The following is a 228630-nucleotide window of genomic DNA, read 5'->3' on the forward strand; positions in this document are numbered from 1 at the left end:
TGGTCGCCGACGCGCTGCGGATGGCAGCCGCGACCCGCGGCCGTCTGGACGGCGCCGTGTTCCACTCCGACCACGGGGCCCAATACGGATCCCGGGCCTTCGCCGACCTCTGCTACCAGCTCGGGGTCACCCGCTCGATGGGCGCGGTCGGCACCAGCGCCGACAACGCGGCCTGCGAAAGCTTCCACGCCTCCCTGAAACGCGGGACCCTCCAGGGCGCCCACGACTACGGTGACGCCGGCACCTGCCGCCGGACGGTCTTCGCCTGGCTGACCCGCTACAACACCCGCCGCCGGCACTCCGCCAACGGCCACCTCAGCCCCAACGAATACGAACACCGACACCACACCGCTAAACTCACGCTCGCCGTGTGATCAATAACCGCGTGCCCACCTTCACGGGGGAAGGCCCGACCTGCTGCCCGTTGCCGGTCAGCAAGGCGATCATCAGCGCGGCCCCGCCGGCATTGAGGTCGATCGCCCAGGTCACCGGCTCCCCCTCGCTCAATGCGAGGACATCTGTGATCACTTCCATCAACGCGGTCTCGTCGTTGGCCACCCGCCGTGACAGTCTGCGCTGGCCCTCCGCGTCGATCACCACGCAGTGATGCTCGGCCTTGCCCGCATCCATACCGGCCCACAGTTCAGGCACGGTCACCTCCGGAGTCGTTTCTGTTCGAGTCCCAGCAGACGACCTCGCCAGCGTGTCCTTACCAAGCGATCTTGCCGCGCGCATCCCAATCAGTGGCCGAGTCGTCGCAGGACACCGGGCGGCCAATCAGTAGAAGCCACTCCTGCGGCATGAACTTGACAGCCATACCCAGCGCCCCTGGGTCTCCCGATCGTACGAGTGACCGGAATCAACCCACCAACAACGTAAGGAACTTGATCGGGCGATGTCGGGTGATTGCCTGACAGGTGCTGGATGCGTCCGGTAGATGTTTGCGGGTGAATGAGTCCACGCCCAGCGAGCCGACCCCCGAGGACGGCGAGCCCACCTCCTTCGCCAAGAGCGCGAAGAACCTGTTCAAGAAGCACAAGGCGAAGATCCTCGCCGTCGGCACCGTGGGCTTGGTCGTCGCCGGCGTGGTCGCCAGTCTCGCCGAGGGGCAGGACACCGAGGGTTCCGAGCCGTCCCCTGGTCTTGAAGACGCGGACCGTCCGAAACGCAGGTCCCCTGTCGGGCACGAAGTAGTCGCGACTCTGGTGAAGCTCGCCGCCGGTCAGCAAGCTAGCGAGGAGCGCAGGGCGGCGTACAAAGAAGTAACGGGGGAAGACCTTCCCGCTGATAGCACCTATCGCTCAAAGCATCGTCGGGGCGACTTCGGGGAGGATGAGACTCCCGGCGAAGCTGCAGCCTGAGCGGGTGCGCAAAGGCCACCGCGGCCTCGGAATCCTGTGCGGTGCCAGTGGAGCCGCTACAGAACGTCTCTGCCGGTGACCTGTGGCTTCTCACTCGCCGCCGGAGGGCGCGGAGCGGGGGGCCCGTCGACCTGGGAACCGTGGCAGAATCCGAGCTGCTAGGTCAGGACCGCGCGGTCCTGAACGCCAGATACCGGCTGAAGACTTCGTTGCTGTCGGGGGTGAAGCGCCACTCCAGCAGGGCCGACCGCAGCTCCGGCTCGGTCAGCCAGCCATGCCAGGCGACCTCATCGGGATCGGGGACCACGGCGTCCGGCACCACGGCTTCGTGCACGCCGAGCCAGTGAGGGCTCAAGCCGCTGCGGTTGAGGAACGTGAACAGCAAGCGCGGCAGCGCACGAATGCCCAGCTCTTCGGCCAGCTCCCTCGCAGCGGCCTGTTCATAGGACTCGCCGACATTTGCGGCGCCACCGACCTCGACCTCATAGAGCCCGGGGAAGCGCGATACCTGCTCCGACCGTCGGTGGACGAGGATCCGTCCACGCTCATCACGACACACCGTCACGGCGACTCGGTGCAGCCAGCCCTCCCGGGTGGCCTGCCGGCGGCTGCCCACCATCCCCAGCACACGATCTTGATCGTCGACACGCTCCACTAGTTCATCCACGACCCACACCCTGGCAGAGCCCACTGACAGCGCAGCTTCTCTGAGTCCGCAGAGGCCGACCCAGGAGAACCGGAACTAGGAGGCCGGACACGGATGACCACAGTTGTCGACCTATCGTGTTCAGGCTCAACCGCCCACAACACCGTCGGTGACAACCAGCCTGCCTATGTGACAACCATCGCACTTCAGCTCAACTGGTCAATTCAGACATCGCGTATGAGCGCCTCATCAGTAGTCGAGATCCAGATAATCGATGTCGTTGATTTCGACATCGGAGAGACCCATGGCGCGACTGCCGCCGTCCTGAAAATACACTTCTTTAAACCCTTCGGCGATGATCTGGCGCATCGCTTGGTCGCCGGCCCCCGTCCCGCGGGCGTCGAACAGGCGCTGCGCGTACTCCAGCGGGAGATGCACGGTCAGGCGCCGGAACCGTCCGTCATCGGTACTGCCGACGGCCGCGGTGTAGCCGAACCGGGCGCGGGTCTCGACCGTGATGCCACCGGTGGCGGCGGCCTGGCGGTGCCGGCGCTTGCGGACCAGGGGCTGCCAGCGGGCCCGCACCGCGTCATCGATCTTCGCGGCGACGTCGGGGCGGGCGTGTTTGCGGGCGCCGCGGCGGTAGCGGTTGACGGAGTCGGCGGTGACGCCGATCTCCTGCGCGACGGCCTTGGCGCTGCCGAGCTGTTTGATCAGGTAGCCGATCCGGCCCTTGAGGGTCTTCGGGGGTTCCTTGGTGAAGGCTTCCCGGTCGGCGCGCTCGATCGCGTCCTCGATCTCCCCCACCGTGCTACTCCCCTTCGTCCAGGACGGCGTCGCCGCCCTTGATGTGACGGGCCGGGTTGAAGCCCTGCTCCATCAAATCGACCGCCCACAGCATCGACTGCACGCCCTCCAGCTTCGCCAGCCCCGGCGTCGGCCCGAGACGGAAACCGCCCGGCTGCGGCTTCCCGGACTCGTCGTACGGGAGGAAATCCAGCGGGCTGTCACCGGGACTGGGGTAGACGACGCAGTCGGATAGCACAGCCAGCGGAAACAGCCCGGTCAGCCTGACCATGTTGTTGAGCTTGCGGTGCATGTTCACCCGCGCCTTGGAGATGACCGCGGCCCGGATGTCGGGGCGCCAGGTCGGGCGCTGCATGGCCGGCCACGCCTCGCCCTGTTTGTAGGCCTTGCCCTGCGGGCGCTCGCCGAGTTTGCCGACACCGCCCTCCACCGTCGCTTTGATGGCGGCCAGGACGGCCGCGAGGGCGGGGTCAGTCTGCTTGTGCTGCTCCATCGCGGCGAGGAACTGCTCGTCGGTGAGGTCCTTGGTGACGCCGAGGTCCGCGAGGGTATCGACGTAGGCGGTCTTGAGGCGGTCGTGCCACGGGTCCAGATACGCACCCGTCTCCCGACGCAGGTACGCCTCCAACGGCTGGACGCTGAAGCCGAGTTCCTGGGCATAGGCGACCGTGTGGGTCTGGTACCAAGCCGGTCCAGTGGGGCGGGTGCCGTCCGGGGTGAACGGCGAGGGCAGACGGGGGTCCAGCTCGATGTGAGAGAGATCCACCAGCCAGGAGCCGGGGATCTTCGGGTTGAACGTCGGGGCGTGGAAGTGGTCCGGGGCGGACAGGCCGACCGTGAGCCGGGCCGACGCGGCGAGGAAGGCGGTGTTGAGGTCCAGGCCGACCGCGAACGGCAGCAGGCACTCCTCATCGGACAGCAGGTCCACCGGCCGCACCCACTGATATGCCTCCTCGTCGAGGAAACCGCCACTCCAGCCGGAGTTCACCACCACGGGATGCTCCGCGGTGGCCTCCGGCGGTGCCGGGTCCACCGGCTCCGTCCCCAGCGAGCCCACGTTGTGGCCCGGGATCCAGTTCCCGCTCTCCGCACCCTGCACGGCCTTCGTCGGCGGGCGCAGTGCCGTCATCAGTTCCAGGCCGGAGACTGCCGTGGATCCACGCGGGGTGATGACCCGCGTCGCATACGTGCCCAGGACGCGGGCGATGTCGGTCGGCGCCATCTCGCAGACGCCGGGCCAGGACCGCTCATCGAGCGCGTCCCAGGACAGGATCGCCAGTTGCACGCACTGCCGCTCACGGCCCTGCGCCTTGCGGTAGACCCTGGCCCACGGGCCGAAACCCCGCTGCGTGAGCTGCCACTTCGCCTTCACCACCTGCTTGACCACCGGATGGTCCTCCGGCAGACGCAGGGAGCGGCGCTGCTCGTGGCCCTCCAAGCGCTCCGGCAGCCCGAGCCGCACCACGGCCGCGGCGGTCAGGACGATCAGCGGGTCGGAGTCCTTGCCGTACCGGTTCAGCTTCGCCGCGCCCAGACCGGACTCACGCAGCGTCCACTCCACCAACTCCACGATGGTGGTGGCCGGGCAGTCCAACACGATCCCGTCCACCCCGTAGGCGGAACCGTCCCCGTCCAGCACGACAAGCGGACCATGCGGGAACCGCGAATCAGCCGGAGCCGCTGCCGCCTTCCGCACGACCGGGCGCCGCGACACCGCCGGGCGAGCGGGACGCGCCGGCGCGACCGGCGCGGCAGGCGCGGTGGGCGCGGCGGGCGCGGCGGGCGCCTCGACCGGCGCGACGGGATCCGCCTTCGGCGCGACCGGGCCGGCGGGCGTCTCCGCTACCTCCGGCTGCGGCACCACGGTCGATGCCGGGGCAGGGGCCGGGGCGGAGGGGGTTTCGGGAACCGGGGGTGGTGTGTGGTGCGCGGCCGTCCCCGGTGGTGTGGCTGCAGGGGATCGAGAAGCCGACGGCCGGCGTCGTCGCGGCCCGGAGGCGGTGCGGGGGCGGCGGGTGTTGCGGGGGCGGGGTAGCGGTGGGCAAGGCCCTCGATGAGGCGGCGGTAGGCCTCCAGCCGCTCGCCCCTCGGCTCGGCACGCCCGGCCTCCCACGCGATAATGCTCGGCACCCGCAGGCCCAACGCCTGCGCGACAGCAGCCTGCGTGAGACCGGCCGCCTCACGCAGCCGTACCCGCTCGGCCGGCGCGGGCAGCACCGTGCCCTCGTCGACGGCGGCAAGCAGGGAATCGATCGCGGTGAACAACTGCGGTGGCTGGTCCGTCATCTGCGCATCGTTCTCACTCACCGGACACCCTGACGGATCTCTTCCAGCCGCGTCATCAACCGCTGATAACGCTGCGAAGCCGCCTGAGAGGAGTTCAGGCCCTGATGCGCGGCAATCTGCCGCCAGTCCATCCCCCGCCGCCGCGCCTCCATGACCACCTGCGTCTCCAGCCGGTCCAACTCCTCACGCAGATCCTCGAACAGGCCCAGAGCAGCACCCACATCGTCCGGCCCCACGCCCCGATCCCGCCCGTGATCGTTCTGCTCGCCAGCGGCTGCCAGCAGCCGCCCCACCAGCGACGCATCCTGCTCGACACAACGCGCGGGAGTGGTGTCGTCACCAGGGGCGGGGGCCAGTACGGACAGACGGTCGCGGGCCTGCTGACTCGCATCACGTGGCATACCGGCACCCTGCCCCACGACAGCAATACAACAACGAATTGTTGTTTCATTGGACACCTGGAGAACTCGGCCGGCACAGCTACACACACCAGCCCCTCTCACCACAGAAGACCGCCCACCGCCCGTCACACCTGAACTGGAGACCACCCCCGCGCGTGCGGGGGGTGCCCCTATGTCCTTGGTCAAGGGAAACGGGGGTGCGTTGGCTTTGGGAGCCGGGCAGCATGGCGGGGTGGCTGATCTGCTGTGGGATGACGTGCACTGCTTCTTCGACCCGGACTTGATGGGGTCGCTGCCGGACGTGCGTGTCCCGAATGCCTCGCTGGAGGACTGGCAGGCGGTCCTCGATCTTGTCGCGGAGAAAGGCTGGAAGTGCCAGTACTCCCAGGGAGAGACAGTGTTTCCAGTGCCCCGGGCGGAGGCCGTACTGTCCCGTCCGGCGGATGCCGAGTGCCCGGACCTGCGGGTCTGGCCGACTGCAGATGTGTTGGCGATCTTCCGTTTCCATGCCGACGATGAAGTCGACTTCGACGTCGACCTGCGCGAGTTGCAAGGCCAGGAGCGACTTGATGTGTTCTGCGGCTTCCTCCGAGAGATCGGCCGGCGGCTGGACAAGCCGGTGCTGATGGACCCGGAGGGCGACTCCGGCCATCCAGTGCTCGGCTTCGATGTCGAGGCCGATCGAGTTGTTCGCCTCGTGGACCCGCAGGTCGGATGACTGAGGCCGACTGCTGCGGTTCGTAGAAGGTTCCGTCGCGGAGCATCGCGAAAAGGACGTCGGCTCGGCGTCTGGCGAGGCAGAACAGGGCGTGGGTGTGGTGCTTGCCCTGCGCGATCTTCTTGTCGCAGTAGGCCCTCAGCGGCAACAACGTCCGCCACCGGCTCAACACCGGCGGCAACCGGGCACTGAACTCGGTGCTGCATGTCATCGCCATCTGCCAAATCCGCGATGGCGGACGCGGGCAGGACTACTACCTGCGCAAGATCGCGGAAGGAAAGACGCCTGCGGAAGCCCGCAGGGCCCTGAAACGCCGCCTGTCCAACGTGGTCTACCGGATCATGAAACGAGACCAACGGACCCGCCTCGCTCAAGCCGCTTGACACACAGAGGCGCTGTGGATCCGGCCCCACCTGGGCCAGGTCCGCGACCTCCGCCGCCAGCGTCATTGGCAGCGCGGGGTACTGCGGTGCCAGCGCCGGTGGGACCTCCGTGCCGACAAGGCCCCCCTCGGATAGCTGTTGCCGTCTTCTCGGTGCGGCTCGCGTTTACCGGGAGTGTGGCGGTATCGCTCTCCGCTTCCGTGTCGTGACGTACATCACCTGGTGACGGGTGCGGAATGTTGCCGGAGGCTTCAGCCGCCATTCCGCTTCACATGAATCACACAGGTCCCGCATGGAATGCGCGTGTGAACGCCGCATTCCGGAACGGGTCCCGTCTCCCCGGAGTCGTGTGTGCGTGCGCAAGGGGGCCCGGAATTCTCCCTGTTGTGTTCATGTGTTCTCTGTCTATGGTGAGCGCCGCGTGCGGTGGATCTTGACCAGTCCGACACACGCGTCTGTCATTCGGCGGCCGGGGGAACACCGTCGCCCACGGGGAGGGGTTGCTTCGCCATGCCGTCGTACCGGCTGCCTGCGCACGTTGGTCCTGCCCACGCCGTGTGCCCCTGACTCCGGCTCAGAACCGCCGTTCTCCCTTTGCCTTCGACCGGGCTCGACCGCGCCCGCCCCCCTTGAACGAAGAAAGAGATGCTCTGTTGCGCCCCAGACCGTGGTTCCCTATGCCCGGATCACGAAGATCCAGATTTTTCACTCCCGTCGTCACGTCCGTGGCCGCGCTGGCCGTCCTCGGAGGGCTGGCCGTCCAGCCCGACCTGCTCGGCCGTGGAGCGGACGCCGATCCGGTGGGTGACTCCTACGACTGGAATGTGGACACGGCTGCCGAGCAGTTGCGGCAGGACCAGTGCCTCATGGCCGATGTGCTGCGGCTGGGCGGGCCGTCCATGGCCACGACCGCGCAGGACGGCCTGAACCAGCCCGCGGACAAGCTTCATACGCTCGCCGACCGCAAGAACTGGGAGAAGACCCCGCTCGCCACCGCGTACCAGACGGACCGGGACGCGGCGGGCAAGGAGCTGGACGCCCTCCATGTTCTCCGGGACGGATGGCAGAAGCCTGTCGTCGGTCTGACGACCCCGGCCGGTTTCACCGAGACCGACTTCCACTGGCCTCCGGGGTCCCCGGGGGACGGCGAGGAGGACTTCTATGGTCAGACCGGTCTGACGAAGTGGACCGCCGACCGGTTCTGGAAGAGCGACGGCGACTTCTATGCCGACTCCACGCCCAAGGCGGACGCGGCGACCCTCAAGGCCGTCGACAACCTGGGCAGCCCTCTGTACGGCAAGGACCCCGACCCGGTCGGGCTGCCGGGCGGCGAGTGGAACCGGGCCCTCGCCGAGCGGGACGCGTTCAGATGGCTGCACGGGGTTCCGGGGGAGAACGCGGGCGCGGACAACGCCCGTATGTTCTTGGCGGCGGGGGGATTTTCCCGCAGCGCCCCGCAGCCGGGCACGGCGGAGTACCGCATCGCGGTCGAGGATTTGAAGTCCCGGTTCGCCGCGTGCGCCTGGCGTGACCCGATCGATCCCGACAACGTGCTGGGTGACGTCTCCGGCACGGCCGCCACGGAGTGGCAGCAGGAGATCGCCTCCCAGGCCACGCAGCGCAACCAGATACTGAACGCCAACAAGGACGCCACCAAGTCCCTGGCGGCCGGCGCCAAGGCACTGGGTGACCTGCTGGGGTACTCGTGGGTCGCAGACCACCTCGCACGCTGGCAGGACTACTGGTCCGCGGGCGGGGCCGGCTGGGTCGGCGACGCGCCGGCGGTGATCGAGGTGCACGCCGCGCAGGGCAAGTGCCTCGACGTCGAGGGTGCGAAGAAGGACAACGGCACCCCCGTCCAGCTGTACACGTGCAACGGTTCGGCGGCGCAGGAGTGGAAGGTCTACGGCGACGACCGGGGACTGCACCTGCAGAACGTCAACTCCCAGAAGTGTCTGGACGTTTCGAACAACAACCCGGCCAACGGCACGAAGATCCAGATCTGGACGTGTGTCGGCTCCCCGGCGCAGACGTGGGAGTTCAACCTCCGCGCCGCCGGCAGCCTGCGCAACGTCGGCACCGACAAATGCCTCGACCTGCACGAGTACACCAACGGCTACAACTCGTGGCTGTACACGTGCAACGGCACGGGGCCGCAGCAGTTCGACGTCACGCCCTCCGGACACACCGGCACCGTGCCGCCCAAGGCCCAGTTCGACAAGGCCAAGGCCGGCATCACAGCCGCCCAGACGGCGGCGAAGAAGCAGCTCGACGTCCTCAAGACCCAGCTCGCCGCTGTGAAGAAGGCCGCCACCGCCTCGGACACCGCCGAGCAGGCCTCCTACACCATCGCCGACACCAACGGCGCGCCGCGGGGACGCGGTCTGCTCGTCGGACAGCAGAAGGCCCAGGTCACCCAGGGTGCGGCGGCCGCTCTCGAGGCGATGGTGAAGGCCGGCGAGACCGCCGAGGCCGCCACCCGCGCCTCCGGCGGCGACAGCGAGACCATCGCGGAGCGCGCGCTCGCGCAGGCCGCCCAGGTGAAGGCGGAGTTCCGTAAGAAGGCCGCGGAGAAGGCCGAGCTGCAGGCCAAGGCCGCGGCCGATGCCGCGAAGGTGCACCGCGACAACGCCAAGAAGGACAAGGAAACCGCGGAGGCCAGGCTGGCCGACGCGCTGAAGGCCGAGGGCGATGCGAAGGCGGCCGCCGCCGACGCGCACGCCAAGCGGCTCGCCGCCGAGGCCGAGGAGAAGACGGCCAAGGCGGAGAAGGAGAACGCCGCCGCCAGCCGCGCCGAGGCCGCCGAGCACCGCAAGAACGCCGAGTCCGAGGCGACGAAGGCGAAGGACGCCAAGGACAAGGCGGAAGCCGCCGAGAAGACCGCCGAGGCGCGGCGCGACGACGCCGTCGCGGCCAAGGACAACGCCAAGGCGATGCGGGACGACGCGTGGGACGCCGAGCAGAAGGCTGACGCGGCCCGTGCCAAGGCCGACGCCAAGACCGCCTACGCCGACTCCCTCGACTCCGGTGACGCGGCGACCGCTGCCCGCACCGCCGCGAACGACGCCGACAAGGCGGCCGACAACGCCGAGACCGCGGCCGGCAGGGCCCGCTCCGAGGCCGACGCCGCCACCCGGGCCGCGGCCGACGCGGACGCCGCGGCCACCCGTGCCGAGGCCGCCGCCAAACGGGCTCGCTCCGACGCGGATGCCGCGCAGGCGGCCAAGCTGAAGGCGGACGCGGCGGTGAAGACCGCCACCAGCGCGGTCGCCGACGCCATCAAGGCCTCCCAGGACGCCTCCGCCGAGGCCAAGGCCGCGGTCAAGCTCGCCGACGAGGCCCAGCAGCACGCCAAGGACGCCAGGACCCAGGCGACCGCGGCGAACACAGAAGCGGGCAAGGCACTCGCGGCCGCGGCGAAGGCGGCCGGGTTCGCGCACGTCACCGCCCAGGCGGCCGTGGACGCGGGCCAAGCGGCCCAGCAGGTCGCCAATCCCGCCAACGATGCGATCCAGCTCGGCTCCGCCTACGCCGACACCGACTCCGCCGCCGGCCTCGTCGTCCTGACCGGACAGAACTCCAAGACGATCGCCGAACAGCAGCAGGCCGTCGCCGAAGCCCACGCCAAGAACGCCGCCGCCGAGGCCCAGGCCGCCAAGAACATCGCCGACCAGGCCAAGGGCGACGCCAAGGAGGCCTACCAGCACGCGGCCGACGCCGCCCAGTACGCCGCCGACGCCCGCACCTACTCCAAGGACGCCCTCGCCGACGCCGCCGACGCCGCCAAGGCCGCGGCGGCAGCCTCAGCGTCCCTGGCCCGCACCATCGACTACGACCAGCAGGCCACCACCGACGCCGCCGCCGCCGACAAGGCAGCCGGCAACGCCGAGGGCTACGCCAAGGACGCCCGCGACAGCGCCGACGCCGCCGAACTCGACGCCTCCGCCGCCCGCTCCGCCGCCACCCAGGCCGAACAGGACGCCAAGGACGCCCGAGCCGCCGCCACCCGCGCCGACACCGCCGCCACCGAGGCCGAACAAGCAGCCAAGGACGCCGACAAGTACGCCAAGGAAGCCCAAGAAGCCGCCGAGCACACCGAGAGCAAAGAGAACGGGAAGCAGATCCAGTCGGGAACCATCCTCGACTCGGCCGGCCACATCGGCAACGTGTTCTATGTCGTCGACCACTACGAGAACATCGGCGACCCGGAAACCCTGTCCAAGACGTCGGCCTGCGACGACTGGAAGAGCAAGATCGTCTACAGGGGCGACTGCACCATCACAGCGAAGATCACCTACAAGGCGATCCTCGACCTGTACCTGTGCACCGCAAAAGAACTCAACCCGGCGTACAACATCTGCGCCACTGCTGATGCGGTGTATCTCGGCCAGCAGCCGTCCGAGGAGATGACCAAAGAGGTCGCTTACACCATCACGATCGCGGAATTCAACGCGAACATCGACCCGATCGACATCCTCTTCGGCAGCTGGATCGACTGCGGCAAGAAGATCGGCACGATACTCCACATCTCCTCCGGTGGAGGGGGAAACTGGGGAGGATGCGGCTGGGCGGCCCTTGACGTCGCTTCCCTCTACGCAAACAAGATCATCCGGCCTATCGCCGACGCCGTCAAGGCAGCGGATGCCGCCCTGCGCACCGGTATCGGATTTGCCGACGCCTACAAAGCCCTACGCACCGCTGGCCTGTCCGGCGAGGTCATCACCGGTGCCATCGCCAAACTCGGCAAGGCGTGCGGGAACAATAGCTTCCCCAGTGCCACGCGGGTGCTGATGGCCGATGGCACCACCAAAGAAATCGCCGACGTCAAAGTCGGCGACACAGTGCTCGCAACCGACGCCGAAAGCGATCTCACCGAGCCCCACACCGTCACTCGCACCATCTACACGCCGGACGACACCGACTTCGCCGACATTACGATCGACTCCGGCATCGGAAATGCACAGATCACCGCCACACAACACCACCCCTTCTGGTCACCCAGTGCCCACCGGTGGATAAACGCCAGTGACCTCACACCCGGCCAGACACTGCGCACCAGCGACGGTAAAACCGTCACCATAGTCCACGTCCACCGGTACCACCGACTGCGTTCCGCCTATAATCTAACTGTCGGCGACCTCCACACGTACTATGTGTTGGCAGGCACCAAGGCCATCCTGGTCCACAATTCAAGCTGCACTTCCTTCGTGAAGGAATATGATGGCGACGGCGTGATTCTTGCGGCGCTGGATCGTGGCGTTCTGACGGTGGCGGTGGAACGGAATGAAAGCGTTGTTTCAGGCGGGCGGATGTTCACCGACGTCATGGAACACTTCGGTCCTGAAAACGTCAAAGAATTCGCAGCAAAGTGGGTTCCCGCACTGCCAACCAATCTTGATCAATTCAACGCCAACCTCAGGGCTGGAATGCCGCTCTCGGAGGCTGCAGCCAAGACTTTCACTGGGCACATGCTCGGAAAGTATGGTTTGACTGTCGCAACGGTCGACGAGGGTAAACTTGTGGGCGAGCTCGGCCATTATTCAAACGTCGAAGTGTCGTTCTCGCGACCTGCAGGATAGGTGAATCCATTGGATGAAGAAGGCTCGCTGCACAAGGTGATCGCCGAGGGGGCAACCTTCCTGGAGGTTCTTGAGCATATTTCAGGACGGTATTCTCGGACTCTCACCCCGGTCGCCTTCCTGAAGATACTCCAAGACGAGCTTGGAATTCCGTTCACCCAGTCCAGGAGCATCCTGGAATACTTCGACCCTGCCATGAGGCCGATCGCGGATGCGTCTCTGATAAACGAGCGCGGACGCGCCATCCTATGCAGGTCCAGTCAACCGTAAATCCCAACTGGGCCTCCTTCATTCTCTATGACTGAATGAAAGACTAGCCTCGATCTTTCGTGACGGTCTACCGACGGAGTCGGTAGACCGTCACGCCTTTCGTGGCTGCTGGCGGGCTGGCGGGTAGCCCGGCTGTCGTGTCGGGTGAGCGCCAGGTTCCATTGCTCCCGGAGACGATGGTGCTGCTCGCAGAGACGGGAAAGCTACTGGTCAGACTGGGTTGGGTAGTTGGTCGAGCCGTTCGAGGGCGTCGGTGGCGACATGTGTCCGGGGCCAGTGGCGGGCGAGGCGGAGGATCTGGCGGCGGCCGGTGGTGACGAGTTGGCCGGCCGGGCTGAACAGGCGGAGTCGCAGGCAGCGGGGTTCCCAGAGCCGGGTCTTGCCATTCAGGGCAAGACATCGGCATCCAGGCCGGCAGGTCGAGGGCTATCTGGACGATCTCCAGCCAGACCCTGTTCTGCGCGGTGTCGTGCAGGGACAGGTTGCGCAGGCCGGGACGGCATCCTCGGCCCCGACGTCACCCTCATCCACTCCACCGGGCTGACCCCCGAGGCGTGGCGGGCAATGGGCGCCTCCGGCACCACCGTGGCCCTCGCGCCGACCTCCGACGCCCAGATCGGCCTGGAGACCGCGGTCCCCGCCGTCGACGAGGCGCTGTCCGTCGGCATCCGCCCGGGACTGAGCATCGACGTCGAAGTAGCCCTGGCCAGCGACATGTTCACCCAGATGCGGGCCCTGCACGCCATCCAGCGGATGCGCGCGGTCAACGCCGCCTCCTGCCGCAGCTGCTCCGCGGCGGTGTCGTCGTACCAGGGGTAGCTTTTCCGTCCGGGGCGGCACCGTCGAAGGCCCGACCGCGGTCCTGCTGGGGGCCGCTGCTGTTGCACGTGTACAGCCAGCTGTCGTAGCCCTCGGTGTACTCGTGCAGGTCCAGGCACTTGCCGGTGCCGGTGGAGGAGCAGGGGGAGCGGTCGACGGGCACGCTGGCGCGGTTGCGGCGGCAGGTGGGGTGGCTGCTGGAACAGGAGCACGGGGCGGGAGTGATGGCCCTGCCGCCGGTGTCGACGTTCAACCGGCTGGTGCATGCGGTGGCCGACGGGCAGGGGCTGTTGGGCACGGCGGCGCAGCGGCGGTGGCATGCGTCGCTGCCGGCGCCGCCGTTCACGCCGACGGTGGCGCTGCGGCCGGGTGAGCTGGTGATGCTGGACAGTACGCCGCTGGACGTACTGGCGGTACTGGACGACGGTGTGAGCGGCCGGGCGGAGCTGAGCATCGCGCTGGATGTGGCCACCCACAGCATCTGCGCCGCTGTGCTGCGGCCGGTGGGCACGCGGTCGGTGGACGCGGCGATGCTGCTGGCGCAGATGCTGGTGCCGACCGTGATGCGGCCGGGCTGGGACGAAGCGCTGTCGATGCGGCGGTCGGCCATTCCGTACGAGCGACTGCTCGCGCTCGATGCGCGCATGGAGCAGGCGGCTGCCCGGCCGGTGATCATGCCGGAGACGGTGGTGGTGGATCAGGGCCGGGTGTATGTGTCGGCGTCATTCGTCTCCGCGTGCGAGAGCCTGGGAGTGTCGGTGCAGCCGGTGCCGCCCGCCAACGGCCCGGCCAAGGGGAATGTAGAGCGGACCTTCCGAGCGATCGCCGACGGGTTCAGTCAGTACCTGCCGGGCCACGCCGGCTCGGACGTCTCCCAGCGGGGTACGGCCGCACAGCGGGATGCGTGCTGGAGCCTGGCGCAGTTGCAGGAACTGCTGGACGAGTGGGTCATCTGCGGCTGGCAGGAGCGCCGGCATGAGGCGCTGCGGCACCCGATGATGCCGCAGGTCGCCGTCTGCCCGAACGAGATGTGGGCAGCTCTGGTGGCGTTCACCGGGCACGTGCCGGTGCCGCTGTCCGCCGACGACTATCTCGAGCTGCTGCCCGTGCGGTGGCAGGCCGTCAACGACTACGGCATCCGCTTCGGCTATCGCACCTACGACCACCCCGGTCTGAACCCCTACCGGCGACGCCGCTCACCGCGCCTGGACAAGAACGGGCGCTGGGAGGTCCACCACAACCCCCATGACCCCAGCCGGGTGTGGGTGCGCCTGCCCAAGGGATGGCTGGAGGTGCCGTGGATCCACGCGGCAGCCGTCCGGCGGCCGTTCACCGCGTTCACCTTCGACCACGTCCGACGCACCGTGCAGCGCCGGCAGGACCGTGAAGAGCACGAGGCGGCGATCGCCCAAGCACTCGATGCGCTGCTGCGCCGTGCCAGCCACGGACTGGGCAGCAGGCGCGAGCGGACGGTGGCCGCCCGAGCCCAGGCGGTCGCACAGATGACCGACCCCTCCCCCACCACCACCGCCACCGTTCCGCAACAGTGGCCTGCGCCCCTCGCACCAGCCGCTTCGTACGGGCTGCCCGGTTCCTTCACCCTCCCGCGGCAGGATCCCGACGGCTGGGACGCCGACGACAGCCTGGACGACACCGAGGACGACCAGGACGGGGGAACCGGCCTTCTCGCCGCCCTCGTCCACGGCCAGGACGCCGCGGCAGGCCACGCGGACGAGGCGAAAGCATCCGGGCCGACGGCCGAAACAGTCCGGGACCAGGCCGGCGAGCAGACACCGGCCGCCGCCCGGGCGGGCGGCATGCGCATCTACGACCCGCACCAGGAGGCCCAGGCATGGTGACAGCGGCCCAGCCCGCCACCACGAGCACGACGTTCAGTCCGCTGACCACATGGGACGGATGGCAGCAGTTCGTCAACACACCCCTGACACCCGCACGGGACACCGACGACCAGGAATGGACGCGGGAGCAGCGCGAGGATTACCACGCACGGTCCGCAGCCGTGAGGGTGCCGCCAGGGCCCGCGGCCATCACATGCTTGCTGGGGTAAGTGATGGATCCTTCCGGGAACTGCACCAGCCGGGCGCCAGCAGCACTCGCCTCACGCATCAGATGCCGGATCTCGGATCCACTCGCGAGAAGATTTCCCGGTTCCGTCGGATCCTCGGGCACCGTGCTCTGCGCGACGGCCACCCGCAAAGTCGTACGCATGACACTCCCTAACGTGCAGAGAAGAGACCGGTTGGCGTAGCTCTCACCCGATCAAGAATTCCGGCGAGCCGGAGTGGCTGTGTGCCGAAGCTCGATAGTCGTCACCAAACGGCAAGCACGACCTGGTCGTCCTTACTTCGCGAAGCACGCCATCTGTCACCTTCGAGGCAAGTCAACTGTCATTGGCCTCGGCTTTGCAGCCTTGTTGTCACCCTCCCGCGCCGCCGTGGGCTATCCAAAAAGCGGGAAACGATCCGCGTCGGTGCCGAGTCCGTGTCTCTCGGCCGGGGTCAGCGGCAGCCGGCCGGTGGCGGCCCGCGCGTAGTGCTCGTCGCTCCAATCCACGGGCACCGGATGGCCGAGCAGTCCGTCAAGGGTGGCCCGTACACACGCCAGCCCGGCACCCTCCGGCGGCCGTACAGCTGCCGGAAGGTGTGCCACGAGGTCAAGATGATGAACTGTGGCCTCAACAGCAAGGGTCGCCATCAGGTCGCCAGCGATGAGCACATGCCCCTGCGTGCTGACGAACTGCTGGGGATCGCTGCGCTCAGCCGCTGTGACAGTGGCCGCCGCAGTCTCCAGGTACAGCCCTCGCAACTACTCGAACTCCAGGAACATGCTGGCGCCCACCCGGGTATAGCGTCGCCCGTTCGCAGCACCCACCGTGCCCGGCCCCCAGCTCGCCCAGTAGGTGGCGGCATCGCGGTCCGCAGGCCCGGCAGCCGGCGTGTGCAGAGCCACCAACCCCCGTTGTGCGTCGGCCAGGCAGTGGAAGACGAGATCCCGCACGGCCCACCCCGTGCACCCACTCGGCAGCCAGGACTCCTCGTCGCTGAGCGAGGTCACCACGCCCGCAAAAGCCCCGTAAGCAGCCTTCAGAACACCGACCGACTCCATGCGCCGCCCTCCCTCTCCGCTGGCCCCCGCTTCCGGGCACCTGGCCGAGCCGCGAGGTCGTCTGGGCCACCGCAGCAGCTCACCAGCCGATCGTAGTCAGCTCTGCGTTGCCCGGCCCTCATGCCAGCCGATCCGATCATGCAGTCGGGCGCCACGTGGGCTGCCCCGGGCCGAGAAGGGACTGTCAAACGAGTGGTGTAACTGGGGTAGTTGAGGCTACTGACGGGCTGCCGACAGGCGGCCGTCGAAGGTGATGTCGAAAGCGTTCAGCGCGGTCTTCCAGCGCATGGTCCAGCGGGCCTGTCCCTTGCCGGTGGGGTCGAGGGACATGATCGCCATGTAGACGCACTTCAGGGCGGCCTGCTCATTGGGGAAGTGGCCGCGGGCCTTGACCGCCCGACGAATGCGCGCGTTCACCGACTCGATCGCGTTCGTCGTGCAGACGATGCGGCGGATCTCGGTGTCGAACCGCAGGAAGGGGGTGAACTCTTCCCAGGCGTTCTCCCACAGTTTCACGATCGCCGGATACTTCCGGCCCCAGGCATCGGCGAACTCGGCGAGCCGCTCCAGGGCGGCCTCCTCGGTGGGAGCGGTGTAGACCGGCTTGAGGAGACGGGCGATCTTGTCCCAGTCCTGGCGGGCGGCATAGCGGAAGGAGTTCCGCAGCAGGTGGACCACGCAGGTCTGCACGATCGTCCGCGGCCAGACCGTCTCCACTGCCTCGGGCAGACCTTTGAGACCGTCGCAGACGAGCATGAGGACGTCGCTGACGCCGCGGTTCTTGATCTCGGTGAGGATGTGCAGCCAGTGCTTGGCGCCCTCGCCGCCGTCGCCGGCCCACAGCCCCAGGATCTCCCGCCGGCCCTCGGTGGTGACGGCCAGGGCCACATAGATCGGCCGGTTGGCCACTGCACCGTCGCGGATCTTCACGTGGATGGCGTCGATGAAGACGACCGGATAGACGGCGTCGAGCGGGCGGCTCTGCCATTCCGCCATGCCCTCGAGGACCTTGTCGGTGATGGTGGAGATGGTCTGGCGGGAGACCTCGGCGCCATAGACCTCCGACAGCTGGGCCTGCACCTCGCCGGTGGTCAGACCCTTCGCGGCCAGCGAGATCACCATCTCATCGACGCCGCTCAAGCGCTTCTGCCGCTTCTTGACGATCTTCGGCTCGAAAGAGCCGTCGCGGTCACGGAGCACAGTTATCTCCACCGGTCCCACGTCGGTCAGCACGGTCTTGGAGCGCTTGCCGTTACGGGAGTTGCCACCATTCTTGCCCGCCGCATCGTGCTTGTCATAACCGAGCTGATCGGTGATCTCGCCCTCCAGGGCGGACTCCAGCAGCCGCTTGGTCAGCTGCTGCAGCAGGCCGCCCTCACCGGTCAGCTGCAGGCCCTCGGCCTGGGCACGGCCCACCAGCTCGTCGATCAACTGGTCGTCCACGCCCTTCACCGACGCAGCCCTCCCAGGCTCGGCAGTCTCGGACTCGGACACGTTCTCACTGGTCATCGATGCATCTTCCATGATCGGGAGTTACACCGAACGTCTTACAGTCCCGCGTTTGCGTGTTCGGCGGAAGTGGTCGCCCGAGAGGTGCCAGCGGCACCATTTGATCACCGACGCTCCGATGAGGAACCCCACCAGTCCGCCGACGATCGCAGCAGTGGACTCGAACATGAACCCGCCCCAAGCAACAGCCATGCCCGCCGGCTGGAGCCAGACCACGATCGGCTCCCCTGAACCGCGCAAAACATCCCAGGTGAGGCCTCGAATCAGGGCCAGACCGACCAGGACGCCGACAACAGGTACCCCGTTCGGCGTGACGGACAGGGCTATGACTGGCATGGATGCAACTCCGGAACTCGGGCAACGCAGGGAGCGCACTCAGCACCTGTGGGCATGGATCCCCGATTGTGTCAGAGCTGCCTGTTTCTCGGCAGGAGGGCCGCAACGGTCAGGTCAGCGCTGTGTTCGGTAGTCCGGCCACGTGGACCCATACGCTCAACTGTCCAAGGGCGCACGAGTCATCGGACTATGAATAGCGAGTCGTCACACCAACCACGTGAGACATCCTCTCAGTCGTTGTGACGATGAGACCGCCACAGGGTTCACCGCTCAGGTGAACAGGGCATTTTCGACGTTGATGGTGACGAGTTCGACGTCCTGGGACACCGTTCCGTCCTGTCCCCGCCGGAAGACGCGCCGCCGGGTCGGAACCATGATTCCGTCGAACTCCTTGTATTCGCTCGGGTAATGCGCGGCAGGCCCGGCGTTGATGACCTCGGGCGTGTAGTCGTGCCTGCGCAGGAGCCCGTTCGAGTCGAAGTAGAAGGTCTGCTCGGGGCAATGTGTCGCGATGTGGTCGGGAAAGGTGACCTTCAGGCGCTTCCACTCCTCCCCCTCCTCCGTGACCGGGGAAAGTTCCGCGGCCTCAAATCCGGGCGAGGAGAAGGTGAACGGAGACGTGAAGTACGTCCACATGGCATATCCGGCGAAGTAGGCGACGTGCAGATCATCCCAGGGGCTGTGTACGTCGGCTGGGAACGACGCACGGGGGTCAAAGCGATCGGCCTTCACGTCACCGGCGGCGCTCTCTACGGCAACACGCTTCGCGGTGAAGGATGACCGCAGGTGGGGCGCTGTGAAGGGATAGTGGCTGGCATGCTGCCGGTGCAGGTCCAGGCGGACTGCCGCTTGACTCAGGATCCCTTCCTGGCCCTTGAGCCGCCACAGCGAACCCCCGACCCGGAGATGCGCGGTGACCGAGGTGAACCGGTTGTACCGGTGCAGGCCGCCGTGCGCCTCGATGACGGTGGTGATGAGGTCACTCATGACATGTATCTCCCTGATCGTGTTCAGCCTGATGTGTACGTTCGGCCGCATGGGCGCTGAGCAGCCAGGCGAACTCCGCGTTTCCAAGCACTTGCTCTTTATTCGGTGGCCAGGGCGGCGACGTCCGGCAACTGCCCGTCCGGGCCGCTCCTCAAAAAGGAGCGGATCAGAGCCGGCTGACGGTGAGGTCGCCGGCGGTGTCGAGGCGGCCCGGGGTGAGCTCGAGGTGCGATGCCTCGGTGTCCGCGATCGCGCCCGGACCGGTGGGGTGCCGGCGGCGGTCGTTGCACCAGGCGATCGCGCAGGCCGCCAGGTAGAGCAGGCTGATGGGGGTGGCGAGCAGCAGCATGCTGAGCGGGTCGGTGCTGGGGGTGGCGAGGGCGGCGAAGGCGGTGATGCCCATGAGCATGGCGCGCCACCAGCCGGCCATCCTGCGTGCGCTGATCACGCCGGCGAGGTTCAGCAGCACGAGGAGGACGGGGAGTTCGAAGGAGAGGCCGAAGACGAGGACCATGCGGGTGGCGAGGTCGAGGAAGTCGTCGACGGGCAGGAGGTTGGTGGCGTTGTCCGGGGTGAAGGAGATCAGCACCCGTGCCGTGGTCGGCAGACTCCAGTACGCCATGGCGGCGCCGGTCAGGAACAGCGGGATGCCGGCGCCGAGGAAGGCCAGGGTGTACTTCTTCTCGTGGCGGTGCAGTCCTGGTGCGAGGAATGCCCACAGCTGGTAGAGCCACACCGGGCTGGCGGCGACGACGCCCACGGTGATCGACACTTTCAGTGCCAGGGTGAAGGGTGAGAGGAGTCCGTTGAGGGAGATCACCCCGCAGTGCCCCGCGGTGTCCGCGCCGGCCAGCCGGCCCGGGGCGCAGTCGGGCAGGGGGTCGATGAGGAATCCGATGAGCTGCTTGTAGAACAGGGCTGCGGCGACGGTGACGAGCAGGATGGCCCCGACGGCCTTGAGCAGGCGGTTGCGCAGCTCGCGCAGGTGCTGCCCCAGGGGCATGTGTGCGGCGTCGTGGGCGGTCCCGGTTCCATCGGTGCGGCACCGACCGTGCGTGGGTCGGTCGGTGGCTTCGGCGTTTCAGCGGTTGGGGGAGGTTTCTGCCTCGGCTGCCGCTCTTGCCGTTTGCCGGTTCTGGGACGCGGTCTGGAGGGCTGCGGCGGTGTGCTCGGTCGATGGTTCGTCGGAGTCGTCCTTCTGCATGGCCTTGGTCTCGCTCTTGAGGATCCGCAGTGACTGCCCGAAGGAACGGGCCATGTCGGGGAGCCGCTTGGCACCGAACAGGAGGACGACGAGGAGGATGAGGATGATCTCGGGTGCTCCGAGCCTGCCGAACATGGGTGTTTCCTTTCCGTAGGCCCATAGGCGCAGGAGCGGCACTCCTGCGCGCAGAGGCTTGCCGGCCACGGATGCGTGCGGCCGTGCCCTGCGTCGGGGTGGGGACGTTGGTGTGCTGGGGGACGTCGGTGTGCTGGGGGACGTCGGTGTGCTGGTTGGTGATTGGTCGGGCTGGTCCCGGCTGCGGGCCGGCACGGGATGGCCGGGCCCTGGGTCTGAGACGGCGCTTCTCCGTGCGCGCGCCAGGGGAGGTCCCGCGCCGGGGCTTGCCAGGTGGCGCGCTTTGTCAGCGCCGGCGCCCGGTGGCTGTGGGAAGCGGTCCGTGGGTGGTGGCCTTTCCGAGGCCCTTCGAGGTGTCGGTCTCAGCGCTGTCGAGCCGTTCGTCCCCGAGGGTGAGGCCGGCGGTCAGGTGGCCCGCGTCGAGGCCCTGGCCGCCGAGCAGGTTCTTGGCCAGGAGGGTCTTCGGATTGAGGTCCTCGAGGCTCAGATCCTGGAACTCGGCGGGTAGTTCCTCGCGCATGCTCGCCTGGGCGCTCTGCGAGAGCTCCCGGAGTTTGCGCAGTGTCCGCAGGGTGTCGGACAGCATCCTGGGGAGCTTGTCGGGCCCGACCAGAATGACGGCGAGCACGACCAGTGTCACGACTTCGAGCGGGCCGATGTCGGAAAACATCCATGCCTCCCTTCGGGGATGGTGACGGCTCCGCCGCTCCTGGACAGCAGGCAAACCGTGGCGTTGCGTTCGTCCCGGTCCTGCTTGCCGGGGCACCCACAGCCTGGGCGTCCTCGGTCGAGGGCTCCGGCAGTGGGATCAGCAGGGAACGATGTGGGGGCTCTTCGGTGAACGGGCTCCGGCTGCTCGATGGCGGCGACGCTGCCGCACGGACGAGCTCGTTCCGTCACGCCCGGGGCGTGCCCGGGCGTGACGGTTCGTCCGCTAGCGGGACGGCCCGGCGGCGCGGCGGTACGGGGCCAGGAAGTGCGTCAGTTCGGCGAGCAGTTCCCTGGGAGCCTGCTCGGCGACCCAGTGGCCGGCGCCGGGGATGACCACGCCCCGCACGTCGTCCGCGAGGGGCATCATCGCGTCCGCGACATGCGAGCCGTAGCCTTCCGATCCTCCGACCGCCAGGACCGGCATGGCCAGCTTGCTCTCCCCGCGCCCGGCGTTCTGGTCGAGGGTGGCGTCCCACGCCCGGTAGAGGCCGAAGCTGCCCCGCAGGGCTTCGGGGTCCGAGAAGAGGCGGAAGTAGTACTGCCGCGCATACTCCGGCAGTTTTGGTCCGCCCTGGATGTCGAACTCGTAGCCGAAGAAGATCTCCTCCCGGCCCTTGACCAACTGCTCGGTCAGCTCGTGGTCGATCCGGTTGAAGGGGATGTGCCAGACCCGGTTGTTGACAGGCTCGGGTTCGAACAGGAGCGGAGAGCCCTTACGGGTCGGAGGACCGGGGACCTCCAGGAGAGCCACGCGGGCGACCCGCTCCGGATGGTCCGCCGCCAGCGCATAGCTGATGATCAGGCCGGTGTCGTGGCCGGCCACGGCAAACCGCGCGTGCCCGAGCGCGCTCATCAGCGCGACCAGGTCCTTGGCGAGAGTGCCGGAGTCGTACCCGCTCCTCGGCTTGTCGGTCAATCCGATGCCGCGCTGGTCGACGGCGACGACTGTGTGGCGCCGTGCCAGCTCCGGCATCACCATGCGCCAGGCGTACCAGTTCTCCGGCCAGCCGTGTACCAGGAGCAGCGGTGGCCCGTCACCTCCGGTGACCACGTGCTGGCGGATCCCGTTGGCCTGGACGAACCGGCTGGTGAACGTCTTGGTGAATCCTGCCGGCAGGTGCGGCGCCGTGGTGACCGAGCCGAAGCCTTTCGGCATCCGCCTGGGCTCGCCGGCGGCGGCTGGCGTCAGGCCACCCGCCGCCAGCGAGATGCCCGCGGCAGCGGCGGAAGCGGCCGCGCCGCCGACGAAGGCGCGTCGTGAGAATCCGCGCCGCGGGGTGGTGCGGTGGTACGTGGGCTGGTCAGGGCCAAGGCCATCCTGGCCGGACGGCTCTATGGGCGACATGCTCATGGGAGTGTTTTCTCTTTCCGATGGTCAGGGCATACAGCGCGCAAGCCGGAACAGATAGGAGCATGTGCTCCTAAATGTCGGGGCGTGACGGCTGGACTCGGAGGCAGCCGTTCGCGGTGTGTCACCACCGCGCCGGACGCTTGCCGGCCGCGGGGAAGGTGATGTGTCAACGGCCGGGGAAGCGCTCAGTGATCTCCTGGAGCACCCAGCCGTTCCCGTCGGGATCGCGGAAGGTCAGAAAGGAGCCGTAGGAAGCGCGCTCGGGGTGCACACCGGCGAGCCGCCCCTGACCTTCGAGGGCGTGGGTGAGTGTTCCGCCCTCGTGGCCGTGGTACAGCAGCCCGCCGGCGTCGTGGAACACCTCGCTCACCTCGATGCCGCGTCCGCTGAGTTCGGCGTGCGCCTCCTCGATGTCGGAGACGACGAGGTACAGCCCCTGGGCCGAGCCCGGGGCCGCGGAAGTCATGCCCGTGCCGAACATGATCGAGGTTCCGGAGCCGGGCGGCGTGAAGTGCACGGCCCGCCAGTCCTCGCTGACCGCCTTGTCGAGATCCAGGCGGAATCCCACCTGCTCGTAGAAGGCCTTGGCCCGATCGACATCAGTAACCGGCAGGACGATGAGTTCGAGCTTCATGTACATGTGAGATCTTCCTCTTTCGGTGTGGGTGAACCCGCACCCGCGGGTGGCCGACTCCACAGTCGGGGGGCGGGGTGGCGTCGGGGTCCTTCTGCAGGTCTGGAGCATGAGGACGCCCCAGGGCCGCGGCCCTGCCCGACGGGCCGTTGCCGTCTTCGGGTCAGTCGGGTCAGTCGGGTCAGTCGGTCGGGGGGCAACGTCTCACTGGGTGTCGGCGGTGCGGTCCTCACCGGATGTCGTGAAGGAGTGGGTTCCGGCGTGGGCGTCGCGCTCGCGGAGGTGGGATGCCGGGGTGCGGTCGACCATGAGGCTGAGCAGTTCCGGGCGGCTGTAGTGGCCGCGTGTGTCCGCCAGGCGCTTGCGCCGGTCGATCAGCTCGAAGTCCAGGTCGGCGATGACCTCGCCCTCGCCGGACGTGAGCGGTTCGCCGATGATGCGGCCCTCGGGGTCGACGATGGCGGTGAAGAAGCCGCCGGACATCGCAGCGGCTGGGGCGCCGGTGTCCTTGGCGATCTTCGCCTGCTGGTCCGCATCGAGCCAGGCGGTGGCGTTGACCACGAAGCAGGCCGACTCCAGTGCGTGCTGACGGATGTTGACCTCGATCTGCTCCGCGAACAGCTCGCCGCCGAAGGAGCCGGGGTACATCGCGGCGTGGATCTGCTCGCCATCGGCCATCAGCGCGTAGCGCGCCAGCGGCAGGTAGTGCTCCCAGCAGGCGAGCTGGCCGATCCGGCCGACGGCGCTGTCCACCGCGCGCAGTCCCGAAGCATCGCCCTGGCCCCAGACCATTCGCTCGTGGTAGGTCGGCGTGAGCTTGCGGCGGCGTTGGATCAGCGTGCCGTCCGCGTCGAAGAGCAGCTGGGTGTTGTAGAGGGAACCACCGTCACGCTCGTTGACGCCGATCGAGACGACCATGCCGGCTTCACGGGCGGCCGCGCCGATCGCGTCGGTGTCGGCGGACGGCACGGTCACCGCCTCCTCCATCAGCCGCAGGTGCTCCTTGGCCATGGCGTAGGGCGGCTGCACGAAGGAGAAGTAGGGGTAGTACGGGACGACGGTCTCCGGGAAGACCGCGAACTGGACACCCTTCCGGCCCAGCTCACGGATCTTCTCCACTACTTTCCCAACCGTGCCCGCACGGCTGTAGAGAACGGGGCTGATCTGCACAGCAGCTGCCTTTACGACGGTCATGGTGCGACTCCATCTCACGATGCCGGGTCGGCGCACACGGGGCATTTCGATGAGCCAAGCCTCAGCAGGCATGGGACGGCCTCTCCGAGACCTCTGACCCGGGAGGTTGCTGGGCTGTGCGCCGACCACTTTCCGACTCTGATGCCGTGCCCCGCCCGTGGAGGGGTTTCGGCGCTTGAAGGACGTGGCGGCCTAGCCGTCTCACCTCCCATAAATAGGAGCATATGCTCGTATCTAGGGAAAGGCAAGACCTCCTCCGGCGCACCTCAGACCTTCACCCACCATCGGGGACACCTCCGGAAGGGCACCTTGACCGGGGCATCGCAGCCGCGCCAGGACTTCCGGCCAAGGATTCCGCCCCGCGCGCCGGACCCTTCCGGGCCCCACCGCGCCGCACCCACCTTCACGAGATCCCCGCAGCCAAGCTGCGTGGCGCAGTCGTAGCTCACTCAGCCCATGGATCGAAGCCGGTATCGAGGACAGCCTCAAGGAAGGCTCGCATCCGGGCCGCATCCTCGGCACCGAACTTCTTCTCGAACTCCGCCTGCGCACTCTCCCAGAGCGGGAGCGCCGCCTTCATCCGGGCCACGCCGTCGGGCGTGATGGTCACTATCCGCGCACGGCGGTCAGTCGCCGACGGCTCAATGGTGACCAGCCCCTCGCGCTCCAGCGGCTTGAGGTTGGACGCCATCGTCGTCCGGTCCATGGCGATCATGTCGGCGAGACGAGTGATCGTCATGCCTTCGTGAACGCTGAGCAGCTGCAAAGTACTGAACTGTGTCGCCCGGAGGCCCAGCGGAGCCAGGGCCTTGTCGTACGTCGCACCGAGATACCGCGACGCCTTGCGCAGCGCCAGGTTGTTACACAAGTCCGCTCTCGACCTCGCAGCCGTCATGGCACCCTCCAAAGACTCCACTCCCAGTATACGAGCACCTGCTCTTAAATGGACTCGCGACGGCCGGAGACGACGGGGCGCGGTAAGCGCGACGCCGCCAGCGCTGTGACCGCGTGGGTTCGCACGGTGTCTTAAGGCACGCCCGCCGCCTCATGTGAGGATGGGGTTATGACGGGGCTGAGGAAATGCGGGAGGCGGCCGGTCAGGCTCGTGGCGGCGGCAAGTGCGGCGCTGGCACTGACCGCCTGCAACCCAAGCGGTTCCGACGACGGGCGCTCCGGGAGTCGCGAGGCGGAGTACAAGCGCGTCATCGAGGACCCTCAGCCGGCCCCGGCCGGCGTCATTGAGGCGGCTGGCGCACCCAGTGGCGTGGCCCGCGCGGACGACGGCTCGCTGCTCCTGTCGTACTACGTCGGCAACGTCGAGGACGACGAAGGACCGGCCGCCTCCGCCTGGCGCATCGTGGATCCCGACGGCCGCACGGTCGCCGAGCAGGCGGAACACACGGATGCAGAGGCGGGGCCGACCGCGTACAAGGGAATACGCGGTGGCTTCATGCGGGTGCCGCCCGGGGTGGGAGCCGAGGGAGCCTACGTCCTCGACGTACACGGCAAGCAGCACAAGGTCATCATCACGGAAGTCGCGTTGCGCACCCGCCCCGGCGACATCCTGCTCGTCGCGCCGGAGCCGGTCCTCGTCTACCACCCCGCCACGCGCACCGTGGCGCGACCGGCCGGAGTCCCGGAAAACGCCATCCGCCTCGCCGTCGACGAGCGGGGTACGGTCTGGAGCCTGAACCAGCCTCTCAGCGACGAACCCTACCGCGTCGTATGGCAGCGCGGCGGTCGCACGATCGGCCACACGGTCGTCCCGAAGCCGTATACGGGAGGCATCCTCGCCGCGCGGGGTGGCACCGCAGCGCTGTCCCTCACCCAGGGCCAGGGCACGCAGGGCCTGTTGGTGACGACGGACGGCGGCGGGCACTGGCAGAGAGTTCTCGGCGGCGGAATCCCCTTCAGCGCCCTGAAGCGTGGCCCGCAATCGCTCGTAATGGAGCTGCTTGCGGACGGACGGCTGCTCGTCGGCGAGGAAGGCGGCCGCTACTGGCTCGCCGGCGACCACACCAACGGCCTCTTCCACGAGCTGAAGACGCCGGCGAAATTCACGTCGCTCACCGTCTACGGCACCACGCTCTACGGCATCGCGGATTCAGCGACGGCGACGTACGACCTGGTGAAGGACGAAGGCCTGTGGATCTCTCGCGACGGCGGACGCGAGTGGCGACGCTACCAGCAGCGCAGATAGCGGAGGAACGGGTGCGTGGACGTATCCGCATGCTCTCGACCGCCGCGCCACCGCCCGTTGCCAGTATCCGGCGGTGACCTTCGGTTCTCGCACGGCTTAGGGCTCGCAGAGAATCAACATGTTGATTCGATCTCTGTGGGGTTCTTGTCCGCGAGGAACGCGGTGATGTCAGCGGGCGTGCGAAACCTGGCTGTCGAGGGCGGAATCGTGTAGCCGTGGTCGGCCAGGAGGGGTTGAACTTGGTGGACGGCCCTGGTGAGGGTGCTGCCGTTGACTCCGAAGAGCTCGGCGAGCAGGTCACGGGTGCCGAGTTTGCGTAGGTAGAGCACGGTGGCCAGGACTCGGTCGGCGGTGGTCAGCTTGTCCTTGGCCCCTGCACCGCGAGCGCGGATGCGCTCTCCGCCTCGTTGCTGGAGCCGTCGTTGCTCACGTAACTCATCGAGTTTCCGGGCCAGTTGGTTGATGAGTTCGTCCAGTGCTGGTTCGGGCATGCCGGTCAGCTCCGGGTCGCGCAGGCGTCCAGTGCGGGGCTGTGGGGGCGGGCTGCCGGCTGAGGGTGGGTTCCGGGCTGCGTTGATGTCGCGGGGGTGGAGGTGGAAGGTGTAGTTCCAGTCGCCGTGAAAGCGGTGCCGGCGCATGGGCAGGGCATCGATGTCGCGGTCGGTGACCTTGATACCGGTGTCGTAGGTGCCCGGGTCGGGTTCGGCGTGGACTTTCAGCCCTGTGCGGGTGGTGGTCGCCGCGATGCTCTTGACGATGACGTCGTGGCTGGTCAGCGGTCGGCCGCGCCAGTTCATGGAGATGTGGGAGAAGAGCCGGTGCTCGATCTTGTTCCATTTCGAGGTGCCCGGAGGCATGTGGCAGACCGTGATGTCCAGGCCTGTCTCGGCGGCCAGGGCTGCGAGTTCGATCTTCCAGGCGCGGGTGCGGTAGCCGTTGGACCCGCCCGCGTCCGCAGTGATCAGCAGACGGGTGGCATCCGGATAGTCGTGCCGGCCGCGGGCCCGCCACCAGCGGCGGATCGAGGCGACAGCGAACGCGGCGGTGTCGTGGTCGGTGCCGACGCTGACCCAGCCGGTGTTCGCGGCGATGTCGTAGATCCCGTACGGGATCGCTTTGCCCGGTCCCTGCCGGTCCGGGAAGTCGTGAGTCTTGACCAGTACCGGCTCACCGGTCGGCCGCCACTGGTGGCCTGCGTTCTTGTAGTCGCCGACGAGTTCCTTCTTCTTCGTGTCCACGCTGATCACCGGCTGGCCGGCGGCGATGTGCTGTCTGGCCCGCTCGTTAATGTAGCGGAACTGGGCGTCACGGTCGGGGTGCTGTTTGCCCTCGATGGTCTTGGCGCCGGCCTGCAGGCTGAAGCCCTCCTCACGCAGCAGGTCCCCGACCGTGTCCGCGCTCACTCGATACCCCTGACGGCTGAGCTCGGCCGCGAGGCTCCTGGTCGACTTCACCGTCCAGCGCAGCGGCGACATCGGATCGCCCCGCTCGTCAGGTTCCACCAGTGCCAGCAGCGCGGGCCGCAGACCCGGATCAAGATCCACGGCTCTCTTCCGGCCGCCACCGGGCCGACGGACCCGGCCCAGAGCTTCCTCGCCGGCCTCCAACTCGTCCACGCCCTTGCGGACCGTCGTCTCACTGACCTGGGCTGCCCGCGCGACCGCCCGGATACCACCGTGCCCCAGGATCCGGGCCTCGGCCCCCATCATCAGCCGCCGCTGCCGCTCATCGAGGTGTGGGAACAACACCCCGAACTTCACAGCGAGTTGGCTACGGACCTCGTCGGAGACGCTCATACCACAACAACGAGCCGCATCACGGGAAGCAACACCTTGATTCTCTGCGAGCCCTAATACCGCAACGGTTCTTGCCGTGACTGATGGCCAGGTCGTTCGTTGGTGTGGTTATGGGTGGGGACCTTGCTGATGTCAGGTTGTGGGCGGGTGAGCTCGAGGCGGTGCACGAGCGGTTTGTGCACCGGTTCAACCGGTCGGAGCCGCGGGAGTCGGCGCTTGCCTATATGCGGGGGCTGGTCGCGCCGCTGGAGCGGAAGAACGGCTGGACGCTGGCGGAGGAGGCCGGCCATGCCGGTCCCGATCGCATTCATCGGCTGCTGAACCGGATCGAGTGGGACGCTGACGAGGTCCTGGACGACGTGCGGGCCTACGTCGTGGAACACCTCGGGGACCGTGAGGCCGTTCTGATCGTCGATGACACCGGCTTCCTGAAGAAGGGCGTCCGCTCGGCCGGGGTCCAGCGGCAGTACTCGGGCACTGCGGGACGCACCGAGAACTCCCAGATCGGAGTCTTCCTCGCCTACGCGACGCCCCGCGGACGCACGCTGATCGACCGGCGGTTGTATCTGCCCACGTCATGGACGGACGACCGCGAGCGATGCCGGCGGGCAGGCATCGACGACAGCGTCGCCTTCGAGACGAAAGTGGCCATGGCGAAGGCGATGGTCCGCAAGGCGATCGCCGACCGGATTCCGTTCGGCTGGGTGACCGCGGATGCCGCCTACGGCTTCAGCAAGGGCTGGCGGTTCGAGCTGGAACAGGCCGACATCTTCCACGTCATGGCCACCACCCGCCACGACACCGTCGTCACCCGCTGGTCCATCGACCACCCCGTCCATGACCTGTTCCCCGACCTGCCGCGGCAGAAGTGGAAACGCCGTTCGTGCGGCGATGGGGCACATGGACAGCGGATCTACGACTGGGCCCGTGTCCAGGTCCGTCCCTGGCACCGCGAGGACCGCCGGCACTGGGTGATCGCCCGCCGCAGCGTGAGCAGGCCCGAGGAGATCTCCTACTACATCGCCTACTGTCCCGCCGAGACCACGCTGGACGAGCTGATCCGTATCGCCGGCAGCCGATGGGCCGTCGAGGAATGCTTCCAGACCGCGAAACAAGAATGCGGCCTCGACGACTACCAAGTCCGCCGCCATCCCGGCTGGCACCGCCACATGACCCTCGCCATGACTGCCCACGCCTGCCTCACCATCCTGCGCGCCCGCCAGCTGGATCAGGAAAGAGCAGAAACGGATCCTCCTAGCTCATCCACTACAGCCTCGCTGAAATCCGACGGCTGATCACCCGCCTCACGGACCGCCGGGACACCCCGGTCAGCCACATTCTGCACTGGTCACACTGGCGACGACGACGCCACACCAAGCCCGCGTCAGCCACTACAAACGACGCGGACACAGTCCATGACATCTACCCAGCACTCAGAGCAAGCACCGTTGCAGTACTAAAGTGACGCCCGTCGGACCAGTCGGCGCTAGCCGACGTTGAGGTTGTCGTCCACGAGGAACTCCGGGTAGCCGAAACGCTCTCCGAGGGCGGTGAGCGCGTCGCAGCGGTCCTCGTCGATCGCGACGAAATATGCCTTCATGGACCTCAGGAACAGCCGGAAACCGACGTCCGCGCAGGCTATGTCTACCACCTGCTCCAGCGCCGGGACCAGGCCGGGTACCGACGCGCCGACGGCTGCTTGTTCCAGCGGGTCGGCGACGGCAGCGATCTGTTCAAGGACCACACCGCGCAGCTTCGCGTCCGTCACGGGCTGCGGCGGCGACGGGAGGAATGTCGCGTCGGACCGCCGTATGCCGGTCGTCCACGCCGCTTCGATGCGGCGCAGCCACTCCCGCCCTGTCAGGCCGTGCTGCGCGGGGTCGAAGTAGCGCTTCGTGGCTCCGAGCCATACGGTGCGGAGCCCCTCGTCCGGCAGGTTCGAGGCCAGCAGCCTCCGCGCGTCCTCACCGATCTGCAGGATGATGGTGCGGCTGACCTCGGCGCTGACGTCCTCCACCAGCCGAAGCTGCACGTCCACCGGCCCGGTGCTCTGAACGAACCTGTCGTGGTCCTCGGCGGTCAGCCACACCGGATAGCCGGACTTCATGGCCAACCAGCTCAGCCCTATGTCCACGATGAACTCCTCCCGCCCGGCGCCTTCCTGCTCTGCGTCCGCCCTCGCCATCAGCGTCCCCCTCTCACTCCGGGAAGGACGTGTAGACCACGTACCTGCTCGGCTTGTGTTTGGGCTCGTACTTCAGCTGGATGACCACCGTGTTGCCGGTCGCCACGCCCTGCGGACCATCCTTGATCCACACGCGTCCCAGGGATCCTTGGTCCCGTAGCTCCCACTTGATCTCGAACAGATCGTACCCAGGATCGAAGAATTTGTTGTGGAACTGGTCGGAGAGCCACTTCTCCAGCCGCTTGACGTTGCTCTTCTTCTTGATCCAGTTCTCAAAGGCGGCCTGCACGCTTCTGACGGCGGTGTCCTGGTCGTTCCACTTGGTAGCGCGCCCCTTCGTCACGGCCTCCGCAGCCATGTCCCCATCCGGAGGATTGACATGGTCTCTGAGACTGTGAGCCCCCTCCACCCCCTCGTCCCCCACCAGGTTCAGGCAGTTGTGGACGAGCACCTCCGCGGACTGCCCGCCCTGCGGACGAACGTAGAAGGTGTGGGGACCCTCGATCGTGAGGTCGTAGACGCGCTGGGAGGTCACCCCGGTCCGGTCGCGCAGAGCGGTCACCGTCTGCAGGGCGCCATCGGCCGCGCGTAGCCTTGACCTGCCCCCGGGCTGGAACACCTCGCAGGCCTCCGAGAACGACCTCAACCGGCTCGGCTTCAGCCTTGGCGCAGCCGCCCAATCCCCTGCCGACTTGGGGGCCGACGCCGTGCACAAGGCAGATATCGCCACCGCAGAACACCTCGGCCGCCGAGTGGCCCACATCGCCGCGACATTCGCAGCCGGCCAGACAACTGCCGCATAAAAGGCCAAGGTCCTACGCACAGCTCCGGCCCGCGCAGTCGTGACAGTGCTGCGGCGGGGCGGCTGGTGTCATCCATCCGCTGCCGCCGCGGCCGCCCCCTCCGGCTTGTCACCTGAAGAGACATGAGCGGCCCTCAACTCGTCTGCGCCTGCACGACCGTCGGGCAAGAGCAGACCGCAAGCAGAACAACCGAACTCCGAGTAGAGGCTGACTGCCGGTTTCCCAGTTTGGCCGACCATCAAGCTCTGTTCTGCCACGACGTTCAAGCAGGGCGACGCCCTGGCCGACGCCGATACACAAGGTGGCCAGCCGCTCGACGAGGACATGGAAGTGCGCCGTCCAGCCGCCCCCCTCGATGGCGCCGTTGGCATTGACCACGTCATCGATCCCAGTGCGGTCCAGCCCGGGCTGCGCACAACCAGTGCCCTGATCACGGGCCAGGGCATCACGGACGCGTTCACCGGGCAAGGCCCGCCTAACCAACCTCTAGCTACCGTGACCAGCAAAGCCAGCCCAGCGCCACTTCCCCGGGCTCAACCGGTAACCCGATGGAGAGGCCTACTTCTTCCTGCCCTTGTGGAGCGTGATCATGTGTCGCGTGAGCAACGCTATAAAGATCAATAGGGCGATCGATCCAGCACGGTTGATGACGCTCTGACTGAAAAGAGCGATTCTTCCTATCACCACGACCGCCATGCCAGCAACAACGTAAAATCTGACTGCCCTGCCCTTGTCCAACTCGTTCATGGACCCTCCCCGATCGAACCCTACGACATGGTGCGCGATTGAGGGCTGGGGGTGCCGGCCTGGCGGTTCGGCTGATGGGTGATCACCTCTCGGCGGCGTGGCCAGAGACCAGGCCGGCCACTCCCGAAGAACACCGAAGGCATCCGGTGCAAGCTGAAACGCCTGGTCACCCGGGGCATCCTCACCGAACCCGAACCCGGCCTGTTCACTCAGCCCCACACCTGACCACCAACCCACCCCGCGGACCAGGGCCCCATACCCAACCCCAAGACCGAAACGGGCATTACGTCACGTACAGCACTCTCAGAGGCGACCGAACTGGATCAACGCTGTTGCCGCATTGCTTCCTCGACCCTTGCCCTGGTCCGCCTTATCGCCCATGGGCTGGCTACCGGGACCGCAAGAGCAACCACACCCGAACTGACCAAGGTTTCGGTCCACGGTGTTCCGCTCTGCCTCCACACTACGATCGTCGACGCAGTAACCACAGCGTCGACACCGAGCAGGACTGCCCATAGGCGGCCCGTAGACATCGATCTATCAGACATAGGCCGTACCTTAGACGTGTCTAGACGGCCTTGGACGGCCTTGGACGGACTTCTAGACGGACTTCGTCCATAGGCGGATCCGGTCGTCGTCGCAGCCGCCGGCGATGGTGCGGCTGTCGGGAGCGACGGCGACCGCGTTGACGCTGAAGGAGCGCTCCGGGGACCACGGCAGGAAGGGCACGGGGAGCGTACGGCCGCGTCCGGTCGACATGTCGACCAGTCGCAGGGTGCCGCGCTGCGCCAGCACAAGAGTTCCACCGCTGGTGGCCGCCGTGCCGTTGACCAGCGAGTCGGTGGTGACGGTGGCAGTGGGCTGCCGGGTGGCCAGATTCCACAGACGTACGGTGCCGAAGCCATCGGTACAGTAGAGGGTTTTGCCGTCGTCACCGAATCCCAGCGTGCTGATCCCGTCCGGGTGGCCGGTCAGCGTCGCGACGGAGGCGCGGCCGTTCCACAGCCGCACGGTGTCGTCCATGCCACCGCTGATCAGCATGGTGCCGTCCGGCCCGAACAGCACCTTGATCACGGCGCGTTCGTGGCCTCGGAGTGTCGCCGTGCTCTTCCACGTACGGGTGTCCCACACCCGTACGGTGCCGTCGTCGCCGCAGGTGGCGAGGAGAGTGCCGCTCGCGTTCCAGTCGCAGTCGCGGATCCTGCCGGTGTGGCCCGATAGGGTCGTCACCTTCCGCCCGGTCCTGACCTCCCACACGGCCAACCGGTTCCCGTCGCCGGCCTCGGGCCCTGCCGCCAGTGCGCCGTCGTCGCGGAGCCCGACCCAGCCCGTCGGGAGAACCACCGGCGGCCGCACGGCGTTGACGTCCCAGATACGCACCGTCAGTCCGTCGCTGCTGACCACGGTGTAGTTGTCCGTGAAGTGAACGGACTCGATTCCGGATTCGTGACCGGTGAGCGTTTTGAGTTCGCCGTGGGTACGCGGGTCCCACAGCTTGACGGTCCGGTCGTCGCTTCCACTGGCGAGGGCGGTACCCGGCGCGTTGAAGCGCACGCTCGTGACAGCGTCGGTGTGACCGCTGAGGGTCACGGGGGTGTTGCGGCGGTCGAGATAGACCGCCGAGCCAGCGTCGACGGCGGCCAGGGTCAGGAACAGCAGGGCGCTGCGGCGGCGCGGGCCCCGGTACGCATCCCCCGCTTCGAGCGGCGGGCCCGGGTCCGCGGGCGGGGTCGGGGTCGTCCGTGGGCCCTCGAACGCCTCCCTGAGCGTGCCAAGGGGCGGCGGGACCGCAAAGTGCTTGCGCTCCACCCGCGCCCCGGCGGGAGCGTACGCGCGCAAGACCGCCAGCAACTCCTCGGTAGGCCCTGGCAGATCGCCGAGATACCAGACACGTGCCCCGGCCGGGCTCGGCAGCTTGTGGACCTCGTCGTTGGCTTCCGCGCCCGGTCGTAACCGCACCACCAGATACGTCCGCCCCTTCGGCCGCGGCACCTCGGAGTCCACCAGCGTCAGCGCTGCGATGTGCCCCCACCGATGCCGGCGGCTGCCGTCTTTCCGTTTCGCCGTCAGGCCTTCGCCATTCACCACCAACTCCCGCCAGGGCAACAGGTACGTGCGGTTCCCGTAGAACCCGGCACACACCAGCAGCCACACCGGAAGTAGCAGCCCGTAACGCAGCACGTCGTGCAGCAGCAACCAGAAGACTCCGAAGGTCGCTACCGTGAAGGCGATTGCCGCGAAGGTGTCCGCGCCGCGGATCTGCGTCGGGTACCTCATCGGAAAGGACGCCTCACCCGACGGCCGCCCCGTGGCGGTTCCGGAGTCCCCGGCGGACCCAGCAGCCGGCACCGGGCCTCGTACGAGTGCCAGGTCCTTAGCCCCACCGACCGACCGGCGTTGCGGCCGGGGCAGGCCGAGCCCGGACAACTCCCGGTCGACGTATTCGTATATCCCGTCCAGCGTGAGCGGCTCCGGCTCGGCCAGCGCGTGCAGCAGGGCGCCGGTGAAGGCGGTGTGCGCGGCGCCGACCGGAGCGTGGGAGGGAGCGGTGGCCGTCGTGGAGGTCAGGGTGTACGTGCCGGTCAGGTCGAGCTGGCCGGACAGAAGGCTGCCGGGTTCTGCCATGGGCGACACCGCGCGGCCGGAGAAGCAGCAGTCCAGCAGCAGGACCCGGGCCTTGGCGCCGGCACGCCCGAGATTCCGCTTGACCAGCTCCATCGGAACCGCCGAGAAACCGATGTGCTCCGGGTCGGTGGTCTGCAGGGCGAGGTGCAGCAGCCCGTCGTCGTCCAGCACGCCGTGTCCGGCGTAGTAGACCAGGAGCAAGCCCTCAGCCTCTCTGACCGCCCAGGCCAGTGCCGCGCCGACGCTCGCCTGGTCGGTGGGGTCGGCCACCACGCGGCAGTGGTCGGGGTTGTCCAGCAGACCGACGTCGGGATGAGTGAGCGCCTGCTTGAGGGATTCCAGGTTCTGTGTCACGGCCTCGATGGCGGGCAGTTCGCTGTTGCGGTATTGCCCGGTCCCGATCAGTAGCACACGGCTGGAGGAGCGGTCGGGGAACCAGCGGTCGGTCACACATCCCGCCCGTGGCTCGCGTCCCGCCCGTGGCTCGCGTCGAGCAGGGCGGTCACCTCGCGTACGACCACGTGCGGATCGGCGGCCCGCCGTACGTCGAGGATCACCTCACGGCCGTCCGGTTCGCGCACCGTGACGGTGACGTCGGCACGCCGTCCGATCAGCCAGGCCACGAGTGTCTGGGCCAGCACCGCGCCCGCGCCCCCGGAACCGAGCGCGACGACCAGGACGTCCAGGGCGCCGCCCATCTGCCCGGGTTCCGGCGCGGTACGGTGCCATCGCACTTTGCCGCGCAGCGTGTCTTCAGAGGCCAACCAGTCGCGCAGCGTGTGCAGTTGGGCCTCGGCATCGGCCCCGCCCACGGCCAGCCGGACTTCCATCCCCCCGCTCGTACCTGCCATGGCGGACAGCGTATCGACCCCAACGGCGTTTTCAGGACTATGAGTTGAGCATCGGTATCGGCGTCAGCCGACGTCACAGGTGCGCGATTTCCTCAGGCGGCCGCCTGCTCGAACGCTGCTGCCCGCGCGCGGGGATGGTCCCAGGGCGTGCCGGGGCGGGAGTTCGACCGGATCCTGCATCCCCGCGCACGCGGGGATGGTCCCAAGACCAGCATGGCCACCGTGCCCACGACCGGCTGCCCCCCGTGCGTGCGGGGTTGATCCCTGCGGATCGATCAGGGCCTTGCCGCAGCCGCGGGGCGGCTGTGGCCCGGCCTCGCCGCCGCCCGCTTCGGCTTCCCCATCACATGCCCGGAGGCACCATGCGCACCGTCCCGCTACTGACCCCGCTGGACGACACGCCGCTCGCTCTCCGGCAGGGGGTCGGGGTGAGTCAGGATCCATCCGGCCACCGTGCGTGGGGACGGCGGACGGGTTGTCCAGGCCCGAAGGGCCGAGGAGCTACCGCTCGTTGGCGAAGAGTTGCAGGAGTCTGCGGCGATGCTAATGTCGATACGATTTTCACCTGTCGTCCGGGCACCCTCGGATCACGGGTGGAACACGACGGAGTACGCACGATGACTGCCGAGGAACAGACCGCGGCGCACGCGACAACGACGGCCGCCGACCCGGTCCAGGGCGGCTCGACCACATCAGAGCATCCGGGCAGCACGGGGAACACCGGGCGGTGGCCGGCTACAGCCGTCTTCTTTCTCAACGGGCTCACGCTGTCGACGTATGTCGTCCGGCTCGGATCGCTGAAGGACAAGCACCATCTGAGCGACGGGCAACTCGGGCTCATCGGCATGGCCTTTGCTGTGGCGGCCCTCGCCTGCATGCAGGGCGTGGGACCGCTGACGGCACAGGTCGGGACGCGGCCGGTCCTGCGCACCTCGCTCGTCGTCATGCCCGTGCTGCTGGCACTGGTCGGCCTGGTCGGCGGAGCCGTCGAACTTGTGGTGGTCGTCATGGCGCTCGGTGCTGTCCATGGCACCACCGACGCAGCCATGAACACCCATGCCGTCGCAATCGAACGGTGCCTGGGACGACCCATGCTCAACGGCTGCCACGCCGCCTGGAGCGTTAGCGCGGTCGTGGCCTCACTCGCCACGGCCGTCATGGAGCGTGCGGGTGTCTCGTTCGCCACACACCTCGTGGCTGTCGCCGCTGCGCTCCTGGCCGGGGGTCTGTTGCTGGGACGGCTGCTGGGGGAAACCGGCACGCGGGAGCGCGCCCGCACGTCCTCGCCCGCACAGCGCGGCCGGGACCGAAGCAGACGCGGAGACTGGAGCAGGCAAGTCGTGGCACTCGGCCTGACCGGCACGGCCCTGATGGTCTTTGAAGGCGCCGCCCTCGGCTGGAGCGCGATCTTCCTGCACGACTCCCGAGGCGCGTCACTTGGTCTCGCTGCGACGGCGGTGACCGCATACACCGGTGCTCAGGCTGTCGGCCGGGTGATTGGCGACCGTCTGACCGTGCGTTACGGCGCCCCAGCCCTTTTCCGCACCGGCGGCCTCGTCGCCGCTTGCGGCCTGGCGATGGTTCTGCTTTCACCGAACCCGGCCGCGGCCATCGGTGGTTTCGCCGTCGCGGGAGCGGGCGCCTCAGTCCTGATCCCACTGGCCTACAGCGCGGCCGGACAGGCGAAGGCAGACAGCCCGGAAGCCGCGACGATGATCTCCCGGTTCACCACCTTCACCTACGCGGGGATCCTGTTCGGTCCCGCCGCCGTCGGCTGGGCCGCCGAGTTCGCCGGCTTGACCTGGACGCTCGCGGCGCTTATCCCCGTGCTGTGCGCCGTCGCACTCCTGGGCCAACTCCCCTGCCGCCCACAGAACTGAGCTTGCCGTTTGACGACTCCGCAGCGTGCTGCACGATCAGCCCTCGCCCCGTTGGCAGCCGCGACTTCATCACCTCACGAGGGCCTTCATCGACGCGGCGGTCTAGTCCTGGTGCTGGCCGCAGGAGCCGCTTGCAGCCCGGTTTCTCCTGTTGACGCGGGCGTGTCCGCCATAGGTACTGTCGGCGGACAGCGACGTTAACTGACGGAAGTCGCAACGACGTCGCCCAACCGTTGCCTGCTCAGGAGGCCTGCGGCGGCCTGCATCGAGAGACAGCATCTACGTATGCAGACGGAGCTAGGGATGCAGGCATGCTCAGGTCAATGGTGTACGTGAGGATTCGAGGTCGCTTCCACCGCGACTTCTAAAATGTCTGCTTTATGGGTGATGTCCGACCTGTTCGGGGGCACTCGGCAAGGCAGAAGGTGTGATCCCAGCATTGACGAGGAGTAGTCATGGCTGAGCAGAAGTCGTCCTCGGCCCTCACCGAGCCCCTGCGGAATGCGGCCTCGGCGGTGCGCAAGGTACCCGGCGCCGGGATCGTGACCAAGGCCGCCGAGGACACGCTGGACAAGATCGGAGCCGTATCGCCCAGGGGCCGGCGGCTGGCCGTGTACGCCGGAGCCGGGGTGCTGGGGGTGGCCGGAGTGGTGGAGTGGCCGGTCGCGCTGACCGGTGCGGCGGTGGCCTGGCTGACCCAGCCCCGGCCCGGACAGCGCACGCAGACCCTGAAAGCGACCGAGGATACGACGGATGGCGCGGGCCACGGCGCCTATGTGGCCATGGGCGATGTGGAGACGGCGCAAGAGCCGGCCCCGGGCCCGGTACGGGAGGACGAGATGCCGGGCGGTCCGGCGGCACCAGTGGCTGGGTCAACGGCACCGCCCACGACCACCCCGCAGACACCACCCACCGCCCCACAGGCAGAGACACCGCCCACGACCCCGCAGACACCACCCACCGCCCCACAGGCAGAGACACCGCCCACGACCCCGCAGGCAGAGGCCCCGCCCAACGGCCCGACCGCCCCGCCCACCAGCTGACGTCGGCCGGGGTGATGCGCGATGGCGCTCGGGTTGCCGACGGTGCAGTCCGTGGCCGCACAATCCCTGTCGGCGGTGCCCCGGCTACTGGCCAGGGCCGCCGCACCGGGAGTCGGCGCGGTCGCGGGCGCCGCGGCCGGGATCGCGCGAGCCGGCGTCAGGAACCTGGACACGGCGACCCGTATGAGGCGGGCGGCGCGCAATGCGCTGCTCGGCACCGAGCGGCAGTGGCAGTCCGGCGCCCGGGCGCACCTCGCGCTGCGGGCGGCCGACCCGGAGCAGGCCTGGGCGGCGGGCGGGGTGGGTCGACTCGCCGGGCATGTCGCCGCGGCGTTGACGGAGCACCCAGACGTCCTGTTCGCCTACTGGGACGAGGGTCTTGGTCGCCTGGTGCTGGCCGCGGCAGAGGAGGCGGTCGCCGACAACGTCGTGGCGCACGCGGTCGGCCTCGCCGCCCGGCACGGTCTCGTCGCGGCCGGTGACGGCCCCGAGGAGGTCACGCACCCGGCCGACCGGGAGGGTATCCGGGCGGCGCTGGCGACGCTCGCGGCCGATCTGGTCGGTACCGGTGTCGGCGTCGCCGCGTACGCCCTGCGGCTGCCGCCGTCGCCGCGTGCGGTAACCGCGGTGGTGACGGTGCTGCGTGAGAACCCCCGCTTCCGTGGCCTGTTGCGCGCCCACCTGGGCGCCGACGCCATGGATCTCCTGCTGACCTGTGCGAACGCCGCGGCCCACGGGGCGGGGCAGACGCCCTCCGCGCTGCTGCTCGACGGGGCGCTGCGTGGCTGCCAGCTCGCGGACACGATGGCGCGGGCGGCCGCCTTCGAACTCTGCCAGGACGAGCTGTGCCGCCCGGACCGGCCGAGCGTCGGCGACGGCGGCCATCCGCGCCCGGACCTGTGCACCACCCCGGCCCAGGAGTACGCCACGCACGCTTTCACCGGCAGTGTGCTGGGCGCGGCGGCCACGCTGCTGGTCAAGCACGACGTGGGCGAGGCGGCGGAGGCGGTGCTCGCGGGCTCGCCGAAGGCCGCCCGGTACGGGCCGACCGCCTTCGAGGCGGTGCTCGGTGCCGTACTGGCCCGTTCGGGCCTGCTCGTCCGTGACCCGGAGCGGCTGCGGGAGCTGGAGCTGGCCGGCACTATCGTCCTGCATCCGAGCGCGGTGCGCACCGAGGACGGAGAGTCCGATCCCTGGACGGAGCCGGTGCTGGACGCGGCCCGGCGCGCCGGACTACGGGTCGTGCTGGTGGACGACCCGGCATTGGAGGACTTCACCGGCCTCGCCGACCAGGTGGTGGACGCTCGGCGGCCCCTGGACGACGTGGTGTGTTCCCTCCCCGAGGACGCCGGCGCGGTGATCACGGTGGCCCGGCTGTGGTCGCACAAGGACCACGGGGTGCTGGCCGGACTGCTCGCCGGTGACATCGCGCTCGCGCTCACCGACGGCGACAGCACGGTCGTCTGGAGCGCCGATGCCCTCGCCCTGCACGGACTGCCCGACGTTTGGCGGCTGCTGAGCGCGATACCGGCTGCGCGCCGGGTGGGCCGGCGCTCGCAGACCCTGGCCCGGTCGGGTGCCGCGCTCTCCGGGCTGCTGGTGGCCGTCGGCGAGTCGGGAAGCGGGCCCGGCACACTGGCCGCGCTGCCCGGTCTGCGGCACGCGCCGGTGGACGGCGCCGCCGCGACCGCGCTGCTGTCGGGGACCATGGCGGCCCTGCGCGTGGCGAGGGCCGGGGCCCCGCACCCCGGGGCCCGGGTGCACTGGCACGAACTCGGCCTACGGGAAACCCTGGAACGGCTGGAGGAGGAGCGGGAGAGGGAACCTCCCGAGGAGCGGCAGCAGGCCCCGGAGCCGTCCCAGAACCCGCTGCTCACGCCGGTGAGGTGGACGCGGCGGCTCGCCGGAGCCGTACGGAGTGAACTGGAAGACCCGCTGACCCCGGTGCTGGCCGTCGGCTCGGCCGCGTCCGCGATCGTCGGCTCGGCCGTGGACGCCCTGCTGGTGGTCGGCGCACTCGACCTGAACGCGCTGATCGGCGGAGTGCAGCGGCTGCGGGCCGAACAGGCCGTGTCCGGGCTGCTTGCCGAGCAGAAACGGCAGGCCCGGGTGGCCGATTCCCCCGACGAGCCGGACACACACACCGTGGACGCGGCACGCCTCGCACCGGGCGATGTGATCGACCTGCACACGGACGACGTGGTTCCGGCCGACGCCCGGGTGCTGACGGAGGACGGCCTGGAGGTCGACGAGTCCGCGCTGACCGGGGAGTCGGTGCCGACCGGGAAACAGACCGACGCGACCCCGCACGTGCCGGTGGCCGACCGGCACTCCATGGTCTTCGAGGGCACGACGGTGGCCGCCGGTCACGCGCGTGCGCTCGTGGTCGACACCGGGGAGCGCACTGAGGCCGCCCGCGCCGTCCACCTCGCCGCGCGCACGCCCCCGGCCGCCGGAGTACAGGCCAGGCTGCACGAACTAACCGCGCAGGCTCTGCCGTTGACGCTCGGCGGCGGCGGCGCGGTCACCGGCCTGGCCCTGCTGCGCGGAACCCCGATCAGGGAAGCGGTCAGCGGGGGCGTCGCCGTCGCCGTGGCCGCCGTACCGGAAGGGCTGCCGCTGGTGGCGACGGTGGCCCAGCTGGCGGCCGCCCGGCGGCTGAGCCGAGGCGGGGTCCTGGTCCGGGCACCCCGCGCGCTGGAGGCGCTCGGCCGGATGGACACCATCTGCTTCGACAAGACCGGAACGCTCACCGAGAACACCCTGCGCCTGGTGAAGGTGGCCGACACCGAAGGACACAGCCACCCGGCGGACGACGAGGCGGCGGCCGACACCCTGCGCGTGGCGGCCCGGGCCTGTCCCCGGGTCGGTGACGCCGACGGGCCGCCGGAGCACGCCACCGACGCGGCGGTCCTTGACGCGGCTGATTCGGACCCCGACTGGGAACAGGCGGAGGAGCTTGCGTTCGGGGCGGCCCGCGGGTACGCCGCCGCCGTTGGCCGGCCCGGCGACGGACCACTCCTGCTGGTGGTGAAGGGAGCACCGGAAACCGTCCTGCCCGCATGCTCCGAACTGCCCGAACACGCCTCGGAAAAGGGCCCAGGCGCTGGCCGGCGAGGGCCTGCGGGTCCTAGCCGTCGCCCAACGCCGGCCGGACGATGCCGAGAACGCCTCGGACATCCTCGAACCACCCCTGGAACACCTTGAGTTCGTCGGACTGCTCGGCTTCGCGGACAGCCCGCGCGAGACCTCGACGGCCCTGGTGCGCGGCCTGCACGAGGAAGGCATACGACCGGTGATGCTCACCGGCGACCATCCGCAGACCGCCCGGTCGATCGCCGCCGAGCTGGGCTGGCCCGAGGACACGGTCGTGGTGACCGGGGACGAGCTCGCGAACGCCGACCGGTCGGGCAGGGCCCGGATGCTCCGCGACGCGGGTGTCGTGGCACGCGTCGCGCCGGAGCAGAAACTACAGGTCGTCGAGGCGCTGCGGGATGCGGGGCGGGTGGTCGGAATGGTCGGCGACGGAGCCAACGACGCGGCGGCGATCCGCGCCGCCGACATCGGCGTGGGCATCAGCGCCCGCGGCTCCGCCGCCGCCCGCAACGCCGCGGACCTCGTCCTCACCGACAACGACCTGACGGTCCTGCTCGACGCGGTGTGCGAGGGGAGGTCCCTGTGGCACAGCGTCGCGGACGCCGTCGCCATCCTCATCGGCGGCAACGCCGGCGAGATCTGCTTCGGCGTTCTCGGCACCCTGCTGTCCAGCAGGGCTCCGCTGTCCACCCGACAGATGCTGCTGGTCAACCTCTTCACCGACCTGTTCCCGGCGATGGCGGTGGCGGTCACGCCGAAGGAGGCGGCGGAGCAGTCGGACCCCAGGTCGCCGTCGGCCGTGCTCGGAGCGCCGCTGCTCCGGCAGATCCGGCACCGCGCGCTGACGACCAGCGCGGGCGCGCTCATGGCGTGGCTCATCGGCCGCGGCACGCCCGGAACAACGCGCCGCTCCAGCACGATGGCACTGGCCGCGGTGGTCGGCACCCAGCTCGTCCAGACACTGCTGGACCGCCGTGACAGCGCATTGGTCCGCCTCACCTCCCTCGGCTCTGCCGCTGTCCTGGTCGCGCTCATCGAGACACCGGGAGTCAGCAACTTCTTCGGCTGCACCCCACTGGGCCCGGTGGCCCTGACCGCCGTCACCGCGTCGATCGCCCTGGCGGTGTGGAGCCAGCGCGGACGGGGATGGGGTCGGGAATCGGGGTGGCGGCGGGCGTCGCTCCGGCGGCGCTCGGGGCGGCCTGTGCTGCGGGGAGGATGCCTCCGAGAGGCAGCAGGGTGGCGGCGGTTCCTCCGGCGAGCAGGAGGGTACGGCGGGACACGCTCATGGCAGCTCCTGAGGAGAGCAGGGGAGGGTGGGCCACGGCCCGGGGGGACGTCCACCCCGCGGGCCGTGGCCGTGTGTAAGACCGTCACGGCCACAGCGGCCGGGGTCTGTCGGTGAAGGCCGACGCCATCTGCCAGGCGTCGAACCGCTCCAGGTCCACGTCGCCGTCGGCACCGATGCCGACGCCGACGGCCTCGTTGGCCCGGGTGGGGTAGATGCGGGCGGTGAGGGCACGCCCGTTGGCGAAGACCTCCAGTGCGGAGTGGTCGACGAGGACGCGCAGGTCGACCCGCCCGTTGGTGCCCAACGGCAGTTCGCCGTAACGGGGTTCGGTGTCGACCGTCGGGTCGAGGCTGCTGGTCTCGCGGCGCAGGCGGAGGGTGCCGCCCGTTCCGTCCTGCGCCCTGCTCACCTCCACGACCGTGCGTTCCGCGCCGTCCGGTGTCTCGCGGACCACGAGCCGGGCGGTCGCTCCGGGAGCGAGACGCAGGGTCGCCTCGATGTCCAGCTGGTCCCCGCGCACGGCGGGCAGCTGGGTGTACCGGTCGGCCTGCCGGCCCGGAGCCACCTCTACGCGTTCCCCCCGCAGCTCGGTCAGCTCCGGCGCCGGGGCCTGATGCAGGCCGCCGTCCGTGGCGAGCGTGACGACCCTCGGCAGGGACATCACGCCGCACCAGCCGGCCTGCGCGTTCGCCTCGTCCGTCCGTCCCTCCTGGAGCCAGCCGAACATGATGCGGCGGCCGTGCTCGTCGCGAGTGGACTGGGGGGCGTAGAAGTAGCGGCCGCCGTAGTCGAGGCGGTGGAGGGCGGTCGGGTTGAAGGCGTCGCCCTGGTAGCGGCCGGTCCAGTACAGGGGGTGGTGGGTGGTGCCCTCGTCCCAGGCTGAGAAGACCAGCACGTCGGTGCTGCCGGCCTCCTCGTCCTCGCCGAGCCGGAAGAGGTCGACGCACTCCCACATCGTGCCGGTCCAGTCGAGCTCGCCCTGGTTCTGCGAGGCGTCGCCGGTCAGCAGGGGGCCGACGTAGCGCCAGCTGCGCAGGTCGTCGGATTCGTACAGGAAGGCCGTTCCGCCGACGCCCCGGATGCCCGAGCCCACCAGCTGGCGCCACACCTGGCCCTCCCGCCAGACGCAGTGGTCGCGGAAGGCCGTGATGTCGACGCCCTCGGGCGGGGCGGTGATGACCGGGTTGGCCTGGTCTTTGGTCCAGTACCGCAGGTCGGCCGATCCCCTGGCCACGCAGGGGAGTTCGTGGTCTCCGTGCCTGCCCGAGTAGACGAGCGTCGGCACTCCCCCGTCGTCCACCAGGACACCGGACCAACAGCCATCGCGGTCCGGGCCGTCCGAGCCTGGCACCAGGGCGACTGGCTCATCGGCCCAGTGCACGAGGTCGGTACTGGTGGCATGGCCCCAGTGGATGCGGTGGTGGGCGGCGGCGAGCGGGTTGTACTGGTAGAAGAGGTGGTAGACGCCGTTCCAGTGACTCAGCCCGTTGGGGTCGTTGAGCCAGCCGCCGGGCGAGGTGAAGTGGAAGCGGGGGCGGTGGGGGTCGCGCAGGGCGCGTTCGTCCAGCCCCTCGGCGGTGTGGCTGCCGGAGGGGAGGGTGAGGTCGTGGGTCATGCGGCGGTGGTCTCCGCTTTCTCGGTGTCGTCGGTGGCCTCGCCGTCCGGCCGGTCGGTGGCCTTCAGGACGCGGAGCGCGATGTCGGAGGCGGGTGCGCGCAGGTGGCAGCGCACCCAGTGGGGCTGCCCGTCGTTCTCGCCGACGATGTGGCGGACGGGCTCGGTGCGGCTGCACGCGCCGTCGTCGCCGTAGGGACAGGACGTGGGGTTGAGGATCGCCTCGCGGAGCCTGGCGCGCTCGACGGGGTCGTAGCTGCGGGCCCGTTCGGGGTCGGGTACGGCGGACAGCAGTAGGCGGGTGTAGGGGTGGGCGGGGGCGTCCATCACCGCCAACGCGTCTCCGCCCTCGACGAGTTCGCCGGCGAACATGACCATGGTGGTGTCCGCGAGGTAGCGGGCGGAGCCCAGGTCGTGGGTGATGTAGAGCATGGCGATGTTCCGCTCGTCGCGCAGGCGCCGCATCAGGTTGAGCACGCCGACGCGCACGGAGACGTCCAGCATCGACGTCGGTTCGTCGGCCAGGATGAGGCGTGGGTCCACCGCCAACGCGCGAGCGATGGAGACGCGCTGACGCTGGCCGCCGGAGAGTTCGTGCGGGTAGGACTGGAGCATGTCCTCGGTCAGGCCGACCGTTTTTATCAGCTCGCGCAGCGCCTCTGGTGTGGCGGAGTGGCCGTGCAGGACGAGGGCCCGGGTGAGGAAGTGCTCGATGCGGTGGACGGGGTTGAGTGAGCCGAAGGGGTCCTGGAAGACCATCTGGACCTTGCGGCGGTACGCCCGTGATGCCCGGCGCGGCTCGGTGCGCAGGATGTCCTGGCCGTCGAGCAGTACCTGTCCGGCGGAGGGCTGTTCGAGGCGGGCGAGGCAGCGGGCGATGGTGGACTTGCCGCTGCCGGACTCGCCGACCAGGGCGGTGATCCGGCCGGCCGGCAGGTCGAAGGACACGTCGTTGACGGCACGGACGCGGCGCCGGGAGAAGACGGTGCCGACCTGGAAGTCCTTGGTCAGACCGCGTACGGACAGCAGGGGCTGGGTCATCGCGGGGCTCCCTGGGCACTCTGGGCCACCCACCGGCCGGGGGCGATCTCGCGCAGGTCGGGGATGTTCATGGAGCAGTCCGAGCGGTCCTCGGGACAGCGGACGTGGAAGCCGCAGCTGTCGGCGGTGCGCGGGGCGTCGAAGAGGCCGGTGAGCTCTTGGCGCGGGCCTGCCAGCGGCGGGAAGGCGTTCATCAGCGCTTCGGTGTAGGGGTGGAGCGGCCCCGCGAACAGGTCCTTGGCGTCGGCGAGTTCGACGATCCGTCCGCCGTACATCACGCCCATGCGGTCCGACAGCTCGATCATCAGGGACATGTCGTGGGTGATGAAGAGGATGGAGAAGCCCAGCTCCCGCTGGAGGTCGCGGATCTGCGCCATGATCTCCTGCTGCACGACCACGTCGAGCGCGGTGGTCGGCTCGTCCATGATCAGCAGCCGGGGGTGGAGTGCGACGGCCATGGCGATGACCACGCGCTGGCGCATGCCGCCGGAGAGCTGGTGCGGGTACGCCTTCAGCCTTCCCGGGTCGATGCCGACCAGCTGAAGCAGCTCGCCGGCCCGCTCCCGCGCGAGCCGCTTCTTGAGCTTCTCGTGGGTGGTGAAGATGTCGACGATCTGCTCGCCGATGGTCAGGACGGGGTTGAGGGAGTTCATCGCCGACTGGAAAACCATGGCGATCTCCTGCCACCGGAAGGAGCGCAGCTCCCGTGGGTCCAGGGCGAGGACGTCCTTGCCCTGGAAGCGGATGCTGCCGGCGGTGATCTCCGCCGGGGGCTTCAGCAGCCGCATCACGGCGTTGGCGATGGTCGATTTGCCGCAGCCGGACTCCCCGGCGAGGCCGAAGATCTCTCCGGCGCCGATGGAGAAGGAGACGTCGTCGGCGCCCACGACGGTGCGTCCGTCGCTGCGGTATTCGACGCGCAGGCCGCTCACCTCAAGTACGGGTTCCATGGCTCAGCCCCTCCTCTCACGTCGGGCACGGCGGTTGCGCAGCCTCGGGTTGGTGATCTCGTCGACCGCGTAGTTGACCAGCGCGAGCGCGAAGGCGACGAGCGCGATGCACAGTCCGGAGGGGACGAAGGCCCACCACGTGCCGGTCATCAGCGCGCCGTCGTTGCTGGCCCAGTACAGGTTGGTGCCCCAGCTGACGACGCTGCTGTCGCCGAGGCCGAGGAACTCCAGGCCGGCCTGGGCGCCAATGCCGAAGATCACGCAGCCGAGCAGCGTGGTCATCACCACGGACGCCATGTTGGGCAGGATCTCGAGGAACATGATTCGCAGCGGGCGCTCCCCGGTGACGACGGCTGCGGCCACGAAGTCCTTGCCCCGGATCGACTTGGCCTGCGCCCGCAGGACCCGGGCCGAGCCCGCCCAGCCGGTGACGACGAGCACCAGGATCACGGTGGAGGTCCCGGGCGGCAGGAACGCGGCCAGGATGATGAGCAGCGGCAGGCCAGGCAGCAGCAGGAAGATGTTGGTGACCAGGGTCAGCGCGTCGTCCACGATGCGGCCGAAGTACGCGGCGGCGAGGCCGACGACGATGGCGACGCCCGTCGCCACGAGCCCCACGGTGAACCCGACGAAGAGCGAACTGCGCGCACCCCACAGGGTGAGGGCGAGCACATCCTGACCCTTGGCGGTCGTACCGAGCCAGTGTGCGGCCGAGGGGGCCTGACTGCCCGTGGAGTTGATGAGCGACGGGTCGCCTGGTGCGAGGACGGGTGCGAGCAGGGCCAGCAGCGCGAAGACGGCGAGCAGGATCAGACCGGTCAACGCCTTCTTGCTGTCGATGAGCTGGCGCACCAGTCCGCGTCGGCGGGAGGTGCGTGCGGGGGTGGTAGGCGTGGTGGCCGTCGCGATCTCGATGGCGGTCATGTCGGCAGCCCCCTTCATCGGACGCGGACGCGCGGGTCGAGGCGGACGTAGACGAGGTCGACGAGGAAGTTCGCGATCAGCACCGCCGCCGTGATCGTCAGGAAGATGCCCTGCATCAGCGGGTAGTCCAGGCCCTGGACGGCCATCAGCAGCTGGTAGCCGATGCCGGGGTAGGCGAACACGACCTCGGTGAGCAGCGCGCCGCCGACGACGAAGCCGAGCGCCATGCCGAAGTTGGTGACGGAGGGGAGCAGCGCGTTGCGGGCGGCGTAGCGGAACATGATCCGCGAGGGACTGAGCCCCTTCGCCTCGGCCATGGTGATGTAGTCCTCGGCCGCAGTGGCGATCATGGTGTTGCGCATGCCGAGCATCCAGCCGCCGATGGAGACCAGCACGATGGTCAGCGCGGGCAGCACCAGGTGGGTGGCGACGTTGGAGAGGAATTCGCCGTTGAAGCCGGGGGTCAGTCCGACGTCGTAGGCGTGCCGCATGGGGAACCAGCCGAGGCTCACCCCGAACAGGTACAGCGCGCCCATGGCCAGCCAGAAGTAGGGGAACGAGCCGACGAAGATCAGCAGGGGCGGGAAGGCGGAGTCGAGGACGCCGCCGCGCCGCCAGGCGGCGACGATGCCGAGCAGGTTGCCGAGCACGGCCGCGATGACGAGTGCGACGCCACCGAGAAGCAGGGTCCAGCCGATCTGCGAGCCGATCACGTCGGTGACCGGGGTGGGGAAGCGGGTGATGGAGATGCCGAGGTCGCCGGTGAAGACGCTCTTGATGTAGCTGAGGTACTGCTCCCACAGGGGGCGGTGGTCGAGGCCGAAGAGTTTCCGCAACTGGGCTATCTGGTCGGGCTGCATCGTGCCCTGGGCCTGCGCGAACATCCGGGAGACCGGGTCGCCCGGCATGAAGCGCGGGAGCACGAAGTTCAGGGTGAGGGAGGCCCAGAAGGCGAGCAGATAGAACCCCAGGTTGCGCAGGATGAGACGCACGGGTCGTGCTCCTGTCGTAGGGGGTGCGGGGGTGCGGTGGGGAGCGGCCGTCCGGGGAGGAGGACGGCCGCCGATCCGTGCGTCAGCTCTTGACAGGCTTCAGCGAGGTGAGCACGAGGATCGTGCTGCCGTTGCGGTTGCCGAGGGTGGCGTACGGGTTCTCTTCGGTGGGCCAGCCGGTGAAGCGGGCGTCCGTGTACGCGCCCCACTCGGGGCCGGTGAACAGCGGGACAACGGGCGCGTCCTTGTTGTACAGCTCCTGCAGGCCGTTCGTCTGCTCGCGCTGCGTCTTCTCGTCCGTGGCGGCGGCGAAGGCGTCGATGAGCTTGTCGGCCTTCTTGTCGCCGAAGCGGTGGTAGTTCTCCGTGGCCTGCTTGCCGACCGGCTGCACCATCTTGGTCGACATCACGCCGCGGTAGTACTCGTACGGGGTGGCGCCGTTGTTGCTCCACACGATGCCGGTGTCGAAGGTGCCGGTGTTGTACGAGGACGAGACCGCCGACCAGTCGGGCGTCTTCACGGTGGCGGTGATGCCGACCTTCGCCAGGTCCTGCTTGATGATGTTGGCGACGGAGATCCAGTCGGAGGAGGCGGAGCCCACGGAGATGTCGAGGGTGAAGTTCTTGCCGTTCTTCAGCTTCCGCTTGCCGCCGCTCTCCTTGTAGCCGGCCGCGTCGAGGGCCTTGGCTGCCGCGTCGGTGTCGTACTTCGTCCAGGTGCAGGAGGCGGCCAGCGACGTGTCACGCCACTTGTCGTAGGTGTGGGCCAGGCCCGTGCAGTCGGCGGGTTCGGCGTAGCCGTTCATCGCGACCTTGGTGATCTGGTCGCGGTCGACGGCCATGCTGAGCGCCTTGCGCGCGGCCGGATCGTTGAACGGCGCCTTGGTCGTGTTCAGCTGCCAGTTGATCATGGCGCCGGTGGCCGGGAACCAGTAGTGGTTGTGCTTCTTGTCCTTGGCGATGAAGGACTTCTCGATGTCCGGGATGAACGACTGCGTCCAGTCCACCTCGCCGTTGGTGAAGGCGATGTTGGCGCTGTCGTTGCCGGAGAAGGCGAGCATCTGGATGCCGGCGATCTGCTGCTTGTCCGGCTGCCAGTAGTCGGGGTTCTTGCGCAGCTCGTACGACTGGCTCTGGAACTTCTCGATCTTGGTGTACGGGCCGGTGCCGACCGGGTTCGGGTTGGTGAACTTCGCCGGGTCCTTCACGTCGGACCAGATGTGTTTCGGCAGGATGTAGTGGCCGCTGATCTCGTAGAACGCGGTCGAGAACGCCTTGTTGAAAGAGAACTTCACCGTGTGGGCGTCGACCGCGGTGACCGTGTCGAGGTAGTCGAAGCCACCGAGCACCTTCTTCTGGAGCTCGAAGGTGTAGACGACGTCGTCGGCGGTGAGCGCCTGGCCGTCCGACCACTTGACGCCGTCGCGCAGCGTGAAGGTGAGGGACTTGCCGTCCTTGGCCTGCTCCCACTTGGTGGCCAGCCACGGCGTGTCCTTGGCATCCGCCATGCTGTGTACCGCCAGCGGCTCGTAGACCGCCTGGAGGGTCATGGGGGCGGCCTGCGGGGAGAGCGGGTTGAAGTTGCGCGTGAACGTCGCCAGGTCCTCGCGCGGGATGGTGAGCAGCTGGTTGCCGGAGGTGTCGCCGACGCCGGCGGCGCCCGAGCCACCCGTACAGGCGGACAGGACCAGGGCTGCGGCGGCGGTCGCGGTGACCGCTCTCAGGGCGGGCCGAAGCCGCCGCGGGGCGATGGAAGGTGCCATAATGGAGACTCTTTTCCTCTCTTCAACACACAGGACGAAGACGGGATGGGATTACTCGGCGGACTGATTCGCAGTCAGACCGACGAGCGTTCGAGCAGCGGGCAGTCGATCGTCACCCGGTGGGTGTCGAGCGGCTGCCCCGCTGCGAGGGCGGCGAGCATGTCGACGCCCTTGGTGCCCATGGCTTCGAAGGGCAGGGCGAGCGTCGTCAGCTTCGGCCGCAGGTAGGCGGCGATGAGTTCCTGGTTGTCGAACCCCACCACGGCCACGTCGTGCGGGATGCGCAGTCCACGTTCCTTGATCGCGTCGTACGCACCCATCGCCATCCGGTCGTTGCCGCAGAACAGGGCGGTCGGCCGGTCGGCGGCCGGACGGTCCAGCAGTTCGCAGGCGGCGGTGTAGGCGCCGTCCGCGGTGGCCCAGCCGGGGATGACGAGGGAGGGGTCGGGGGTGATCCCGGCCTCGCGCAGGGCACGTTCGTACCCGTCGCGCCTGCCGATGGCGGCCGGGATCGCCGGGTCGAGGTTGATGAACCCGATGCGGGTGTGACCGGCGTCCAGGAGCCGGCGGGTCGCCTTGTGTCCGCCGGACACCTCGTCGGGCAGGATGCACGGCAGCTCTCCTGCCGCGTCGTAGCAGTTCACGAGCACCGTCGGCACCTCGCGGGCGGCCTTCGGCAGGCTGACGGCCCGGTGCCAGGTCGTGGCGTACAGCAGCCCTTCCACGCGGTGCTCCAGCATCTGGTCGAGCGCGGCGGCCTCCTGAGCGGGATCGCCCTCGCTCGCGGCGATCAGCAGGAACCTCCGGTCACCCCAGGCACGGCTCTGCGCGCCCGTGATCACCTCCGCCGCGAAGGGGCCGGTCACGATCTCGGTGATCAGACCGAACCAGCCGCTGCGGTTGGCGGCCAGCGCGCGCGCCCCGGCGTTGGGCCGGTAGCCGAGCTCGTCGATCGCCTTCAGGATCCGTCGACGGGTCTCGTCAGGGATGGTTGCGCCGGGCTTGTCGTTGAGGACGAAGGAGACCGTGGTCCGCGAGACACCCGCGCGTTGAGCCACATCGCTCATGGTCACGCGCTGCGTCTTGTTGGTGGCCACTTTCAGTCCCCTTCGGTCGGTGGAGGTGCGCTGTGGCCCCTCCGGTTTCGCGCTTTAATAACGCGCGTTACTTCAGTGTTGCTGGGAAGTTACGGCCGCCTTATGCGGCATGTCAATACATCGTCGGTAACGGAGAGGGCTGGGAGCCAGACGCCTCCTCGGTGCCAGCGACATCGCGCGAGACGGCCAAGGTCACGGCATGGCTGTGACTCACCGGCGAGCGCGCCGAGGGATGCGACTCAGGGCCGCTTGGCGAACACGTCGATGCGCTCGGGGTCGCGCTCGATGACGGGATCGAGGATCTCGTCGACGCGCTTGACCAACGCGTCGTCCAGCGTGACGTCCGCCGCCTTGGCGTTCTCAGCGATCTGCTCGGGGCGGGATGCTCCGACGATGGCCGCGGAGACATTCGTGTTGCGCAGCACCCACGCCAGGCTCAGGGTCGCCAGCGACATGCCTGCTTCGGCAGCGAGCGGAACCAGTTCCTGGACCCGGGCGAGGACCTCGTCGCGCAGCCATCCGGCCACCGCGTCGCTGCCACCGTTCGTGTCGGTGCCACGGGACCCGGACGGCGGTTGCGCTCCCGGCTTGTACTTGCCGGTCAGTACGCCCTGGGCGAGCGGGGACCACACGATCTGGCCGATGCCCAGCTCCTGGCAGACGGGGACGATCTCCGGCTCGATCACACGCCACAGCAGGGAGTACTGCGGCTGGTTGGACACCAGACGGATCTTCAGCTCCCGGGCCAGCTGCGCCGCGGCCCTGATCTCTTGCGGCTTCCACTCCGAGACGCCGATGTAGTGCGCCTTGCCCGCGTGGACGACATCGGCCAGGGCCTCCATCGTCTCCTCGAGTGGAGTGGCGTAGTCGTAGCGGTGAGCCTGGTAGAGGTCCACGTAGTCCGTGCCCAGGCGGCGCAGCGAGCCGTTGATCGACTCCATGATGTGCTTGCGGGACAGGCCGCGGTCGTTCTTGCCCGGGCCGGTCGGGAAGTAGACCTTGGTGCAGATCTCGACACCCTCACGGCGCACGCCCTTGAGGGCGGCGCCCAGTGCCTCCTCCGCCCGGTTCCCCGCGTACACGTCGGCGGTATCGAAGGTCGTGATGCCGGCGTCGAGAGCGGCGCGTACACAGGCCGTGGCCGCGTCCTGGTCGACCTGCGAGCCATGGGTGACCCAGTTCCCGTAGGCGATGGCGCTGACCAGCATGCCGCTGCCGCCCAGATGGCGATGCTCCATGCTCGGTGTCCCTTTCTGGAGACGTAGGAGACCGTGGCCAGCGAGGCACCCGCACCCTCGCTCATGACCACACGGCGCGTCTCGCCCGTGGCTCCTTCTCGTGTCCTGTAAGCCACAGGAGGCGCGACATGGCCTCTAGTTTCGCGCTTTAATAACGCGCGTTAGTGGTAGGTTGCCAGGAAGTTACGGGCGTTTCACACGGCATGTCAATACCTAGGCGTGGGCTGCATCAGGCCACCGTGCGGTGTCCCTTCACCCGTACGTACGCCCGGGCCGCCTGGCACCGGCCACCAAAGCCCATGCGCGGACCGCGGCAGTCCCGCGCGCTTTCCCAGAGAGGCAGACCGTCCCATGGCTCGACTCGAGTCCCCCAGCGGTGTCACCGTCCTCGGTGAGTGCGTCGCCGACGCCTTCACCGACCCCGCCCTGTCCGGCCCGAGCGAACTCGCCCTGCGCGCCCTGCCCGGTGGCGGCCCCGCCAACACCGCCGTCGCCCTTGCCCGGCTCGGTACTCCCACGCGCTTCCTCGGGCGGCTCTCCCATGACGTCTTCGGCACGCTCTTCCGCAGCCGCCTCAGCGACTCCGGCGTCGACCTGAGCGGCAGCGTGACCGCCCCCGAGCCCAGCACCCTCGCCGTCGCCACCCTCGACGAGACCGGCCAGGCCACCTACACCTTCCACGCCGACAGCACCGCCGACTGGCAGTGGACCGCCGACGAACTCTCCGCCACCCAACCGACGGCACCGTCTGCCTGCACACCGGCTCCCTGGCACTGATACGCCAACCCGGCGGCAGCCGCATCGAAGACCACCTCGCCAAGGCACACGAGCACGTCACCGTGTCCATCGACCCCGACGTCCGACCCCTGCTCGTACCGCCCTCCGCCTACCGCGAACGGCTCCCACGCTGGTGTGCCCTCGCCGACATCCTCCGCCTCAGCGAGGACGACCTCGCCCTGCTCCTCCCTGGCGCCAGCCCTGAAGAGGCTTGCGACACCTGGCACGCCGCCGGCGCACGCCTCGTCGTCATCACCCTCGGCTCACGCGGCGCGCTCGCTTCCCTCGACGGCCTTCGCGTCACCGTCCCGGCTCCGGCCGTCAACGTCGTCGACACCGTCGGCGCCGGCGACTCCTTCACCGCGGGCCTGCTGCACCGACTCGCCGCACTTGGCCACCTGGGCGGGCGGCTCGACCGGCTGAGCCTCCAAGACGTCACCGAAGCCTGCGCCTTCGCCGCCCGCGTCGCAGCCCTGACCTGTTCCGTCGCCGGTGCGAACCCGCCCCGGGCAGGTGAACCGTCACTGGAGACCGGCATCGAACGGCTACTGCCACATGCCTGAACGCGGCATACCTGTTCCGGCCGTGATGACTGCGGGAACGGGCGTCCTTCGATCCGTCGCTCGGAACAACCGGACGGGCCATCGCCCTGCCAGACGTTACGGCTCGGTACGCGATAGCCAGGGATCTCCGCCGGATTGGAGGGTCCCGGCGATCCTGCGAGATTCGAGATTGCCGAGGAACGCATGAGGTTCGCATCGCCTACCGCCCGGAACGAATCGCCGTGCCTCTGCGCCGTGATCTCCTGCTGCACGACCTCGTCGAGCGCGGTGATCTCGCTGGGGGCGAAGACGCGGAATGGCGGGCCCCAGAAACTCGCTTCGAACCCACACCCTGGACGCATGCGGATTCTGCTGCAGCAAGTCGCGGGCATTGCCGCGGTCGTCGGAGAAGTGGGAGCACCGGTCATATCCGCCATCAAAGCCGTTATGGGATCGCTTTAACAAACACTGATCCCTGGCCCCGTGAACAGGTCAATTGGCAGCCTCCATGTCACCTGGTCGAGGCGTGACGCTCTTCCAGTCGGTCGGCTATAGACCTGCCTTGCGGAAGAGAGACAGCAGGGACTGGGCCGGCAAGGCTCCCGGGTTGAAGAACTGCGTGGCCAGATCGGGCAGCACTGCCGGTCCCTGCAAGCGGACCTCATGGCAGGTGAAGCAGAACGCCGCCTCGAACAGCGCCAGATCGAGAGAGTTGTCGTACGCCCGGACGCTCCAACCAGGCGAGAAGCCGCAGCGGTGCTGTTCACTACCGGGCAGGCTCTCGATCAAGGCCAGGGCGTCGGCAGCTTCGTCCCCGGCCCAGTGGGCAACCACCGTGCCGGGGTATGGGTCGTCCCGTCTGGTGGGAAGAGCGGAGATCCGTACGACCTCGATCAGCGCGGTGGCAGTAACGGCTTCGGCGGGGAGCTGCATGTGCGTAGTCTGCCCGCCGGGGCGTGCCTTGCTGACAACCACCGCGCTTCGGATCACCTGCGACGGCTCCGGCTCCTATTCGCAGTTGCGCCAGGGCTCGAGGAAAACGTCGGCGCCACCGTCGTGGGGGTGGTGGATGCGCTGCATCCGGGTGCCGAGTTTGCGCCCTAGGGGCATATCGCGCCACACGGTACTACCGCAACTCCGCCCGTACCCCAGCGACCTCAGCCGGTCACCTCGGCACGCCCTCGCCGACGGCGCCGCCGAGGCGGTCTTCTTCTGCAGCCGCTACCGTCTCGAAGCGTCCGGGAGGTCGTGCACCACACCACCGACAAGACCAGCCGGCTCGGTGGAGCCGACGCCGTGTGCTTCGACTACGGCGCGCCTGCCGCGTCCCATCCAGGTCCTGGTTCCGGGCGCATCATCTCTGTCGTGCGGCGCCGGGGCGCCCCTTATGGCAGGGGCGCCCCCGGCGTGTCATCCGCGTCAGCCGATGGTGCCGTGCTCCACGGGGAAGTCCGGGGGCCAGGGCCGGCTGAAGTCGAACAGGGACGGGTCCTCGAACTTGCGGTCTGCCTCGCGCCAGGAGGGATCGCCGGAGACGACGAAGCTGTCTCCGTCCGGTTCGATCATCCAGGTGAAGGCCGCATCGTCTGCGGGGAGGTCATGGCGCTCCTTCAGCACCGCGAACTCTGCGTCTGTCGCCCGGCGGACGTGGATGCCCTTCTCGTAGATGGGCTTGAGCGGCATGAGCTCCACATGGCCGAAGTACACCTCGACGCGGGTGTCCGTCGCGTCGACGGCGAGGGCGTCGCTGCGCAGCAGCAGCTGCCGGTGTGACGCCGCGAAGCTGACCACGCGGAACAGCCGCCCCTCTCGTGCGAACTCCGGCACTCTGTGTGTTCTTCCTGTTCTTGGGGTCCTCGGGTCATTGAGCCCACTCTCTCGCTGGCCGAGTTGGTCGTTGCTGACATCCGTGTGGCTGACCGCGTCAACGTTCTGGTCTCTGCCTTCGGGGCGTCCATGGCTCCATGCTGCCGCTTGTCCTTTCCAGCCGTACATACCCGATCCGGGTATCAACTCGTCACGTCGAGGCCGACGATGTGATCGCCTTCGGCTGCTTACACACGCTCGTGCAGAGCGTGCAGCGGCTCCGCGCAGACCCGACGGTCCGACGAGCAGCGGCGGTTCCGGCCCGGTCTCGGATCGGCGGTCTCCGTGTGCCGTTGACAGATCGGTGGCGAGCCACCGATGCGGTAGGTGCGGGTACCGGCTGAGGGAAAGCGATTGCTTCGTTGTAGGTATGACCGCAGTAGCACTGGCCGGTCTCACATCAGTCAGTGCAGCATGGGTGTGCTCGCACGTTCGGGTGGCCATTCACCCAACCAGGCAGAGGAAATCCCTTGACCGGCTGCCGACTGTCGGCTGGTACTGCCGTCGGAATACCGAAGGCGTCGTTCGGGATCTGTCTTCGCAGGTCAGGGTGACCGGCAGAGCTGTTCAGCAGGGACAGGCAGTCAGCCGGACGCGGCTCGCATCTTTCAGCTGTTCACGGTGGGGAAGCGGGTGAAGTATCACGCACTGCGAACATCCGGATTCACTCGTGCGTACTATCTCTAGACTGCTGCACACCGCAGTAGTTGTGCCCTGCGGGTGATTCAGTCATCTCAGATGGGATACCTACCTATCGGTTTGCGAACATGGCACCCTCCTCGATCGCTGTGCCCGCGGACTGTCAGAAAGGCTCGTGCCATGTCTGAAGTCAAGGACCGCACCACGGAACTGACATCGCAGTACGCCGCCCAGGTGACCGGCGACCTCGAGCGCAACACCAAGGAGCAGGACCGTATCGGCGGGGAGATCCAGGCCCTGCAGGAGCAGTTGGCTGCACTGCAGCATGACCACACTGTGCTGGTGAACCTGCAGCAAGCACTGGGCGGTGCGAGCCCAGCTGCCGAGGCGGCCACCGCAACCGTGTCCTCCGTACCTCACCAGGGCGTTGCCTCATCCAAGCCGGGCAGGCCGAAGAAGACGGCTGCCACGAACGCGACGACCACGGCATCCAAGAAGACCGCACCGAAGCAAGTAGCGCCGAAGCAGTCCCCCGCCAAGGTCTCGTCCCCGAAGGCGCCCAAACCGGCCGCCGAGCCGACCCTCGTCGAGGTGATCCGCGGCTACCTGAAGCAGCAGAGCGAACCGCGTTCCGCCGCCGAGATCTCCGACGCCCTCACCCAGGCCCACCCCGACCGCACGGTGAAAACCACGGTCGTACGCACCACCCTCGAAGGACTGGTCGCCAAGAACCACGCCCACCGCAACAAGCAGGGCACGTCCGTCTTCTACACCGCCCCGGCCACCCAGGAACCCGCAGCCGGCTGAGCGTCCGTGGGACCTCCGGTGGTGCTGCCCCCGGGCCCAGCCTCGGTGCGGCACCGACCGAAGTACCGGCGGGCAGATGAACCCAACCTGGACAGGGCGGGTTCGGCTGCGATCGCAGACCGGTTCCCCGACTGCGAAACTCAGCAGTCCGGTGCTCTTGGAGCAGGCCTGCCGCGCCCTTCGCAACCCTGCAGTCGTGTGGCACAGCGGCAGGCTCAGCGCGCACGCCAGGTACGTACTTCCAGGTGGATGATGTGGTCGGGGCGGATGCGTCCGGTTTCCACGAGCCATTGGTGGATGGCTGCGGTGGCGTCGCCTGCCGCGGCGTCGACGCGGCGGGCGAAGTCGGCTGCGTGCTGGCCGCCGGTGGCGGAGGAGCCGTAGGAGCGTTCTTCGGTGTGGGCGGCCCGCTGGACGACCTCGGGGCGGATGCCCGGTGAGTCGGTGCGGCTGCCGGAGGGGTCCACATAGCACTGTCCGCCTGGCCAAGACCGTCCCGCACGGTGGGTACCGGTCAGCCGGAACACCCTGCTGAGGCTGATCACCTCGCTGCCGGACCCGCCCATCGCCATGCCCCGCGTGGTCGGCGTGGACGAATACGCCCAGCGCAAGGGCCGTATCTACGGCACTGTGCTAGTGCTGGATTCCTCAAACTCTGTACACATATCGGCGTCGCAGTTGTCGGGTTTGGGGTGCCGGCCTGCCCCAGATCCATGGCTTTGCGCGGGAGTTGAGTTGGCTGGTCGCGAGGGTGGTGGCGTACGCGATGTCGTTGGGGTTGGCGAAGGATCGGCCGGCGAGGGCGGCCTTGCGGAAGATGCGCCACCAGCCTTCTTGGAGGTTGAGCCAGCAGGGGGTCTGTCCAGTAAACGGTGTAACCGGTTTGGTTTCTGGGTTCAGATTTAGAACGTCTTCGACGCCGCGGTTCTTCAGCTCGGTCAGGACGCGGAGCCAGTGCTTGGCACCTTCGCCTCCCTCACCGCCGGCCCACAGTCCCAGGACGTCGCGGTGCCCCTCGGCCGTGACCGCCAAGGCCAAGTATATCGGCCTGTTGGCGACCTGGCCCTCGCGGATCTTCACGTTGATGCAGTCGATGAAGACGACCGGGTAGACGCGGTCGAGAGCAGGGCGGCTGCAAGTTCCGGGGTGGTGAGGGTTGGCCGGGCTGTCGTCGGTTGGGGTGGATAGCAGGGCAGGCACGGGTTTCGTGATCATTGTGGTTCCTACGCCCGATGATCACGAGGTGGCCCGTGCCTGCTGCAATATCTTCTCCGGTCCCTGCCGTGCTGATGAGGCTGGGTCCGCTGGACGCCGGTCAGGTCGCCGATCTGCGTTCCTACCTCGATGCGGTGCCCGATCCGCGCTCGCGGCGGGGCCGTTGGTACTCACTGACCGCGATCTTGCTGGTGTGCGCCTGTGCGGCCGTGTCGGGAGCGAGGAGCATCGAGGAACTCGCCGAGTGGGGCCAGCGCGCCTCGAACGCACTCCTGGTAGTGATCGGGATCCGGCGTCACCTGCTCGGCTGGCGACGCACTCCGTCACCGGCCACGATCGGCCGGGTGCTGGGGACCGTTGACGGTGACGCCCTGGACCGGGCGGTGGGCGCCTACCTCGCCGACCGGCACCGCGTCGCCACCGAGCCGGCCCACAGGCCATCGCCCTCGGCGTCCGGGCGGCCGTGTGTGATCGCTGTCGACGGCAAGACACTCAAGGGATCAGCCCGTCTGACCGCGAAGCGCCGGCATCTGCTCTCCGCGGTCACCCACGCCCCGGTCGTCACCCTCGCGCAGGTGGAAGTGGGCGCGAAGACGAACGAAACCACACATTTCCAACCGCTCCTGGCACCGCTGGACCTGGCCGGCACCGTCGTCACCTTCGACGCGCTGCACTCGGTCAAGGCGAACGTCTCCTGGCTGGTCGAGACGAAGAAGGCCCACTACATCGCCGTGATCAAGACCAACCAGCCGACCGCCCACAGCCAGCTCGCGGACCTGCCGTGGCGCGATATTCCCGTCCAGCACACCGCCTCCACCACCGGGCACGGCAGGCGCGAGTCCCGCTCGATCAAGACCTGCGCCGTCCCGGACGAACTCGGCGGGATCTCCTTCCCCACGGCCGCCTGGCCATCCGTGTCCACCGCCGCCGCAAGCAAACCGGCCAGCGCGAGACCCGGGAGAGCCTCTACGCCGTCACCAGCCTCGACGCCCACCAGACCGGCCCCGCCGGCCTTGCCACCGCGATCCGCGGGCACTGGGGGATCGAGAACTCCTCACACCACATCAGGGACGTCACCTTCGCCGAAGACGCCTCCACCGTCCACACCGGCACCGCACCCCGCGCCATGGCAACCCTCCGCAACCTCGCCATCGGCGTCCTGAAGACCCTCGGATCCGACAACATCGCCAAAACCACCCGAGCGATTCGAAACGAACCCGAACGAGCACTCCACATCCTGGGCATCACAACCGAACCAGACACCTACGGAACTTGATCAAGCCCTGGTCGAGAGGGCGGGCCTGCCATTCCGCCATGCCCTCCATCACCGAATCCGTGATCGTCGAGATCGTCTGCTTCGACACATCGGCGCCATAGACCTCGGCCAGGTGCGAGGAAATCTCCCCGTGCGTGAGGCCCTTCGCCGACAGAGACAGCACCATCTCGTCGACACCCGTCAGCCGCCGCTGACGCTTTTTCACGATCTGCGGCTCGAAGCCGCCCTCCCGGTCCCGGGGCACCTCGATGTCGACCGGGCCCACGTCCGTGACGACCGTCTTGGACCTTTTGCCGTTGCGGGAGTTACCGCCTTTCTTCCCGGCCGGATCGTGCCGGTCATAGCCGAGATGGTCTGTCATCTCGCCCTCGAGAGCCGACTCCAGCAACCGCTTCGTCAGCTGCTGGAGCAGACCGCCCTCACCCGTCAACTGCAGGCCATCGGCCTGAGCCCGGGCCACGAGCTCGTTCAGGAAACGGTCATCCACAGCCGCCGACGCGGCCCCCGCCTCAGACGGCTTGGCTATGTTCTCGCTGGTCACAGGTGCACTCTTCCATGATCGGAGTTACACCGTTTTTCTTACAGTCCCGGCGAAGTCAGCGTTCGACTTGGGATGAAGTTCCAGACCTGTGGCCTGCTGATAGAACGTCGCCAAATCCTGCGGATCCGGGCAGTCGAGGGTTATCGCGCTCAACTTCATCTGCAAGGGCATGACACCTCCGGGACGATCAGTGGACCTCTCTGATGCACACCCTAAAGACGGCTACCTACGGCTGAGTGGGAAACCAACCGCCTCATGGCCCCGCCAGGCGTGGCATTGCAGTCGGAACCTCACGTCATCCGCAGCTACCTAAGGGCAGGTCAACTCCACAAGAAGTGGACCAGAGCCTGGCTGTGGATGTCGTTTCGATGCGGGTTGTCTTTGGACAACGAAGTTAGTCGGTTGCGGGTTGGTGACCTGGGCGGACTGGATTGGTTGGCAAGGAAGTCCTGCGACGTGGACGTCGAGGTTCGCGGTCCTGGACGTATTGCCTGATAGTGCCGTAGGAGATCGAGGTCTCGTGCTCATCCATGAGTTTCACCCAGATATCCCTGGGGCGGCCGTGACCGGATTCGATCATGGAGTCGATGAGGTGCTGGACTGGATCGATGGCGGTCGGCCGACGTGGTAGAGGTTTGCGGGGTCGGGGTTCGAGGCTGTCCAGGGCGGCTCGGACGGTCCGCCAGGTGACGTTGTGCCGTCTGACCAGGGATCTCAATGAGAGCCCTTCGGTCTCAGCGTCGTGCCGGATGCGTCGGTAAAGCTCTCTCTTGTTGGGTTTCTTGACCGGTGTGGGGTTCGGGCCGGGCTTGCGGCGCCGGCGGGGGGAACTGGCATCGGCCAGGACGTGTTCCAGTTGTTCGGGCGGGCGTCCGGTCAGGGCTGCAAGACGTTCGAGGCGGGGTTTCCCGAACCAGTTCGGTGAGCCGGTGAGAAAGCCGTGCAGGTAGCTGGGTTTGAGGTGGTTGGCGCGGGCGAGGCGCCGGATGTAGGAGTCGGTAGGTTCTCCAGGACGCGGCCTGATCTGGACGGGAAGCTGGTGCAGCCGCTGTTCCTGGGCCTCGGTCACCTGCGGGCCGCCTTCTTGAGCGGGGACGCCGCGGTCTCTGCGGCATGATCCAGGGGGATTGCGTCGATCGCTTCCTTCGTCACGCGTTCGGTGCCGCTGAGAATGGCGTCGATCGCGGCCCCGCGGATTGCGTGGGACAGGGCTCCGATCATGCCGTCGGCCCGGTTGTGGAGGTAGCGGTCGAGTTTGACCAGGCTGCCGGGCTGGTGACCGTGCAGCAGCAGGGTGTTCTCCAGGGTGGCGACCAGCCCTTTCCACTCGGCTCCGTAAGGGAACGGGCGGGTGGGCACGAGTGTGAAGCGGCCCGCGATCTGGGCTCCGCGGGTTCCGGCCAGAAGCTCGCTGTCCTCGACGCCGATGCCCGCGTAGACGAACGTCGCGGGAATGCGCTCGGAAAAGTACTTCAGGGTGTCGGAGACTTCGGCGCCGGACCGGGTGGTCTGGGAAATGTTGTGGATCTCGTCGACCAGGACCAGGCCGGTGCGGGTGTCGGTGCAGACGCCGACCACGGCCTCGATGATGTCGGTCATGTTCAGCCGGGACCGGACGGGCAGGCCCAGGAAGCGGGCGAACTCGGCTGCGACCATGCGGGCGGTCGCGGCGGGCGGGACGGTGATGTAGAGCACCGGGATGCGGTCCGGGACGTTCGGGTGCCGGGCCCGGTCGAGGAGTTCGTGGGCCCGGCCCAGCTGGGTGATTGCGATTGTCTTGCCGGTTCCGGGCAGGCCGGAAACAATCAGGCCGCGACGTGCACTGATCGCGTGCCGGTTGAGCAGAACGAGCCGCCGGCCGCAGGTGACCGTCTTCTCGACGAACGAGGTGGCGACCACGAGCATCCGGGCATGATGGTCGAGCCGGTCATCGTCGTAGAGGTCCCGTTCGGTCCGGGACAGACGCCTCAGCGCGTCAGGAGACAACAGAACTGGAGGCGCGGGCGGGTTCTCGATGAACTTCCGCCACCCGTCCAGTGTGGTCAGCTGCCGGTTGGTCTCGGCATCGACCTCGCTCAACGCGGTGTGCCGGACTGCCGGTTGGGAAAGGGTCACGTGCGCCTCCAGGGATTGGCGAGCGGATCGAACAGGCCCAGCGGGATGACCTTCGCGATCTCGGTGCCGGCCTCGTCGTCGGGCACGGGCTCGGCCGCCGTCGGTTCAGGGACCGGCCGATCGGTGACAGTGGCCCGGGTGCGGGCGGCGACGCGCCGGTCCCGCTTCGAGCGTGTGGCCGGGCGGTCATTCTCAGCGGCGGGGCCGTCGTGGGCCCGCCGCAGCAGGGCAGCGGCGGCCTCGGCGATCTGTTCCTCGGTCCCGCCCGGGACCTGTTCGCGAGCGTGGTCCCAGGCCATCTCGCCGAACGGGACGCCGACGCGGTGCAGGTGTTTCCAGAACACCGTGATCCATCGGGCCGGTTCGCTGCGGCGGTCGCGTACCCAGATCCGGGAGACGTCGTAGGGGTCGTAGTGGATCTCCCACAGACCCTTCTTCTCCACCACCCCGGAGTGCTGGCGACGCAACGGGGTCAGCTCACCGTCGTCGTATGTGCGGTGGTTGATCCGGATGCCGTAGGAGTTGATCGCTTGCCAGCGTTCGGGCAGCAACTCGACGTAGTCCTCGCCACTGAACGGGGCCGGAACGTAGCCGCACGACTCCAGCAGCATCGCGTACTTCTCGTTCGGCGTGAACGCGCGCTTCGGTGAGTCCGGATCCCGCAGCGCGTCGTGCGGGCGGTTCTGCCAGATGACGATCCACTCGTCCAACAGACCCTGGAGTTCGGGCAGGGACCACAGCGGTCCGTTCTCCAGGCCCCGCCCCCGGCGGTCCACCGACCGGCCGGTGTAACCCGCGACGAACTGTGCGAACAAGGTGGCCACCGAACCCAGCGTCTTCTCGATCGCACCCTTCTCGAAAGGCGACGCCTTGTGAGTCGGCTGGAGACTGATGCCCAAGTAGCGGCAGGACGCGCGGAAGTTGTTCGAGATGAAGACCTTGCCGTGGTCGCAGACGATCGTGTCCGGCACGATCACCGGCCGCGCAGCTGCGTGCTCCAGCCGCTCGTCCAAAGCCAGCAGCCGACGGTGCGGCATCACCGACCTCGACATCCGCAGGGCATCCGACCAGCCGGGACGCATCATCTCCGGGGTGATGCTCCGGGCCAGAAGGGCAGAAGCGTCGGCAGCCTTCGTCGTCGGCCGCAGCACCGCAGCGGCGAGTGACCTGGTCGCCAGGTCGATCATGGCGGTCAGTTCGACCTTCTCGGCGATGCCGTCGTCGAGACGCACCAGGACGTCCAGCGGCGTGGAGTCGATCTGCATCCACTCGCCCGGCGCGCAGGCCGGCACTTCCCCGAACGGGCCAGCCGGACGCGCGTTCACCGAACGGCGCGTGGTCGCCGATCCCGTCGCATGAGTGCCGGTGGCCAGCCTGTCGAACAGCCGGTAGAGCGTGCGCTCGGACGGCACCTCGACACCTTCCGCGTCCTCGTGCGCGGCCAGGATCTGTGTCGTCCGCCAGACCACGAAGCCGATCGTCTTCGACGACGCCTCGGCGGTCTCCTCGATCGCCTCCCGCATCGCCTCGACCACCGCCGGAGAGATCCGGCCGAAGGACGGCATCTGCTTGGCCGACCGGCCGTCGGCCAGTCCGACCAGCCCGTCGCGCTGGTAGCGCTGGCGCCGCTGCTTGATCCCGCTGGCCGACATCGCGTGCCCCGCCGCCGTCAACTCAGCAGCCTTGGCCCGCTCCCGCTGAGCCAGCGAGTTCCGTTGCGGATCGAACTCCGGCCGTGGCGCCGTCCCCGCAGGAGCATCCGGCGGCAAGCCGTCCAGCACCTCCAGAATGTGCCTCTCCCACCAGCGGGCCTGTTCAGCGGCGGTCTGCGGGAACTCCGCGATCCTGCCCGTCGGAGGCACCCGCCGCCCTCTCCCCGTCACCGGCCACCTCCGTCCGCCAGGCGCACGATGGTCGACGGCCCCAGTAACTCGACCGCCAGTCCCTCGGCGGCCACCTCCTGGAGCCAGAGGAGATGAAACAAGACGGGAAGCGTCTCAAGCCGGTCGCCGACGGCATCGGCGCCGGCCATCAACGGGACCGGAGCCGCGAGAACCTCCCGCAGCCGGTCCACGACCGGGCCACGCAGACACCGCGGGTGCCGGTAGCGCGACAGCCACCGCACATTCGCCAGCAGCACCGCATCCGGCACCCCGACCCGCTCGAAGCCCCATCCGGCCTGGTGGCAGGCCATGCGTGTCGCCTCGAACGCCTCCATGTCCTTCGGGTCGATCCGCTCATCAGCGCGGACATCGACGACCACCGCCGAACCATCCGCGCGGCGCACAAAGTAGTCCGGAGCGTGCCGACGCTCACGCTCGCCGTCGTGCCAATACAGCCAGAACGGCTGCGAGGCGATCCCCACCACCCTGGGATCGAAGTCCATCAGCAGCAGCCGGTCCCGCTCCAGCCATGACTCGAACCCGACATGCCGACCGGTCGTCGCCGCCCAGTACCAGCCCGAGAAGTGACGCTCACCACGCGACCACCGGAACGGCCGTACCGCAGCCACGTCCTCGAACCGGGACGTCGCACAGTCCAGCAGCGGACGTCGCCGACGCTCGCGTACGGCATCCACGTACGACAGCTCGACGTACGGCTCCGCAAGATTCACCCTGACCGGTACGGCCACCCAGCACCCCCAGCACCCCCAGCACGTCACCTCGTACGACTAGGTTCGCTGGCAAGGAAGGCGAAACGACTGGGTTCGCTGTCAAACGCCTCGATTGGATGACAGCGGACACGGGTTGGGGAGTCATCCGGGGTCAGTCGTCATGATCGATGTCGATGAGATTGGATGTCACTGCGAGGGGCGTCCGTCCTTGGACGATCTTCAGCCCAGGGGTTCGAGGGAGAGGAATCATGACGCTGGGTGCGGTGCTGTTTGACGTGGACGGAGTCCTGCTCGACTCGACGGAGGCGCATCGGCGTGTGTGGGACGCCTGGGCGGGCCTGCGGGGCCTGAACGCCGATGCTGTTTGGCCGTTGACCTTTGGTCGGCGTCCAGAGGACACGGTGCGGCTTGCGGCGCCGGAACTGGATCCGTCGCAGGAGCGCCTGGTGCTCGACCAGCTCCTGGAGCAGCAGCATGCCTTTCCGGCGGTCGACGGCGCCGTCGAGCTGTTGTTGGGACTGCCCGGAGACGCTTGGGCCATCGTGACCTCGGGCGACCGGGTATCCGTGCATGCCCGGTTCGCGGCGGCTGACCTTCCCCTGCCGCGGGTTCACGTCTATGGGGGCGATGTGGTGCAAGCCAAGCCTGCGCCCGAGTGCTATCTGAAGGCGGCCGCCGCTCTCGGCCTGGATCCGTCAGCCTGTCTGGTCGTGGAGGACGCGCCGGCCGGAGTGGCTGCCGGGAAGGCGGCAGGGTGTCGGGTCGCTGGGTTCACTTCAACGCATGACCGGGACGGTCTGCATCCCGCGGATCTGTTCTTCGACACCCACGCGGACACGGCCGCCTATCTGCAGGCGGCAGGACTGTTGTCGACCGGCTCCCTGGCCTAGAACGACCGACGGTCAGCTCTTCCCGCCCAGGTCAGCTGGACCATTCGGCTTGTGTACGGGTGCAGGTCCTCGGCGACCTCGGCGATCGTCTTGCCGGTCTCCGTGACGATCCGCACAGCCCCCTCACGGAACTCCGGATCGAACTTCCGTCGCTTCTCCGCCATGACTCCCAACTTCCCCTGCAGTTACGGTCTTCACGCTACGAGGAGAGGGACACCTGAAAGTGCCGCGCACGTACGTCGAACGACGGCGAGGCCAGGAACTGTGTGCCGTACAGCCAAAGCTCGGGTACGTGTCTCGGGAACCAGTGCCCCCGGGCCGCGACGCTGGCGCCGGAGCGGGTCGAGCAGCTGTCCAAGGCCGGGATGCGGCGGGTGTAGCGAGCGCAATGATGTGAGTGCCGTTCGCCCCACCGCGGGGTGCGTTGGCCGGACTACAGTCTCGACACAGAGCAGGGCTGCGCAGCGACAGCTGCGCAGCCCTGCTTCGGTACGCCTCAGATCCCGCCGGCTGCGGCGAGGGTCAGGCCGGGTTGATGTTCTCGGCCTGGGGGCCCTTCTGGCCCTGGGTGACGTCGAACGTCACGACCTGTCCCTCCTGGAGCTCACGGAAGCCCGAGGAGTTGATCGCGGAGTAGTGGGCGAAGACATCCGGGCCGCCGCCGTCCTGGGCGATGAAGCCGAAGCCCTTCTCCGCGTTGAACCACTTCACAGTTCCCGTAGCCATGTCGTATGCCTTCCAGTCGATGAACGCCTCCCACTCCATGTGGAAGGCGGAGGTGATCGCCCTGGTTCCTGCGGCACAGCACAGCAAAAAACACCCACCCCAAAGGCGGGGGTAAAGGGAACTTCCGAACCACGACAGCTGACCCAGACGCTACAGGCTCACAACACCCCGTCACCAGAGGAAACGGGTACACGTCACGACTTGGACCAGGCGCGCAGGACCGCCGAGGACAGGCAGGCGCGCGCCCTATCTCAAGCCGCGGCTGTTGGGTTCGACAATTCGGCGGCGCGGCGGTGTTCGGCGTTGATGCGCTGGGCTTCCTCGAGCTGGTCTTCGAGGATGACGATGCGGCAGGCGGCCTCGATCGGTGTGCCCTGGTCGACGAGTTCGCGGGCGCGGGCGGCGATGCGCAGTTGGTAGCGGGAGTAGCGGCGGTGTCCGCCGGCGGAGCGCAGCGGGGTGATGAGGCGGGCTTCGCCGATGGCGCGGAGGAAGCCCTGGGTGGTGCCGAGCATCTCGGCGGCCCGGCCCATCGTGTAAGCGGGGTAGTCGTCGTCGTCGAGACGGCCGTACGAGTCGTCTGCTGTCATCGCACCTCTCTGTGGAACGCGTGGAGGGGCCCCGGCGCTCGTTGCGCCAGGGCCCCGAAGGAACTGCTACACCATCTGCCGGCCCTGATATCGCGCCGGCCTTCTGTTTCCGCACGCCCGCCCGGGAGAGGACGGGGAATGCGGGGATCGCGGTTGCTCGACCGGAGACCACCTCACTATCGATGTCCTGCGGTACCCGGGCTCAACACTCACGCCCGGGCGATCCTGATGGCGCTCGGCTCCTCCGTTCCATCCCTCTGGGATCAATCACTTACCAAACGGGAACTGCGTACTGCTGGTGATGCGAACCGCACAGTGGCCTGTCACAGCGCCACTCTTCGGCAGCCAGCCCCGTCGCCCGTCCTGCATCTGCTCTGGCTTAGAACCCCACTGCCGAACCTCCCGGTGCGCGCGCCCGCAGCCGACGCCTTCACCGAGGTACCGCTTACTGACTTCACTGCTGGGTACCACGAACTGCACTTACGGGTGGTGCCACTGCGGTCCTGCTCACGGCGGCCCCTGATCACTGCGGGCCACCCGGTCCGGTTGTCAGCCCCGTCGCCGTCCTGCAACAACCCTGGCTCCGAAACTCCACCACCGCACCGTCCTGCGCACTGCAACTACATGCTGCTACCTGGCAGTTCGTGTCTGCCGGGTCCTGCTGTCTTCCTGGCTACGAGAGAAACCATAACCAAGCCACCGCCCAATGTCTACTCCAGCCAACATAGATTTCCGCACGGCCCGTGAGAAGGTAATCGAGCTCGAACAACCACGGCCGCTCCCCCGGCACCGCCGCGGCGCAACACAGGGAGCAGTGCGAGCCGCGCCGGTTTCAGGTCGGTACCCTCACCGGCCGTCGTACCCCGTGGACGCGAGCCGGGACGGGCTGCCGGGCGCCCGCTGCGCCGGACGCCGATCCGGCCCGGCACGATCTATGGCGACGTCACCGTCCGATCCCGACAGCGGAGAGAGAGTTCCGTGGCCAGCGAACCGAGCCCCCAGATGTCAGCTGAGCTCGCGAGGCGGGCGGGCCACTACGCCGCTGCTGTCGCCGAGTGCCTCCTGGAAGCGGATCTGCCGGTGACCGGGATTCAGAGTTGCGGTCCCTGGCGCGACACGGACGGCGAGTACCTCGACGTCGAGGCCGGCATCTCGTTCACGCAGGCATTCCAGGACCGGCATGGCGGGGGCGACTGCGGGCTCCACTGGGCGGGCACGTCCGGCTGGTGTCTCTACACGGCCGACAAAGAGGACCGGTACCTGTCCGGTGTCCGGTGGCCCGGAGCCGGCCTGCTTCCCGAGCCCCGGCTCGTCACGGCCTTCGTCGACGCTTTCCGTCTCGACCCGGGCGGGGCCGGCAGCGGCGAACAGCCGTCCTACCGACAGGAGGGCCACGACTTCCCCACGCTGCTGGACAGCCTGGCCCCCTACCTTCCCGCCCAGCCCTACCTGTTCGAGGAACCCCAGATCCGCTTCGCCGACCTGCACAGGTGCGCCTACGAAAACCGCGTGCGCCGGGCGCTCGTCTCCCGCGCCTCCGACCCCCTGACCCACCTGTACCTCCGCCAGGGCGAGCTCACAGCCCTCCTGCACATGCTCGAGTACACCGAAAGCACCAACCCCAGTGCTCTCAACAGACTGCTGGCCGCCGACCTCAGCGCCCGCGCAGGCCGGCCCCCTGAAGCCGCAGAAACACACAAGAGGGCCCTCCAGGAAGCGGACCACCGCCGCCGACAAGAACCATGACCCCCAGGCGGGCAGCGAAGAGGCAAACGCGGCGGTCGCCGCCGCTCTCTACGCCGCCTCGACAGCCTTCTCCAGGTACTCCCTCGCGGCCCTAGCCTTTGGGCAGCTCGGCCCACACGCGTGCGGCCATCTCATCGGCCTCGTCCTGTGGGGTCCCCGCCTGCACCAGGATGATCCCGCAGGACTGGTCCGGGAATGTGACCTCCCGCATCTCCGTACCCAGCGAGCCCATCGGCTTATCCGACATGGCGGCCTCCCTTCGACGGCTGCCGCCCAGGCTAAAGGGAAAACACACACAAGACGAGGACCCTCCACCCGACGGACTACAACCCAGGTGTCAAAGCCAACAACCGGGGATGCAGGCTGCTGCCCGCGGCCGCTCGCTGTAGAAATGGGCGATGACCGTGTGCGGGAACAGCTTCGACGGCACAGCACCCAAGGCGTTCAGCCGCCCTGCGCCCGAGGGGACCGTCGACGTCGCGCTCTGCACAACGGCGTCCGCCGACGCGGTGGTCGCCACGCACCCAGAGGCCGAACCGGAGGACGAGCCGAACGGCGCGCCCGCCTGAGGCAGAGCACCGCGTCGCACCGCGGGTGCGCAGGCGACAGCACACACCGGGCCGCCCGATGAGCAACCGACGTCCCGGACCGGCCAGTTGCGCAGCAAGCCGCTGCGCAAGGCGTCGACAAGCCCCGGTCACGGCAACCACGCCCGGCGACGCGCAGGGACTGCGCACTGCCGTACCCCGACCACAGGCCCGACCATGGCAGGTCGCAGCGTTGCGCAGCCCATGCGCACCGGCCTGCGCAATCAGTCCGGTGGGACTGCGCAACGGCCGGATGAAGGCAGTGCGCTCACCCGGTGTGAGCCGTGGTGAGGCCACACCAGAGCCCACACCACACGCCGGACGACCCTGCCCTCGTTCGGCGGCGGGACGCAATGCACCGCCAGGTGGAAGGGATCCGGGGTGACCTGGACGCTGCCCGAGCCGATGCTCACCACGCCCGACCTACGGCCGGGATGGGCAGGCGAGCCGAAATGGGACGGTTCTCCAGACACCTCGTGATGTCTCATTCGGGTCCGTCCGCAGCGGCCGGGGAAGGGCGGCAAGTCGGGCTTCCAGGAAGAGGCGCGACGCGTGCCACTCAGCGGCAGCCCGGCACTGCCCGGGAGAGCACTGTGGTCACGGCTGCTGCTTTGCGCGGCCGGCTGAGGCTTGTTGGGCGTCCGCGCCGGAGCTGACGTGTCGTTGGGCCTCCTGGGGGCCGTGCCAGTCCAGGCACATCACGGTGGCATCGTCTTCGAGCCTGCCGCCGGCAGCGTCACGGACCGCGGACGTCAGCATCAACCAGTGCCTGGTCGGCGCGGTGGGCCTGTTCGGCCAGGTCGGCTCCGGCGCGGCGGGCGCCGCGCCGAGCGCTCACCAGGACCGTGGCGGCCAGGGCGGCGTCGATGTCGTGGCCCATGGGGTCGGTCACGGACACGTGCAGCGTGTCCCGGTCCAGGGTGTAGCCGAAGGTGTCGCCGCTGAGGTCCCCGGAGGGCTCCAGGCTCCCGCACAATGTGAACTGCGCGGCCTCGCACGACAGCGACAGGGGGAGCAGCTGGTACTGGATCTCCGCTGCGAGGGTGGGCGGTCTGGAACGTTTGCCCCAGGTGTAGAAGTCGGTGAATCGCTCGTTGGCGATCACGATGTAGGCCAGGACATGGGCGGCTTCCCCGACCTCATCAAGGATGTCCTCGCCGGGAGCGGCCGGCAGAAGCAGTTCCAACAGCCCGATGGCGTCCCCGGTTGGTGACCGGCCGACCGTGAGCCGGGCCGCGGCCGCCAGGAACGCCGTGTTCAAGTCGAGGCCGACCGCGAACGGCAGCGGGTCATCTGCAGCACGAACGCGATCGAGGGCGTCAACGCACGCATCCGCCGAGCTGTTCGCGCCCGCGGGCACTTCGCCAACGAGGCCGCCGCCCTCAAGTGCATCTACATGGCGCTGACGAGCCTGGACCCGACCGGGAAAGGGCCGCAAGCGGTGGACCATGCGCTGGAAAACACCCCTCAACGCGTTCCAGATCGCCTTCGAAGGACGCCTGACCCCGAGCAACAACTGACCATCAACAACCAAGATCAGCCGACCGGTAAATTGGCACGCCCAGTCCGGTCGGCCGGTACGGGTTCCGGGTGCAGGAGGTCCAGCCGGCGCAGGGCGGTGCGCCGCTGCACCACCGACAGGCCGGCGACGGTGGCGCCGAGCACCAGCCAGCCGGCGGGGCCGGCGGTCATCACGGCGCCGGTCAGCAGCAGCGGGCCGGCAGACTTCTGCACGGACTGCGCCATCCCGGCCACGCCGAGGTACGAGGCACGGGCGTGCGGGGGCGCGAGGGAGACGGCCAGCTCCCAGGAGCTCACGGACCGGATCAGCTCGGCGCCGGTGACCAGCATCGCAGCGACGAGCAGGGCGGCCGAGGCGGTCCAGGCCCCGCCGCCGGCGGCGGCCAGGACCGCGCAGCAGGCGAGCAGCGCGAGTCCGTACAGGCCCACCGCGCGCGCAGCCTGACGCGGTTCCTCGACGCGGGCCGAGACCCGTAGCTGCAGGGCGACCACGAGCCCAGTGTTGATCACGAGGAAGGCCGGGACCACGGCGTGCGGGGCCGCGGTGTTGTGCACCAGCCACAGCGGCAGTCCGACGTTCAGGATCGAGTCGTCGAGGCTCATCACGGTGTCGAGCAGGACGAACCGGAGGTAGCCGGGGTCGCGCCACGGGCTCGCCGCGACGGCGGCCGGTTCCGCGGCGCCGGCGCCGTCGGTGCGCTGCACCACCCGGCCGTGGCCGTGCGGCTCGCGGGTCCGGGCCACCAGTACGGCGGCCGCGAGGAAGGACAGGGCGTTGGCGATGATCAGCGCCTGGTAGGCGGAGCGGGTCGCGACGGCGAGCCCGAGCGCGGCGATCCCGGCGCCGACGGCGTATCCGGCGTTCGCCACGCTGCGGAACAGTGCCTGGTAGGTTGTGCGGCGCTCGCCGGCCACGCGGGTGGCGAAGAGCATCTCCAGCGTCTTGGCGGCCCGGTCGCCGAGCGAGGTGAGGGCGACGACCGCCAGCAGCGGGCCGAGGCCGTGCGCGAAGAGCAGTGCGCAGAGCGTGACCAGCCGTAGCAGGTGGCTGACGATGAGAAGCGTGCGGACCTGGAACCGGTCGGCGAGGTGGCCGGCGAGGGGGGATCCGGCGATGCCGGCGACTCCGGCCACGCCGAGCAGCAGGCCCAGCTGCCCGGCGTCGAGTCCGGCGACGAAGGTGAAGTAGAGCACCGAGGAGGCGGCCCACACACCGGTTCCGGTGCGGTCCAGGAGCTGGGCGAGCAGCATGATCCGTGCGTCCCGGCCGCCGGGCGGCCGCCGCAACTGGGCCAGGAGGCCCGTTTCCCCCGGTCGAACCTTCCCGGCCCCTGCGACGCCCAGCATCCTGAATCCTCCGTGCCCCACGCGAAAGTATCTTGATGTCGAGATACTGCGGGAAAGCCTGCCCCATACCTATCTTGACGTCAAGATAGGTATGGGGGTGCCCCTTCGGGATTGGTCAAGGGGATGGGGCGGGTTGTGTGGTTCGTAGAAGGTGCCGTCTCGGAGCATGGCGAAGAGGACGTCGGCTCATCGTCGGGCGAGGCAGAGGCGGGCTTGGGTGTGGTGCTTGCAGGACGAAGCCGCAGCGGCCAAGTTCTTGGAACCGCTGGTGCTGGTCGAGGACTTCAGACGCTGCGAGGACTTCGGCGCCGCAGCAGTGCGCATGCTCGACGGCTTCGTCTCCGCCCGTGACCGCCTGCCCCAGCCGGAGGCGGCTGCCCGGGTCGGCGGGGATCCGCAGGTGGTGTTCGCCGTGGGCCGGTGGAGATGGAGTTCGAGGTCGAGCTGCGGGCGGACGCGGAGGCGAAGGCCGGGTTCAAAGTCTGGGCGGTCGGCGCGGAGACCGAGGCCGGCCTCTCACGCGGGCGCACGCACCGGGTGTCGTTCACCCTCACCCCGAAGCTTCCCGACGGCACCGAGGTCCTGGTTGACGGTTCGGATAGGGCTGTGGGGGGGGTGTGATGGACCAGGGACGCCTGGCCGGGGTGAGCGCTCAGGGCGGACCGGGTTCAGGGTATGTGGTGGGGGGCCGGCTGGTCCTGACCTGCGCCCACGTCACCGGACTCGGCGGAACGCGGGTGAAGGTCTTCCATCCGGGCGGGGACGGTGAAGCGGGCGGAACGGTGGTGTGGTGCGGTACGCCTGGTGGCCGGGACGATGCCGCGCTGGTCCCTCTCGATGACGATCCGTGCTGGCGGCCGCCTGCCAGGCCGGTGCGCTGGGGCCTGCTGGTGACGTCGCGGCCCGGTACCAGCTGTGAAACCTGAGGTGTGCCGGACAGCGCACAGCGATCCCGTCTCGTGGTCGAGGCGGAGCTGTTGGAAGGCAGGCTGAACCCGGGCATTGGGTTCGTCGGCAACCAGTACGTGATGGATCTGCGCCAGCATCCCCGCAGTGGTCGCCGGACGGAACCTCGCCGCGGGGTGGCTGTCGGGTGCGGCCATGGTGTGCGACTGCCTGCTGACCGGCGTCGTCGCCTCCCTGAACAACCTCTCCAACCGGTTGGGGGAGGCGGGCCTGGCCGCCAGCGAGGAAGCCGTCCGCCACTACCGGGCACTGGCCAATCTGCATGGCGATCTGCCCCAGAAACTGGGCGCGGCAGTGCCGCCAGTGGGCGGCTGGCGTTTCGCCTCCGTTCCGCCGACGATGGCGATGGCCGATGGGTTCGGCTCTCCCGCGATCAAGGTCGGGGCCTCCCCCTGAGTGGTGGACACGCTGATACTGGATCTGCTTGATCCGGAGGAAGCGAGAAGACCGCCGATGGCGATGAAGGACTATTCGGACGAGTTCAAGGCCGATGCCGTGGCCCTGTACGAGTCCACACCCGGGGCGACCTACAAGAGCATCGCCGCCGACCTGGGCATCAACCGGGCGACCCTGCGCGAGTGGGTGCTGCGGGACCGCGAACGCCGCGGTGTCACCGCCACGGCTGCAAAGCCGGCCGTCCAACCGGGGGCGGCGGTGCCGTCCGACGCTCCGGACGAGCGGATCCGGCAGTTGGAGGCCCGGGTGGCCGAGCTCGAGGCGAGTGAGCGGAAGCTCGCGACCGAGCGGGACATCCTCCGCAAGGCGGCCAAGTATTTCGCCGGAGAGACGAACTGGTGATCAGCCGCTTCCAGTTCGTCGACGACCACCGGGACACCTACGAGGTGAAGCGGCTCTGCCACGTCCTGGACGTGAACCGGTCCAGCTACTACAAGTGGCTCGCCGGCGCCGAGGCCCGGGCCGCCCGGCAGCACAAGGACCGGATCCTGGCCGAGGAGATCCGCGAGATCCACGGCGAGTCCGGCGGCGCCTACGGCTCCCCGCGAGTGACCGCCGAGCTCCGCGAGATAAGGACGGCGGGTCAACGAAAAGCGGGTCGCCCGGATCATGCGGACGTTCTCGATCACCGGCATCCGCCTGCGCAGACGCGTGCGCACCACCGTCCCGGACCCGGCAGCCTCACCGGTTGCGGACCTCTTCCAGCGGGACTTCACCGCCGCCGATCCGGGACGGAAGTACATGGGCGACATCACGTATCTCCCGCTCGCCGGCGGGGAGTTCCTCTATCTCGCGACCGTGCTGGACTGCTTCAGCCGCAAGGTCGTCGGCTGGTCCATGGCCGACCACATGCGCACCGGCCTGGTCGCCGACGCGCTGCGGATGGCAGCCGCGACCCGCGGCCGTCTGGACGGCGCCGTGTTCCACTCCGACCACGGGGCCCAATACGGATCCCGGGCCTTCGCCGACCTCTGCTACCAGCTCGGGGTCACCCGCTCGATGGGCGCGGTCGGCACCAGCGCCGACAACGCGGCCTGCGAAAGCTTCCACGCCTCCCTGAAACGCGAGACCCTCCAGGGCGCCCACGACTACGGTGACGCCGGCACCTGCCGCCGGACGGTCTTCGCCTGGCTGACCCGCTACAACACCCGCCGCCGGCACTCCGCCAACGGCCACCTCAGCCCCAACGAATACGAACACCGACACCACACCGCTAAACTCACGCTCGCCGTGTGATCAATAACCGCGTGCCCACCTTCACGGGGGAAGGCCCGTCTGCCCAACCGACGACTATGCCGAGAGTGTTGCACCTGCATTCACGCGAACGAGGCTCTCTTGACAATCCACTCCGCATAGTCGCGGTCTCGGCATAGGTCGATCTATGCGGATATCCGCATAGATCGACGAAGTGGGTTACATCCCCTTCGAGCCCGAGGCAGCGAACTTGTTCTTCCAGTTCATCTCTGGCCGCTACGAACGCGCCTCGGTGATGGCAGATTCGCATGATCGTCGCAACGTTGCAGGCTCAAGTGCCAGAGCCGCGGTGAATGCCTGAGCCGGGGTCTGCCAACTCAGTGTCTTGCGGGGTCGATTGTTGAGCCGGTGCTCAATGGCACGGAGGTCGTCAGCGGTGTGCAGGGACAGGTTCGTGCGTTTGGGCAGGTACTGCCGGACCAAGCCGTTCGTGTTCTCATTCGTCCCTCGCTCCCAGGGACTGCCAGGGCGTGCGAAGAAGATCCCGTCCGTGAAGTAGCGCGCGAGTTCATGATGACGGGCCATCTCGGAGCCCTGGTCCCAGGTGAGGCTCCGGCGCGCCCGTTCCGGCAACGTGCCGAGGGCTGCGATGAGGGCGTCACGCAACTGCCCGGCGGAGTGCCCCTCCCGCAGCGGGACCAGGCAGAGATCGCGGGTTCGCCGGTCGACGAGCGTGGCGACAGCAGACTGGCTGCGGGCGCCCACGACGAGGTCGCCCTCCCAGTCACCGAGACGCTCGCGCAGCTCGATGACCGGTGGCCGACGGTCGATGAGGTCGGCGGGTGCAACGAATCGGGGCATGCGCTGGTCGGGGCGGCGGCGCTGCTTTCTCAGCGGCCGGCCGGTACGAAGTTTCCTGGTGAGGGTCCTGCTCAAGCCATCCTTGGCACCTTGGTAGAGGGCTCGGTAGATGGTCTCGTCGCAGAGGTGCCGTGCCGCTCGGGACGGTCGGGCCAGCGGGTCCTGAGATGGGCGGCGATCTGCTCCGGGCTCCACTCCATGTCCAGCTTGGACTGAACCTCTGCTTTGAGCTCGGGATCAGTGGACAGTTTGGATCGTCGGGGACGTCCGGCCCGTTCGCGGCCACGGTGGTGGGCCAGGTCGGCGTCGTATCTGCCGTAGTCGTGTGGACGGCTGTTGCGCCGCAACTCACGGCTGACCGTCGACGGTGCCCGTCCGAGCAGGCCGGCTATTTCCCGGATCGCCAGGCCGCGACCGCGCAGCGAGGCGATCCTCCGACGCTCCAGCAGCGACAAGTACCGCCCCGAACACGAGGCTTCCGGGAGGTAATCCGGTTGCAGGCCACCGTTCTCCGCCCGCCACCGGTAGCCCGTCTTGCGCCCGATCCCAAGGCGCCTGCACGCCTCGACGCTGCCCACCCCGGCCGCCAGAAGACGCCAGTATTCGGCCTCGAGCTCCAGCCTGCGCTTACGTCCCCGCCTCGCCATCAACACTCCACAATGATCAAGGAATGTTGCGACAAGCGTTAGAACCCAAGCGCCGGAATCGCCTCACATTTCAAGCGTCGCCGACAGGCGTTCAGTTGCTGGGCCTAATCCGGCGTTACGTAGGGCAGGTTCTCGATGCCGCTGGCGACCTGCTGCCAGGCTCCTGAGAACTGGGTCCGGCGGGCGTTGACCGTGCTGGCCCGGTTGAGCCACGTCTCCCACAGTTGGTGGGCCAGGGCCTCGGAAGCGTGGGACACCTCCGCATCCCTGACGAATCGCCGAAGGAGAAGCCGATGTGCTTGAGCCGCCACGGCCTGCGTCGGCCGGGCGCGTCACCGGCTTCCTCGAGCGCCATCGAACAGTGAGGGGGCCTGGTTGCTGATCTAATCCGAGAAGATCTTCTCGGGGTTGCACTCGGTGGCGATTGCATCCAGCTGTATTTGGAGCACTCGAGCCAGGGGCTTGGTGAAGGGCGTCCAGCCGAGGTAGGTGTCCGTGGCGAGGTTCATGCCTCGCCTCCAGCCACGTTGGCTGTAGGACCGGTGGCAGGCAGTTCGACAAGACTCAGCGGTCCGTTGCTCACGATGATCGATCCGAGCGGGTACATCGGTCCGTCTGTGCCCCGTAGACACAGCAGCGGCATCCCGCTCTCCTGCCGCTCGCCGAGGTAGGACCAGAAATTGTCGAACCGGTCGCGGTATCCGCGGGTGAGGTCGTAGATCCGTCCCCACATCATGAAGGGCTCGCCTGCGGCATCGGCCGCCTCTTCGAGCAGCCGCGGAACTTCGTGAGCGGTGAGGTGAATCTCTACGCCCTCGACGGTTCCGACAGCGAGCTGCGCGTATCCCGCCTGATGGCTCGTGACAGCGATAGGAGCGCCGATCGCTGTCAACCAATACCCCCAGTCGTCGAGCGAGGTGGCCTTGATTGCGACAGTGACGCAATCCCTATGGGCCGCTACGGCTGACAGCTCCGGGCGCGTCGCATGGTCAGACTGCAGCTTGGCCGCAGCCGTGACAGCACGAGCGTATTCCTCGGACCAGTCCGCTGGATATGCGTCCGGCTCGACCACAGTCGCCTCGTCGGCGGCGATGGCGGCGGAGGGACGCATCTGCGGCAGCCGGTCTTCGACGAGCTCCGGCGCCGGCGCGTGTTCGCGCGGCGTGTTCGGCGATTTGACGCGACGCACGACCCGGGCGCCGGCTGCATCCGGTGCAAGGGACGCAGGGTCCGGTTCGCGGTCGTGCTGGGGCTCCGGACCGTCGTGCTCGGCCAGGAGACCTCTGAGGTGCAGGACGTCTGCGATCTGCATGGCAACAGCACGGGGGTAGCTGCAGTCGTCGACGATGGAGTCGACGGCCGCCTGATAGATCGCTGTATGGCTACGCCGTGCCTCGAATTGCGCGCGCAGGCGCTTGAGGGCCTCCGCTCCGCCAGGCTCCACCAGCCGTCCTTGTCTGTCCAGATCGACGATGAATTTTGCGGCCAGCCTCTGCAGCCGCTCAGACAGCTCTCGTTCCGTTGTGGTCGGGATATCGAGAATGGTTGTCACGCTGACCCCTCCTCATAGACGGCACGGAGTGACTGAACGGCCCGATACTGGAGCGTCTTGAGCGCGCCAGTGTTGCGTTCTATTGCGAGGGCGGCCTCGGCCACCGAGTGATCCTGCAGGTAGCGCAACTCGAGAACCTGGCGTTGAGGTGGCAGCAGTCGGGCGAGTGCCTGCCGGACCAGGTCATCTTCCATGTGCTTTAGTACAGCTTCTTCGGCGCTGTCGACCGTCGCGTCGTGATCTCGCATGTCGTAGACGGGGAACTCGCGACGCTGAGAGCTCTTGAAGTGGTCGGCAATCTTGTTTCGGGCGATGACGCTCAACCAGCCGCCGAACCCGGCTCCGCGCCAGGAGAATGCACCTGTGCGCAGCCAGGACAATGCACGAAGAAAGACTTCGCCTGTAATGTCTTCGGCCAGCGCTCGGTTTCTCCCGACGCGGTGGTAAACGAATCTGAAGATCGCGCGGTGGTGCTGCCGGTACAACTCGGCGAAGGCGTCCGGGTCGCCCTGCTGGGCACGGGCGACGAGGTCCGGTTCTCTCATGTCGCCACCGGGTGACATTTCGTGAGGCTCTGCCGTCAAGGCCTGCTCCGTTCAAGAGTGGATGAACTGTGGTGGGCCGGCATTGCGAGGGTTGCTCCCGGCCAAGCCCGACCTGGGGGTGGCCTCCGTGCCTCAGGACGCGCTCTTGGAGCGCCCCATGGGTCGGGAGGACGGGCGGCGCCGGCAGTGGCGTGCTTCCGTCGCCGAGGAGGCCCTCGATGGAGCAGCCGTAGACGTTCCGGAAGGCCCAGAGGCCGCCGAGGCTCGGTTTGGTGCCTCCGGGTCCGAGCCGGTGGAGGGTGGATTTGCCGCCCCCCGACCGCGCGGCGATGCCTCTGTTGCCGGAGTCTTCGGCCCGCGAGGAGCACGGCCATATCAAAGCGGAGCATGGATGGGGGTCTCCCTCACATCAACTCTCACGAGTGCGACTTCACTCGCGCGTGTGAGATTTAAGCAAATAACTCGCATGGGCGCAACTTCTCTACTCATGTCGCATGAAACTTTTTTCGACGCGGGCGGCTCCTGGGCTGCCCTGTCTGGCCTGGGTAAACGCATGCGAGTCCCTGACCTGCGAAAACGCATGCATGAGACTTCTGTCTAGGTAGCTCGCATGCGCGCTACTCTCCGAACATGCGCAGCATGGAAGAGCCCCACCAGGAGACACGCGAGGAGCGAAAAGCTCGCGTGAAGGCCTTCGGCGCCTATCTCACGCGGAAAGCGATCGAGGCCGGCTTCGACGTGAGGCCCTACAAGGGAGGCCGGGCCGAGCTGGCCCGTCTGCTCGATACGAAGCCCACGACGATCTCGCGGACCCTCGACGGCGAGACGCTTCCCCTTCCGCAGCAAGTCACGAAGTGGGCAAAGATCCTCCGCGTAGATCCACGGGAGATGTTGGTTGAAAGTGGTGCGCTTCCTTCAGAACATGGGCCCGATCAGTCAATTCGGGCGGTACCCTCATCAACACTCACCCCGGAAGACGCAGCCGACGCATGGGGGATCTCCGATCCCAAAATCCGCTCAATGCTCCTCGGAGGCATCGAACACGCCATCCAGCTGCAAAAAGAGACGGACGCCGCGGAGGGCCGGGGAGCCGTGGCAAGGGGGTAGGACAGTGGCGTACAGACTGGTGATCGCGTCCACTGCTGGCTGCACTGCCGGCGGAATACTGGTCGGCGAGGGCGTCTTCCGTCACACCTGGGAGTTGGCCGCAGGAGGAACCGGGTTCCTGTCTGCCGGCGCGGTCGGCTTCCTGGCCGCGACCATGCGTTCGCTGCTGGTGCTCTCCGAGGCGCGGACTCGGCGGGACCTCAGTGAGATCGCTGAGGAGCGGCGGCGGTTGGAGTCGGACATGCGGGCGCGTGAGCGGGCCGTGGAGCAACTCGAGTACGCCGTGGACCGTCGGGTTGTCGTGACCGCAATGCGGATCGCCAGTTATGCAAGGGCCCTGGACGACACAAGGGATGAGAACGAAAGCCTGCGGTCGCGGATCGTCGAACTGAAGCACGAGATCGATGAGGTCAACGACGAGAGGAACCAGCTGATCACGCAGGAGCTGGTCGCGGGCAACGACCGCTTCACCTCGAAGTGCCTGTTTTCTGCCCCCGGTTGCGAGTAGCTTCGACGTCGCAACTGCAAACGGTCATTTCAAGCCGCTTTCTGTCGCGATCTTGTTGCTCCAGAGATGTCGGCCCTTGTTGCCTGTGACCATTACGGGTAATTGCTGCTGATCTTGTAGCCGCTGTTCCCGGAAATCGGTCAACTGTGCGTGTCGGCTCAAGCGGTGCGGGGCCTGGGCATGCGAACCGACAAGCTCGTATTCGCCTACCAGGCTGGGCTACACCTCGCCGCCGCCTTTCTCTGGACATGGCGATGGCTCCGACTACGAAGGTCGGCCTCGGCCTCCTCCAGCACGGCATCGTCTTGCCCCTGGGCGATGGTCAGATGCGGGACGACCTCGTCGAACTGCCCCCCCCGAACGGCGGGTTCTGCGGCCACCGGTCCGCGACCGCCTCGGTGAGCCGGCGGAACGGGATGTCCGGTTCGGGGACGAGATACAAGATCCCCGGGAATCGCCCGCAGTGCTCGAACCGGGCCTCGAAGGGCCGGTGACGCCCGATCACTTCTCCGATGTCAGCGAGGGCACCGCTGTCGATGCGGCTCTCGTCGAGGAACGGGAAGACCGGTCGGCGTCGGTGAACAGCCATCCCGGGTAGGAGGGCTGGACACGGCTGGGCTCGGTGAAGCCGGCGCCGCGCCGGTAGGCGTCCACAAGAGCCGTCGCGGTGCGCCCCGTCAGGTCGCCGACAGCAGCACCACCGGGGCCCGCAGCGCGCCGAGCCACTCCAGGAGACGCACCATGAGGGTCTGCATCCACGGGCCGTACGCGTGGGCCTCGTCCACGATCAGCACCTTGTCTGACAGGCCGAACAGGCGCAGTGCGTTGTAGGAGACCGCCAGCACGGCTGTCAGCGCCTGGTCGATCGTGCCCGCGCCCAGCGGGGCCGCGAACCCGCGCTTCCCGCCCCGGCGCAGCCACTCCCGGGCCTCCACCGCCGTGGCGGCCGCGGCGCTGAACGGCGCCTCCCCGTCGTCGCTCCCGCCGGCCACCGGCTCCGGCGGGAGCGGACCGTGCAGCAGCCAACTGTCCGGCGAACCCGCTGTCCTCTCGCCGTCCATGACGGTGCTCAGCCACGCGGCCGCGTGCATCAGCAGCAGAGCCCGCTCCCCCGTCATCGCCCGCTCCGCGAACGCGGCCACCCGCGGGAACATCCCGTCCGCGGTCGCCATCGTCGGGAGCGCAAAATACAGGCCCCGGGCGCCGGAAGACACTCCCAGCACCGAAGCCGCGAACAAAGCGGCCTCCGTCTTCCCGTCCCCCGTCGGCGCCGTCACCAGCACCAGCCCCGAGGCCCCCTCCCCCACCACCGCGGGCAGCACCTCCGCGATATCGCGCTGCAAGGCGTGCGAGCTTAACGGGAACAGGCTGGCGAACGACAGGTCCGGCCCCGCCGGGAACTCCGCCCGCCCCAGCCGCGCCGCCGCGACCGCCCTCGCCGCGGCCGGCACCGCCCGCCCGCCCGCCCGCAATGGGCATCCAGCTGCTCCGGCGACCCCGGCCATCCGCGGCCCGGCAGCAGCAGCACGATCCAATCCACACTGCTGGCCAGCCAGTCGGCCAGCACCACCAGACCGTGCACCCGCACCGCAGTCGCCGCCGACAGCTCCCCCGCCGGGACCGCCGTCACGCCCACCACCCGCGCCAGCTCCTCCACATGCCTGCGCCGCTGCTCCCCCGCTGGTACTCACCGGCCCGCGCCGCCTGTCGGGCAGGCACCACATCGGCGAAACAGCCGTGATGCCCCCCCAGCATCTGCGCCACCTGGTGCGGCAGACTCCGCGACTGCGGTCTGCTCACCGGATACCCGAGCTCGGCCAGCAGCGAGACCAACGCCCAGTGCGTCCCCTGCTCGTGACGGAACGACCGCAACCCGTCAGCACCCACTGCCGCCGCATAAGACCCGCCGTCCACCAAAGACCTGTAGGCGGCCGGCACCTGCGCCTGAAACGGCGGCGTCGCCTTCCCGAGGTCGTGGAGCCCCGCCCAGAACGCCAGCACCCCGCGCGCCTGCGCCACACTCAGCCCAAGCTCCGCGGCCACCCCCTCCCGCAGACGCGGATGAAACAACACATCCCGCAACTCACCGAACACCGCCGCAACATCCAACAGATGACAGATCAACGGATACGGAGAAGGAAGATCCCGCTCCTTACCCCACACCCGCGCATCAAGCCGCCCCCCGACAACCACCCCATCGCGGCTCATACGGACAGCTGTAGCACCGGCCACTGACAGAGGCAGCTGACCTGCACACACGCCCCGGCCCACCACCCCACGCGGTAGCCTGCACACAGGGGCCACCGAGACACGATCCATCAACCCAGGCCACCAGCAAAGCAGATGACCACCACACACCGCTCTGGCAAAGAAACGACCAAGCTCCCCAACGACGCAGGTCACGAAGTGTCGGCTCCGCGCGAGCGGAGGTGTCCCGCCCGCAGCGACGAGCCGTCGGGTCTGGGTGGTATCGGCTCCGTGCGAGCGGGGGTGTCCCGCGGCAGTTCGTCCACCGGCAGATGTCCTGTGCGTCGGCTCCGCGCGAGCGGAGGTGTCCCGGCGAAGTTCGAGGCGGTGTCCCCGGCGCAGTTATCGGCTCCGCGCGAGCGGAGGTGTCCCGCCAGGACGTCATCAAGCCGTGGTACAACACCTGTCGGCTCCGCGCGAGCGGGCTTGCCCGGGTGCGGGAATACCGTGCGCGGCCTGATTGAGGGATGCCTGCCTTGGCGCTGCCAACGGCCCGCTACGAATGCGTGGCCAGCGGGTTCAGGAACGTCAGCACCGAGGCGTCCTCCTCGATCAGCGGGGCGAGTGCGGCGTTGAACGGACCGCCGTACGGGGCGTTCAGGTGCGCCTGGAAGGCGTCCTCGTCCCGGTATACCTCGAAGATCCAGAAGGCGCGCGGGGCGGCTACCTTGATGTAGACGTCGAAGGCGACGTTCCCTTCTTCCTCGCGCACCTTCACGGCGTAGTCCCCGATCAGACGGGCGACCTCGTCCTGCGCTCCCTCGCGGGCGGTGAACTCGGCGAGCAGGGTCTTCTTCACAGTCTCGTTCTCCTTGTCAGTGGTGGACGTCGGACTAGAGGGTCACTTGTGGGCAGAGCCGAGGTGCCAGACGACGGCCTTGTCCAGTTTCACCGAGCCGTTCTCGGCGAAGACCTGCACTCCCTGGCTGGCGGGGTCGGGGAAGATCTGGTCGGTGATCGCGACCTCGCCACTGCCGCCGAAGACCGACGGACGACCAGTCGACGAGGATCCGCAGCTTCACCTTGCCGTTCTCGGCCTTCAGCGGTGCGGTCTGGATGCCGGCATGCTCCCCCGTTACGCGTGGTCGGCAGTGGCGAGCTGCGCCAGCCGGCTCTGCCACGGCGGGTTGGGGCCGGCAACAGAGCAGGTCAGGGCCGCTACCTGGACGGCGAACCGGCATGCTTCCGCGACGTCGTCGAGTCGAAGTTCCGACAGCCGGCCGCCGAGGAGGCCGCGGGCGCCGAGGTGGTGCAGCAGTCCGGCAGTGAAGGAGTCCCCCGCCCCGACCGTATCTGCGACGACCGTCGGCACGGCGGGCACCTGAATCCGTTCGCCGTCGAGCGAGGCCAGGACACCGTCGGCACCTCGCGTGATCACGACCAGTCGCGCCCCGGCCGCGTGCCATGTGTCGCACGCCTGCTCGGGCTGGGTCCCCGGCAGCAGGAGCTCCAGGTCGTCCTCGCTCAGCCGGAGCACATCGGTGAGGGCGCACCAGTGCGCCAGCCGGGCACGGTAGACGTCGGGGTGCACCAGCAGGGGCCGGACGTTGGGGTCGATGCTGATGGTCCTGCCGGCAGCGGCCGTAGCCAGGAAGTCCTCAACCACCGCTGCGCCGGGCTCCCGGACCAGGGCCAGTGACCCGGTGTGCAGACAGGTGGTTTCGGACAGGTCCACTCGCGCGAGTTCCTCGGCCGTCCACTGCCAGTCGGCCGTGTTCTGCGCGTGGAAGGAGAACGCGGCCTGCCCCTGGTCGTCCAGTTCCGCCACGGCCAGCGTGCTGGGCTCAGCGGCCCGGACGGCACTCGACAGGTCCACACCGGACGCCTCCAGATGGGTGCGGAAGAGGCGGCCGAACACGTCACCGGACAGGCGCGCGAGGAAGCGGGCCGGGGTGCCGAGCCGGGCCAACGCCACCGCCGTATTCGCAGGCCCGCCGCCAGGCAGGACCCGTAGGGCGAGTTCGCTCGAGGTACTTGCGGGTTCGGCGAAGGCGTCCGCGACGCACTCCCCCAGGACGGTGATCTGACGCAGGCTCATGGGCTGCTCTTCTCTCACGAACGTACGAGTGAAACCCGGACGCGTCGCGGCACAGTTACCGGACGGCTCCGAGTGGGCGAGGGGCGCGGGCGTTGCCGATTTGTGACAAGTGCAGGGCATTGACGTTTCCGGGAGATGGAGTCCATCATCCTCGCCAGGAAGTGTCAACGATGACATAAGTCAACGATGACACCCCGGGCGGCATGCTCTGAACCCGACCCCGTGCCGCCCGCTATCCCCCAGGAGTCGATCATGTCTCGCACCACTCGCCTGTCCTGCTCCCTCCTCAGAACCGCCGCTGTCGCGGGCGTCGCAGCTCTCACCCTGACGGCCTGCGGATCAGGCTCCGGATCGACTTCCACCGGCTCCGGTTCCGGCGAGGTCAAGGTCGGTCTGATCACCAAGACCGACACCAACCCGTTCTTCGTGAAGATGAAGGAGGGAGCCGAGAAGGCCGCGAAGGCCGAGGGCGTCAAGCTGATGACGGCGGCCGGCAAATTCGACGGCGACAACGCCGGTCAGGTCACGGCCATCGAGAACATGGTCGCCTCCGGCGTGAAGGGCATCCTGATCACCCCGAGCGACTCCAAGGCCATCGTGCCCGCGATCGCGAAGGCCAAGGCCAAGGGTGTCCTGGTCATCGCCCTGGACACCCCGACCGAGCCCGAAAGCGCGGTTGACGCCCTCTTCGCCACCGATAACCTCAAGGCTGGCCAGCTGATCGGCGAGTACGCCAAGGCCGCCATGAAGGGCAAGACGGCGAAGATAGCCGCCCTCGACCTGGCGCCGGGCGTCTCCGTCGGAGTTCAGCGGCACAACGGTTTCCTGAAGGGCTTCGGCTCCACCGACAAGGACGTGGTCTGCGCCCAGGACACCGGCGGCGACCAGGCCAAGGGCCAGACGGCGATGGAGAACTGTCTCCAGAAGGAGCCGGGCATCAACGTCGTCTACACGATCAACGAGCCGGCCGCGCTGGGCGCGTACACCGCGCTGAAGGCCAAGGGCCGGGAGAAGGACGTGCTGATCGTCTCCGTCGACGGCGGCTGCACCGGGACCCAGGCGGTCAAGGACGGCAAGATCGCCGCGACTTCGCAGCAGTACCCGCTGAAGATGGCCGCCGAGGGCGTCAAGGCCGTCGTGACGTACGCCAAGGACGGCAAGAAGGCGTCCGGTTACACCGACACCGGCGTCACCCTGATCACCGACAAGGCGCAACACGGAGTCACGTCCAAGGACACCGCCTACGGCCTGGAGAACTGCTGGGGCTGAGTCGGCCCCTGAGGCCCATACGACTCCGCCTCTTCCTTCAGCGGCGCGGCCGTCCCTTCCTCCCTGACCGGGGACGGCCGCCTGCTTGTCCTCTTGTCCTCCGACCAGGGAGGGCAACGACTTCTGTCTTCCGACAAGGACTTCGCATGACAGCCACGACCACGCCGTACGCCGAGCTCAAAGCACCGACCGCGGCCCGCAGACTGCTCACGGCGCCGACCACCGGCCCGCTGGTCGCCCTCCTCCTTGCCTGCGCCTTCTTCTCCCTCTCCACCGACCAGTTCCTCACCGGCGGGAACTTCTCGCTGATCGTGCAGCAGGTCATGGTCGTCGGCACCCTCGCCATCGGACAAACCCTGATCATCCTCACTGCGGGCATCGACCTGTCGTGCGGTGCAGTGATGGCCTTCGGCAGCATCGTGATCGCCAAGATGGCGGCCGAGGGCTCCGTCCCACCGCTCGTCGCGATCGCGCTGGGCCTGGTCGTCTGCGGTGGCTTCGGGCTGCTCAACGGGCTGCTGGTGCAGAAGATCCCGCTGCCGCCGTTCATCGTCACCCTCGGCATGCTCAACGTGGCGTTCGCGCTGACCCACATCTACTCCGAGGAGCAGACGGTCACCAATCTGCCGGGCCCGCTGACGGCGCTCGGGGAGACCTTCCCGCTCGGCCACACGGACATCACCTACGGCTCCCTGGTCACGATCGCCCTGTTCCTCCTCCTCGCCTACGCGCTGAGCAGCACCGGCTGGGGCCGGCACGTGTACGCGCTGGGCAACAGCCCGGAAGCGGCGCGGCTGAACGGCATCCGCACTTCCCGGCTGACCATCGGCATCTACACCGTGGCGGGTCTCCTCTACGGCATCGCCGCCCTGCTGCTCGTCTCCCGCACCGGAGTTGGCGACCCGCAGGCGGGGCAGACCGACAACCTCGACAGCATCACCGCCGTGGTCCTCGGCGGCACCAGCCTGTTCGGCGGACGCGGCTCGGTCCTGGGCACCTTCATCGGCGTCCTCATCGTCGGCGTGTTCCGCAACGGTCTCCAGCTGATGGGCGTCGCCTCCATCTACCAGACCCTGATCACCGGAGTCCTGGTGATCCTCGCGGTGACCGTCGACCAGCTCTCCCGGAAGAAGGCCCGATGACCGCCACCTCCTCCCTCACGCCCGTGCTGCAGGCCCGCGGTCTGGTCAAGCGGTACGGCCATGTCACCGCCATCGACGGCGCAGACTTCGACCTGCTCCCCGGCGAGGTTCTCGCCGTGATCGGCGACAACGGCGCCGGCAAGACCAGCCTCATCAAGGCCCTCACCGGCGCGGTGCACCCCGACGCGGGCGAGATTCGCCTCAACGGCGAGCCCATCACCTTCTCCGGCCCGCAGAGCGCCCGCGCCCACGGCATCGAGACGGTCTATCAGGACCTCGCCGTGGCCGCCTCCATGGACATCGCCTCGAACATGTTCCTCGGACGTGAACTGCGGCGCCCCGGCGTCCTCGGCAACGTCTTCCGCATGCTCGACAAGAACCGCATGCGCCAGGAGGCCGCCGAGCACATGGCCGACCTGAAGATCGGCCTGCGCTCGCTGACACAGTCGGTGGAGACGCTCTCCGGCGGACAGCGGCAGGCCGTGGCGGTCGCCCGCTCCGTCGCCTGGGCCAGCAGCGTCGTCGTCATGGACGAACCCACCGCTGCCCTGGGCGTCAAGGAGTCCGGCCAGGTTCTCGACCTCATCCGCCGAGTCCGGGACAAGGGCATGCCGGTCGTTCTGATCAGCCACAACATGCCCCACGTCTTCGAGATCGCCGACCGGATCCACGTCCACCGCCTCGGTCGGCGTGCCGCCGTGATCAAGCCCTCCGACTACTCCATGGCCGAGGTCGTCGCCATCATGACCGGCGCTCTCACCGTCGACGAGGCTGGAGATACTGTCGTAGCGGATTCTGAGGCCGCGAAGGCCGCCGGAGTCCAGGCCACCTGACAGCTCAACCCAGCTCTCGCATCTTCCGGCCGAGGCCGCGGCCGGAACCGAGAGCTCTCAGGAGACGGTTCCCTCCATGGCAACCAACCGCCGCCCCACCCTGGCCGACGTCGCCCGCGAAGTAGGAGTCAGCGCCAAGACGGTCTCCCGAGTCCTCAACGAGGACGGACCCGCCTCCGCGCAGACCAGGGAACAGGTGCTGTCCGCAGTGGCCAAGCTCGGCTTCCAGCCGAACCTCATGGCCCGCAACATCCGCGTCGGCGGCCCGGACACCACCATCGGCCTGGTCATCCCCGACCTCGCCAACCCCTTCTTCGGAGCGGTGGCACGCGCCATCGAAGACACCGTCCGCGAGCGCGGCCTGACCCTGCTCATGGGCTCCTCCGCCGACGACCCAGAGCGCGAACGCGCCCTGACGGACAAATTCCTCGCCCGCCGCGTCAGCATCCTGATCGTCGTCCCTTCCGTCGGCGCCGACCACTCGCACCTCAAGTCCCACCGTACGGCGGGACTGCCTGTGATCTTCCTTGACCGCCCCGGAGTGGGCCTGACCACGGACAGCATCGTCAGCTCCAACCGGGCAGGAGCCCACGACGGCGTCGCCCACCTCATCACCCACGGACACCGGCGCATCGGCTTCGTCGGCGACCTGCCCATGAAGCTGTACACCCGCCGCGAACGTCTGGTCGGCTACCGCTCGGCGCTGCAGGAAGCCGACATCCCCTACGACCGCTCGCTGGTCGCCAATGCCCACGACCAGCAAGGGGCCGGGGCCGCGACCTCCCAGCTCCTCGGCCTGGCCAATCCGCCCACGGCCCTGTTCGCCGGCAACAACATCATGGCGCTGGGCATCGTCGCCGAACTGGCCCGCAACGAGCGCAAGGACGTCGCCTTCGTCGCCTTCGACGAGGTGCCGCTCGCCGAGGCACTCGAGCCGGCTCTTACGGTCGTCGCCCAGGACGCGGAAGAACTCGGCAGAACAGCAGCGACCACCGCGCTGACCCGCCTGGACGGGGACCGCAGTCGAGCCCGCACCATCACCGTTCCCACCCGGCTGATCGTCCGGGGTTCGGGCGAACTCCCTGTCCCCGCGCTGCGGGACGCGTGACCTGAAGTCGGCTCACTGACATGGCGCTCCTCGGCATGGCTGCGAACCCGCAGACGGCACTGCCCGGAGAGCAAGGGCAAAGAGGGTCCGGACCCAGCCGGACGATGCGCGGCCTTGCTTGATCTCTGCACACAGATGCCGCCAGCAGTCCTTCAGCGTCTGCTCGGCATCAGCCCCACAGCTGCCGAACGCTGGGCCGCCGGGGCCGTCAGGTCCGCGTACGCAGCCGAAGTGGCTCGCCGATCAGACAGCTGAGACCGATTACGCAGGAAGGAGCTGGACGATCCCCACCCATGGAAAGTCGCCCGTCTTGTGAAATGCACGAACGCTCCAGCGTCCCGCCGGCACGGAAACTTGGGCCTGTTCCGGCAAGCCTCCCTGATCCGGGCACTCCACGGCCAGGTCAGCTCCGGCTACAGCGGAGTCCAGGAGAACCGCTGCCCCATCGGTCTCCCAGACCCCACAGTCTTCCCAGTCGGTTGCGGAGTCCTCCATGACGGCCTTGGCAGCTTCAAGCAGCTCGGCATCAGAGTCGGCGGCAAGCCACCGTAGGAAGACGTTCTGCTCAGGGAGGTAGCAGGTCGTGGCGGGCTCGTCGGCCAGCACCAGCCCGGATCCCTCGGTGCCGACCGCGATGATCCCAGCCCAGCCCTCCACGTCACAGGCACGGTCGTAGTCATCGGGAACGTCGGTGCCGCCGACGATCACGCCGTCTTCCGTGCATCCGCCCCAATGGTCCAGCGCAGAGACCGGGATGACGATCAATGGGCCACCCATCGACTGCACCCAAGCGAGATCGGCACGGGCGTGACGAGCGACGTTGCGAGATGCGGTCATGCGATCAGTCTGCCCTGGTCCACTGACAGCGCCTGAAGCGCTATTCCACACCGACGAGCGGGTGTGACTGGTAGAGATAGCGGTCGCTTGGCCACGATATTTGTCACCCGCCCCGGCTCGGCGGGCTGCCATCATGCTCAGATGGCCCACGACATAGTTTTCTTCCTCGCCCTCGACGACGAGACCGCCGCTGCGACGCGCCTGCGGGGACCTGGTGGGGCCTTTGAGTCAGAGACCTGCCGTTCTATTGAGCCGGACAGCGCCATCGCCGAGTGGGACATGTACTTCGAGGAGCCTTCGGCCGAGGCCCCGCCGCTTGAGCAGCTCTATGCGTGGCGGCCCTGGCCGGAGTGGGTCACCGCCCCGTTGAACGATGGCGTTGAGGTGTTCGCTCTGCCGAAGCGACTGACCCGAGCGCTGGCCAACGCGAGCTCCGCCGAACTTGAAGAGCTAGCAGGCCGCTGGACCGCGCGGCTGTGGTCCGAGGACGGAGACGACATGACCGAAGATGATCTATTGGCGGTCCTGCAGGGAGTTGCCCGGCTCGCGGTGTCTGCGGTGAACACGGGTGGCGGCCTCTACAGCTGGAGCTTCTGACTGCCCGCCTTTGAAGGTGCCTCGCGGTTGAGGCCGCTGCACGCCAAGAGCTCGGTCCCGGTGGCGTTGAGCATTGCTCGAAATAAGCGGCCCGTGAACGCTCTGTGGTCCTCAGCTGTCGCTGTCCCTGACGCCTCCTCGCAGGCCCCACTCATCCAGGCCGGAGTAGATGAACGCAGTGCGGCCCCGCGGAAAGGAGAGAGCCTCGGCCTCCCCTGCGTAGACCGCCACCAGCGAGTCGGCTCCGCGCCACCATGTGTCGGACAGGCCCATCACTTCGCGCACTGGCTCGTACCCGTCCAGAACGATGCCGTCGACATCGTCACCGGTGACCTTGACGATCTGCTGTGCGCACCCGGACGCGTGGTGGGTCAGTGCGAGCGACTCCACCCAGCCTTCGACGGTGGCGTGGAGGGGCGCCCACCGGCCTGAGTGAATACCGAACTCACCGGACGGCCCGATCACGAACGAGTAAGGGACCGCGGTCCGCTGCATCCCGGCCTCGAACCACCAGCCGTCGGAGGATGAGCCTTCGGGTGAGTCCGCTTCGAGGTATCTGGGTCCGCCGTCGTACTGCGGTGAAGGTGGCAGGACCAGGCCACCCCACCGCTTTTCATAGGCCGCCATCCGGTCGATGACCGCCGCCGGGACGTCTCGGCCAAGCCACCACTCCCTGTGCTCCTCGATGGGCCGGATGTCGACCTTGACGCCGTGAGCGCGGACGAACGATCGGGCTCGTTGAGTCAGGCCATCAGGCACATCGTTGAAGAGATTGAGATTCACCAGGGTGACGCTACCCAGCCTCCAAGGAATCTCGGACCCTGGGTCGCTCAGCGCTCCCATGGCACGCGATCCAATCGAGCTGAACCTCGGCTGTCCCGCTGGCCCTATTCCGCACGCCCAGATATCCGAACCTACCGACAGGCCGTACGAGGCACGCACCGCCGACTTCTATAGGCTGACCGCGTGGCCAGAGCAGATAACCCCGACGACCGGGCGGGTGAGCAGGACCCCGGTGGGGGACCGGAGCGCGAGCGCACCGCGCCGACGGGCCTCCAGGCCTTCGCCGTGCAGCTCCGCCGGATGAACGGCGAGGTCAACCGGGTGGTGCACGGCTTCGCCGCCGAACACGGACTGCACGCCACGGACGTCCAGGCACTCGCCGCGATCCTCGATGCTCCCGAGCCGCTCACCCCTGGCAGGCTCAGGGAACACCTCGGGCTCACCTCGGGTGCCGTCACGGCCTGCCTGGACCGGCTCGAACGCGCGGGCCACATCCGGCGCGTCAGGGAGAGCCCCGACCGCAGAGTGGTCCACCTGCACTGGGTGCCCGACGCCAAGTCGGCGGCCCGCGCCCACTTCCGGCCGCTCGCCGAGGTCACCGCGAGTGTCCGGTCAGGCTTCAGCGAGGACGAACTGTCGGTGGTCCTGCGTTTCCTGACGGCCATGAACGAACAGCTGGCCGGGGTGCGGTCCCCCGGGCGCTGAGGCCTGTCGGCCGGTCACGCCGACGCGGGAACCGCCGGACGTCCGCCGCATCCGGACGGGCACCGTCCCCGGAAACATCCCCGTGGTCTACGATCCGACCGCGGGATAACTCAATGATTGAGATTGTTCGCCATTGAGGTACCTGGACACCTGTGCGTCAAATGCCATGCCGCCGTGACACCTGGAGAGCGATGTCCATCACCCCACGACGGGCCCTGTGGCTGATCCCCGTCGTCCTGCTCGTCGCCTGGCTCGGCATCGGGGGGACCCTCGGCCCCTACGCCGGCAGGCTCGGTGAGGTCGCCACCAACGACCAGGCCGCCTTCCTGCCGCGCAGCGCCGAGTCCACCAAGGTGGTCTCCGAGCAGCACACCTTCCAGCAGGACGAGACCCTGCCCGCGATCGTCGTGTGGACCGTGGACGGCGAGAACTCGGTGCAGGGGGCGCGCCGGACAGCGGCGACCCGCGCCCTGGCCTCCCTCGCCGGTACACCCGGCGTCGTCGGCCAGGCCTCTCCCGCTCTGCCGTCGGGCGACGGCAAGGCACTCGAGGGCGTCGTCCAGCTCCGGCCCGATCTCGGCGACAAGCTGCCCGACACCCTCGACCGCGTCCGGACAGCCGCCGACCGCGTCCCTGCAACGACGGCACGCATCGCCGGACCCGCCGCCAGCCAGGCCGACCTCTCCGACGCCTTCGCCGGCATCGACGGCCTGTTGCTCGGCGTGGCCCTCGCGACCGTCCTGGTCATCCTGCTGCTCGTGTACCGCAGCGTGCTGCTGCCCTTCGTCATCATCCTCGGCGCGGTTTTCGCGCTCGGCCTGGCCTGCGCCGTTGTCTATGTCCTCGCCGACCACGACGTCGTCCGGGTGGACGGCCAGGTGCAGGGCATCCTCTCCATCCTCGTGATCGGCGCGGCCACCGACTACGCCCTCCTGTTCACCGCCCGCTTCCGTGAGGAACTCGCCCTGCACGACGACCGGTTCACCGCCGTCCGGGCGGCGCTGCGGCAGTCGTGGGGCGCAATCGTCGCGAGCGCCGGGACCGTCGCCCTCGGTCTGCTCGCCCTGCTGCTCAGCGACCTGACGAACAACCGGGCGCTCGGACCGGTCGGCGCCATCGGCGTCGTCTGCGCCGTACTGAGCACGCTCACCTTCCTGCCGGCCGTCCTGGTCCTCCTCGGCCGTGCCGCCTACTGGCCGGCCCGTCCCAGCCCGACCGGGGACGCCGGGGCCGGCAGCGGAGTCTGGCGCCGGGTCGCGGACCTGGTGGACCGCGCACCCCGCAAGGTCTGGGCGATCGCCCTCGCCGGCCTCCTCGCCTGCGCGGCCTTCGCACCCACCCTCACCGCGAAGGGCGTCCCCCTCGACGAGATCTTCGTCAACGACGCCCCCTCCGTCGCCGCCCAGCAGACCCTCTCGAAGCACTTCCCCGGCGGCTCCGGGAACCCCGCCGTGATCATCGCCGACGCCGACCGCGTCACCCAGGTGACCACCGCGGCGCGCACCACGGACGGCGTCGCCTCGGCCGCCGCGGTGACGGAGTCCGGACGGCCCGGCGGGGAAGACCCCAAGATCGTCGACGGCCGGGTACGCATCGACGTCACCCTGAGGGCCGCCGCCGACAGCGACACGGCCAAGGACACTGTCGCCCGGCTGCGCGACGCCGTCCACGCCGTGCCGGACGCCAGCGCGCTCGTGGGCGGTTACACGGCCCAGCAGTACGACACCCGGCAGACCGCCGAACGCGACCGCACCCTCATCGTCCCTGTGGTCCTCGCCATCATCCTGGTCATCCTGGCGGGCCTGCTGCGCTCATTGCTGATGCCGCTGCTGCTGGTGGCCACGGTGGCGCTCAACTTCGCCGCCACGCTCGGTATTTCGTCGCTCGTGTTCCGGCACGTCTTCGGCTTCACCGGCACCGACGCGTCCGTGCCGCTGTACGGCTTCGTCTTCCTCGTCGCTCTCGGTGTCGACTACAACATCTTCCTGATGTCCCGGGTCCGTGAGGAGTCACTGCGCCACGGAGTGCGCCAAGGGGTGCTGCGCGGACTCGTCGCCACCGGCGGGGTGATCACCTCGGCGGGCGTCGTCCTCGCCGCGACCTTCGCGGCCCTCGGCGTCATCCCGCTGGCCTTCCTGGTGCAGATCGCCTTCATCGTCGCGTTCGGCGTCCTGCTCGACACCGTGGTGGTGCGCTCCCTGCTGGTGCCCGCGCTCGTCCGCGACATCGGCCGCCGCGCGTGGTGGCCGGGGGCGCTGAGCCGCGAAACGGCGCCGTGCCCCACCAGGCCGAGCGCGACCACGCGGGGCGGGCAGGTCCCGCGTTCCGCGGTGCACCCTCCCCGGACCTTCACATGAAGCCCATGGGGATGATCGTCCGGCTGAAGCCCCCTGGAGCCTTTCCGCCGCGCTGCGCCGACACCAGCGAGGAGCTGAGTCCCGGCAGGCGGAATCCCGGCATCGGCGCGAGTCCCGACAGCAGCCTTCTCCAGCTTTTGTGGCAAGCGGATCTCACGGAATGGCGACCTCGAACCAGACCGCCTTTCCTGTGTTCAGCCGGGTCGCACTCCAGCGCTTGGCCTGCTTGTTGACCAGGTGGAGACCGCGTCCGCCCTCGGCCGTGGCGTGCCCTGCCGCAGCCGGGGCAGCTGAGGCACGTCGTCGCCGACAGGGCGGCGGGGTGGGTGGTGTGCCTTCGGGCGGCGGTCAGGCCAGGAGGGCTGCAAAGGCACCTAACCCAGGACACCCGCGCAGCAGCCGACACCGGCACGACCACCTGGCCCGACCCTGCGCCCATGAGCAGCCGCGACCTGTACGAGAGCCAGCAGCACGGTCACGCCGCGTGACCCGGTTCCTCACCCCGCAAGACCTTCTGCAGATCGCGCAAGCCCTCCCCGGCGATCCGGCCTGTCGCGACCTGGGCGTCCTGGTGCAGTCGACCATCGAAGCTCGACGGACTCTCCGCACTGGTCACGGGCGGCTCGCGCGGGCTTGGGCTGCTTCTGTCTGCGCGGCTGCCGGGTGACCGGCGAGGCTGCTGGAACACGTCCAGGTCCGCGACGACGTGGTGGGCCGGGTGGAGTGGACCATCGCCGTCGACTCCACGGTCAACCGGGCCCACCAGCACGCCGCCGGCGCCCGCAAAAAGGGGCCGCAGACGAGGACGAACTGGAAGATCCGGGCCGCTCGCAGACGCGCCAGGCCCTCGGCCGGTCCCGAGGAGGGCTGACCACCAAGGTCCACCTCGCCGTCGACGGTCGGGGTCTGCCGCTGTCGATCGTGCTCACCCCGGGCAATGTCAACGACGCCACCGCGTTCGCCGATGTCCTCGACGCGATCCGCATCCCGCGCTCCGGCACGGGCCGCCCTCGCACGACTCCGGAACGCGTGCTGGGCGACAAGGCCTACTCCAGCAGTGCTATCCACCACCTGCTGCGGCGCAGGGGCATCGCTGGAACGATCCCCGAGCGCCGCGACCAAGCGGCCAACCGCCGCCGCCGAGGGCGCCTCGGTGGCCGCCCGCCCGCCTTCGACAAGGAAATCTACCGCGGCCGCAACGTAGTCGAACGGTGCTTCGCCCGCCTCAAGCAGTTCCGTGCGATCGCCGCACGCTTCGACAAACTCGCCGACCGCTACCGCTCCGGACTCGTCCTGGCCTCTCTGATCCTCTGGCTCCGCGATCCAGCCACGTGATCACTTAGGACATGTCCCGGCTGCCCGTCGGGCGGCCAGCACTGCTTGACTGCTCAACTGCCCGGCGAACGGCGGCGCGGAGTTTTTCTTCGGGCTCATTCCGCCTGAGCACGGTTTTGAGGGAAGAGGGTGCTGCAGCCCGCACATCGGGATCCGGATCGGAGAGTGCGGCGACGATGATCGGCGCGTGAGCCACGGCGTCGGGGCCGAAGATGCCGAGGCCCTCGATCCCCGCGCGCCGCAACATCGCTTCCGGTGCCGCCGTAGCCGCCACGAGTAGTTCAAGGGCCTCAGCTGGTGCCTCCGCGCACACCTTCGCCAGGCCGGACAGCGCCTGCTCGAATTCTGCGGTGTCGGAAGGAGAAGCCATGGCGAGTTGCTTCAGCGCCTCACTCACCGCCGACGGACGGGTCGCAAAACAGCGATCCTGGTCGCCCCGGGCGGGGGCGGTGTCGTTGTCCATTCGGTCATCCTGCCAGCAGCCGAGGCCCGGTTCCCAGAACCGGGGAGCCAACTGGCCCGGTTCAGGGTGCCGAGCCGCCCGGATAGTTCGTGTCGCCGCAGTGGGCGGCCTTCTGGCTCTTCAGGCTACGGACCACACGGCTTCGTGAGCCAGCTGGAAGATCATTTGTCAGACACCGCCTAGTTACGCCTAGTTAGCCTCCCTTTGCGGTGGGCGGACCGCCGCAGAGGAGGACAGAGACATGCGATCTCGACTCGTGGCCTCAGCCGCCACGGCAACCACCTTCGCGGCTCTGGCGCTGACGCTCGGGCTCGGGGGAACGGCCCACGCCGCCACCCGGAGCCCCGTCACCGCGGCGGAGTGCAGCGCGACCGGCGGCCTGGTCGTCCCGCTGGGTCTGGTCGGAGCCGTCTGCGTCCGGCTGGGCCCCAACGGCTGGGTCGACGCGGACTCGGCGCAGATCACGGACATCCACTTGTGATCAGCCCGTCCAGCAGCGGCACGCGCGGATACCGGAGCCGCGCCAGTCTTCGGCTTCCGTTTCGGCTCCGGTGACCTCCTCCAGGGGATCCAGGCGTCTCCTGGTCCTCCGCGGAAGGGGCACGGGCGGATCGGCCCGGGATGACGGCGGGCACCTTTCGCCGAGCGAAGCGGAAGGTCAGTCGCCGGGGACGGTGATGGTCACGGTCGCACCCGGCTTCAGTGTGGAGTGGGGGGCCGGGGACTGGGCGGTCACCTCGAGGGAGTCGTCACCGATCTCGGAGTCGTCGGTGAAGGCCATGCCGTAGTCCAGCTCGGCGAGTCGGTTGCGTGCGTCGGCGACGGTCAGTCCGGTGAGGTCGGGAACGATGCCCTTCGCGGCGGTGGGGCTCGGCTTGCCGTGGGACGTCGGGGAGACCGTGGCCGGTGCTGTCGAGCCGCCGTCGTCGTCCTGACAGGCGACCAGTGGGCCGAGCGCGAGCAGCAGCGTGGCGACGCGGAGGGCGGCGAGGCGGACAGGACGAGGGCGGACGTGGTGCATGAAGGACTCCCCGTGAATGACGCCCATGGACGTTCCGTGGCGTGCCGGATCTCAGGGTGGCGGGCCGCCGACGCCCGGCGCCATACGCAGAGCTGCGTAGCCCCTCGACCATGGAGAACAGCTGCTCGAACGGCGCTGTGATCTCCCGGCTCCTGAGGCAGAACAGCACCAGCGGCACCTGCCGACAGCTCCGGCGGTACCGTCCGGCGAGTTCCTCCTCCTCGGACGCGACAGTACGGGACCGCCCTCGCGGAGGGAGGCCCCGTACCGTTCGTCACTGTTCGGAACTCACTCGATGTTGATCTTGAACGTGCTGGTCGTGTTGCGGACGTCCTGCGCGTTGCCGCTCATCCGCAGGTTGCGGAAGGTGGCTTCACCGACGGCGGGACCCTGACCCGGCTCCGGCAGCTCGTTGGCCCAGATGCCGAATCCGGACTTGGCGTCGAAGGCGTCCCCGCTCTTCTTGGAGTTGGTGATGGAGATGTCGGTGAAGATCGTGTCCTTCACCGGGAACTGCGGTTGGCCACCGACGTAGTTGGTCTGGAACATCACGCCTCCATACGTGGAGTCGTCGATGTCGACGTCGTTGACCCGTATCCCCTGGAAGACCTTGGAGGCGGAGAACGCCCAGATGGCGGGGAAGACCTGCGAGCCCCAGAAGTGGCCGCCCGTCCTGTCCAGGGAGACGTTCTCGATCGTCGTGGGGTCGGTCCCGAAACCGTTCATCGGGTAGCCGAAGTCCAGCGAGGAGATCGTGATGCCGGAGTAGACCAGGGTGTCGGCGACACGGATGTTGCGGAAGGTGTTGGCGTAGCCGCCGTAGACGGCGATACCGGCCGCTCTCCAGGTGAGCGTCGACGTCAGGTTCTCGTAGAGGTTGTTCTTCTCGTCGGCGCCGCCGGCGTCGATCGCCGAGAACAGCGCGAAGCTGTCGTCGCCCGTGGCCCGGGCGTCGTTGTTGACGACGTGGTTGTCCGTGGAACCGTTCGTCATGTTGATGCCGTCGGCGAACGTGTCACGGATACGGGAGTTCTTGATGGTCATGTTGTCGGTGTTGGCGCCCCAGTAGAGACACACCATGTGCTCGACCCAGATGTTGTCGATGGTGATGTCGGAGACGTTGGAGAAGTCGAACACCTTGCCCGGGCCGTCGATCCGGGACGTGTAGTTGCCGAAGTAGGAGAAGCCGGCGAACGTCGAGCCCTTGGCGCTCGCCTCGGCCCGGAAGCCGATGTCCGTGTTCTCCTGCGAGGAGGGGGCGTGGAAGCGGGTGAACCACGGTCCGGCACCGACGACCTGGACCGCCTTGCCGTAGACCTGGAACTTGCTGGAGGTCTCGTAGTCACCGGCGGGCAGGTAGACGCCGACGAGCTTGCCCGTGGTGTCCATACGGACCTTGTCGAGCGCGTTCTGCACGTCCTGGTGCGCGAAGCCGGCCGGGACCGTGTAGGCGGCCGGGTCCGGGTTCGCGGCGGCCGTCGCCTGCTCGGTGTTGATGAAGTCGATGTCGTAGTAGGAGGAGGAGTTGGCGGCGTCCTTCTGGAGCCGGATCCTGGAACCGGCCGGCACGGTCTTGCCGAGCAGCAGGTTCGCCTCGTCGTAGATGTGGCGCGGAGCACCGGAGCCGGGCGAGTTGCCGGGCGCGGTCTCGTTGCCGTAGAGCCAGGCGTACTTCGACGTGAGGTCGATCGCCTTCAGGAACTGGCCGTCCACGTAGACGTCGAGTGTCGTGTCGGTGCCGTCCGGGATCGAGAATCGGGTCACCAGGCTGTTGGTCGCCGCGCGCGTGGTCCACTCGACGTACTGGCCGGTCCCGGTGAGGGTCACCGCCTTGCGGCCGCTCGCCTCGCCGGCCGCGTCGCCGATGGTCCGGTTCGGGCCGACGACCTTGGCGCCGCCTCCGACCGTGCCGTCCTCGGCCTCGTACATGTCGTACGGCATGTCCGCGCCGCGGCCGATGAACAGGGGCTGGGTGGTGGTGTTGTTGGCGCGCTTGACCGGAAGTTCGTTGGCGTCGTCGGCGATGACCGTCTTGACGGTGTACTTGCCGTTGGCGCCCGTCCACGAACCGAGGCTCACCGGAGCGGTCGTCTGGCCCGAGGCGATGACGCCGCTGTAGGAGCCGCTGAGCGTCTTGACGGTCGCGCCCTTGGAATCCTGAATCGTCAAGGTGACGCCGTGGGAACCGGAGGCCGAGTCCGTCGTGCCCTGGTTCTTGATCGCGACGGTGAACTTGACGTCGTCACCCGCCGAGGCGCTGGACGGAGTCCAGGAAACCGGCGCCGCGACCAGGTCGGAGCTGGAGACGGGCTTGACGACGAGGGCGTCCGAGCGGGTGAAGACGTTGTTCGCGTCGTTCTGCTCGATGACCTTGTTCGACGGGTCCACCTCGGCGCCGACCGGGTAACTGCCCGCGTCCCGGGCGCCGATGCTCGCGGTGACCGTCTTCGTCTCACCCGCGGCGAGGGCGGGGACGTCCGCCGTGGCGACCTTCGTTCCCCCCAGGGTGAAGTTCAGGTCGGTGGCCTTGGCCGCCTTGGTGCCGCTGTTGGTCACGGTCGCGGTGAGGCTGACGGCGTCGGACTCGACGGGAGCCGAGGGCGTGTTCGTGATGCCGGTGACCTTGAGGTCCGGGTTGGCGGCGGGGGTGCCGATGACCTGGAACTCGGCGACCTGCGCGCCCGGAGCGCCGGTGTTGGAGGTGAACTTGAGCTGGATGTCGGCGGCGGAGCCGGAGACCGGGATGGTCACCGTGTTGCCGCTCGTCGGCGAGAACGTGTAGTCCTTCGCGGCCGCGAGGCTGGTGAAGGCCGTCGCGTCCTGGTCGCGGCCGAGCACCTGGATGTTCTGCGTGCGCGTCGACCAGGCCGCGTCCGGACTGAGCTTGACGACGACCTGGCTGAGGTCGGCGTTGGCGCCCAGCTTGGTGGTGAGGGTGGCCGGATAGGCGCCACCCCCGCTCTCCCAATAGGTGCTCGTCAGACCGTCGTTGGCGTTGGTGGCGACGTACGTGAAGGTGTACGAGGAAGCCTCGATCGGCTTGCCCTCGGCCAGGTTGGAGCCCCCGCCCGAGCCGGGCCTGGTGACGCTGTTGCTCGCCACCGACACGTTCCCGGCGGCGTCCTTCGCCTTCACGTAATAGGTGACCGTGGCCGCCGCCGACGGGGTGTCGGTGTACGTCAGGACGTCACCCGCGACGGACTTGACCAGCTGGTCATTGGCGTAGACGTCGTAGCCGGTGACCTTGACGTTGTCGCTCGACGCCTGCCAGGTGAGCTTCACGTCGCTGCCGGACTGCGTGTAGGCGAGGTTGCCGGGCGCGGTGGGGGCCTGGGTGTCGCCGCCCGATCCCTTGCGGGTGACGCTGTTGCTGTTGGAGGAGACGTTGCCCGCGGCGTCCTTGGCCCGCACGAAGTACGTGATGTCGCTGCCGGCCGGCTGATTGTCGGTGTACGTCAGGACGTTCCCGGCGACGCTCGCCCGCAACTGGCCGTTGGCGTAGATGTCGTAGCCGGTGACATCCGTGTCATCGCTCGCGGCGCCCCAGGCCAGCTTGATCTGCCCGGTGGCCGGCTCGGTGTAGCTCAGGTTCGACGGCGCCGTGGGCGCCTGGATGTCGCCGGTCGCCGGCCCGTAGACCTCGAGTTCGGACAACTGCCCTGCCGGCCAGCCGGTGTTGGCCGTGATCAGCACGCGCACGTACCGGGTCGTGGTGGTGTCGAAGCTGATGGTCGCCGACTGGTCGTCGCCGCTGTCGAAGGTGTACGCCTTCGAGGCCGTCAGGTCCGTGAAGTTCTGGTTGTCGGTGGAACCCTGGACCTTGAGCGTCTGACTGCGGCTCGGCCATCCGCTGGGCAGCCGCAGGGCCACCTGGTTCACCTTGACCGAGGACCCGAGGTCGACCTGGAGCCACTGCGGGAAGGCGTTGTTCGTGCTCTCCCAGTAGGTGGCCCGGTTGCCGTCACCGGCGTTGCCCGCGCCGTAGACGTCGGCGTGCCCACTCTCGCTGAAGGGCTTGCCCTGGGCGAGGTTGGGGGTCGAGGCGGCGGTCGTGAGGACCTGCATCTCGGCGAGCTGAGCGGTGGAGGCGACCGAGTTCTTGCTGAAGTCCGCTCGTACGTAACGCGCGAGGGTCGCGGGGAAGGAGACCTTCACCGTGTTGCCGTTGCCGGGGCTGAAGACGTACTGCGCCGACGACTTGAGCGTGGCGAAGCTCTTTCCGTCGGCGCTGCCTTGAAGCGCAAGCGTCTGTTTGCGGGTCTGCCAGGCCTCGGGCAGACGCAGCACGACCTGGCGGACGCGCTTGGTCCGGCCGAGGTCCGTCTGCACCCACTGGGCCGACTTCTTCCCGGCTTGCCAATAGGTGTCGGCGTCACCGTCGGTGACGCTGGCGGCCGTGTGTGCGCCGAGGGCGCTGCCGGCCTTGGTCGCGGCGTCCGCGGCGGCGTTGGGGCCGCCCGCCGCGTGGGCACCGATGGCGGGCATGCCTAGCACCATGACGGAGGAGGCGAGCACAGCGGTTGCTGCGCGCCGTCTCCAGGATCTGGGCTTGTGTCGAGTCATGCGGGGTCACTCCCTGCGGAGGTTCGCGCGCCGGAGGGGGCGGCGAGGTCGGCTCGTTCCTGGGCAGAGCGGTGGCACGGTGGCGCGGTACGACAGAACGGCGGGAACTGCCCGCACAGAGATGCGTGATCTCCACGCAGGCGGCGGTACGCAGCTTCTTGCGCTCTTTCATCGCAATATTGCAGAGCACTGTGAGTCCGTCTACTGTCAGGACGCCACAAGTTTCACCGACCGCACCCGCGCCTCAGTGATGGAGGAGCTGCGTGCGCAGCTTCCAGGCCGATGAACAGGGCAATGAGCACCCGCCGAGGGGAGTCGACGGCGAGACGCGGCCCGCGCACTACTTCCTTTGGAGATCCGGTACTTGGCATATCGAGGGCGTCTCGAACGTCCCCCTGAAACCGGCCGGTACCCGAGCCCGCGATGCCCGACCCCGGCGCCGGACCACGCCGAGCGGGGCCTTGCACGGCACGACGCAAGAGAACGCAAAAAGCGCAATTTCTTGCGTCGCATGCGCCGTCCTGAGGGCCTACCTCATGCGGAACTCGCAGCGGTTGGTTGCGGCTCCGGTCCACCGCAAGCGGGATGACCTCGCACCGGCTTCGCGCGACCGCCACTCCGGCGTGCGTGCTGTGAGGCTGAGACTTCCAGAACGCCGGACGGTCTCACCGGAAGGCGACTCCTGCACCGTCCACCGGTCGAGCCGATCCGGTCGGGCGAGCACCACGGATCATGTTCATCGCTCGGGCTGCCGCACGGGTTGCCGGGAGAGGGCCTGTTCAGTCCAGATGGTCTTGCCTGATCCGGTGCAGCGAGTGCCCCAGTGCTGGGCGAGCTGAGCGACGACGAACAGTCCACGGCCGCCTTCGTCGAGGGTTCGGGCGTGGCGGAGGTGCGGCGCCGCGGGACTCGCGTCCGAGACCTCGCAGGTGAGGAACCGGTCTTCGATGAGGCGCAGTCGCACCGGTGGAGTGCCGTGCCGGATGGCGTTGGTGACCAGCTCACTGACGATGATCTCGGTGGCGAGGGGCCGCGAACTCGCGGACGTGGCCGTACCCGAGTTCGCGGATACGGTGGTGCCCGATGTGCTGGACACGGTGGCCCGGTGGAGCGAACCCCGTGTTGACGCGTTGGATGCGGAGGTTCGTGTCCACGATCACCAGCCCGACCGGCGCCTGCGCGAACAGGGCCTCCCACAGCGCCGAACCGACCTCGCCGCCAAGTCCACCGCCGCAGTTCCCGGCCACCCGCGCCTCCCCGGGCCTGCCGCCCTCTCCTCGGGTCAGCTCTCCGGCCCGCGTGCTCGGTGGGGCGGGCCGCGGCGGTACGTCCCACGACGCCGGCGGCAGGTGTGCCGAGCGGTCCTCCGGGCTCCCGGCTCCGCTCGACCACCGTGCTGTTCGCGCTCCTGACGGGGAGGAGTTCTCGCCGCCTCATGGGCCGATCACCTCCGCTGATGCCCCGGCTCCCTGAACAAGCGGGGCCGCACCGACCGCGGACGCCGCACGGCCGCTTCCGGCACTTCCCGCGCTTCCCGCGCCGCACCGCGGGCGCACCACACCTCCAGGCTGCCCCCAGCCGTCGCGGCGCGCCAGCCGGCCAAGGCCGCATGCGGGAGCCGGCGTAGGGCGATCAAGGGGGCGATGTCCCCGTCGGTGGACATCCACCGCGTCGTGGAAATCCGATCGCCGCCGCGTCGGACGATTGACAGCCCGTCACGAACATCGAACTGTATTCCGAAACGCCGGTACAGGACATTCACACTGCTGTCCAATGCCTACGGTATTCGAGTTGGATACTGAAGCGATCGGTTGAACAGTGACCGCTCAGGGCGTAGGACCTTGCTCCGAACAGCGAGGATGGCCGGCAGACGAGAGCCGTCGGTCCACTGTCAGCTGGGGAGCAAACCGCCTTGAGCATGCGCAACGAACCTCGTGGTGCCACGGCATCCGAGGACTCTTACGAGAGCGAGCTGCCGGTCAGGCGCGAGCAACCCGGCAATGTCGTGGTGAAGTGGCTGACCACCACCGACCACAAGACCATCGGCACGCTGTATCTGACGACCTCGTTCGCGTTCTTCCTGATCGGCGGTGTGATGGCGCTGCTGATGCGCGCCGAGCTTGCCCGACCGGGGATTCAGATCATCTCCAACGAGCAGTACAACCAGGCGTTCACGATGCACGGCACGATCATGCTGCTGATGTTCGCGACGCCGCTGTTCGCCGGTTTCACGAACTGGATCATGCCGCTGCAGATCGGCGCGCCCGACGTGGCGTTTCCGCGGCTGAACATGTTCGCGTACTGGCTGTACCTCTTCGGCTCGACGATCGCCGTCGGCGGCTTCCTCACTCCGCAGGGCGCGGCCGACTTCGGCTGGTTCGCGTACTCGCCGCTGTCGGACGCGGTCCGTTCGCCGGGCGTCGGCGCCGACATGTGGATCATGGGTCTGGCCTTCTCCGGCTTCGGCACCATTCTCGGTGCGGTCAACTTCATCACCACGATCATCTGCATGCGCGCTCCCGGCATGACCATGTTCCGGATGCCGATCTTCGTGTGGAACGTGCTCCTCACCGCCGTGCTGGTCCTGCTGGCCTTCCCGGTGCTCGCGGCCGCGCTGCTGGCCCTGGAGGCGGACCGCAAATTCGGGGCGCATGTCTTCGACGCGGCAAACGGCGGCGCGTTGCTCTGGCAACACCTCTTCTGGTTCTTCGGCCATCCGGAGGTGTACATCATCGCCCTGCCGTTCTTCGGCATTGTCTCCGAGGTCATTCCGGTGTTCTCGCGCAAGCCGATGTTCGGCTACATGGGCCTGATCGGCGCGACCATCTCGATCGCGGGTCTGTCCGTGACCGTATGGGCGCACCACATGTACGTCACCGGTGGCGTACTGCTCCCGTTCTTCTCCTTCATGACGTTCCTCATCGCCGTACCGACAGGCGTTAAGTTCTTCAACTGGATCGGAACGATGTGGAAAGGCTCGCTGTCCTTCGAGACACCGATGCTCTGGGCCACGGGTTTTCTCGTCACCTTCCTCTTCGGTGGTCTGACCGGCGTCATCCTGGCCTCGCCGCCGATGGACTTCCACGTCTCCGACTCGTACTTCGTGGTGGCGCACTTCCATTACGTCGTGTTCGGCACCGTGGTGTTCGCGATGTTCTCCGGCTTCCACTTCTGGTGGCCGAAGTTCACGGGCAAGATGCTCGACGAGCGGCTCGGCAAGATCACTTTCTGGACGCTGTTCGTGGGCTTCCACGGCACGTTCCTGGTCCAGCACTGGCTGGGCGCCGAGGGAATGCCGCGCCGTTACGCGGACTATCTCGCGGCCGACGGCTTCACCGCCCTCAACACGGTCTCGACGATCGCCTCGTTCCTGCTCGGTCTGTCTATGCTGCCGTTCCTCTACAACGTGTGGAAGACCGCCAAGTACGGCAAGAAGATCGAGGTCGACGACCCCTGGGGGTACGGCCGTTCGCTGGAGTGGGCCACGTCCTGCCCGCCGCCGCGCCACAACTTCCTCACCCTGCCGCGGATCCGCAGTGAATCCCCGGCGTTCGACCTGCACCATCCGGACATCGCCATGGCCGAGGACCGAAGCCACGGCGGAGGAGGCCCGCTCCTGACCGAGCGAGGACCCAGGTGAGCGATCTGCTGCGGCCTGGACCTGACGGCGAACTGGGCAACGCGGCGGAGGGATACCTGCTCTGGCACGCCACCGTCACGGAAGCCGAGCGACGCGCCCGTGAGTTCGCCGAAGCCATGGACTGGCTGACCACGTCACAGCGGGAAGAGATCGAGCGGTGCTATGTCGCCGACAGCCTGAAACGTGCTCGCAAGGACATCGAACGGATCGCGGCCCGATGCCTCGAACTGCGTGCCGAGTACGAACACCGATACCGAAGTCTGCGGAGACGCTGCGTAGGGCTGGCCCTGACCATCTGCGCCGCATCCACGGCGGCCGTCACCCTGTTGCTGCTCATGTGACCCTCGGCAACACACGCCCGGCCCGGACCCGGTCCGGGTCCTGTCGTTCGGTGGCGTCGGCGTGACGGTGCCGTCGGTCACGTGCCGGTGCCGTCGGTCAGGGGTCGAGGAGGCTGTGGGCGGCGAGGGCGAGCGACAGCTCCACGACGTCGGACGGCCGGCTCAGCGAGCGGCTGGTGAGATGCTCGCAACGGCGCAGCCGGTTCAGGACCGTGTTGCGGTGACAGTAGAGCCGGCCGGCGGCCCGTTGGGCGGAACCGTCGCAGGCGAGCCAGGCCGTGAGGGTCTCCAGCATGACGTCCCGGTCGGACGGGTCCAATCGCAGCAGCGGCCCGAGCACCCGCTCGGCGAGCGCCGCCCCGAGGACCGGGGCGGAGACGACGAGCGCCGCGGGCAGGTGCTCCTCCAGCACGACGGTTCCCCCGGCCCGCGGGCAGGCCCGCAGCGCCGTGTCCGCCAGGCGCCGGGCATCACCGATCGCCGCGAGACCCTCCACCACCGGGCTCACCCCGATCCGGGCCACGGGCGGGGCGGTCAGCCGGCGGGCGATCTCCCCGGCGTCCACGTCCCGCCCGTACGCCCGGAGACGCTCCTCGTCCCGGGTGACGTCGGCGCCCGGACTGCCTCCGGCCGCAGCCATCGGCTCGGGGCCGGTGTCGAGGAGACCGCTCTCGTGACCGTGACCGGGTTCGCCCTCGTCGTGGGGGTGGCCGGCGAGCAGGACGATGCCGTAGCTTCCGCCGCCGTCCCGGTCACGGTCGCGGTACCAGAGAACCCGCAGGCCGGACAGGTGGACCTGCCCCCACGCGTCGGCGAACGTCCGCCCGGAGGGCAGGCGGGCCAGCACGACCGCGTACCGCCCCTGCTCGGGAAGGCCCAGGGCGGCCGCGGTGGCGGGCAGGTCGGCGATCCGCGCGGTGCCGTCGAGCAGCGCGGCCGTCATCAGCCGCAGCCGGTTCTCCCGGCGCCACATCAGCTCGCGTTCCGTCTGACGGTAGGCCTCGGCCACGACGGCACAGTGGTCGTCGACGAAGTTCCAGACGTCGGCGGCGACATGGACGAGCAGACGCGCGTCGGAGGGCTGACGGCGGGTCGTCTCGTCGACGAGTTCCTGCCAGACCATGCCGCCGCCCAGCCGGAACGCGCGCAGCAGGGCGTCCAGCGGGAGCCCTCGATCGGCTCGTGCCCTGCCGATGGCCCAGGAGCAGCGACGGGCCGCCTCGCGCAGTTCGCCGGGCCGGATCAGCGATTCGACGTTGAGCCGCAGCGAACGCCGCACCTCGTCGCGCACGCTCTCCGCGTCGACCTCCATGGCGGCGCGGTACGCGGGCTCACGCTCCCGCAGCAGGGTCATCAGGCGTTCGGTGAGTTCGGGCAGCCCCGCCATCAGCGCCCGCGCGGCCTGGTGGAGTACCGAGAGGGCCTCCGCGTCGACGGCGGTACGGGCGGCTGCCACCGGAGTCCGGGATCCCGGCAGGGGCCGGCCGTGGGCGGGTACGAGGTGCTGCATCGCTGTCCTCCACCGGAGTCGGCTCGGTCCGGCCGGACCGGTCGGCCGACGCGCGGCCGCACGGGTGCTCCGGATCCGGACCTCCTGATCCCGCAGGATGACATACCGCCTGGTCGGTACCTAGGGGTGTGCGGTGGTCTTCTCCGCGCGGTCCAGCCAGCGGGAGAGTTCGACCCGGGAGCGGACCCCCAGGGCGGCGAAGACATTCCGCAGGTGGTGGTCGACGGTGCGGGGGCTCACGGACAGGCGCAACGCCACTTCACGGTTGGTGGCGCCCTCGGCCACGCAGCGGGCGATCCGCAGCTGTTGGGGCGTCAGCACGCCCAGCGAGCCGGTCGGTTCACTCTGGCCCGCGTCCCCGGTCGCCCGCAGTTCGGCCCTGGTCTGCGCGGCCCAGCCGAGTGCTCCACCTCGCTCGAAGGACACCAGCGCGTCCCGCAGACGGCCACGCGCCTCTCCCGGTCTGCGCTGCCGTCGCAGCCAGGCTCCGTAGAGGAGCTGGGTACGGCCGCGTTCGAAGTCCCCGGTGAGCTGGTCGTGGTGGGCGAGCGCGGCGGTGAACAGCGGCTCGCACTCATCGTGTTCGGTCAGCAGTGCACGGCAGCGGGCCAGTTGGGCCGGGGCCTGCGGATCGGCGCCCTGCGCCGCCCAGTGGGCGAACTCCGCCACCGCCGAACGGGCCGCGTCCGCCTGGCCGGTGCGGGCCGCCGCCTCCACGAAGCAGGGAACGGCGAGCATCCGTACCGCGAAGTGACCGCGGCGCGGGCCCGCGCCGACCAGCGGGCCGAGCCGAGCGGCGGCCTCGGGAAGTCGGCCGCGGGCGAGGTCGGCACGGGCCCTGGCCCACTGGGACAGCGTGGCCGCCTGCGCGAGACCGTGGGGCGCGGCGACACGCTCGGCGGCGGACGCGTGCTCCGCGACGGCCTCCTGTGATCCCTCGACCGACGCCACCAGCGCGAGGATCGCGTGGTGGTGCGCCGCGAGATTGCACTGACCGGCGTCGAGAGCGGTGCGCAGGCCGTCCTCGGCATGGGCCCGGGCGCGGGCGTGCCGGCCGGCGCGCAGTTCTCCGTACGCGAGGCGTTCCAGCGCCTTGGCGACCAGAACGCGCGGGCCGGAGGCCCTGGCGACGGCGAGCGCGCGGGAGTTGGCCCGGCAGGCGGCGGGCAGGTCACCGGCGACGAGCGCCGCTCCCCCGGCCCGCAGGAGCGCCTCGGGACCGTCGGGGATTCCGGCCACCCGCGCTCCGGCGACCACCTCCCCCAGCCGATGCCGTCCCGTGTCCAGGCGTCCTCGCATGACCGCGGACATCCCCGCCCGGTACGCCGCGAGTCGCGGGTCGGGTTCCGGCTGGCCCGGAGCACGGTCCAGGGCCTCCCGGCACGCCGCCGCGTCGCCCATCGCCCAGGCCGCCTCCATGGCGGCGAGCCTGGCCGCGAGGGCGCGGTCCCTGTCGGCCGGGCCCAGCAACTCGGCGGCGAGGAGCAGCACTTCGCGGGCGTCGGCGGCCGGGCCGTCCTGGAGGGCGAGCTGCCCGATCACCAGTTGGGCGGCACCGCGCACGGCGTCGGGCGCGCCCTCGTGACCGGCCTGCGCGAGCAGCTCCCGCGCTCGCTCCGGCAGCCCCGCCAGCCTGGCCCGGTCGGCGGCGTCGATCAGCCGGACGGCGAGCGGGCCCGTCCCTGTGGCGAGTCGAGTGGCCGGCGGCGCGGTGGCCGGGTCCCGACCGGCGTCGGGCGGTGAGCCTTCCTGGCGGCCGAGGTCGTATACGGCGGCGGCTCCGCCTCGGTCGTCCAGGGGCTCCTGACGTTCCGGAAGTGTCGGAGCCTGCGAGCGGTGGGCGGGAGGCCCGGCGGCGGGATCGTCGGCGCGAGGAGACGACGACTGACCGGTCGGGGTGTCCGCAGTTGCCGTGGAACCCGGGGTGCCCGGCACGGGGAGGGGGGCCGAGGTGCACCGGGGAGAGGGCGCCGGCCCTGGGTCCCCGCTTCGGCCCGGCTCGTTCGCCGCCCCCCGGAAGGCCGTCGGTAAGGAGCTCCGGCCTGCCGTCCCGAGTGGACTTCGCGCAGTCGCGTTTCCCGTCACGACCGTCACGTTACTTCCGCGTAAACGAAGGCGGAAGTCCCGGGTTCATTTGCCTGCTCAGTCGCGGAAACCCGATGTGACCAGGGCGAACGAGGTCCTGACGGGGCGCCGGATGGGCGGGCTCCCAGGCCCGGCAGGCAAGGCTTGTGAGCCCGCACAAGGACCGCCCGGCCGTGGCGGCACGCCCCCACGGGTGACGGCCGCCGGATTCCGGTTCCGGCGGCCGTCACTTGCTTGCTCGGTCGTGCGGTGCGGGACGGGTCAGGAGGTGTGCGGGCAGTTGCCGCGGTACTCGGCGATCGTCAGCGACGGCTGCGGCAACGGGCAGAGGAACTGCTCGTAGCGGGTGTCATTGTCGATGAAGCGCTTCAGCCACGAAACGCTGTACTTGGCGATCGTCGTGTTTGAGCTGTTGGGCGTGAAGTGGGTGGCGCCCCTCAGCTCCAGGTACGCCTTGTCGAGCGTGCTCGGCAGGCTCCGGTAGAAGGGCTCGGAGTGCGTGGCCACCGGTGCGATCGTGTCCCCGTCTGCGCCCACGATCAGCGTCGGCGTCTGGATCTCCGGCCAGGTGGTGTCCAGGTTCCATCCGGTGAGCGGGATGGCGGCCTGGAGCGAGGGACGACTCTTCGCCGCCTCCAGCGTTCCGCCGCCGCCCATCGAGTGGCCCATGACGCCGAGCCGGGTGCTGTCGATCCTGGTCCGCACGGAACTGCGCTGGGTCAGGTAGTCGAGCGCGGCGAGCAACTGCCGCCCACGGCTGTCCGGTTGGTCCAGGGTGGTGAGAGTGTCGATGGTGAACACGACGAAGCCCTGCGAGGCGAGCCGGGGCCCGAGCCACGCGATGGACGACTGGTACGCGGTGTACCCGGGCGAGATGACGACCGCGCCGAAGGTGCCGTCGCTGGTCGAGGTCGGGTAGTAGACGGTGCCACCGCCGAAGCCGGTCACCGAGAGCGAGGAGACGGTGGTCTGGGAGACGGCGTACGACCCGCGGCTCGCCTCGATGCCGGCAGTCGTGGGGGCGGGCCCACGCTCGTACGGATTCGCGGCGGCCCGCGCCGAGACGACCGGTGTTCCGATCGCCTGTGCTCCGGTGGCCTGCGCGGCGACGAGACCGCCCGCGGCCAGCAGCGCCGCGAGGCCGGCCCGCGCCAGACGGCTCGTGAGCCGGTGCGGGCGGCGCGCGGACGGGTCGGGTACGGCGGGTACGGCGGGTACGGCGGGGAATGCACGGTTCGGCTGCTGCACGGCGGGTGCGTCCTCTCGGTGAGGGGTGACGGACCCGCGCCGCGCTCGCGGCGCTGCCGGGGCGTGGGTGTCGGAAGGCGCACGCTGCGAAGCGGCGGGGTCCGTCTCGGTGGTTGCGGTGGCAACTGTCCGGCCCAACCCCGGCCCCGCACATCGGCAGAATCACCGGCCTTGGCCGACCGCCCGGCCGGCCCGCCCCTGCCGCACCGCGCCTCCGCGTCCCTCAAAGGCAGCGCGCGGGGCGGTCACACCTGGCCACAGCGCTCGGGACGCGTCTCGCCGGTCAGCCGGCGTCGGGGTAGGTGATGACGAGCATCGTGACCCCCTCCTGTGAGGTCCAGGGCCCGTGGGGCATGCCGGGCGGGCGGCACGCGTACATCCCGGTGGTGAAGGTCGCGCCGAGGGTGAGGTCGTGCAGGGCTCCCTCCAGGAGATGGACCTCTTCCCAGAAGTCGTGCCGGGACACGCCCTGGGCGGAGGTGTCGGTGCCCGGCTCCCAGCGCACGAGCGCGGTGCGGGCGCCGGTGGCGGAGTCCTCGGCCAGGACCTGTTCCCGAATTCCGGGGGCGGCTCCCGCCGGCGTGCTCCAGAGCCCGTCGGGCCGGTGGAACTCCAGCTCGGGCTTGCTCATCGCGACACCTCCGGGCGTCGGCCGGCCAGTACGGAGGTCTGTTCCTCCGTCAGGCGCAGGTTCTTCTCGGGGTCGGGGCCAGTGGTGCGCCGGCGTGGCACGATGCGCAAGACGGGTCGCCTCCTTGTCGGTTTCGTGGACGTTGGTGGTGGGGCACGGTGCCTGTGACGGCGGGTCGCTCGTAGTCGCCCGCGGGGGCGCCGGGATCACGTCCGCGGGACGGACCTGCCACGGTGACGGCCCGCTGTCACGGCGACGTACGGCGCCGGCTGGAGCCGGCACGCACCGACGACAAGCAGTGCGGCGAGCAACACCGGGGCCACGGACCGCCGATGACGGCGGCCAGAGTATCTGCGAGCGAGCTGGCGGCGCAGCCCGGTGCAGCCGAGAACCGCTCGGCCGTGACCAGGGCCTCCGGCCCGTCGGGGAATGGCGTGGACGGCGAGGGTCCGGAGCGCGGAGCCGACGCAGACGACCGTCGGCGTTTCGCCGCGCGCCTGGCGGCGACTCTTCGTCTGCCCATGGGTCAGTCCAGCAGTGAGCGGGGCCGCGAGGCCAGGATCGCCTCGGCCCCGTCGCTGATCGTCCGGACCACCTCGGCAGCGGGGCGGACGGCATCGACGAAGGACGCCGACTGACCGTAGAGAATCGCGCTGGTGTCGGGGTCGGGTGTGCCCTCAAGGGGGTTGACGTCTTCCGGGGGCGCGAATTCTCCTTTGCGGTTCCGCAGCGTCGCCTCACGCTCCGCCCACTCGTCGGTGAACCGATTGCGGCGGACGCGTTGGCCGATGGTCGCCGGCCACGGCAGGTCCGACACGATGTCGTAGGCCCGCGTCCATACCGTGTCGCCGCCATCGCTCTCGACGACCAGGCGTTTGTGGACATCGCGCACCTCGACCGCTTCGGGCGTGGCGAGAAACGCCGTGCCCAACCAGGCGCCGTCCGCACCGGCGGTGAGGACCGCCGCGAGTGTCCGGCCGTCGCCGATGCCCCCCGCGGCCAGCACCGGAACATCGGGGTATCGCCTCACGATCCCGGCCAGGAAGGGCAGCAGACCCATCGTCCCGGTGTGGCCCCCGGCCTCCGTGCCCTGTGCCACGAGCACATCGGCGCCCGCGGCGACCGCCATCTCCGCGTCGTCGTAGTTCTGGACCTGGCACATCACCCGGGCGCCCGCCTCCTTGGCGCGGGCGACCCATGGCTGGGGGTCGGCAAAAGACAGCGCGATGACGTCCGTTCGCTCCTCCAGCGCGGCGTCGAAATGGGCCTCGGTGAACGGGAGGAACGGCGTGATGAAGCCGACTCCGAACGGGCGGTCCGTCGCGGCACGGATGGTCGCGATCTCCGCGCGGATCCAGTCGGGCCCTTTCCAAGGATGCGTACCCCCGAAAGAGCCGAGCCCGCCGGCCGCGGAAACCGCGCCGGCGAGCGTCCCACCACTGTGCAGGCCCATGGGGGCCGACATGACCGGGTAGGCGATACCGAACATTTCGGTGAATCTCGTGTGCAACATGGCTCGACGCTAGCGAAATTGACCAACCCGGCCCGCGAGCGACGCGGTGGGCGACCGCTGCGTCCACGACGCTCGGCCGCCCTGCGCCGTACCCACCGGTCGTGGCTGCGTGGCGTTGCGGTGGCGAGGGAACGGCGTGGCCGGACCTCGACTCCTTCCGTTCACCGTGCGCCTTTCAAGAAATCAGCGTCCGGCCATGATGTGGCGGCCGCTTTCAGTCCTGGACAGATGCCTGATCTTCTTTTGTCATCTCATGTCTGCCCAGCTCGGACCGCTCCTGACTAGCGTCGTCGCTGTTTGAACTATCAACCCGGGAAGAGCCCCTATGTCCAATATCGATGACAACCCGTCACAAGAGCCGACCGAGCGGACTCGGCGTGGTTTTCTGCGCAACGCGGCCCTGGCCGGTGCGGGAGCGGCAGCCGTAGGAGTCGGCACGTCCGTGGTCGGCGGAACGCCCGCGTTCGCCGCGGACGCCGCTGACGCCGCGGACGCCGCCAAGAGCGGCAGGACCGGCACGTGGAGACCGGATCAGACCGCCCTCCAGTTCACCCTCGCGGTCATGCCGGACACCCAGTTCCTGTACTGGGGCAGCCAGGACAGCGTCAACCGGACGCCGCAGGAGGAGTCTTTCCGCTACATCATCAACAACAGCGGGGGCGCCACCGACAACATCGTGTTCATGGCGCATCTCGGTGACCTGACGCAGGACGCCGACCCGTCGTCGTTCCAGCAGGTCGACAAGGCGTTCGCCCTGCTGGACTCGCACGGTGCCGCGTACAGCGTGCTGGCCGGCAACCACGACGTGACCGGCGACGACAGCCGTGGCGACACGCCGTACCTGCAGACCATGGGCCCGCACCGTTTCAAGCACGCGAAGACGTTCGCCGGCGCGGACCCGACCGGCTACAACACCGCGCACATCTTCCAGGCCGCCGGCCGCTCGTGGCTGCTGCTGGCCCTGGACTGGCGGACCACCGAGCAGGGCTTCGCGTGGGCCAACGACGTCATCAAGGCCCACCCGAAGATGCCGGTGATCCTCACGTCGCACGACATCGTCGCCTCGCCGTACGATGACAACGTTTTCCCGTACGAGTCCGGCGACCCGGAGGACAACGCCGTTCTCTCCGGCTACGGCCAGACGGTCTGGGACAAACTGATCAACGACAACGACCAGATCTTCCTGACCCTCAACGGCCACTACTGGCCGCCCGGGCGTACGACCAAGAAGAACGCCGCCGGCCACGACGTGGCCATGCACATCACGAACTACCAGAACCGCTACTTCGGTGGCGGCGGCATGATCCGGCTGTACCACTTCGACCTGGCCCGCAACACGATCGACGTCGAGACGATCAACCCGTGGATCCTGGCTCAGGACCCGGAGTCCCGCAACGAGTTGGCGGCCGAGCACGCGCGGATCACCGGCCCTGTCGACAACTTCTCCATCCCGATCGACTTCGAGAAGCGGTTCGCCGGCTTCATCCCGGTTCCGGTCCGGCCGGCCCGACCTGCCTCCCGGGAGCTGGTGAAGGGCACGCTGGCGTACTGGCGCTTCGACGGCCAGGGCGCGCCCGGCACCTCGCTCGCCGAGGGCCAGAAGATCCACGACCTTTCGGGCAAGGGCAACGACCTGACGGTGGTGACGGTGCCCGGCGCGGCCTCCGACGCGCTGACCTGGTCCGCCGACCACCACCCCGACCAGCCCGGGCACGCCAGCCTCAAGTTCGTCGGCGGCAGGAACCCTGTCCACGGTTCGTACCTGACCACCGGGCCGAAGGCGCCGCTGAACTCCGAGACGTTCAGATCCGGGTACACGATCGAGACGTTCGTGATGATGCCGCTGGACTGGGACGCCGGGAAGAACGGCAACGCGTCGATACTCAGCCGCCGGGGTTCCGCCGGGGCGGCAGGCAAGCACGGCAAGAACACCGATCCGAACGAGCCGCTGGCGCAGTTCGCCATCACGAACAACGGCCGTGAGGCGCAGTTCAACCACTACCCCCTGAACGACACCTACCCGACTACCAACTGGGGTCACGGCATGGTGGAACTCAAGTGGTGGCACCTGGCGGTGGTCAATGACGGACGTTTCACGAAGCTGTACGTCGAGGGCGCTCCGGTCGTCGACAACCCGAACCGGCTGTCGGTCGGCCTCACCTCGCTCGGATTGCCCTGGCTGGTGGGCGGCCACGAGTACGCGGGCGCCGTCGATGTCGTCTTCCACGGCAACGTCGGCGACATCCGCATCGTGAACCGCCCTCTGTCCAAGCACGAGTTCCTGACCGCCGAGTAGAGCGGTCCCTCCCGTCTCCGGCCCGTACGCCGGAGACGGGAGACACTCGTTCCAGGATCGGCAGCATGGCGAGAAGTGCGTCAGGGGGCCGCACCGCCGGAACCCGACGGCGCGGCCGGGGACCTCTCTTCCCCTTCTCGGCGCTACGCCCAGGGGGTGGCGACGAGCCAACTGGTGTCGTCGGACCATGCGTTAGCGCTGTCCCAGGCATTGGAGCCGCCGTTGCCTGCGATGTACGCGGTGAAGTTGTAGTGACGCAGATACTTTTCGGGATAGTTCACGGAGGGGAAGGCGACTCCCTGACCGCTGTTGCCCGCCTGCGGGCAGAACGTCGCGTCCTGCGCGAACGTGGAGCTTCCGTCACTGGCGTCGAGATGCATCTGGAAGGCCGAATGCCTCAGATACCGGCCGGTGTTGTTGACGGACTCGAAGGACACACAGGCGCTGTTGGCCAACCCCGCGCGGACGACCCAGGTGGCGTCCGCCTTGTCCGTGGCCGAACTGGTCGAGGACACAGGGGAGATCACCACGTTGGTGTCGGCGTCGTCATGGCGGAGATAGTCGTTGGTGCAGCACGCTGTCGTGGCCCGCAGCGATATCCGCGAGCCGGGGGCGAGCCCGCTCACGCCCGAGCTGTATCCGACCGAGGTGATGTTGGCCTGCACGGCGTTCTCGGTGGCGTCCGACGGGTAGCCGGAGGTCATGACGCCTTCGTAGAACGTCCCTGCGGCCCCGTTGCTGTTGTCGCCGCCGATGCCGAGGATGATGGCACCTTCCTTGCTCATCGGGTTGTAGCCCGCGACGCCGGGGCGGCCGCCGTTGTAGTAGGTCGACAGGCCGCCGGCCTGGGCGTTGCCGCCGCGGATGGCCCAGTGGCTCGGCTCACCCTTGACGATGGCGGTCAGGAATCGGTGGTTGACCGTCGGGTCGTTCGTGTTGAGGTGCGGGTTGGCCCCGGAGAACAGGCCGTTCTCGAGGTCGGCCATGACCCAGGGGCCGTTGCCGGCCCCCGAGCCCCAGACCTTGTTGTTGCCGAAGTAGATGGCCTCCATGTGGCCGTTGCCGGTGTCGAGGCCGCTGGTCTCGGCGTTGCCGTAGTCGAAGCAGCAACCGCCGTTGTAGTGCGTGCCGTCGAGGATCGCGTACATCCCCTCGGGCTGGTCGCCGGTGGCGATGCCGGAGGTGTGGTTGTCGCGGTAGCCGGTGCCGGGGGCGACGAAGAAGCCGTACGCCTTGTGGCCCGCGACGGTGACGGGCGCCGCGGTCGCGTCGGCGAGGTTGTCGTATCCGCCTGCGGCCGGGCCGTTGAACCCGCCGGGGGGCGCCTGGGTGAGGTTGTTGCCTCTGCCGGACTGGTCGTAGATGACGGTGATGACGCAGCTCGTGCCGGCGCAGAAGGAGTCCTGGGTCGCGGCGTTGGCGTATCCGCCCGCACTCAGCACGCCGATGTCCCGGGTGGTGTTGTCCGAGGCGCGTCTGACCTGGTAAAGCCGCCCGTTGTAGCCGGAGTACAGGGCGCGGGTGGTGCTGTGGGCGGCGACGCAGGCGGTGCCGCCAGACGCGTAGAGGTCACAGGGCTGTGAGCCCGCCGCCTGCGAGGGCTGCGTGCCGAGGGTGAGCATTCCGGCGACGAGCGCGCCGGCGGCGCCGGTGGACAGGGCCCACCGGCGGAACCTGTCCGACAACCGAATCGATCGGAATAAGGACATCGAGCTCTCCTGTGGTGTGAAGGGAGGTCCCGAGTCGGCGCCCCGGGACATGGCACATTGCGGCCGGAGTCGAATGAACGGGTCCGGCATGTGTGCGAGGGAAATTCATTTGCTCCGCGACTCCGGCGCGTGGTTCACCGTGCGGCACCGGAGCACAGGCGAGGAAAGGAAAACCCCGCCCGCTCGTCACGGATCACGAAGCCGATTGAACGGGCCGCGCCGACAACGGACGACGTGAGGTCAGAGAGCCCCGCCGGATGACCTGGGCGGTGTCCGGCCGGCCCGGCCCGGCCGCCGATGGCACGGCCGTGGCCGTGGTCCTCGCCGAGCGGGGTCCTGGCAGCGAACAGCCCGGTGGAACGCGCGGGACGGGCCTGCGCATGGTGGTGTCAGCTCTCCGGGGCATTCCGTCCGCAGATGACACGGTGCACTCCTTTACAAGAGCGGAAGGAGGATTTGCGTGAGCTACGGCCATGGGCATCCCGAACCGAGTCGCGTACTGGGATCGCACGACGGGAGACCGCGACAGGACACCCCTGAGGAGGCGCCGGTCCCTCCCGCCACCCTCCCTCACCACATAAGTTCGAAATTTCGGATGCAGTTCCTCTTTTCGAACGTGGAATTTAGGGGGCACTCCCGGCGCCGTCAATACCTCGCGCAACATCCCGGTGAATACGCGACCGTGAACGAGATCTCGAACAACCCCGCAATGACTGCTGTGACGAGCGGCTCCTGGGGGCGCTTCCGGCTCACTGCCCACCGTGCGCGGTCGAAGTTCTTCGCCTCCGCCGTGAACTTTGTCGCCGTGCGGCGCATCGGACATGTGTAGAGGGCAAGAAGATGGCTCGCGGCCGCCGACAGCGGCCGCGCTGCCGGGACCCGAATGGAGTGTGATCGTTGTGAAGAACGCTTACCGGAACGCCGACCGGACCGCCACTCGCCCAGTGGCCGGTGCTCGCGGCAGCCTCCGATTCAGCCGCGTGGTGGTCGCGGGGGCCGCCGTCGCCGGGCTGGGTCTCGCGGGTACGGCCGCCGCACAGGCCGCACCCGGCAGTGGTGCGGACAGCTCGAAGGCCACGCCCACTTGCTCCGCCTCCGCGCTGAAGGCGACCTTCGGCCAGAGGCTGGCCGGCGGCATGAACCACCAGGGCGTGGTCATAAATCTCCGCAATCTCAGCGGCAGGACGTGCGCACTGCGCGGCTTCCCCGGGCTGGGCCTGGAGAACTCCGCACACAAGACGCTCGCCTCCCACACATACTGGGGTGACACCTGGTACGCCGCCAGCCCCGCCAAGAAGACTCTCGCCCTCAAGGACGGCGAGAGCGCCGAAGCGGTCATCTCCTGGAGTCACGCCAACACCGGCACCTCCGGCGCGGTGCACGCCTCGTATCTCGAGGTCACTCCGCCCGCCGCCACCCAGCACAAGACACTGGCCTTTCCCGAGTGGGTCGACAACGGTGAGCTCAAGGTCACCGCGCTGGCCAGGCACATCACGGTGAACGAGTAACCTCCTTCCCTCCCGCCGCCCCTGAACGGTTTCGGACACGGCTCCTGCGAGCCGCCGAACCGCCTCGACGCCAGCTGAGCAGGGCGTCGCACAGCGGGACATCGGTCCCCGCGGGCACGCCCGCGGGCCCGGACCGATCGGTCCGGGCCCGCGGGACGTTCGGGGCACCGTCACGGACAGCACTTCCCGCTTCGCCAGTTGCGCGGGCACGCGGCCGGGCTCCACGGATGACCGTGACGGCCGCGCCCAGTTGCCCAGGTCGTGTTGCGAAAGTCCCGTCGTCCGCCTGGAGGGCGTGCCAGGCGTCGTGAGGCAGGCGGGACTTCAGTGCCGGCTGGTCCTGCGGCGGCCGGCCATGAGGAGGGCGGTGCCGACGACGGCGACGGTGGGGGCGGCGATGCCGACGAGCAGGGTCGAGTCGTCGGTGCCCGTCGCGGCCAGCGCCTGTGGGTTGTTGGGCGAAGGGGTGGTCGCGCCCGGGGTGCTCGGCGTGGTCGTGGCGTGGTGGGTGGAGCCGGGCGTGGGGGTCGGAGTGGGAGTGGGGTCCGCCGTCGAGACGTCGATGTGCTGGCTGAAGCTGCCGTTTTCGGGGGCGTCGACGTAACTCGCGTCCGCGTCGGGGATCGCGTAGGCCACGCTGCCGGCTTCTCCGTCGGCCGTCGCCGTGAACGTCAGGGAGAAGTGTCCGTCAGCACTGGTAGTGGTCGCGCCCCCGAAGGAGGCCGCGGTACCGGGCTCGGCCGGCTGGTAGGCCACCTTCACCGTGCCGCCCTTGAACGGCTTCCACGTCCGGCCGTCCTCCCGCTCCCAGTACCCCTCGGCGGTGACTTTGCGGGTGCCGCCGGTTTTCGGGCCGACCTTGTAGTCCCCCCGGAACCGGGTGGCGCTCGCCGTGCACGTCACCGAGACGTCCGCGTCGGCCCCCCATGAACCGTATGAGCCCGGCCTCGGCGGCGGCCACCGACTTCTCGTCGCGGCCACTGATGACCACCCTCGCTCCGTCCGCCGTCAGTTCACGCGCGGTTGCCCTGCCCAGCCCGCGGGTGCCACCGGTGACGATGTACACCCGGTCCTTCAGTCCACGGTCCGTGGTCAACTTCCTTCCACCGATCGTGCGGGCCGGACGGCCTACAGCATCGCCTTCTGGGGCTGCGTGGGTACGACGATGACCGTGGTGGTGCCGGCGCTCAGGGCCGCCGTGAACTCCCGTTCCAGGTCGTCGGTGGTCTCCGCCTCGACCGCGCGGCACCCGAAGCCGCGGGCCAAGGACGCGATGCCGATCCCCGGCAGGTCGAGTCCGGGCACGCCCGGGGTCTCCTCCAGCACGGCGAACGACTTGAGGATCGAGTACTCGTGGTTGCGCATGACCACGTAGACGATCGGGAGGTTGTGCTGGGCCGCCGTGTAGATGGATTGCACGGCGTACTGGAAGGAGCCGTCACCGATCAGGCCGACCACCGGCCGTTCCACGCCCCTGTCCCGGTCGGCGCGACACCGACGGCGGCCGGGGTGCCCCAGCCGATGCCCCCACTGGCCGTGGCGAAGAACGATCCGGTCCGGGTGGTGGGGAGCCACTCGACCTGCTGCGCCAGCGTGGAGGTCGACTCGTTGACGATGACCGCCTCGGACGGCCGGACTCTGCTCAGAGCGGCGTAGACCTCGGGCGGGGTGAGCGGGCTGTTCGGCGTCCGCGGCAGCTCCCGGGGGCGTGGCATCGGTTCCGGAGCGGTCCGCGCCGAGCCATCCGTGACCATGTCCAGGAGCAGCTCGATCGCGATCGCGGGGTCACCCAGGAGGCTGTCGCCCACACGTGCCGCCGCGGCGACCGCCGGATCGGCCGTGATCTGCAGGAGCTCCGTGTCCGGGGGGAGGTAGTCGCCGGGCACGTAGGGGTAGTACCGGAACACCTCCGCACCGATCACGACCACCAGGTCGTGACCGGTCAGCCGGTCACTGATGGTCTTCACCGACATCCCGAGCGGACCACGGAACTGGGGATGGTCCTCGGGGAACGACGCACGGTCCAGCAGCGGGGCACCGTAGACGGAAGCGCGCAGCTTCTCCGCGAGGGAGACGGCCGCGTCCCAGCCACCGGGGGCCGCCTGGGTGGCCGTCTCCCCGGGTCCGCGCCTCTTCGAGCAGACCCGCATGGCCTTCAGCCTGATCGACCGTGCCCCAGGAGCCACCGCCAAGGTCGCCCGGTCGCTGAGCACCCACCCTCACATGATCACGATCGAGCGGGCGGCCGCCGGCCACGACATCCTCTCCATCGTCGCCACCCGTGAACTGCCGGCGCTCTCCCACTACACCCTCGACCTGCTCCCGCGCTGTCCCGACATCACCGCCGTACAGGCCCGGGTCGTCACCCACATCTCCTGGATCCCCATGGCCGCTCCGTCGGTGTCATGCCGCCCGGCCTCTGGGCGGAACCGGCCATGTGACGCGCACAACTCCACTGCCGGGTCAGCCGGTTGCGAGGTCTCGGCCCCCGGTGACCCACTGATGTCAATAACCAGATAGTTACTTGCTAGGGTGAGGCGTATGCCACGGGATTCCAGCGCCACCAAGGCCCGGCTGCTCGACGCCGCCTTCACCGAATTCGCCGCCCACGGCATCGCGGGTGCCCGAGTGGACCGGATCGCCGAGGCCGCCGGAGCGAACAAGCGGCTGATCTATGTCTACTTCGGTAACAAGGAGCAGTTGTTCGACGAGGTACTGCGACAGGCGATGACGGCGGGAGCCGAGTCCGTGCCCTTCGACGTCGAGGATCTGCCCGGTTACGCCGGAGCGGTCTTCGACCACCTTGTCGCCCGGCCGGACCTCATGCGCCTGCGGTTGTGGAAGCTGCTGGAGCGCCCCTCCACCACCGGACTCGAACCGGACGCGTTCCGGCGCAAGGCCGCCGAAGTGGCCGTCGCCCAGGAGCGCGGCGGCCTCGCCCCGGAGATGCGGCCGGACGATCTCCTGACCATGGTCCTGGCCGTGGCCCAGGCGTGGTTCTCGGCCGCCGAGGATGTCGACCCCGGAGGGATCAACCAGTCCTGGTCGCGCGAGCGTCTCGCCCTGCACCGCTCGGCGGTCGTCGAGGCCGCCCGCCGGATCAGCGAACCGAAGACCGCTGAAGAACAACCATGAGGGCATGAGGGCATGAGGGCATGAGGCAGCCAACCATGAGGGTGTGAGGCGGCCACAAGTGCCCACATTCCAACGCTGATGCGTGCTGCCCGATCTCCAGGACGGTCACGTCGGGACAGGCGATGCCGTCCTCCGCGTCGGCCCCGGTGAGCGAGTCACCATCCGCCCGCGCCGACAGCCCGTCGTCACCCGGGGGGACGACGGGCTGCTCCTCCGCCTCCAGCCGCCGCCGGCCGCCGGCCGCTGGCCGCTGGCCGCTGGCCGGGAGGAGATGGCAGGTCGAGGTGTGCCTCCTGCTCACGCGACTGCGGAAATCCTCCGGTCGCGCTCCCCCGCGAGGCCCTGCGAGGCACCGCGGCCAAGCTCCGTGGATGCGATCCGATGAACGGTTCGGGAACGGCGGGTAGGGCTTCGACGAAGAAAGGTGATGGGCCTGGTGAGCCGGGCCGATTTACCGCAACCCTTGCCGTTGATGGTCGGTCTGATCAGCGGCGCCGTGCGGTTCGGCGCTCATCCACCATCATCCGGAGGAGATTCCCGTGGTTCGTGCTGCCTGGCCCGCAGAGAGTGCGACGCAGGCGCCGACATCCCCACCGCACGACCCGGGCGGCGACGAAACGGCGGGGGGTTCGGGCACCGGAACGCGCGCCCGGCCAGCGGCCGGAGCACCGCTTCGCCTCGACATCCAGGGTCTGCGCGCGCTCGCGGTCTCGCTGGTGGTGCTCGCGCACGCCGGCGTCCGCCATGTCGCGGGCGGCTACATCGGGGTCGACGTCTTCTTCGTGATATCGGGCTTTCTCATCACCTCGTTGCTCCTGCGCGAGCTGGCGCGGGACGGCCGCATCTCGGTGCGGAGGTTCTACGCCCGCCGGGCGCTGCGACTGCTGCCCGCATCGACCGTCGTCGGGCTCGCCACGCTCTGCGGCGCCTGGCTCTACCTGTCGAAGATCCGCTTCGAGGAGTACGTGGGGGACGCGCTCAGCAGCACCCTCTACGTGGTGAACTTCCGGCTGGCGAACGCCGGCACCGACTACCTCAACGCGGACAGCCCGCCGTCGCCGTACCAGCACTTCTGGTCACTGGCGGTCGAGGAGCAGTTCTACGTGGTCTGGCCCTTGCTGCTGTGGGGCGGCTGGAAGCTCGCGCGACGCCGGACCGGGCTGGTGGCCGTGCCCTTCGCGATGCTGTGCGGGATCTCCTTCGCGCTGAACGTGCAGGTGACGGACACCTCGGCCTCCTGGGCGTACTTCGGCTCGCACACCCGCTTCTGGGAACTCGGCGCCGGTGCGCTGCTCGCCCTCTCCGTCGGCAGGCTGGAGCGGTTGCCCACGTGGGCGTCCGGGCCGATGAGCTGGATCGGGCTGGTCTCGCTGCTGGTCGCGGCGGTCAGGTTCGACGACAACACGCCGTTTCCCGGTTACTACGCTCTCGTGCCGGTGCTCGGCGTCGCCCTGGTGCTGGCGGGCGGATGTTCACCCGCGCGGTACGGCGCCGGCAGGTTGCTGTCGCTCCGGCCGGCCGTGTGGGTCGGCGGTCTCTCGTACAGCTGGTATCTGTGGCACTGGCCGGTGCTGGTGATCCTGCCGATGGCGTTGGACAGGCCGGCGACCGCTCCGTTCGGGCTGGCGTCCGCGGCGATCGCCCTGCTGCTGGCCTGGGTCACGCTGCACCTGGTGGAGAACCCGGTGCGGTTCCACCGGGTGTTCCGCGGCCGTCCGGTCCGGGCACTGGGGCTGGGAGCGGTACTGACGGCGGGCGCCGCGGCGGCGGCGCTGGTCGCGACGAGTTTCCCGCCGCCCATAGCCTCGGACGTCGCGGCGCCGGGGCTGAGGAGCGCGCTCACGGGGGCGGCCGATCCGCAGGCGAGGCTGACCGAGCTGCTGGAAGGACCGCATCACAGTCTGCCGAGCAATCTGACGCCCGGACTCACCAGGATCAAGGGGACGTTGTCCCCGGTCTATCGGGACGGCTGCCACATCGGCTACGTGAGCACGGCGACACCGCCGTGTGTCTACGGCGACCGGTCCGCGTCGAAGGTGGTGGTGCTCTTCGGGGACTCGCACGCGGCCCAGTGGTTCCCGGCGCTCGACCGGCTGGCCAAGGAGCGCCACTGGAAACTGATATCGATGACCAAGTCGTCGTGCAAGGTCTCCGCCGTCACCACCGTCTATCAGGGCGAGCCTTACGTGTCCTGCGACCGGTGGCGCACCAGGCAACTGGCCAGGATCAGGTCCCTGCGCCCCGCTCTGGTGATCACCTCCTCCTCGGACTCGGCCGACCTGGCCCGACCCTCCGCTGACCCGCGCCGCCAGTGGACCGACGGCTTCGAGCGGACCTACCGGGAACTGGTGAGGAGTGGCGCCGAGGTGCTGGCCGTCGTGGACACCCCCTGGCCCAAGGAGGACGCGGTCGACTGCGCGGGGACCCATCCGCTGGAGCTGGACCGGTGCGCGTCCGGTATCGGGGACGCGGTCAAAGACCCCGGAAAGAAGCGTGAGATCACCGACGCGGCGGCGGCCACCGGAGTCACGGTGGTCGACCCGGCCCCCTGGCTCTGCGGCACCGGTGGCTGCCCCGTGGTGGTGGGTGACACCTTCGTCTACCGGGACGACAGTCACCTCACCGAGTGCTACGCCGAGGCCATCGCACCTGTTCTCGGCCATGAGTTGACCGCGCTCTACGGCGCCGATCTGAGTCGGCACCCCGGACCGAACTCCCGACCTGCGGCCTCTCGCTGACGGCCCGCGCCCGTGCGCAGCGTCCGCGCGACGACGGCCCAGGTGGCGGCGAGGTGGCGCCAGGGCCGGAACTTGGGAAGCTCCGGCTCGTCCTCGTCGCCGAGCGCCATGGCGTGCGTCTCCGTCGAAGCGGCGCCCCAGCGCCGGGACCAGCCCGGAGGCGTAGCATTTCTCCTGCGGGGAGGCGGCGCGTTGCTGCCGAAGCCCGACATGCCGCGGGAGACGCCCACGGCACGGCGATCCTTCGCAGGCCGCAGCGCCTGCGATTGGAGGCTGAGATGACCGAACCCAGCGATACATGGGTCGATCGGCTCAAGGACCTCACGGGTGATTCGCCCGGAGAGAAGAAAGCCGAAGAATTCGTTCATGACCTTTACACGACGGCCCAGAACGAGCTCGATGCCCAGCGTGCCCAGGCGGAATACGAGCGCGAGGAGTAGGCGCCGAGACCCTCTCCCTCGCCTTCCCGATTCAGCCCCGAGGCGGGCGGCGCGTCGGAGGCACCCGGGGCTGACGGACAGTCCCGGTGTCGCAGCACGTCACCGCCTGCCGGGTCCCGCCGCCCAGGTAGGTGGCTCGGATCGTCAGTCGAGGGCGTCGAGAGCGGTCTCGGCGATCTCCATGAGGGACGCGCGGTCGGGGTTCATGGCACCCATGACTCTGAGCCCGTGCATGGTCATGATGAGGTACCGGGCCAGGTCCCGTGCATCGCGCTTGTCGGACAGCTGACCGTCCGCCTGCGCTTCCGCCACGACCTGGTACAGCGCGTCCTCCAGCAGCTCCGTCGTCGACTGCACGTGCGCGGTGACCTGGGGGTCGTAGGCTGTCCGGCCGACGACAGCGCCGACGATGAGGCATGCCCGTCGGCTGCCGTCGCGCACGATGTCGTCGATCGCCGCGACCAGGACGGAGTGCAGCAGCTCACGGCCCGGGGCTCCCTGGCGAAGGATCTCGACCAGCGGCAGGGCGTAGCGGTCCCGGTAGCGGTCCATCGCCGCCAGGTACAGGCCCTCCTTGCTGCCGAAGGCCGCGTACAGAGAGCCGCGGCCGACGCCCGTGGCCTCGACCAGGTCCTGGATCGACGTGCCGTCGTAGCCGTTGCACCGGAAGGCGTTCATGGCCGCCTCCACAGCTCCTTCTGTGTCGAACTCCCTGAGACGCGCCATAAGGGCGGAGTATACACAGGTCAGAACGATCGGTACAGATTTTTCGGGCGGGGCGGAGTGGCCCACCGCCCTCAGGCGCAGCCGCTCTCGCGTCACCCGATCGAGTCCCGCGATGCTGTCGCCACCGTCACACATTATTTAATGACCGATCGTTCCTGATACTGATAAGGTCCGGATTCGGCAGGTCGGAGAGTCAGCCGGACGCACGGATCACATGACGATCCGGGCCGGTCCGACCGCGAGTCAGCGCAAGCACGTACTCCCGGCGGCCCACCAATTCGGCCGTGCCGGGCAGGGAACGGAGCGACATGTCCAACCGTCTGGAATCCAAGGTCGTCATCGTCACCGGAGGCACCTCCGGCATGGGGTCGGCGTTCGCGAGGCGGGCCGCGGCCGAGGGCGCGACCGTACTCATCGGGGCACGTGACAAGGAACGCGGTGACACGACCGTGGCGGAGATCGCCCGGGACGGCGGGAAAGCCCTCTTCGTCCCGACGGACGTCACCGTCGAGGAGGAGATCGCCCACCTGGTCGACGTCGCGGTCAAGGAGTTCGGCGGTCTGCACGGCGCCTTCAACAACGCGGGCGGCGGCGACATCCGGGGGACGATCCGGGACACGGAGGCGTCGTTCTGGGACCGCGTCATCGCCCTCAACCTGACCAGCGTCTTCTACAGCCTCAAGCACGAGATCCCGGCGATCATCGCCAGTGGTGGCGGCTCGGTCGTCAACAACGCCTCCGTGGTCGGCGTGGCGGGCGACCCGACGGCCGTCGCCTACTCGGCCGCCAAGCACGGCGTCGTGGGCCTCACGCGTTCCGCGGCGCTCGACGCCACGAAGGAGAGCGTGCGGGTCAACGCCCTGGTGACGGGCCTGGTAGACACCCCGCTCTGGCGAGGGTTCGCCGCGGGCAGCCCGGAGGCCGCGAGCGCCCTGCTCAGCCGGCAGCCGGCCGGCCGGGCCGCCGACGAAACGGAGATCGCCGCGTTCGCCGCCTTCCTGCTCAGCGACGAGAGCCCGTTCATCAATGGCGCCGCCCTCGCGATCGACGGCGCGCTGACCGCCGGCTACTGAGCCTCACCCAGCCCATCCGGCCGCCGGTCCCTTCCCGGCGCACGACCACGATCCGGCAGCGGTGACCGTCCTCCCGCTCGACGGCCGCGGCGACCCCGCCACATTCTGTAATGACTATTCAGTAAACAATATGTCGCCGCGCATGGCTGCCTCCCGTGCCGGGGACATCACGGCCACCCCTGCGGCCCCCGAAAGAGGAACGAAGCGAGACGAAGGCCGTACGCGTCTTCCATTACGGCGAGGCCGAAGGACTCGAGGTCGTCGGCCTCCCCGTCCCGGAGGTGGGGGCCGGGCAGATCCGGGTCCGCGTGCACGCGGCGGCGGTGAACCCCTCGAATGTCCTGCTGCGCAGGGGCTTTCAACTGTTGCATGATCCATCAGTAAATCTCAGCTTTTCTCATCTGTTATCTTGATCGCGTGAAGCTTTCCGAATGGGCGGCGCGCAACGGTGTGCACTACCAGACCGCGTGGACGTGGGCGAAAGAGGGCCGCATGCCGGTCCCGGTGCGCCAGACGCCGTCTGGTACGTGGTTGGTCGACGAGCCCGCCCCGGAGACGTCCGGCCGTGTCGTGGCGTACTGCCGGGTTTCGTCGGCGGACCAGAAGCCGGATCTTGACCGGCAGGTGGCCCGCGTGGTCCAGGGGGCTACCGGGCTCGGCCTGCCGGTTGCGGAGGTCGTGACCGAGGTCGGCTCGGGGCCGAACGGGCGTCGGCGCAAGTTGCACCGCCTGCTGTCCGACCCGCGGGCCGCGGTGATCGTGGTCGAGCACCGGGACCGGCTGGCCCGGTTCGGCGTCGAGCATCTCGAAGCCGTCCTGTCCGCCTCCGGGCGGCGCCTGGTTGTCCTCGACCCCACCGAGACCGCCGATGACCTGGTGCGCGACATCACCGAGGTGCTGACCTCGATGTGTGCCCGCCTGTACGGGCGGCGGGCGGCGAAGGACCGGGCCGCCCGCGCGGTGGCCGTGGCGACCGGCGAGGCTGCCGAGTGAAGAAATTCCAGCCACAGCCCGGGTTCCAGGTTCAGGCGTTCCGGTTCGCCCTGGACCCGAACACGACTCAGGAGCACGCGCTGCGCTCGCACTGCGGCGCGGCGCGTGCCGCGTACAACTGGGCTGTCGGTTGGGTGACCGCGTCGTGGTGGCAGCGCCGCGCGGAGGAGTCCTACGGCATCGCCGAGGCCGGGCTGACGCAGTGGCGGCCGTGGTCGCTGCCCGCACTGAGGAAGGCGTTCAACGAGACCAAGCACGCTGACCCCAGGTTCGCCGCCTGGTGGGAGGAGAACTCCAAAGAGGCGTACAACACCGGCCTCGCCAACGCTGCGGCGGCGTTCGACAACTACACCAAGTCCAAGCAGGGCAAGCGGCACGGCAAGCGGATGGGTACGCCCCGCTTCAAGTCGAAGCGGAAGGCCCGTCTTTCCTGCCGGTTCACGACCGGCGCGATCCGCGTGGACACGGGCGGCCGGCACGTGACGCTGCCGAGGCTGGGCACGATCCGTACCCACGAGCCCACGGTGAAGCTCCTCGCGCGCGTTGAGGCCGGGACGGCCCGGATCCTGTCCGCGACCGTGCGGCACGAGCGCGGACGCTGGTACGTCGCCTTCCAGGCCGAGGTCAAGCGCGACCTCGAACGTGTGGCGCGGCCGGACGTGGCGGTCGGCATCGACCTCGGCGTGAAGACCCTCGCGGTCATGGCCGACTCGACGGGTGAGATCCGCACCGTCGCGAACCCCGGACACTACGACCGGGCACGCAAGCAGCTGCGCCGCGCCTCTCGCATCGTCTCCCGCCGCCAGGGCCCCGACCGGCGCACCGGACAGAAGCCGTCGAAGCGGTGGGAGAAGGCCAACGCCGCCCGCAACCGCGTGCACCACCGGGTGGCGAACCTCCGCGCGGACGCCCTGCACAAGCTCACCACGAGCGTTGCGGCCGAGTACGGCACGGTCGTGATCGAGGACCTGAACGTCGCCGGGATGCTCCGCAACCGGCGCCTCGCGCGCAGGATCGCCGACGCCGGATTCGCAGAGATCCGACGCCAGCTCACCTATAAAACCCGCCAGCGCCACACCACCCACCTCGTGGCCGCGGACCGCTGGTACCCCTCCTCGAAGACCTGTTCCGGGTGCGGCGCGGTGAAAGCCAAGCTGCCGCTGCACGTCCGGACCTACGAATGCGACACCTGCGGCCTGGTCATCGACCGGGACGACAACGCCGCACTCAACCTCGCCGCTCTCGCGGCAGCCTGCCTGACTGGTACCGGAGTGGCTGGAGACCAGGACACCACCGAGGTGGTGTCGAAGCCTCGTGGAGCCGACCAGAAGACCCGCGCCACCCGCACCCGCCGCAAGGCGAGCGCGGGGCGGGCAGGTGGCGCAACCCTGCCGCACCAGCGGCAGGAGGAAGCGAGAGACCGTACTCACGCCGAAGCCCTCACGCTTTGGTGACGAGACGGACCTTCCGGGCCGAAATGCCCGGAATGCTGAGAGCAGCTGAGGCTCTTAGCAACGGGTACATCGACCAGATGCTCGCGGGACGCCTGACCCCGCCCTACCGGCCCGGCATGGACGCGGCGGGCGTGGTCGACGAGATCGGTCCGGGCACGGTCACCGACCTGCGGGCCGGTGACCGTGTGATGGCGATCGTCATCCCCATCGACCCTCCGGCGGCGCCTACGCGCAGTACATCGTCCTCGACGCCCGACAGGTCGTCAGGGCACCGGCCGGGACCACACACGCCGAGGCGTCCACTCTTCCGATGAACGGGCTGACCGCACGCCGCGCCCTCGACCTGCTGGGCCTGGTTCCCGGGGACTGGATCGCCGTGACTGGAGCCGCGGGCGCTGTGGGCGGATACGTCGTGCAGCCGGCCAAGGCGGACGGACTGCGCGTCGTGGCGGACGCGGCTCCCGCCGACGAGAAGCTGGTTCGCTCGCTGGGCGCCGATCGGATCGTCCCCCGGGGAGCCGGTATCGCGGGGCGTGTCCGCGAGGTCGTTCCCGGTGGCGTCGAAGCCCTGGTGGACGCCGCGGTCATGGGCGCCGAGGCACTCCCCGCCGTCCGGCCAGGCGGTCGGACGGCGCTGGTGCGCAGCGAGCGGGAACCCGGTACCCCTCCCCCGGACGCACACGGGAACGTGACGGTCCGACACCTGTTCGTGCCGGACTACCGCCATGCCAACGACAAGCCCGACGCCCTGCGCGTCCTCGCGGAGGAAGGCCGGATCTCGCTGAGGGTCGCGCAGGAGTTCCCGGCCGACCGGGCAGCCGAGGCACATCGCCGTTTCGAAGCGGGCGGTGTGCGCGGCAGGCTCGTGCTCACCTTCTGAGAAGGGAATCCACGTATCTCCCCTGGACGCTCGATAAAGTCTCTCGGACTGCTGATGATGGTAGGTACGGGTCGGCTCGTCCTAGGGTCGGGGCATATCCAGCCCGCGCTTTTCGAAAAGGCACCCCTGTGAACTCTGAACAACTTCTGGTCACCCCTTTCTCCGCGCAGTCCACAGCCTCCGAAGTGATCGAAGGGGTCGATCTCACGGGTCGACGCGCGATCGTCACCGGCGGCGCATCCGGCATCGGCACCGAGACCGTCAGGGCTCTCGCCGCGGCCGGAGCGGAGGTCACCATCGCGGCCCGCCGTCCAGAGGTGGCGGAACCGCTTCTCCGTGAGGATGCCGGTGCCGCCGGAACCGGCTCTGTACGGATCGCGCCACTGGATCTCTCCGACCTGGCTTCGGTCAGGGCCTTCGCGCAGGACTGGAGGGGGCCGCTGGATGTGCTCGTGGCGAACGCCGGCATCATGGCCGTCCCTCGGAGAGTGGTCACCGCACAGGGTTGGGAACTCCAGCTGGCCACGAATTTCCTCGGCCACTTCGCTCTCGCCACGGCCCTGCACGGCGCCCTGTCGGAAAGCGGCTCCGCTCGGGTCGTGATGGTCAGCTCCGGAGCGCACCTGAACGCGCCCTTCGACTTCGACGACCCTCACTTCGAGCGGCGTCCGTACGACCCCTGGACTGCCTACGGTCAGTCGAAATCGGCAGAGGTTCTCTTTACCGTGGGCGCTACCAGATGGTCCGGGGAAGGCATCACGGTCAACGCCCTCAATCCCGGCTATATTCTCACCAATCTGCAGCGGCACCTCGACGACGACACCATGCGTTCGTTCGGGGTCATGGATCCCGAAGGCAACCTCACTCCGCTGCCGTACTACAAGACTCCGGCTCAGGGAGCGGCGACCTCCGTGCTGCTCGCGGCGTCACCCCTGCTCGACGGTGTGACCGGCCGCTACTTCGAGGACAACCAGGAAGCGTCCCTCGTGACGAACGACAGCGCCACTCCGGGTGGCGTGGCCGCGCACGCCCTCGACCCGAAGGCGGCTGATCGTCTGTGGCAGTACGCTTCGGACGCGCTTCGGCTCTGATGTGCGCTGCGGGATTCGCGGCCGCGGCGGGCGCGCTTCGCGCCGGTCCGCCGCGGCCGCGACGATGTTGCTCAGCGGTGGTTCCCGGCTCCTACCGGTAGGTCACGGTGATCGGTGCGTGGACGGTGTGCCGTGGAACGTCCACGGTCAGAATCCCGGTGGCGGCGTCCCAGTGGTACGCCTGGGGGGACAGGTGCACCCCCGTGGCGGTGACGCGGGTCGGCCTGCTCGCTCCCATGATCGAAAGGGTCCACCGGCGGTGTTCGACCTGACCGCGGAAGGAGCCCTTCGTGGGGCTGATCGACACCGTGTGACGCCCGCCTGCTTCCTTGTACCGGATCTCCGTGGTCGCACCATGGCCCCCGCCCGTGGCGGTCGCGTCGTCCTCGTAGAGGCTGGAGGACCCCGAGCCGCCCGCGGCGATGGTGAGCGTGACGTCCGTCAGCGCGTTGTGGTCGTCGTGGGCGACGTCGTGCGTCCTGGTGGGCAGCACGCCACCGGCCTTGAGGAACACCGGCATGGTGCCCAGGTCGGTGGTGACTTCCTGGGTGGTCCCGCCGGTGTACGTCTTTCCGGTGAAGTAGTCGGTCCACCGGCCGGGCGGGAACCACACCGAGGTCGTGGTGGACGTCCCGGGAGTCGTGGCGGGGGCGACCAGTACGTCGGGGCCGTAGAAGTACTCGCTGTCGGCGGTCGCGTACGCCTGCTGCTCGTCGGGATACTCCAAGTAGGTGGGCCGGACGATCGGTACGCCGGTCCGGTTCGCCTCCTCGGCGAGCGTGTAGGTGTACGGCACGAGGTTCTCGCGCAGGTTGAGGAACTTCTCCGCCGACTCCTTGGCCGTCGAGCCGTACTGCCAGGGCAGCCGGTCGCTGTGGTTGCTGTGCAGACGGTCGATGGGCTGGAAGGTACCGAACTGGACCCAGCGCGCGTACAGGTCGTCGGGCAGCTTGGAGGTGGTGCGGGTCTGCCCGCCGACGGTGTACCGCTCCGAGCCCGTCAGCCCGGTGGTGTCGTTGTGGCCGCCGATGTCATGCGTGATGGCGGCCATCCCCGTTGCGGCCGACTCGCCCGGGGTGTAGCCCACTTCGAGCTTCAGCGTTCCCCAGGTGGAGGAGGTGTCGCCGGTGAAGTGCACCGTGGTGCGCTTGTCCGCCCAGGGGCCGGTGGGCAGCGCCTGCTGACCGCTGTATCCGCCGGCCTGAAGGGACCCGTAGGCGCGCGAGAGGACGAACCCGCGGCCGTGGGACTTGGCCGTGGCGGTGGCGTACTGCTGGTTGATCCACGCGTCCGGAGTCACTCCCGGCAGCGAGGACTGCGTCGCGTCACAGCACCAGTCGAGCCACCAGAAGTCGTTGCCCTGCTGGTCCATGGTCCGGTGCAGGTCCATGTATGCCTTGAGCTGGTCGGGATCGGCGAAGTCGAAGGTGTAGCAGTCGTGGGTGACGCTGGCGTCCGCGGCACAACCGCCCTTCTGCAGCTTGCCCTTGGCCGTGGCCATGGCCTGGCCGAACTGAGGGTCCGACGCGAGGATGCTCGGGTGGACGTTGAGCGTGTTGTGCAGGCCCTGTGAGGCGGACCAGTCGAAGAAGCCCTTCGGGTCGGGGAACTTGGCGGGGTCGATCTCCCAACCGCTCCAGGAGTTCACGGCTTTGAAGTCGGTGTCCGTGACAAGTACGTCGAGCGGGACGCCCTCGGACCGGAACTTCGGCAGGATCGTGTTCTCGTAGTCCGCAGCGGTGCGGTCGATGTACTCCGAGTACCAGACGCCGTACGCCCAGGCAGGCAGCAGCGCGGGGGGCCCGGTGAGCGTGGCCAGGTCGGTGAGCCCCCGCTTGTAGTCGTGGCCGTAGCCGAAGACGTAGCCGTCCTGGTAGGGCTCACCACCGTGCTCCGGACGTGGGGTGACCTTCTGCGAGGCGATGTCGTACAGCGCCGAGGGAGTGTCGTCCAGCAGGTACCAGCCGTCCTGGTCGAGCAGCCCGGGTGTGGTCACGGGGGCGTCGCCGTTGCCGGTGACGCCGTCCAGGCCGCGGCGGTATCCGCCGAGCGCCAGGTGCGGCGGCGGCGCGGCGGCGGTGGGCGCGGCCACGGAGACGGTGTCCGCGTTCACGTGGCAGCTCGCCGCGTCGGGGCAGCTCAGGGTGATGTCGTTCGCCCCCGCCTTCAACGTGACGGGCACGGAGGCGCTTTGCCACGTGTCCCAGTTCTCCGTTGCCGGGAAGGACAGGGTGCCGGTGGTCCCTCCGGCGGACACGGAGGCGGTGCGCGTGTCGTGCCGACCGTCGGCGCCCACACCGTTGGCGTAGCGGACTCGCAGGGTGTAGGTGCCGGCTGCGGGAACGTCCACCACATGGGTGGTGAGGCTCGAGTCCTGGGTGAGCTCGGCGACGAAGCCGTTGCCGGCGTATCCCTTGTGATCGGTGGCGCCGACCGCGGTGCCGCCGATGCGCCCGGCCTCCGCCTCGCAGCTCACGCCGAACCGGCAGTCCGCGATCGCGGTGCTGGATGCGGGCGGGTAGGCGTCGCCCGGGTGGACCAGGGCGACGCTGTCGATGTTGACATTGCCCGAGTCCGACGCGGTGCGGGTCAGCGTCAATGTGTGGTGTCCCGTGCCGAGTGGGACACGCGCGGGGACGAGATCCCAGGTGTCCCAGTTCGCCGTCGCCGGCAGACTCACCTTCTGCTGGGCGCCGCCGTCCACGGAGAGGGTCAGGGTACGGGTCTCGGACTGGCCGTCCCCGCCGCGGGAGTTGGCGTACCGCAGGTCGAGCTGGTACGTGCCCGCACTCTTGACATCGATGTCAGCGGAGAGTGAGCTGCCGGTGCCTTCGAATCCGGCGGTGAAGCCGCTCCCGGTGTAGCCCTGGTGATCGGACGCGACGGAGACCCCGCTCGACCGAAGGTTCTCGGCCTCGCACAGGGCCTGGAGCGCGCAGGTCAGGTGTTGCCACGGGGTGGCGGTCACCGGGGTGGCGCCGGCCGGCAGTTGGACCGTGAGGTTCTGCGCGTCGAACCGCCCCGAGCCGATTCTGTACCGCAGAGCCATGGCGCTCGTCCTGACGGTGAGCCAGCCGCCGGAGGTCTTGGCGGTGTACGCGGTCGGGGTGAACCCGTCGCGACCGATCGCGTTGAACGTCGGGGCGTCGGTGAACTTCCCGTCACCGGCGTACTCGGTGCGTATCAGGGTCGGTGAGAGGATCTGGAAGCGGGCGTCTCCTGCCGAAACGGTCGGTATCCGGGGGTGACCGTGCGATCCGTCCGCCGATGCCGGACCGGTACCGGTCGCTGTCATGGCGGCGGTGGTGCACAGGACCACGGCAAGACCGGTCCGCCCTCGCAGGGATCTCAGCAGTCGCCTCGCTGACCGGGGTCTCATATGCGGCTCCTTCTCACGTCGTCCAGTTGACTCGTCACCCCGCCCCGGTCGCACTCGGAGTCATCGGAGAACTCCCGAGTCGCCCGGGAGTACGGCCTTGGCGCGGTGTCCCTAAGGATGATTTACATCGTTGGAGAGAACATGCGCGATGAGGCGACAGTCGCTCGAGATGGTCCGAGTTGGGCCCCTGCCGATGACCAACACCGGTCTGAGTAAGGCCTACTGACGGTTCGACACGCGTCCGCCGACGCTCCGGGGAGGGCGTCCATGGGGGATCCTCCCAGGAGACGCGCTTCACCGGCCGCCCGGGCGGCGAGGGCACCGGGCGTCGCGGGCGGGGACGTCGCACAATTCCAGTGCCGTGCCGTCGGCCGGGGGTGCAGACTCGCTCCATGGCGGAGATGCGGGCGTTCCGGGACGCGGTCGGTGTCTGGGCGACCGGCGGTCCCGACGGGCCGGCGGGCGATCTGGCCGTACGACTGGGGATACGGACGGCCGTGCTGCTGGAAGGCCTGAGTGACCTCGCGGCCGTGGAGGCGCTGGCCGCCCGGTGTGGCCGGGACCTGGCCGCCGAGGGGGTGTGCGTCGTACCGATGGGCGGGGCGATGAGCGTCGGCCGCTACGCCGGCCTCCTCGGACCGCCCGGCCTCGGTCTGCGTCTGACCGGGCTGTGCGACGAGGGCGAGCGGGGCTTCTACGAACGCGGCCTGGAGCGGGCACGGGCGCCGTACGGGGGCTTCTTCGTGTGCGTTTCGGATCTGGAGGACGAACTCATCCGCGCGCTGGGCACAGCAAGGGTCGAGGAGATCATCCAGGCCGAGGGCGACCTCCGTGCCTGGCGGACCTTTCTGCGCCAGCCCGCACACCACGGTCGGCCCCGGCCACAGCAGTTGCGGCGCTTCCTCGGCACGAAGCGAGGCCGCAAGATCCGCTACGGCCGCCTCCTCGTCGAGGCCCTCGACCCCCACCGGATACCGACCCCGCTCGACGGCCTCCTCACGAGCCTGTGAACCGGTGGACGAGGTGGGCCGCGGTGACGACCCTGCTGGAGCGCGGGCCGTCGGTGAGTTGACCGGATGACGCCGTCCGGTCGGGCTCCGTCCCGCACGCCGACGCCTGTCCCGGTGTCCGTCGCACGGAGGGGAACCCGGCAACCCCGTAGTACGGTCACGCACGACGGCGGGCGCGGGAAGAGGAATCCATGAACCAGAACTCAGGTGAAGCCGTACATCTCGAGGACGCGGTGCTCACGCGCGCGGCACAGGCGGGTGAGGTCAGCGCCCTGGGGCTGCTGCTGGAACGGCACCGGGCGGGTATGCGCGCGGTGGCGCTGAGCATCCTCGGGCCGGGGCCCGACGTCGATGACGTGGTCCAGGACGCGGCCGTGACCGCGCTGCGCCGCGTGCGGGACGTCCGCGACCCGGCGGCCGTGGGCGCCTGGCTACGGATGATCGTGCGCAACGCCAGCCGGTCCCTGTTGCGCGCCTCCGTTCCCTCCCTGCCGATCGACGATCTGCAGGTGCCCTCCACGGACACCGCTCCGGAACGCTGGCTGGAGCACCACACGATGCGCAACTGGATCTGGGAGGCCGTGGAGGAGCTCTCTCCCACGCTGCGCCTGCCCCTGATCCTGCGCCACTTCAGCACCACCGTCACCTCCTACGAGCGGATAGCCGACGCCTGCGGGGTCCCGGTCGGCACGGTCCGCAGCCGGCTCAGCCAAGGACGGGCCAGGCTCGCGACCGCTCTCGCAGCCACGGCGGACGCCCCGCACGGCGACACCGCACAGCGCGTCCGCGCCAGCCGTGCCGAGGCACACGAGACACTGGCCGCCGCCGAGAGCGGACGCTTCGGCGCGCTGATGACGGAGCGCTGGTCGCCCGAGATCGCCCTGCTCAGGGGGAACGAGCCGGTGGGCGGCAGGAACGTCCTGGCACGCGGCATGGACGGTGATCTGGAGGCCGGTGTACGCCAGCGCCTCGTCCACACCGTGGCCGGCCGCTCCCTCGTCGTCTGGGAGATGGACCTCCTCAACCCCGCGGACAACCCCGAACACTGCCCGCCCTCGGTGGCCTGGCTGATGACCCTGGACGACGCCGGTCGTCCGCACCGGCTGCGCCTCCTGCACCCCAGGCCGGTGCGGGCCCTCCAGTCGCTCGCCCCGATGTGACGGGCATCACGTGCCCCGGATCGAACTTCGTCCTCTCCCCCGCGTCCTGCCGGTGTCATCGACACCTGCCGGACACGGAGACCCCATGACCACCTTCGAGACGAACCCCCTGGCCGCCGGAACCCACACCGTCGAGATCGACGGAGTCGCACAGCGCTATCACGTCCACGGCACTGGGCCGGTGTGCGTCGCGCATTCCGGCGGACCGGGCATCGACTGGGCGTACCTGCGCACGCCCGCGCTGGAGCGGCACCTGACGATGGTGTACCCCGAGCCGATCGGGAGCGGCGCCTCCGGCCGTCTGCCCTCCCACCCCCACGGCTACACCCGGGCCCGCTACAGCCGGTTCCTCGGCGCGCTGATCGAACACCTCGGCGCCCCCGAGGTGCACCTCCTGGGTCACTCGCACGGCGGCTTCGTCGTCCAGTACCACGCCCTGCACCACCCTGAGCGCGTCGCCGGGGTGATCCTCTACGAGAGCGCACCACTGACCGGGCCCGAACACGGCGCCGAGGCCATGCGCCTGGTGCGGCTGTTCGCGGCACGCCACGCCGGCCATCCCGGGCTCCCCGAGGTCCTGGCGTCTTTCCAGGCCGTCCCCACCATCTCCGACGACGTACGGATGACCGCGGTCGCCAAGGGGCTGCTGCCCTCTTACTTCGCCGACTACTGGGGCCGGGAGGAGGAGTTCGCCCCCTTCCGCGCCTCGGTGCGGGCCGCCCACATCTCGGGGCTGGACGCGAACCTCTCCCCCGACGTCATCGACGACCGTGAGGACCTCGGCTCGTTCTCCGTGCCGGCTCTCGTCGTCGTCGGCCGGCATGACGTCATCTGCGGGGTGCGGTGGGCGGAGGAACTGCACCGACTGATTCCCGGATCGGACCTGCTGATCCTGGAGAACAGCGGGCACTTCGGTCACCTCGAGGAACCGGAGGCCTTCGCCCGGGCGGTGACCCGGTTCGTGACCGCCGCAGCGCCCAGCAGGGCCTGACGATCCCGTCGGCCCCGCCCGTCGCACACCTGAAGGCCTGTTGAAGGCGAAACGTCCTGTCGTCCTGGCCGGCCGGCCAGGACGGCGGCGCGGGCGCGGTGCGCACTTGTTGCGGGTCCGCAGCACGGGTTGCGGGTGCGCACCGCGCCAGGCCGACCTTGCGCCGGCCATCCGGACCGGACCACGGTCCCCTCAAAAAAATGCTTCCCGGTCAGCTCGGCGATGTCGAGAATCCGTGACCTGCTCCGTCCCTGCATCGAACGCGTCCACAATGGGTCGCACCAGCACCGAGGAGAACCACGATGGCCAAGTACCTGCTGCTCAAGCACTACCGCGGCGCCCCCGCTCCGGCCAACGACGTGCCCATGGACCAGTGGACGCCTGAGGAGATCTCGGCCCACGTGCAGTACATGCGCGACTTCGCGGACCGTCTCGAGGAGACCGGCGAATTCGTCGACAGCCAGGCGCTCTCCCCCGAGGGGACCTTCGTCCGGTACGACGGCGAGGGTCGGCCGCCGGTCACCGACGGCCCCTTCGCCGAGACCAAGGACCTCATCGCCGGCTGGATGGTGATCGACGTCGACACCTACGAGCGCGCCGTCGAGCTGGCCGGCGAACTGTCGGCCGCCCCCGGGGCGGGCGGCAAGCCGATCCACGAGTGGCTCGAGCTGCGTCCGTTCCTGGGCGTGCACCCCACCGTCACCGAATGAGCTCTCCGGTGGACGAGGTTCTGCTCCGTAGCCTCACGCCCAGCGTGCTCGGGATCCTCGTCCGCCGCGGAGCCGACTTCGCGGCGGCCGAGGACGCCGTGCAGGACGCGCTGGTCGAGGCGGTCCGGGTCTGGCCGGACACCCCGCCCCGGGATCCGAAGGGCTGGCTGGTCACCGTGGCCTGGCGCCGGTTCCTCGACGCGACCCGGGCGGACGCCGCCCGCCGCCGGCGCGAGGAGTCCGTCGACAGGGAGCCGGCGCCCGGTCCCGCGCCCGCGGCGGACGACACGCTCCAGCTCTACTTCCTGTGCGCGCACCCGTCGCTGACGCCGTCGTCCGCGGTCGCGCTCACGCTGCGCGCCGTGGGCGGGCTGACCACCCGCCAGATCGCCCAGGCCTACCTCGTGCCCGAGGCGACCATGGCACAGCGCATCAGCCGGGCCAAGCGCACCGTCTCCGGCGCCGGGGTATCCCCAACTCGAGCGAAGACGAGGGCTGGGGGAAGGTTCGACCGGCCCGGCGACGTCGCCACCGTGCTGCGGGTCCTCTATCTGGTCTTCAACGAGGGCTACTCGGGCGACGTCGACCTCGCCGCCGAGGCCATCCGGCTCACCCGGCAGCTCGCGGCCGCGATCGACCACCCCGAGGTGGCTGGGCTGCTCGCCCTCATGCTGCTGCACCACGCCCGGCGCGCCGCCCGGACCGCGCCCGACGGCAGTCTCGTGCCGCTCGCCGAGCAGGACCGCGGCCGGTGGGACACCGAGTCGATCTCCGAGGGTGTCGCGATCCTCCAGGCTGCCCTCGCCCGCGACCGGCTGGGCGAGTTCCAGACCCAGGCGGCCATCGCGGCACTCCACGCCGACGCGCCCACCGCCGAGGGGACCGACTGGGTGCAGATCGTCGAGTGGTACGACGAACTCGCGCGCCTGACCGACAGCCCGGTCGTCCGGCTCAACCGAGCGGTGGCCGTCGGCGAGGCCGACGGACCGCGCGCCGGTCTGGCGGCACTCAAGGCGCTGGACGACTCGCTGCCCCGCCACACCGCGGCGGCGGCCTACCTCCACGAGCGTGTCGGCGACCTGGCGACCGCCGCACGGCTGTACGCCGAGGCGGCCCGAAAGGCACCCGACCTCGCCGAACGCGATCACCTGACACGCCAGGCCGCCCGGCTCAACGCCCGCGGGCGTCGCTGAGGTCTCGTTCGTCGTACGCGCCCGCAGCCCTCGGCGCCCTGGCGTCCAGGCCACTGCGGGCGCGCGGCAGCCGGAACTTCCGCATGGTCCGGCTGACGGGCGTCTTCCCCACCCACCGCGCTTCGGGTGCCCGGCCAACGGCGGCGTGCCGACCCGGTGCGAGGACCAGCCCGGGCAGCGGGCCGCCCGCGTCCGGAGCAGTGTGGCGGTTCGGATCACCGGCCGGTCGATGACCGGGCGGCAGGGGTGTGGCGGCCAGGGATGGCCGGTTCGCGGATCAGGGCTGCTCGTCACCGGTCGATCGGGGGACGTTGAGGGCCAGTACGGCCGCGTCGTCGTCCACACCGGTACCGAAGGTGTCGAGCAGGTCCCGGATCGCGGCCACGGCGTCATGAGCGGTGGTGGGTGCCAGTTCCTGCGCGAACTCCAGGAGGGCCTCGTCGCCGTAGCGGCGGCCGGCGCTCGCGGAGTGGGCTTCGGTGAGGCCGTCGGTGGTCAGGAGCAGCGTGTCGCCGGGGTCGAGGCGGACCGTGGTGGTGCGGATGCGGGCGTCGGGCAGCGCACCGATCAACTGGCCGCCGACCGTGGGCAGGAAGTCGGCCCGGCCGTCCGCGCGCAACAGCAGGGCCGGAGGGTGACCCCCGCTCGCCAGGCTGACCCTGAAGCCGCGCGCCTCGCCGTCGGGGGTGAGCAGGCCGAAGATGACGGTACAGAACCGCGGATCCTGGCCGTGATACTCGTGGTTCAGGACGGTGTTGAGATTGGTGAGCACGGCAGCCGGGTCGGGGTCGTACACAGCGGCCGCGCGGAGTGTGTAGCGGGCCAGGGAGGTGACGGCTGCGGCTGCCGCGCCTTTCCCGCAGACGTCGCCCAGGAAGAATCCCCAGGTCCCGGCGGACAGAGGGAACAGGTCGTAGAAGTCGCCGCCGACCTCGTCGGCGGAGGCGACATGGTAGTGCGCGGCGACGTCGAGACCGGGCACGCCGACCAGGGTGGGCGGCAGAAGCGTCTGCTGCAGGGTGACGTTCAGACGCTTGAGACGTTCGCGTTCCCGATCCGATTCCTGGCGGGCGCGCAGGAGCTCGACCTCGTACGCACGGCGGTCGCGGGCGTCGAAGACGGTGGTCCGGATCAGCAGGGGCTCCCCGCCGGTGCCCGTACGGATGGTGGAGGTCACCAGGACCGGCAGACGGCTGCCGTCGGCGGCTCTGAGTTCCAGGGCGACGCCGCTGATCTCGCCCTGCATGCGCAGCAGCGGAGCGAAGTGGGTCTCGTGGTAGAGGCGACCGCCCACGGTGAGCAGGTCGGAGAACTTCCTGCGGCCCACCAGGTCGGCGCTGGTGTAGCCGAGCCAGTCCAGCAACGTGGTGTTGAACTTCGCGATGAGGCCGTCCAGCGTGGTGGAGAGGTAACCGCACGGCGCGTGTTCGTACAGATCCTCGACGCTGTCCTCCAGCAGCGCCGAGAACATCGCGTGGTCGTCGCCCAGCCGACCCTGCGGGATCGAATTCTCGCTCCGCTCGTTGCCGTCGGGCCCGCACGTCATCGGCCGGGCCCGGCGAAGGCCGCGATGGCGGCAGCGGTCTCCGCGGGGGCGGCGAGCTGCGGGCAGTGACCGGTGGCGTTCAGCGTGACGAGGCGACTGCCCGGAATCCGCGACCGCACGAAGACATCCACCTCCGGCGGCGCGATCGCGTCGCCGGAACACTGCGCGACCAGGGTCGGAACCCGCACCCGGGCGAGGTCCTCGCGATTGTCGGACAGGAACGTCACCCGGGCGAAGCTGCGGGCGATGTCCGGGTCGGTGCGGCAGAAGCTGTTGGTCAGCTCCTCGCCCAGTTCGGGGCGGTCGGGATTGCCCGCGATCACCGGGGCCATGGCACCCGACCAGCCCAGATAGTTCGCGTCCAGCGACTCGAGCCGTTCCTCGATGTCCTGGGCGCTGAATCCTCCCCTGTATCCGGAGGCCCGGTCGTCGATGAAACACGGTGACGGGGCGAGGAGGACGAGGCCGGCGAACGCGTCCGGCTCCCGTTCCGCGGCGAGAACACCCATCATCGCGCTCACGGAGTGGCCCACGGACGTCACGGGCCCGAGCGCAAGATCACGGCAGATGTCCAGGACGTCCTCGGCATAACCACTCGTCGTGGAGTAGCGCTGCTCGCTCCACGACGACAGGTCCGAGCGCCCAGCTCCGACGTGATCGAAGAGCACCACGGTGAAATCGGGCGCCAGAAGCGGCACCACGAGCCGCCACATGTTCTGGTCGCACCCGAATCCGTGCGCGAGCATCACCACCGGGGCATCGGGGCGGCCGGTCACCGTCACATGGTTCCTGCTCCGCACGTCCCTACCGGACATCCTCGCAGAGCGGCCCGAGGCCCCAAGCGCCCAGCGCCTCCGCTCACCGCGCCACGGCGCCCCCACGAAGCGGGGTCGGGCGATCACCCGCGTACTGCGACGACGAGCCGGCGGCGGGGCCACACACGGGAGGCAAGGGGTAAAGACTGCCGCGCCCCCAGGTGACGTGGAGTGACCATATCGACACCCGCGTTCACCTACCCTCCCGCCAGAGCGAGAGATATGTCCGTTTTAAGTATTTACGTAGACCTTATGGGTAGATGGTGGATGTATCTCCTCTCCCTTGGAGGCCATCATGGCGTCAACCCATCACGCGCCCATCGAAGAACACCCCGACCTCGTGGAGCTGCGCGCCCGGCACGACCGCGCCGCCACCACCCCACGCGCCCAGATGATCGAGGCCCTGGCCCTCATCACCGGCCTGTACCTCGCCGCGTCCCCCTGGATATGCGGCTTCAACGGTGCCACCACGCTCACGGTGACCAACCTGATCGCCGGTATCGCCTACATGCTGCTCCTGGGAGGCCTCGGCAGTTCCTACGAGCGCACCCACTCCATGGCCTGGGCCGCCGCCGTGATCGGCATCTGGACCTGTGTCGCCCCCTGGGTCGTCGCCGGCGACGTCGCCCACACCCGATCCATCACCAGCAACCTCATCACCGGCGCCGTCGCGACCCTCATCGCCGTCGCCGCCGCTGTTGCCACCACCTCCGCCGCCCGCGGCCACACCGAGGGCCGCCGCGGCAGCACCCGCAACCAGGACGACCGCCGTGCCATGCCACTGGGACGCGACGACCGCTGACTCGCCGGATCCCCGCACCACCGCCAGGAGGACCGCACGCCCTCCGCCTCCTGGCGGCTACGGATGCCGTGGGCACGGTCCGCCGCCATCGGACGACGTGTCGGCCAGGTCTTCGCGCCCGGTGCCGACGCGAAGACCTGCCCGCGCGGGCTCTGTGGCCGAGGGGGTGCGCCCGTCAGGACGCTTTCTTCGGTGACGCCTTCGCGAACTCCGCCAGGAACGCCTCACGGAACGCCTTCAGGTCATCCGGCCTGCGGCTGGTGATCAGGACGTTCGGGCCCTGGTCGCAGACGTGCACCTGCTCGTCGACCCAGGTGCCGCCCGCGTTGCGGATGTCCGTCTGCAGACTCGGCCACGAAGTGAGCACGCGGCCCAGGACGACGCCCGCTTCGACCAGTGTCCAGGCGGCATGGCAGATCGCGGCCACGGGCCGGCCCTGGTCGAAGAAGTCGCGAACGAAGGAGACCGCCCCTTCGTCGAGGCGCAGCGCGTCCGGGTTGGCGACGCCACCGGGCAACACGAGGCCGTCGAAGGACGTGGCCGAGACGTCGGCGACGACCTGGTCGACGGGGAAGGTGTCCGCCTTGTCCAGATGGTTGAAGGCCTGGATCCGGCCGGGCTTCGTCGACACGAGAACGGGCTCACCGCCTGCCTCGGTCACCGCCTCCCAGGGCTCGGTGAGTTCGATCTGCTCGACGCCCTCCGGCGCCGTCAAGAATGCGATGCGCATGGTTGCTGTTCTCCTTTCGCGGCCCCGTCAACGGGCCTTGTCCGCGGACGACTTCCGGGGTGCACCGATCACGGTGGTGATGCCTGCGACATGGCCGTGCCGTGGTCCGGCATGCGCTCAGAGGTGCCAGGCGACGGTGTTGTCGGCCGCGGTCACCAGGGCGAGCACGATCAGATCTGTGGCACCCAGCAGGATCCCGAGGTACGCCCGATGGCGGTGGGTGGTGCCGCGGTGCAGGGCGACAAGCCCGAGAACGACGGCGGTCGGGCCCAGGACCAGGTTGAAGACCAGCAGACCGACCAGGCCGAGAATGAAGGATGCCGCGGCCAGACTGTACGGGTCGCGACGCCATGACGCCTGCGCGGTCTCGGGAACGGGCCGGCTCACCGGGCCTCCTCTCCGCTGTAGGAAGCGGGCTTCCGCGCCGTGCCGTTGTCGCCACGGTGCCTCCGCAGACCGTAGACGAGCAACCAGCAGCCGATGGCCGTGGAGGCCGCCAGCGTGACGGGGAGCGGCAGGTGCGCCGCAGCACCCACCACGACTCCGAGGAGAAGGAAAGCGGCGACGAGGAAGAGCATGTGTCTCCTTTCGGATGGTGCAGGGCATCGCGGACGAATGATCGCCAGTGTCACGGGTGCCCCGGGTGCCACCCAGGAAACTCTCCGCCGCTCCTGTTCAAGCGCACCGCCGACCCGAACTCCGCGACGTCGCACGCCGGTTGCGGTCGGCTGGTCGGTGGCCTGGCACGACGCCCCGCGGGCACGGCAGAACCCGTTTGCACGAGTCCGTCGTGCGCCTCGTCCCCGGTCGGCAGGACAGGCGATTAAATACCGGAACATGACTACAGAGCCGCAGCGCTTCCACGTCCTGGTGGTCCCCGAACACGTCGAAAACGGAGGCGGTGCCTCGGTGGAGGAGTCCGCCGTGCGCTCAGCGGTGGTCGAGGCGACGGGCGAGACCGGCGCCTCGGGCTACCCCCGCTACGCCGGGGACGGGATCGTGGCCGACATCGACCCCCGAACACGTACGGTCGAGGCGGTGCTGGTCGACGGGGCTGAACTGGACTACGGGCTGAACGTCAGGGTCGCCTCCTGACCGGTCCTGTTCTCCCGGTGACGCGGGCGTACCCCAGGGCGCTTCCCGCCCGATGACGCGGGCGTACCCCAGGGCACTTCCCGCCGCGGTCACTCCTGGTCGGCGAAGACGCTGGTATCCAGGTGTTCGAGGAGGTCGGCGGGGTCCCGGTACACCGCGCGGGCACCCGCCGCCTCCAGGTCCGCGCGCGGGAGCCCGCCGGACAGTACCGCGACGGGGGTCACCCCGTCGCGTGCGGCGGCCTTCATGTCCCAGACGGTGTCGCCGACGAACACGGCCCTTCCGCTCGGTACGCCCGCCAGGGCTCTGGCCTCGGCGACGGGATCAGGAGCGGGCTTGCCGTCGGCGACGTCGTCCGCGCTGGCCGACCCGAGGATGACGTCGTCCGCGTCGATGGCCCTGCGCAGGGCGGCGAGTTCCGCGCCACCCGCCGAGGTGGCCAGTACGATCTCCCACCCTCGCGCCGCCAGGGCGCGCAGCAGGTCGGCCGCCGAGTCGAGTGGCGGCAGCCGGTCGAAGTACGTGGCATAGAGGGCGTGGTGGGCCGCGGTGAGCTGCTCGTCGCCGTCCCGGTCGCGGTCCTCGCCGAGCAGATGGTCGATCAGGTCCCCTCCGCTGAGGCCCACGGCCCGGTGGATCTCACGCATGGGAACCCGGTGGCCCGCCTGCCGGAAGGCCTCCCACCAGGTGACGACATGCAGGTGGTTGGTGTCGACCAGCGTTCCGTCGACATCGAAGATCGCAGCACGTTTCGTGGTCATCTCGGCCTTTCACAGATCGCGCAGGGCGGGGAGCAGCTTCTGCTGGGCCCACTCCAGGTACGGTTCCTGGTGGTCCCCGCCGATCTGGACGAGGGCGACCTCGGTGAACCCCGCATCCACGTAGGGGGCGACGGCCTCGACGACGGCGTCCACGTCGTCGCCGCAGGGAATGGACCGGGCCACGTCCTCGGGCCGTACGAACTGGGTGGCACCGGTGAATCCGGCGGGTCCGGGGAGTTCGGAGTTGACCGGCCAGCCGCTGCCGAACCAGCGGAACTGGTCGTGGGCGCGGGCGATCGCCGCGTCGCGGTCGGTGTCGTAACAGATCGGCAGCTGACCGACCTTGGGCTTGCCCGCGCCGCCGTGTCGGTCGAACGCGGAGATCAGGCCGGGTTCGGGTTCCGTGGCGATCAGGAGGTCGGCAAGGTGACCGGCGAGTTCGCACGAGCGGTCACCGGAGACGGCGACGCCGATCGGCGGGGGCACGTCGGGCAGATCCCACAACTTGGCGTTCTCGACGTCGAAGTGGGCACCGTGACGGCTGACGGATCCTCCCGCGAAGAGCGAGCGGATGATCTCCACCGCCTCCTCGAGCTTCTCCAGCCGCACCTGCGCGGCGGGCCATCCGCCTCCCACCACGTGCTCGTTGAGGTTCTCCCCGGAGCCGAGTCCCAGGCGGAAGCGTCCCTGTGAGAGGAGTTGCATGGTGGCGGCCTTCTGGGCGACCACCACCGGGTGGTAGCGGGTCGTCGGGCACGTCACGTAGGTCATCAGGGGAATGCGTTCGGTGGCCTGCGCCGCGGCACCGAGGACGCTCCATGCGTAGGGGGCGTGCCCCTGGGACTCCAGCCAGGGGAAGTAGTGATCGGACGTGACCGAGAAGTCGAATCCGGCGCGTTCGGCTCCGACCACGTGGCCGACGAGCTCTCGCGGACCGGCCTGCTCGGTCATCATCGTGTAGCCGATCTGGACCATGGCGCTCTTCTCCTCGTGGGTCGGCCGTGCGAGCGGTGCTGCGGAGGGGCGGGCGGTCAGCGCGCCGCGATGTCGGAGTCCTGCCTCACTGCGGCTTCGTCCGCAGCTGCAGATCGACCTCCTTCTCCTGGTCACCCGACGCCGTGCCCTGCTCGTGCACGGCGAATGCGGCGCTCAGGGCTTCACAGAGCTGGTCCACGGCGACGTACCCGCCCTGCAGCGTGGCGGTGAGCGGACCCTCGAGCGGGGTCGGCCCGGCGGGCATGCTCAGGCGCTCCCGTGTCGGCTCGAACTCCGCGGTCCACACGACGGAGTGACCGGCCTCCTGCTCCTGGGGCATGTCGCCGGCGGCCCGGTCGGTGGGAAAAGCCGTCCGCAGAACATCGAAGACGGCGGCAGCGTCCTCCTGGGACGCTCCGGTGAGGGACACGGTGACCATCGGAGTCACACTCCTTCTCGCTGGGGTAGGACGGTGGTTCTGCTGACGTACGACGGCGTACTCGGGGCTCCGCGGAGGTGATCGGGTCCGCCGGTCACGGGCGGCCACGCGGTACGCGAGCTTCGGGCGAACGGACTCGCGTCCACAGTCGCCGCCGTCCCTCCCAGCGTCCCCCGCCGGAGCTCCCGGGGCACGCGGAGCGCCCGACGGGCGGTCGTGGAACCGGATACGACGACGTCCACTGACGCGGGACGAGGCACTCCTGCGGCCGCCGCTCGCGTCCGTACCAGCGGCCACCCGAGGCGCAGGTACCCCGGCAGTCGGCGATGATGCCATCGATCGAAGCCCCCCTCGGGGCCGGCCAGTAGCCGCGCAGGTTCCCGAGGGGTCCGCCTCGGCCCGGTGCGACCGCCGCTTCCAGAGCACGTCGGCGCATCCGGATCGTGCCGCTGGGAATGCGCACCTCACCTGGCCTTCACGTCCTCTCCGTCTCACTCACAGCAGGGGAGGCCCCGACACGTTTGTGACGCACCGGCCGGGCAAACGGCACGGTGGAGGTGGTGCCCCCGTGCCGAAGTGGGATTGCGCGCCCGGAAAAGTGAAGGTGGCCGTCCTGGGGGCAGCCGGTTACGTTCGGCAGGCGGTGCGGGCCCCGGGCGGCGAGCGGGACGACCTGCTCCTCGGTGTGAAGACCGTCGTCGCGGCCATGATCGCGTGGATGCTGACCCGCCAGTTCCTGCCGCCGGCGGTCGCCACGTTCGCTCCGTTCACCGCCATGGTGACGTTGCAGGCGACCTTGTACCGCTCGCTGCGCGACTGTGTGCAATACCTGGTGGCGATATCGGTCGGAGCCACTCTCGCCGCGGCGCTGGCGGCCGTCGCGGGCATCCACGGCTGGACGTTCGGCCTGCTCACCCTGGTCGCGCTCTGGCTGGGCCGGGTGAAGCGGCTTGGTCAGCACGGCACACAGGTCGCCGTCGTGGGCTTCTTCGCCTTCTCCTCGGGAGCAGGGCGCATCGACTACATCGGCCATCTGGCCGCGTCCGTCGTCATCGGCGCGCTCTGCGGACTCGTCGCCCATCTCGCCCTCGTTCCCGCCCGCCACACCCGTCATCGCCAGGAGGCCGCCGCCGACCTGTTCACCGGCATGAGCCGGCGCGTCGACAGCCTGGCCGACGCCTTCGACGGGGAGACCCCCGGTCGGGACCAGGTGCGGCAGTGGCGCCAGGCCTGGCTCAGCGCCTCCGGCGACTGCGAGGCCCTGCACCGCAGCATCGGGGCGGAGGAGGAGAACGGTCTCCTCAACCCACGCCGGAGTGTCGGTGGGGCCGCCGAAGCGCTTTCCCGGGCCCGCGACGCCGTCACGGTCGCCCAGCAGTGCCTGGACCATCTGCGGTCCATCACACGCACCCTGGACCACGCCATCGACAGCCAGGAACTCGAGAAGCTGCCTACGGCCTTCCGCTCCGGCCTCGGCTCCCTGCTGCGGACAGTGGCCACCGCGATGGAGGAGATGGGCAAGACCTCCCTCACCGACTCGGGCCGTCTCTCCGAGCTGATCGACGAGGCCGCAGACGAACTCGACATCATCCAGCAAGGACTTCTGTCGGGCCCGGGACCCCAGCGGGCAGCGCCCACGTTGCAGGGCACCCTTCTCACCGACGCGGCCCGCCTCCTGGCCGAACTCCGCTCGGACCGTCCGGCGCTGAGCCTGCGCTGAACCCTCCCGATCGGCCGGCGCCGTGCACGGAAACGCCTGCCGTCGTCCCGGCATGATGCCCGGGCGGAGGGGTACTCGCCGTTCTCGACCAGTTCCCCACCACTTGCAAGGGTTTGTCGTGGCCATTCAGCGCCAAGTGATCGAACGGCCTCCCACCGCCGGCCGGCCGGAAGCGGTCGCCCGGGACCGGCGCTCGTCGCCCTAGCCACGGCAGCCGGCGGCCCGACCACCACGTCTCGCCACCCCGACACCAGGTACGAACCCTTTCCGCCCCGCCCACTCCCCCGGGCATCAGCCGACGAGCACGCACAGCAGGCGTGCCGACCGGCGCCGCACATCTTCTGGAGGTACCGCATGTCTCATTCCCCCGTGTCGGATCCGCTCGCCGAGCTGTCCGCAGCAGGCGTCTCGGTCTGGCTGGACGACCTGTCCCGTGAGCTGCTGGCCGGGGGTGAGCTGGAGAAACTGATCGCGGACAAGCATGTCGTAGGGGTCACGACGAACCCCACGATCTTCGCCTCCGCGCTCTCCAAAGGGGACCGCTACAGCGAGCAACTGCGCCTGCTGGGCGGCAAGGGCGTGAGCGTCGACGACGCCGTCCTCGCCCTCACCACCGACGACGTACGGGCCGCCTGCCAGACGTTCGGCCCTGTGCACCTGCGCACCGGCGGGACCGACGGGCGGGTCTCCATCGAGGTCGACCCCCGCCTGGCACGGGACAGCGATGCCACGATCGACCAGGCACGGAAACTGTGGGAGACCGTCGACCGGCCGAATCTTCTGGTCAAGATCCCGGCCACCCGCGAGGGACTGGCCGCGATCACCGCCGTCGTCGCCCAGGGCATCAGCGTCAACGTCACGCTGATCTTCTCCCTGGACCGCTATCGCGCGGTGATGGACGCCTACCTGACCGGACTGGAGCAGGCCCAGGCCGCCGGCCACGACCTGGCGGACATCCACTCCGTCGCCTCGTTCTTCGTCTCCCGCGTCGACACCGAGGTCGACCGCCGCCTCGACGCCCTCGGCACCCCCGAGGCCCAGGCGCTCAAGGGCAAAGCCGCGATCGCCAACGCCCGGCTCGCCCACCAGGCCTATGCGGAGATGACCGCCGGGTCCCGCTGGCAGGCCCTCGCCGCGGCCGGCGCCCGCCCGCAGCGGCCTCTGTGGGCGTCCACCGGGGTCAAGAACCCGGCGTACCCCGACACGATGTACGTCAGTGAACTCGTCATCGCGGGCACCGTGAACACCATGCCCGGCAGCACGCTGACGGCGTTCGCCGACCACGGCACCCTGCCCTCCGACGCGCCGGCCGCCGATGACTACGCCGCCTCGACAGCCCACTTCGAGGCGCTGCGACGCGCAGGAGTCGACTTCACGGACGTCACGGACACCCTCGAACGCGAAGGGCTCGCCAAGTTCGAGGACAGCTGGAGCGAACTCACCGCCTCGGTGGACCGCGAGATGCGTGCCGTCTCCACCGACGAGCCGGGTTCCCGCCCGTCCCCGAAGAAGTCGGCGGGCGCAGACCTGCTGGCGATCTACCTCAACGACCACCTGGCCGGCGCGACCGCCGGACTGGAACTCTTCCGACGGGCCGCACAGACGCAGAAGGACCAGGAACACGGCACCACGCTGGCGGAACTCGCCCACGCGGTGGAGCAGGACCGTGACTCGCTGACGCAGATCATGACCGACCTGGGAGTGTCGACCGACCACGCGAAGGTGGCCCTCGGCTGGTTCGCCGAGAAGGCGGGCCGCATCAAGCCCAACGGCCATCTCTTCTCCCGCTCCCCGCTCAGCGACGTCCTGGAGCTGGAGTCCATGCTGCTGGGTGTCCAGGCCAAGTCGGCATGCTGGCGGGTCCTGCGGGCCCTGGCGGACTCCGACGAGCGACTTTTCGTCGAACACCTGGACGAACTTCTGGAGCGGGCCGAGCGTCAGGCCGCCACACTGGAAGGGTTGCGTCTCACCGTGGCCGGACCCGTCTTCCGGTCCGCGCACTGACGCCTGTCATGCGCCCTCGCCCCGGTCGTCAGGGCGCTGAACGGGAGGCCCCGCCGAACAGCCGGGCGAGCGCCCTGAACGGCAGGGTCACGACGGTGGCGGTCGCACTGCCGACGGTTCGGAGCACATCGGCGACGGCACGGAACATGAGGACCTCCAGATGATACGTCTCGGGAATCCGGACGCCGGGTACCCCACGCGGTGCGCGAACTCCGGGGGCCGCGGACCACGACGCCTCCGAAGTGCTCGGAACGGATGGCCGCACGGCCGCCCCCCCCAGCCCTGGCCGGGCGCACGATCGACCGACGGCGGGACCCCAGCGGCTTCGACCATGACGGCGTCATCGAGGAAACCGGCTTAATGTGGAAATTCGGACGGCAGGTTCCTCTCTCGGAAAGGGACGACCCGCTATGACCGACACCGGAGAGCCCGAGGCGTCCCGTGGCATGTTCACGGGGAACGCCATCAGCAAGGACGTCCGCGCGACGCGTGACGACGACCGCGACCACGGTGCTCAGGGCCGGACCACCATCGCCGATGGTGTGGTCGAGAAGATCGCTGGAACGGCAGCCCGTGAAGTGATCGGCGTCCATGCCTTGGGCAGCGGAATCGCCCGGGCCTTCGGCGCCGCGCGGGAACGCGTGCCCGGCACCGCCAAGTCCGTCTCACGTGGGGTCAAGGTCGAAGTCGGCGAGACGCAGACGGCCATCGATCTGGAGATCGTCGTCGACTACGGCGTCTCCATCCAGGACGTGACGGGCGCCGTGCGGGAGGGCGTGATCTCCGCCGTCGAATGGATGACGGGCTTGGAGACCGTCGAGGTCAACATCGCGGTCAGCGACGTGAAGCTTCCCGACGAACCCGAGGAGGAGGACGAGGACCGGGAGGAGGCGCCGTCGCCGCTGCGGTAGCCGGTGGCCGGCCGGCAACACATGCCGCGCGAGCAGCACAGGAGGACCCCGTTGGCGGCGCGGGCGCTCCTATTGCAGTGCGCGGACAGCGGCCGAGAACAGCAGGGGCATCCGGGACGCCGCGGGGACGATGAGGCGGGCGGTGGCGGGACGGCGGCTCGCGGCCAGCAGGGCTCCGGTCAGCAGCCTGTGACGCCGGGTCAGTCGCACCCAGGCTCGCTCGTACGCGCCCGGTCGCCCGGCGACCAGGCAGTGGACGGCGGCCCCGGCCGACGCCAACGCGAGGGCGACGCCCTCCCCGGTCAGCGCGTCCAGGTAACCCGCGGCGTCGCCGACGAGCAGGACACGGCCGGCGACCCGGCGCCGCACCCGCTGCAACAACGGTCCCGCGCCGCGTACCTCCGTCGCGACCGGCCCGCGCAGCGACGCCGTGAGAGCCGGGAAGCCGGCCAGGTGATCGTCGTAGCCGCGACGGCTGTCGCTGAGGACCGCGACGCCCACCAGGTCGTCGCCGACCGGGGTCACGTAGGCCTCGCCGTGCCGCGACCAGTGGACCTCGACGAAGTCCGTCCACGGCTCGGCGCGGTAGTGCCGGCGCAGCCCGTACCGGCCGCGGGGACGGCCCGGCAGTTCCAGCCCCAGGCTTCGGCGCACCGGGGAGTGCAGGCCGTCGGCGGCGATCAGCCAACGGGCCGTGATCCCGGCGGCGGTGACCGTGTCCGCGCTCTGGTGAACCTCGCCGACCTTGCCGGGCAGCATGCGCACGCCGAGGGCGAGGGCGCGCCGGTGCAGTGCGGAGTGCAGCGCGGTACGGCGGATCCCCAGCCCTCCGAGGCCGCGGAAGGAGGCTTCGGCCCGCGCGGCGCCGTCCAGGTACCGGATGCCGCGCAGTTCGCGGCCGGTGACCTCGACGCCCAGTCCTCGCAGGGCGGCGACACCGCCGGGCATGACACCTTCTCCGCAGGCCTTGTCCACGGGCGCTGTCCGCGGTTCGACCACGACGGCCTCCAGACCGGCGAGCGCGGCGTGGATCGCGGCGGCCAGACCGGCCGGCCCGCCGCCGCCCACGAGTACGTCGATCACGCGGGCGCGGGCGTGGTCGAGGACGGTGTGGTCGCGGTGGCCAGCGCGCGGTTCTCGCAGCGGATGCGCACGGTGAGCAGCGCGGCGTTGAGCACGGTGAACGCGGCCGCGGTGATCCAGGCGGTGTGCACCAGGGGCAGCGCCACGCCCTCGGCGACGACGGCCACATAGTTCGGATGCCGCAGCCACCGCCGGCGGTAGGGGCCGCTCGTCACCAGCGGCAGGCCGGGAACGACGATCACCCGGGTGTTCCAACGGGGTCCCAGGGTGCGGACGCACCACCACCGCAGTCCCTGGGCGGCCGGCAGCAGGGCCAGCATCGGCCAGGCCAGGGCGGGCAGAAAGGGCCGGCCGGCCAGCCACACCTCGGCCAGGCAGCCGACCAGCAGACCGGTGTGGAGGGCGACCATCGCCGGATAGTGACCCTGCCCGGTCACCGTGGCGCCGCGGGCGGTGCTCCAGCGCGCGTTGCGGCGGGCGACGACGAGTTCGGCGACACGCTCGGCGGCGACTGCGGCCAGCAGTAGTCCGTACCAGATCATGTGTCCCGTGTCCTCCTGTCCTGTGGGTTCGACGGGCCGGGCCTACCAGCGCAACAGGACGAGTTCACAGGCGAAGCCCGGCCCCATCGCCAGCAGCACACCTGCCGTGCCCGGCGGCGGGCGGCGTTCGGCCAGGGTGTCGCGCAGTACGTGGAGCACCGAGGACGAGGACAGGTTGCCCACGTCCGCCAGGTGACGCCAGGTCACGTCGAGCGCGTCGTCGGGGAGATCGAGGGCCTCGGTGACGGCCTGCAGGACCTTGGGGCCGCCGGGGTGGCACACCCAGGCGGTCACGTCCTTGGGCTTCAGACCGTGGTCGCCGAGGAATCCCTCGACGTCGTCGGCGAGGTAGCGGCGCACCACATCGGGGACCCGCGGGTCGAGGACCACCTGGAAGCCGGAGTCCCTGATGTCCCACCCCATGACGCGCCCGGTGTCCGGATACAGGTGGCTGCGTGTGTCCACGATCGTGGGGCCGTCGGTCCCGCCCTTGCGGTTCGCGCCGTGGGCGACGACAGCAGCGGCCCCGTCGCCGAACAGTCCGGTGGCGACCATGTTGGCCATGGAGGCGTCGTCGCGCTGGAAGGTGAGCGAACACAGCTCGACCGACAGCAGTACCGCCACGTCGTCGGGCCGGCCCAGCAGGTGGTCGTGCATGCGGGCCAGGCCCGCGGCGCCGCCGGCGCAGCCCAGACCGAACAGGGGCAGTCTCTTGACGTCCGGCCGCAGTCCGACGCGGCCGGCCAGTCGCGCGTCGATCGAGGGCGTGGCGATGCCGGTGACGGAGGTGAAGACCAGCAGGTCGACGTCGGCCGCGGAGTGGCCGGCCAGGTGCAGCGCGTCTCGCACGGCCTTGGCGCCCAGGTCGGTGGCGGCGGCGATGAAGACGTCGTTGGCGGCGCCGAATCCGTCGAGTTCCCCGTACCGTTCGAGCGGCAACGTCATGTGGCGCGAGCGGACCTGCGCGCTGCGGTGCAACCGGTCGAGGACCCGGCGGTCGGTGCCCGCGGGCAGACAGGTGCGGGCCACCATGTCGGTGATCTCGGACTGGGTGCGACGGTGCGGTGCGAGGGCACCGTGAACGGCGGCGATCCGCGTCATTTGCTTCCCGTCCGGTTACCGACTGGGGTGGTCTGTTCTGCACGTGTTCCCCGGACCGGTGCTCCGCCACCACGGATCGCCCGTCCGGCCGTCCGTCCCCGGGCGCGTGCGGAAGCCGGACGAGATGACGGTCCCGCCGCCCGGGCTCGTCGTGCGCCCGCGGATCAGGTCAGGCCTCCCCCGCAGCTCCTGCTCCAGGCAGCGGCGCCGTTTCCCGGCCACGGCTTTCCCGGCCACGGCTTCCTGACCACGCCGTGCTCGGACCCCGTTCGCGGGCCACGGCAAGGACACTGAAGCAACGGGTCCGGGACGCCTACGATCGAGCGGATGGGCACTTACGAGGAGCCGACGGCCCGCCGCGCGGCCACGAGTTGGACCGACCGGGTGGGTGGCCTGGCCCGGGCGTGCCACCCAGGACCCGTGGTGGCGGTCACCGCCCTGACGGCCGCGCTGGCCGTGACCGCGGGTCAGGGTGTCGCGCGCTGTGCCCTGACCACCGCCGCGGTGGTGACCGGGCAGCTGTCCATCGGCTGGTGCAACGACGCGTTCGACGCGCGCCGGGACATCGCCGCAGGGCGCCGGGGCAAACCTGTCGTCGACGGCACGGTGGGCGTGACGCAGGTGTGGGTGGCCGCGTATGCCGCACTGGCGTTGTGCGTACCGCTGTCGTTCGGCTGTGGCCTGCGGGCGGGCGTCGCGCACCTGGCCGGAGTGGCGGCGGCATGGGCGTACGACCTGCGGCTCAAGGCGACGATGTGGTCCTGGGTGCCGTACGCGGTGGGTTTCGCCGCGCTCCCGGCGTTCGTGGCGCTGGGGCTGCCCGGGCAGCCGTGGCCGGCCTGGTGGCTGGTCACCGCCGGGGCGTTACTGGGGGTCGGCGCCCACCTGGGCGATGTGCTGCCGGACATCCGCGGAGACCTGGCGACAGGAGTACGGGGGTGGCCGCAGCGGCTGGGTCCGGACGGTGCGCGACTGCTGCTGCCGGTGCCGCTGGTGGCCGCGTCCGCGGTTCTGGCGCTGGGACCCGCCGGACCGTCGGGCAGGTGGGGAGTGGCGGCCCTCGCGGTGGCGGGCCTGGTCGCGGTGGCGGGAACGGCGCTGGGGCGCCGCCGGGAGCGGGCGGCGTTCGCGGCAGCGGTGGCCGTGGCGGTGGTGGACGTGGCGTTGCTGCTTCTGCGCGGCACCGGGATCGCCTGATCGGGCCCGCGCCCGGCGGGGTGGCGGCGGGAGTTCCTTCCATCCGGCCTGAACACCACCCGTGCGGGTCACCGTTCGAAGCGGGTGGTTCCTGCCGGCGCCGCGTGAGCGGCCCGCGTCCGGGGTGACGGCGCTGTCGAGGAGCAGTCCGGCGTGCGGCCCGGGCCCGCGCCCCACACGCTGGGAGCCATGGCCTCCCCCCAGCCCGTGATCGTGTATCCGCCCGGCGAAGACGGCGGCCGACGTGTCCGCGTGGGCGAGCAGTTTCTCGGCATGGCGTACGGGCTGCTCGACGTCGCGGACTTTCTGCGGCGAGCGGGCCTGGAGGAGGCGGACGAGCAGCTGGTCGCGACGTCCGGGTCGATCGAGTGGCGGGGTGGCGGCCCGGAGATGTGGGAGCACTGACCTGCCCTACGCCCTCAGCCCTCGCTCACGTCACCCGGACCATTTCGCCCTCCGGTCCGTGCCGAGGTCTCCCAGGGACGGAGGCCGGTCAGGAGGAGGTCGACGAGGCGGTGGAGGGCGGTGGCGGGGCGGGTGGGGCGGAAGGAGGCGATGGCGGCGAGACAGACGCGTACGTCGTCCACGGAGACGTCGGAGCGGACGGCACCGGCGGCGCGGGCGCGATCGACGAGGTGCCGCAGTGCTCGCGCCTGCTCGCGGCGGTCCGCGGCGAAGGCGGTCGCCGCCGGGTGGGGCCCGAACAGTGCCTCGTTCAGCCCGCGGTCCCGCAGCCGGTGCTCCGCGAAGCCGCGGACGGTGCCGCTGAGCGCGCGCCAGGGGTCCGGCTCGTCGAGGGCGGCACGCATGTCCGCGCGGCACGCCGCCACGTGCTCCGCGAGTGCCGCCGTGACCAGGTCGGCGCGGGTCGGGAAGTGCCGGTGGACCGTGGCGACGCCCAGACCGGCGCGGCGGGCGATCTCCCGCATCGGCAGGTCGAGTCCTTCGTCGGCGAACGCGGCGCGCGCGACCGCGACGATGTGCCGGCGGTTGTGCGCCGCGTCCATCCGTGTTTTCCGAGTCACCACGGTTCCCGCACCTCTCACTTCGGACCGATCCGGAACACCTGCTCCACATCCATGTCTACCGTGAGGCGGCGCCCGGGAGGTCCGGGCCGGAGAGGTGATCATGCGCGCAGTACAGTTCGACCGGTTCGGTCCCCCGGAGGTGCTCGGCGTCGGATCCGGGCCGGAGCCGCACGCGGGTGCGGGCGAGGTGCGGATCGCGGTCCGGACCAGCGGGGTGTCACCGGTAGACCTCGCGCTGCGGAGCGGGGACTCGCCTTCGCGGGACGGCCTCGGCCTGCCGCACATCCCCGGCGTGGACGCGGCCGGGGTGATCGACGAGGTCGGCGCGGGCGTCCGGGGCTTCGCGGTCGGCGACGAGGTGTTCGGCGCGGTCGACGTCGCCCGGCTGGGCGGGGCGAGCGCGGAGTTCGCCGTGCTGGCGTTCTGGGCGGCGAAGCCGGCCGCCCTGCCCTGGGAGCAGGCGGGCGCCGCGGCGACGGGGGTCGAGACGGCGACCCGGGCACTGGACCTGCTCGGCGTGGGCGAGGAGCGGGGCACGACGCTGCTGATCGACGGTGCGGCGGGCGGCGTCGGGAGCATCGCCGTGCAGTTGGCGGCGGCGCGCGGTGCCCGCGTGATCGGGACCGGTCGCCCCGGCAGCCAGGACTTTCTCGAGGGTCTCGGCGCGATCCCGGTCGCCTTCGGACCCGGCCTGGCCGAACGGGTCCGCGCGCTCGGCATCCCACGGATCGACCGCGCGCTCGACGTCGCCGGGGCCGGCTCGCTCGACGACCTCATCGCCCTCACCGGCGGTCCGGAACCGGTGGTCACGCTCGCGGACTTCACAGGTCCGGGCCGCGGAGTACGCCTCTCACTGGGTCGCTACGGCGGCCAGCCGGACGGGTGCCACGGGCTCGCGCTCGCCGCGAACCTCGCCGAGCGGGGGCGTTTCCGCGTACCCGTCCAGGCCGTCTTTCCCGCCCGCCGTGCGGCCGAGGCGCACACTGCCGCGGCGACGGGCCCGCGCCGCGGCAAAACCGTCCTCGATCTCGCCGGACTCACGGCCGACGTCTGACACCGATCCCGGGATCGGTGTCAGACACCGATTCCGGGATGGGTGTCCGACACCAGTCGCCCGCCGACGTCCGACGTCGACTCCCGGGCCCAGCCCGGCACCGCCGACCAGTCGTCGGCCCAGGACTCCCTCGGGGCAGCAACGCACCGCCGTCGGGAGGCTCTTCCGCGAGGGGGCGCCACGACCCCTCGCCATCCGATTTGATCGAAAAGTTGCGAAGAGCCGGTTCTTTCTGAATCGAGGTTTCACCAAATACCCCCTCAGAGTTCATCATTGACCGACAAGTTCTGCGTGTGACTTCAAGACCCTTCTCCCGCAAGCCCACCCGAATCGCCGTAGCGATCGGTGCCACCGTCGCAGCCGTGGGCGCAGGCACGGTCGCGGCCCAGGCCGGAGGCTGGCTCTCAGCCCCGTCCCACGACTTCGGCACGGTCTCCGACTCCTTCTCCGGTCATGGCACACTGACCGGCAACGTTCTGCGGAACGACAACGGCGCGACCGCGGTCGTGCGGCACACCGACCCGTCCAACGGCAAGGTGACGGTGAACGCGGACGGCACGTTCTCGTACATCCCGAAGTCCGGCTTCACGGGCACGGACACCTTCACCTACACGGCCACCGACGCGGTTCAGCTGTTCAAGGACACTCAGGCGAACGGGACTCCCATCCCGCCGCTGGAGCAGGTCGCCGGTCCGGGCGGCACCACCACCAAGATCTCCGGTGAGGGCTTCGGCTCGTCGCTCACGCCGGTGCCGGGCAGGTCGGGCCACTTCTACGGCCTCACCGACCGCGGCCCCAACGCCGACGCCCCGGACGGCAACAAGTCCGAGATGGTGCTCGACTTCACGCCCGAGATCGGCGAGTTCAAGCTCGTCGACGGCAAGGCCCAGCTCATCAGGAAGGTCACTCTGAAGGGGCCGAAGAGCCTCGGTGGCGTGTCGTACAGCGGTCGCCCGCCGCACGACACGAGCGAGACGATCGACGACGTCGCCGCCACGAACGCCAACGGCGGTACCCCCACCCCCGTGGCCAGGGACCCCTACGGCTACGACTCCGAGGGCCTGGTGGCGCTGCCGGACGGCACGTTCTGGGTGTCGGACGAGTACGGTCCGTACATCACCCACTTCGACGCGCACGGCTACGAGTTGGGCCGGCTGACCCCGTACAGGAACAGCCCGGACAACGCGTACCACAAGGTCCTCGGCTACCTGCCGGCCGAGCTCGCCAACCGGTCGAAGAACAAGGGCATGGAAGGCCTGACGGTCACGCCGGACGGCTCGACCCTGGTAGGGGTCATGCAGGCCGCGTTGCAGCAGCCGGATCTCGGCAGCACGAAGGCCGGCAATGTCGCGGCCACTCGTATCGTCACGATCGATCTGCGCACGTACAAGTCCAAGCAGTACCTGTACCTGCTGGACAACCCGGCTACCACGGGCGCCGCCAACAGCGAGATCACCGCGCTGTCCAGCACGAGGTTCCTGGTGGACGAGCGCGACGGCAACTTCGAGCCGTTCGCCCAGAAGACTCTCTACGAGGTCGACATCAACGGCGCCACCGACGTCAGCGGCCTGACGATCGGCGGCAAGTCGCCCGAGGCCCTCGTCGGGACGGCCGGCACCAACGCCGCTCTCACGTCGCTGACCGGTGCCGGCGTCCATGTCGCGCAGAAGCAGCCGTACCTCAACGTCGGCACGCTGGTGAGCCAGCTCGACCCCAGCGGTGCGTTCTTCGGCCACGACAAGGTCGAGGGCGTGGCCACCGCGAACTCCGGCAAGACGCTGTACCTGTCCAACGACGACGACTTCGGCATCGACACCATCGCCGTCGACCCCGACGGGAAGTGGACGGTGCACCAGAAGGTGCTGCCGCCCACGGGGCAGGAGGACAACGGCGAGATCCTGAAGGTGGACACCACCAAGCTGCCGGCGGTCCTGAAGACCGTCACGGTGACGATCCACGTGCGCTGACGCACGTCACAGCCGTCGGGCTCGTCCACTCAGGTGGACGAGCCCGTCCCATGACCTGGGATCCTCACCTGCCGGTCACCGCCCGGGAGTGACGCTCCGGACCGCCGAAGACGCCTGTTCTCAGCCGTTGAAGCGGTCCGGGTCGGGGCCGGTCCGCTCGTCGCGGTTCAGCGCGGAGATCTCACCGATGTCGCCTTCGCCGAGTTCGAAGTCGAAGAGGTCGAGATTCTCCTCGATGCGCTTCTGGGTCACCGACTTGGGGAAGACGATGTCCCCGCGCTGGATGTGCCAGCGCAGGGTCACCTGGGCGGGTGACTTGCCCACCCGCTCGGCGATGCGCCTGATGGTCGGGTCGTCGAGCACCTTGCCCTGCGCGATGGGCGACCAGGCCTCGGTGGCGATGTCGTGTTCGGCGCCGAAGGCCCTGACGTCGTCCTGGGTGAGGTAGGGGTGGACCTCGATCTGGTTGACCGCGGGGACCACGTCGCTGCTTTCCAGGAGTCGACGCAGGTGGTGGGGCTGGAAGTTGGAGACCCCGATGGCCTTGGTGCGGCCGGACCGGTAGATCTCCTCCAGGGCCTTCCAGGTCTCCACGAAGTCGCCCTTGCCGGGCAGCGGCCAGTGGATGAGGAAGAGGTCCAGGTAGTCGAGACCCAGCTCCTCCATGGTGCGGTCGAACGCCTGTAGCGCGTCGTCGTGCGCGTGGGCGCCGTTGTCGAGCTTGCTGGTCACGAAGACGTCGGCACGGTCGAGACCGGAGTCGCGGACCGCTTGCCCGACCTCCTTCTCGTTGCCGTACATTTCCGCCGTGTCGATGTGCCGGTAGCCGGCTTCCAGCGCGGCCAGCGTCGTCTCCCGGGTCTCCTCCGGCGGGATCTGGAAGGTGCCGAAGCCGAGCTGGGGGATCCGCACCGCGTTGTTGAGGGTGATCGCGGGGACTGCAGTCACGATGACTCCTGATATCGCTGTTCTCACGGACCGAGCGGATGCACGTCCACGCTGCTCCCCTTCCACCTCCGCCGCAAAACATACGTATGGTCGACTTTGTACACAGGAGGCATACGACGCACTCGGGAAAGCCTGTCGACCCACCTCGACACGTTGAAGCGAGGGGCCCATGACCGCGAAGACCGACGCGAAGACCGACAGGAAGTCCGCCGCGAAGCCGACCGGCGCAACGGACGAAGCGGTGGTGCGCGCGCTGTTGGACCGGCAGCGGCGCACCTATACGGCGCAGGCGGGGATCCGGCTGCGCAACACCCCGGCCCCGCTGTATCAGACGCTCGTACTCGCCGTACTCCTCAGCGCCCGCATCAGGGCCGACATCGCGGTGGCAGCGGCCAAGGCGCTGTTCGGCGCCGGAATGCGCACCCCGAAGTCGATGGCGGACGCGTCCTGGCAGCAGCGCGTCGACGCCCTCGGCGAGGGCGGTTACCGTCGCTACGACGAGCGGACGTCCACGATGCTCGGCAAGGGCGCCGAGCTGCTGCTCGAACGCTACGGCGGCGATCTGCGCCGGCTGCGCGAGGAGGCCGACCCGAAGAAGGCCCTGATGGACACACCCGGGATCGGACCCACAGGGGCCGACATCTTCTTGCGCGCCGTGCAGGGCGTGTGGCCGGAGTTCGCGCCGTACATCGACGCCAAGGCCCTGGAGGGCGCCCGACGGCTCGGGCTGCCCGCCTCGCCCGAGAAACTGGGCGGCCTCGCCGGGAGCCGCGAGATGCCGCGGCTGGCGGACGGCCTGGTCCACGCGGCCCTCGACGGACCGCTGGCCGACGAGGTGCTCGTCGCCGCCGAGGGAGCCTGAAGGACCCCCTTCCCCGGCACCGGGTACTGGAGTCAGTTCTGCCGGGCGTGCACAGGGTTGTTCGCGACCTCGTCCGGGCACTTGCCGCGCCGGTGGCGGTGCCGCCGGTCGCGCTGCCAGTCGAACGTGGCGAGGGCCAGGCAGGCCACCATGCCGACGAGGGCGGTGACGAGCGCGGCGACGAGGGCGCCGCGATAGTCGTCGCTCCTGTGCAGCCTCAGGTAGAAGAGGCCGGGCAGGGCGGCGGTGCCCACCGCGGCGCCGAGCCGCTGCCCCGTCTGCAGGGCCCCGCCCGCGGCACCCGCCATGCGCACGGGTACGTCCCGCAGGGTCATGGTGATGTTCGGAGAGACCACGAATCCGCCGCCGACACCGCCGAGGAACAGAGCCGGGGCGGCGACCCAGGGCGCGATGTCCAGGGAGACGAAGCGAAGCAGCAGCGCCGTGGTCCCCAGGCCGACGATGACGCCCGTCAGACCGGCCACGGTGAGGAGGCGGCCGTACCGTTCCACCATGCGGCCGGCGACCACCGCCGCGACCGCCGAGCCTAGGGCGAAAGGGGTCACGGCGAGGCCGGAACGGAGCGGTGAGAAGTGGAGGCCGTGCTGGTAGAAGAGAGCGAAGACCAACCAGATACCGCTGAAGCCCACGAAGTAGAGCGTGGCCACGCCGGCGCCCACGGCGTAGCCGCGCACGGTGCTGAACAGGCGCAGATCGAGCAGCGGCTCGTTGCCGGAGGCGACCAGGCGGCGCTCCCACTGGACGAAGCCGACGAGGACCACGACGCCGACAGGGAACAGCCACCACACGTGACCGATACCGCCGGAGTCCGCCTGGACCAGCGGATACATGAGCGCGAGGACGCCGACTCCGAGGAGCAGGACGCCGGCCACGTCCACGTGACCACGCCCGGAGCGCTGGATGCGGGGCAACAGGCGACGGCCGAGCAGCACGGCGAGAATTCCGATGGGGACGTTGACATAGAAGATCCACCGCCAGCCCGTGGGCCCGGATGCCAGGGCGAGGATGGCGCCGCCGGTGATGGGGCCGGCGGCGGAGGAGATGCCGACGGTCGCGCCGAAGAAGCCGAAGGCCCGACCGCGTTCGGCGCCGCGGAACATCTGCTGGATGAGCGCGGAGTTCTGGGGGGCCATGAAACCGGCCGCCAGTCCCTGGGCGAGACGGGCCACCACCAGCAGCATGATGCCGGGAGCCGCGCCGCAGGCCGCGCTGAAGATCACGAAGCCGCTGAGGGCCAGCAGGAAGATGCGGCGCCGGTCCAGGGCGTCGCCCAGGCGCCCAGCGGTGACCAGGGCGAGGGCGAAGGTGAGGGCGTACCCGGACACCACCCACTGCACCTGCGCGGGTGAGGCGTGCAGGTCGCGTTGGATGGTGGGGAGGGCGACGGCCACGATGGTCACGTCCAGCAGGCTCATGAAGCCGGCCACCAGCGTGACCCACAGGGCCTGCCACCGCCGCGGATCGGGCTCGAACCCGGCCTCCTGGGCGCCCGGCTTCCGGCCGTCGGCCGCTGACGTGGACGGTGTCACATCGGCTCCCTTCACCTGGGGGATCCGAGTTCCCCCAGCGGCGCACGAGCACGTACCCAGTGTCTATCCCGAGCCGCTTCCGCGCGTAGGCCGAAGGCCCTCGAGGTGACCACGTCAGGAGCGGCGAAGGCGTTGCCGAGGTCCGGCGACGGGATCGTCGGCCGTCCTGGCGCCTGGGGTCACCGGGCCTGGCTCAGACCTGGCTCAGTTGCCGCAACCCGTTCTCCAGCAACGCGAACGCATGTTCCGCGTCCGCCACCGCACCCGCGTGGCGCGCGTCGGCCGGCTCTCCGTACGCCAGGCGTTCCGCGTTGTCCTGCGCCAGCGCCCAGTGGACCGCGACGATCTGGACGGCGGCCAACCGCGCGGTGAGTTCCGGGGTGTCAGCCGTCTCCTGCAGCGCCTCGGCGAGTGCACGTTCGGAGCCGGTCTTGAACCGCTCCATCCGGGCGACCAGCGAAGGCGCGTCGAGGATCATCTGGTGGACCCTCCGCACCTGGGGATGATCATTGAGTCCGGTGATCGGGTCCCGCTCGCGCAGCCCCCGCAGGAAATGCTCGCGCAGTGCGGTCAGCGGGGCGGTGCGGGGCGGACGGGCCCTCACGACGCGCGCGATCTCGGTCTCGTGGTCGGCGAGGCGGTGCACCACGAGGTCCTCCTTCGCCGGGAAGTAGGCGAAGACCGTGCGTTTGGACACCTCGGCCGCCTCGGCCACCTGGGCCACCGAGACCTGGTTGAAGCCATGCTCCAGGAACAGCGTGATCGCCGCGTCGGAGATCGCCGCGTGGGTCCGCTGCTTCTTCCGTTCCCGTAGTCCTGGCCTGTCGTCCACGGTCCCCACCGTAACAGATTGCTGCCCCGAGACGATTTCTGCACCTGGTATACATTTACCCCGAGGCGAGAAATGAGACGGAGTGAGGACGTTGACGGTGAGCGAGACCGAGGTCGTGATCGCGGGCGCAGGGCCGACGGGACTGATGCTGGCGTACGAACTGACCCTGGCGGGGGTCGAGACGCTGGTACTGGAGAAGCTGCCCAGGCGCGTCGAGCAGGTGAAGGGCGGCGGGATTCAGCCCCGTACCGCGGAACTGCTGCATTCGCGGGGGCTGTTGGAGCCGTTGCTGGAGCGGGCGACGCCCCGTGATCCGGTCGGCGGGCACTTCGCCGCCCTGCCCGTCCCCCTGGACTGCTCCCCCTGGAACACCAGGCACCCCTTTCCGATCGCGATCCCTCAGTGGGAGATCGAGGAACTGCTCGAAGAGCGGGCGGTCGCGGCCGGCGCGCGGGTCCTGCGCGGCACAGCCGTCTCGGGGGTGGAGCCCGACGACGACGGGGTGGTCGTGACGGCGGACGGTCTACGGGTGCGGGCCCGCTGCCTGGTGGCGTGCGACGGCGGACACAGCACGGTGCGGAAGCTGCTCGGGCTGCCGTTTCCCGGCAGACCGGGGACCCATCAGGCGGTGTTGGCCGACATCCGGCTGGCCACCGTCTCGTCGTCGGTGCCGCGACAGTTGGAGCACATGAGTGCCCTGATGCGCCGAGCGGGCGACTACTGGGCCATGCTGGCGCCCCTCGGCGGCGACCGGTACCGGTTCACCTTCGGGCGCGCGGACCGGTCGGACACCTCACGCGACACCTCCGCCGTCGCCCGCGAGGAGATCAGCGCCGCGCTGCGGACCGTGTACGGTCCCGAGACCACCCTCGGCGCCGTGGACAACTCGTCCCGGTTCTCCGACGCCACCAGGCAGTTGGAGCACTATCGGGCCGGCCGCGTCCTGTTCGCCGGCGACGCCGCGCACATCCACCCCCCGTTGGGCGGCCAGGGGCTCAACCTCGGCATGCAGGACTCGTTCAACCTCGGCTGGAAACTCGCCGCGGTCGTCCAGGGCCGGGCACCGAGCAGTCTCCTGGACACCTATCACGCCGAACGGCATCCGGTCGGAGCCCAGGTCCTGCACCACACCTCGGCTCAGCGCGTCCTGGCGGATCCGAACCCGAGCGAGGACGTGGCCGCCCTGCGCGACATCTTCGTGGACCTGCTGAGACTGCCGGACACCAACCGCCACGTCGCGGGACTGATGTCCGGCCTCTCGCTGCGTTACGAGCTGTCCGGCGGGCATCCCCTCACAGGGCACCGCATGCCGGATGCCGACCTATTCACCGACGCCGGCCCCACCCGGCTGTCGACGCTGTTCGGCGCGGGCCACGCCGTCCTGCTCGATCTGGCCGGTACCGTCCCGGCGAACCTCGGCCTTCCGCCGCGAGTCGACCTCGTCCGCGCCACCTGCACGGACGATCTGGGCGCCGCTGCCCTGCTCATCCGTCCCGACGGGTACATCTGCTGGGCCACGGACAGCTCCGCCGCCCACGACGACACCCTGCTCGCCGCAATCGCCGACAACCTGGCGACGGCGCACTGAGCCCGGGTGTCCACCTAGGCCCGCCGAGACGCGCACTGATCAGGTCCTCCGCCGTCCCCTTCCCCTTCCCCTTCCCCTTCCCCTTCCCCTTCCCCTTCCCCTTCCCCTTCCCCTTCCCCTTCCCCTTCCCCTTCCCCTTCCCCTTCCCCTTCCCCTTCCCCTTCCCCTCAGGAAATGATCATGGTCTCAGCCTCGGTGGAGTTGCCGTAGACTGGTTCTATCGACGCGGGGTGGAGCAGCTCGGTAGCTCGCTGGGCTCATAACCCAGAGGTCGCAGGTTCAAATCCTGTCCCCGCTACTGAAACGTGAGGGGCCGGCACCATGTGCCGGCCCCTCACGTGCGTCCGGTCTCCTAGAAGGAGAGACGGTCCGCCATCAGTTTGGTGAAGCGGGCCGGGTCCTTCAGCGCGCCGCCTTCAGCGAGAAGCGCCATGCCGTAGAGGAGTTCCGCGATGTCGGCGAGGCCCGCGTCCGCCCCGTCCTCTCGCTCGGTGTGGGCCTTGTTGAGACCGTTGACCAGGGAGTGGCCGGGATTGAGTTCGAGGATGCGCTTGGTGTGCGGGATGTCCTGCCCCATGGCACGGTAGATGTTCTCCAGGGCCGGAGTGATGTCGTGCGTGTCCGAGACGAGACAGGCCGGTGAGACCGTGAGGCGGGTGGACAGCCGAACCTCCTTGACGTCCTCGCCGAGTTGTTCGGTCATCCAGGTCAGGAGCCCCGAGTACTCTCTCCGCCGGCTCTCGCGCTCCTCCTCGGTCTCGTCGGTGTCCGGTTCCCCGCTGCCGAGGTCGACCTCGCCCTTGGTGACGGACCGCAGCTGCCTGCCGTCGAATTCGGGGACCGCGGTGACCCAGACCTCGTCGATCGGGTCGGTCAGAAGCAGCACCTCGACGCCCTTGGCACGGAAGGCCTCCATGTGGGGGGAGTTCTCGATGGCTTCCCTGGAGTCACCGGTCAGGTAGAAGATCTCTTCCTGGCCTTCCTTCATGCGTTCGACGTACTGCGCCAGGGTGGTCGGTTCCTGTGCGGCGTGGGTCGAGGGGAACGAGCACAGGGCGAGGATGGCGTCGCGGTTCTCGTGGTCGTCGAGCAGTCCTTCCTTCAGGGCCCTGCCGAACTCCCGCCAGATGGTCGCGTAGCTTTCCGGGGCGCTGGTCCTCAGGTCCTTGATCGTGGACAGGACCTTCTTCGTCAGGCGCCGGTGCATCCGCTGGATGTGCCGGTCCTGTTGCAGAACCTCGCGGGAGACGTTCAGCGAGAGGTCCTGGGCGTCGACGATGCCCTTGACGAACCGCAGGTAGGGCGGCAGGAGTTGCTCGCAGTCGTCCATGATGTGCACGCGCTTGACGAACAGTTGGAGCCCGCGGCTGTGGCCTTGCGTGAACAGGTCCTGCTGAGCGTGTGAGGGGATGAAAAGCAGGGCCTGGTACTCGAAGGTCCCTTCCGCCTGCAGGCGGATGGTCTCCAGCGGGGCGAGCCAGTCGTGACTGATGCGCTTGTAGAGCTCGTGGTACTCCTCGTCGGACACCTCCTCTCGCGCCCGGGCCCACAGCGCCTTCATCGAGTTCACGGTCTCGAAATCCTCCGTGGCCGGCTCGGCGTCGGCGCTTTCGCCGGTCTGTTCCGCGGCCGCGGCGGTCTGGGCGGCCATGCGGATCGGCCAGGTGATAAAGTCCGAGTACCGCTTGATGATCTCGCGGATCTTCCAGGCCTGCGTGTAGTCGTTGAGCTGGTTCTCGACATCCACGGGCTTGAGGTGAAGGGTGACCGTCGTCCCCTGGGGCGCCTCGGCGAGGGCCTCGACCGTGTACGTGCCTTCACCACGGGAGACCCAGCGGGTGCCCTGGCTCTCGCCCGCGTGCCGGGTCAGCACGGTGACCTCGTCGGCCACCATGAAGGCCGAGTAGAAACCGACACCGAACTGGCCGATCAGGCCGGCCGCGGCATCCGCGTCGTCGGTCTCCTTCAGCTCCCGCAACAGCCTCGCGGTGCCAGAACTGGCAATCGTGCCGATGAGCTGAACGACGTCCTGGTGCGACATGCCGATACCGTTGTCCCGCACCGTCAACGTCCTCGCCTGCGCATCGGTCTCGACGCTGATGTGCAGATCGGACACGTCCGCCCCCAGCGCGTCATCACGCAGAGCCGTAAGACGCAGCTTGTCCAGCGCGTCCGAGGCGTTGGAGATCAGCTCCCGCAGAAACACATCCTTGTTCGAGTAGATCGAATGGATCATCAACTGCAGCAGCTGACGGGCTTCCACCTGGAACTCGTGGGTCTCGGCCGACATAGCGTGCGAATCCTCCAAGGTCATTGACGGCATTAGTGCACTCTAACCTCGCCGTTTCCGCCGACGCGCCGAGATGTCCTGATCGCCAACTGCCGTGCGGGCGAGGCGATTCCCCCCTCCCGACAGGACAGGATTCCGAGCGGCCACGCCGCCGCTCGGAATCGCCGTACAACCCCTGTCCCGTATGACGGGTCTTCAACTCCGTACGAACCAGACCGACCATCCAGCACAACTCGTTCCAACGGGGGAACACATGAGCCTGGTCCGCAACCACCACCGCACCCGCACCCGTCGAACCGCGACGGCGGCCGCCACGCTCCTCCTGGCGACCGTCCTCGGGGCCGCCGGTGCCAGTGCCTCCGACACCGGCACCGCCGCACCGCGGACGAAGCAGATCGCCTCGTCCGTCCTCGGCGGCGACTACCAGGTCACGCTGACCGCGGTGCGGTCGACCGATGACGAGTACGCCGCCTCCGTGCGACTGCAGGTCTTCACCCGGACCCACGGCGCGTGGAAGGAATCCGACCGGGTCACCGTGGGCGAGGCCGACGGATGGTTCTGGTACCCGCTCACGGGCAGCGGTGCCGTCTGCGCGTTCTCGACCGCGAGCACCGAGCCCGCGCCTCTCACCGTGAGCCTGCGGATCACTCCGTCGATCGGCTGCTCCGAGCCGGCGCACTACGTCGTGAAGCAGGGCAAGGTCTACGCCGGCCCCGCACAGCACAACTGACCGAGGAGGTAGTCACCCCGTAGGCCGGGCCTACTCCGCTCCGCCCCGTTCCCGCTCGTCATGGCGCCTTTCGGAATGTGAGCGGAGTTCGGTGACGGCGACTGCGGTGGGGCTGCCGGGTTCGGCCTGGAGGGTCAGGCGGCGGTGTCCGGTTCGTTCGGTGCGGAGGTGCGGGCCTGGCCGGTGGGGGGTTCGGTCGACCACGTCGCCAGGAACCGCAGAGCGGATTCGGAGGAGGACCCGGGTTCGGTGCTGTAGATGAACAGGGTCTGATCGCTGTCGCCGGGCAGGGCGAGGGCTTGGTAGGTGACGGCGAGGTCCCCGGCGACGGGATGGTGGTAGCCCTTGGTCCCCTCGGTTCGCTCATGGACCCTGCGCTCTGCCCAGTGCGCGCGGAAGTGCTCGCTGCGGACGGCGAGTTCACCGACCAGTACGCCCAGCCGGGGGTCGTCGGGGTGCCGGCCCGCGTCCATGCGCAGCATGGCGGCGGTGTCCGCGGCGACGGTCTCCCAGTCCGCGTACAGCTCGCGGGCGGCGGGCGCGAGGAAGACGAACCTGGCCTGGTTGCGTTCGTCCGCGGGCATGGCGTCGAAGTCGGCGATCAGCGCACGAGAGAGCGGGTTGGAGGCCACCACGTCGGTGCGCCGGCCCAGGACGAACGCCGGGCAGTACGCGGCGTCCAGGGTGGTCAGCAACTGGCGCACGGCCGGGCTGACCTGCTCGGCCGGTGAGGACGCGGACCGCCGCGCCTGGACGGGACGCCTCTGCGCGAGATCAAACAGGTGTTCACGCTCGGTGTCGTCCAGGCGCAATGCTGTCGCCAGGGATTCGAGGATCTCCGGCGAGGCGGTTCGGCTACGCCCCTGTTCCAGGCGCGTGTAGTAGTCGACGCTGACGCCGGCCGCCTGGGCGAGCTCCTCACGGCGCAGTCCCGGGACACGACGCCGGGTGGTCTTCGGCATGCCCGCGTCCGCGGGATCGAGCCGTGCCCGGCACGAACGGAGAAACTCTCCCAGCTCCGCGATCTGGTTCATAGCGTCATTCTCCGCGGCTTCTCCGGGCAGGGGGAGGCGCGAGGGTGGCCCTGATGCACCCAGGAAACAATGGGCCGGCCTGCTCAGCGGCTGTCTGCCGGGCGCTTCGGTCGACCGACGACTTCGATCGGCCGCGGGTCGGCGCAATGAGCCCCGGCCGAACCGTCGGCATCCCGGTGGCGGACCGAAAGGGAATGCGTTTCCCCGGGAATTCCGACCCCCCCCCAGCGGAATCGCAGCTCGATCTCCCTTGACGGCGCGCGACGAAAGCTCCCCGCTCGGCCGAACCCAGTGGGGCTGCCGTCTTCCACGGCAGCCCCACTCGCCGACCGCCGAGCGCGCGCTCCCCCGCGATCCGTGTTCCCAGTCGAAGGTCGCCCCCGCGCGACCATGGGTGCCCGCCTCCCAGGACGGCCTCACCCTGGGTGGACCGCGGCCTGGTTGCCCCGCACCGGAAAGCGGACCGTGGAGCCATGGACACGAACGACTCCTCCCCGGCCCCTCACCCGTACGTCGGAATGTGGGTGACCGCGGACGGCTTCATCCGGCAGGAGCTGCTGCCGAACGGACGTTACGACGAGGCCCGGGGCGACCGGAAGAGCGCCTACACGGGCGGTTACACAGTCGACGGCAGTCACATCGAATACGTCGACGACACCGGCTTCACCGCCACGGGGGACGTCCGTGACGGTGTGCTCCACCACGAGCACCTGGTCCTTTACCGCGAGGGCGAACAGCCCGCCCGTTCGACATAGCGCGTACTGGGCCCTCCCGACCGCACACCCCCCATGACCGGTCGAGTGCGCGGTCCCGGAAGGCAGGGAGGACGGACGGGTTCCTCGGCGTCGTGGCCCGCCGTCAGGCGCCCGCGGCGGTCCGCACGTCGTCGTGCGCGGCTTCGAGACGGGCGGCCGCCTCGGCGCGGGTACAGCCGGCGAGGAGCATGACGATCGCGGTCTTCGCGTGTCCGTCGGCCTCCTGGAGTGCGGCCGCCGCGGCGTCGAGGCCGGCGCCGGTGGCCTGCGCGACCATGCGCCGCGCCCGGTCGACGAGCTTCTCGTTGGTGGCGCGCAGGTCGACCATGAGGTTGCCGTACACCTTGCCGAGCTGCACCATCGTGGCGGTCGAGAGCATGTTGCAGACCAGCTTCTCGGCGGTGCCGCCCTTGAGGCGGGTGGAGCCCGTGAGGACCTCGGGGCCGGTGGGAACCTCGATGGCGACATCCGCGTGGCGGCTGATGACGGCGTCGCTGTTGCAGGCGACGGAGACGGTCGCCGCGCCGATCGCGCGGGCGTGCTCCAGACCGCCGACGACGTAGGGGGTGCGGCCGCTGGCGGCGAGCCCGACCACGGTGTCGTGGGCGGTCAGGCCGATGGCGTCGAGGTCGGCGACGGCGAACCCGGGGTTGTCCTCCGCGCCTTCGACCGCGAGGACGAACGCGCCGGGGCCGCCGGAGAGCAGACCGACGACCCGGTCCGGTGAGATGCCGAAGGTCGGCGGGCATTCGACGGCGTCGAGCAGGCCGATCCGTCCGCTGGTGCCGGCGCCGAGATAGACGAGCCTGCCGCCCGCGCGCAGCGAGGCGGTGATCTTCTCCACGGCCGCGGCGATCTGCGGCAGCGCGGTGCGCACCGCCAGGGCGACGGTCTGGTCCTCGTCGTTCATGGTGGCGAGCAGTTCGGTGACCGGCATGCGGTCCAGTTCGGCGGTCCGCTGGTTGCGGGTTTCGGTGCCGAGAGTGCTGAGGTCCACGTGCGGTCGTTCCTTTCGGGGAAGCGCTGTCGTTCCCTTCGGGTGAAGCGCTGTCGTTCGGTGGTGACGGAGGGGGTGCGGCGGTGTCTCCCAGTGGTGCGGGGGGCGGCGGTACGCCGGTCATCGGTCATCGGTACGCCGGGGATCGCTACGCCGGTCCGGCGTCACCCGGGGGGCGCCGCCACGGGCGGGAGTTCGGCCGCCGGTGTGACGGCCGGTTCCGTTCCGGCGCCGGGCGCCGGGGTGGCGAGGGCCTCGTCGACGCTCGGTCGGCGTGCCGCGGGGGTGCTCCGGTGACGCTGCACCGCGCCGTAGGTACGGTGCAGCGCGGCGGTGGTGGCGTCGTAGGACCGCTGCGCGACTCCGACGAACAGGCAGTCGATGAGCGCGAGTTGGGCGATGCGGCTGACGGTCGCTCCGGAGCGGAACGGCATCTCGCGCGCGCAGGTGGTGAGCACGAGGTCGGCGGTCTCGGCCAGTGGCGAGCGGGCGAAGTTGGTCAGGGCGATCGTGGTGGCGCCGTTCTCGGCGGCGGCCTGCAGGGGCTCGATCGTGTCCGTCGTCTCGCCGGAGTGGGAGATCGCAATGGCCACGTCCGCGGGTCCGAGCAGTGCCGCGGCGGTCAGCGCGGCGTGCACGTCGGTCCAGATGAAGGCCATCCGGCCGATGCGGTGGAGCTTCTGGTGCAGGTCCTGGCCGACGAATCCGCTGGCGCCCACACCGAAGATGTCTATCCGGCGGGCGTCGGCGACGGCGTCGATCGCCTGTCCGAGCTGGGCCACGTCGAAGCCGTCGCGGGACTCCTCCAGGGCGCGGACCTCGTTGTAGATGATCTTGCTGATGATCTGTTCCAGCGAGTCCGTGGCGCCGATGTCGGTGCCCAGTGCCGGGCGCTCGGCGCCGAGCGCGTTCTCGTGGGCCGCCGCTGCGGCGAGGCCGACGCGCAGGTGGGGGTAGTTGGTCAGGCCGATCGCGCGGCAGAACCTCATCACGGTGGCCACCGAGGTGCTCGCCCGGCCGGCGAGGGCGCTGATGGACAGTCCGGCCGCCTCGGACGGCGCCGCGAGGACGGTGTCGGCCACCCGCCGTTCCGACGGGGCCAGGGACGGCAGCGCGCCGCGGATCCTCGTCAGCACGTCTACGGAACCGCCGCTCTGCGGCGCCTCCGCAGCTTCACGGTGCGCGACCTCGCGAGCCATGGGTCCTCCTGGGTGGTGTGGACGCAAGCGTAGCCACGCCCACCAGGGATGGCAAAAAGTTACGTGATGAATTTTCCTGCCGGTATTTATTGACATGCGGAGGACAGGCTTCCAAACTCACAGCACCGCGGTCCGCTCGCCGGGCGCTCTCGGCGCAGCGAAGCCGCGGATCGTCCCTTTCAACGGAGAAGGCGTTCACACATGACGGCCGTACTGGCGGTGGACCTGGGGAAGACGGGGTGTCGCGCCGTGCTCTGGACCGGCCCGGACGGCTCCGACCACCCCGTTCGCGAGGTTCCCGGGGCCCCCGGTCTGGCGGAGTCCGGCGGCGTGACCGCCGCGGTCGCCGCCGTGACGGCCGCCGCGGCGTTCGGCGACGAGCTTGCCTCCGAACTGCCCTCCGGGCGGCTGGACACGGTCTGCGTGGGCGCCGCGGGCGCCGCCGCGGACCCCGCCGCGGCCCGTTCCCTGGCCGAACTGCTGCTGGACGCGCTGCCGACCGACGAGGTCGCGGTCACCAGTGACGCGGTCACCGCGCACGCCGGCGCCCTCGGCGGTGGCGCCGGTGTGGTGCTGGCCGCCGGCACCGGCTCCGTCACGGTCGGAATCGGCGAGGGCGGAACGTTCGCCCGCGTCGACGGCTGGGGCCCCTGGCTCGGCGACGAGGGCAGCGGCGCCTGGATCGGCCGCGCCGGCCTGCGGGCCGCGCTGCGCTCCCACGACGGACGCGGTCCCGCGACCGCTCTGACGGGGGCCGCGGCCGACCGCTACGGCGACCTCGACCGACTGCCCGCGACCGTGGGGCACTCCGCCAACCCCGCCCGGCTGACCGCGACCTTCGCCCCCCTGGTGGCCGGTGCGGCCGCCGACGGTGACGCGGTGGCGACCGAGATCATGCGGGACGCCGCAGCCGCGCTCGCCGAGGCGGTCGTCGCCGCGGCCCGCAGGGTCGGCGGCACGCGCCCGCTGCCCGTCGCCGTCACCGGCGGCCTCGCCGGGATCGGTGCCCCCCTGATGGACCCGTTCGCCGACCTGCTCGGCGCGTCGGGGCTGCCGCTGCGGGTGACCCCCGCGCTCGGCGATCCCCTGCACGGGGCGCGCCTGCTGGCCCTGGATTCCGCCGGACCGCACGAACCCCTCGTCATCCGCGTCCACCGGACGACGACCCCGCCGCCGTGACCGGGTGCGCCGGAACGCCGGGCGTCCGTCGCACCGGCGGGACGGAGCACCGCCCCTTCCCCACCGACCCCCTTCCCCGGTGACACCACCGATCCGTTCTAAGGAGTGCACGTGCGCCAACTCGACCTGGCGGTGATCGCCGTCTATCTGGTCGCCATCGCCGTGATCGGACTGCGCCTGTCCGGGCGGCAGAAGACGGCGAAGGAGTACTTCGTCGGCGAGAGCCACATGCCCTGGTGGACGGTGTCGTTCTCGATAGTGGCCACCGAGACCAGCGTGCTGACCGTCATCAGCGTGCCCGGCGGCACGTACAGCGGGCAGGGCTTCGGCAACGTCGAACTGGCGCTGGGTTACGTGGTCGGGCGGGTCGTCGTTGCCACGGTACTCATCCCGCTGTACAAGCGCGGCGGCTTCGTCAGCGCCTACCAGTACCTCGGGGAACGGTTCGGACTGAAGCTCCAGGGCCTGGCGTCGGTGTCGTTCGTCTTCACCCGGCTGCTCGCCGAAGGTGTCCGGCTGTTCGCGTCGGCGATCCCGATCAAGCTGCTGCTCGAGGAACTCGGCGTGCACACCGGCTACAAGGCCATCATCATCGTGCTGACCGTGATCACCGTCGTCTACACCTACCTCGGGGGCATCAAGGCGGTCATCTGGACGGACGCCATCCAGATGGGCCTCTACCTCGGCGGCGTGATCCTGGCCATCGCGGTGCTCACCGGGCACGTCGGCGCCACCGGCTTCTCGCAGGCCCTGCACGGCGGCGAGTTCCGGCTCTTCGACACCGACTTCGGCCTCGACCACATTCTCACCAGCTCCTTCGCCCTGCCGACCGCCATCATCGGCGGCGCCATCTTCGCGATGGCCAGCCACGGTTCGGACCAGCTGATCGTCCAGCGTGTCCTGACCACCCGCACGCTGCGCGACGGCCAGAAGGCGATGATCGCCTCCGGTGTCTTCGTCACCGTGCAGTTCGCCGCGTTCTCCCTGGCCGGCGCCCTGCTCTGGTCGTACAACAAGGGCCGCAGCTTCAAGGAGATGGGGCTGAGCAGCTCCGACAACCTCTACCCGAACTTCATCCTGCACGGCCTGCCGGTGGGCATCTCGGGTCTTCTGGTGGCGGGCATCCTGGGCGCCGCGATGGGCTCGCTGTCCTCCGCGCTGAACTCGATGTCGAACTCCACGGTGTCGGACATCATCCACAGCTTCCGCAAGAAGGCCCCCTCCGACCAGGCGCTGCTGAAACTGGCCCGGGTGATGACGCTGGTGTGGGCGGCGCTGATGGCGGTCTTCGCCTGCGCGTTCAGCACCAGCTCGGGCAACGTCTACCTGACCGGTCTGACGATCGCGGGCTACACCTACGGCGCGCTGCTCGGCGCGTTCCTGCTCGGCCGGCTGATCAAGCGGGCCACGGAGGTGGACGCCGTCGTGGCCTTCCTGGTGACCATCGGCGTGATGACGTACATCGTCCGCGGCGTGAAGATCGACGTGACCACCGCGGGGACGACCGTCCCCACGGCGATCGCCGCCCAGTGGCTGGTGCCGATCGGCGTGCTGGTCACGATCGTCGTGGGCGGCGTGATGAGCCTGTTCCACCAGCCCCCGGCCAACGCCCCCGCTGTCGCGCCGGCGGAACCCGACGGACACGGCACGGAGGTCACCGCGACCGCCGGCCAGTCCTGACCAGCCCCGGGCCGGGAGCCGCCGCGATCCGGCGGCCCCCGGCCCGGTCACTTCGTACCGGCCGCCCGCCCGGGCACGCCCGGCCGGTGCGACCCGAAGACTCGGAGCCCCCCCATGCGTGTGATCGGTCTGATGTCCGGCACCTCGTACGACGCCATCGAAGCCGCCGCGGCCGATCTCACCCTGGAGGGCGAGACGCTGCGGATGCGGCCGCTCGGCCGGATCGGTGCCGCCTACCCCGACGACCTGCGCGCCGCGATCGGCGCCGCCCTGCCCCCGGCCGCGACCAGTAGCGAAGCGGTCTGCGCCCTGGACACCGGTATCGGCCAGGCGTTCGCCGGCGCCGCCGTCCGCGCCCTGGACGAACTGTGCGGTGGCGAGGCCGATCTGGTCGTCTCGCACGGGCAGACGATGCACCACTGGGTACGCGACGGAGCCGTGCTCGGCACCCTCCAGCTCGGCCAGCCCGCCTGGATCGCGGAGGCGACCGGCCTGCCCGTCGTGTCGGACCTGCGGGCACGCGACATCGCCGCGGGCGGCCAGGGCGCGCCCCTCGTCGGCATGACCGACACCCTCTTGCTGCGGGGCCTGCCGGGCGTCCCTGCCGCGCTGAACCTGGGCGGCATCGCCAACATCACCGTCGCCGCTCCGGACACCGACCCGGTCGCCTTCGACACCGGCCCCGCCAACGCCCTACTGGACGCGGCCGTACGGCACTTCACGGCAGGCGCCCGCGAGTACGACGAGTCGGGGCGTGGCGCCGCCGCGGGCCGGGAGGCACCGGAGCTGCTGCGACTGCTGCTCGACGAGCCGTACTACCGCCTGCCCGCGCCGAAGAGCACCGGCAAGGAGCTCTTCCATCTGCCCTACCTGCTGCGGGCGTTGGAGGACGCGCCGGTCGCCGAACCGAACGACGTGCTGGCCACCCTCACCCGGCTGACCGCGGTGACGGTGGCGGACGCGGTCCGCGCCCACGGTGTCACCCAGCTCGTGGTCTCCGGCGGCGGGGCGCACAACCCCGTCCTGACCGGCATGATCGCCGAGGAGCTGCCCGGCGTGCGGCTGCTGCCCAGCGACGACCTCGGCGTGCCGTCCGACGCGAAGGAAGCGCTGGCGTTCGCCATTCTGGGCTTCCTGACGGTCCACGGCCTGCCGGGCACCCTGCCGTCGGGCACCGGGGCGCGCCACCCGTCGCTGCTGGGCAGTGTCACACCGGGCCGTCTGCCACTGCGGCTGCCGGAACCGGCGGCGACGGCCCCCCGTCGGCTGCTGGTCGAGACCCCGGCGTAGGACCGCGCCCAGGGCGACGCCCGGCCGCCGGCACGGCGCTCCCGGCCGGCCCGCCGCCTCGCCCGGCGTTCCTCCCCTCCCCCGCGGTCCGGCGACCGGCCGTCCCGGACCCGCACACCTCCCGGAGCAACCATGAGCCGCCCCCACTCCGTCCCGACCCCGGCGATCCCCGGTGAACGCCCCCCGGACCTGGCCGCGTTGCTGCGGTCCTGCGTCGACGACCCCCGGCGGGTGACGACCGACCTTCCCCGCAGGGTCGCCGCGGCGCACGACGCGTCGCCGTATCTCTTCGCTCCGCAGGCCGTGGTCCGTGCCGCGTCCGCGGCCGAGGTGGGTGCGCTGATGGCCGGCGCGAGAGCGGCAGGGGTGCCGCTGACCCTGCGCTCCGGTGGGACGAGTCTGGCGGGCCAGGCCGGCGGCGACGGAGTCCTGGTGGACGTGCGCAGCCACTGGCGCAAGGCCGAGGTGCTAGACGACGGTCACCGCGTCCGCCTCCAGCCAGGCCTGACGGTACGTCAGGCCAATGCCCGGCTGGCCCGGTTCGGCAGGCGGCTCGGTCCCGACCCGGCCAGCGAGTCGGCGTGCACGATCGGCGGCCTGGTGGCCAACAACTCCAGCGGCATGAACTGCGGCACTCAGGACAACGCATACCACACCATGGAGTCCCTGCAGTTCGTGCTGCCCTCGGGCACGGTGATCGACTCCGGGGCACCCGACGCAGACGAGCGACTGCGTGCCAAGGAGCCCGAACTCCACGCCGGACTGCTCCGGTTGCGCGACCGGGTACGGACCTCACCGCAGGCCCGCGCCACCGTCGAGCGCCTCTTCGCGATGAAGAACACCATGGGCTACGGGCTCAACTCCTTTCTGGACCACACCACTCCGGCCGATCTGCTGGCGCACCTGATGATCGGCAGCGAGGGCACGCTGGGCTTCGTCGGAGAGGCCGTGTTCCGTACGGTCCCGGTCCTCCCCCATGCCGCCACCGGCCTGCTGATCCTCCCGGGACTCGCCGAGGCCACCGACGCGCTGCCCGCGCTGCTCGCGGCGGGCGCCCGTACGGCGGAACTGCTCGACGCCTCCTCGCTGCGTGTGGCCCAGCTCGACCCGGGCTCCGGCGCGGCCCTGCGCGGCCTGCGGGTCGAACACCACGCGGCGCTGCTGGTCGAGTTCGCCGAGGACACCGCGGAGCGGCTGGAGGAGGTGGCCTCCGCGGCCCGGCCGGTGCTGGAGCGCCTGCCCGCGGTGACCGGCACCGCCCTGACCCGCGACCCGAAGGAGCGGGCGCGGCTGTGGCATCTGCGCAAGGGCCTCTACACCGCGGTCGCCGGCGCCCGCCGGCCCGGCACCACCGCGCTCCTGGAGGACATCGCGGTCCCCCTGGACCGGCTGACCCGCACCTGCGAGGGCCTCATCGGCCTGTTCGACCGGCACGGTTACGAGGACGCGGTGATCTTCGGGCACGCCCGGGACGGCAACGTGCACTTCATGCTGACCCAGGACTTCGACTCACGGGCGGAGACCGACCGTTACGCGCGGTTCACCGACGACATGGTCGATCTGGTGCTGGCCGCCGAGGGCACATTGAAGGCGGAGCACGGCACCGGGCGTGCCATGGCGCCGTTCGTCCGTCGCCAGTACGGCGACGAACTGTACGACGTCATGCGGGAACTGAAGCGGTTGTGCGATCCGGCGGGCGTGCTGAACCCCGGTGTGCTGCTGGACGACGACCCGGGCGCACACCTGCGCCGGCTCAAGAGTGTGCCCGCGGTCGACCCCGCGGTGGACGCCTGCGTCGAGTGCGGCTACTGCGAGCCGGTCTGTCCGACCGCGGACGTCACCACCACGCCCCGTCAGCGCATCGCCCTCCAGCGGGAGATCGCGCTGGCCGCGGCGGCAGGTGACGACGACCGGCGCCGGGAGCTGGAGGACGACTACGCCTACGCCGCCGTGGACAGCTGCGCCGCCGACAGCCTCTGCGTGACCGCCTGCCCGGTGACCATCGACACCGGAGCGGTGATGAAGCGGCTGCGCGGCGAACGCCACAGCCCCCTCGCGCAGCACGCCGGACGCGCCGCGGCCCGCCACTGGGCGACTGCGGTCAAGGGCGTCCGGATCGGCCTCGGCGCCGCCCACGCGGCGCCCGCGCCGCTGACCGGCGCGGCCACCAAGGTGATGCGGCGACTCGGCGCCACCGACCTCGTACCGGCCTGGAGCCCTGACATCCCCCGTGGCGGCGGCCCCCGTCCGGCGGCCAGGCAGGTCCCTGCCGCGCAGGCGGTCTTCTTCGCGGCGTGCATCGGCAGCGTCTTCGCCTCCGAGGACGGAGGCGACTCCGGCCATGACGGCTCAGGCCGTGGCGGCTCCGGCGGACGGGCGAACGGGTCCGCGGGCGCGTTCCTGCGCCTGTGCGAGCGAGCCGGCGTCGCCGTCGACGTCCCCGAACTCGCGGGGCTGTGCTGCGGCACGCCCTGGCAGTCCAAGGGTTACACCGAGGGCCACCGGGCGATGGCCGCCCGCACGCTGGACGCCCTGTGGACGGCCAGCGACCACGGACGGCTCCCCGTCGTCTGCGACGCCTCCTCCTGCACCCACGGCCTGGGCGAGCTCGCCGCGGCACTGCCCGAGGCCGAGCGGGAGCGGTACGCCGGGCTGCGCTTCGTGGACAGCGTGACCTTCACCGCCGAGACGCTGTTGCCGCTGCTGCCCCAGGCGCCACGGCTCGACTCCCTCGCGCTGCACCCGACCTGTTCGACCGTGCACCTGGACATCACCGGTGATCTGCGCACCGTGGCGGAAGCGGTGGCCGGCACCGTGACGGTCCCCGACTCCTGGGGCTGCTGCGCCTTCGCCGGCGACCGCGGGCTGCTCCACCCCGAGGTGACCGCCGGCGCGACGGCCGCCCAGGCCGCCGAGGTCAACGAGCGCGAGCACGACGCGTACGCCTCCTGCAACCGCACCTGCGAGATGGGCATGACCCGCGCCACCGGCCGCCCGTACCGGCACATCCTGCAACTCCTGGACGACGCCCTCGACCGGTCCGAGCGGACCGCCGGCTGAGCCCGCCGCCGCCCGGCGCGCCCGTCCCCGGGCCACCGGGCACACGGCGGGGCGGCCGGGGCCCTTGCGGCGTTCGTCTCCCTGTCGCCGTCCGTCTCCGACACCCTCATTCACCGCACGGGGCGGGCGACTTGCACCGGGCCCCGTGCGCGGGTCACCTCTCGTCGCCGTTTTCCAGGGCCCGCCGCGGTGCGCCCCTGCGGCGTGCCGCGCGTTGGGCGACGATCCAGTAGACGAGCGCCGCAGGCGGTGAGCAGCACAGCAGGATGATGAGCAGGCGGGAGTCGATGACGTCAGCGGGCCGCCCACGCTCTTCGGCCTCGTCCGGCAGGTCCCTCAAGAGGGCGTCGAGTTGCCCGCGGGTGCGCGCTTCGTAGGCCACGCCCACGCGTTCTTCGAGTTCGGGCAGTGTCAGTCGGCCGACCGCGTAGTGGTGTTGCAGCCGCGCCTCGACCCGGTCGCGCTCGGCGTCCGAGGCACGTATCGGTGCGCTGGGCGGGTGCTCCTCGCTGTCCTTCATGACGACCTCTCGGGCGGGGCTGTGGCGTCGGGGGACGGACGGTCCTGCAGGTCGACGAGCGCGATGACGACCCGTGTCCAGACCCCGGGGGTGTCGCGGTCCCCGAACTGGCCGGCGAGGCGCGCGATGTGTCCGCGCAGTTCGGCGAGCGCTTCGTCGGTCAGCCGCAGCACACCGCGGTGGACGTCGACCTCTCGGCGGCCACCGGCCTGCCGCGACCGGTAGGCGGCGTTGACGTCGGCCCGGGTGGCGTCCAGCATCGAGCCGAGGAACTCGGCCATCTCTTCCGGGCTCGCGGCATCACTGGGGGGTTCTGTGACCGCGGGGGCGTAGACCCGCTCGACCTTTCCGCGGGCCAGCGGCCGGTACTCGGCGATCTCGATCAGCCCGGCCTGTTCGAGCCGTCCCAGGTGGTAGTAGAGCCGGTCAGCCGGAAGATCGGCGCGGTCGGCAAGCTCGCGTGCGGACCGCGGCATCTCCCAGAGCGCCTCCAGGAGCCGGATGCGCAGGGGATCCGCGAGCGCCTTGTGCACACCGTGCCACCGCCGAGGCGACGCGTCGGGTCGCTGTGCGCTCATCGACCGGCCCCCGTTCACTGCACCCATCTCCGCTGGTTGGAAAATTTTACAACCAGCAGGTTGGTGTGGCTAGTGCTCTGACCACATTGGTTCGCCGGGTTCAGGCAGGTGGACACGGGCCCGCGCTGGCGACGGTGCCAGTCCACCAGTCCGGTTGATCAGATTCGCGCCAAAGGACCTCAAGCTGTCGACGGGTGAGTTCCTCGGCCTTGTGTAGGAGGGCCGCCTGCGCGATATCTGGCTCGGACGAGGAGGGAGGATCAGCGAGTGCGCCGTCGGCAACGCCGGCCGGTCCGGTGAAGTAGACGGCGTACCGCCACCTGTCCGGGGTTCGGTACAGGACAAGGGTCGTCGGTGTCCCGAGGGTGCGCCAGTACGGCTGTCGCTTGCTTGCCATGCCGGCACGGTACTGCCCCTGGTCGGACTCACCGCTCACGCGGCGCTGGTCAGAGGTCGTCCGCCCCATCTGATCCCCTTCTCACTGCGGATGCGGGCCCGTTCTTTCCGCTGGGCGGCGAGCACGTCGGGGTGGCGGGCGTTCTTGTTGCGCCAGCGCAGGTAGGCGTGCAGGGCCCGGGTCTGCACGGTGTGGTTGCGGTGGTGGGAGTTGGCGACGGTGAACTGCCGCAGCGGCCCGAAGTGGGCCTCGATGGGGTTGGCCCAGGACGCGTAGGTCGGGGTGAAGCACAGCTCGACGCGGTTCTTCTTCGCCCAGCGCCGGATCGCCTCGCCCTTGTGGGCGGACAGGTTGTCCAGGATGACGTAGATCGGGGCGCCGTCCGGGCGGGCCGCGCGAATCGACGTGAGTGCGGCCAGGGTGTTCGCGGCACCCTTCTTGCGGCGGTTGACGCCCCAGAGGGTGTCGTCGCCGACGGAGTAGCAGCCGTGGAAGTAGCGGACACCGTGGGTGCGGTGGTAGGTCGCGGGGTGTCGCTCGGGGTGGCCCGCAGGAGCCCAACCCGAGCCGGCGGTCGGGCGGATGCCGAGGGGGCCGAACTCGTCGAACGCGAAGACCCGGCTCGGGAAGTGCTCCAGGAGGTGCTCGATGCGGTCGAGCTTGGCGTCGCGCTCGGGGTCCGGTGACTCCTTCCACGTCTTGGTCCGCTGGAAGGTGATGCCGCGGCGGGCGAGCAGGCACCGTAACGCCTCGCGGCCGATGCGGATGACGCGGCCGTGGACTTTCCGCAGGTAGGCGGCGAGTTTGCGGATGGACCAGCGGGTGAAGGGCTGGCCGAGCTTGGTCGGGCGGGTGGTGGCCGTCTCGACGACGAAGTCCTCGTCGTCAGGACTGAGCAGGCGGGGACGGCCTCCCGCCCAGCGAGGGTCCAAGCAGGCCAGGCCGATCTCGTTGAACCGGTGGATCACGTCCCGGACGGTGTCCTCGTCGGCCTGCACCAGCTGGGCGATCACCGGCACCCGGTTCCCGCCCGCCGAGGCCAGCAGCATCATCGCGCGCCGGTAGCGCACCGAACTCGTGCTGCCCCGGCGCACGATCTGCTGCAGCTTCTGCCCCTCCTGATCGGTCAACCTGCGCACACGGACAGGCTCGGCCACCACACCCCCAACGATCGGACGGACGTCACCGCACATCCAACCGCCCCGACCACCAACCCGGCCAACCTATGTGGTCACAGCACTAGTTGGAGGTCCGTGAACGCGGGTTCCCTATGTCAGAGCGTCCACCGCCGTGTGGAAGGCGCGTCGGACGGCCACGATGCCGTCGCCGTCCCTTGAGGGGTGCACCCGGTTCGTCAGCAGCACGGCGTAGCGGCCGGCCGCCGGGTCGACCCAGATGCTCGTGCCGGTGAAGCCGGTGTGGCCGAACGAGTCGGGGCCGAAGGACGGCCCGACGGGTGATCCGACCGCATCCTGCCCCTGCCAGGCGAGTCCGCGCCGCAGTGCGTGGTCGCCCGTGTGGGCGGCCGTCATCAGCGCGAAGGTCTCCGGACGCAGGATCTCGGGCGCCCCGCCCGCCAGGGAGCGGCCGAGTCGTTCCATGTCGGCGAGTGGCGCGAACAGCCCGGCGTGCCCGGCGATTCCGCCCAGGACCACGGCGTTCTCGTCGTGCACCTCGCCCGCCACCACGCGCCCTCGCCACGGGCAGTCCTCGGTGGCCACGGCCCGCGCCCGGAGTGCGAGGTCCGGGGTGAAGCCGGTCTCCTTCATCCCGAGTGGTGCGCACACGAACCGGTCGACCAGTTCGTCCAGCGGCGCGCCGGCCGCGCTCTCGGCGATCAGCCCGAGCAGGATGAAGCCCTGCGAGGAGTATTCGACCCGGGTACCGGGCGCCGTCCGCGGCGGCAGCAACCGCAGCGCTTCCAACAGCGCGCTCCGGGTGGGGTGTTTGCGGTAGAGAGGCACCTGACCCGGCAGTCCCGAGGTGTGGGTGAGCAGCTGCGCGACCGTCAGGTCTGCCTTGTCACCGCCCCGGTAGTCCGGCAGATACGTGCCCACGACGTCGGTGAGATCCAGCGCGCCGCGCTCGACGAGGGCCATCACGGCCAGTCCGACGATCGGTTTCGTCACCGACGCCAGGTCCCACCGTTCGTCGCCTTCGAGCGGTGGGCCGTCCCAGGCGCGGGTGCCGGTCCAGCCCCGGTCCAGTGCCCGCGCCGCGGTACCCACGGACCAGGCCGCGCCGGAGTACACCCGCCGGGCTCGCCCTGCGACGAGGATGTCTTCGAGTGCGCTCACGCGAGTTCACCGTCCTCGGCGTCCACGTCCACCACCCGGAACGTGGGTGGGGCGCCGCCCAGACCCGCCGACACCGTACGGGCTGCCGCGCGCACCATCGGACCGAACATCTCCACGCTCTGCCGGTCCAGCGTGAAGGTGAGGCCCGAGATGCCGATGGCGCCCACGACGCGCCCCTCGCCGTCGACCACGGGCGCCGCCACCGACCGTACGTCCAGCTCTTCGTACTCGTCGTCCACGGCGTAACCGACGCCGGCCGCCTCCCGCAGCAGTGTGCGGAGCGCCGCCGGGTCGGTGGGGGTGTGCGGCGTGCGGGCGGCGAGCGGGCCCGCTTCCAACAGGGTGTCCGCCTCGTCGGCCGGCAGCACGGAGAGCATCGCCAGCCCCGTCCCGCTGCTGTGGAGCGGAACGCGGCTACCGGGCCGTGCGTACATCCGGTACTCCCTGGCCGGCTCGGACTGTGCCAACAGCACCGCGTCGTCGGCGTGGCGCACGGCGTACTGCGCGAGCAGTCCGGTCCGCCGGCGCAGATCGGTCAGCACCGGGCGGGCGAGTGCCAGATCCCGGCTGTCGTGCAGTGCGGCGGCGGCCAGGCCGAGCAGCCGGGGGCCCGCGCGATAGCTGCCACCCTCCGCGGGCTGTGCGAAGCCGTACTCGGCGAGGGTCCGCAGATGACGGTGGACGGTCGGTTTGGTGAGCCCCGTACGCCGCGCGATCTCCCCCAACCGGTGCGGGCCGCCTGTCTCGACGAGTGCTTCGAGCACCTCCATTGCCTTGTCGACGGGGCCCTTCGCGGGCTCTGGCTCGCTGGCACGGGTGTTGACCGCTTTCGACATGTCGCTTAGCTTAACGCAACCGCATTCCATCTGACGGAACGGATGTGTTGCTCAATGGAACGTATACGTCAGGAGCGGGCCCCGGACCGCAGCCGCCCGCGCCGCGACGTCCTGCGCCTGGCCGGTTTGGTCCTGCCGGCTCTCGCCGCGCCCCCGCTGCTCGCGGGGTGCCGGAGCGATCCCGCGAGCGGCGCGGGCAACGTCCTACGGGTGTCGCAGCCCGGGGACCCCGTGACCATGGACCCGCAGAAGCAGGGCGACATGGTGTCGATGAACGCCCTGATCAACATGTTCGACACCCTGACCACCCGGGGCCGCGACAACAAGCTGCACCCGCGGCTCGCGCTGTCCTGGACCGCACGCGACGAGCGCACCTGGCGCTTCACCCTGCGCCCCGGTGTGAGGTTCCACAACGGTGAGGTCTGCGACGCCGCGGCGGTGAAGTTCTCCATCGAGCGGCTGCTCGATCCCAGGACCAAGTCACCGATCGTCGAGCTGCGTTACGTGAAGAGCGTCTCGGTCGTCGACCGGCTCACCGTGGACGTCCACACCACGTTGCACGACCCGATCCTGCCGGACAAACTCTCCCTCTTCGGCGGGGTGGTCGTCCCGCCGCGCTATCTGGCCGAGGCCGGGGACCAGGGGTTCGCCTCCCACCCGGTCGGCACCGGGCCGTTCACCTTCGTCCGCTGGCAGCGTGACCACGAACTGCGCATGCGGGCCTTCCCGCGGCACTGGGCCGGCCGGCCGCATGTCGACGAACTCGTCTTCAGCCCGGCACCCAACGCCTCGTCCTCGCTCGCCGCCCTGCAGAGCGGCGGGGTCGACCTCGTGGCGGGACTCACCCCCGACGCGGCCCAGCAACTCGAGGGCTACACCGGCGTCACCCTGGACGGGTTCAGCGGGATCCGCACCTCGTACCTCTCCCTCAACACGCTGGACAGGGGGCCGCTCAGCGACCGCCGGGTGCGGCAGGCGCTCAACCACGCGGTCGACGTACCGCTGTTGATCAAAGCGGTCCTCGGCGGCAAGGCACGCGAGGTGCCCGCGATGATCCCGCGCGGCGCCTTCGGCTTCGACCCGTCCGTCAAGCCGTTCACCCGCTCGGTGCGGACAGCACGCGAACTGCTCGCCGAAGCCGGCTATCCCAACGGGTTCAGCACCACGCTCACCGCCTCCAACATCGACTCCAACGTCGCCGAGGCGCTGTCCGGACTCCTCGCCAAGGCGGGCGTGCGCGCCCGGGTCGACCTCCTGGACCCCGGTACGTACTCCAGCCGTCTCACCTCCTCCAACCACGCCGCGCTCGGTCCGATGTACCTCGCCGCGAGCACCATCTGGACGCTGGACGGCGAGAGCATGATCCAGTCGAACGTGCGCAGCGACCGCCGGCAGAGCCGCTGGCACTCCAAGGAGGCGGACCGGCTCGTCGACATCGAGGAACTGTCCGTGGACCCGGCGGAGCGCACCAAGGCCTTCTCCGACCTGCAACGGCTGATGCAGCGGGAAGCGCCGTTCGTCTTCCTCTACCAGCTCGACAACATCTACGCCCGCAACCAGAGCCCCCGCTGGAAACCGGGCCCCGCCGGAGTCCTGGCCATGGCGAGCGCGGAGGTCTCCCGATGACCGACCCCTCCCTCCGGCAGCGGCCGGACGCCACCCACGACGGCGGCCCCCGCGTCCGGACCCGCGACCGGGACGCGGTACGGCTGCTGCGCACCGTCCTCGTCCGGCTCGGCACCGCCCTGCTCGTGCTGCTGTGCACGGCGACCGTGTCGTTCTTCCTGGTCCGGCTCTCCGGGGACCCCGTCAAACTGCTGCTCCCGCCGGACGCGACCGCTCAGCAGGAAGCCGTGCTCCGGGGCTCCCTGGGCCTGGACCGGCCACTGTTCACCCAGTACGTCGACTTCCTGTGGGGGCTGCCCCGCCTCGACTTCGGCAACTCCCTCTTCTACAACGAGCCCGTGCGCACCGTACTCGCCGACCGGCTCCCCGCCACCCTCCAACTCGCCGCGGCCGCACTGGTGGTGACCCTCGTCATCGCGATCCCCGCGGGCATCTTCGCCGCGATGCGACGCGGCCGGGCCTCCGACCGTGGCGTGATGACCATGGTGCTGCTCGGGCAGTCCACCCCGCCGTTCTGGGTCGGCATCCTGCTGATCCTGGTCTTCGCCGTCGGCCTGCACGCCCTTCCCGCCTCCGGCTACGGCACGTTCGCCCATCTCGTCCTGCCGGCGATCACCCTCGCGGTCTACTCCGTCGCCGTCGTCGCACGGCTGTTGCGCTCCTCGCTGATCGACGTCCTGTCCTCCGATCACATCCGTACCGCGCGCGCCAAAGGCTTCGGCCCGCTCAAGATCGTGCTCACACACGGCCTGCGCAACGCGTCGCTGCCGGTGGTGACCGTGATCGGTCTGGAGGTCGGCAGCCTGCTGGGCGGCGCGATCCTCACCGAACAGGTCTTCTCCTGGCCCGGCGTCGGACAGCTGACGATCGAGGCCATCTCGCACCGCGACTTCCCGCTCGTCCAGGCCACCGTGCTGCTCTTCGCCGCGACCTTCGTCGTGGTGAACCTGCTGGTCGACCTCTCCTACAGCTTCCTCGACCCGAGGGTGAGGACGTCCCGATGACCGTCACACCACCGTCCGTCGCCGCACCGGCGGCCACGGCGGGACGCAGCCCACGCGCCGCCGCCCTGCAGACCCTGCTCCGCAACAGGCTCGCCGTCGCCGCACTCGCCGTCCTCGCGATCATGCTGGTCTTCGCTCTCTTCGCACCGCTGATCGCCCCCTACGACCCCAACTCCCAAGACCTGCTCCTGCGGTTGGAACCACCCGCCTGGCAGTCCGGCGGTAGCGGCGCGCACCCGCTCGGCACCGACCAGCTCGGCCGCGACATGCTCTCCCGCGTCATCTACGGCACTCGTGTCTCTCTCCTCGTCGGTGCCGGCGCCGCCCTGCTCGCCGGAGTGATCGGCACCGCGGTCGGCCTCGCCTCCGGCTACTTCGGCGGCTGGCCGGACCGGGTCCTCATGCGGCTCGCCGACGTCCAACTGGCCTTCCCCGCCATCCTGCTGGCCCTGGCCATCGTGGGCTTTCTCGGCTCCGGACTCTGGTACGTGATTCTCGTCCTCGGCTTCACCGGCTGGGTGTCCTACGCCCGCGTCGTGCGCTCCGAGGTGATGTCGTTGCGCTCACGTGACTTCATCACCGAGGCACGCGCCATCGGCGTCACCGACGGCGTCATCATGCGGCGCCATCTCCTGCCCAACGTCATGGCCCCGCTCGCCACCATCGCCACCCTGCACGTCGCCGCCGCCATCGTGGCCGAGGCGTCCCTGAGCTACCTCGGACTCGGTGTACCCAAGGAAACCGTCACCTGGGGCTCGATGCTCGCCGACGGCCAGCTGTACCTCGGAACCTCCTGGTGGGTCGCGGTGTTCCCCGGCGTCGCCCTGATGATCACCTCACTCGCCGTCAACATCACCGGCGACGCCCTGCGCGACGTCGCGGACCCGAAGGCATACCGCCGATGACAGACGACCACGTCACCCCCGACCGCACCACGCCCGTTCCCACCGCGCCCGTCCTCGAAATCGACGACCTGAGCGTCGACTTCCGGCTCGACGCCTCCACCGTGCACGCCGTCCGGGGCGTCAGCCTCCGGGTCGGCGCCGGCGAGACCCTCGCCGTCGTGGGCGAGTCCGGCAGCGGCAAGACGGCCACCGCACTGTCCGTGCTGCGCCTCAACCCCGCACCGCCGTGCCGCTACACGGGCGGTGAGATCCGCTTCGAGGGCCGCGACCTGCTCGCCGTGAGCGAGAAGGAACTGTGCGCGATCCGCGGCCACGACATCGCCATGATCTTCCAGGATCCGATGACCAGTCTCGACCCTCTCCAGCGGGTCGGCACCCAGGTCGCCGAGGTGCTGCGACACCACCGCGGTCTCTCCCGCGCCGAGGCCGGAGCGGCGGCGCTCGCCGCACTGGACGAGGTCGGCGTCCCCGACCCCGAACGCCGCTACCGGCAGTACCCGCACGAGCTCTCCGGCGGTCTGCGCCAGCGCGTGATGATCGCGACGGCACTGGTGGCGCGGCCAAGCGTCCTCATCGCCGACGAGCCGACCACCGCGCTCGACGTCACTGTGCAGCGCCAGATCCTGGATCTGCTCGTCGCACTCCAGAGACGACACGGCATGGCCGTCGTACTGATCACCCACGACCTCGGAGTGGTCGCCGAGACGGCCGACCGGGTCGTGGTCATGAACGCGGGCCGGGTCGTGGAGAGCGGTGACGTCATGGACGTCTTCGACCACCCCGCCGAGGACTACACGCGTCGGCTGCTGGACGCGACCCCACGATTGGAGTCGGCATGACGCTGCTCGAACTGGACCACCTGCGCATGGAGTTCGGCGGCAAGCCGCCTCATGTGGCGGTCGACGACGTGTCGCTGACCGTCGCCGAGGGGCAGACCCTGGCCCTGGTCGGGGAATCGGGCTGCGGCAAGACCACCCTGACCCGGCTGCTCCTGCGGCTGCTGGAACCGACCGCCGGGAGTGTCCGGTTCGACGGGCAGGATCTCGGGACCCTCTCTCCGGCCCGACTGCGAGCCGTGCGGCGTCAGATGCAGGTCGTGCTGCAGGACCCGTATTCCAGCATGAACCCGCGCATGCGGATCACCGACATCGTCGCCGAGCCGCTGGTCACCCACGACCCTCAGGCGCGCGGCCGGCGCGGCAGGGCCCGCACCCGCGAACGCGTCGGCGAGCTGCTGGAGTCGGTGGGGCTGCCCGCCGGGATCCAGGACCGCTACCCGCACGAGTTCTCCGGCGGCCAGCGCCAGCGCGTCTCCATCGCCCGCGCCCTCGCCCTCGAACCCCGCCTGGTCGTGCTCGACGAACCCACCAGCGCACTCGACGTATCCGTCCAGGCACAGGTTCTCGACCTGCTGGCGGAGCTGCAACGGCGCCTCGGTCTGACCTACGTCTTCGTCTCCCACAACCTCGCCGTCGTCCGGCAGGTGGCCGACCGGGTCGCCGTGATGCGGCAGGGCCGGCTGGTGGAAGTCGGCGACGCGGCCGACGTCTTCGGAAATCCGCGGCACCCGTACACCCGGCAGTTGCTGGACGCCGTTCCCCTGCCCGACCCGCGCCGCGCCCGCCGCGCCCGTACGGAGGCGGTCTAGAGGTGGGACAGCACCAGACCGGCGCCGCCCAGCAGGGCGACATCGTCCACGGCCGCCCCGCTCACCACCACCTGCGACAACTCGGCGCCCACCGACGCACCGTCCGAGCGCAGCCGCTCCTCGATGAGGGTGCGGAACCGCTCACCGCCCTCGCGTGCCTCTCCGTGCAGGACGAACAATCCGGGCGCGAACAGCTGCTGGACGTTGACCAGACCCAGGGCCACGTTCTCGGCGTACTCCGCGACCGTGCGCCGGGCCGACTCGTCGTCGCGCTCCACCAGCGCGGCGAGCGACACCCCGTCGCCGAGTCCGGCCGCACGGGCGCGGGCCCGCAGCCAACGGGTGGTGGCCACCGTCTTCCAGCAGCCGCGGCCGCCGCAGGTGCACGTGTCGCCACTGGCCGACACCGTCATATGGGCGCCGCTGCGGCCACCGGCCGGGGCGAGCACCTCACCGTCGTACAGGATGCCGACCCCCAGCACCTCTCCGGTCGACACCGAGGCGAACGTCCGGCGTCCGCGCCCGGCCCCGAACCAGCGGTCGCCGAGCACCTGCAACCTGGCCCGGTGCTCGACACGCACCGGCACACCGGTCAGTGCGCCGAGCCGCGCGGTCAGGGGGTAACCGTGCAGTGCCGGCACGTCGTTGACCTCGTTGATCAGGCCGGCACCGGGATCCACGAGCCCGGCGGCCGCCACGCCCACCCCGACCAGGTCGTGCCCGTCGAAGACTCCGGCGGCCAGCGCGAGCGCCGCGTCGATGTCGGCGGGCAGCGCCGTCGCCGCGTCGTACGACGCCTCGGCGCGCCGCACCACTGTGCCGGACATGCTCAGCACGGCCGCCCTGACCCGTCCGGGCACCAGTTCCACCCCACCGAGCATCCGTGGCGAGCGGGGCGCGACCGGCCCCGGCGCCGGCTCGGGAACCAGCCGCAACGGAAAACGTTCATGGACCATGCGCCGACTCTGCCACGGCAGGGTTTCAGGGAGATAGCGCTGTGAGAGATCTGACCGAGCTGACCTGGCACGAAGTACGCGAAGCAGGCACGCGCGCGATCGCGCTGCTGCCCATCGGGTCACAGGAACAGCACGCCGCCCACCTGCCCATGGGCACCGACACCCTCCTCGCCGAGGCGGTACTCGACCGGGCGGCCGCGCTGCTCACCGAGGACCCGACCGAGTCCGAGCTGGTCCGGCTGCCCGCCCTGCCGTTCGGCCACAGCCCGCACCACCTGTTCGCAGCCGCCGTCTCCCTGTCCGCCGCGACGCTGGGCGCCGTACTCGACGACGTCCTCGACTCCCTGGTCACCAGCGGATACCGGCGGATCATGGTCATCAACGGCCATGGCGGCAACGACGAGATCATGCGGCTCGCCGTGAAGCGTTTCGCGCTGCGCGCCGACGTCACCGTCGCCGCCTGCTCGTACTGGACGATCACGGCCGGTGACGACGGAGCCGACGAGGGCAGGCCCGAGGTCACCCCGGGACACGCCGGCTGGTTCGAGACCTCCCTGATGCTCGCCGCCCACCCCGCCCTCGTCCGCACCCCGGTCGCACCCCGGGCCCCGGTCGAGCCCCCGCCTCTTTTCGACAACCCGCCGTACCCCGGACTGACCGTGGAGCGCCACGGCGAATGGGCTCGGGTCGGCGGATCGACGGACGACGCCTCCGGCGCCGACGCCGCGTCGGGGCGCCGGCTACTGGACGACAGGGCCCGGGGACTCGCCCGGGCGATCCGTGCGTTCGACGCCGCCACCATCCGAACCGAGGAGAACAATGAAGATCACTGACGTCGACGTATGGGTGGTCAACCTGCCCCTGCTCAATCCGTTCACCAGCTCGTTCGAGACCAAGACCGGGGAGACCCGCACCGTCGTACGGATCCGCACCGACGACGGTGTCGAGGGCTGGGGCGAGACGATGTGGGGCCGGCCCGTCGCGGCGATCGTCCGCGCGATCGCCGGCGATCTGATCGGCACCAGCCCGTTCGCCCTGGAGAGCTTCCACCGCAGGCAGCACATGGTGCCCTTCTTCCACGGCTATCTCGGATACGCGGCCATCGCCGCACTCGACGTGGCCTGTTGGGACGCCATGGGCAAGGCGACCGGACAGTCCGTCACCGACCTGCTGGGCGGACCCGTCCGGGACGAGGTCCCCATCACCGCCCTGGTGACCCGCGCCGACGCACCCGGTGCGAGTGCCGACGCCCTTCCCGGACAACTCGCCGACCACGCGGCGCGCGTGGTCGCCGAAGGCGGGTTCGGCGCCGTCAAGCTCAAGGGCAGCACCGACGTGGCGGGCGATGTCGCCATCATGCGGGCGCTGCGCGCCGCGCTGCCCGAGGTGAACCTTCGGGTGGATCCCAACGCGGCCTGGTCCGTGCCCGATTCGATACGTGCCGGGATCGCCCTCGAAGAGCTGGACCTCGAATACCTGGAGGACCCTTGTGTCGGCATCGACGGCATGAGCCAGGTGAGGGCGAAGGTGCGGATCCCGCTGTGCACCAACATGTGCGTCGTACGGTTCGAGGACTTCGCCCCCGCCATGCGTCTGAACGCGGTCGACGTCATCCACGGCGACGTCTACAAGTGGGGCGGCATCGCCGCCACCAAGGCACTGGCGGCCCACTGCGAGACGTTCGGGCTCGGCATGAACCTGCACAGCGGCGGTGAGCTGGGCATCGCGACGGCCGCGCATCTCGCCGTCGTCTCCAGCACACCCGTGCTGTCCCGCGCCATCGACAGCATGTACTACCTGCACGCCGACGACATCATCGAACCCCTGCATCTCGAGGGCGGCCGTCTGCGGGTGCCGACAGGCTCCGGCCTGGGGGTGACCGTGGACGAGGAGAAACTGCGCCACTTCGCCGGGGTCAACGAGCGGGAAGGCGATCTGACCGGATGAGGAAGGAAGCGGTTCACACGGGGGACGCGCCCCGGCCGGCCGGGGCGTACAGCCAGGGCGTGGTAGCCGGCGGGTTCCTGTACACCGCCGGCTTCGGTCCCCAGGACCCGCGGACCGGGACGATGCCCGAGGGTGTGGCGGACCAGACCCGGCAGGTGCTCCGGAACATCCGGGCGGTGCTGGCCGAGCGGGGGCTGAGCCTGGACGACGTCGTCAAGGTGACGGTGCACCTGCAGGAACTGCGGCGGGACTTCGCCGACTTCGACGCCGCCTATCGGCCGTTCTTCGCCGAGCCCTGCCCGGTCCGTACGACGGTCGGCTCGGACCTGATGAACATTCTCGTGGAGATCGACGTGGTGGCCGTCCTCCCTGCCTGACGCGCAGACCCGGGGGGCGGGGAATGGGTGGGGACGGGTGGCCGGGACCGCATGAGGCGCCGGCCGCCCGTGGACGGAGCGTCAGATCGGCTTCGGACCCGGGCCGCCCCGCCTCCACGGCGAACGAACCTCCCGTAGCTCACCGACCTCGGAGGCCGGGGGCGTCAGGGGATGCGGGACGTCAGCGGACGCGGGCCACCGCGCTGTAGATACCGCTGCCCTCCGCGACGGGCGCCGGCTCCGTCCTGAACCACTCAGGCGCCGTGACCAGTCCGGGATCGACCAGGTCGAGGCCGTCGAAGAAACGGGTGACCTCCGCGCGGGTACGGAAGCCGAGGCGGATGCCGCCCTTGGCGTACTCGGCGGTCACCATCTCCGCCAGTTCCGGATACAGGTCGGACGAGGCGTGCGACATCACCAGGTAGCTGCCGGACGGCAGGGTGGCGACCAGGTCGCGGACGATGCCGTGCGCGTCCTGCTCGTCGGGGATGAAGTGCATCAGGGCGATCAACGACAGAGCGATCGGGCGCTCGAAGTCCAGTACGGCGCGGGCACGTTCGAGGATCGCCGCCGGCTGCCGCACATCGGCCTGGATGTAGTCCGTGGCCCCTTCGGGACCGCTGGTCAGCAGGGCTTGTGCGTGCCGCAGCACGATCGGGTCGTTGTCGGTGTAGACGACCTTCGCCGTGGGAGTGATCTGCTGGACTATCTGGTGAAGGTTCGGCGCGGTGGGTATGCCGGTGCCGATGTCGAGGAACTGGTCGACGCCCTGAGTGGCGAGCCACCCGGCGGCGCGCTGCATGAACTGCCGGTTCTGCCGGGCCGCGTCGCGCGCTTCGGGCGGCAGCTTCTCCCCCACGGCCTCGTCGACGGGGTAATTGTCCTTGCCACCGAGAAGCCAGTCGTAGACGCGCGCGGGATGCGCGTTGGAGGTGTCGATCTGCGGTGGCTGGGGGGTGTCGGTCGTCATGACGGGCTCCGGCGCACGAGGGGGATCATGGGTATTCCGCAGCATCGTACTCGGAGATGGCATCACGCCTGCTCCTGACCGGAGTTGGTGTCACGGCCGGCGCGCGGCGGCCTCGGCCGCGCGAGCCCGGCAGGCGGCGGAGAAGGACGCGAGGCGCCGTATTCCGACAGGATGTCGGAGTACGGCGCCTTGGGGTGGAACGGGTTCGCGGGTGAGGTCCGCGCTGTCATGGCGGCTACTTGGGGTCGCGGTCGAACTGTGCCTTCGACCAGCGGTGGCCGAGGACGCTCAGGCCCAGGCACCAGGCGAGGGCGATCCACCAGTTGTTGCCGATCCCCGTACCGAGGAGAAGTCCGCGCAGGGTCTCGATGGCCGGGGTGAAGGGCTGGTACTCGGCGATCGGCTGGAACCAGCCGGGCATGGAGTCCAGGGGGACGAAGGCGCTGGAGATGAGGGGCAGGAGGATCAGCGGCATGGCGCTGTTGCTGGCCGCCTCGGCGTTGGGGCTGCCCATGCCCATGCCGACCGCGATCCAGGTGAACGCGAGGGCGAAGAGGGCGAGCAGCCCGAACGCCGCCAGCCATTCCAGAACGGTGGCGTCCGTGGAGCGGAAGCCCATGGCGACGCCGACGGCACCGACGAGGACGACACTGATGATCGCCTGCAGCACGCTGCCGACGACGTGTCCGAACAGCACGGACCCGCGGTGGATGGCCATCGTGCGGAAGCGGGCGATGATGCCCTCGTTCATGTCGGTGGCAACGGAGACGGCGGTGCCGACCACCGTGGACCCGATCGTCATCAGCAGGATGCCCGGCACGATGTAGGCGATGTAGGCGGAGCGGCCCGCGCCGCCGCTCATGGTGTTGCCGAAGATGTAGACGAAGAGCAGGAGCAGCATGACGGGGGTGAGCAGCAGGTTCAGGGTCAGGGAGGGGTAGCGCCGGGCGTGGAGCAGGTTGCGGCGCAGCATCGTGGACGAGTCGCGCACGGCGAGGGAGAAGGAGCTCATCGCAGGGCCTCCTTGGCCTGGTTCGGCTGGTTCGGCTGGTTCGGCTGGTTCGGCTGGTTCGGCACGTCGGTGCTGCCGGTCAGGGCGAAGAAGACGTCGTCGAGGTCGGGGGTGTGCACGGTCAGTTCGTCGGCCTCGATGTCGGCGGAGTCCAGCCGGTCGAGGAGGGAGCGCAGTTCGCGCTGGGTGCCGCCGCTGGAGATCTGCAGGGCGAGGGCTTCGTCGTCCCGGGCGGCCTCGGGCAGTGCGAGGGCGGCGGACCGGTAGGCGTCCGGGTCGGTGAAGCGGAGTCGGACGTGTCCGCCGGGGATCAGCCGCTTCAGTTCCTCGGCCGTACCCTCCGCGGCGATTCTCCCGTCGTGCAGCACCGCGATGCGGTCGGCGAGTTCGTCGGCCTCCTCCAGGTACTGGGTGGTGAGGAAGACCGTGGTGCCGCCGACGACGAGTTCGCGGATGATCTGCCACATGGTGTGCCGCGAGCGCGGGTCCAGGCCGGTGGTCGGCTCGTCCAGGAAGATGATGCGCGGGCTGCCGACCAGGGTCATGGCGATGTCCAGGCGGCGTTTCATGCCGCCGGAGTAGGTGGAGGCCGGCTTCTTCGCCGCCTCCACCAGATCGAAGCGCTCGAGGAGTTCGGCGGCGGTGCGCCGGCCCTCGGCCTTGGACAGGTGGTGCAGGTCCGCCATGAGGAGCATGTTCTCCTCGCCGGTGATCAGACCGTCGACGGCGGAGAACTGGCCGGTGACACCGATCACGGCGCGTGCGGCCCGCGCCTGGGAGGCGAGGTCGTGGCCGCCGACGTGGATCTGGCCGGAGCCGGCGTCGGGGGTGATGAGCGTGGAGAGGATCTTGACTGCGGTGGTCTTGCCGGCGCCGTTCGGGCCGAGCAGGGAGAAGACGGTTCCTTCGGGGACCGTCAGGTCGACGCCGTCGAGCACGACCTTGTCACCGTAGGACTTGCGCAACCCGTACGCCGCGATGGCCAGGTTGGTCATGAGGGGACTCCTTCGGAGGCTGCGGGCGGTGATGTCGTCGTGGGTCAGATGCTGCGGGCGGTGATGTCGCCCTGGGCGGTGGTCGCCCGGATGGTCAGACCGGGGGTGCCGTCGGTGTTCTGGAGCGCGTTGTCGATCCGGCCGTAGCCGGTGCCGGCGTCCAGGGACGCGGAGACGCCACGGGCGGCGCCGACCGTGATGTCGCCGGACTCGGTGCGCAGGGTGACGGTGCCGCGGGTGGCTTCGGCGATGTTCAGGTCGCCCTTCTGGGTGCTGATCTCCGCGGGACCGCCGAGGCGGCCGACGGAGATGTCGCCGGCCATGAGTGTGAGGCGGGCGCCCGCGGTCTCGTCGAGCTTGACCGTGCCCTGGGCGCCCTCGAAGGCCACGTCGCCCAGGCGTCCCACGCCCCGGAACTCGGCGGCGGCCGCCTTCGCCTCGACGCGGGAGCCCACGGGAAGCTGGACGGTGACCTCGACGGATCCTGAACTGCTGCCGAGGAGCAGGCTCTTCGCCGGTGCCGCCTCGATGCGCAGGACGCCGTCACCGAAAGCGACCTGGACCTGTTCCGCGGCCTTCACGTCGCGGTTCTTGGAAGCGTTCGCGGGCAGGACCTCGACGGTGGTGTCGGCGCGGTCGGCGGCGATGAACCGGATGCGTCCCGCGGGGATGTCGAGGACGGCCGAGACGGGGGCGGGGGTGTCGAACTTCTGCATCGTGCTCTCCTTCTCCTGCATCGCGCGCCCTTTCGGCTCGCGTTTTCCGATGACAGAAACGCTACGTTGCATTTACGAATCCGACAACAGTCTTGTTGCGTGAAATCCGCGTAGCAGCAGGTAGATGCGCGAAGTTCGTTGCAATGGTCTTGCGGAGAATGCAACGCTCCAGACGAGGGTCATTGCAATGGATTGACAGTGAACGCTATGCCGGGCATCGCGCAGCCGGCACCTCCCGCTCCATGGAGGGAGCACACCCCCGATCCGGCGTGTGCGGCTCCGTCAGAACGACCTGCTCGCGTCGACGCCCGCGGCTCCCAGTACGTTCAGAAGAGCCAGCGCCTCGGCGCCACGGGATCCGGGCGGCGCGGTGTAGAGCACGAGGTACTGGTCGTGGTCCGTGAGCGCGAGCGAGTCGCAGTCGACGGTGAGCTCCCCGACGACCGGGTGACGGAAGGTCTTCGTGAGCATCGGCGCGGCCTGCACGTCGTGCCGCTCCCAGAGCCGGGCGAACTCGGGGCTGCCGTCGCGTAGTTCGTCGACGAGTGTCGTCACCGCCGGGTCGGACGGGTACCGGGCGAGGGTGAGCCGGAGCCGCATGACGACGTGATGCCGGAACTCCGCCGCGTCGGAGACCCCGTACAGCGTCGATCCGGAACGGGCCGACCCGAGGAATGCCCGGCGCGCGAGATTGCGGTCCTCCGGGGCCACCTCGGCGAAGTTCTCCATGAGCGCGGCCGCGAGGTCGTTCCACGCGAGCACCTCGAACGCGGCGGACGTCACGAAAGCGGCCGTCTGCGGCAGCCGCTCGAGGAGCGCGAGGATGCTCGGGCGGACGTCGCGCCGGTGCAGTCCGCTACGGCTCGGCGCGGTGCCCGCGAGGACGTGGAGGTGATCGGACTCCGTGTCCGTGAGCCGCAGCGCACCTCCGATCCCGGCGAGGACCTCGCCCGACGGCCGCGGCGCCCTGCCCTGCTCCAGCCGGACGTAGTACTCCGTGGAGATGTGCGCGAGAACCGCGACCTCCTCGCGGCGAAGACCCGGTGTCCGGCGTCGCGAGCCGGAGGGGAGGCCCACGTCCTCCGGCCGGAGCCGCTCGCGACGGCTACGGAGAAACGCCCCGAGCTCCTGTTTGTCCATACCCCAAGTCTGCACGCCGCGCGGCGGCGGATCCTGGTACCGCCTGTGCCTGTATCCGTCCGGAGGCCGGCCGGACACTCGGACCATGACGAACGACATCGACATCGCACCCATCGGCCTGCTCACCGGCAAGGTTGTGTTCATCACGGGCGCCAGCCGCGGCATCGGGGCCGCCGCCGCCCGCCTCTTCACGCGCGAGGGCGCCGCCGTCGTCCTCGCCGCCCGCAGCACCGACGCCCTCGAGCGGATCGTCACCGGGATCCACGCCGACGGTGGCGTCGCGGATGCCGTGACGGTGGACCTCGCCGACCGTGCGAGCGTCCGCGCGGCGGTCGACCGCGTCGAGGAGCTGCACGGACGGCTCGACGGCGCGTTCAACAACGGCGCGGCGATTCAACAGCCCGGCCCGCTCGACACGACGAGCGACGAGGACATCGAGGAGCAGTTCGCGGTGAACTTCCGTGCGCACTGGACCGCGATGACGGTCGAGGCCGCGCTCATGCGCCGGGGCGGTGGCGGAGCGATCGTCAACACCTCGAGCATCGGCAGCCGCCGCGCGAACCCGGAACTCCCCGCCTACGGCGCGATGAAGCGCGCGCTGAACAGCATCACCGAGACCGCCGCCGTGACCTGGGGGCGGCAGGGGATCCGCGTGAACGGCATCACCCCCGGCGGCACCGCGACAGAGATGATCGACAAGTGGGAGGCGGCGTCCCCGGGCGTGGTCGAGCGCATCAACGCGAGCATCCCGCTCGGCCGGATGGCCGAGCCGCGCGAGGTCGCCGAGGTGGCCGCGTGGCTGCTCAGCGACCGGGCCTCGATGGTGACCGGCGCGATCGTGCCGGTGGACGGCGGCGCCGGCGCCTGAAGGACAGCCACGGTCCGGCTGAGGGGCAACGCTGACACGGCTGACACGGCCGACGGGGCCGACAGGACCGACAGGACCGACAGGAGTCAGAAGATCATCGTGCGGGTGACCGCCCACCACCGCGGCTGGAGCGGGTCCCTCGGTTCGGTGCACCGTGACCGACGCGGTGGTGGGCGATCCGTCGCCCCGGAGCACTCGGTCAGGGGTGCCCCGACTCTGCGGGCGGGGCACCGTGGCGGGACGCGGTGAAGGGGCGTGCGTCAGATGGCGCGCGCGGATGTCGGAGTCAGCTTCTGCTCCGTCGAGGTGGTCGCCCTCGTTTTGTGCCACGTGCGGCACACGGTGACGACCGAGTCGTACAGGACGACGAGACCGGTGAGCCCGAGCGCTACGGGGGCGTCGCCGTGGGGCATCACATGGGTGAAGTAGAGGGTGCTCGTGGTGGTGATGGCGGGAAGGGCGAGAGTCCCGGCCGGCCGCCGCACGTTCTTGAGCCTCTTGTAGAGCAGTTGGCGGACCGCGCGGGGCGGGATGAGGCTCCAGGCCGGGCCGGTTCCGGTGTCGCCGCTGTGGGGCTCGATGAGGGTCAGGTGCTCGCTCACGGGTAGGTCCTTGGACGCGGGGCCGAGGGGGTCGGCCGTGAAGGGGGCCATGTATGCGTGATCGGACGTTCGGGGTTACAGGTCCTCGTCGTCGAGGTCGTAGAGGCCTTCGGTGAAGTCCGGTTGCCGGAGGCGGTCCGATTCGTCTTCGACGATGCGACCGAGGCGGCGGGCGGTGATTTCGTCGCGGGCGATGACGAGGCCTTCGACGAAGGGGGTGCTGCCGGTGGCGGCCTTGTAGAGGATCTTGCTGGCGCCCCAGGGCTCGGTGACGTTGCCGCCGTTGCTGTAGAGGCGGACGGCCATGCCGTGCCCGGCGGAGACCAGCACGATGGCGCTGTTGAGGACGCCTTCGGAGAAGTGGACGGCGGCGGGCACTGCCCGGCTCAGGACGGCCTGGATGATCGCCGAACTCGTGTCGTCGACAACGATCAGGTTCTGGTATTCGCGGCGCAGCCGGTTCTCGAGCCCTGTGACGGATCGGGGCAGGACGATGTAGCCGGGTTCGGGGTCGGGGACCAGGGGCTCGCCGAGCATCTGGATCCAGGTTCCGGACGGCAGGAGCCGGTGGGCGTTGGTGCAGTCGGACATCAGGGCCGATTCCGCGGTCACCGCGGCCGCGTGCAAGGGGTGGTCGGGGAGCCACACCAGCACGGACAGGGAGGCGGCGTTGGCGTCGCCGGTGACGAACAGCCGGCGCAGACAGCCTGTGGCGGAGATCGACACCACGGGCCTGCCGCTGAGGATGTGTTCCCGGAACTCTTCGGTGCGTTCCTCCAGGCTGCCCTTGGCGCCGATGACGGTGATCGGGACGCCGGCGGTGTTGCTCACCTGCTCGAGAGCGGTGTGGACGGCACCCACGATGCGCGGCATGAGGGATGCCTCGAAGGTGTCCCAGAAACGGGTCTGCCCTGCTCGGCCGCTCCAAGGAGGGCATGGATCGTCAAGGCTCTCCAGGGCACGGACGTGGCGCAGTTCGTCGTCCTGAGGGAGCTTCTGGTCGGCGTCCTGGCCCTGTTCGAGTTCCTGGCGGATGGTTCGAAGCGTTCCGAAGATCGTGGAAGCGCTGAGGCCTGCTATGCCGTCTGCCCGGTAGGGCACCTCCACGCCGTCGCCGGGGAAAGGCTTGCTCATCAAGGGATTCAACTCCTCTTCATCACTTGCTGGTTGCGAGTGAGCGGTCGTGGCCTGCTTCGGTCCGCTCCGAGACTACTGGATGAGCGTCATGACACTCATATGGAGCATCTCATGTTGCACTACAGGAAGCTCATGGCGCGTCAGACGACTTGAAGTGTCCTAGGCCACAGTGGAGATCTTGTGTATGCCTCCACAAAACCTGTATGCGTAGCCGGGTTTGGACGAACTCCGACGCGCACTTCACGAAGTCGCGTAGCCTAGGGTGCTCAGACAGTCGCGCGCAGCGCGCGCACCTCAAAGCGGGAGGCAAGCCCCGACCCTGATGTGGACCCGGGGCTGCCTCGGCCCCGACCGAAGGGAACTCCGTGCCCAACGAGCGCAAGAAGACCGAGGAAAAAGACCGGCAGGTCGTCGTTTCTGTCCGCTTCCCGAGCCAGTTGTTGGAGCGGATCCATGCGGTGGCAGCCATCCAGTCCGTGACCGCCAACGCGATCATTCGTGAGGGAATGGACAGCTACATCCGGGAACGCGTGGCCAGCGCCGAGTTCCAGGAGGCGCGCACGGCGTACCTGGCTCGTGCTCAGGCACAGGTCGCCACCGCCTTGCAGGATCACACCGCGTGAGAAGCCCGACAGGCATATGACATCGTTGCCCACCCCTGTTGTGCCGGCGTCCGCCGACGCCGGGACCAGCCCCACCGCGTGCACTCTTTGATCACATAACAGCAGTTCGATCCCACGAGCCGAGGTCCGTTTCCGGGGCCTCGGCTCCGCTGTGTCCCGCGCACCGGGGCGAGCGCCACCCGCCGGTGCGCAGCCGAGCACGGCGTCGGCGGCTACAGCTCCCGCCGGCGCGGGCACGGCGTGGAAGAGAGGTGAACATGGCGACCGTCCGGTGGTGTGGAGTCAGTGCGGAGGAGCGCAGTCCTGCAGGCGGTCCGCGATCTCGCGGTCGGGCCGGCACACCAGGACGTCGCCGGTGTCGTCACGGGTGGCGAGGCGCTCCACCTCGGCCGTCAGACCGTGCCGCGAGGAGGGCGGCGTGGGGTAGTGATGACGGACGTGGAAGGCGAACTGCCCCATGCCCTCGATGAAATCGTCGTCGGGTCCGTTGAAGCAGTACTTCAGCTGATAGATCCAGAAGTCGGCCTCCTGGATCTCCCCACGGCCCAGGTGATGCAGGTACAGGCAGTAGGCGGCCGCCCCGTGGTCGGCGCCTGCGGCCAACTGCCACCAGAACTGGGCGCTTTCGGGATGCCCGGCGAGATGGAGCATGCACGCGAAGACCTGCGCGCCGTCGACATCGAGGTCGGCCAGCGGCGCGCAGCCCTCTTCCGGACCGTCCTCCCCGATGGCCGCGGCCAAACGCTCCACGTGTTTGGCGGCCTGCCGGTGGTTGAGCACCCAGCGCGCCACCACCCGCAGTTGGTGGCGTGCCCGTGAAACGGTCGGCATGCCGCGGTCGGCCGGCACATAGCCGGCATCCTCGGCGAGACGGCGTAGGCCGGCACCCACATCGAAGGCGCGACGGTCCTCCCGCACAGTCCTGCCGGCCCTTGCCAACAGCTCCTCCACATTCGTCACCTGCGGTCCCCTTCCTTCTTGATGTGCGCGGGCACAGCGCCCTGCAGGCGTTCCTTGGCCTTGCGGCAGTGGTAGTCGACGGTGCTGGCCGTGACCCCCATGTACCAGCTGATCCTCTTGGTGTCGCAGTCCAATACGTAGCGCATGACGATCGCGTCGAACTGACGCGGCGGCAGCGCGCTCAGGGCCTTCCACAGACCGATGTCGCTCCGCAGCAGCGCCAGTTCCCGGCGGAATCCGATCAGCGACTGCGATATGACGACCCGGCGCACGATCGCCCAGGTCTGCTGGAGCAGGTTGTGCTCCTCGAGCAGAGCGTCCCAGTGGCGCAGAATCTCCAGGAACGCACGGTGCACGGCTTCTTCGGCAGCATCGTTGGTGCCGAGGTAGAGCAAGGCGTAATGGTGGAAGTCATCCTGGGCGGCGAGGTAGAGCGCCTCGAACTCCAGAGGCAGAGGCAACACGGCCTCGGCTACTGGACTGCCGCCATCCTCCGCGCGGAGATCGTCGGTCATGAGTCTTCTTGCGTCCTCTTCAGATGTGGCAAGGGCCGGACGGAACAGGCGAACGCCGGGCCACCGCGCCGCCGCTGGGTGACGACCACTCAACCGGGCCGATCGGCCGAACACGCATACGCAGAGCAGCGAAAACTACGCACTGATCATCAGAGGGTGCGCACCGTGATCGCCCCGACGCTCCGCCACGCGGGGTGAGCTGCACCTTTACGTGTCACCGCCATCCGGAACAGAGGCCTCATGGCCCCCAGGAGTGGCGCACGTCACGGCGACGGCACGGGCTGCTCGGCGCCATCCCCCACCACGAAAGAGTGAATTCCTCCCAAAAAGCCCACAGGGCAGCCCTCGCGTCTCGACCGAGCCGCTCCGCAAGGAGTCGATCAAGGCCGAAAGTTGCCCTGCAGCTCGTGCCCTCGGAGCATCCGGAGCGGCTCGGCCCGGTCTCCCCGCATGGCGCGCCGGGCGCTTCGAGCGGTGAGGAGAGAAGCGCGCACGGCGCTCCGGACGAGAGCTCCCGGGATGCCGGGTGCGCTCCGGCTCAATTTCTGGGCGCGTGGACCCCGCGGTGAAGCAAGCGCTCGGTCAGCCGACACCGGGATGGCGCGGGTCGAGCGGGGCGCCGCGGAGGGCTCAGCCCGCGGCGGTCGAGCGTCCGCCGTCACCCGGGCGAGCCTGCCGGTCGTACGCCGTGCGCGCCGCCTCGAGCAACCGACGCCATGAGGTCACCGTCGGCCGACGGCGCAGCAACGCGCGCCGCTCCCGCTCCGTCATGCCGCCCCACACACCGTGCTCGATCCTGCGATCGAGGGCGTGAGCAAGGCATTCGGTCCGCACCGGGCAGCCGGTACAGACGGCTTTCGCACTGTTCTGCGTAGCGCCTTCGACAAACAGCTCCTCCGGATCGGTAGTTCGGCATGCCGCATGCGCGCCCCACTTGTCGTCCGTGTCCACCCCGTCGCCGCCCTCTCCCCTGTCCGGCCCGCCGAACACCACCCTATGCGTGTGGCAGTTCGGAGAACGTACGGCAATCGCACCAGGCACGGAACGGCGTTGCCCGGCAGCAATCCCTTCGAGTGAACAGCCCTTGCCAACCGCCCTGGAAACGAGCCTGACGGACCCTCAGCTCCGCTGCCGGCAGGCGATCCGGTCGTGCGGCCGGACGAGGGGCCCCGGCCGGACTCGTCCGGTCGCCGGTACCTCGCGGCATCGAACCGGACCTCCGAAGCGGGGCGGACGGCAGCGTGTGAGCTGACCCGAAGTGGCGCCGGCGGGCGCGCGGAGGGACGCTGGGTAGTGGTGCCCGCGTCCGGATCATGTGCGCCGGCGCCTGTCCGTCACGTGTGCCGGCGCCTGTCGGTGAGCTTGGCCCAGCAGTATCCGGCCGGGGTGACGCGGGGCGTCGGTCCGGAGCGTTGAACGAGAGTCCGGTGACGAGGTCGCTCATGACAGCGGATCACGAGGTACAGGTGCGGGTGCGCAGGGCGTACGAGGTGCCCGAGCGGGCGGACGGCGCGCGGGTGCTGGTGGACCGCCTCTGGCCGCGTGGGCTGGCCAAGGCGAAGGCGCACCTGGACGAGTGGTGCAAGCAGGTGGCACCCTCCACGGAGCTGCGGCAGTGGTATCACCATGATCCGGACCGATTCGAGGAGTTCGGGCGCCGCTATCGCGAGGAGTTGCTGGATCCGGAGCGTGCGCGGGCGTTGGCGCATCTGCGTGACCTTGCCGGGGAGAAGACCCTGACGCTGGTCACCGCGACGAAGCAACCGGAGATCAGCGAGGCCGAAGTCCTCGCCGAGCTGCTCCGGAGCTGACTGCGGCAGTGCGTGCGCCCGTCGGCGTCGGATCAGGTGCCGGTGCGGACGGGGGACCCGGCACCTGTTCCTCAGGCCCTCACCGTCGCGTCACGGCATCGGGCGCCGGGGCCGGAGGTCCTTCCGCGGGGCGGGAAGGGACCTCCGGCCATCTGCGGGCCCGGGAGCACGCACTCGCGCGCTCCCGGGCCCTCGCGGGTGCGGTCCGAGCGTGATGGGACCGGAACCGTCCCCGCCCGCGCCGGACCGTCGGGGGTCAGTCGGTACGGCGCCTCGGGAGGACCTGGATCGTGTCGCCGACGGCGCGCTCGCCCGTCGCGTCCGAGGTGACATTCACCAGCTTGCCGTTGACCGCCATCGCCGTGGAGCCGCCGCCGTCGAGGTTCAGCGCCCGCACGGCGCCGAGCGACCGCATGAAACGGGCGGCCTCCGCCAGGGTGAATCCCTCGCTCACCCCGGGCTGCCGTCCGTCCACGGTCACCAGGAGCAGCCGGCCCCGCCGGTCGATGCCGGCCAGGGTACGGGGCTGGCGCACGTTGGACCAGGCGAAGCCGAACGAGAGGTCGCGCGGGTCGAGCGTCCCCTCGGTGGCGGCGTCGATGTGTACACGGCCGTCCTCGACCAGAGTGGGAGCCGCGCTGACGATGCTGTCGTCGGGTCCGAGCCTGATCTCCCGATGCGAGGAGTCCCGGATCACCTCGCGGAGCGAAAGGCGCCGGCCGACCCGGGCGTGGCCGGTGAGCCATCCCGCGGCCCCGCCGATGCCCTGGAGGACCGAACCGCGATCGGGCACCGCACCGCCCCGATCGCCCACGGAGACGACGACACCGCGCTGGTCGAGGACCACCTGGACACCCGCCCCGGCGGGAAGCTGCGCGCGGAACTCCGGGGTGAACTCCACGAGGTCGTCCGCGATGGTGCAGGTGGTGTCATGGCGGGGCTCGACGGTGGGGACGGCGCCGGGCCGACCGCAGTTGCGTACCTTGCCCGGCACGCGGTTGATGCCCTGTACCCCGTACGCGGCGGATCCGTCCCGCACCGTGACGGTGGTGGAGAGGTCGGCGATACGCGGTCGCCGGCCGCCGTCGCCCAGGATCAGCGCGGCGCGTGAGCCGACGGCCATCGACTCGAGTCTGCCGTGCACCGCGGACAGACCGGCGAGCGTGCCCTGCACACCGTCCGCGTCGGAGGTGATGAAGAACCCACCGTTGACACCGATCAGCGAACCCAGGCGTGTGGCCACGGTGGAGGTGTTCTCCCGGTCGGCGACGTTGCCGCCGTCGCTCGCCCCGACGGTCCCGGCGAAGCGCGCGGGGTCCACCACGGCGACGTGGATGTTCTCACCGTCGGGGCGCTGCCGGCCGTCGTATCCGGTCCAGTCGACCGCGGTGCGGAAACCCGCCGCCACCACCGCCGTGTTGGCGGTGCCCGCCTCGGCCTGGGTGGCGTACCGCCCGACCCGGACCTGCCAGCCCATCGTGCCGCGGGGGGTGTCGGAGTATTCGTCCCAGGTCACTTGTTCAAGCCGTGGTTCGAACCCGGCGCTCCGCAGGCGCGCGGCGGTCGCGTCCGCCCACGCGCGGTCGCCTAGTGGTGCCCAAGTGGCGGCGCCGGTGAGGCGGTTGACCGCGGGGGCCTGCACGGTGACCGACCACACCGGGTCGGCGGCGGAGTCCCGCAGCACTCCGGTCCGGACCTGGACACCGGGAGCCACGCTCAGCGTCGCCCAGGAGATCCCGTGGAGCGCGGAGGAAGCGGGCCGTCCGGAATCGGTGGTCGGCGTGCCTGCGTCCGCCGGCGGGGCGAGGGTGACGAGCGTGAGGGCGGTGGCACACGCCACGCCGCTCCAGACAGGGTGCTTCATCCGGCCGAATCCGCGGCGTGCTTTCTCGACTGCGTGGGACATACGTCTCCTGACGTTCGGATCGGCCTGCGGTCGGAGGTCCTCCGGATGCCGCGTTCCACATCCCAGACCTGTGGTGGTACGGCCAGGTCACAGGCCAAGGACGCCCGGGAAAAGCCTCGATGACAACGACTCGCCGGTTCCCTTCTGCGAGGGACACGGAAGGACGATGCGGTCCGCTCCCCTCGGGAAGGGCCAGGTCGAGGGGGACGGGCACCCGTTCGGACGGATCCCTGTGCGACGGGGGTGACCTGGGCACGTCTTGATCGTTTCCGCGGTGACGGCCGGCGTACTGGACCCGGCCCCGGCTCCTCGGCCCGCGCGCACTACCCGCCGCGGTGTCAGGCTCCGGACCGTGCGACGCGCCCCACGCTGGGGTCGGGGGAGATTCAACGATGTGTGGGCTGGTCGGATACGTCGGTTTCACGGGCCATCCGCCCCGGGGCACCGAAGTCACCTCGCTCAAGGAGATGACGGAGACCCTGGCCTGCCGGGGACCGGACGCCTCCGCCGTGTGGGCCGAGGGTCCGGCGGGCCTGGGACACACGCGGCTGGCCACCGTGGACCTGGTCGGCGGCCGTCAGCCCATGACTCTTACTCGCGACGGGCGCACGGTGTTGGCGGTGGCCTTTACCGGCGAGGTCTACAACCACGCCGGGCTGCGGTCGGAACTGACCGCTCTCGGGCACCGGTTCACCAGCCGCAGCGACAGCGAGGTCGTCCTGCACGCGATCGACGCGTGGGGCGAGGAGGCTCCGGCCCGGCTGGAGGGCATGTTCGCCTACGTCGCGTGGGAGCCGGGTCCGCGACGGCTGACCCTGGTACGGGACCGGTTCGGGATCAAGCCCCTCTCCTACGCGCGAACCGGGGACGCGCTGGTGTTCGGCTCGGAACCCAAAGCGGTACTCACCCACCCGGCGGTGACCGCGCGACTGGACCTGGACGGGCTGCGGGAGTTGCTGCTGTCCGCCCACCCGATGATCAACACACCCGGGCGCAGCGCCTTCGCCGGGCTGCGCGAGGTCGCCCCGGGCACCGTGGTCACCGTGACCCCCGAGGGTGTGCGTGCGCGCCGCTACTGGTCGTTGACCCCGGTCGAGCACGGCGACGACCTGCCCGCCACGGTGGCGCGGGTACGGGAGTTGCTGAAGGAGGCCGTCACCGGGCAGCTGGCGGCCGACGTCCCGGTGAGCGTGCTGCTGTCCGGCGGTCTGGACTCCAGCGCGATCGCCGCGCTGGGCCGCCGCACGGCGGGGACGCTGCACACGCTGTCGGTGGACCTCGGCAGTCAGGCGTCCGACCGGGACGCCATGGGGCGCGATCCGGACGGCCCCTACGTCGAGTTGATGGCGCGTCACCTCGGCAGCTCGCACCGCCGGGTACGACTGGACGCCGACGCGCTCGCCGACCCGGACGGCCGTGCCCGGGTCGGCCGCCTGCGCGACGGGCTGACACTCGGGGACTTCGACACCTCGCTGCTCCAGCTCTACCGCACGGTGCGCGAGGACTTCCCGGTGACCCTGGCCGGGGACGGTGCCGACGAACTCTTCGGCGGCTACCGCTGGTTCACCCCTCGTACGGCGGTCGCGGAATCCTTTCCCTGGGACAGCGTGCTCGACCGTGCCGACCTGACGGGACTGCTCGACCCGGCCCTGGCCGCCGCCCTGGACCTGCCCGCGCACCGCGCCGAACTCCACCGGGCCGCCTGCCATGGACGGCACCACCGCCACCGCCGACGACTGCCCGCGCTCAGGGGTCACCGCACAGAGCCTCGCCGCCCTGCCGCCACGGTTCCGTCCCGACGGCAGGGTCACCGCCGGCAACAGTGCCCCGCTGTCCGACGGGGCCGCGGCGGTCGTCGTGATGTCCGAGGCCTACGCCCACGCCCACGGCTACGCCCGGCTGGCCCGGGTCCTGGCCACCGCCGTCAGCGCGGGCACCCCCGAGACCGAGGGCCCGGCCCCCGTCGCCGCGACGCGCACCGTACTGGCCCGGGCCGGCCTCTCCCTGGCGGACGTCGGCACCTTCGCCGGCAACGAACCCTTCGCCGCCCAGATCCTGGCCTACTGCGCCGAACTCGGCCTGGACCCCGAGCGCACGAACCCGCACGGCGGCTCGATCGCCCTGGGCGAGCCCTACGGAGCGGCCGGAGCCCGACTGACCACCACCGCCCTTTCCACCCTCCGCCACGACGACCTCGGCACCGCCCTGATCAGCGTCGTCGCCGCGGGCGGCCAGGGCATGGCCCTCCTTCTGGAACGCACCTGGTAGGCCTCCCACCACGCGTCCGCCAGACTGCGGGGATCGGATGACACGCCGCACCGCTCGGCCGGTCTGACCGCCGGCCGTGTTCCGACCCGCGGCGTCCGTGTCGTGCGACGGTCACTGCTCGGTGAAGTAGGTCCAGTGTTCCGCCACGCCGAAGCCGAGCGAGAGGTAGAGCGGGAGAGCCACGTCGGAGGAGCGCAGATAGGCGGTTTCGGCTCCCGCGTCCCGTCCGCGGGCCACCACCTCCTCCGTGATCCGCCGTCCGTGGCCGGACCCGCGGTGCTCCGGAGCGGTGGAGATGTTGAAGATCCCGACATGCCCGTCCCTGAGGATGGTCATGGCGGTACTGACCACCTGCCCGCTCACCTCCCCCACGTACGCGGTGATGTCCGGGGCGGCATCCAGGACAGCAGGGGTGAACAGGGGCGCGAAGACCTCCTTCGGGACTCCGAAGCCGTCGGCGAGGGCACGGGCGTAGAGATCGTGCTCCGCCCCCGTGACGACGCGCACCTCCATCGCTCCGGTGTCGCCGGGGACCGGAGGAGCGCTCCTCAGGTCCCTGAGCATGAAAGGTTCCCGTGCCCGCTTCGTCAGGCCGTACCTGCGGGCCACCTCGCGCACGCGGTCGTCCGGGTCCGAACGCACCTGTACGCACCAGGACACGGGGCCGGGGAAGGATTCCACGGTGTCGGCCGTCCGGGCCGCGAGACGCTCGATCTGCCCGGCGTCCGGCCTGGGAGCGGAGGTGAAGACACCGTTCACGCTGTCGGCGGGGCTCCCGGTGACGACCATGTACGTCTCGTTCTCCGCCGCTTCCTGACGCATGCGCGGCTCGGCGGCGGCGATACGGCGAAGAGCGGCTCCCCAGGCATGAGCGGCGGCGTCGATCCGGGCACCGGACAGGTTCGAACTCATGGGCGGAGTCTAATCTCCGCAGGTGGAGACGGTGCGGGGCTCCGGCAGAAGTACGGATGCGGCCCATCAGACCTGAGGCACGAAGAGGCTCAATTCACCCCAAATGCGGCACAATGCGTGCAGGGGCCGGCCCGGCACGCCTGAGCGCCGCCGTTGGTTCCCGACTTCAGCCCGTCCGCGAACGAATGCGCAGGCCCCCATGAACGTGCCGCTCAGTCCGGGCCAGGACGGCGGTCCGGTGTACCTGGACCACAACGCCACCACTCCGGTCGACCCCCGGGTGGCCGAGGCGATGGTGCCCCTGCTGGCGAGCGACTTCGGCAATCCGTCCAGTGGACACGCCTACGGCGCGGCACCGCGGGCGGCGCTGGCCCGGGCCCGCCGACAGGTCGCCGCGCTCGTCGGGGCGTCCACGGAGGAAATCGTCTTCACCGGCTCCGGATCCGAGGCGAACAACCTCGCGCTGCGGGGCGCCGTGCTCGCCGCGGGCGACGGCAGGCGCCGGGTGATCACGCAGGTCACCGAGCACCCGGCGGTGCTGGAGACATGCCGCGCGCTGCACCGTCTGCACGGGGCGGACGTGACGTATCTGCCGGTCGACGGCCAAGGGTTGGTCGATCCCGCCGACCTGGCCGCGACGCTGGACGAGCGGACCGCCGTGGTCTCCGTCATGGCCGCCAACAACGAGACCGGCACGCTGCAACCGGTCGCCGAACTGGCCCGGCTCGCCCACGACCACGGCGCGCTCTTCCACTGCGACGCGGCCCAGGCGGCCGGCAAGGTCCCGGTGGACGTGCGCGCGCTCGGCGTCGACCTGCTGACCGTGGCGGGCCACAAGATGTACGCCCCGAAGGGCGTCGGCGCCCTTCGGGTACGCGCCGGCGTCCGCCTCGAACCCCTCGTGTACGGCGGAGGCCAGGAGTCCGGACTTCGCGCCGGCACCGAAAGCGTCGCCCTCGCCGTGGCGCTGGGCGCCGCCGCCGAACTCGCCGCCGCGGAGCTCGCGGACGGCGGCGGCCGGCGCGTCGAGGCGCTGCGCGACCGCTTGTACCAAGGGCTCACCCGGGCGCTTCCCGGGCTGGTGCACGTGAACGGGTGCGCCCACCGTCTGCCCGGCACCCTGAACGTCAGCATCGACGGCACCACGGGCCACGAACTCCTGGCCGCCGTGCCGCGCCTCGCGGCCTCCACCGGCTCGGCGTGCCACAGCGGGACCGGCACCGCCTCCCCCGTGCTGCGCGCGATGGGCCTGGACGACGCCCGGGCACTGGCCGCCGTACGGCTGTCGCTCGGCCGCTGGACGACCCCGTCGGACGTCGACCGGGCGGTCGAGCTGCTCGTCGACGCCGTGCGCTCGCTCGCCCGGAAGGAACCCGGCCGGTCCTGGTCCGCGGCGCCCCGGACTTGCGGCCGGTCCTCCAGCCGGTAGCTTCAGAAGGAGGTGGGGGCCCTTGCGCGAAGGAGCGGGCGGATGGGCCTGAAACGGTGGATGAACGCGTGGCCGGTGTACCGGCAGCTCACCGGCACGGACCCGCTGGGCCGCGGCAAAGCGGCCCAGTCGGCCCGCTCCGCAGGTCTCGGTGCCCGCACGGAGACCGCGGACCGGGTGGTGAACTCGGTGTGCCCGTTCTGCGCGGTGGGCTGCGCCCAGCGCGTCTACGTCAAGGACGAGCGCGTCGTCCAGATCGAGGGCGATCCCGACAGTCCGATCTCCCGCGGCCGCCTGTGCCCCAAGGGCTCCGCCAGCAAGCAGCTCGTCACGGGACCGCAGCGCGAGCAGCATGTCCTCTACCGGCCGCCGTACGGCACCGAGTGGCAGCGGCTCGACCTGGACACCGCCGTGGACATGGTGGCCGACCGGGTGCTCGACGCCCGCCGCAAAGGCTGGCAGGACACCGACGAGAACGGCAGGACACTCCGTCGCACCATGGGCCTGGCCAGCCTCGGCGGCGCCACGCTGGACAACGAGGAGAACTACCTCATCAAGAAGCTGTTCACCGCCCTCGGCGCGCTGCAGATCGAGAACCAGGCCCGTATTTGACACTCCGCCACGGTTCCCGGTCTGGGAGCCTCGCTCGGACGTGGCGGCGCCACGGACTACCTGCAGGACCTCGTCAACACCGACTGCATCATCATCATGGGCTCGAACATGGCCGAGGCCCATCCCGTCGGGTTCCAGTGGGTCATCGAGGCCAAGGCGCGCGGCGCCAGGGTCATCCACATCGACCCGCGCTTCACACGCACCAGCGCGCACGCCGACCAGCACGTCACCATCAGGGCCGGGACCGACATCGCGTTCCTCGGCGGCGTGATCAACCACATCCTCAGCCACGGCCTGGACTTCCGTGAGTACGTGCGGGCGTACACCAACGCCCCCTTCCTGGTGAACGAACGGTTCCAGGACACCGAGGACCTGGACGGACTGTTCAGCGGCTACGACCCGCACACCGCGGCGTACGACGCGTCGAGCTGGGCCTACGAGAGCGTCGCGGCGCAGGAGCGGCCGGGCAGGCACGCGAAGGAGACCTCCGAGCCCTACCAGCACGGTGCCAAGGGCCCGCTCGTCGAGGACTCCGAGAGGGCCACCGAGGCCGACCCCACCCTGGAGCATCCCCGCTGTGTGTTCCAGGTGCTCAAACGGCACTTCGCGCGCTACACCCCGGAGATGGTGGAGCGCATCTGCGGGGTACCTCAGGAGCTGTTCCTCGACGTGTGCCGGGCCTGGACGGAGAACTCCGGGCGGGAGCGGACCACCGCCCTGGTCTACAGCGTCGGCTGGACCCAGCACTCCGTGGGCGCCCAGTACATCCGGGCGGGGTCGATCGCGCAGCTCCTGCTGGGCAACATCGGCCGTCCGGGAAGTGGGATCTTCGCGCTGCGCGGTCACGCCAGCATCCAGGGCTCCACGGACATTCCCACGCTCTTCAACCTGCTGCCGGGCTATCTGCCGATGCCCGACACCGGCCACGAGGACCTCGCCGGGTACCTGGACGGCGTCCGCGGCACGCAGCAGAAGGGCTATTGGGGCGACGCCGACGCCTACATGGTGTCGCTGCTCAAGGAGTACTGGGGCGACGCGGCCACGGCGGAGAACGACTACTGCTTCGACTACCTGCCCCGGATCAACGGCGACCACGGCACGTACCGCACCGCGATGGACATGGTCGACGGGAAGGTCTTCGGCTACTTCCTGCTCGGCCAGAACCCGGCGGTCGGCTCGGCGCACGGCCGTCTGCAGCGCCTCGGCATGGCGAACCTCGACTGGCTGGTCGTCCGCGACCTCGTCATGATCGAGAGCGCGTCGTTCTGGAAGGACGCGCCGGAGATCGAGACCGGCGAGATCGTCACCGAGCGCTGCCGCACGGAGGTGTTCTTCTTCCCCGCGTCCTCGCACGTCGAGAAGGCCGGCACCTTCACCCAGACGCAGCGGATGCTGCAGTGGCGCGACCAGGCCGTGGAACCCGCCGGGGACCAGCGCTCCGAGCTGTGGTTCTTCCACCAGCTCGCCGTACGCATCAAGCAGCGGCTGGCCGGTTCGACCGACGAACGCGACCGCCCGGTCCTCGACCTGGCGTGGGACTACGAGGTCGAGGGCGACGAGCCCTCTCCCGCGGACGTGCTGCGCCACATCAACGGCATCGACCTGCGCACCGGCCGCACCGTCGACGGCTACCCCGATCTCAAGGCCGACGGCAGCACCGCCTGCGGCTGCTGGATCTACAGCGGCGTGTACGCAGGGGAGACCAACCAGTCCCGGCGGCGCACCTCCCGACTGGAGTCGGGTCCGTACGACGCGGAGTGGGGCTGGACCTGGCCGCTCAACCGGCGTGTGCTCTACAACCGCGCCTCGGCCGACCCGGACGGGCGCCCTTGGAGCGAGCGGAAGAAGCTGATCTGGTGGGACGAGGAGGCCGGCGAGTGGACCGGCAACGACACCCCGGACTTCGAACGCACCAAACCGCCGGGCTACCGGCCCCCGGCCGGGGCGTCCGGCCCGGCGGCACTGAGCGGCAACGACGCGTTCATCATGATGAGCGACGGCAAGGCATGGCTGTTCGCCCCGGCCGGGCTCGCCGACGGGCCGCTTCCCACGCACTACGAACCGCACGAATCGCCGATGCGCAACCTGCTGTACGGGCAGCAGGGCAACCCGGTGCGAAAGGTCTACGGGCGCGCCGACAACCCGTCCAACCCGGCACCGCCTGAGGCGCACGCCCAGGTGTTCCCGTACGTGTTCACCGCGGCCCGGCTGACCGAGCACCACACAGCGGGAGCCATGAGCCGCCAACTCCCCTACCTGGCGGAACTCCAGCCCGCGCTGTTCGTCGAGGTGTCGCCCGAACTGGCGCGGGAGCGCGGTCTGCACCACCTGGACTGGGCCCACGTCATCACCAGCCGGACGGCGGTCGACGCGCGCGTGGTCGTCACGGACCGCATGGCGCCGCTGCGCATCGACGGCCGCGTCGTCCACCAGGTCTGGATGCCGTACCACTGGGGCACGACGGGCCTCACCAAGGGCGACGTGGTCAACGACCTGATCGGCGTGGTGGTCGACCCGAACGTGTTCATCCAGGAGAGCAAGGTGCTGACCTGCGACGTACGGCCCGGGCGGCGTCCGCGGGGGCCTGCCCTGCTCGAGTACGTGCGGGAGTACCGCCGCCGGGCCGGCATCACCACGAAGACCGGCACCCGTATCGCGACGGCCGGCGGCCGTACCGAGCGTGCCCACACCGAACCGGACGACCGGCCGGAGGAACCGTCATGACGAGTGAGAACAGCTTCCACGGGCCGCTCGCGGACCCGGCCGGCGACGCCGGCCACCTCGACCACCCGCCGCGGGTGGGCTTCTTCACCGACACCTCGGTGTGCATCGGCTGCAAGGCCTGCGAGGTGGCCTGCAAGGAGTGGAACGGCATCCCGGAGGACGGCATCGACCTGCTGGGCATGTCCTTCGACAACACCGGCATGCTGGGCGCCAGCTCGTGGCGGCACGTCGCCTTCATCGAACAGGAGCGGCCACTGGGCGAGCAGGACGCGGGACTCGCCGACCTGCCCGTCGGTCCGTCCAGCACGGAGGGCACGCCCGAGATCGTGGCCGACGCCCTGGAGTTCGCCAAGCGCGGCGGCGGGGACCTCGGCACCGCACCGGTGGACCTGGGCTTCCCCTCCGTCGGCCTGCCCGGGGCCGGGACGGGCGCGGAGACCCGCACCCAGTTCCGCTGGCTGATGTCCTCGGACGTGTGCAAGCACTGCACGCACGCCGGCTGCCTCGACGTATGTCCCACCGGCGCCCTGTTCCGCACCGAGTTCGGCACCGTGGTGGTACAGCCCGACATCTGCAACGGCTGCGGCTACTGCGTGTCCGGCTGCCCCTACGGTGTCATCGACCGGCGGCCCGACGACGGGCGCGCCTGGAAGTGCACCATGTGCTACGACCGGCTGCGCGACGGGCTGGAACCGGCGTGCGCCAAGGCGTGCCCGACCGACTCCATCCAGTTCGGCCCCCTGGACGAGCTGCGCGAACGCGCCGACCGACGCCTCGCGACGCTGCACGAGGCCGGGGTGCCCGAGGCCCAGCTCTACGGCCGCGACCCCGAGGACGGCGTCGGCGGCGACGGCGCGTTCTTCCTGCTGCTGGACGACCCCGAGGTGTACGGGCTGCCACCGGACCCGATCGTGCCGACCCGCGACCTGATGTCGATGTGGAAGCACGCGGGCGCGGCGGCGTCGGCTCTGCTTGCCGTCTCGGCGGCGGTCTTCCTGGGTGGGGGACGGCGATGAGCGGGGACGGGTCGACCGGGCACGGCGGCCATCGCTCCGGCCGGGGGCGGGGCCGGAGAGGGGACGACGAGGGGAGCCGCGAGCAGTCCATGGTGCCGCGGGCGGAGTTCCGCTCGTACTACGGGCGTCCGGTGCTCAAGCCGCCGGTGTGGGAGTGGAAGATCCCCGCGTATCTGTTCACCGGCGGGCTGTCGGCCGGCGCCGCGCTGCTCGCGGCAGGCGCGGACCTGACGGGGCGTCCGCGCCTGCGGCGGGCGGGCCGTGTCGGTGGCTTCGCCACCCTGCTGGTGAGCATGTACCTGCTGGTCGCGGACCTTGGCCGGCCCGAGCGGTTCCACCACATGATGAGGGTCGCCAAGCCGAGTTCACCGATGTCCGTCGGCACATGGATCCTCATCGCCTACGGGCCCGGCAGCGCGCTGGCGGCCGCGGCCGAGCTGGTGCCCACCGCCTGGCGCACCACGTTGCCCGGGCGGCTGCTGCACCTGGCGGCCCGCCCGGCCGGCCTGTCCGCGGCCCTGTTCGCCCCCGGGGTCGCCTCGTACACGGCGGTCCTGCTCTCGCAGACGGCGGTGCCCGCCTGGCACGACGCCCGCAGCGAGCTGCCCTTCGTGTTCACCGGCTCCGCGGCGGCCGGCGCCGGCGGCCTCGGCATGCTGCTGGCTCCGGTGGCGGAGGCGGGCCCGGCGCGGCGGTTCGGCGTGGTGGGGGCGGCGGCCGAGATCGTCGCGTCCCGGCTCATCGACCGGCGTCCCGGCTTCGTGACCCGGGCGTACACCACCGGCCACCCGCACCGCCTGCGGAAGGCTTCCGAGTACCTCACCCTGGCCGGCGCGGTCACCGCGCTCACCCTCGCCCGGCGCAGCCGCGCGGCCGCCGCCGTGGGCGGACTGGCCCTGATGGCGGGCAGCGTCCTGCAGCGCTTCGGCACCTTCGAGGCCGGCGTGACCTCCGCGAAGGACCCGGCCTACGTGGTGAAGCCGCAACGCGAACGCCTGGACGCCCGCCGCGAGGAGCGGGACGGGGCGTGACCTCGTCCCACCGTGGGCACGGGCGCCGCCGCGGTCCCACGATCGGGTGCGGCCCACCGCCCCTCGGGGTCCCTCCGGTGTGGCGCGGACGCCGGGGGCACCGGCCGCCATAGCCTGACAGCGTTTCAGCCGGCAGGGCCCCAGCGAAAGTGCACGAGATGGACCGCGACCACGCCTCCGCCACGGACTCCGCCCCGCCCGTCGACGCGTTGCGGCGGCTGCCCCGCACCGACGTGCTGCTGGCCGATCCCCGGCTCACCGCGGCGGCGCGACGGCTGGGGCGGGAGCTGGTCAAGGACGTGGTCGCAAGGGTGCAGACACGGGCGAGGACGGGCGAGGTGCCCATCGGTGAGATCGCCGATCATGCCGTCGCCGCCCTGCCGGCCACCGCGTCGGCCCTGCGTCCGGTCATCAACGCCACCGGTGTGCTGCTCCACACCAACCTGGGCCGGGCCGCGCTCTCGGCCGCGGCCCGCGACGCCGTGCTGGCCGCCTCCGGCACGACGGACGTGGAACTCGACCTCGCCACCGGAGCCCGCTCCCGACGGGGCTCGTCCACGCTCGACGCCCTGTTGCGTCGCGTGCCGGCCGCCGAGGCCGCGCACGTGGTCAACAACGGCGCGGCGGCGCTGGTACTGGCCGCCACCGCGCTCGCCCAGGGGCGGGAGATCATCGTCGGTCGCGGCGAGATGGTGGAGATCGGGGACGGTTTCCGGCTGCCCGACCTGCTGGAGTCCACCGGCGCCCGGCTGCGTGAGGTCGGCACGACCAACCGCACCACGCCCGACGACTACGCCGCGGCCCTCGGACCGGACACCGGCTTCATCCTGAAGGTCCACCCCTCCAACTTCCGTGTCATGGGCTTCACCCGGGAGGCGTCCGTGGCCGAGCTGGCCCCGCTCGGCGTGCCCGTGGTGGCGGACATCGGCTCGGGTCTGCTCACCCCGGAACCGGCGCTGCCCGGGGAGCCCGACGCGACGAGTTGGCTGCGCGCCGGGGCATCCCTGGTCACCGCCAGCGGCGACAAGCTGCTCGGCGGACCGCAGTGCGGACTGCTGCTGGGCGACGCCGAGCTGGTGCGGCGGTCGGCCCGTCACCCGCTGGCCCGCGCACTGCGCGTGGACAAGCTGACACTGGCGGCCCTGGAGGCGACGGTGCGCGGACCGGAGCCCCCGGCTCTGACCGCGTTGCGCGCCGACCCCGCGGAGCTGCGGCGGCGCGCCGAGCGGCTCGCGGAGAAGCTGCGGGCGGACGGGTTCGACAGCCGTGCCGTCGACTCCGGGGCGGTGGTCGGCGGGGGCGGCGCACCCGGTGTGACGCTGCCCAGCGCCGCCGTCTCACTGCCCGTCGAGTACGCGGCGCTGCTGCGCGGCACGGACCCCGCCGTGCTGGCCCGCGTCGAGGACGGCCGCTGTCTGCTCGACCTGCGGGCGGTGCCGGTGGACGTCGACGCACGACTGGCGGAGGCGGTACGCCGGGCCGGAGCCCACCGGGAGACAGCCCGGCGGGGAACCGGAACCTGACCGTGCACGTCATCGCCACCGCGGGGCACGTCGACCACGGCAAGTCCGCGCTGCTGCGCGCCCTGACCGGCATGGAGCCCGATCGCTGGGCGGAGGAACGGCGCCGGGGTATGACGTTGGACCTGGGCTTCGTGTGGACGCGGCTGCCCGGCGCGGGTGACGTCGCGTTCGTGGACGTGCCGGGACACGAACGCCTCGTGGGCAACATGCTGGCCGGGGTCGGCCCGGTCCCCGCCGTCCTCTTCGTCGTCGCGGCGGACCAGGGGTGGCAACCGCAGTCCGAGGAGCATCTGTCCGTCCTCGACGCGCTCGGAGTACGGCACGGCGTTCTCGCCGTCTCCCGCTGCGACCTCGCCGAACCGGACGCGGCCCGCGCGCAGGCGCTCACCCGGATCGCCGAGACCTCACTCGGAGAACTGCCGAGCGTGGCCGTCAGCGCGGTCACCGGGACGGGCCTCGAAGCGCTGCGCCACGCCTTGGTCCGGCTCGCCGTCGAACTCCCTGCCCCGGACCGTGACGCGGACGTACGCCTGTGGGTGGACCGTGCGTTCACCGTGCGAGGCCATGGCACGGTCGTCACCGGCACCCTCGGCGCGGGCACCGTACGCGTCGGCGACCGGCTCCAACTCGCCCGTGACGGCGGCATGTTGCGGGTACGCGGGCTGGAATGCCTCAAGGAGTCGCGGCAGCAGGCCGACGCGGTCGCCCGGGTGGCGGTCAACGTGACCGGACCGGGCGCCGGGAGCCCGCGCCGCGGCGACGCGTTGCTCACGCCCGGCCGGTGGCTGACCACCGACACCGTGGACGTACGGCTGCGGGGCGCCCTGGCCCGTGATCTGCCGCGCGAACTCACGCTGCACGCGGGCTCCGCGGCGGTGCCGGTGACGGTGCGCCCGCTCGGCGAGGGCTCCGCACGCCTGCGTCTCGCCACCTCGCTGCCGCTGCGCGTCGGTGATGCCGCGCTGCTGCGCGACCCCGGCCGGCACCTCGTCCCGGCGGGGCTCACGGTGCTCGACGTCCGCCCGCCGCGGCTGACCCGGCGCGGCGCGGCGGCTGCCCGGGACCACGAGCTGCGGGCGGCGCCGGGACGCGCCGACGGAGCCGAGGAGCTACGCCGTCGCGGTCTGATCCGCCGCTCGGAGCTGCTCGCCATGGGCGTACGGCCGCCGGCCGAACCCGTCGCCGGGGAATGGCTGGCGGACCCGGCCCACTGGTCGGCTCTGCGCGAACGCCTCGGCGACGCGGTCGAGGAACACGCCGCCCGCAACCCCCTGGAGCCCGGCATGCCCCTGGAGACGGCGCGCCAGGTGCTCGGCCTGCCGGAACGCGGTCTCGTCGACGCGCTGTTGGCACAGTCGCCGGGGTTGCGGCACGGCGACGGCCGTGTCTACGGCAGCCACGCCCGTCCCACGCTCCCGCCCCCGGCCGAGGCAGCCGTCGAGGCCGTGCGCGCGGACCTCGCCCGTGCTCCGTTCCGCGCACCTGAGGCCGAAAGGCTGCGCGAACTCGGCCTCACACCCAAGCTGTTGGCCGCCGCCGAGGCGGCGGGAGCGCTGCTGCGGATCGGCGACGGCATCGTGCTGATGCCGGGGGCGGACGCGCAGGCCGCTGCCGTCCTCGCGCTGCTGGAACAGCCGTTCACCACGAGCCGGGCGCGCCAGGCGCTGGACACCACGCGCCGGGTCGCCGTCCCGCTGCTCGAGTACCTGGACGAGCACGGCCGGACCGTTCGTGTGGACGGTGCGCTGCGGCGCTGCCTCGACGCGGACTCGGACTCCGGGTGAAGGGGACGGGACACGTCGGTTGGCGGAGACGGACGGGAATCGAACCCGCCTGCCCGAGTTGCTCGGACACCTCGGTTTTGAAGACCGGGAGGGCCACCAGGCGCCTTTACGTCTCCCCGCAGGCCGTCACCGGGGCGATGCCCCGGCCTTGCGGCCATGGAACCGTCGCCGCACCCCGCAAGTCAACGCGCCACACGGCGCTCCACCTGACAGGCAAGGATCGATGAAGCCATGACGAGCATGCGGACCGGCGTCGAGCAGGCACAGCGGCGGGAGGCCGTGCGACTCACGCAGTACGCGCACGGGGGCGGCTGCGCCTGCAAGATTCCACCGGGCGAACTCGAGGAGCTCGTGGCCGGACTGGCATCCCCGGGAGCGGTCGGCGGCGCCGGCCTGCTCGTGGGCCTGGACCACGGCGACGACGCCGCGGTCGTCCGTCTGCCGGGCGGCCCCGGTGCGCTCGCCGCCGTCGCCACCGCGGACTTCTTCACGCCGGTGGTCGACGACCCCTACGACTGGGGCCGCATCGCCGCCGCGAACGCGCTCTCCGACGTCTACGCCATGGGCGGCACCCCGCTCGTGGCGGTCAACCTGCTGTGCTGGCCCCGCGACGTGCTGCCGTTCGAGCTGGCGAGGGAGGTGCTGCGTGGCGGAATGGACGTCGCGGCGACGGCGGGCTGTGTGGTGGCGGGCGGCCACAGCGTCGACGACCCGGAACCCAAGTACGGCATGGCGGTGACCGGCACCGTCGATCCGGCGCGTCTGCTGCGCAACGACGCGGGGCGGCCGGGGACACCGCTGTCGCTGACCAAGTCGCTGGGCCTCGGCGTGCTCAACAACCGGCACAAGACGACGGGCGAAGTCTTCCCGCAGGCGGTGGAGACGATGGCCGCGCTCAACCGCGACGCGGCGCGGGCGGCACTGGCCGCGGGAGCGGTCTGCGCCACCGACGTCACCGGCTTCGGACTGCTGGGCCATCTGTACAAGCTGGCGCGCGCCTCGGGGGTGACCGCCGTCGTCGACTCCGCCGCGGTGCCGTTCCTGGACGGCGCCCGGGACGCCGCCCGCGCCGGGCACATCAGCGGCGGCACCCGCCGCAACCTCGCATGGGTCGCCCCGTCCACGGATTTCGGCCGCACCGACGAGCTGACCCGGCTCCTCCTCGCCGACGCGCAGACCTCCGGTGGTCTCCTCGTCGCGGGCGAGGTTCCGGGCGCCGCGGTGATCGGGGAACTGGTGCCGGCGGGACCGTACCGGCTGGTCGTGCGCTGAGAGGAATCGCTGTGCCGAGCGGTACTTCTCCAGGCGGTCCGGGCCGGTCGGCCGCTGACGACGACGGGGCGGTTTTCATGTGGGCACGTGTGGATGGCAGGCGGTCCTTCGAGCTCGGCACGGCCGACGAGATGCGGACCAGGCTCAACCGGTTGGTCGTGTCGGGCAGGAAGACCGCGTCCACCGGCCTTTCGACGAGGTGACGTGGGAGCACGTGGAGGCCGAGGGCGAAGGTCATGTCTCGGTGGATGAATGGCGTGCGGGGCATCGTCGGTACTGGGACCGCATGGGCACTCCCGTCGACGACCGCACGATGGTCGTGTGCGTGGGGTTCCGGCTGGTCGAGGGCTCTGCCCTGTCGGACACCACGGATTCGGCCGCCTGAGTCCCCGCTTCCGCAGGACTCTCCCTCTACGGCCGCGCGGGGCGGACCGAGCGATGACCGGACGCGCGGCCCCGGCGGGACACGGTGGCTTACGCCGAGCAATTATGTCGTGCACAACTTACTTGCACACAAGAATATTGCTCGCTATGTTTCTCCTGTCGCCCCGGGCCGGAACGCCCAGGACGACCGACCGATGTCCAGCGCCACGCCCCGAAGGGGAGTCACCATGAACCTCAAGACCGCGATCCGTCCCACCCGCAGGCGCGCCGCTGTGCTGGGAGCCGTTGCCGGTGTGGCGGCTCTCACCCTGACCGCCGCCACGGGCCCGGCCAGCGCGGCCAGGGCCGAGCACCGCCCGTCCGAGGCGAAGCCCACGGTCGTGCTGGTGCACGGCGCCTTCGCGGACTCCTCCAGCTGGAACGGAGTGATCGAGCGTCTGCGGCGCGACGGGTATCCGGTGATCGCCGCCGCCAACCCGTTGCGCGGGCCGGCCAGTGACGCCGCGTACGTCCACAGCGTGCTGAAGCGCGTGAACGGGCCGGTCGTTCTCGTCGGCCACTCCTACGGCGGCTCGGTGATCAGCGAGGCCGCCGCCGACTCCCCCCAGGTCAAGGCGCTGGTCTACGTCGCCGCCTTCGCCCCCGACAAGGGCGAGAGCGCGCTGGAACTGTCCGGCAAGTTCCCCGGCAGCACCCTCGGTACCGCCCTCGACCCCGTGCCCTTCCCGCTCCCCGGCGGCGGCACCGGCACCGACCTCTACATCAAGGCCGACAAGTTCCACCACCAGTTCGCCGCCGACGTGCCCAAGCCGGTCACCGACCTGATGGCCGCCACCCAGCGCCCGGTCGCCGCCTCCGCCCTGGACGAGAAGGCCACCACGGCCGCCTGGAAGACCATCCCCTCCTGGGACCTCATCACCACCCAGGACTACAACATCCCGCCGGCCGCGCAGCGCTTCATGGCCCGGCGCGCCCACGCGCACACCGTCGAGATCAAGGCGTCCCACGCGGTCTCGGTCTCCCACCCGGGCGCCGTCACCCGCCTGATAGAGCAAGCCGCCCGGACCACCACCCGCTGAGACCGCGCCTAACCCTGACAACACCTGTGGGCGACCCGGCAAGACCGGGTCGCCCACAGGCAGAAGACGGCGCGGCGCCGCTCAGCAGTAGAGGTTGTCGCCCGGAGCGACCCCGAGGATCGCCGTGAACTGCTGGTACGCGTTCACCCGGCTCTGCACCTGCGCGGGGTTGCGGCCGTCGCACTCCAGCGAGCCGTTGATGGAGCGGATCGTCTGGCCGAAGCCGGCCTGGTTCACCATGGCGTTGTGCGGCGTCATCGAGCCGGGGCCCGACTGCGTGTTCCAGTACCAGAGCCCCGTCTTCCAGGCGACGGCCGCGTCCTGCTCGACCCGCCACGGGTTGCCCAGCAGATCGATGCCGAGGGCGTCACCGGCGGCCTTGTAGTTGAAGTTCCAGCTGAGCTGGATCGGCCCGCGGCCGTAGTACGCGGCCTGCCCGGCCGGGCAGCCGTAGGGCTGACCGGGGTCGCAGTAGTGCGGATAGTTGGCGGTGTTCTGCTCCACCACGTAGACCAGCCCGCCGGTCTCGTGGTTGACGTTGGCGAGGAAGGCCGCGGCCTCCTGCTTCTTGACCGTGTCGCTCCCGCTGTTCGCGAACCCCGGGTACGAGCTCAGCGCCTGGACGAGACCGCTGTAGGTATAAAAGCCGTTCCGGCCCGGGAACATCTGGTTGAACTGCGCCTCGCTGACGACGAACCCGGACGGGTTGGTGCCGCCACCGCCGCTCGCGGGGGCGTTCCACTTCTGGTTGGCCGCGCCCGTACACGTCCATATCTGCAGCCGGCTGCCGTTCGCGGAGTTGTTGTCGCGGACGTCCAGGCACTTGTTGGCCGCGGGGTTGACGATGTCGTGGGCCGCGGTCACCACCCACTGCTGGTTGGCGCCGCCGGAGCAGTCCCACAGCTGGACCGCGGCGCCGTCGGCGGTGCCGCGGTCGACGACGTCGAGGCACTTCCCGAGCGCCCGCAGGGTCCCGTCGCCGGAGTTCGACCAGCTCTGCGCGCCGGTCCCGTTGCAGTCGTAGAGCTGTATCGCGGTGCCGTTGGCGCTGTTCGCGGCGGCCACGTCCACGCATTTCCCGGCGAGCCCGGAGATCTGGCCACTGGCCGCGTGCGCGGGCGGCGAAGCGAGGAACAGCGCGGAGAGGATCACCGTGAGGAGGGCTGTCACCAGGGAACGTCCCACGGTGACCCGTCTGAGGGAGAAGTGTCCGGCAGGGCTGATGAGCATCGGGGCATCGCTCCTAATACGGCCGGAGGCCGCGGCGGTGGGGAGGGAGCTGTGCGGGAAGGTGCCGCGCCCGGAGCGGACTCCGGACGCGGCACCTCATCAGGTCTAGACCATGACAGGCTGACGGGACCACGTCAACAAGCGTGCGCGGCCCTTTCCGAGGGCGTCGTCAAGGCTGCCTCCGGGCACGCCGGGTGGCGGCCCATCAGGTGATCACGGTCAGGCAGGGTGGCGATCCTCGCCGACCGTGGGGCCCACCAGCCACACGCACGCGTCCACCGGCAATGCGCCACCGTCCGGCAGTGCCGTGCTCGCCAGCACCGGCCGGCCGAAGAGCCCCAGCCGGTCCAAGTCGAGCGCTTCGGAGCCGAGGTTGACCACACAGGTCAGCTCACCCCGGGAGAAGGCAAGGTAGGGGGCATCGGCCGGCGAGTGCCAACGCAGGGTGCCGTGTGCGGCGACCGGGTGTTCCCTGCGCAGCCGCAGCGCTCGCCGGTAGAGGGACAGGGTGGAGTCCGGGTCCTCACGCTGGGCGGCAACGGTGTACCGGCTCCAGTCCTCGGGCTGAGGCAGCCAGCAGGCGTCGGGCGCGGCCGTGGTGAACCCGTACGGCGGCCGGTCTCCGTTCCAGGGGATCGGCACGCGTGCGCCGTCGCGTCCTCGGTCCGTGCCGCCGGAGCGGCGCCACAGCGGGTCCCGGATCCGGTCGTCGGGCAGGTGAGCCTGCGGCAGTCCCAGCTCTTCCCCCTGGTAGAGGTAGACGGCGCCGGGCAGGGCGAGCATCAGCAACGCGGCCGATCCGGCGCGCAGTTCGCTGCCCAGACGAGTCGCGGGCCGTGGAGCGTCGTGGCTGGACATCACCCAGGTCACGGGGGCGTCGACGGCGGCAGTCGCGGCGAGCGACTCGTCGATCACCCGGCGCAGCTCGGATGCCTGCCAAGGCGCCTCCAGGAAGGCGAAGTTGAAGGCCTGCTGCATCTCGTCCGCGCGAACGTACCGGGCCAGGCGGGCGGGTTCGAAGACCGCGGACTCCGCGACGAGCACACGCTCCCCGGGGGCCACCGCACCCGGCGGGGCGGGGTGGGTGTCGAGCAGGGTTCGCCACTCGCGGTACAGGGGATGCAGTTCCTCCTGGTCGTAGTACGGCATCAGGTGGTTGCGCGCGGGATCCTGGTGCTGGCCGGGCCCGGCGTCGGGCAGGCCCTCAGCCTTGAACAGGGCGTGGGCCACGTCGATCCGGAAGCCGTCCACGCCCTGGTCGAGCCAGAAGCGCAGGACCCTGGAGAACTCGGCACGCACATGGGGGTCGCGCCAGTCGAAGTCGGGTTGCTCCGGCGCGTGGAGATGGAGGTACCACTGGCCGTCGGGCACCCGGGTCCAGGCCGGACCGCCGAAGGCCGACTCCCAGTCGTTGGGCGGTTGGGCGCCGTCCGGGCCCTTGCCGGTACGGAAGAGGTACCGTTCGCGTGCCGCGGATCCGGGGCCGGCCGCCAGTGCCTCGCGGAACCAGGGATGGGTGTCCGAACTGTGGTTGGGCACCACGTCGACGATGACCTTGAGACCCATGGCGTGGGCTCGGGCGGTGAGGGCCGTGAAGTCCTCGAGAGTACCGAGGTCGTCGGCGACAGCGGTGTGGTCGGCGATGTCGTAGCCGCCGTCGGCCAGCGGCGACGGATAGCAGGGCGTGATCCAGATCGCGTCCGCCCCGAGGTCCCTGACATGGTCGAGGTGCCGGGTGATGCCCGGCAGATCCCCGGTCCCGTCGCCGTCGCTGTCGGCGAAGGAACGGGGGTATATCTCGTAGCAGACGGCGTCGCGCCACCAGATCATGCCGTACGGCTCCGTTCTCCCACCGTGACGACCTGCTGTGCGCGACCGCTCACCGTCGACCTCGTGGCTGCCTCGGCGACCGCTACGGCGTTGACTCCCGCACGCGCGTCGGCGACCGGTGTGCCGCCGGTCGCGGCACACCGCACCAGGTCCGCCATGGCCGCGCGCACGCTCTCGGCGTACACGTACGGCTTGCGTTCCTCGCCGCCCAGGTCCAGGACCGCGTCGACGCGGTGGGGCGCCGGCCGGGTGACGCCCCTGCCCCGGGCGGGCGCCGCTCCCCCGGCGTCACGGCGCACCGTGACGGACACGCGGTCGTCGGGGTGCGGCCTGAAGCCGGGAACATGCAGCAACTCGGACGACCTGACGGGAAGTTGCTCCCAGGACCGGACACCGGCTTCGTCCGTCCAGGCCGTGATGACGGCGTGTGTCGGAATCCACCCGGTGATACGCGACTCGGCGAAGCCATGGTCCAGGCGCATCAGTTGACGTTCGCAGCGATGGGCATGGGTGAAGGAGTGCAGGTGCGTGGCGAGTACGCCACCCGGGTGCACCACGTCCGCGACGACCATGTCGACCGGGCCGCCAGGACGTCGTACCGCTGTGGCCCTCACTTCCTGCGGCTCGCTCCCGAGCAGAGCCCGGGCCGCGTCGAAGAAGTGGACGCCGTGCTCGACGAAGATGCCGCCACTGCGTTCCGGATCCCAGAACCAGTGGTCGACGTCGAGATCCTCGTCGGCGGCGTCGTTCTCGAACAGGAAGCGACGCGGGCTGTCCAACAAACCCTCGAGGATGAGCTGTTGGACAGCGCGCAGCAGTGGGTTGTAGCGCAGGACGTGGTCCACCACGAGCGTGCCGACCGCCCGCGACGCCTCCTCCCCCACCCGCTCGGCGTCCTGTGCGGTGGTCGCCAGAGGCTTCTCGCAGAAGACGTGCCGGCCCGCGCGCAGGGCGGCGATCGACAACTCGGCGTGTGTGGCGGGGGGAGTCGCCACTGCCACGATGTCGACGTCCGGGCGGCGCAGGAGTGCGTCCGGATCCAGGCAGGGCGTGGCACGGTGACGCCGGGCGAGGGCGTCCGCGCGCGCCGGGTCGGCGTCGGCCACGGCCGTGACGCGCAGCCCCGGCAGTCCGGCCACGGCGTCCAGGACGTACGCCCCGAACGCGCCGCAGCCGACCAGGCCGAGCCCCAGCTCCGCCGTCACGCCGTGCGTTCCAGCAGGGCGACGCCGATATGTGCGTCGGCCATGCCGTAGAAGACGAACAGCTTGCCGTCGACCTCTTCGATGGCGGTCGGGAAGACGACGTTCGGCACCGTGCCGGAGCGCTCCTCCTCGGTCTCGGGCGCCATCAACGGCTCCGTCGAGCGGGCCAGGACCCGCGAGGGGTCGGCCGGGTCGAGAATCATGGCGCCCGCCGCGTAGGAGACGTTCTGGTTCTGGACCCAGGGGTCCTCGATGGTGCCGGAGACGCCGTGGTGGATGAGCAGCCAGCCCTCGTCCACACGGATCGGCGCGGGGCCGCCCCCGATCTTCAAGTCCTCCCACGGGTGCGCGGACAGCGCGACGAGCTTGTGGTGGCGCGGGCGGGTCAGTGCGCTGATGTCGCGCTCCACCTCGGCCACGGGCACGTAGGAGATCCAGATGCCCGGACGTTCGTCCGTCAGACCTGCCGGGAGGTGGACGCCCTCGCCGGGCCGGAACCAGCCCAGGTCCCACATCGGCCGGTGCAGCATGGCGTACGACGGCTCCCCGCCGGGTCCGGGGACCGGCTCGGGGAAGTGGACGACGTCCTTGTTGGGGAAGAGATTGAGGTCCGTGTCGAGATCGGGCTGGTAGGCGAACTGAACGGGACCCAGGCGGGTCCAGTCGGTGAGGTCCGTGGAGACGGCGAGGGCCGGCTTCGGGCCGAGCGGTCCATAGGCGACGTACGACATGACGTAGCGGCCCAGGCTCGGGATCCAGGTGACCCGGGGGTCCTCGACGCCGGCGTTGTTCTTGCCTCGCTCCCAGCCCTCGTCGGGCGCCAGGACGACGCCGCGCCGCTCGACGCCACAGGGGACGCCCTCTTCGTCGAAGAGGACCTTCGCCAGGCCGACGCGTGAGACGTTGCCCTCCGCGACCAGGCGGGGCAGCAGGTGCAGGGTGCCGTCGGGGGTACGGCCGGAGGCGGGGTTGAGGACGCCCTCCGTCTCGTACGGCTGACCGGACAGTGGTGACATCACCATGCCCTTGCGGACAAGGCGGTACGGGATGGGATTCTGCGGCGCGGGGTGGTTCATGCGGGGTTCAGCCCTTTACTCCGGAGTCGATGTTGGTGTGGGTGAAATGACGCTGGAACACGAGGAACAGCGCCACGGCGGGAAGAGCCAGTACGCAGGCGCCGGCCAGCAGCGCGCCGGTCGGATTGGCGACGGTGCCCTGCAGGTTGGACAGGAAGCCCGCGAGCGAGACGGCCAGCGGCTGCATGTCGGTGTTCTTGGTGACGAGGAAGGGCCACAGGAACTCGTTCCACGGACCGATGAACGTCAGCAGGACGCCGGTGAGGAGCGCCGGACGGGCCATGGGCAGTGCGATCGTCCACAGGATGCGCAGTTCGCTCGCACCGTCGATGCGCGCCGCCTCGAAGAGCGAGGCCGGCAGCTGCAGGAAGAACTGACGGAAGAGGAACACCGCGGTCGAGTTGATCGCGAAGGGCAGGATCATGCCCAGATAGCTGTCGCCGAGACCGTAGTTGCGCACGACCAGCGCGTACAGCGGCAGCATCAGCAGCTGGAACGGGATGGTCTGGACGAGCAGCAGCGTGGCGAACACGGTGCCGCGGCCGCGGAAGGTGAGTTGGGCGAGGGCGTATCCGGCGAGGACGCCGAAGACGAGCGTGCACAGCAGTACTCCACCGGTGACGATGCCGGAGTTCAGCAGTGAACGGCCCAGCGAGATCGCGCCGTTGATCGCCCGGTAGTTGGCGGTGGTGAAGCCACCGGGCAGGGCGCCCGACACGTCGCCGGTGGTCGTCTTCTTCAACGAGCCGACGACCATGTAGTAGAAGGGGAAGAGGAAGGCGACCGCTCCGAGCGACAGGACGGTCAGCTGCAGTATGCGGCCGGTCCGGGCTCTGCCGGTCGTGGGGCTCGGTGTCTCCCGGGTCGCCGGCGCAGGGGTGGCGGACTCGGTGGTGGGGGTGCTCATGGCGTCAGTCGCCCCTCTCGGAGATCTTTCGGGCCAGCAGGGAGACGGCGAGCACGAACACCATGAGGACGATGCCCAGGGCGGCCGCGAAGTCGGGGTGTCCCTGTTCGATGCCCTTCTGGTACATGAGGAGCACGGGCGAGACCGAGGCATGGTCCGGGCCGCCGCCTCCCGTGAGCAGATAGGGCTCGCTGAACAGGTTGGCGCCCGTGATGATCGCGTAGATCAGGACCAGCGTGGTGGCAGGACGGACGCCGGGAACGGTGATGGAGAAGAACCGGCGCACGCTGCCCGCGCCGTCCACGGCGGCCGCCTCGTACAGCTCCCGGCTGACGTTCTGGAGTGCGGCCAGGTAGAGCATCACGAAGAAGCCGAGCTGCTTCCAGGTGACGAAGAAGGCGATCATCGGCATCGCCAGATGGGTGTTGACGAGCCAGGACGGGTCGGGGGCCAGGCCGCCCAGTGCGTGGTTGACCAGTCCGTCCGAGCCGAAGAGGAAGGCCCACACGGCGACGAGCGCGACACTGGCGGTGACGTAGGGCACGTAATAGGCGGCCCGGAAGAACGAGCGGAAGGGCAGCTTGGCGTTGAGCGCGGCCGCCAGGACCAGCGAAAGACCCACGGTCAACGGGACGTTGATCACGAGGAAGATCAGGATGTTGAGGAAGGCGCGGCCCACGACGGGATCGGTGAAGACGTCCCGGTAGTTGCTCAGACCGACCCAGGGCGAGTCCACGCCCGCGCCGGGCGCGGTGAAGTAGAACCGGTGGAAGGAGATCCACACCGTGTAGCCCAGGGGTACGGCGAACACGGCCAGAACGAAGAGCACGTAGGGTGCGGCGAACAGGGCACCGATCCGCGAAGTACCGCGCCGGCCGGGCCCGTTGGTGTGCGAGAGTGTCATGACGGGACCTCAGTACTCGGCGAGGATTTCGGAGATCTTGCTCGCGGCGTCGCGCAGGGCGGAGTCGACGGGCTGGCGGCCGAAGACGACGGACTTCGTCCAGGAGTCGCGGAACGCCTGCCACATGTCGATGGAACCCGCGACGTTGGGCACGTCGACGACCCGACGCGTCTGATCGGCGAACACCTTGTAGCCGGGATTCTTGGCGAACCAGCTCGCGTAGGTGTCGGTCAGGTCGGGCCGCAGCGGCATCTGGCCGGTCGCGGTGAGGAACTTGCCGTCCTGGGACCGCGAGGTGGCGAACTTCATCACGTCCCAGGCGGTCGCGCGGTTCTTGCAGGCGGTGAACATCGCG

Annotated in this window: 197 protein-coding genes, 2 tRNA genes and 23 pseudogenes (2 of these 222 running past the window's edge); 95 read left to right on the forward strand and 127 right to left on the reverse strand. The window is 69.8% G+C overall.

The window, feature by feature from the left end; genetic code table 11:
- A pseudogene (locus tag OHB41_RS01340) lies at window positions 1-374 on the forward strand (IS3 family transposase); it begins 865 nt to the left of the window's first position.
- 37 nt (window positions 375-411) lie between these two features.
- On the opposite strand, the pseudogene OHB41_RS01345 reads toward OHB41_RS01340, so the two are convergent.
- Window positions 412-630, reverse strand: a pseudogene (locus tag OHB41_RS01345) (IS110 family transposase); the annotation flags it as partial.
- A 317-nt stretch (window positions 631-947) separates the two neighbouring features.
- On the opposite strand from OHB41_RS01345, the gene OHB41_RS01350 reads away from it, so the two are divergent.
- Window positions 948-1361, forward strand: a complete 414-nt coding sequence (locus tag OHB41_RS01350; protein WP_266696101.1) for a hypothetical protein — start codon at window positions 948-950, stop codon at window positions 1359-1361.
- A gap of 163 nt (window positions 1362-1524) precedes the next feature.
- On the opposite strand, the gene OHB41_RS01355 is transcribed toward OHB41_RS01350, so the two are convergent.
- The 4 genes and pseudogenes from OHB41_RS01355 to OHB41_RS01375 all read right to left on the reverse strand — a co-directional run bounded on the left by OHB41_RS01355 (window position 1525) and on the right by OHB41_RS01375 (window position 5501).
- Entirely contained in the window at window positions 1525-2028 is a 504-nt protein-coding gene (locus OHB41_RS01355) for an NUDIX hydrolase (protein ID WP_526024874.1), read from the reverse strand.
- A 228-nt stretch (window positions 2029-2256) separates the two neighbouring features.
- A complete protein-coding gene (gene tpg / locus OHB41_RS01360; RefSeq protein ID WP_266696102.1) occupies window positions 2257-2814 on the reverse strand; it encodes a telomere-protecting terminal protein Tpg in 558 nt (185 codons plus the stop codon).
- Between the two features lie 4 nt (window positions 2815-2818).
- Window positions 2819-5100 (reverse strand): annotated as a pseudogene (gene tap, locus OHB41_RS01365) (telomere-associated protein Tap).
- Window positions 5101-5117: 17 nt separating this feature from the next.
- Window positions 5118-5501: a hypothetical protein gene (locus OHB41_RS01375; protein ID WP_266696105.1), complete on the reverse strand. Its 384-nt coding sequence runs from the start codon at window positions 5499-5501 to the stop codon at window positions 5118-5120.
- A gap of 232 nt (window positions 5502-5733) precedes the next feature.
- Here OHB41_RS01375 and OHB41_RS01380 point away from each other — a divergent pair, with 232 nt between their 5' ends.
- A complete protein-coding gene (locus OHB41_RS01380) occupies window positions 5734-6219 on the forward strand; it encodes a hypothetical protein (protein WP_266696106.1) in 486 nt (161 codons plus the stop codon).
- 7 nt (window positions 6220-6226) lie between these two features.
- Here the strand turns inward: OHB41_RS01380 and OHB41_RS01385 are convergent.
- A pseudogene (locus tag OHB41_RS01385) lies at window positions 6227-6358 on the reverse strand (IS110 family transposase); the annotation flags it as partial.
- Between the two features lie 58 nt (window positions 6359-6416).
- On the opposite strand from OHB41_RS01385, the gene OHB41_RS01390 reads away from it, so the two are divergent.
- A complete protein-coding gene (locus OHB41_RS01390; protein ID WP_266696107.1) occupies window positions 6417-6602 on the forward strand; it encodes a hypothetical protein in 186 nt (61 codons plus the stop codon).
- A 677-nt stretch (window positions 6603-7279) separates the two neighbouring features.
- Window positions 7280-12181 (forward strand): RICIN domain-containing protein, encoded by a 4902-nt coding sequence (locus OHB41_RS01395; RefSeq protein WP_323138341.1) that lies wholly within the window; start codon window positions 7280-7282, stop codon window positions 12179-12181.
- A gap of 480 nt (window positions 12182-12661) precedes the next feature.
- Here OHB41_RS01395 and OHB41_RS01400 read toward each other — a convergent pair.
- Window positions 12662-12944 (reverse strand): annotated as a pseudogene (locus OHB41_RS01400) (transposase); the annotation flags it as partial.
- A 2-nt stretch (window positions 12945-12946) separates the two neighbouring features.
- Between OHB41_RS01400 and OHB41_RS01405 the strand changes: the two are divergent.
- The 3 genes and pseudogenes from OHB41_RS01405 to OHB41_RS01415 all read left to right on the forward strand — a co-directional run.
- Window positions 12947-13225, forward strand: a pseudogene (locus OHB41_RS01405) (amidohydrolase family protein); the annotation flags it as partial.
- 170 nt (window positions 13226-13395) lie between these two features.
- Entirely contained in the window at window positions 13396-15129 is a 1734-nt protein-coding gene (locus OHB41_RS01410) for a TnsB C-terminal domain-containing protein (protein ID WP_266696109.1), read from the forward strand.
- Window positions 15123-15338 (forward strand): hypothetical protein, encoded by a 216-nt coding sequence (locus OHB41_RS01415; protein WP_266696110.1) that lies wholly within the window; start codon window positions 15123-15125, stop codon window positions 15336-15338. The genes OHB41_RS01410 and OHB41_RS01415 overlap by 7 nt, the downstream gene beginning before the upstream one ends.
- Before the next feature lie 392 nt (window positions 15339-15730).
- Here the strand turns inward: OHB41_RS01415 and OHB41_RS01420 are convergent, their stop codons facing one another.
- The 12 genes from OHB41_RS01420 to OHB41_RS01475 all read right to left on the reverse strand — a co-directional run bounded on the left by OHB41_RS01420 (window position 15731) and on the right by OHB41_RS01475 (window position 25352).
- Window positions 15731-15940, reverse strand: coding sequence for a hypothetical protein (locus tag OHB41_RS01420; RefSeq protein WP_266696111.1), 210 nt, complete (start codon window positions 15938-15940; stop codon window positions 15731-15733).
- Between the two features lie 156 nt (window positions 15941-16096).
- Complete coding sequence (locus tag OHB41_RS01425; protein WP_266696112.1) at window positions 16097-16396, reverse strand: maleylpyruvate isomerase N-terminal domain-containing protein; 300 nt, start codon at window positions 16394-16396, stop codon at window positions 16097-16099.
- Window positions 16397-16612: 216 nt separating this feature from the next.
- Entirely contained in the window at window positions 16613-17905 is a 1293-nt protein-coding gene (locus OHB41_RS01430) for an IS256 family transposase (protein WP_266696113.1), read from the reverse strand.
- Between the two features lie 24 nt (window positions 17906-17929).
- On the reverse strand, window positions 17930-18241 hold the full coding sequence (locus OHB41_RS01435; protein ID WP_266696114.1) for a hypothetical protein: 312 nt from the start codon (window positions 18239-18241) through the stop codon (window positions 17930-17932).
- A 270-nt stretch (window positions 18242-18511) separates the two neighbouring features.
- Complete coding sequence (locus OHB41_RS01440) at window positions 18512-19228, reverse strand: hypothetical protein (protein ID WP_266696115.1); 717 nt, start codon at window positions 19226-19228, stop codon at window positions 18512-18514.
- 166 nt (window positions 19229-19394) lie between these two features.
- Window positions 19395-20231, reverse strand: coding sequence for a twin-arginine translocase subunit TatC (gene tatC / locus OHB41_RS01445; RefSeq protein ID WP_266696116.1), 837 nt, complete (start codon window positions 20229-20231; stop codon window positions 19395-19397).
- Window positions 20232-20309: 78 nt separating this feature from the next.
- Window positions 20310-20567, reverse strand: coding sequence for a Sec-independent protein translocase subunit TatA (tatA, locus tag OHB41_RS01450; protein ID WP_266696117.1), 258 nt, complete (start codon window positions 20565-20567; stop codon window positions 20310-20312).
- Between the two features lie 286 nt (window positions 20568-20853).
- Complete coding sequence (locus OHB41_RS01455) at window positions 20854-21237, reverse strand: twin-arginine translocase TatA/TatE family subunit (protein WP_266696118.1); 384 nt, start codon at window positions 21235-21237, stop codon at window positions 20854-20856.
- A gap of 264 nt (window positions 21238-21501) precedes the next feature.
- A complete protein-coding gene (locus tag OHB41_RS01460) occupies window positions 21502-22629 on the reverse strand; it encodes an alpha/beta fold hydrolase (protein WP_266696119.1) in 1128 nt (375 codons plus the stop codon).
- Between the two features lie 166 nt (window positions 22630-22795).
- Window positions 22796-23269: a VOC family protein gene (locus OHB41_RS01465; protein ID WP_266696120.1), complete on the reverse strand. Its 474-nt coding sequence runs from the start codon at window positions 23267-23269 to the stop codon at window positions 22796-22798.
- A gap of 198 nt (window positions 23270-23467) precedes the next feature.
- A complete protein-coding gene (locus OHB41_RS01470; RefSeq protein ID WP_266696121.1) occupies window positions 23468-24457 on the reverse strand; it encodes a nitrilase-related carbon-nitrogen hydrolase in 990 nt (329 codons plus the stop codon).
- 445 nt (window positions 24458-24902) lie between these two features.
- Entirely contained in the window at window positions 24903-25352 is a 450-nt protein-coding gene (locus OHB41_RS01475) for a MarR family winged helix-turn-helix transcriptional regulator (protein WP_266696122.1), read from the reverse strand.
- Between the two features lie 210 nt (window positions 25353-25562).
- Here OHB41_RS01475 and OHB41_RS01480 point away from each other — a divergent pair, with 210 nt between their 5' ends.
- On the forward strand, window positions 25563-26657 hold the full coding sequence (locus OHB41_RS01480) for a hypothetical protein (RefSeq protein WP_266696123.1): 1095 nt from the start codon (window positions 25563-25565) through the stop codon (window positions 26655-26657).
- A gap of 113 nt (window positions 26658-26770) precedes the next feature.
- On the opposite strand, the gene OHB41_RS01485 is transcribed toward OHB41_RS01480, so the two are convergent.
- Entirely contained in the window at window positions 26771-28453 is a 1683-nt protein-coding gene (locus OHB41_RS01485; protein WP_266696124.1) for an ISAzo13 family transposase, read from the reverse strand.
- A gap of 110 nt (window positions 28454-28563) precedes the next feature.
- Between OHB41_RS01485 and OHB41_RS01490 the strand changes: the two genes are divergently transcribed.
- Window positions 28564-29748, forward strand: a complete 1185-nt coding sequence (locus tag OHB41_RS01490; RefSeq protein ID WP_266696125.1) for an IS701 family transposase — start codon at window positions 28564-28566, stop codon at window positions 29746-29748.
- A gap of 191 nt (window positions 29749-29939) precedes the next feature.
- Here the strand turns inward: OHB41_RS01490 and OHB41_RS01495 are convergent, their stop codons facing one another.
- Window positions 29940-30638, reverse strand: a complete 699-nt coding sequence (locus OHB41_RS01495; protein WP_266696126.1) for a hypothetical protein — start codon at window positions 30636-30638, stop codon at window positions 29940-29942.
- Window positions 30639-30651: 13 nt separating this feature from the next.
- The gene (locus tag OHB41_RS01500) at window positions 30652-31257 is read right to left on the reverse strand and encodes an RNase A-like domain-containing protein (protein WP_266705578.1); all 606 of its coding nucleotides are present in this window, start codon (window positions 31255-31257) and stop codon (window positions 30652-30654) included.
- Here OHB41_RS01500 and OHB41_RS01505 point away from each other — a divergent pair.
- Window positions 31229-31441, forward strand: a pseudogene (locus tag OHB41_RS01505) (NADPH-dependent FMN reductase); the annotation flags it as partial. The gene OHB41_RS01500 and the pseudogene OHB41_RS01505 sit on opposite strands and share 29 nt — an antisense overlap.
- A gap of 558 nt (window positions 31442-31999) precedes the next feature.
- Here the strand turns inward: OHB41_RS01505 and OHB41_RS01510 are convergent.
- From OHB41_RS01510 to OHB41_RS01520, 3 genes are all read right to left on the reverse strand, one after another.
- Entirely contained in the window at window positions 32000-32188 is a 189-nt protein-coding gene (locus OHB41_RS01510) for a hypothetical protein (RefSeq protein WP_266696127.1), read from the reverse strand.
- A 600-nt stretch (window positions 32189-32788) separates the two neighbouring features.
- Window positions 32789-35263, reverse strand: coding sequence for a caspase, EACC1-associated type (locus tag OHB41_RS01515; RefSeq protein ID WP_266696128.1), 2475 nt, complete (start codon window positions 35261-35263; stop codon window positions 32789-32791).
- Entirely contained in the window at window positions 35260-35664 is a 405-nt protein-coding gene (locus tag OHB41_RS01520; protein ID WP_266696129.1) for an effector-associated constant component EACC1, read from the reverse strand. Before OHB41_RS01520 ends, OHB41_RS01515 begins: the two co-directional genes overlap by 4 nt.
- A gap of 617 nt (window positions 35665-36281) precedes the next feature.
- On the opposite strand from OHB41_RS01520, the gene OHB41_RS01525 reads away from it, so the two are divergent.
- From OHB41_RS01525 to OHB41_RS01535, 3 genes and pseudogenes are all read left to right on the forward strand, one after another.
- The gene (locus OHB41_RS01525; protein ID WP_266696130.1) at window positions 36282-37544 is read left to right on the forward strand and encodes an MFS transporter; all 1263 of its coding nucleotides are present in this window, start codon (window positions 36282-36284) and stop codon (window positions 37542-37544) included.
- A gap of 455 nt (window positions 37545-37999) precedes the next feature.
- Window positions 38000-38587, forward strand: coding sequence for a hypothetical protein (locus OHB41_RS01530; RefSeq protein WP_266696131.1), 588 nt, complete (start codon window positions 38000-38002; stop codon window positions 38585-38587).
- Between the two features lie 21 nt (window positions 38588-38608).
- Window positions 38609-42821, forward strand: a pseudogene (locus OHB41_RS01535) (HAD-IC family P-type ATPase); the annotation flags it as partial.
- Window positions 42822-43056: 235 nt separating this feature from the next.
- Here OHB41_RS01535 and OHB41_RS01540 read toward each other — a convergent pair.
- From OHB41_RS01540 to OHB41_RS01575, 8 genes are all read right to left on the reverse strand, one after another.
- A complete protein-coding gene (locus OHB41_RS01540; RefSeq protein ID WP_266696132.1) occupies window positions 43057-44589 on the reverse strand; it encodes a glycoside hydrolase family 32 protein in 1533 nt (510 codons plus the stop codon).
- A complete protein-coding gene (locus OHB41_RS01545) occupies window positions 44586-45629 on the reverse strand; it encodes an ATP-binding cassette domain-containing protein (protein ID WP_266696133.1) in 1044 nt (347 codons plus the stop codon). Before OHB41_RS01545 ends, OHB41_RS01540 begins: the two co-directional genes overlap by 4 nt.
- A complete protein-coding gene (locus OHB41_RS01550; protein ID WP_266696134.1) occupies window positions 45626-46579 on the reverse strand; it encodes an ABC transporter ATP-binding protein in 954 nt (317 codons plus the stop codon). Before OHB41_RS01550 ends, OHB41_RS01545 begins: the two co-directional genes overlap by 4 nt.
- Before the next feature lie 3 nt (window positions 46580-46582).
- Window positions 46583-47503 carry an ABC transporter permease gene (locus OHB41_RS01555; protein ID WP_266696135.1) on the reverse strand — a complete coding sequence of 307 codons (921 nt, stop codon included), beginning with the start codon at window positions 47501-47503 and terminating at the stop codon, window positions 46583-46585.
- Between the two features lie 14 nt (window positions 47504-47517).
- Window positions 47518-48495, reverse strand: coding sequence for an ABC transporter permease (locus OHB41_RS01560; protein WP_093595270.1), 978 nt, complete (start codon window positions 48493-48495; stop codon window positions 47518-47520).
- Window positions 48496-48577: 82 nt separating this feature from the next.
- On the reverse strand, window positions 48578-50257 hold the full coding sequence (locus OHB41_RS01565; protein ID WP_266696136.1) for an ABC transporter substrate-binding protein: 1680 nt from the start codon (window positions 50255-50257) through the stop codon (window positions 48578-48580).
- Between the two features lie 74 nt (window positions 50258-50331).
- On the reverse strand, window positions 50332-51354 hold the full coding sequence (locus tag OHB41_RS01570; protein ID WP_266696137.1) for a LacI family DNA-binding transcriptional regulator: 1023 nt from the start codon (window positions 51352-51354) through the stop codon (window positions 50332-50334).
- A 239-nt stretch (window positions 51355-51593) separates the two neighbouring features.
- Window positions 51594-52592 (reverse strand): aldo/keto reductase family protein, encoded by a 999-nt coding sequence (locus OHB41_RS01575; RefSeq protein ID WP_266696138.1) that lies wholly within the window; start codon window positions 52590-52592, stop codon window positions 51594-51596.
- A gap of 351 nt (window positions 52593-52943) precedes the next feature.
- Here OHB41_RS01575 and OHB41_RS01580 point away from each other — a divergent pair.
- Window positions 52944-53932 (forward strand): annotated as a pseudogene (locus OHB41_RS01580) (carbohydrate kinase family protein).
- Window positions 53933-54460: 528 nt separating this feature from the next.
- Here the strand turns inward: OHB41_RS01580 and OHB41_RS01585 are convergent.
- Both OHB41_RS01585 and OHB41_RS01590 read right to left on the reverse strand, forming a co-directional pair.
- Window positions 54461-54844 (reverse strand): hypothetical protein, encoded by a 384-nt coding sequence (locus OHB41_RS01585; RefSeq protein WP_266696005.1) that lies wholly within the window; start codon window positions 54842-54844, stop codon window positions 54461-54463.
- Between the two features lie 486 nt (window positions 54845-55330).
- Window positions 55331-55738 (reverse strand): hypothetical protein, encoded by a 408-nt coding sequence (locus OHB41_RS01590; RefSeq protein ID WP_266696139.1) that lies wholly within the window; start codon window positions 55736-55738, stop codon window positions 55331-55333.
- 858 nt (window positions 55739-56596) lie between these two features.
- Here OHB41_RS01590 and OHB41_RS01595 point away from each other — a divergent pair.
- Window positions 56597-57223, forward strand: a complete 627-nt coding sequence (locus tag OHB41_RS01595; RefSeq protein ID WP_266696140.1) for a hypothetical protein — start codon at window positions 56597-56599, stop codon at window positions 57221-57223.
- Window positions 57224-57438: 215 nt separating this feature from the next.
- Here OHB41_RS01595 and OHB41_RS01600 read toward each other — a convergent pair whose 3' ends face one another.
- Together OHB41_RS01600 and OHB41_RS01605 are read right to left on the reverse strand one after the other, a co-directional pair.
- Window positions 57439-57795, reverse strand: a complete 357-nt coding sequence (locus OHB41_RS01600) for a hypothetical protein (protein ID WP_266696141.1) — start codon at window positions 57793-57795, stop codon at window positions 57439-57441.
- Between the two features lie 325 nt (window positions 57796-58120).
- Window positions 58121-58357, reverse strand: a pseudogene (locus tag OHB41_RS01605) (transposase); the annotation flags it as partial.
- Window positions 58358-58512: 155 nt separating this feature from the next.
- Here OHB41_RS01605 and OHB41_RS01610 point away from each other — a divergent pair.
- Window positions 58513-59601 (forward strand): ISAs1 family transposase, encoded by a 1089-nt coding sequence (locus OHB41_RS01610; protein WP_266705580.1) that lies wholly within the window; start codon window positions 58513-58515, stop codon window positions 59599-59601.
- A 120-nt stretch (window positions 59602-59721) separates the two neighbouring features.
- On the opposite strand, the pseudogene OHB41_RS01615 reads toward OHB41_RS01610, so the two are convergent.
- The 6 genes and pseudogenes from OHB41_RS01615 to OHB41_RS01640 form a co-directional block, all read right to left on the reverse strand.
- Window positions 59722-60201, reverse strand: a pseudogene (locus OHB41_RS01615) (transposase); the annotation flags it as partial.
- A 99-nt stretch (window positions 60202-60300) separates the two neighbouring features.
- Window positions 60301-60426 (reverse strand): annotated as a pseudogene (locus tag OHB41_RS01620) (VOC family protein); the annotation flags it as partial.
- Between the two features lie 223 nt (window positions 60427-60649).
- Entirely contained in the window at window positions 60650-61324 is a 675-nt protein-coding gene (locus OHB41_RS01625; protein WP_266696142.1) for a TniQ family protein, read from the reverse strand.
- Window positions 61321-62370, reverse strand: a complete 1050-nt coding sequence (locus OHB41_RS01630; protein ID WP_526024875.1) for a TniB family NTP-binding protein — start codon at window positions 62368-62370, stop codon at window positions 61321-61323. The genes OHB41_RS01625 and OHB41_RS01630 overlap by 4 nt, the downstream gene beginning before the upstream one ends.
- Complete coding sequence (locus OHB41_RS01635) at window positions 62367-64232, reverse strand: Mu transposase C-terminal domain-containing protein (RefSeq protein WP_526024876.1); 1866 nt, start codon at window positions 64230-64232, stop codon at window positions 62367-62369. The genes OHB41_RS01630 and OHB41_RS01635 overlap by 4 nt, the downstream gene beginning before the upstream one ends.
- Before the next feature lie 17 nt (window positions 64233-64249).
- A complete protein-coding gene (locus OHB41_RS01640; protein WP_266696143.1) occupies window positions 64250-65002 on the reverse strand; it encodes a TnsA-like heteromeric transposase endonuclease subunit in 753 nt (250 codons plus the stop codon).
- A 230-nt stretch (window positions 65003-65232) separates the two neighbouring features.
- On the opposite strand from OHB41_RS01640, the gene OHB41_RS01645 reads away from it, so the two are divergent.
- A complete protein-coding gene (locus OHB41_RS01645; protein WP_266696144.1) occupies window positions 65233-65874 on the forward strand; it encodes an HAD-IA family hydrolase in 642 nt (213 codons plus the stop codon).
- On the opposite strand, the gene OHB41_RS01650 is transcribed toward OHB41_RS01645, so the two are convergent.
- The 3 genes from OHB41_RS01650 to OHB41_RS01660 all read right to left on the reverse strand — a co-directional run bounded on the left by OHB41_RS01650 (window position 65871) and on the right by OHB41_RS01660 (window position 67190).
- A complete protein-coding gene (locus tag OHB41_RS01650) occupies window positions 65871-66038 on the reverse strand; it encodes a transposase (protein ID WP_266696145.1) in 168 nt (55 codons plus the stop codon). The genes OHB41_RS01645 and OHB41_RS01650 overlap by 4 nt on opposite strands.
- Before the next feature lie 358 nt (window positions 66039-66396).
- Window positions 66397-66600, reverse strand: coding sequence for a cold-shock protein (locus OHB41_RS01655; protein WP_008735947.1), 204 nt, complete (start codon window positions 66598-66600; stop codon window positions 66397-66399).
- Window positions 66601-66851: 251 nt separating this feature from the next.
- Window positions 66852-67190: a helix-turn-helix domain-containing protein gene (locus OHB41_RS01660; protein WP_266696146.1), complete on the reverse strand. Its 339-nt coding sequence runs from the start codon at window positions 67188-67190 to the stop codon at window positions 66852-66854.
- A 978-nt stretch (window positions 67191-68168) separates the two neighbouring features.
- Here OHB41_RS01660 and OHB41_RS01665 point away from each other — a divergent pair.
- A complete protein-coding gene (locus OHB41_RS01665) occupies window positions 68169-68936 on the forward strand; it encodes a DUF6292 family protein (protein WP_266696147.1) in 768 nt (255 codons plus the stop codon).
- A gap of 91 nt (window positions 68937-69027) precedes the next feature.
- Here the strand turns inward: OHB41_RS01665 and OHB41_RS01670 are convergent, their stop codons facing one another.
- Window positions 69028-69183, reverse strand: coding sequence for a hypothetical protein (locus OHB41_RS01670; protein WP_179436318.1), 156 nt, complete (start codon window positions 69181-69183; stop codon window positions 69028-69030).
- Between the two features lie 151 nt (window positions 69184-69334).
- Between OHB41_RS01670 and OHB41_RS01675 the strand changes: the two genes are divergently transcribed.
- A complete protein-coding gene (locus OHB41_RS01675) occupies window positions 69335-69505 on the forward strand; it encodes a hypothetical protein (RefSeq protein ID WP_266696148.1) in 171 nt (56 codons plus the stop codon).
- Between the two features lie 754 nt (window positions 69506-70259).
- Here the strand turns inward: OHB41_RS01675 and OHB41_RS01680 are convergent.
- Window positions 70260-70784, reverse strand: coding sequence for a SpoIIE family protein phosphatase (locus OHB41_RS01680; RefSeq protein WP_526024877.1), 525 nt, complete (start codon window positions 70782-70784; stop codon window positions 70260-70262).
- A gap of 15 nt (window positions 70785-70799) precedes the next feature.
- Between OHB41_RS01680 and OHB41_RS01685 the strand changes: the two are divergent.
- Window positions 70800-71043, forward strand: a pseudogene (locus tag OHB41_RS01685) (transposase); the annotation flags it as partial.
- A gap of 16 nt (window positions 71044-71059) precedes the next feature.
- On the opposite strand, the gene OHB41_RS01690 reads toward OHB41_RS01685, so the two are convergent.
- Window positions 71060-72391 carry an MFS transporter gene (locus OHB41_RS01690; protein ID WP_266696149.1) on the reverse strand — a complete coding sequence of 444 codons (1332 nt, stop codon included), beginning with the start codon at window positions 72389-72391 and terminating at the stop codon, window positions 71060-71062.
- Between the two features lie 426 nt (window positions 72392-72817).
- On the opposite strand from OHB41_RS01690, the gene OHB41_RS01695 reads away from it, so the two are divergent.
- The 4 genes and pseudogenes from OHB41_RS01695 (at window position 72818) to OHB41_RS01710 (ending at window position 75368) form a co-directional block, all read left to right on the forward strand.
- Window positions 72818-73012, forward strand: coding sequence for a trypco2 family protein (locus OHB41_RS01695; RefSeq protein WP_266696150.1), 195 nt, complete (start codon window positions 72818-72820; stop codon window positions 73010-73012).
- 432 nt (window positions 73013-73444) lie between these two features.
- Window positions 73445-73753 carry a hypothetical protein gene (locus OHB41_RS01700; RefSeq protein ID WP_266696151.1) on the forward strand — a complete coding sequence of 103 codons (309 nt, stop codon included), beginning with the start codon at window positions 73445-73447 and terminating at the stop codon, window positions 73751-73753.
- Window positions 73754-73810: 57 nt separating this feature from the next.
- A pseudogene (locus OHB41_RS01705) lies at window positions 73811-75049 on the forward strand (IS3 family transposase).
- Between the two features lie 172 nt (window positions 75050-75221).
- Window positions 75222-75368: a hypothetical protein gene (locus OHB41_RS01710; protein ID WP_323138342.1), complete on the forward strand. Its 147-nt coding sequence runs from the start codon at window positions 75222-75224 to the stop codon at window positions 75366-75368.
- 83 nt (window positions 75369-75451) lie between these two features.
- Here OHB41_RS01710 and OHB41_RS01715 read toward each other — a convergent pair.
- From OHB41_RS01715 to OHB41_RS01740, 6 genes and pseudogenes are all read right to left on the reverse strand, one after another.
- Window positions 75452-76024, reverse strand: a pseudogene (locus OHB41_RS01715) (IS30 family transposase); the annotation flags it as partial.
- Window positions 75940-76515, reverse strand: coding sequence for a helix-turn-helix domain-containing protein (locus tag OHB41_RS01720; protein WP_266696152.1), 576 nt, complete (start codon window positions 76513-76515; stop codon window positions 75940-75942). The pseudogene OHB41_RS01715 and the gene OHB41_RS01720, both read right to left, overlap by 85 nt.
- Before the next feature lie 104 nt (window positions 76516-76619).
- Window positions 76620-76772, reverse strand: coding sequence for a hypothetical protein (locus OHB41_RS01725; protein ID WP_266696153.1), 153 nt, complete (start codon window positions 76770-76772; stop codon window positions 76620-76622).
- Window positions 76773-76898: 126 nt separating this feature from the next.
- The gene (locus OHB41_RS01730) at window positions 76899-77024 is read right to left on the reverse strand and encodes a hypothetical protein (protein ID WP_266696154.1); all 126 of its coding nucleotides are present in this window, start codon (window positions 77022-77024) and stop codon (window positions 76899-76901) included.
- Window positions 77021-78067 carry a BN159_2729 family protein gene (locus OHB41_RS01735; RefSeq protein WP_266696155.1) on the reverse strand — a complete coding sequence of 349 codons (1047 nt, stop codon included), beginning with the start codon at window positions 78065-78067 and terminating at the stop codon, window positions 77021-77023. Before OHB41_RS01735 ends, OHB41_RS01730 begins: the two co-directional genes overlap by 4 nt.
- Entirely contained in the window at window positions 78064-78612 is a 549-nt protein-coding gene (locus OHB41_RS01740) for a sigma-70 family RNA polymerase sigma factor (protein WP_266696156.1), read from the reverse strand. Before OHB41_RS01740 ends, OHB41_RS01735 begins: the two co-directional genes overlap by 4 nt.
- Before the next feature lie 630 nt (window positions 78613-79242).
- Between OHB41_RS01740 and OHB41_RS01745 the strand changes: the two genes are divergently transcribed.
- A complete protein-coding gene (locus OHB41_RS01745) occupies window positions 79243-79719 on the forward strand; it encodes a transcriptional regulator (RefSeq protein WP_266696157.1) in 477 nt (158 codons plus the stop codon).
- A gap of 4 nt (window positions 79720-79723) precedes the next feature.
- Entirely contained in the window at window positions 79724-80227 is a 504-nt protein-coding gene (locus tag OHB41_RS01750) for a hypothetical protein (RefSeq protein WP_266696158.1), read from the forward strand.
- 322 nt (window positions 80228-80549) lie between these two features.
- Here the strand turns inward: OHB41_RS01750 and OHB41_RS01755 are convergent, their stop codons facing one another.
- The 6 genes and pseudogenes from OHB41_RS01755 to OHB41_RS01785 all read right to left on the reverse strand — a co-directional run bounded on the left by OHB41_RS01755 (window position 80550) and on the right by OHB41_RS01785 (window position 84512).
- Window positions 80550-80816: a 2'-5' RNA ligase family protein gene (locus tag OHB41_RS01755; protein WP_266696159.1), complete on the reverse strand. Its 267-nt coding sequence runs from the start codon at window positions 80814-80816 to the stop codon at window positions 80550-80552.
- Window positions 80817-80904: 88 nt separating this feature from the next.
- Window positions 80905-81570: a DEAD/DEAH box helicase family protein gene (locus OHB41_RS01760; protein WP_266696160.1), complete on the reverse strand. Its 666-nt coding sequence runs from the start codon at window positions 81568-81570 to the stop codon at window positions 80905-80907.
- A gap of 11 nt (window positions 81571-81581) precedes the next feature.
- A pseudogene (locus OHB41_RS52235) lies at window positions 81582-82546 on the reverse strand (CRISPR-associated endonuclease Cas3'').
- Between the two features lie 424 nt (window positions 82547-82970).
- Window positions 82971-83273: a putative quinol monooxygenase gene (locus OHB41_RS01775; protein WP_266696162.1), complete on the reverse strand. Its 303-nt coding sequence runs from the start codon at window positions 83271-83273 to the stop codon at window positions 82971-82973.
- Between the two features lie 42 nt (window positions 83274-83315).
- A pseudogene (locus tag OHB41_RS01780) lies at window positions 83316-83535 on the reverse strand (GH32 C-terminal domain-containing protein); the annotation flags it as partial.
- A 14-nt stretch (window positions 83536-83549) separates the two neighbouring features.
- Window positions 83550-84512: a carbohydrate kinase family protein gene (locus OHB41_RS01785; protein WP_266696163.1), complete on the reverse strand. Its 963-nt coding sequence runs from the start codon at window positions 84510-84512 to the stop codon at window positions 83550-83552.
- 252 nt (window positions 84513-84764) lie between these two features.
- On the opposite strand from OHB41_RS01785, the gene OHB41_RS01790 reads away from it, so the two are divergent.
- The 4 genes from OHB41_RS01790 to OHB41_RS01805 all read left to right on the forward strand — a co-directional run bounded on the left by OHB41_RS01790 (window position 84765) and on the right by OHB41_RS01805 (window position 88864).
- Window positions 84765-85781 carry a sugar ABC transporter substrate-binding protein gene (locus OHB41_RS01790; protein WP_266696164.1) on the forward strand — a complete coding sequence of 339 codons (1017 nt, stop codon included), beginning with the start codon at window positions 84765-84767 and terminating at the stop codon, window positions 85779-85781.
- A 146-nt stretch (window positions 85782-85927) separates the two neighbouring features.
- On the forward strand, window positions 85928-86923 hold the full coding sequence (locus OHB41_RS01795) for an ABC transporter permease (protein ID WP_266696165.1): 996 nt from the start codon (window positions 85928-85930) through the stop codon (window positions 86921-86923).
- Window positions 86920-87756, forward strand: a complete 837-nt coding sequence (locus OHB41_RS01800; protein WP_266696166.1) for an ATP-binding cassette domain-containing protein — start codon at window positions 86920-86922, stop codon at window positions 87754-87756. Before OHB41_RS01795 ends, OHB41_RS01800 begins: the two co-directional genes overlap by 4 nt.
- Before the next feature lie 76 nt (window positions 87757-87832).
- Complete coding sequence (locus tag OHB41_RS01805; RefSeq protein ID WP_266696167.1) at window positions 87833-88864, forward strand: LacI family DNA-binding transcriptional regulator; 1032 nt, start codon at window positions 87833-87835, stop codon at window positions 88862-88864.
- Between the two features lie 261 nt (window positions 88865-89125).
- Here the strand turns inward: OHB41_RS01805 and OHB41_RS01810 are convergent, their stop codons facing one another.
- A complete protein-coding gene (locus tag OHB41_RS01810; protein WP_266696168.1) occupies window positions 89126-89701 on the reverse strand; it encodes an Imm21 family immunity protein in 576 nt (191 codons plus the stop codon).
- A gap of 141 nt (window positions 89702-89842) precedes the next feature.
- Here OHB41_RS01810 and OHB41_RS01815 point away from each other — a divergent pair, with 141 nt between their 5' ends.
- Complete coding sequence (locus OHB41_RS01815; RefSeq protein ID WP_266696169.1) at window positions 89843-90298, forward strand: hypothetical protein; 456 nt, start codon at window positions 89843-89845, stop codon at window positions 90296-90298.
- Window positions 90299-90409: 111 nt separating this feature from the next.
- On the opposite strand, the gene OHB41_RS01820 is transcribed toward OHB41_RS01815, so the two are convergent.
- A complete protein-coding gene (locus tag OHB41_RS01820) occupies window positions 90410-91141 on the reverse strand; it encodes a hypothetical protein (RefSeq protein WP_266696170.1) in 732 nt (243 codons plus the stop codon).
- Between the two features lie 123 nt (window positions 91142-91264).
- On the opposite strand from OHB41_RS01820, the gene OHB41_RS01825 reads away from it, so the two are divergent.
- Window positions 91265-91786, forward strand: a complete 522-nt coding sequence (locus OHB41_RS01825) for a MarR family winged helix-turn-helix transcriptional regulator (RefSeq protein WP_266696171.1) — start codon at window positions 91265-91267, stop codon at window positions 91784-91786.
- A gap of 191 nt (window positions 91787-91977) precedes the next feature.
- Window positions 91978-94143, forward strand: coding sequence for an MMPL family transporter (locus OHB41_RS01830; RefSeq protein ID WP_266696172.1), 2166 nt, complete (start codon window positions 91978-91980; stop codon window positions 94141-94143).
- A 153-nt stretch (window positions 94144-94296) separates the two neighbouring features.
- Here the strand turns inward: OHB41_RS01830 and OHB41_RS52530 are convergent.
- Window positions 94297-94463, reverse strand: a pseudogene (locus OHB41_RS52530) (ATP-binding protein); the annotation flags it as partial.
- 350 nt (window positions 94464-94813) lie between these two features.
- Between OHB41_RS52530 and OHB41_RS01835 the strand changes: the two are divergent.
- Window positions 94814-95478 (forward strand): annotated as a pseudogene (locus tag OHB41_RS01835) (IS5 family transposase); the annotation flags it as partial.
- 4 nt (window positions 95479-95482) lie between these two features.
- Here OHB41_RS01835 and OHB41_RS01840 read toward each other — a convergent pair.
- Window positions 95483-95941 carry a hypothetical protein gene (locus OHB41_RS01840; RefSeq protein ID WP_266696173.1) on the reverse strand — a complete coding sequence of 153 codons (459 nt, stop codon included), beginning with the start codon at window positions 95939-95941 and terminating at the stop codon, window positions 95483-95485.
- A 241-nt stretch (window positions 95942-96182) separates the two neighbouring features.
- Between OHB41_RS01840 and OHB41_RS01845 the strand changes: the two genes are divergently transcribed.
- The gene (locus OHB41_RS01845) at window positions 96183-96422 is read left to right on the forward strand and encodes a hypothetical protein (RefSeq protein ID WP_266696174.1); all 240 of its coding nucleotides are present in this window, start codon (window positions 96183-96185) and stop codon (window positions 96420-96422) included.
- A gap of 177 nt (window positions 96423-96599) precedes the next feature.
- Here the strand turns inward: OHB41_RS01845 and OHB41_RS01850 are convergent, their stop codons facing one another.
- From OHB41_RS01850 to OHB41_RS01860, 3 genes and pseudogenes are all read right to left on the reverse strand, one after another.
- The gene (locus tag OHB41_RS01850) at window positions 96600-96989 is read right to left on the reverse strand and encodes a PASTA domain-containing protein (RefSeq protein ID WP_266696175.1); all 390 of its coding nucleotides are present in this window, start codon (window positions 96987-96989) and stop codon (window positions 96600-96602) included.
- A 261-nt stretch (window positions 96990-97250) separates the two neighbouring features.
- Window positions 97251-101525 carry a discoidin domain-containing protein gene (locus OHB41_RS01855; RefSeq protein WP_266696176.1) on the reverse strand — a complete coding sequence of 1425 codons (4275 nt, stop codon included), beginning with the start codon at window positions 101523-101525 and terminating at the stop codon, window positions 97251-97253.
- Between the two features lie 736 nt (window positions 101526-102261).
- Window positions 102262-102549 (reverse strand): annotated as a pseudogene (locus tag OHB41_RS01860) (ATP-binding protein); the annotation flags it as partial.
- Window positions 102550-103437: 888 nt separating this feature from the next.
- Between OHB41_RS01860 and ctaD the strand changes: the two are divergent.
- Window positions 103438-105165, forward strand: coding sequence for an aa3-type cytochrome oxidase subunit I (ctaD, locus tag OHB41_RS01865; protein WP_266696177.1), 1728 nt, complete (start codon window positions 103438-103440; stop codon window positions 105163-105165).
- Window positions 105162-105506 (forward strand): cytochrome C oxidase subunit I, encoded by a 345-nt coding sequence (locus OHB41_RS01870; protein ID WP_266696178.1) that lies wholly within the window; start codon window positions 105162-105164, stop codon window positions 105504-105506. Before ctaD ends, OHB41_RS01870 begins: the two co-directional genes overlap by 4 nt.
- Window positions 105507-105603: 97 nt before the next feature.
- Here the strand turns inward: OHB41_RS01870 and OHB41_RS01875 are convergent, their stop codons facing one another.
- The 5 genes from OHB41_RS01875 to OHB41_RS01895 form a co-directional block, all read right to left on the reverse strand.
- Entirely contained in the window at window positions 105604-107016 is a 1413-nt protein-coding gene (locus tag OHB41_RS01875; protein ID WP_526024878.1) for a PucR family transcriptional regulator, read from the reverse strand.
- A gap of 120 nt (window positions 107017-107136) precedes the next feature.
- Complete coding sequence (locus OHB41_RS01880; RefSeq protein WP_323138343.1) at window positions 107137-108951, reverse strand: LuxR C-terminal-related transcriptional regulator; 1815 nt, start codon at window positions 108949-108951, stop codon at window positions 107137-107139.
- Between the two features lie 411 nt (window positions 108952-109362).
- On the reverse strand, window positions 109363-110256 hold the full coding sequence (bdeA, locus tag OHB41_RS01885) for a bis(hydroxyethyl) terephthalate hydrolase (RefSeq protein ID WP_266705592.1): 894 nt from the start codon (window positions 110254-110256) through the stop codon (window positions 109363-109365).
- Between the two features lie 376 nt (window positions 110257-110632).
- Window positions 110633-110980, reverse strand: coding sequence for a cupin domain-containing protein (locus OHB41_RS01890; protein ID WP_266696179.1), 348 nt, complete (start codon window positions 110978-110980; stop codon window positions 110633-110635).
- A gap of 526 nt (window positions 110981-111506) precedes the next feature.
- A complete protein-coding gene (locus tag OHB41_RS01895; RefSeq protein WP_266696180.1) occupies window positions 111507-112493 on the reverse strand; it encodes an NAD(P)H-dependent flavin oxidoreductase in 987 nt (328 codons plus the stop codon).
- Window positions 112494-112818: 325 nt separating this feature from the next.
- Between OHB41_RS01895 and OHB41_RS01900 the strand changes: the two genes are divergently transcribed.
- Complete coding sequence (locus OHB41_RS01900; protein ID WP_266696181.1) at window positions 112819-114789, forward strand: LamG-like jellyroll fold domain-containing protein; 1971 nt, start codon at window positions 112819-112821, stop codon at window positions 114787-114789.
- Window positions 114790-114932: 143 nt separating this feature from the next.
- On the opposite strand, the gene OHB41_RS01905 is transcribed toward OHB41_RS01900, so the two are convergent.
- Entirely contained in the window at window positions 114933-116498 is a 1566-nt protein-coding gene (locus OHB41_RS01905; protein ID WP_266696182.1) for an alpha-L-arabinofuranosidase B, read from the reverse strand.
- A gap of 980 nt (window positions 116499-117478) precedes the next feature.
- Between OHB41_RS01905 and OHB41_RS01910 the strand changes: the two genes are divergently transcribed.
- A complete protein-coding gene (locus tag OHB41_RS01910; RefSeq protein ID WP_266696183.1) occupies window positions 117479-118006 on the forward strand; it encodes a DUF4232 domain-containing protein in 528 nt (175 codons plus the stop codon).
- A 324-nt stretch (window positions 118007-118330) separates the two neighbouring features.
- Here the strand turns inward: OHB41_RS01910 and OHB41_RS01915 are convergent, their stop codons facing one another.
- From OHB41_RS01915 to OHB41_RS01930, 4 genes and pseudogenes are all read right to left on the reverse strand, one after another.
- Window positions 118331-118909, reverse strand: coding sequence for a hypothetical protein (locus OHB41_RS01915; protein WP_266706560.1), 579 nt, complete (start codon window positions 118907-118909; stop codon window positions 118331-118333).
- Window positions 118910-118943: 34 nt separating this feature from the next.
- Window positions 118944-119102, reverse strand: a pseudogene (locus OHB41_RS01920) (SDR family NAD(P)-dependent oxidoreductase); the annotation flags it as partial.
- A gap of 32 nt (window positions 119103-119134) precedes the next feature.
- Window positions 119135-119476 (reverse strand): thiamine pyrophosphate-dependent enzyme, encoded by a 342-nt coding sequence (locus OHB41_RS01925; protein ID WP_266696184.1) that lies wholly within the window; start codon window positions 119474-119476, stop codon window positions 119135-119137.
- Window positions 119452-120156 carry a hypothetical protein gene (locus OHB41_RS01930; protein WP_266696185.1) on the reverse strand — a complete coding sequence of 235 codons (705 nt, stop codon included), beginning with the start codon at window positions 120154-120156 and terminating at the stop codon, window positions 119452-119454. The genes OHB41_RS01925 and OHB41_RS01930 overlap by 25 nt, the downstream gene beginning before the upstream one ends.
- Between OHB41_RS01930 and OHB41_RS01935 the strand changes: the two genes are divergently transcribed.
- From OHB41_RS01935 to OHB41_RS01950, 4 genes are all read left to right on the forward strand, one after another.
- Window positions 120155-120526, forward strand: a complete 372-nt coding sequence (locus OHB41_RS01935) for a hypothetical protein (RefSeq protein ID WP_266696186.1) — start codon at window positions 120155-120157, stop codon at window positions 120524-120526. The genes OHB41_RS01930 and OHB41_RS01935 overlap by 2 nt on opposite strands.
- A 21-nt stretch (window positions 120527-120547) precedes the next feature.
- Window positions 120548-121141, forward strand: coding sequence for a TetR/AcrR family transcriptional regulator (locus tag OHB41_RS01940; protein ID WP_266696187.1), 594 nt, complete (start codon window positions 120548-120550; stop codon window positions 121139-121141).
- A 539-nt stretch (window positions 121142-121680) separates the two neighbouring features.
- A complete protein-coding gene (locus tag OHB41_RS01945) occupies window positions 121681-123879 on the forward strand; it encodes an acyltransferase family protein (RefSeq protein ID WP_266696188.1) in 2199 nt (732 codons plus the stop codon).
- 278 nt (window positions 123880-124157) lie between these two features.
- Window positions 124158-124319 carry a hypothetical protein gene (locus OHB41_RS01950; RefSeq protein ID WP_266696189.1) on the forward strand — a complete coding sequence of 54 codons (162 nt, stop codon included), beginning with the start codon at window positions 124158-124160 and terminating at the stop codon, window positions 124317-124319.
- A 144-nt stretch (window positions 124320-124463) separates the two neighbouring features.
- On the opposite strand, the gene OHB41_RS01955 is transcribed toward OHB41_RS01950, so the two are convergent.
- Window positions 124464-124997: a TetR/AcrR family transcriptional regulator gene (locus OHB41_RS01955; protein WP_266696190.1), complete on the reverse strand. Its 534-nt coding sequence runs from the start codon at window positions 124995-124997 to the stop codon at window positions 124464-124466.
- A 356-nt stretch (window positions 124998-125353) separates the two neighbouring features.
- On the opposite strand from OHB41_RS01955, the gene OHB41_RS01960 reads away from it, so the two are divergent.
- The 6 genes from OHB41_RS01960 to OHB41_RS01985 all read left to right on the forward strand — a co-directional run bounded on the left by OHB41_RS01960 (window position 125354) and on the right by OHB41_RS01985 (window position 130536).
- Complete coding sequence (locus OHB41_RS01960) at window positions 125354-126118, forward strand: SDR family NAD(P)-dependent oxidoreductase (RefSeq protein WP_266696191.1); 765 nt, start codon at window positions 125354-125356, stop codon at window positions 126116-126118.
- Between the two features lie 417 nt (window positions 126119-126535).
- A complete protein-coding gene (locus tag OHB41_RS01965; RefSeq protein WP_266696192.1) occupies window positions 126536-127111 on the forward strand; it encodes an IS607 family transposase in 576 nt (191 codons plus the stop codon).
- A complete protein-coding gene (gene tnpB / locus OHB41_RS01970) occupies window positions 127108-128565 on the forward strand; it encodes an IS607 family element RNA-guided endonuclease TnpB (protein ID WP_143604948.1) in 1458 nt (485 codons plus the stop codon). Before OHB41_RS01965 ends, tnpB begins: the two co-directional genes overlap by 4 nt.
- 32 nt (window positions 128566-128597) lie before the next feature.
- Window positions 128598-128879 (forward strand): alcohol dehydrogenase catalytic domain-containing protein, encoded by a 282-nt coding sequence (locus OHB41_RS01975; RefSeq protein ID WP_266696193.1) that lies wholly within the window; start codon window positions 128598-128600, stop codon window positions 128877-128879.
- Window positions 128876-129445: a zinc-binding dehydrogenase gene (locus OHB41_RS01980; RefSeq protein WP_266696194.1), complete on the forward strand. Its 570-nt coding sequence runs from the start codon at window positions 128876-128878 to the stop codon at window positions 129443-129445. Before OHB41_RS01975 ends, OHB41_RS01980 begins: the two co-directional genes overlap by 4 nt.
- Window positions 129446-129573: 128 nt before the next feature.
- On the forward strand, window positions 129574-130536 hold the full coding sequence (locus OHB41_RS01985) for an SDR family NAD(P)-dependent oxidoreductase (RefSeq protein ID WP_266696195.1): 963 nt from the start codon (window positions 129574-129576) through the stop codon (window positions 130534-130536).
- Window positions 130537-130627: 91 nt separating this feature from the next.
- On the opposite strand, the gene OHB41_RS01990 is transcribed toward OHB41_RS01985, so the two are convergent.
- Window positions 130628-133831 (reverse strand): TIM-barrel domain-containing protein, encoded by a 3204-nt coding sequence (locus OHB41_RS01990; RefSeq protein WP_266696196.1) that lies wholly within the window; start codon window positions 133829-133831, stop codon window positions 130628-130630.
- Window positions 133832-134307: 476 nt separating this feature from the next.
- On the opposite strand from OHB41_RS01990, the gene OHB41_RS01995 reads away from it, so the two are divergent.
- From OHB41_RS01995 to OHB41_RS02015, 5 genes are all read left to right on the forward strand, one after another.
- Window positions 134308-134925: a TOPRIM nucleotidyl transferase/hydrolase domain-containing protein gene (locus OHB41_RS01995; RefSeq protein WP_266696197.1), complete on the forward strand. Its 618-nt coding sequence runs from the start codon at window positions 134308-134310 to the stop codon at window positions 134923-134925.
- A 191-nt stretch (window positions 134926-135116) separates the two neighbouring features.
- Window positions 135117-136085: an RNA polymerase sigma factor gene (locus OHB41_RS02000; RefSeq protein WP_266696198.1), complete on the forward strand. Its 969-nt coding sequence runs from the start codon at window positions 135117-135119 to the stop codon at window positions 136083-136085.
- 85 nt (window positions 136086-136170) lie between these two features.
- Window positions 136171-137076 carry an alpha/beta fold hydrolase gene (locus tag OHB41_RS02005; protein WP_266696199.1) on the forward strand — a complete coding sequence of 302 codons (906 nt, stop codon included), beginning with the start codon at window positions 136171-136173 and terminating at the stop codon, window positions 137074-137076.
- A gap of 302 nt (window positions 137077-137378) precedes the next feature.
- Window positions 137379-137786, forward strand: coding sequence for a YciI family protein (locus OHB41_RS02010; RefSeq protein WP_266696200.1), 408 nt, complete (start codon window positions 137379-137381; stop codon window positions 137784-137786).
- A gap of 8 nt (window positions 137787-137794) precedes the next feature.
- The gene (locus tag OHB41_RS02015) at window positions 137795-138979 is read left to right on the forward strand and encodes an RNA polymerase sigma factor (protein WP_266705594.1); all 1185 of its coding nucleotides are present in this window, start codon (window positions 137795-137797) and stop codon (window positions 138977-138979) included.
- Between the two features lie 277 nt (window positions 138980-139256).
- Here OHB41_RS02015 and OHB41_RS02020 read toward each other — a convergent pair whose 3' ends face one another.
- Together OHB41_RS02020 and OHB41_RS02025 are read right to left on the reverse strand one after the other, a co-directional pair.
- On the reverse strand, window positions 139257-140525 hold the full coding sequence (locus OHB41_RS02020) for a SpoIIE family protein phosphatase (protein ID WP_266696201.1): 1269 nt from the start codon (window positions 140523-140525) through the stop codon (window positions 139257-139259).
- Complete coding sequence (locus OHB41_RS02025; protein ID WP_266696202.1) at window positions 140522-141340, reverse strand: alpha/beta fold hydrolase; 819 nt, start codon at window positions 141338-141340, stop codon at window positions 140522-140524. The genes OHB41_RS02020 and OHB41_RS02025 overlap by 4 nt, the downstream gene beginning before the upstream one ends.
- 295 nt (window positions 141341-141635) lie before the next feature.
- Between OHB41_RS02025 and OHB41_RS02030 the strand changes: the two genes are divergently transcribed.
- Window positions 141636-142142 carry an SPW repeat protein gene (locus tag OHB41_RS02030; protein ID WP_266696203.1) on the forward strand — a complete coding sequence of 169 codons (507 nt, stop codon included), beginning with the start codon at window positions 141636-141638 and terminating at the stop codon, window positions 142140-142142.
- A gap of 175 nt (window positions 142143-142317) precedes the next feature.
- On the opposite strand, the gene OHB41_RS02035 is transcribed toward OHB41_RS02030, so the two are convergent.
- From OHB41_RS02035 to OHB41_RS02045, 3 genes are all read right to left on the reverse strand, one after another.
- Window positions 142318-142872: a type 1 glutamine amidotransferase domain-containing protein gene (locus OHB41_RS02035; RefSeq protein ID WP_266696204.1), complete on the reverse strand. Its 555-nt coding sequence runs from the start codon at window positions 142870-142872 to the stop codon at window positions 142318-142320.
- Between the two features lie 117 nt (window positions 142873-142989).
- On the reverse strand, window positions 142990-143259 hold the full coding sequence (locus OHB41_RS02040; RefSeq protein WP_266696205.1) for a DUF4190 domain-containing protein: 270 nt from the start codon (window positions 143257-143259) through the stop codon (window positions 142990-142992).
- Window positions 143256-143450 carry a hypothetical protein gene (locus tag OHB41_RS02045; RefSeq protein WP_266696206.1) on the reverse strand — a complete coding sequence of 65 codons (195 nt, stop codon included), beginning with the start codon at window positions 143448-143450 and terminating at the stop codon, window positions 143256-143258. The genes OHB41_RS02040 and OHB41_RS02045 overlap by 4 nt, the downstream gene beginning before the upstream one ends.
- Before the next feature lie 259 nt (window positions 143451-143709).
- Here OHB41_RS02045 and OHB41_RS02050 point away from each other — a divergent pair, with 259 nt between their 5' ends.
- Window positions 143710-143967 carry a hypothetical protein gene (locus OHB41_RS02050; RefSeq protein WP_266696207.1) on the forward strand — a complete coding sequence of 86 codons (258 nt, stop codon included), beginning with the start codon at window positions 143710-143712 and terminating at the stop codon, window positions 143965-143967.
- 89 nt (window positions 143968-144056) lie between these two features.
- Here OHB41_RS02050 and OHB41_RS02055 read toward each other — a convergent pair whose 3' ends face one another.
- The 3 genes from OHB41_RS02055 to OHB41_RS02065 form a co-directional block, all read right to left on the reverse strand.
- Window positions 144057-144728: an HAD family hydrolase gene (locus OHB41_RS02055; RefSeq protein WP_266696208.1), complete on the reverse strand. Its 672-nt coding sequence runs from the start codon at window positions 144726-144728 to the stop codon at window positions 144057-144059.
- A 9-nt stretch (window positions 144729-144737) separates the two neighbouring features.
- Window positions 144738-145703 carry an LLM class F420-dependent oxidoreductase gene (locus OHB41_RS02060; protein WP_266696209.1) on the reverse strand — a complete coding sequence of 322 codons (966 nt, stop codon included), beginning with the start codon at window positions 145701-145703 and terminating at the stop codon, window positions 144738-144740.
- An 85-nt stretch (window positions 145704-145788) separates the two neighbouring features.
- On the reverse strand, window positions 145789-146142 hold the full coding sequence (locus tag OHB41_RS02065) for a hypothetical protein (RefSeq protein ID WP_266696210.1): 354 nt from the start codon (window positions 146140-146142) through the stop codon (window positions 145789-145791).
- Window positions 146143-146710: 568 nt separating this feature from the next.
- Here OHB41_RS02065 and OHB41_RS02070 point away from each other — a divergent pair.
- Both OHB41_RS02070 and tal read left to right on the forward strand, forming a co-directional pair.
- Window positions 146711-147862, forward strand: a complete 1152-nt coding sequence (locus tag OHB41_RS02070) for an FUSC family protein (protein ID WP_266696211.1) — start codon at window positions 146711-146713, stop codon at window positions 147860-147862.
- A gap of 354 nt (window positions 147863-148216) precedes the next feature.
- On the forward strand, window positions 148217-149866 hold the full coding sequence (gene tal / locus OHB41_RS02075; protein ID WP_323138344.1) for a transaldolase: 1650 nt from the start codon (window positions 148217-148219) through the stop codon (window positions 149864-149866).
- Window positions 149867-149894: 28 nt separating this feature from the next.
- On the opposite strand, the gene OHB41_RS02080 is transcribed toward tal, so the two are convergent.
- On the reverse strand, window positions 149895-150014 hold the full coding sequence (locus OHB41_RS02080) for an LPFR motif small protein (RefSeq protein WP_266696212.1): 120 nt from the start codon (window positions 150012-150014) through the stop codon (window positions 149895-149897).
- 262 nt (window positions 150015-150276) lie between these two features.
- Here OHB41_RS02080 and OHB41_RS02085 point away from each other — a divergent pair, with 262 nt between their 5' ends.
- Window positions 150277-150777, forward strand: coding sequence for an Asp23/Gls24 family envelope stress response protein (locus OHB41_RS02085; protein WP_266696213.1), 501 nt, complete (start codon window positions 150277-150279; stop codon window positions 150775-150777).
- A gap of 69 nt (window positions 150778-150846) precedes the next feature.
- On the opposite strand, the gene OHB41_RS02090 is transcribed toward OHB41_RS02085, so the two are convergent.
- The 3 genes from OHB41_RS02090 to OHB41_RS02100 are packed head-to-tail and all read right to left on the reverse strand — an operon-like array spanning window position 150847 to window position 153503.
- A complete protein-coding gene (locus OHB41_RS02090; protein WP_266696214.1) occupies window positions 150847-151860 on the reverse strand; it encodes an NAD(P)/FAD-dependent oxidoreductase in 1014 nt (337 codons plus the stop codon).
- Complete coding sequence (locus OHB41_RS02095; RefSeq protein ID WP_266696215.1) at window positions 151857-152402, reverse strand: isoprenylcysteine carboxyl methyltransferase family protein; 546 nt, start codon at window positions 152400-152402, stop codon at window positions 151857-151859. The genes OHB41_RS02090 and OHB41_RS02095 overlap by 4 nt, the downstream gene beginning before the upstream one ends.
- A 42-nt stretch (window positions 152403-152444) precedes the next feature.
- Window positions 152445-153503: a type III polyketide synthase gene (locus tag OHB41_RS02100; protein WP_266696216.1), complete on the reverse strand. Its 1059-nt coding sequence runs from the start codon at window positions 153501-153503 to the stop codon at window positions 152445-152447.
- 327 nt (window positions 153504-153830) lie between these two features.
- On the opposite strand from OHB41_RS02100, the gene OHB41_RS02105 reads away from it, so the two are divergent.
- Both OHB41_RS02105 and OHB41_RS02110 read left to right on the forward strand, forming a co-directional pair.
- Window positions 153831-154700 (forward strand): UbiA family prenyltransferase, encoded by an 870-nt coding sequence (locus OHB41_RS02105; protein ID WP_266696217.1) that lies wholly within the window; start codon window positions 153831-153833, stop codon window positions 154698-154700.
- Between the two features lie 189 nt (window positions 154701-154889).
- The gene (locus tag OHB41_RS02110; RefSeq protein WP_266696218.1) at window positions 154890-155105 is read left to right on the forward strand and encodes a hypothetical protein; all 216 of its coding nucleotides are present in this window, start codon (window positions 154890-154892) and stop codon (window positions 155103-155105) included.
- 14 nt (window positions 155106-155119) lie between these two features.
- On the opposite strand, the gene OHB41_RS02115 is transcribed toward OHB41_RS02110, so the two are convergent.
- Complete coding sequence (locus OHB41_RS02115; RefSeq protein ID WP_266696219.1) at window positions 155120-155728, reverse strand: TetR/AcrR family transcriptional regulator; 609 nt, start codon at window positions 155726-155728, stop codon at window positions 155120-155122.
- A 100-nt stretch (window positions 155729-155828) separates the two neighbouring features.
- Between OHB41_RS02115 and OHB41_RS02120 the strand changes: the two genes are divergently transcribed.
- Window positions 155829-156782: an NADP-dependent oxidoreductase gene (locus OHB41_RS02120; protein WP_266696220.1), complete on the forward strand. Its 954-nt coding sequence runs from the start codon at window positions 155829-155831 to the stop codon at window positions 156780-156782.
- Window positions 156783-157075: 293 nt separating this feature from the next.
- The gene (locus OHB41_RS02125) at window positions 157076-158749 is read left to right on the forward strand and encodes an esterase-like activity of phytase family protein (RefSeq protein WP_266696221.1); all 1674 of its coding nucleotides are present in this window, start codon (window positions 157076-157078) and stop codon (window positions 158747-158749) included.
- Between the two features lie 120 nt (window positions 158750-158869).
- On the opposite strand, the gene OHB41_RS02130 is transcribed toward OHB41_RS02125, so the two are convergent.
- The gene (locus tag OHB41_RS02130) at window positions 158870-159697 is read right to left on the reverse strand and encodes an aldo/keto reductase (protein WP_266696222.1); all 828 of its coding nucleotides are present in this window, start codon (window positions 159695-159697) and stop codon (window positions 158870-158872) included.
- 169 nt (window positions 159698-159866) lie between these two features.
- On the opposite strand from OHB41_RS02130, the gene OHB41_RS02135 reads away from it, so the two are divergent.
- Window positions 159867-160559 carry an HhH-GDP family DNA glycosylase gene (locus OHB41_RS02135; protein WP_266696223.1) on the forward strand — a complete coding sequence of 231 codons (693 nt, stop codon included), beginning with the start codon at window positions 159867-159869 and terminating at the stop codon, window positions 160557-160559.
- 32 nt (window positions 160560-160591) lie between these two features.
- Here the strand turns inward: OHB41_RS02135 and OHB41_RS02140 are convergent, their stop codons facing one another.
- Together OHB41_RS02140 and OHB41_RS02145 are read right to left on the reverse strand one after the other, a co-directional pair.
- Window positions 160592-162109: an MFS transporter gene (locus tag OHB41_RS02140; RefSeq protein WP_266696224.1), complete on the reverse strand. Its 1518-nt coding sequence runs from the start codon at window positions 162107-162109 to the stop codon at window positions 160592-160594.
- Between the two features lie 193 nt (window positions 162110-162302).
- Entirely contained in the window at window positions 162303-162941 is a 639-nt protein-coding gene (locus OHB41_RS02145; protein ID WP_266696225.1) for a TetR/AcrR family transcriptional regulator, read from the reverse strand.
- 91 nt (window positions 162942-163032) lie between these two features.
- Between OHB41_RS02145 and OHB41_RS02150 the strand changes: the two genes are divergently transcribed.
- Both OHB41_RS02150 and OHB41_RS02155 read left to right on the forward strand, forming a co-directional pair.
- Complete coding sequence (locus tag OHB41_RS02150; RefSeq protein ID WP_266705596.1) at window positions 163033-164529, forward strand: FAD-dependent oxidoreductase; 1497 nt, start codon at window positions 163033-163035, stop codon at window positions 164527-164529.
- A 224-nt stretch (window positions 164530-164753) separates the two neighbouring features.
- Window positions 164754-164827 (forward strand) — tRNA-Met (locus tag OHB41_RS02155).
- Between the two features lie 54 nt (window positions 164828-164881).
- On the opposite strand, the gene htpG is transcribed toward OHB41_RS02155, so the two are convergent.
- The gene (htpG, locus tag OHB41_RS02160; protein ID WP_266696226.1) at window positions 164882-166819 is read right to left on the reverse strand and encodes a molecular chaperone HtpG; all 1938 of its coding nucleotides are present in this window, start codon (window positions 166817-166819) and stop codon (window positions 164882-164884) included.
- A 253-nt stretch (window positions 166820-167072) separates the two neighbouring features.
- On the opposite strand from htpG, the gene OHB41_RS02165 reads away from it, so the two are divergent.
- Window positions 167073-167549 carry a hypothetical protein gene (locus OHB41_RS02165; RefSeq protein ID WP_266696227.1) on the forward strand — a complete coding sequence of 159 codons (477 nt, stop codon included), beginning with the start codon at window positions 167073-167075 and terminating at the stop codon, window positions 167547-167549.
- Window positions 167550-167683: 134 nt separating this feature from the next.
- Here OHB41_RS02165 and OHB41_RS02170 read toward each other — a convergent pair whose 3' ends face one another.
- Window positions 167684-168583: a helix-turn-helix transcriptional regulator gene (locus OHB41_RS02170; RefSeq protein ID WP_266696228.1), complete on the reverse strand. Its 900-nt coding sequence runs from the start codon at window positions 168581-168583 to the stop codon at window positions 167684-167686.
- A 473-nt stretch (window positions 168584-169056) separates the two neighbouring features.
- On the opposite strand from OHB41_RS02170, the gene OHB41_RS02175 reads away from it, so the two are divergent.
- Window positions 169057-169338, forward strand: coding sequence for an Atu4866 domain-containing protein (locus OHB41_RS02175; RefSeq protein ID WP_266696229.1), 282 nt, complete (start codon window positions 169057-169059; stop codon window positions 169336-169338).
- A 103-nt stretch (window positions 169339-169441) separates the two neighbouring features.
- On the opposite strand, the gene murQ is transcribed toward OHB41_RS02175, so the two are convergent.
- Window positions 169442-170335 carry an N-acetylmuramic acid 6-phosphate etherase gene (gene murQ / locus OHB41_RS02180; protein ID WP_266696230.1) on the reverse strand — a complete coding sequence of 298 codons (894 nt, stop codon included), beginning with the start codon at window positions 170333-170335 and terminating at the stop codon, window positions 169442-169444.
- 164 nt (window positions 170336-170499) lie between these two features.
- On the reverse strand, window positions 170500-171534 hold the full coding sequence (locus OHB41_RS02185) for a MurR/RpiR family transcriptional regulator (RefSeq protein WP_266696231.1): 1035 nt from the start codon (window positions 171532-171534) through the stop codon (window positions 170500-170502).
- A 201-nt stretch (window positions 171535-171735) separates the two neighbouring features.
- On the opposite strand from OHB41_RS02185, the gene OHB41_RS02190 reads away from it, so the two are divergent.
- The 4 genes from OHB41_RS02190 to OHB41_RS02205 all read left to right on the forward strand — a co-directional run bounded on the left by OHB41_RS02190 (window position 171736) and on the right by OHB41_RS02205 (window position 178743).
- A complete protein-coding gene (locus OHB41_RS02190; RefSeq protein WP_266696232.1) occupies window positions 171736-172713 on the forward strand; it encodes a BadF/BadG/BcrA/BcrD ATPase family protein in 978 nt (325 codons plus the stop codon).
- A 111-nt stretch (window positions 172714-172824) separates the two neighbouring features.
- Complete coding sequence (locus OHB41_RS02195; protein ID WP_266696233.1) at window positions 172825-174393, forward strand: sodium:solute symporter; 1569 nt, start codon at window positions 172825-172827, stop codon at window positions 174391-174393.
- 114 nt (window positions 174394-174507) lie between these two features.
- Window positions 174508-175683, forward strand: coding sequence for an anhydro-N-acetylmuramic acid kinase (locus OHB41_RS02200; RefSeq protein WP_266696234.1), 1176 nt, complete (start codon window positions 174508-174510; stop codon window positions 175681-175683).
- 132 nt (window positions 175684-175815) lie between these two features.
- A complete protein-coding gene (locus tag OHB41_RS02205; RefSeq protein ID WP_266696235.1) occupies window positions 175816-178743 on the forward strand; it encodes an FAD-binding and (Fe-S)-binding domain-containing protein in 2928 nt (975 codons plus the stop codon).
- 154 nt (window positions 178744-178897) lie between these two features.
- Here OHB41_RS02205 and OHB41_RS02210 read toward each other — a convergent pair whose 3' ends face one another.
- From OHB41_RS02210 to OHB41_RS02235, 6 genes are all read right to left on the reverse strand, one after another.
- Window positions 178898-179263, reverse strand: a complete 366-nt coding sequence (locus tag OHB41_RS02210; protein ID WP_266696236.1) for a DUF1707 SHOCT-like domain-containing protein — start codon at window positions 179261-179263, stop codon at window positions 178898-178900.
- Window positions 179260-179841 carry a winged helix-turn-helix domain-containing protein gene (locus OHB41_RS02215; RefSeq protein WP_266696237.1) on the reverse strand — a complete coding sequence of 194 codons (582 nt, stop codon included), beginning with the start codon at window positions 179839-179841 and terminating at the stop codon, window positions 179260-179262. The genes OHB41_RS02210 and OHB41_RS02215 overlap by 4 nt, the downstream gene beginning before the upstream one ends.
- 100 nt (window positions 179842-179941) lie before the next feature.
- The gene (locus OHB41_RS02220) at window positions 179942-180238 is read right to left on the reverse strand and encodes a hypothetical protein (protein ID WP_266696238.1); all 297 of its coding nucleotides are present in this window, start codon (window positions 180236-180238) and stop codon (window positions 179942-179944) included.
- A 35-nt stretch (window positions 180239-180273) separates the two neighbouring features.
- The gene (locus OHB41_RS02225; RefSeq protein WP_323138446.1) at window positions 180274-181395 is read right to left on the reverse strand and encodes an IS630 family transposase; all 1122 of its coding nucleotides are present in this window, start codon (window positions 181393-181395) and stop codon (window positions 180274-180276) included.
- Window positions 181396-181506: 111 nt separating this feature from the next.
- Window positions 181507-182535 carry a serine hydrolase domain-containing protein gene (locus OHB41_RS02230; RefSeq protein WP_266696240.1) on the reverse strand — a complete coding sequence of 343 codons (1029 nt, stop codon included), beginning with the start codon at window positions 182533-182535 and terminating at the stop codon, window positions 181507-181509.
- Entirely contained in the window at window positions 182532-183371 is an 840-nt protein-coding gene (locus tag OHB41_RS02235; protein WP_266696241.1) for an IclR family transcriptional regulator, read from the reverse strand. Before OHB41_RS02235 ends, OHB41_RS02230 begins: the two co-directional genes overlap by 4 nt.
- Before the next feature lie 54 nt (window positions 183372-183425).
- Here OHB41_RS02235 and OHB41_RS02240 point away from each other — a divergent pair, with 54 nt between their 5' ends.
- From OHB41_RS02240 to OHB41_RS02260, 5 genes are read left to right on the forward strand one after another with little or no spacing between them, the layout of a single operon-like run.
- Window positions 183426-184997 carry an ABC transporter substrate-binding protein gene (locus OHB41_RS02240; RefSeq protein ID WP_266696242.1) on the forward strand — a complete coding sequence of 524 codons (1572 nt, stop codon included), beginning with the start codon at window positions 183426-183428 and terminating at the stop codon, window positions 184995-184997.
- Window positions 184994-186001, forward strand: coding sequence for an ABC transporter permease (locus OHB41_RS02245; RefSeq protein WP_266696243.1), 1008 nt, complete (start codon window positions 184994-184996; stop codon window positions 185999-186001). The genes OHB41_RS02240 and OHB41_RS02245 overlap by 4 nt, the downstream gene beginning before the upstream one ends.
- Window positions 185998-186906: an ABC transporter permease gene (locus tag OHB41_RS02250; protein ID WP_266696244.1), complete on the forward strand. Its 909-nt coding sequence runs from the start codon at window positions 185998-186000 to the stop codon at window positions 186904-186906. Before OHB41_RS02245 ends, OHB41_RS02250 begins: the two co-directional genes overlap by 4 nt.
- A complete protein-coding gene (locus OHB41_RS02255; RefSeq protein WP_266696245.1) occupies window positions 186903-187745 on the forward strand; it encodes an ATP-binding cassette domain-containing protein in 843 nt (280 codons plus the stop codon). Before OHB41_RS02250 ends, OHB41_RS02255 begins: the two co-directional genes overlap by 4 nt.
- A complete protein-coding gene (locus tag OHB41_RS02260) occupies window positions 187742-188554 on the forward strand; it encodes an ATP-binding cassette domain-containing protein (RefSeq protein WP_266696246.1) in 813 nt (270 codons plus the stop codon). Before OHB41_RS02255 ends, OHB41_RS02260 begins: the two co-directional genes overlap by 4 nt.
- On the opposite strand, the gene OHB41_RS02265 is transcribed toward OHB41_RS02260, so the two are convergent.
- A complete protein-coding gene (locus OHB41_RS02265; RefSeq protein WP_526024879.1) occupies window positions 188551-189510 on the reverse strand; it encodes an ROK family protein in 960 nt (319 codons plus the stop codon). The two genes, OHB41_RS02260 and OHB41_RS02265, sit on opposite strands and share 4 nt — an antisense overlap.
- Before the next feature lie 41 nt (window positions 189511-189551).
- Here OHB41_RS02265 and OHB41_RS02270 point away from each other — a divergent pair, with 41 nt between their 5' ends.
- Genes OHB41_RS02270 through OHB41_RS02280 form a run of 3 tightly spaced genes read left to right on the forward strand, consistent with a single transcriptional unit; the run spans window position 189552 to window position 191834 of the window.
- Window positions 189552-190343: a creatininase family protein gene (locus OHB41_RS02270; protein WP_266696247.1), complete on the forward strand. Its 792-nt coding sequence runs from the start codon at window positions 189552-189554 to the stop codon at window positions 190341-190343.
- Window positions 190330-191457, forward strand: coding sequence for a mandelate racemase/muconate lactonizing enzyme family protein (locus tag OHB41_RS02275; RefSeq protein WP_266696248.1), 1128 nt, complete (start codon window positions 190330-190332; stop codon window positions 191455-191457). Before OHB41_RS02270 ends, OHB41_RS02275 begins: the two co-directional genes overlap by 14 nt.
- Window positions 191454-191834: a RidA family protein gene (locus OHB41_RS02280; protein WP_266696249.1), complete on the forward strand. Its 381-nt coding sequence runs from the start codon at window positions 191454-191456 to the stop codon at window positions 191832-191834. The genes OHB41_RS02275 and OHB41_RS02280 overlap by 4 nt, the downstream gene beginning before the upstream one ends.
- Window positions 191835-192015: 181 nt before the next feature.
- Here OHB41_RS02280 and OHB41_RS02285 read toward each other — a convergent pair whose 3' ends face one another.
- From OHB41_RS02285 to OHB41_RS02305, 5 genes are all read right to left on the reverse strand, one after another.
- Entirely contained in the window at window positions 192016-192804 is a 789-nt protein-coding gene (locus OHB41_RS02285; protein ID WP_266696250.1) for an SAM-dependent methyltransferase, read from the reverse strand.
- 235 nt (window positions 192805-193039) lie between these two features.
- Window positions 193040-193816, reverse strand: a complete 777-nt coding sequence (locus OHB41_RS02290) for an ABC transporter permease (RefSeq protein WP_266696251.1) — start codon at window positions 193814-193816, stop codon at window positions 193040-193042.
- A complete protein-coding gene (locus OHB41_RS02295) occupies window positions 193813-194811 on the reverse strand; it encodes an ATP-binding cassette domain-containing protein (RefSeq protein WP_266696252.1) in 999 nt (332 codons plus the stop codon). Before OHB41_RS02295 ends, OHB41_RS02290 begins: the two co-directional genes overlap by 4 nt.
- Before the next feature lie 44 nt (window positions 194812-194855).
- Complete coding sequence (locus OHB41_RS02300; RefSeq protein WP_266696253.1) at window positions 194856-195527, reverse strand: DUF4097 family beta strand repeat-containing protein; 672 nt, start codon at window positions 195525-195527, stop codon at window positions 194856-194858.
- 282 nt (window positions 195528-195809) lie between these two features.
- On the reverse strand, window positions 195810-196667 hold the full coding sequence (locus OHB41_RS02305) for a helix-turn-helix transcriptional regulator (RefSeq protein ID WP_266696254.1): 858 nt from the start codon (window positions 196665-196667) through the stop codon (window positions 195810-195812).
- 85 nt (window positions 196668-196752) lie between these two features.
- On the opposite strand from OHB41_RS02305, the gene OHB41_RS02310 reads away from it, so the two are divergent.
- A complete protein-coding gene (locus tag OHB41_RS02310; RefSeq protein WP_266696255.1) occupies window positions 196753-197535 on the forward strand; it encodes an SDR family NAD(P)-dependent oxidoreductase in 783 nt (260 codons plus the stop codon).
- A 260-nt stretch (window positions 197536-197795) separates the two neighbouring features.
- Here OHB41_RS02310 and OHB41_RS02315 read toward each other — a convergent pair whose 3' ends face one another.
- Both OHB41_RS02315 and OHB41_RS02320 read right to left on the reverse strand, forming a co-directional pair.
- Entirely contained in the window at window positions 197796-198137 is a 342-nt protein-coding gene (locus OHB41_RS02315; RefSeq protein ID WP_266696256.1) for a hypothetical protein, read from the reverse strand.
- Window positions 198138-198212: 75 nt separating this feature from the next.
- Window positions 198213-199271 carry a hypothetical protein gene (locus OHB41_RS02320; protein WP_266696257.1) on the reverse strand — a complete coding sequence of 353 codons (1059 nt, stop codon included), beginning with the start codon at window positions 199269-199271 and terminating at the stop codon, window positions 198213-198215.
- Between the two features lie 368 nt (window positions 199272-199639).
- Here OHB41_RS02320 and OHB41_RS02325 point away from each other — a divergent pair, with 368 nt between their 5' ends.
- Entirely contained in the window at window positions 199640-199897 is a 258-nt protein-coding gene (locus OHB41_RS02325; RefSeq protein ID WP_266696258.1) for a hypothetical protein, read from the forward strand.
- A 282-nt stretch (window positions 199898-200179) separates the two neighbouring features.
- Here the strand turns inward: OHB41_RS02325 and OHB41_RS02330 are convergent, their stop codons facing one another.
- The 3 genes from OHB41_RS02330 to OHB41_RS02340 all read right to left on the reverse strand — a co-directional run bounded on the left by OHB41_RS02330 (window position 200180) and on the right by OHB41_RS02340 (window position 202323).
- Window positions 200180-200857, reverse strand: a complete 678-nt coding sequence (locus OHB41_RS02330) for a hypothetical protein (RefSeq protein WP_323138345.1) — start codon at window positions 200855-200857, stop codon at window positions 200180-200182.
- A complete protein-coding gene (locus OHB41_RS02335; RefSeq protein WP_266696259.1) occupies window positions 200854-201372 on the reverse strand; it encodes an RNA polymerase sigma factor in 519 nt (172 codons plus the stop codon). The genes OHB41_RS02330 and OHB41_RS02335 overlap by 4 nt, the downstream gene beginning before the upstream one ends.
- A 630-nt stretch (window positions 201373-202002) precedes the next feature.
- Window positions 202003-202323, reverse strand: coding sequence for a WhiB family transcriptional regulator (locus OHB41_RS02340; protein ID WP_323138346.1), 321 nt, complete (start codon window positions 202321-202323; stop codon window positions 202003-202005).
- 491 nt (window positions 202324-202814) lie between these two features.
- On the opposite strand from OHB41_RS02340, the gene OHB41_RS02345 reads away from it, so the two are divergent.
- On the forward strand, window positions 202815-203183 hold the full coding sequence (locus tag OHB41_RS02345; protein ID WP_266696260.1) for a DUF488 domain-containing protein: 369 nt from the start codon (window positions 202815-202817) through the stop codon (window positions 203181-203183).
- Between the two features lie 256 nt (window positions 203184-203439).
- Here the strand turns inward: OHB41_RS02345 and OHB41_RS02350 are convergent, their stop codons facing one another.
- A complete protein-coding gene (locus OHB41_RS02350; protein WP_266696261.1) occupies window positions 203440-205089 on the reverse strand; it encodes a phosphodiester glycosidase family protein in 1650 nt (549 codons plus the stop codon).
- A gap of 392 nt (window positions 205090-205481) precedes the next feature.
- Between OHB41_RS02350 and asnB the strand changes: the two are divergent.
- Together asnB and OHB41_RS02360 are read left to right on the forward strand one after the other, a co-directional pair.
- Window positions 205482-206744 (forward strand): annotated as a pseudogene (gene asnB, locus OHB41_RS52240) (asparagine synthase (glutamine-hydrolyzing)); the annotation flags it as partial.
- A 52-nt stretch (window positions 206745-206796) separates the two neighbouring features.
- Window positions 206797-207357 (forward strand): thiolase family protein, encoded by a 561-nt coding sequence (locus OHB41_RS02360; protein ID WP_266696263.1) that lies wholly within the window; start codon window positions 206797-206799, stop codon window positions 207355-207357.
- A gap of 111 nt (window positions 207358-207468) precedes the next feature.
- Here the strand turns inward: OHB41_RS02360 and OHB41_RS02365 are convergent, their stop codons facing one another.
- The gene (locus tag OHB41_RS02365) at window positions 207469-208269 is read right to left on the reverse strand and encodes a GNAT family N-acetyltransferase (RefSeq protein ID WP_266696264.1); all 801 of its coding nucleotides are present in this window, start codon (window positions 208267-208269) and stop codon (window positions 207469-207471) included.
- 199 nt (window positions 208270-208468) lie between these two features.
- Here OHB41_RS02365 and OHB41_RS02370 point away from each other — a divergent pair, with 199 nt between their 5' ends.
- From OHB41_RS02370 to selB, 6 genes are all read left to right on the forward strand, one after another.
- Entirely contained in the window at window positions 208469-209698 is a 1230-nt protein-coding gene (locus OHB41_RS02370) for a cysteine desulfurase family protein (protein ID WP_266696265.1), read from the forward strand.
- A 42-nt stretch (window positions 209699-209740) separates the two neighbouring features.
- Window positions 209741-213034, forward strand: a complete 3294-nt coding sequence (fdh, locus tag OHB41_RS02375; RefSeq protein WP_266696266.1) for a formate dehydrogenase — start codon at window positions 209741-209743, stop codon at window positions 213032-213034.
- Window positions 213031-214050, forward strand: a complete 1020-nt coding sequence (locus OHB41_RS02380; RefSeq protein WP_266696267.1) for a 4Fe-4S dicluster domain-containing protein — start codon at window positions 213031-213033, stop codon at window positions 214048-214050. The genes fdh and OHB41_RS02380 overlap by 4 nt, the downstream gene beginning before the upstream one ends.
- Window positions 214047-215081 (forward strand): NrfD/PsrC family molybdoenzyme membrane anchor subunit, encoded by a 1035-nt coding sequence (gene nrfD / locus OHB41_RS02385; RefSeq protein WP_266696268.1) that lies wholly within the window; start codon window positions 214047-214049, stop codon window positions 215079-215081. The genes OHB41_RS02380 and nrfD overlap by 4 nt, the downstream gene beginning before the upstream one ends.
- 158 nt (window positions 215082-215239) lie before the next feature.
- Entirely contained in the window at window positions 215240-216604 is a 1365-nt protein-coding gene (selA, locus tag OHB41_RS02390) for an L-seryl-tRNA(Sec) selenium transferase (protein WP_266696269.1), read from the forward strand.
- Between the two features lie 2 nt (window positions 216605-216606).
- Window positions 216607-218388, forward strand: coding sequence for a selenocysteine-specific translation elongation factor (gene selB / locus OHB41_RS02395; protein ID WP_266696270.1), 1782 nt, complete (start codon window positions 216607-216609; stop codon window positions 218386-218388).
- 20 nt (window positions 218389-218408) lie between these two features.
- On the opposite strand, the gene OHB41_RS02400 is transcribed toward selB, so the two are convergent.
- Window positions 218409-218504 (reverse strand) — tRNA-Sec (locus tag OHB41_RS02400).
- Between the two features lie 124 nt (window positions 218505-218628).
- On the opposite strand from OHB41_RS02400, the gene selD reads away from it, so the two are divergent.
- The 3 genes and pseudogenes from selD to OHB41_RS02415 all read left to right on the forward strand — a co-directional run bounded on the left by selD (window position 218629) and on the right by OHB41_RS02415 (window position 221123).
- Complete coding sequence (selD, locus tag OHB41_RS02405) at window positions 218629-219660, forward strand: selenide, water dikinase SelD (protein WP_526025026.1); 1032 nt, start codon at window positions 218629-218631, stop codon at window positions 219658-219660.
- A gap of 214 nt (window positions 219661-219874) precedes the next feature.
- A pseudogene (locus tag OHB41_RS02410) lies at window positions 219875-219946 on the forward strand (ASCH domain-containing protein); the annotation flags it as partial.
- 325 nt (window positions 219947-220271) lie between these two features.
- Entirely contained in the window at window positions 220272-221123 is an 852-nt protein-coding gene (locus OHB41_RS02415; RefSeq protein ID WP_266696272.1) for an alpha/beta fold hydrolase, read from the forward strand.
- A gap of 81 nt (window positions 221124-221204) precedes the next feature.
- Here OHB41_RS02415 and OHB41_RS02420 read toward each other — a convergent pair whose 3' ends face one another.
- The 7 genes from OHB41_RS02420 to OHB41_RS02450 all read right to left on the reverse strand — a co-directional run.
- A complete protein-coding gene (locus tag OHB41_RS02420; RefSeq protein WP_266696273.1) occupies window positions 221205-222353 on the reverse strand; it encodes a glycoside hydrolase family 19 protein in 1149 nt (382 codons plus the stop codon).
- 219 nt (window positions 222354-222572) lie between these two features.
- Complete coding sequence (locus OHB41_RS02425) at window positions 222573-224183, reverse strand: glycoside hydrolase family 13 protein (RefSeq protein ID WP_266696274.1); 1611 nt, start codon at window positions 224181-224183, stop codon at window positions 222573-222575.
- Complete coding sequence (locus tag OHB41_RS02430; protein WP_266696275.1) at window positions 224180-225388, reverse strand: Gfo/Idh/MocA family protein; 1209 nt, start codon at window positions 225386-225388, stop codon at window positions 224180-224182. Before OHB41_RS02430 ends, OHB41_RS02425 begins: the two co-directional genes overlap by 4 nt.
- Entirely contained in the window at window positions 225385-226464 is a 1080-nt protein-coding gene (locus OHB41_RS02435; protein ID WP_266696276.1) for a glycoside hydrolase family 130 protein, read from the reverse strand. The genes OHB41_RS02430 and OHB41_RS02435 overlap by 4 nt, the downstream gene beginning before the upstream one ends.
- Window positions 226465-226471: 7 nt before the next feature.
- On the reverse strand, window positions 226472-227371 hold the full coding sequence (locus OHB41_RS02440) for a carbohydrate ABC transporter permease (RefSeq protein WP_266696277.1): 900 nt from the start codon (window positions 227369-227371) through the stop codon (window positions 226472-226474).
- Between the two features lie 4 nt (window positions 227372-227375).
- A complete protein-coding gene (locus OHB41_RS02445) occupies window positions 227376-228275 on the reverse strand; it encodes a carbohydrate ABC transporter permease (protein ID WP_266696278.1) in 900 nt (299 codons plus the stop codon).
- A 9-nt stretch (window positions 228276-228284) separates the two neighbouring features.
- A protein-coding gene (locus OHB41_RS02450; RefSeq protein ID WP_266696279.1) for an extracellular solute-binding protein crosses the window boundary here: on the reverse strand, window positions 228285-228630 show its final stretch. 941 nt of this gene lie beyond the right edge of the window; the window shows 346 of its 1287 coding nt (coding positions 942-1287); its start codon lies beyond the right edge, outside the window — the gene reads right to left on this strand; it ends in the stop codon at window positions 228285-228287.

The organism is Streptomyces sp. NBC_01571 (assembly GCF_026339875.1).
Lineage (GTDB): Bacteria > Actinomycetota > Actinomycetes > Streptomycetales > Streptomycetaceae > Streptomyces.

Bases quoted from the DNA above. Each gene is read 5' to 3' on its own strand.
- OHB41_RS01375 (WP_266696105.1), bottom strand. From the start codon at position 5,501: ATGCCACGTGATGCGAGTCAGCAGGCCCGCGACCGTCTGTCCGTACTG.
- OHB41_RS01395 (WP_323138341.1), top strand. From the start codon at position 7,280: ATGCCCGGATCACGAAGATCCAGATTTTTCACTCCCGTCGTCACGTCC.
- OHB41_RS01415 (WP_266696110.1), top strand. From the start codon at position 15,123: ATGGTGACAGCGGCCCAGCCCGCCACCACGAGCACGACGTTCAGTCCG.
- OHB41_RS01425 (WP_266696112.1), bottom strand. From the start codon at position 16,396: ATGGAGTCGGTCGGTGTTCTGAAGGCTGCTTACGGGGCTTTTGCGGGC.
- OHB41_RS01430 (WP_266696113.1), bottom strand. From the start codon at position 17,905: ATGACCAGTGAGAACGTGTCCGAGTCCGAGACTGCCGAGCCTGGGAGG.
- OHB41_RS01435 (WP_266696114.1), bottom strand. From the start codon at position 18,241: ATGCCAGTCATAGCCCTGTCCGTCACGCCGAACGGGGTACCTGTTGTC.
- OHB41_RS01440 (WP_266696115.1), bottom strand. From the start codon at position 19,228: ATGAGTGACCTCATCACCACCGTCATCGAGGCGCACGGCGGCCTGCAC.
- tatC (WP_266696116.1), bottom strand. From the start codon at position 20,231: ATGCCCCTGGGGCAGCACCTGCGCGAGCTGCGCAACCGCCTGCTCAAG.
- tatA (WP_266696117.1), bottom strand. From the start codon at position 20,567: ATGTTCGGCAGGCTCGGAGCACCCGAGATCATCCTCATCCTCCTCGTC.
- OHB41_RS01455 (WP_266696118.1), bottom strand. From the start codon at position 21,237: ATGTTTTCCGACATCGGCCCGCTCGAAGTCGTGACACTGGTCGTGCTC.
- OHB41_RS01460 (WP_266696119.1), bottom strand. From the start codon at position 22,629: ATGAGCATGTCGCCCATAGAGCCGTCCGGCCAGGATGGCCTTGGCCCT.
- OHB41_RS01465 (WP_266696120.1), bottom strand. From the start codon at position 23,269: ATGTACATGAAGCTCGAACTCATCGTCCTGCCGGTTACTGATGTCGAT.
- OHB41_RS01470 (WP_266696121.1), bottom strand. From the start codon at position 24,457: ATGACCGTCGTAAAGGCAGCTGCTGTGCAGATCAGCCCCGTTCTCTAC.
- OHB41_RS01475 (WP_266696122.1), bottom strand. From the start codon at position 25,352: ATGACGGCTGCGAGGTCGAGAGCGGACTTGTGTAACAACCTGGCGCTG.
- OHB41_RS01485 (WP_266696124.1), bottom strand. From the start codon at position 28,453: ATGAGCGTCTCCGACGAGGTCCGTAGCCAACTCGCTGTGAAGTTCGGG.
- OHB41_RS01490 (WP_266696125.1), top strand. From the start codon at position 28,564: ATGGGTGGGGACCTTGCTGATGTCAGGTTGTGGGCGGGTGAGCTCGAG.
- OHB41_RS01495 (WP_266696126.1), bottom strand. From the start codon at position 30,638: ATGGCGAGGGCGGACGCAGAGCAGGAAGGCGCCGGGCGGGAGGAGTTC.
- OHB41_RS01510 (WP_266696127.1), bottom strand. From the start codon at position 32,188: ATGAACGAGTTGGACAAGGGCAGGGCAGTCAGATTTTACGTTGTTGCT.
- OHB41_RS01520 (WP_266696129.1), bottom strand. From the start codon at position 35,664: ATGGCAGGTACGAGCGGGGGGATGGAAGTCCGGCTGGCCGTGGGCGGG.
- OHB41_RS01525 (WP_266696130.1), top strand. From the start codon at position 36,282: ATGACTGCCGAGGAACAGACCGCGGCGCACGCGACAACGACGGCCGCC.
- OHB41_RS01530 (WP_266696131.1), top strand. From the start codon at position 38,000: ATGGCTGAGCAGAAGTCGTCCTCGGCCCTCACCGAGCCCCTGCGGAAT.
- OHB41_RS01540 (WP_266696132.1), bottom strand. From the start codon at position 44,589: ATGACCCACGACCTCACCCTCCCCTCCGGCAGCCACACCGCCGAGGGG.
- OHB41_RS01545 (WP_266696133.1), bottom strand. From the start codon at position 45,629: ATGACCCAGCCCCTGCTGTCCGTACGCGGTCTGACCAAGGACTTCCAG.
- OHB41_RS01550 (WP_266696134.1), bottom strand. From the start codon at position 46,579: ATGGAACCCGTACTTGAGGTGAGCGGCCTGCGCGTCGAATACCGCAGC.
- OHB41_RS01555 (WP_266696135.1), bottom strand. From the start codon at position 47,503: ATGACCGCCATCGAGATCGCGACGGCCACCACGCCTACCACCCCCGCA.
- OHB41_RS01565 (WP_266696136.1), bottom strand. From the start codon at position 50,257: ATGGCACCTTCCATCGCCCCGCGGCGGCTTCGGCCCGCCCTGAGAGCG.
- OHB41_RS01575 (WP_266696138.1), bottom strand. From the start codon at position 52,592: ATGGAGCATCGCCATCTGGGCGGCAGCGGCATGCTGGTCAGCGCCATC.
- OHB41_RS01585 (WP_266696005.1), bottom strand. From the start codon at position 54,844: ATGCAGCTCCCCGCCGAAGCCGTTACTGCCACCGCGCTGATCGAGGTC.
- OHB41_RS01595 (WP_266696140.1), top strand. From the start codon at position 56,597: ATGTCTGAAGTCAAGGACCGCACCACGGAACTGACATCGCAGTACGCC.
- OHB41_RS01600 (WP_266696141.1), bottom strand. From the start codon at position 57,795: ATGGCGATGGGCGGGTCCGGCAGCGAGGTGATCAGCCTCAGCAGGGTG.
- OHB41_RS01610 (WP_266705580.1), top strand. From the start codon at position 58,513: ATGAGGCTGGGTCCGCTGGACGCCGGTCAGGTCGCCGATCTGCGTTCC.
- OHB41_RS01645 (WP_266696144.1), top strand. From the start codon at position 65,233: ATGACGCTGGGTGCGGTGCTGTTTGACGTGGACGGAGTCCTGCTCGAC.
- OHB41_RS01650 (WP_266696145.1), bottom strand. From the start codon at position 66,038: ATGGCGGAGAAGCGACGGAAGTTCGATCCGGAGTTCCGTGAGGGGGCT.
- OHB41_RS01655 (WP_008735947.1), bottom strand. From the start codon at position 66,600: ATGGCTACGGGAACTGTGAAGTGGTTCAACGCGGAGAAGGGCTTCGGC.
- OHB41_RS01660 (WP_266696146.1), bottom strand. From the start codon at position 67,190: ATGACAGCAGACGACTCGTACGGCCGTCTCGACGACGACGACTACCCC.
- OHB41_RS01670 (WP_179436318.1), bottom strand. From the start codon at position 69,183: ATGTCGGATAAGCCGATGGGCTCGCTGGGTACGGAGATGCGGGAGGTC.
- OHB41_RS01675 (WP_266696148.1), top strand. From the start codon at position 69,335: ATGACCGTGTGCGGGAACAGCTTCGACGGCACAGCACCCAAGGCGTTC.
- OHB41_RS01690 (WP_266696149.1), bottom strand. From the start codon at position 72,391: ATGCTGGGCGTCGCAGGGGCCGGGAAGGTTCGACCGGGGGAAACGGGC.
- OHB41_RS01695 (WP_266696150.1), top strand. From the start codon at position 72,818: ATGGAGTTCGAGGTCGAGCTGCGGGCGGACGCGGAGGCGAAGGCCGGG.
- OHB41_RS01720 (WP_266696152.1), bottom strand. From the start codon at position 76,515: ATGGCGAGGCGGGGACGTAAGCGCAGGCTGGAGCTCGAGGCCGAATAC.
- OHB41_RS01730 (WP_266696154.1), bottom strand. From the start codon at position 77,024: ATGAACCTCGCCACGGACACCTACCTCGGCTGGACGCCCTTCACCAAG.
- OHB41_RS01740 (WP_266696156.1), bottom strand. From the start codon at position 78,612: ATGAGAGAACCGGACCTCGTCGCCCGTGCCCAGCAGGGCGACCCGGAC.
- OHB41_RS01745 (WP_266696157.1), top strand. From the start codon at position 79,243: ATGCGCAGCATGGAAGAGCCCCACCAGGAGACACGCGAGGAGCGAAAA.
- OHB41_RS01755 (WP_266696159.1), bottom strand. From the start codon at position 80,816: ATGGCTGTTCACCGACGCCGACCGGTCTTCCCGTTCCTCGACGAGAGC.
- OHB41_RS01785 (WP_266696163.1), bottom strand. From the start codon at position 84,512: ATGAGCCTGCGTCAGATCACCGTCCTGGGGGAGTGCGTCGCGGACGCC.
- OHB41_RS01790 (WP_266696164.1), top strand. From the start codon at position 84,765: ATGTCTCGCACCACTCGCCTGTCCTGCTCCCTCCTCAGAACCGCCGCT.
- OHB41_RS01795 (WP_266696165.1), top strand. From the start codon at position 85,928: ATGACAGCCACGACCACGCCGTACGCCGAGCTCAAAGCACCGACCGCG.
- OHB41_RS01800 (WP_266696166.1), top strand. From the start codon at position 86,920: ATGACCGCCACCTCCTCCCTCACGCCCGTGCTGCAGGCCCGCGGTCTG.
- OHB41_RS01805 (WP_266696167.1), top strand. From the start codon at position 87,833: ATGGCAACCAACCGCCGCCCCACCCTGGCCGACGTCGCCCGCGAAGTA.
- OHB41_RS01810 (WP_266696168.1), bottom strand. From the start codon at position 89,701: ATGACCGCATCTCGCAACGTCGCTCGTCACGCCCGTGCCGATCTCGCT.
- OHB41_RS01815 (WP_266696169.1), top strand. From the start codon at position 89,843: ATGGCCCACGACATAGTTTTCTTCCTCGCCCTCGACGACGAGACCGCC.
- OHB41_RS01820 (WP_266696170.1), bottom strand. From the start codon at position 91,141: ATGGGAGCGCTGAGCGACCCAGGGTCCGAGATTCCTTGGAGGCTGGGT.
- OHB41_RS01830 (WP_266696172.1), top strand. From the start codon at position 91,978: ATGTCCATCACCCCACGACGGGCCCTGTGGCTGATCCCCGTCGTCCTG.
- OHB41_RS01840 (WP_266696173.1), bottom strand. From the start codon at position 95,941: ATGGACAACGACACCGCCCCCGCCCGGGGCGACCAGGATCGCTGTTTT.
- OHB41_RS01845 (WP_266696174.1), top strand. From the start codon at position 96,183: ATGCGATCTCGACTCGTGGCCTCAGCCGCCACGGCAACCACCTTCGCG.
- OHB41_RS01850 (WP_266696175.1), bottom strand. From the start codon at position 96,989: ATGGGCGTCATTCACGGGGAGTCCTTCATGCACCACGTCCGCCCTCGT.
- OHB41_RS01855 (WP_266696176.1), bottom strand. From the start codon at position 101,525: ATGACTCGACACAAGCCCAGATCCTGGAGACGGCGCGCAGCAACCGCT.
- OHB41_RS01875 (WP_526024878.1), bottom strand. From the start codon at position 107,016: ATGCAGCACCTCGTACCCGCCCACGGCCGGCCCCTGCCGGGATCCCGG.
- OHB41_RS01890 (WP_266696179.1), bottom strand. From the start codon at position 110,980: ATGAGCAAGCCCGAGCTGGAGTTCCACCGGCCCGACGGGCTCTGGAGC.
- OHB41_RS01895 (WP_266696180.1), bottom strand. From the start codon at position 112,493: ATGTTGCACACGAGATTCACCGAAATGTTCGGTATCGCCTACCCGGTC.
- OHB41_RS01900 (WP_266696181.1), top strand. From the start codon at position 112,819: ATGTCCAATATCGATGACAACCCGTCACAAGAGCCGACCGAGCGGACT.
- OHB41_RS01905 (WP_266696182.1), bottom strand. From the start codon at position 116,498: ATGTCCTTATTCCGATCGATTCGGTTGTCGGACAGGTTCCGCCGGTGG.
- OHB41_RS01935 (WP_266696186.1), top strand. From the start codon at position 120,155: ATGGCCTTCAGCCTGATCGACCGTGCCCCAGGAGCCACCGCCAAGGTC.
- OHB41_RS01930 (WP_266696185.1), bottom strand. From the start codon at position 120,156: ATGCGGGTCTGCTCGAAGAGGCGCGGACCCGGGGAGACGGCCACCCAG.
- OHB41_RS01940 (WP_266696187.1), top strand. From the start codon at position 120,548: ATGCCACGGGATTCCAGCGCCACCAAGGCCCGGCTGCTCGACGCCGCC.
- OHB41_RS01950 (WP_266696189.1), top strand. From the start codon at position 124,158: ATGACCGAACCCAGCGATACATGGGTCGATCGGCTCAAGGACCTCACG.
- OHB41_RS01955 (WP_266696190.1), bottom strand. From the start codon at position 124,997: ATGAACGCCTTCCGGTGCAACGGCTACGACGGCACGTCGATCCAGGAC.
- OHB41_RS01960 (WP_266696191.1), top strand. From the start codon at position 125,354: ATGTCCAACCGTCTGGAATCCAAGGTCGTCATCGTCACCGGAGGCACC.
- OHB41_RS01975 (WP_266696193.1), top strand. From the start codon at position 128,598: ATGCTGAGAGCAGCTGAGGCTCTTAGCAACGGGTACATCGACCAGATG.
- OHB41_RS01980 (WP_266696194.1), top strand. From the start codon at position 128,876: ATGAACGGGCTGACCGCACGCCGCGCCCTCGACCTGCTGGGCCTGGTT.
- OHB41_RS01990 (WP_266696196.1), bottom strand. From the start codon at position 133,831: ATGACAGCGACCGGTACCGGTCCGGCATCGGCGGACGGATCGCACGGT.
- OHB41_RS01995 (WP_266696197.1), top strand. From the start codon at position 134,308: ATGGCGGAGATGCGGGCGTTCCGGGACGCGGTCGGTGTCTGGGCGACC.
- OHB41_RS02000 (WP_266696198.1), top strand. From the start codon at position 135,117: ATGAACCAGAACTCAGGTGAAGCCGTACATCTCGAGGACGCGGTGCTC.
- OHB41_RS02005 (WP_266696199.1), top strand. From the start codon at position 136,171: ATGACCACCTTCGAGACGAACCCCCTGGCCGCCGGAACCCACACCGTC.
- OHB41_RS02010 (WP_266696200.1), top strand. From the start codon at position 137,379: ATGGCCAAGTACCTGCTGCTCAAGCACTACCGCGGCGCCCCCGCTCCG.
- OHB41_RS02020 (WP_266696201.1), bottom strand. From the start codon at position 140,525: ATGACGTGCGGGCCCGACGGCAACGAGCGGAGCGAGAATTCGATCCCG.
- OHB41_RS02025 (WP_266696202.1), bottom strand. From the start codon at position 141,340: ATGTCCGGTAGGGACGTGCGGAGCAGGAACCATGTGACGGTGACCGGC.
- OHB41_RS02030 (WP_266696203.1), top strand. From the start codon at position 141,636: ATGGCGTCAACCCATCACGCGCCCATCGAAGAACACCCCGACCTCGTG.
- OHB41_RS02035 (WP_266696204.1), bottom strand. From the start codon at position 142,872: ATGCGCATCGCATTCTTGACGGCGCCGGAGGGCGTCGAGCAGATCGAA.
- OHB41_RS02045 (WP_266696206.1), bottom strand. From the start codon at position 143,450: ATGCTCTTCCTCGTCGCCGCTTTCCTTCTCCTCGGAGTCGTGGTGGGT.
- OHB41_RS02050 (WP_266696207.1), top strand. From the start codon at position 143,710: ATGACTACAGAGCCGCAGCGCTTCCACGTCCTGGTGGTCCCCGAACAC.
- OHB41_RS02055 (WP_266696208.1), bottom strand. From the start codon at position 144,728: ATGACCACGAAACGTGCTGCGATCTTCGATGTCGACGGAACGCTGGTC.
- OHB41_RS02060 (WP_266696209.1), bottom strand. From the start codon at position 145,703: ATGGTCCAGATCGGCTACACGATGATGACCGAGCAGGCCGGTCCGCGA.
- OHB41_RS02065 (WP_266696210.1), bottom strand. From the start codon at position 146,142: ATGGTCACCGTGTCCCTCACCGGAGCGTCCCAGGAGGACGCTGCCGCC.
- tal (WP_323138344.1), top strand. From the start codon at position 148,217: ATGTCTCATTCCCCCGTGTCGGATCCGCTCGCCGAGCTGTCCGCAGCA.
- OHB41_RS02080 (WP_266696212.1), bottom strand. From the start codon at position 150,014: ATGTTCCGTGCCGTCGCCGATGTGCTCCGAACCGTCGGCAGTGCGACC.
- OHB41_RS02085 (WP_266696213.1), top strand. From the start codon at position 150,277: ATGACCGACACCGGAGAGCCCGAGGCGTCCCGTGGCATGTTCACGGGG.
- OHB41_RS02095 (WP_266696215.1), bottom strand. From the start codon at position 152,402: ATGATCTGGTACGGACTACTGCTGGCCGCAGTCGCCGCCGAGCGTGTC.
- OHB41_RS02100 (WP_266696216.1), bottom strand. From the start codon at position 153,503: ATGACGCGGATCGCCGCCGTTCACGGTGCCCTCGCACCGCACCGTCGC.
- OHB41_RS02105 (WP_266696217.1), top strand. From the start codon at position 153,831: ATGGGCACTTACGAGGAGCCGACGGCCCGCCGCGCGGCCACGAGTTGG.
- OHB41_RS02110 (WP_266696218.1), top strand. From the start codon at position 154,890: ATGGCCTCCCCCCAGCCCGTGATCGTGTATCCGCCCGGCGAAGACGGC.
- OHB41_RS02120 (WP_266696220.1), top strand. From the start codon at position 155,829: ATGCGCGCAGTACAGTTCGACCGGTTCGGTCCCCCGGAGGTGCTCGGC.
- OHB41_RS02135 (WP_266696223.1), top strand. From the start codon at position 159,867: ATGACCGCGAAGACCGACGCGAAGACCGACAGGAAGTCCGCCGCGAAG.
- htpG (WP_266696226.1), bottom strand. From the start codon at position 166,819: ATGTCGGCCGAGACCCACGAGTTCCAGGTGGAAGCCCGTCAGCTGCTG.
- OHB41_RS02165 (WP_266696227.1), top strand. From the start codon at position 167,073: ATGAGCCTGGTCCGCAACCACCACCGCACCCGCACCCGTCGAACCGCG.
- OHB41_RS02170 (WP_266696228.1), bottom strand. From the start codon at position 168,583: ATGAACCAGATCGCGGAGCTGGGAGAGTTTCTCCGTTCGTGCCGGGCA.
- OHB41_RS02175 (WP_266696229.1), top strand. From the start codon at position 169,057: ATGGACACGAACGACTCCTCCCCGGCCCCTCACCCGTACGTCGGAATG.
- OHB41_RS02185 (WP_266696231.1), bottom strand. From the start codon at position 171,534: ATGGCTCGCGAGGTCGCGCACCGTGAAGCTGCGGAGGCGCCGCAGAGC.
- OHB41_RS02190 (WP_266696232.1), top strand. From the start codon at position 171,736: ATGACGGCCGTACTGGCGGTGGACCTGGGGAAGACGGGGTGTCGCGCC.
- OHB41_RS02200 (WP_266696234.1), top strand. From the start codon at position 174,508: ATGCGTGTGATCGGTCTGATGTCCGGCACCTCGTACGACGCCATCGAA.
- OHB41_RS02205 (WP_266696235.1), top strand. From the start codon at position 175,816: ATGAGCCGCCCCCACTCCGTCCCGACCCCGGCGATCCCCGGTGAACGC.
- OHB41_RS02210 (WP_266696236.1), bottom strand. From the start codon at position 179,263: ATGAAGGACAGCGAGGAGCACCCGCCCAGCGCACCGATACGTGCCTCG.
- OHB41_RS02215 (WP_266696237.1), bottom strand. From the start codon at position 179,841: ATGAGCGCACAGCGACCCGACGCGTCGCCTCGGCGGTGGCACGGTGTG.
- OHB41_RS02220 (WP_266696238.1), bottom strand. From the start codon at position 180,238: ATGGCAAGCAAGCGACAGCCGTACTGGCGCACCCTCGGGACACCGACG.
- OHB41_RS02235 (WP_266696241.1), bottom strand. From the start codon at position 183,371: ATGTCGAAAGCGGTCAACACCCGTGCCAGCGAGCCAGAGCCCGCGAAG.
- OHB41_RS02240 (WP_266696242.1), top strand. From the start codon at position 183,426: ATGGAACGTATACGTCAGGAGCGGGCCCCGGACCGCAGCCGCCCGCGC.
- OHB41_RS02245 (WP_266696243.1), top strand. From the start codon at position 184,994: ATGACCGACCCCTCCCTCCGGCAGCGGCCGGACGCCACCCACGACGGC.
- OHB41_RS02250 (WP_266696244.1), top strand. From the start codon at position 185,998: ATGACCGTCACACCACCGTCCGTCGCCGCACCGGCGGCCACGGCGGGA.
- OHB41_RS02255 (WP_266696245.1), top strand. From the start codon at position 186,903: ATGACAGACGACCACGTCACCCCCGACCGCACCACGCCCGTTCCCACC.
- OHB41_RS02260 (WP_266696246.1), top strand. From the start codon at position 187,742: ATGACGCTGCTCGAACTGGACCACCTGCGCATGGAGTTCGGCGGCAAG.
- OHB41_RS02265 (WP_526024879.1), bottom strand. From the start codon at position 189,510: ATGGTCCATGAACGTTTTCCGTTGCGGCTGGTTCCCGAGCCGGCGCCG.
- OHB41_RS02275 (WP_266696248.1), top strand. From the start codon at position 190,330: ATGAAGATCACTGACGTCGACGTATGGGTGGTCAACCTGCCCCTGCTC.
- OHB41_RS02280 (WP_266696249.1), top strand. From the start codon at position 191,454: ATGAGGAAGGAAGCGGTTCACACGGGGGACGCGCCCCGGCCGGCCGGG.
- OHB41_RS02285 (WP_266696250.1), bottom strand. From the start codon at position 192,804: ATGACGACCGACACCCCCCAGCCACCGCAGATCGACACCTCCAACGCG.
- OHB41_RS02290 (WP_266696251.1), bottom strand. From the start codon at position 193,816: ATGAGCTCCTTCTCCCTCGCCGTGCGCGACTCGTCCACGATGCTGCGC.
- OHB41_RS02295 (WP_266696252.1), bottom strand. From the start codon at position 194,811: ATGACCAACCTGGCCATCGCGGCGTACGGGTTGCGCAAGTCCTACGGT.
- OHB41_RS02300 (WP_266696253.1), bottom strand. From the start codon at position 195,527: ATGCAGAAGTTCGACACCCCCGCCCCCGTCTCGGCCGTCCTCGACATC.
- OHB41_RS02305 (WP_266696254.1), bottom strand. From the start codon at position 196,667: ATGGACAAACAGGAGCTCGGGGCGTTTCTCCGTAGCCGTCGCGAGCGG.
- OHB41_RS02310 (WP_266696255.1), top strand. From the start codon at position 196,753: ATGACGAACGACATCGACATCGCACCCATCGGCCTGCTCACCGGCAAG.
- OHB41_RS02320 (WP_266696257.1), bottom strand. From the start codon at position 199,271: ATGAGCAAGCCTTTCCCCGGCGACGGCGTGGAGGTGCCCTACCGGGCA.
- OHB41_RS02335 (WP_266696259.1), bottom strand. From the start codon at position 201,372: ATGACCGACGATCTCCGCGCGGAGGATGGCGGCAGTCCAGTAGCCGAG.
- OHB41_RS02345 (WP_266696260.1), top strand. From the start codon at position 202,815: ATGACAGCGGATCACGAGGTACAGGTGCGGGTGCGCAGGGCGTACGAG.
- OHB41_RS02350 (WP_266696261.1), bottom strand. From the start codon at position 205,089: ATGTCCCACGCAGTCGAGAAAGCACGCCGCGGATTCGGCCGGATGAAG.
- OHB41_RS02360 (WP_266696263.1), top strand. From the start codon at position 206,797: ATGGACGGCACCACCGCCACCGCCGACGACTGCCCGCGCTCAGGGGTC.
- OHB41_RS02365 (WP_266696264.1), bottom strand. From the start codon at position 208,269: ATGAGTTCGAACCTGTCCGGTGCCCGGATCGACGCCGCCGCTCATGCC.
- OHB41_RS02370 (WP_266696265.1), top strand. From the start codon at position 208,469: ATGAACGTGCCGCTCAGTCCGGGCCAGGACGGCGGTCCGGTGTACCTG.
- OHB41_RS02380 (WP_266696267.1), top strand. From the start codon at position 213,031: ATGACGAGTGAGAACAGCTTCCACGGGCCGCTCGCGGACCCGGCCGGC.
- nrfD (WP_266696268.1), top strand. From the start codon at position 214,047: ATGAGCGGGGACGGGTCGACCGGGCACGGCGGCCATCGCTCCGGCCGG.
- selA (WP_266696269.1), top strand. From the start codon at position 215,240: ATGGACCGCGACCACGCCTCCGCCACGGACTCCGCCCCGCCCGTCGAC.
- selD (WP_526025026.1), top strand. From the start codon at position 218,629: ATGCGGACCGGCGTCGAGCAGGCACAGCGGCGGGAGGCCGTGCGACTC.
- OHB41_RS02415 (WP_266696272.1), top strand. From the start codon at position 220,272: ATGAACCTCAAGACCGCGATCCGTCCCACCCGCAGGCGCGCCGCTGTG.
- OHB41_RS02420 (WP_266696273.1), bottom strand. From the start codon at position 222,353: ATGCTCATCAGCCCTGCCGGACACTTCTCCCTCAGACGGGTCACCGTG.
- OHB41_RS02425 (WP_266696274.1), bottom strand. From the start codon at position 224,183: ATGATCTGGTGGCGCGACGCCGTCTGCTACGAGATATACCCCCGTTCC.
- OHB41_RS02435 (WP_266696276.1), bottom strand. From the start codon at position 226,464: ATGAACCACCCCGCGCCGCAGAATCCCATCCCGTACCGCCTTGTCCGC.
- OHB41_RS02440 (WP_266696277.1), bottom strand. From the start codon at position 227,371: ATGAGCACCCCCACCACCGAGTCCGCCACCCCTGCGCCGGCGACCCGG.
- OHB41_RS02445 (WP_266696278.1), bottom strand. From the start codon at position 228,275: ATGACACTCTCGCACACCAACGGGCCCGGCCGGCGCGGTACTTCGCGG.